The sequence below is a fragment of the Priestia sp. TRN 1309 genome (genome assembly GCF_050846875.1).
GTDB lineage: Bacteria > Bacillota > Bacilli > Bacillales > Bacillaceae_H > Priestia > Priestia zanthoxyli.
Map to the genome: position 1 here is coordinate 461,372 of NZ_JBOZGM010000004.1, position 195,631 is coordinate 657,002.

At 38.2% G+C, this 195,631-nt stretch carries 187 protein-coding genes, 1 other RNA gene and 2 riboswitches (1 of these 190 only partly in view); of the genes, 43 read left to right on the plus strand and 145 right to left on the minus strand.

Features of this window, described 5'->3' with window-relative positions; genetic code table 11:
* Positions 1-281: the start of a YfcC family protein gene (locus ACRPLQ_RS18620; RefSeq protein WP_098113409.1), read on the minus strand. The gene continues 1,141 nt to the left of window position 1, outside the view; 281 of the gene's 1,422 nt are visible here — the first part of the coding sequence; it begins with the start codon at positions 279-281; the stop codon falls past the left edge of the window.
* A gap of 389 nt (positions 282-670) precedes the next feature.
* Between ACRPLQ_RS18620 and ACRPLQ_RS18625 the strand changes: the two genes are divergently transcribed.
* Positions 671-805, plus strand: coding sequence for a hypothetical protein (locus ACRPLQ_RS18625; RefSeq protein WP_258524438.1), 135 nt, complete (start codon positions 671-673; stop codon positions 803-805).
* 33 nt (positions 806-838) lie between these two features.
* Positions 839-1,777, plus strand: coding sequence for a nucleoside hydrolase (locus ACRPLQ_RS18630; RefSeq protein WP_028413920.1), 939 nt, complete (start codon positions 839-841; stop codon positions 1,775-1,777).
* A gap of 85 nt (positions 1,778-1,862) precedes the next feature.
* Here ACRPLQ_RS18630 and ACRPLQ_RS18635 read toward each other — a convergent pair whose 3' ends face one another.
* From ACRPLQ_RS18635 to ACRPLQ_RS18670, 8 genes are all read right to left on the minus strand, one after another.
* Entirely contained in the window at positions 1,863-2,027 is a 165-nt protein-coding gene (locus tag ACRPLQ_RS18635; RefSeq protein WP_165573357.1) for a hypothetical protein, read from the minus strand.
* Positions 2,028-2,030: 3 nt separating this feature from the next.
* Positions 2,031-2,462, minus strand: coding sequence for a MarR family winged helix-turn-helix transcriptional regulator (locus ACRPLQ_RS18640; protein WP_033578526.1), 432 nt, complete (start codon positions 2,460-2,462; stop codon positions 2,031-2,033).
* Between the two features lie 197 nt (positions 2,463-2,659).
* Positions 2,660-3,643 (minus strand): agmatinase family protein, encoded by a 984-nt coding sequence (locus tag ACRPLQ_RS18645; protein ID WP_432236221.1) that lies wholly within the window; start codon positions 3,641-3,643, stop codon positions 2,660-2,662.
* Entirely contained in the window at positions 3,618-4,907 is a 1,290-nt protein-coding gene (gene hutI / locus ACRPLQ_RS18650) for an imidazolonepropionase (protein WP_205662564.1), read from the minus strand. Before hutI ends, ACRPLQ_RS18645 begins: the two co-directional genes overlap by 26 nt.
* Before the next feature lie 16 nt (positions 4,908-4,923).
* A complete protein-coding gene (gene hutU / locus ACRPLQ_RS18655) occupies positions 4,924-6,585 on the minus strand; it encodes a urocanate hydratase (RefSeq protein WP_071275874.1) in 1,662 nt (553 codons plus the stop codon).
* A gap of 49 nt (positions 6,586-6,634) precedes the next feature.
* Entirely contained in the window at positions 6,635-8,146 is a 1,512-nt protein-coding gene (gene hutH, locus ACRPLQ_RS18660) for a histidine ammonia-lyase (protein ID WP_095379926.1), read from the minus strand.
* Positions 8,147-8,504: 358 nt separating this feature from the next.
* Positions 8,505-9,329 carry an aldo/keto reductase gene (locus ACRPLQ_RS18665; RefSeq protein WP_071275878.1) on the minus strand — a complete coding sequence of 275 codons (825 nt, stop codon included), beginning with the start codon at positions 9,327-9,329 and terminating at the stop codon, positions 8,505-8,507.
* A 37-nt stretch (positions 9,330-9,366) separates the two neighbouring features.
* A complete protein-coding gene (locus ACRPLQ_RS18670; RefSeq protein ID WP_034653208.1) occupies positions 9,367-9,558 on the minus strand; it encodes a hypothetical protein in 192 nt (63 codons plus the stop codon).
* Between the two features lie 315 nt (positions 9,559-9,873).
* On the opposite strand from ACRPLQ_RS18670, the gene ACRPLQ_RS18675 reads away from it, so the two are divergent.
* Positions 9,874-10,347, plus strand: coding sequence for a YbaK/EbsC family protein (locus ACRPLQ_RS18675; RefSeq protein ID WP_432236222.1), 474 nt, complete (start codon positions 9,874-9,876; stop codon positions 10,345-10,347).
* Positions 10,348-11,215: 868 nt separating this feature from the next.
* Here the strand turns inward: ACRPLQ_RS18675 and ACRPLQ_RS18680 are convergent.
* The 12 genes from ACRPLQ_RS18680 to ACRPLQ_RS18735 form a co-directional block, all read right to left on the minus strand.
* A complete protein-coding gene (locus ACRPLQ_RS18680) occupies positions 11,216-11,524 on the minus strand; it encodes a DUF5634 family protein (RefSeq protein WP_028413927.1) in 309 nt (102 codons plus the stop codon).
* A gap of 210 nt (positions 11,525-11,734) precedes the next feature.
* Positions 11,735-12,481: a type I methionyl aminopeptidase gene (map, locus tag ACRPLQ_RS18685; RefSeq protein ID WP_014460782.1), complete on the minus strand. Its 747-nt coding sequence runs from the start codon at positions 12,479-12,481 to the stop codon at positions 11,735-11,737.
* A 243-nt stretch (positions 12,482-12,724) separates the two neighbouring features.
* On the minus strand, positions 12,725-16,303 hold the full coding sequence (locus ACRPLQ_RS18690; protein WP_432236223.1) for a GH32 C-terminal domain-containing protein: 3,579 nt from the start codon (positions 16,301-16,303) through the stop codon (positions 12,725-12,727).
* 87 nt (positions 16,304-16,390) lie between these two features.
* Complete coding sequence (locus ACRPLQ_RS18695) at positions 16,391-17,218, minus strand: mannose/fructose/sorbose PTS transporter subunit IID (protein ID WP_013056298.1); 828 nt, start codon at positions 17,216-17,218, stop codon at positions 16,391-16,393.
* Between the two features lie 26 nt (positions 17,219-17,244).
* Entirely contained in the window at positions 17,245-18,054 is an 810-nt protein-coding gene (locus tag ACRPLQ_RS18700; RefSeq protein WP_028408130.1) for a PTS mannose/fructose/sorbose transporter subunit IIC, read from the minus strand.
* A gap of 12 nt (positions 18,055-18,066) precedes the next feature.
* Entirely contained in the window at positions 18,067-18,561 is a 495-nt protein-coding gene (locus ACRPLQ_RS18705) for a PTS system mannose/fructose/N-acetylgalactosamine-transporter subunit IIB (protein WP_028413929.1), read from the minus strand.
* Positions 18,558-18,998 carry a mannose/fructose/sorbose PTS transporter subunit IIA gene (locus ACRPLQ_RS18710; RefSeq protein ID WP_028413930.1) on the minus strand — a complete coding sequence of 147 codons (441 nt, stop codon included), beginning with the start codon at positions 18,996-18,998 and terminating at the stop codon, positions 18,558-18,560. Before ACRPLQ_RS18710 ends, ACRPLQ_RS18705 begins: the two co-directional genes overlap by 4 nt.
* A gap of 254 nt (positions 18,999-19,252) precedes the next feature.
* On the minus strand, positions 19,253-22,039 hold the full coding sequence (locus tag ACRPLQ_RS18715; protein WP_432236224.1) for a sigma 54-interacting transcriptional regulator: 2,787 nt from the start codon (positions 22,037-22,039) through the stop codon (positions 19,253-19,255).
* A 356-nt stretch (positions 22,040-22,395) separates the two neighbouring features.
* Entirely contained in the window at positions 22,396-23,847 is a 1,452-nt protein-coding gene (locus tag ACRPLQ_RS18720) for a glycoside hydrolase family 68 protein (RefSeq protein ID WP_432236225.1), read from the minus strand.
* Positions 23,848-24,437: 590 nt separating this feature from the next.
* Positions 24,438-25,898 carry a protein adenylyltransferase SelO gene (locus ACRPLQ_RS18725; RefSeq protein ID WP_099000032.1) on the minus strand — a complete coding sequence of 487 codons (1,461 nt, stop codon included), beginning with the start codon at positions 25,896-25,898 and terminating at the stop codon, positions 24,438-24,440.
* 273 nt (positions 25,899-26,171) lie between these two features.
* Positions 26,172-27,629 (minus strand): glycoside hydrolase family 32 protein, encoded by a 1,458-nt coding sequence (locus ACRPLQ_RS18730; protein ID WP_328173813.1) that lies wholly within the window; start codon positions 27,627-27,629, stop codon positions 26,172-26,174.
* Between the two features lie 21 nt (positions 27,630-27,650).
* Positions 27,651-28,892: an MFS transporter gene (locus tag ACRPLQ_RS18735; protein WP_028413935.1), complete on the minus strand. Its 1,242-nt coding sequence runs from the start codon at positions 28,890-28,892 to the stop codon at positions 27,651-27,653.
* Between the two features lie 326 nt (positions 28,893-29,218).
* Here ACRPLQ_RS18735 and ACRPLQ_RS18740 point away from each other — a divergent pair, with 326 nt between their 5' ends.
* Both ACRPLQ_RS18740 and ACRPLQ_RS18745 read left to right on the plus strand, forming a co-directional pair.
* Entirely contained in the window at positions 29,219-30,202 is a 984-nt protein-coding gene (locus ACRPLQ_RS18740) for a LacI family DNA-binding transcriptional regulator (RefSeq protein WP_028413936.1), read from the plus strand.
* A 90-nt stretch (positions 30,203-30,292) separates the two neighbouring features.
* Complete coding sequence (locus ACRPLQ_RS18745) at positions 30,293-30,502, plus strand: alpha/beta-type small acid-soluble spore protein (protein WP_013058452.1); 210 nt, start codon at positions 30,293-30,295, stop codon at positions 30,500-30,502.
* 89 nt (positions 30,503-30,591) lie between these two features.
* Here ACRPLQ_RS18745 and ACRPLQ_RS18750 read toward each other — a convergent pair whose 3' ends face one another.
* Together ACRPLQ_RS18750 and ACRPLQ_RS18755 are read right to left on the minus strand one after the other, a co-directional pair.
* Complete coding sequence (locus ACRPLQ_RS18750; RefSeq protein WP_028413937.1) at positions 30,592-30,792, minus strand: hypothetical protein; 201 nt, start codon at positions 30,790-30,792, stop codon at positions 30,592-30,594.
* 369 nt (positions 30,793-31,161) lie between these two features.
* A complete protein-coding gene (locus ACRPLQ_RS18755) occupies positions 31,162-32,547 on the minus strand; it encodes an amino acid permease (RefSeq protein ID WP_028413938.1) in 1,386 nt (461 codons plus the stop codon).
* A 464-nt stretch (positions 32,548-33,011) separates the two neighbouring features.
* Between ACRPLQ_RS18755 and ACRPLQ_RS18760 the strand changes: the two genes are divergently transcribed.
* The gene (locus ACRPLQ_RS18760; protein ID WP_033578511.1) at positions 33,012-33,743 is read left to right on the plus strand and encodes a ZIP family metal transporter; all 732 of its coding nucleotides are present in this window, start codon (positions 33,012-33,014) and stop codon (positions 33,741-33,743) included.
* A gap of 96 nt (positions 33,744-33,839) precedes the next feature.
* Here ACRPLQ_RS18760 and ACRPLQ_RS18765 read toward each other — a convergent pair whose 3' ends face one another.
* The 4 genes from ACRPLQ_RS18765 to ACRPLQ_RS18780 form a co-directional block, all read right to left on the minus strand.
* On the minus strand, positions 33,840-34,064 hold the full coding sequence (locus ACRPLQ_RS18765; RefSeq protein ID WP_028413940.1) for a hypothetical protein: 225 nt from the start codon (positions 34,062-34,064) through the stop codon (positions 33,840-33,842).
* Between the two features lie 147 nt (positions 34,065-34,211).
* Positions 34,212-35,798 (minus strand): DNA-binding protein, encoded by a 1,587-nt coding sequence (locus ACRPLQ_RS18770; RefSeq protein ID WP_155008590.1) that lies wholly within the window; start codon positions 35,796-35,798, stop codon positions 34,212-34,214.
* A gap of 181 nt (positions 35,799-35,979) precedes the next feature.
* A complete protein-coding gene (locus ACRPLQ_RS18775) occupies positions 35,980-36,126 on the minus strand; it encodes a hypothetical protein (RefSeq protein WP_155017158.1) in 147 nt (48 codons plus the stop codon).
* A 68-nt stretch (positions 36,127-36,194) separates the two neighbouring features.
* Positions 36,195-36,338, minus strand: a complete 144-nt coding sequence (locus tag ACRPLQ_RS18780) for a hypothetical protein (RefSeq protein WP_165635728.1) — start codon at positions 36,336-36,338, stop codon at positions 36,195-36,197.
* 216 nt (positions 36,339-36,554) lie between these two features.
* Between ACRPLQ_RS18780 and ACRPLQ_RS18785 the strand changes: the two genes are divergently transcribed.
* Entirely contained in the window at positions 36,555-38,228 is a 1,674-nt protein-coding gene (locus ACRPLQ_RS18785) for a ribonuclease J (protein WP_034266664.1), read from the plus strand.
* Positions 38,229-38,455: 227 nt separating this feature from the next.
* Positions 38,456-38,608, plus strand: a complete 153-nt coding sequence (locus ACRPLQ_RS18790) for a YpzG family protein (RefSeq protein WP_014460817.1) — start codon at positions 38,456-38,458, stop codon at positions 38,606-38,608.
* Between the two features lie 44 nt (positions 38,609-38,652).
* Here ACRPLQ_RS18790 and ACRPLQ_RS18795 read toward each other — a convergent pair whose 3' ends face one another.
* From ACRPLQ_RS18795 to ACRPLQ_RS18805, 3 genes are all read right to left on the minus strand, one after another.
* Positions 38,653-38,793: a hypothetical protein gene (locus ACRPLQ_RS18795; protein ID WP_013082476.1), complete on the minus strand. Its 141-nt coding sequence runs from the start codon at positions 38,791-38,793 to the stop codon at positions 38,653-38,655.
* 69 nt (positions 38,794-38,862) lie between these two features.
* The gene (locus ACRPLQ_RS18800) at positions 38,863-40,206 is read right to left on the minus strand and encodes an amino acid permease (protein WP_028413943.1); all 1,344 of its coding nucleotides are present in this window, start codon (positions 40,204-40,206) and stop codon (positions 38,863-38,865) included.
* Between the two features lie 119 nt (positions 40,207-40,325).
* The gene (locus tag ACRPLQ_RS18805; RefSeq protein ID WP_155008593.1) at positions 40,326-40,949 is read right to left on the minus strand and encodes a LysE family transporter; all 624 of its coding nucleotides are present in this window, start codon (positions 40,947-40,949) and stop codon (positions 40,326-40,328) included.
* A 170-nt stretch (positions 40,950-41,119) separates the two neighbouring features.
* On the opposite strand from ACRPLQ_RS18805, the gene ACRPLQ_RS18810 reads away from it, so the two are divergent.
* Entirely contained in the window at positions 41,120-41,356 is a 237-nt protein-coding gene (locus tag ACRPLQ_RS18810) for a hypothetical protein (RefSeq protein WP_033578506.1), read from the plus strand.
* A gap of 142 nt (positions 41,357-41,498) precedes the next feature.
* Here ACRPLQ_RS18810 and ACRPLQ_RS18815 read toward each other — a convergent pair whose 3' ends face one another.
* The 15 genes from ACRPLQ_RS18815 to ACRPLQ_RS18885 all read right to left on the minus strand — a co-directional run bounded on the left by ACRPLQ_RS18815 (position 41,499) and on the right by ACRPLQ_RS18885 (position 60,642).
* Positions 41,499-42,938: an aldehyde dehydrogenase family protein gene (locus ACRPLQ_RS18815; RefSeq protein WP_432236226.1), complete on the minus strand. Its 1,440-nt coding sequence runs from the start codon at positions 42,936-42,938 to the stop codon at positions 41,499-41,501.
* Between the two features lie 481 nt (positions 42,939-43,419).
* Entirely contained in the window at positions 43,420-43,710 is a 291-nt protein-coding gene (locus ACRPLQ_RS18820; RefSeq protein ID WP_033578504.1) for a putative quinol monooxygenase, read from the minus strand.
* Between the two features lie 198 nt (positions 43,711-43,908).
* Positions 43,909-44,574, minus strand: a complete 666-nt coding sequence (locus tag ACRPLQ_RS18825; protein WP_432236227.1) for a type 1 glutamine amidotransferase domain-containing protein — start codon at positions 44,572-44,574, stop codon at positions 43,909-43,911.
* A gap of 266 nt (positions 44,575-44,840) precedes the next feature.
* On the minus strand, positions 44,841-46,061 hold the full coding sequence (locus tag ACRPLQ_RS18830; protein ID WP_049163753.1) for an MFS transporter: 1,221 nt from the start codon (positions 46,059-46,061) through the stop codon (positions 44,841-44,843).
* A gap of 354 nt (positions 46,062-46,415) precedes the next feature.
* Positions 46,416-46,880, minus strand: coding sequence for a hut operon transcriptional regulator HutP (gene hutP / locus ACRPLQ_RS18835; RefSeq protein WP_028413950.1), 465 nt, complete (start codon positions 46,878-46,880; stop codon positions 46,416-46,418).
* A 207-nt stretch (positions 46,881-47,087) separates the two neighbouring features.
* Positions 47,088-48,047 (minus strand): L-threonine 3-dehydrogenase, encoded by a 960-nt coding sequence (locus ACRPLQ_RS18840; protein WP_034266646.1) that lies wholly within the window; start codon positions 48,045-48,047, stop codon positions 47,088-47,090.
* 37 nt (positions 48,048-48,084) lie between these two features.
* Positions 48,085-49,275 (minus strand): glycine C-acetyltransferase, encoded by a 1,191-nt coding sequence (locus tag ACRPLQ_RS18845; protein WP_376185183.1) that lies wholly within the window; start codon positions 49,273-49,275, stop codon positions 48,085-48,087.
* Positions 49,276-49,737: 462 nt separating this feature from the next.
* Positions 49,738-51,198 carry an MDR family MFS transporter gene (locus ACRPLQ_RS18850; protein WP_098627170.1) on the minus strand — a complete coding sequence of 487 codons (1,461 nt, stop codon included), beginning with the start codon at positions 51,196-51,198 and terminating at the stop codon, positions 49,738-49,740.
* Positions 51,199-51,499: 301 nt separating this feature from the next.
* Complete coding sequence (locus tag ACRPLQ_RS18855) at positions 51,500-51,934, minus strand: ferritin-like domain-containing protein (RefSeq protein ID WP_013056263.1); 435 nt, start codon at positions 51,932-51,934, stop codon at positions 51,500-51,502.
* A 106-nt stretch (positions 51,935-52,040) separates the two neighbouring features.
* On the minus strand, positions 52,041-53,606 hold the full coding sequence (locus ACRPLQ_RS18860; RefSeq protein ID WP_033578499.1) for a glycoside hydrolase family 32 protein: 1,566 nt from the start codon (positions 53,604-53,606) through the stop codon (positions 52,041-52,043).
* 96 nt (positions 53,607-53,702) lie between these two features.
* Positions 53,703-55,157, minus strand: a complete 1,455-nt coding sequence (locus ACRPLQ_RS18865) for a glycoside hydrolase family 68 protein (RefSeq protein WP_028413955.1) — start codon at positions 55,155-55,157, stop codon at positions 53,703-53,705.
* 586 nt (positions 55,158-55,743) lie between these two features.
* The gene (ggt, locus tag ACRPLQ_RS18870; RefSeq protein ID WP_033578497.1) at positions 55,744-57,432 is read right to left on the minus strand and encodes a gamma-glutamyltransferase; all 1,689 of its coding nucleotides are present in this window, start codon (positions 57,430-57,432) and stop codon (positions 55,744-55,746) included.
* Between the two features lie 219 nt (positions 57,433-57,651).
* A complete protein-coding gene (locus tag ACRPLQ_RS18875; protein WP_033578496.1) occupies positions 57,652-58,368 on the minus strand; it encodes a YjjG family noncanonical pyrimidine nucleotidase in 717 nt (238 codons plus the stop codon).
* Between the two features lie 36 nt (positions 58,369-58,404).
* Positions 58,405-59,097: a Crp/Fnr family transcriptional regulator gene (locus tag ACRPLQ_RS18880; protein ID WP_432236228.1), complete on the minus strand. Its 693-nt coding sequence runs from the start codon at positions 59,095-59,097 to the stop codon at positions 58,405-58,407.
* Between the two features lie 171 nt (positions 59,098-59,268).
* Positions 59,269-60,642 (minus strand): amino acid permease, encoded by a 1,374-nt coding sequence (locus ACRPLQ_RS18885; protein WP_033578494.1) that lies wholly within the window; start codon positions 60,640-60,642, stop codon positions 59,269-59,271.
* Between the two features lie 289 nt (positions 60,643-60,931).
* On the opposite strand from ACRPLQ_RS18885, the gene ACRPLQ_RS18890 reads away from it, so the two are divergent.
* A complete protein-coding gene (locus ACRPLQ_RS18890; RefSeq protein WP_028413960.1) occupies positions 60,932-61,546 on the plus strand; it encodes a LysE family translocator in 615 nt (204 codons plus the stop codon).
* Positions 61,547-61,732: 186 nt separating this feature from the next.
* Positions 61,733-62,872: a SpoIIE family protein phosphatase gene (locus ACRPLQ_RS18895; RefSeq protein ID WP_028413961.1), complete on the plus strand. Its 1,140-nt coding sequence runs from the start codon at positions 61,733-61,735 to the stop codon at positions 62,870-62,872.
* Positions 62,873-62,901: 29 nt separating this feature from the next.
* Here the strand turns inward: ACRPLQ_RS18895 and ACRPLQ_RS18900 are convergent, their stop codons facing one another.
* From ACRPLQ_RS18900 to ACRPLQ_RS18950, 11 genes are all read right to left on the minus strand, one after another.
* Positions 62,902-63,756, minus strand: a complete 855-nt coding sequence (locus ACRPLQ_RS18900) for a CheR family methyltransferase (protein ID WP_028413962.1) — start codon at positions 63,754-63,756, stop codon at positions 62,902-62,904.
* Positions 63,757-63,774: 18 nt separating this feature from the next.
* Complete coding sequence (locus ACRPLQ_RS18905; protein WP_034266623.1) at positions 63,775-66,528, minus strand: CHASE3 domain-containing protein; 2,754 nt, start codon at positions 66,526-66,528, stop codon at positions 63,775-63,777.
* A gap of 492 nt (positions 66,529-67,020) precedes the next feature.
* Positions 67,021-68,073 (minus strand): pyruvate kinase, encoded by a 1,053-nt coding sequence (locus ACRPLQ_RS18910; RefSeq protein ID WP_047751329.1) that lies wholly within the window; start codon positions 68,071-68,073, stop codon positions 67,021-67,023.
* Between the two features lie 129 nt (positions 68,074-68,202).
* On the minus strand, positions 68,203-69,084 hold the full coding sequence (locus tag ACRPLQ_RS18915; RefSeq protein WP_028413965.1) for a glycine betaine ABC transporter substrate-binding protein: 882 nt from the start codon (positions 69,082-69,084) through the stop codon (positions 68,203-68,205).
* A gap of 21 nt (positions 69,085-69,105) precedes the next feature.
* A complete protein-coding gene (locus ACRPLQ_RS18920; protein WP_028413966.1) occupies positions 69,106-69,969 on the minus strand; it encodes an ABC transporter permease in 864 nt (287 codons plus the stop codon).
* A gap of 2 nt (positions 69,970-69,971) precedes the next feature.
* Positions 69,972-71,225, minus strand: a complete 1,254-nt coding sequence (locus tag ACRPLQ_RS18925; RefSeq protein WP_028413967.1) for a quaternary amine ABC transporter ATP-binding protein — start codon at positions 71,223-71,225, stop codon at positions 69,972-69,974.
* 81 nt (positions 71,226-71,306) lie between these two features.
* Positions 71,307-72,455 (minus strand): aromatic ring-hydroxylating dioxygenase subunit alpha, encoded by a 1,149-nt coding sequence (locus ACRPLQ_RS18930; protein ID WP_249886851.1) that lies wholly within the window; start codon positions 72,453-72,455, stop codon positions 71,307-71,309.
* Positions 72,456-72,521: 66 nt separating this feature from the next.
* On the minus strand, positions 72,522-73,682 hold the full coding sequence (solA, locus tag ACRPLQ_RS18935) for an N-methyl-L-tryptophan oxidase (RefSeq protein WP_028413969.1): 1,161 nt from the start codon (positions 73,680-73,682) through the stop codon (positions 72,522-72,524).
* A gap of 30 nt (positions 73,683-73,712) precedes the next feature.
* Positions 73,713-76,136, minus strand: coding sequence for a GcvT family protein (locus ACRPLQ_RS18940; protein ID WP_432236246.1), 2,424 nt, complete (start codon positions 76,134-76,136; stop codon positions 73,713-73,715).
* A gap of 362 nt (positions 76,137-76,498) precedes the next feature.
* Positions 76,499-77,140 carry a 3-hexulose-6-phosphate synthase gene (gene hxlA, locus ACRPLQ_RS18945; protein ID WP_034266616.1) on the minus strand — a complete coding sequence of 214 codons (642 nt, stop codon included), beginning with the start codon at positions 77,138-77,140 and terminating at the stop codon, positions 76,499-76,501.
* A 203-nt stretch (positions 77,141-77,343) separates the two neighbouring features.
* Complete coding sequence (locus ACRPLQ_RS18950; RefSeq protein ID WP_014460848.1) at positions 77,344-77,709, minus strand: winged helix-turn-helix transcriptional regulator; 366 nt, start codon at positions 77,707-77,709, stop codon at positions 77,344-77,346.
* Between the two features lie 164 nt (positions 77,710-77,873).
* Between ACRPLQ_RS18950 and zwf the strand changes: the two genes are divergently transcribed.
* Positions 77,874-79,388, plus strand: a complete 1,515-nt coding sequence (zwf, locus tag ACRPLQ_RS18955) for a glucose-6-phosphate dehydrogenase (protein WP_432236229.1) — start codon at positions 77,874-77,876, stop codon at positions 79,386-79,388.
* Between the two features lie 182 nt (positions 79,389-79,570).
* Here zwf and ACRPLQ_RS18960 read toward each other — a convergent pair whose 3' ends face one another.
* From ACRPLQ_RS18960 to ACRPLQ_RS18985, 6 genes are all read right to left on the minus strand, one after another.
* On the minus strand, positions 79,571-79,819 hold the full coding sequence (locus ACRPLQ_RS18960) for a hypothetical protein (RefSeq protein ID WP_033578485.1): 249 nt from the start codon (positions 79,817-79,819) through the stop codon (positions 79,571-79,573).
* 38 nt (positions 79,820-79,857) lie between these two features.
* The gene (locus tag ACRPLQ_RS18965; RefSeq protein ID WP_034266606.1) at positions 79,858-80,343 is read right to left on the minus strand and encodes a PaaI family thioesterase; all 486 of its coding nucleotides are present in this window, start codon (positions 80,341-80,343) and stop codon (positions 79,858-79,860) included.
* A gap of 139 nt (positions 80,344-80,482) precedes the next feature.
* A complete protein-coding gene (locus ACRPLQ_RS18970) occupies positions 80,483-81,325 on the minus strand; it encodes an aldo/keto reductase (protein ID WP_034266604.1) in 843 nt (280 codons plus the stop codon).
* Between the two features lie 118 nt (positions 81,326-81,443).
* Positions 81,444-82,688, minus strand: a complete 1,245-nt coding sequence (locus tag ACRPLQ_RS18975) for a Bcr/CflA family efflux MFS transporter (protein ID WP_432236230.1) — start codon at positions 82,686-82,688, stop codon at positions 81,444-81,446.
* Positions 82,689-82,887: 199 nt separating this feature from the next.
* Positions 82,888-84,075, minus strand: a complete 1,188-nt coding sequence (megL, locus tag ACRPLQ_RS18980; RefSeq protein WP_033578482.1) for a methionine gamma-lyase — start codon at positions 84,073-84,075, stop codon at positions 82,888-82,890.
* Positions 84,076-84,229: 154 nt separating this feature from the next.
* A complete protein-coding gene (locus ACRPLQ_RS18985; protein WP_049163726.1) occupies positions 84,230-85,279 on the minus strand; it encodes an NAD(P)/FAD-dependent oxidoreductase in 1,050 nt (349 codons plus the stop codon).
* Positions 85,280-85,468: 189 nt separating this feature from the next.
* On the opposite strand from ACRPLQ_RS18985, the gene ACRPLQ_RS18990 reads away from it, so the two are divergent.
* The 4 genes from ACRPLQ_RS18990 (at position 85,469) to ACRPLQ_RS19005 (ending at position 89,280) form a co-directional block, all read left to right on the plus strand.
* The gene (locus tag ACRPLQ_RS18990) at positions 85,469-86,263 is read left to right on the plus strand and encodes an ABC transporter ATP-binding protein (protein WP_028413978.1); all 795 of its coding nucleotides are present in this window, start codon (positions 85,469-85,471) and stop codon (positions 86,261-86,263) included.
* Positions 86,264-87,184, plus strand: coding sequence for an iron-hydroxamate ABC transporter substrate-binding protein (locus ACRPLQ_RS18995; protein WP_049163723.1), 921 nt, complete (start codon positions 86,264-86,266; stop codon positions 87,182-87,184).
* An 81-nt stretch (positions 87,185-87,265) separates the two neighbouring features.
* Positions 87,266-88,276 (plus strand): FecCD family ABC transporter permease, encoded by a 1,011-nt coding sequence (locus ACRPLQ_RS19000; protein ID WP_034266598.1) that lies wholly within the window; start codon positions 87,266-87,268, stop codon positions 88,274-88,276.
* Positions 88,273-89,280 carry a FecCD family ABC transporter permease gene (locus ACRPLQ_RS19005; RefSeq protein ID WP_028413981.1) on the plus strand — a complete coding sequence of 336 codons (1,008 nt, stop codon included), beginning with the start codon at positions 88,273-88,275 and terminating at the stop codon, positions 89,278-89,280. The genes ACRPLQ_RS19000 and ACRPLQ_RS19005 overlap by 4 nt, the downstream gene beginning before the upstream one ends.
* A 37-nt stretch (positions 89,281-89,317) precedes the next feature.
* On the opposite strand, the gene ACRPLQ_RS19010 is transcribed toward ACRPLQ_RS19005, so the two are convergent.
* The gene (locus ACRPLQ_RS19010; protein ID WP_074894520.1) at positions 89,318-89,479 is read right to left on the minus strand and encodes a YfhD family protein; all 162 of its coding nucleotides are present in this window, start codon (positions 89,477-89,479) and stop codon (positions 89,318-89,320) included.
* A gap of 128 nt (positions 89,480-89,607) precedes the next feature.
* Here ACRPLQ_RS19010 and ytzI point away from each other — a divergent pair, with 128 nt between their 5' ends.
* A complete protein-coding gene (ytzI, locus tag ACRPLQ_RS19015) occupies positions 89,608-89,742 on the plus strand; it encodes a YtzI protein (RefSeq protein ID WP_080754395.1) in 135 nt (44 codons plus the stop codon).
* Positions 89,743-89,771: 29 nt separating this feature from the next.
* Here ytzI and ACRPLQ_RS19020 read toward each other — a convergent pair whose 3' ends face one another.
* The 4 genes from ACRPLQ_RS19020 to ACRPLQ_RS19035 form a co-directional block, all read right to left on the minus strand.
* Entirely contained in the window at positions 89,772-89,969 is a 198-nt protein-coding gene (locus ACRPLQ_RS19020; RefSeq protein WP_028413982.1) for a helix-turn-helix domain-containing protein, read from the minus strand.
* A 44-nt stretch (positions 89,970-90,013) separates the two neighbouring features.
* The gene (locus ACRPLQ_RS19025; protein ID WP_328171145.1) at positions 90,014-90,442 is read right to left on the minus strand and encodes a MarR family winged helix-turn-helix transcriptional regulator; all 429 of its coding nucleotides are present in this window, start codon (positions 90,440-90,442) and stop codon (positions 90,014-90,016) included.
* A 61-nt stretch (positions 90,443-90,503) separates the two neighbouring features.
* The gene (locus ACRPLQ_RS19030) at positions 90,504-92,129 is read right to left on the minus strand and encodes a DHA2 family efflux MFS transporter permease subunit (RefSeq protein ID WP_033578477.1); all 1,626 of its coding nucleotides are present in this window, start codon (positions 92,127-92,129) and stop codon (positions 90,504-90,506) included.
* 33 nt (positions 92,130-92,162) lie between these two features.
* Complete coding sequence (locus ACRPLQ_RS19035; RefSeq protein WP_028413985.1) at positions 92,163-92,801, minus strand: HlyD family efflux transporter periplasmic adaptor subunit; 639 nt, start codon at positions 92,799-92,801, stop codon at positions 92,163-92,165.
* Positions 92,802-93,079: 278 nt separating this feature from the next.
* Here ACRPLQ_RS19035 and ACRPLQ_RS19040 point away from each other — a divergent pair, with 278 nt between their 5' ends.
* Entirely contained in the window at positions 93,080-93,541 is a 462-nt protein-coding gene (locus ACRPLQ_RS19040; RefSeq protein WP_033578476.1) for a MarR family winged helix-turn-helix transcriptional regulator, read from the plus strand.
* A 50-nt stretch (positions 93,542-93,591) separates the two neighbouring features.
* Here ACRPLQ_RS19040 and ACRPLQ_RS19045 read toward each other — a convergent pair whose 3' ends face one another.
* The 6 genes from ACRPLQ_RS19045 to ACRPLQ_RS19070 form a co-directional block, all read right to left on the minus strand.
* Positions 93,592-94,395 carry an endonuclease I family protein gene (locus ACRPLQ_RS19045; protein WP_033578475.1) on the minus strand — a complete coding sequence of 268 codons (804 nt, stop codon included), beginning with the start codon at positions 94,393-94,395 and terminating at the stop codon, positions 93,592-93,594.
* Positions 94,392-95,351, minus strand: coding sequence for a S8 family peptidase (locus ACRPLQ_RS19050; protein WP_033578474.1), 960 nt, complete (start codon positions 95,349-95,351; stop codon positions 94,392-94,394). The genes ACRPLQ_RS19045 and ACRPLQ_RS19050 overlap by 4 nt, the downstream gene beginning before the upstream one ends.
* Positions 95,352-95,552: 201 nt before the next feature.
* Positions 95,553-96,293, minus strand: coding sequence for a DsbA family oxidoreductase (locus ACRPLQ_RS19055; RefSeq protein ID WP_028413989.1), 741 nt, complete (start codon positions 96,291-96,293; stop codon positions 95,553-95,555).
* A gap of 201 nt (positions 96,294-96,494) precedes the next feature.
* A complete protein-coding gene (locus tag ACRPLQ_RS19060; protein ID WP_033578473.1) occupies positions 96,495-97,475 on the minus strand; it encodes a DUF3231 family protein in 981 nt (326 codons plus the stop codon).
* A gap of 180 nt (positions 97,476-97,655) precedes the next feature.
* A complete protein-coding gene (locus ACRPLQ_RS19065; protein ID WP_033578472.1) occupies positions 97,656-98,576 on the minus strand; it encodes an oxidoreductase in 921 nt (306 codons plus the stop codon).
* Positions 98,577-98,723: 147 nt separating this feature from the next.
* Positions 98,724-99,095, minus strand: a complete 372-nt coding sequence (locus tag ACRPLQ_RS19070) for a thiol-disulfide oxidoreductase DCC family protein (RefSeq protein ID WP_028413991.1) — start codon at positions 99,093-99,095, stop codon at positions 98,724-98,726.
* A gap of 418 nt (positions 99,096-99,513) precedes the next feature.
* On the opposite strand from ACRPLQ_RS19070, the gene ACRPLQ_RS19075 reads away from it, so the two are divergent.
* A complete protein-coding gene (locus ACRPLQ_RS19075; protein ID WP_033578471.1) occupies positions 99,514-100,737 on the plus strand; it encodes an MFS transporter in 1,224 nt (407 codons plus the stop codon).
* 316 nt (positions 100,738-101,053) lie between these two features.
* Here the strand turns inward: ACRPLQ_RS19075 and ACRPLQ_RS19080 are convergent, their stop codons facing one another.
* The 9 genes from ACRPLQ_RS19080 to ACRPLQ_RS19120 form a co-directional block, all read right to left on the minus strand.
* Positions 101,054-102,265 carry an MFS transporter gene (locus ACRPLQ_RS19080; protein ID WP_033578470.1) on the minus strand — a complete coding sequence of 404 codons (1,212 nt, stop codon included), beginning with the start codon at positions 102,263-102,265 and terminating at the stop codon, positions 101,054-101,056.
* Positions 102,266-102,368: 103 nt separating this feature from the next.
* Positions 102,369-103,277 (minus strand): UTP--glucose-1-phosphate uridylyltransferase GalU, encoded by a 909-nt coding sequence (gene galU, locus ACRPLQ_RS19085; protein WP_028413994.1) that lies wholly within the window; start codon positions 103,275-103,277, stop codon positions 102,369-102,371.
* Between the two features lie 44 nt (positions 103,278-103,321).
* Positions 103,322-104,524 carry a macrolide family glycosyltransferase gene (locus ACRPLQ_RS19090; RefSeq protein WP_033578469.1) on the minus strand — a complete coding sequence of 401 codons (1,203 nt, stop codon included), beginning with the start codon at positions 104,522-104,524 and terminating at the stop codon, positions 103,322-103,324.
* A 287-nt stretch (positions 104,525-104,811) separates the two neighbouring features.
* Positions 104,812-106,317 carry a LysM peptidoglycan-binding domain-containing protein gene (locus ACRPLQ_RS19095; RefSeq protein ID WP_230624615.1) on the minus strand — a complete coding sequence of 502 codons (1,506 nt, stop codon included), beginning with the start codon at positions 106,315-106,317 and terminating at the stop codon, positions 104,812-104,814.
* A gap of 157 nt (positions 106,318-106,474) precedes the next feature.
* Positions 106,475-106,696 (minus strand): spore germination protein, encoded by a 222-nt coding sequence (locus ACRPLQ_RS19100; RefSeq protein ID WP_028413997.1) that lies wholly within the window; start codon positions 106,694-106,696, stop codon positions 106,475-106,477.
* Positions 106,697-106,780: 84 nt separating this feature from the next.
* The gene (locus ACRPLQ_RS19105; protein ID WP_033578468.1) at positions 106,781-107,635 is read right to left on the minus strand and encodes a DUF1206 domain-containing protein; all 855 of its coding nucleotides are present in this window, start codon (positions 107,633-107,635) and stop codon (positions 106,781-106,783) included.
* 35 nt (positions 107,636-107,670) lie between these two features.
* Positions 107,671-109,173 (minus strand): cardiolipin synthase, encoded by a 1,503-nt coding sequence (cls, locus tag ACRPLQ_RS19110; protein WP_033578467.1) that lies wholly within the window; start codon positions 109,171-109,173, stop codon positions 107,671-107,673.
* Positions 109,174-109,433: 260 nt separating this feature from the next.
* Positions 109,434-109,988 carry a hypothetical protein gene (locus tag ACRPLQ_RS19115; protein ID WP_432236231.1) on the minus strand — a complete coding sequence of 185 codons (555 nt, stop codon included), beginning with the start codon at positions 109,986-109,988 and terminating at the stop codon, positions 109,434-109,436.
* Positions 109,989-110,145: 157 nt separating this feature from the next.
* Complete coding sequence (locus ACRPLQ_RS19120) at positions 110,146-110,541, minus strand: DUF2809 domain-containing protein (RefSeq protein WP_028414001.1); 396 nt, start codon at positions 110,539-110,541, stop codon at positions 110,146-110,148.
* Positions 110,542-110,760: 219 nt separating this feature from the next.
* Here ACRPLQ_RS19120 and ACRPLQ_RS19125 point away from each other — a divergent pair, with 219 nt between their 5' ends.
* The 3 genes from ACRPLQ_RS19125 (at position 110,761) to ACRPLQ_RS19135 (ending at position 113,658) form a co-directional block, all read left to right on the plus strand.
* Positions 110,761-111,804, plus strand: a complete 1,044-nt coding sequence (locus ACRPLQ_RS19125; RefSeq protein ID WP_028414002.1) for a fatty acid desaturase — start codon at positions 110,761-110,763, stop codon at positions 111,802-111,804.
* 112 nt (positions 111,805-111,916) lie between these two features.
* Entirely contained in the window at positions 111,917-113,059 is a 1,143-nt protein-coding gene (locus ACRPLQ_RS19130) for a sensor histidine kinase (protein ID WP_028414003.1), read from the plus strand.
* A complete protein-coding gene (locus tag ACRPLQ_RS19135) occupies positions 113,056-113,658 on the plus strand; it encodes a response regulator transcription factor (protein ID WP_013056197.1) in 603 nt (200 codons plus the stop codon). The genes ACRPLQ_RS19130 and ACRPLQ_RS19135 overlap by 4 nt, the downstream gene beginning before the upstream one ends.
* Positions 113,659-113,691: 33 nt before the next feature.
* On the opposite strand, the gene ACRPLQ_RS19140 is transcribed toward ACRPLQ_RS19135, so the two are convergent.
* The 3 genes from ACRPLQ_RS19140 to ACRPLQ_RS19150 form a co-directional block, all read right to left on the minus strand.
* Positions 113,692-114,216: a cupin domain-containing protein gene (locus ACRPLQ_RS19140; RefSeq protein WP_028414004.1), complete on the minus strand. Its 525-nt coding sequence runs from the start codon at positions 114,214-114,216 to the stop codon at positions 113,692-113,694.
* A 127-nt stretch (positions 114,217-114,343) separates the two neighbouring features.
* On the minus strand, positions 114,344-114,526 hold the full coding sequence (locus tag ACRPLQ_RS19145; protein WP_028414005.1) for a hypothetical protein: 183 nt from the start codon (positions 114,524-114,526) through the stop codon (positions 114,344-114,346).
* A gap of 29 nt (positions 114,527-114,555) precedes the next feature.
* A complete protein-coding gene (locus ACRPLQ_RS19150) occupies positions 114,556-114,873 on the minus strand; it encodes a hypothetical protein (RefSeq protein WP_028414006.1) in 318 nt (105 codons plus the stop codon).
* A gap of 493 nt (positions 114,874-115,366) precedes the next feature.
* Between ACRPLQ_RS19150 and ACRPLQ_RS19155 the strand changes: the two genes are divergently transcribed.
* Positions 115,367-115,918, plus strand: coding sequence for a TVP38/TMEM64 family protein (locus tag ACRPLQ_RS19155; protein WP_098627152.1), 552 nt, complete (start codon positions 115,367-115,369; stop codon positions 115,916-115,918).
* Between the two features lie 88 nt (positions 115,919-116,006).
* Positions 116,007-116,306, plus strand: coding sequence for a hypothetical protein (locus tag ACRPLQ_RS19160; protein WP_028414008.1), 300 nt, complete (start codon positions 116,007-116,009; stop codon positions 116,304-116,306).
* A 29-nt stretch (positions 116,307-116,335) separates the two neighbouring features.
* Here the strand turns inward: ACRPLQ_RS19160 and ACRPLQ_RS19165 are convergent, their stop codons facing one another.
* From ACRPLQ_RS19165 to ACRPLQ_RS19180, 4 genes are all read right to left on the minus strand, one after another.
* Positions 116,336-117,121, minus strand: coding sequence for an ABC transporter ATP-binding protein (locus tag ACRPLQ_RS19165; protein WP_432236232.1), 786 nt, complete (start codon positions 117,119-117,121; stop codon positions 116,336-116,338).
* Positions 117,122-117,139: 18 nt separating this feature from the next.
* Positions 117,140-118,120, minus strand: a complete 981-nt coding sequence (locus tag ACRPLQ_RS19170) for a FecCD family ABC transporter permease (protein ID WP_028414010.1) — start codon at positions 118,118-118,120, stop codon at positions 117,140-117,142.
* On the minus strand, positions 118,117-119,124 hold the full coding sequence (locus ACRPLQ_RS19175; protein WP_028414011.1) for a FecCD family ABC transporter permease: 1,008 nt from the start codon (positions 119,122-119,124) through the stop codon (positions 118,117-118,119). Before ACRPLQ_RS19175 ends, ACRPLQ_RS19170 begins: the two co-directional genes overlap by 4 nt.
* Before the next feature lie 90 nt (positions 119,125-119,214).
* On the minus strand, positions 119,215-120,165 hold the full coding sequence (locus ACRPLQ_RS19180; RefSeq protein ID WP_099000089.1) for an ABC transporter substrate-binding protein: 951 nt from the start codon (positions 120,163-120,165) through the stop codon (positions 119,215-119,217).
* A gap of 259 nt (positions 120,166-120,424) precedes the next feature.
* Here ACRPLQ_RS19180 and ACRPLQ_RS19185 point away from each other — a divergent pair, with 259 nt between their 5' ends.
* Positions 120,425-121,294 (plus strand): permease, encoded by an 870-nt coding sequence (locus ACRPLQ_RS19185; protein WP_028414013.1) that lies wholly within the window; start codon positions 120,425-120,427, stop codon positions 121,292-121,294.
* Positions 121,295-121,310: 16 nt separating this feature from the next.
* Positions 121,311-122,147, plus strand: a complete 837-nt coding sequence (locus tag ACRPLQ_RS19190; RefSeq protein ID WP_432236233.1) for a TIGR03943 family putative permease subunit — start codon at positions 121,311-121,313, stop codon at positions 122,145-122,147.
* A 38-nt stretch (positions 122,148-122,185) separates the two neighbouring features.
* Here ACRPLQ_RS19190 and ACRPLQ_RS19195 read toward each other — a convergent pair whose 3' ends face one another.
* From ACRPLQ_RS19195 to ACRPLQ_RS19250, 12 genes are all read right to left on the minus strand, one after another.
* Positions 122,186-124,954 carry a bifunctional diguanylate cyclase/phosphodiesterase gene (locus ACRPLQ_RS19195; protein ID WP_034266574.1) on the minus strand — a complete coding sequence of 923 codons (2,769 nt, stop codon included), beginning with the start codon at positions 124,952-124,954 and terminating at the stop codon, positions 122,186-122,188.
* Positions 124,955-125,040: 86 nt separating this feature from the next.
* Positions 125,041-125,568, minus strand: coding sequence for a GNAT family N-acetyltransferase (locus tag ACRPLQ_RS19200; RefSeq protein WP_034266572.1), 528 nt, complete (start codon positions 125,566-125,568; stop codon positions 125,041-125,043).
* A 109-nt stretch (positions 125,569-125,677) separates the two neighbouring features.
* On the minus strand, positions 125,678-126,229 hold the full coding sequence (locus tag ACRPLQ_RS19205; RefSeq protein ID WP_013056190.1) for a hypothetical protein: 552 nt from the start codon (positions 126,227-126,229) through the stop codon (positions 125,678-125,680).
* A 338-nt stretch (positions 126,230-126,567) separates the two neighbouring features.
* Positions 126,568-127,329: a serine hydrolase gene (locus tag ACRPLQ_RS19210; protein ID WP_235918765.1), complete on the minus strand. Its 762-nt coding sequence runs from the start codon at positions 127,327-127,329 to the stop codon at positions 126,568-126,570.
* A gap of 14 nt (positions 127,330-127,343) precedes the next feature.
* Positions 127,344-128,351 carry an ABC transporter ATP-binding protein gene (locus ACRPLQ_RS19215; protein WP_034266569.1) on the minus strand — a complete coding sequence of 336 codons (1,008 nt, stop codon included), beginning with the start codon at positions 128,349-128,351 and terminating at the stop codon, positions 127,344-127,346.
* 12 nt (positions 128,352-128,363) lie between these two features.
* Positions 128,364-129,272: a C40 family peptidase gene (locus ACRPLQ_RS19220; RefSeq protein ID WP_221817523.1), complete on the minus strand. Its 909-nt coding sequence runs from the start codon at positions 129,270-129,272 to the stop codon at positions 128,364-128,366.
* A gap of 31 nt (positions 129,273-129,303) precedes the next feature.
* Positions 129,304-130,248, minus strand: coding sequence for a S66 peptidase family protein (locus ACRPLQ_RS19225; protein ID WP_034266565.1), 945 nt, complete (start codon positions 130,246-130,248; stop codon positions 129,304-129,306).
* Between the two features lie 88 nt (positions 130,249-130,336).
* Positions 130,337-131,980 (minus strand): peptide ABC transporter substrate-binding protein, encoded by a 1,644-nt coding sequence (locus ACRPLQ_RS19230; RefSeq protein ID WP_033578457.1) that lies wholly within the window; start codon positions 131,978-131,980, stop codon positions 130,337-130,339.
* Between the two features lie 23 nt (positions 131,981-132,003).
* A complete protein-coding gene (locus ACRPLQ_RS19235; RefSeq protein WP_028414022.1) occupies positions 132,004-133,002 on the minus strand; it encodes an ABC transporter ATP-binding protein in 999 nt (332 codons plus the stop codon).
* 4 nt (positions 133,003-133,006) lie between these two features.
* On the minus strand, positions 133,007-133,945 hold the full coding sequence (locus ACRPLQ_RS19240) for an ABC transporter permease (RefSeq protein WP_028414023.1): 939 nt from the start codon (positions 133,943-133,945) through the stop codon (positions 133,007-133,009).
* A 1-nt stretch (position 133,946) separates the two neighbouring features.
* Entirely contained in the window at positions 133,947-134,876 is a 930-nt protein-coding gene (locus ACRPLQ_RS19245; RefSeq protein WP_080963405.1) for an ABC transporter permease, read from the minus strand.
* Between the two features lie 14 nt (positions 134,877-134,890).
* Entirely contained in the window at positions 134,891-135,715 is an 825-nt protein-coding gene (locus ACRPLQ_RS19250; protein WP_033578456.1) for a M55 family metallopeptidase, read from the minus strand.
* A 252-nt stretch (positions 135,716-135,967) separates the two neighbouring features.
* Here ACRPLQ_RS19250 and ACRPLQ_RS19255 point away from each other — a divergent pair, with 252 nt between their 5' ends.
* Positions 135,968-137,263, plus strand: a complete 1,296-nt coding sequence (locus tag ACRPLQ_RS19255) for a purine/pyrimidine permease (RefSeq protein ID WP_034266563.1) — start codon at positions 135,968-135,970, stop codon at positions 137,261-137,263.
* 30 nt (positions 137,264-137,293) lie between these two features.
* Here ACRPLQ_RS19255 and ACRPLQ_RS19260 read toward each other — a convergent pair whose 3' ends face one another.
* The 3 genes from ACRPLQ_RS19260 to ACRPLQ_RS19270 all read right to left on the minus strand — a co-directional run bounded on the left by ACRPLQ_RS19260 (position 137,294) and on the right by ACRPLQ_RS19270 (position 143,498).
* Positions 137,294-141,499: a tetratricopeptide repeat protein gene (locus tag ACRPLQ_RS19260; protein ID WP_432236234.1), complete on the minus strand. Its 4,206-nt coding sequence runs from the start codon at positions 141,497-141,499 to the stop codon at positions 137,294-137,296.
* 167 nt (positions 141,500-141,666) lie between these two features.
* Positions 141,667-142,908: an MFS transporter gene (locus tag ACRPLQ_RS19265; protein ID WP_028414028.1), complete on the minus strand. Its 1,242-nt coding sequence runs from the start codon at positions 142,906-142,908 to the stop codon at positions 141,667-141,669.
* 302 nt (positions 142,909-143,210) lie between these two features.
* A complete protein-coding gene (locus ACRPLQ_RS19270; protein ID WP_028414029.1) occupies positions 143,211-143,498 on the minus strand; it encodes a hypothetical protein in 288 nt (95 codons plus the stop codon).
* Between the two features lie 275 nt (positions 143,499-143,773).
* On the opposite strand from ACRPLQ_RS19270, the gene cspD reads away from it, so the two are divergent.
* Positions 143,774-143,977, plus strand: coding sequence for a cold-shock protein CspD (cspD, locus tag ACRPLQ_RS19275; protein ID WP_013056175.1), 204 nt, complete (start codon positions 143,774-143,776; stop codon positions 143,975-143,977).
* A 59-nt stretch (positions 143,978-144,036) separates the two neighbouring features.
* On the opposite strand, the gene ACRPLQ_RS19280 is transcribed toward cspD, so the two are convergent.
* Genes ACRPLQ_RS19280 through ACRPLQ_RS19290 form a run of 3 tightly spaced genes read right to left on the minus strand, consistent with a single transcriptional unit; the run spans position 144,037 to position 145,231 of the window.
* On the minus strand, positions 144,037-144,309 hold the full coding sequence (locus tag ACRPLQ_RS19280; RefSeq protein WP_028414030.1) for a DUF2564 family protein: 273 nt from the start codon (positions 144,307-144,309) through the stop codon (positions 144,037-144,039).
* A gap of 56 nt (positions 144,310-144,365) precedes the next feature.
* Positions 144,366-144,548 carry a zinc-finger domain-containing protein gene (locus tag ACRPLQ_RS19285; RefSeq protein WP_013056173.1) on the minus strand — a complete coding sequence of 61 codons (183 nt, stop codon included), beginning with the start codon at positions 144,546-144,548 and terminating at the stop codon, positions 144,366-144,368.
* A 29-nt stretch (positions 144,549-144,577) separates the two neighbouring features.
* Positions 144,578-145,231, minus strand: a complete 654-nt coding sequence (locus ACRPLQ_RS19290) for a ribonuclease H family protein (RefSeq protein ID WP_028414031.1) — start codon at positions 145,229-145,231, stop codon at positions 144,578-144,580.
* 219 nt (positions 145,232-145,450) lie between these two features.
* Between ACRPLQ_RS19290 and ACRPLQ_RS19295 the strand changes: the two genes are divergently transcribed.
* Positions 145,451-145,849 carry a reverse transcriptase-like protein gene (locus ACRPLQ_RS19295; protein WP_243494379.1) on the plus strand — a complete coding sequence of 133 codons (399 nt, stop codon included), beginning with the start codon at positions 145,451-145,453 and terminating at the stop codon, positions 145,847-145,849.
* A gap of 6 nt (positions 145,850-145,855) precedes the next feature.
* On the opposite strand, the gene ACRPLQ_RS19300 is transcribed toward ACRPLQ_RS19295, so the two are convergent.
* From ACRPLQ_RS19300 to ACRPLQ_RS19350, 11 genes are all read right to left on the minus strand, one after another.
* On the minus strand, positions 145,856-146,131 hold the full coding sequence (locus tag ACRPLQ_RS19300) for a DUF6123 family protein (RefSeq protein ID WP_013082383.1): 276 nt from the start codon (positions 146,129-146,131) through the stop codon (positions 145,856-145,858).
* 61 nt (positions 146,132-146,192) lie between these two features.
* Positions 146,193-146,654, minus strand: a complete 462-nt coding sequence (locus tag ACRPLQ_RS19305; RefSeq protein WP_013056169.1) for a divergent PAP2 family protein — start codon at positions 146,652-146,654, stop codon at positions 146,193-146,195.
* Between the two features lie 130 nt (positions 146,655-146,784).
* Positions 146,785-147,099, minus strand: coding sequence for a hypothetical protein (locus ACRPLQ_RS19310; RefSeq protein WP_013056168.1), 315 nt, complete (start codon positions 147,097-147,099; stop codon positions 146,785-146,787).
* A gap of 105 nt (positions 147,100-147,204) precedes the next feature.
* A complete protein-coding gene (locus ACRPLQ_RS19315; RefSeq protein ID WP_013082381.1) occupies positions 147,205-147,462 on the minus strand; it encodes a DUF2533 family protein in 258 nt (85 codons plus the stop codon).
* Positions 147,459-148,232, minus strand: a complete 774-nt coding sequence (locus ACRPLQ_RS19320) for a nucleotidyltransferase domain-containing protein (protein ID WP_432236235.1) — start codon at positions 148,230-148,232, stop codon at positions 147,459-147,461. The genes ACRPLQ_RS19315 and ACRPLQ_RS19320 overlap by 4 nt, the downstream gene beginning before the upstream one ends.
* Before the next feature lie 5 nt (positions 148,233-148,237).
* Positions 148,238-151,855: a dynamin family protein gene (locus ACRPLQ_RS19325; protein WP_243494377.1), complete on the minus strand. Its 3,618-nt coding sequence runs from the start codon at positions 151,853-151,855 to the stop codon at positions 148,238-148,240.
* Between the two features lie 199 nt (positions 151,856-152,054).
* Positions 152,055-152,225, minus strand: a complete 171-nt coding sequence (locus tag ACRPLQ_RS19330; RefSeq protein ID WP_155017140.1) for a hypothetical protein — start codon at positions 152,223-152,225, stop codon at positions 152,055-152,057.
* Positions 152,226-152,231: 6 nt separating this feature from the next.
* On the minus strand, positions 152,232-152,795 hold the full coding sequence (locus tag ACRPLQ_RS19335; RefSeq protein ID WP_033578450.1) for an isoprenylcysteine carboxyl methyltransferase family protein: 564 nt from the start codon (positions 152,793-152,795) through the stop codon (positions 152,232-152,234).
* A gap of 5 nt (positions 152,796-152,800) precedes the next feature.
* Positions 152,801-153,886 (minus strand): type III polyketide synthase, encoded by a 1,086-nt coding sequence (locus ACRPLQ_RS19340; RefSeq protein WP_028414037.1) that lies wholly within the window; start codon positions 153,884-153,886, stop codon positions 152,801-152,803.
* Between the two features lie 224 nt (positions 153,887-154,110).
* Positions 154,111-154,653: a GNAT family N-acetyltransferase gene (locus ACRPLQ_RS19345; protein WP_028414038.1), complete on the minus strand. Its 543-nt coding sequence runs from the start codon at positions 154,651-154,653 to the stop codon at positions 154,111-154,113.
* A gap of 444 nt (positions 154,654-155,097) precedes the next feature.
* The gene (locus ACRPLQ_RS19350) at positions 155,098-156,522 is read right to left on the minus strand and encodes an NAD-dependent succinate-semialdehyde dehydrogenase (RefSeq protein WP_432236236.1); all 1,425 of its coding nucleotides are present in this window, start codon (positions 156,520-156,522) and stop codon (positions 155,098-155,100) included.
* A 130-nt stretch (positions 156,523-156,652) separates the two neighbouring features.
* Here ACRPLQ_RS19350 and ACRPLQ_RS19355 point away from each other — a divergent pair, with 130 nt between their 5' ends.
* Complete coding sequence (locus ACRPLQ_RS19355; RefSeq protein ID WP_034266540.1) at positions 156,653-157,513, plus strand: LysR family transcriptional regulator; 861 nt, start codon at positions 156,653-156,655, stop codon at positions 157,511-157,513.
* A 138-nt stretch (positions 157,514-157,651) separates the two neighbouring features.
* Here the strand turns inward: ACRPLQ_RS19355 and ACRPLQ_RS19360 are convergent, their stop codons facing one another.
* The 5 genes from ACRPLQ_RS19360 to ACRPLQ_RS19380 form a co-directional block, all read right to left on the minus strand.
* The gene (locus ACRPLQ_RS19360) at positions 157,652-158,962 is read right to left on the minus strand and encodes a nucleobase:cation symporter-2 family protein (protein ID WP_049163674.1); all 1,311 of its coding nucleotides are present in this window, start codon (positions 158,960-158,962) and stop codon (positions 157,652-157,654) included.
* A 1-nt stretch (position 158,963) separates the two neighbouring features.
* Complete coding sequence (locus ACRPLQ_RS19365) at positions 158,964-159,557, minus strand: xanthine phosphoribosyltransferase (protein ID WP_028414042.1); 594 nt, start codon at positions 159,555-159,557, stop codon at positions 158,964-158,966.
* Between the two features lie 103 nt (positions 159,558-159,660).
* Positions 159,661-159,762, minus strand: a riboswitch (purine riboswitch).
* A gap of 97 nt (positions 159,763-159,859) precedes the next feature.
* A complete protein-coding gene (locus ACRPLQ_RS19370) occupies positions 159,860-161,377 on the minus strand; it encodes a carboxypeptidase M32 (RefSeq protein WP_432236237.1) in 1,518 nt (505 codons plus the stop codon).
* Between the two features lie 125 nt (positions 161,378-161,502).
* Positions 161,503-163,440 carry an ATP-dependent DNA helicase gene (locus tag ACRPLQ_RS19375; protein WP_432236238.1) on the minus strand — a complete coding sequence of 646 codons (1,938 nt, stop codon included), beginning with the start codon at positions 163,438-163,440 and terminating at the stop codon, positions 161,503-161,505.
* A gap of 224 nt (positions 163,441-163,664) precedes the next feature.
* The gene (locus ACRPLQ_RS19380) at positions 163,665-163,844 is read right to left on the minus strand and encodes a hypothetical protein (RefSeq protein WP_013056154.1); all 180 of its coding nucleotides are present in this window, start codon (positions 163,842-163,844) and stop codon (positions 163,665-163,667) included.
* A 333-nt stretch (positions 163,845-164,177) separates the two neighbouring features.
* Between ACRPLQ_RS19380 and ACRPLQ_RS19385 the strand changes: the two genes are divergently transcribed.
* Genes ACRPLQ_RS19385 through ACRPLQ_RS19400 form a run of 4 tightly spaced genes read left to right on the plus strand, consistent with a single transcriptional unit; the run spans position 164,178 to position 168,317 of the window.
* On the plus strand, positions 164,178-165,269 hold the full coding sequence (locus ACRPLQ_RS19385; protein ID WP_033578445.1) for an ABC transporter ATP-binding protein: 1,092 nt from the start codon (positions 164,178-164,180) through the stop codon (positions 165,267-165,269).
* Between the two features lie 36 nt (positions 165,270-165,305).
* The gene (locus ACRPLQ_RS19390; RefSeq protein WP_034266533.1) at positions 165,306-166,553 is read left to right on the plus strand and encodes an ABC transporter substrate-binding protein; all 1,248 of its coding nucleotides are present in this window, start codon (positions 165,306-165,308) and stop codon (positions 166,551-166,553) included.
* Positions 166,537-167,490, plus strand: coding sequence for a carbohydrate ABC transporter permease (locus ACRPLQ_RS19395; RefSeq protein ID WP_243494370.1), 954 nt, complete (start codon positions 166,537-166,539; stop codon positions 167,488-167,490). Before ACRPLQ_RS19390 ends, ACRPLQ_RS19395 begins: the two co-directional genes overlap by 17 nt.
* A 14-nt stretch (positions 167,491-167,504) precedes the next feature.
* Positions 167,505-168,317 (plus strand): carbohydrate ABC transporter permease, encoded by an 813-nt coding sequence (locus tag ACRPLQ_RS19400; RefSeq protein WP_033578442.1) that lies wholly within the window; start codon positions 167,505-167,507, stop codon positions 168,315-168,317.
* Positions 168,318-168,351: 34 nt separating this feature from the next.
* On the opposite strand, the gene ACRPLQ_RS19405 is transcribed toward ACRPLQ_RS19400, so the two are convergent.
* A complete protein-coding gene (locus tag ACRPLQ_RS19405) occupies positions 168,352-168,846 on the minus strand; it encodes a hypothetical protein (RefSeq protein ID WP_028414049.1) in 495 nt (164 codons plus the stop codon).
* A 159-nt stretch (positions 168,847-169,005) separates the two neighbouring features.
* On the opposite strand from ACRPLQ_RS19405, the gene ACRPLQ_RS19410 reads away from it, so the two are divergent.
* Positions 169,006-169,134 carry a hypothetical protein gene (locus ACRPLQ_RS19410; protein ID WP_013056148.1) on the plus strand — a complete coding sequence of 43 codons (129 nt, stop codon included), beginning with the start codon at positions 169,006-169,008 and terminating at the stop codon, positions 169,132-169,134.
* A gap of 44 nt (positions 169,135-169,178) precedes the next feature.
* Here the strand turns inward: ACRPLQ_RS19410 and ACRPLQ_RS19415 are convergent, their stop codons facing one another.
* The 13 genes from ACRPLQ_RS19415 to ACRPLQ_RS19475 all read right to left on the minus strand — a co-directional run bounded on the left by ACRPLQ_RS19415 (position 169,179) and on the right by ACRPLQ_RS19475 (position 182,001).
* Entirely contained in the window at positions 169,179-170,324 is a 1,146-nt protein-coding gene (locus tag ACRPLQ_RS19415; protein WP_028414050.1) for a THUMP domain-containing class I SAM-dependent RNA methyltransferase, read from the minus strand.
* Positions 170,325-170,533: 209 nt separating this feature from the next.
* Positions 170,534-172,201 (minus strand): glycoside hydrolase family 13 protein, encoded by a 1,668-nt coding sequence (locus tag ACRPLQ_RS19420; protein WP_176344362.1) that lies wholly within the window; start codon positions 172,199-172,201, stop codon positions 170,534-170,536.
* A gap of 132 nt (positions 172,202-172,333) precedes the next feature.
* On the minus strand, positions 172,334-172,960 hold the full coding sequence (locus ACRPLQ_RS19425) for a response regulator (protein WP_028414052.1): 627 nt from the start codon (positions 172,958-172,960) through the stop codon (positions 172,334-172,336).
* Positions 172,953-173,999, minus strand: coding sequence for a sensor histidine kinase (locus ACRPLQ_RS19430; RefSeq protein WP_034266530.1), 1,047 nt, complete (start codon positions 173,997-173,999; stop codon positions 172,953-172,955). Before ACRPLQ_RS19430 ends, ACRPLQ_RS19425 begins: the two co-directional genes overlap by 8 nt.
* A complete protein-coding gene (gene liaF / locus ACRPLQ_RS19435) occupies positions 173,996-174,724 on the minus strand; it encodes a cell wall-active antibiotics response protein LiaF (protein ID WP_028414054.1) in 729 nt (242 codons plus the stop codon). Before liaF ends, ACRPLQ_RS19430 begins: the two co-directional genes overlap by 4 nt.
* 135 nt (positions 174,725-174,859) lie before the next feature.
* Entirely contained in the window at positions 174,860-175,486 is a 627-nt protein-coding gene (locus ACRPLQ_RS19440) for a PspA/IM30 family protein (protein ID WP_028414055.1), read from the minus strand.
* 36 nt (positions 175,487-175,522) lie between these two features.
* Positions 175,523-175,867 carry a hypothetical protein gene (locus ACRPLQ_RS19445; RefSeq protein ID WP_034266529.1) on the minus strand — a complete coding sequence of 115 codons (345 nt, stop codon included), beginning with the start codon at positions 175,865-175,867 and terminating at the stop codon, positions 175,523-175,525.
* A gap of 248 nt (positions 175,868-176,115) precedes the next feature.
* Positions 176,116-176,504: RNase P RNA component class B (gene rnpB, locus ACRPLQ_RS19450), an RNA gene on the minus strand.
* Between the two features lie 63 nt (positions 176,505-176,567).
* On the minus strand, positions 176,568-176,900 hold the full coding sequence (gene gpsB / locus ACRPLQ_RS19455) for a cell division regulator GpsB (protein ID WP_013056140.1): 333 nt from the start codon (positions 176,898-176,900) through the stop codon (positions 176,568-176,570).
* Between the two features lie 104 nt (positions 176,901-177,004).
* The gene (locus ACRPLQ_RS19460; protein ID WP_033578438.1) at positions 177,005-177,556 is read right to left on the minus strand and encodes a DUF1273 domain-containing protein; all 552 of its coding nucleotides are present in this window, start codon (positions 177,554-177,556) and stop codon (positions 177,005-177,007) included.
* 63 nt (positions 177,557-177,619) lie between these two features.
* Positions 177,620-178,129: a spore coat protein gene (locus ACRPLQ_RS19465; RefSeq protein WP_034266527.1), complete on the minus strand. Its 510-nt coding sequence runs from the start codon at positions 178,127-178,129 to the stop codon at positions 177,620-177,622.
* Between the two features lie 346 nt (positions 178,130-178,475).
* A complete protein-coding gene (locus ACRPLQ_RS19470) occupies positions 178,476-179,726 on the minus strand; it encodes a ribonuclease H-like domain-containing protein (RefSeq protein ID WP_049163658.1) in 1,251 nt (416 codons plus the stop codon).
* Between the two features lie 4 nt (positions 179,727-179,730).
* Positions 179,731-182,001 (minus strand): DEAD/DEAH box helicase, encoded by a 2,271-nt coding sequence (locus tag ACRPLQ_RS19475; protein WP_034266523.1) that lies wholly within the window; start codon positions 181,999-182,001, stop codon positions 179,731-179,733.
* 121 nt (positions 182,002-182,122) lie between these two features.
* On the opposite strand from ACRPLQ_RS19475, the gene ACRPLQ_RS19480 reads away from it, so the two are divergent.
* From ACRPLQ_RS19480 to ACRPLQ_RS19490, 3 genes are all read left to right on the plus strand, one after another.
* Positions 182,123-182,374, plus strand: coding sequence for a hypothetical protein (locus tag ACRPLQ_RS19480; protein ID WP_013056134.1), 252 nt, complete (start codon positions 182,123-182,125; stop codon positions 182,372-182,374).
* A 151-nt stretch (positions 182,375-182,525) separates the two neighbouring features.
* Complete coding sequence (locus ACRPLQ_RS19485; protein ID WP_432236239.1) at positions 182,526-184,007, plus strand: diguanylate cyclase domain-containing protein; 1,482 nt, start codon at positions 182,526-182,528, stop codon at positions 184,005-184,007.
* Between the two features lie 190 nt (positions 184,008-184,197).
* Complete coding sequence (locus ACRPLQ_RS19490; protein ID WP_028414061.1) at positions 184,198-184,509, plus strand: DUF6509 family protein; 312 nt, start codon at positions 184,198-184,200, stop codon at positions 184,507-184,509.
* A gap of 277 nt (positions 184,510-184,786) precedes the next feature.
* Here the strand turns inward: ACRPLQ_RS19490 and ACRPLQ_RS19495 are convergent, their stop codons facing one another.
* From ACRPLQ_RS19495 to ACRPLQ_RS19505, 3 genes are all read right to left on the minus strand, one after another.
* Entirely contained in the window at positions 184,787-184,975 is a 189-nt protein-coding gene (locus tag ACRPLQ_RS19495) for a hypothetical protein (protein ID WP_028414062.1), read from the minus strand.
* 104 nt (positions 184,976-185,079) lie between these two features.
* Entirely contained in the window at positions 185,080-185,283 is a 204-nt protein-coding gene (locus tag ACRPLQ_RS19500) for a cold-shock protein (RefSeq protein WP_013056130.1), read from the minus strand.
* Positions 185,284-185,562: 279 nt separating this feature from the next.
* A complete protein-coding gene (locus ACRPLQ_RS19505; RefSeq protein WP_165573336.1) occupies positions 185,563-185,730 on the minus strand; it encodes a hypothetical protein in 168 nt (55 codons plus the stop codon).
* A 111-nt stretch (positions 185,731-185,841) separates the two neighbouring features.
* Between ACRPLQ_RS19505 and ACRPLQ_RS19510 the strand changes: the two genes are divergently transcribed.
* The 4 genes from ACRPLQ_RS19510 to ACRPLQ_RS19525 all read left to right on the plus strand — a co-directional run bounded on the left by ACRPLQ_RS19510 (position 185,842) and on the right by ACRPLQ_RS19525 (position 189,247).
* Positions 185,842-186,387: a YhcN/YlaJ family sporulation lipoprotein gene (locus tag ACRPLQ_RS19510; RefSeq protein ID WP_033578433.1), complete on the plus strand. Its 546-nt coding sequence runs from the start codon at positions 185,842-185,844 to the stop codon at positions 186,385-186,387.
* Positions 186,388-186,679: 292 nt separating this feature from the next.
* Entirely contained in the window at positions 186,680-188,158 is a 1,479-nt protein-coding gene (gene putP / locus ACRPLQ_RS19515; RefSeq protein WP_028414064.1) for a sodium/proline symporter PutP, read from the plus strand.
* A 100-nt stretch (positions 188,159-188,258) separates the two neighbouring features.
* Positions 188,259-188,918, plus strand: coding sequence for an SIMPL domain-containing protein (locus ACRPLQ_RS19520; protein WP_432236240.1), 660 nt, complete (start codon positions 188,259-188,261; stop codon positions 188,916-188,918).
* A 62-nt stretch (positions 188,919-188,980) separates the two neighbouring features.
* Positions 188,981-189,247: a hypothetical protein gene (locus ACRPLQ_RS19525; protein ID WP_028414066.1), complete on the plus strand. Its 267-nt coding sequence runs from the start codon at positions 188,981-188,983 to the stop codon at positions 189,245-189,247.
* Between the two features lie 34 nt (positions 189,248-189,281).
* Here the strand turns inward: ACRPLQ_RS19525 and ACRPLQ_RS19530 are convergent, their stop codons facing one another.
* From ACRPLQ_RS19530 to ACRPLQ_RS19550, 5 genes are all read right to left on the minus strand, one after another.
* Complete coding sequence (locus ACRPLQ_RS19530) at positions 189,282-190,463, minus strand: trans-sulfuration enzyme family protein (protein WP_028414067.1); 1,182 nt, start codon at positions 190,461-190,463, stop codon at positions 189,282-189,284.
* Complete coding sequence (locus ACRPLQ_RS19535; protein ID WP_033578432.1) at positions 190,447-191,592, minus strand: trans-sulfuration enzyme family protein; 1,146 nt, start codon at positions 191,590-191,592, stop codon at positions 190,447-190,449. The genes ACRPLQ_RS19530 and ACRPLQ_RS19535 overlap by 17 nt, the downstream gene beginning before the upstream one ends.
* A 71-nt stretch (positions 191,593-191,663) precedes the next feature.
* Positions 191,664-191,781: riboswitch (SAM riboswitch) on the minus strand.
* Positions 191,782-191,947: 166 nt separating this feature from the next.
* Complete coding sequence (locus ACRPLQ_RS19540) at positions 191,948-192,610, minus strand: hypothetical protein (RefSeq protein WP_034266519.1); 663 nt, start codon at positions 192,608-192,610, stop codon at positions 191,948-191,950.
* A gap of 69 nt (positions 192,611-192,679) precedes the next feature.
* The gene (locus tag ACRPLQ_RS19545) at positions 192,680-193,822 is read right to left on the minus strand and encodes a spore coat protein (RefSeq protein ID WP_432236241.1); all 1,143 of its coding nucleotides are present in this window, start codon (positions 193,820-193,822) and stop codon (positions 192,680-192,682) included.
* Positions 193,823-193,964: 142 nt separating this feature from the next.
* On the minus strand, positions 193,965-195,050 hold the full coding sequence (locus ACRPLQ_RS19550; RefSeq protein ID WP_221817516.1) for a CotH kinase family protein: 1,086 nt from the start codon (positions 195,048-195,050) through the stop codon (positions 193,965-193,967).
* A 171-nt stretch (positions 195,051-195,221) separates the two neighbouring features.
* Between ACRPLQ_RS19550 and ACRPLQ_RS19555 the strand changes: the two genes are divergently transcribed.
* The coding region (locus ACRPLQ_RS19555) for a CotG/ExsB N-terminal domain-containing protein (RefSeq protein ID WP_432236242.1) at positions 195,222-195,631 on the plus strand (410 nt) is incomplete at its 3' end.

Here is a 195,631-nt window from a genome sequence, read left to right on the forward strand (position 1 = left end):
AATACAAAAAAGATAATGTCGGCTCCTTCTACCATTCCTGTATGTATCGCTTTGACCATATCAAAGAATCCAACAGGTGTAGAACCAATCCATTTAAACGACTGAGGATCTACCGTTGTTCGTCCGTCTACTTCTACACGTGCGTATTCTCCTGCTGGCAAGATATACGTTAAAATGGTAGCAATCACAAGAAAGCTTAACAATAAAGCAAAAACGTTTATTTTTCTCTCTTTTTTCCGTACCTGATTTAATGAACTCATTTCCTTTTGCGGTTCACTCATTCTTCTTCTCCCCTTCATTGTGAAATAGTAACTTTAAACAGACATCTCGTTCTTTAAAAGCAGCTTCCTTATCTGCAGCTACACATTGCTCCTTTCTCTTGTGTTCTTCACATATAGTACAAGCAATTTTCGTGCCAACGTATAACCGTTTAATTTTCTGAATTATGATATAATTAAAATGTGTTTTAGGTGTTAATTGGGTGTTTTTTAAAATTTAATAACGCCAATTAAGAAGCTAGTTGATAGAAAATCTGGAGCATGAAACCATTAGCTAGTTCTTTTTTTAAAAAGCAGCAAAACGAAAGATAAAAGAATTTAATCTATAGACATAAAAAAATACTACACTCAAATGGCTGGCTGAAAAACATGCGGATCGTAAACTTACAGAAGTGGCTGCTACAGTAGAACACGCACTTTATCAAACGCTTCAAGATGAAGTGAAAACGAAAGATTTAGGCGGACATGCCTCTACATTGGAGTTTACAGCAGCTATTTTAGAGAAAATAAAATCCACGCAAAATTAACAGCAATTTATCCATTCTATAGAGGTGATCATAATGAAAAAAAGAAAGATTATTATGGACTGTGATCCAGGTCATGATGATGCTATTGCTATTATTTTGGCTGCCGCACGACCGGAATTAGATATTTTAGCGATCACAACTGTTTCGGGAAACGCAGAAATTGAAAAAACGACAGTGAACGCTTTGAAAGTGTGTGATTTAGTATTTTTACATAACGTGGTTGTCTCAAAAGGAGCAAGTGAACCATTGATTCGCACGCGTGAAAACGCTCCTAGCATACATGGTGATTCAGGGTTAGACGGCCCTGAGTTCCCTCCTCTGTCTCGCAGCTGGAGTGAAGAACACGGAGTAGATACTATTATACGAATGGTAAAAGAGTCAGAAGATCCCGTTACACTTTTACCTACAGGCCCTTTAACAAACATTGCCTTAGCTTTAATGAAAGCTCCAGAAATGAAAGAAGACATTGAAGAGATTATCCTTATGGGCGGTGGAACCTTCGGGAACTGGACACCAACGGCTGAGTTTAATATTTGGGCAGATCCAGAAGCGGCTAAAAAAGTGTTCGATAGCGGCATCCCACTCGTAGTAATGGGGTTAGATATTACGCATCAAGCCGTTGCAACAGATGACGTTATTAACCAAGTCATGAACATCGATAATAACGTAGCAAAAAAGGTCGGGGAATTATTAGCATTTTTTAAATCTGCCTATAAAGAAACCTTTGGATTTAATGGCCCTCCTGTTCACGATGTATTGACCGTTGCTTATTGTGTAGCTCCAGAACTATTTACGCTAAAAGAAGTTAATATTGTAGTAGAAACACGCGGAGAATACACGGCTGGAACAACTTCAGTTGATTTGCTTGGAGTCACAGGGAGGAAACCCAATGCTAAATTCGGTTTAACTCTTGATGTAGACGGATTTTGGAATTTAATGATTGAGGCTCTCAAAACATATTCAGCTTCGTAATGTTCATCTAGAAGATAAATTTTATAGAGGCAGCACCAGAACGTCGAGTTCACAACTTGCTGGTGCTGTCTTACGTTTATTCATACTATCTAGCTGTTTTTTTCGCTTTTTGATTGAGCATTAAAGTAATGATTGAAGCAACAATCACACCTGTAATCAAGCAGTTGGATATATCTTTATAAATTACTCCCATTACTGTCCCGCCTATAACACCTACACTAATGAGTGAAATCCGTTCTCTTTGGTTCATAATTTATCCCTCCATCTTTTTTAACAAAATATTTAATTTATGAAGAGCAAACTGCAGGTCTATTTGCTCTTCTTCATTTAATTTGGAGATATTTGTATTGAAATTACTATAAATCCCTCTCCATTTTTCTTCTTGAATATTTTTTCCTTTAGACGTTAATGAGACTAAAACTGCACGCTTATCTCGCGGATCAGGCATTTTGATTAAATATCCTTCATTTTCTAATTCACTGATAACATTCGTTAACTGTTGTTTGGCAATATTTAATCCATTACTAATTTCCTTAATATTCAAATCTCTTTTTTTCATATACATGAATTCAACTACGTGATTTTGTAAATGTGTTAATTTCACTTCATTCTTGTTTAAGTTCTTGAAGTTTTCAAATAAAACCGGTATTAAAGCGATATATTCCTTAGCCAGTTTTTCCTCCATAAGATACTCACCTTCTTTAGTAAATATATTATTACTAATTTTAAATAAAAACAATATAAATAGTTTATTTTAGTAAAAATATATTTACTAAAATCCATACACACTTCTAAAGTTATGTTATCTCGCTCTAAAAAAAAGTTTATTAATCCTATGTAAGCAGCTATTTAACGATAAAAAAAGCAAGGAAGTATACTCCCTTACTTTCTGTTTACAACTCCCGTTAAAAAATTCAAAAATACATGTACGCCTGCTTTCACGGTAATTTCTCCTACATCACGCAGCGGATCTAGACATACAATATCCATTGCTTGAACAAGTGGATGACTCCCGGCGGTGTATACTGCTTCAAACAACTCATCTGTCCTCATTCCGCCTGTCGTTCCTGCTGGAACTCCCGGTGCGTAAGCGATATCTAACACATCCATATCAACGGTTAAATAGATCATGTCTACCTCTTTGCTCAGCTGTTTTAATGCTTCTTTCACGGTATGAGTTATTCCCGCTTTTCTTGCTTGCAGTAACGTTACATAATGAACGCCTTTGCTATCTGCATATTCCTTTAACGATTTTGAATTATAAAACCCGTGAAGTCCAATATTCCATACATGTCTTGCATCAATCGTGTTGCTTTCAATTAAATTTCGTATAGGTGTTCCGTTAGAAGGCCCATTATCTTCTAGACTGCGTAAGTCAAAGTGCGTATCAAACTGTAAAATCCCTATCTTCTGTTCAGGATGTGACGCTTTCCACCCTTTTACTAACATAGCTGTAATAGAATGATCTCCTCCAAGCATAACAGGCAGCGCATGCGGATGATATTTTCGCATAGACATCATCGCTTCTTTTATATGCTGATGGGATTTCTCTATATCCGTTACATGCTGTTTAACGTCTCCTAAGTCTAAAACTGACAGGGAAGTTAAATCCGTATCATACTCAATATGATACGGATTTAAGGATTTCCAGAGCTTCCTCATGGCCATTGGCGTCTCACTGGCTCCAGAAGCGCTAATGGAGGACCTTGAAAGAGGCACACCTAAGACCGTAATATCTATCGATGGAAAGTCGAAGTTGCTCCCATCTTCAACTGTTTGAATCCAATCGCTTACTTTTGGTTCATGAGTGCTTTGACGCTGCCAGCAAAAAGGCGGTCGATCAAGCTGTGGGTACGGATAGCTCATGTAACACACCGCCTTCAACCACTACTTTTCCATCTTTCAATACCGTGTCTACAAGATTTACCGCATAGTTATATTGCAGCGTTTGATAATTTGGAGCGTCAAATAGCACTAAATCGGCTTTTTTACCTACTTCAATGCTTCCGATTTGATCCCCTTTACAAATGGCGTGAGCTGCATTAATCGTACAGGCCGTTAACACTTCTGCTGGCGTCATTTTCATCGTTAAACAAGCTAAATTCATAATAAACGGAAGTGATTCCGTAGGAGAAGAACCCGGGTTTCGATCTGTTGATAAAGCAACAGGTACTCCTGCTTCGATCATTTTTCTAGCACGCGCCGGCTCTTCCATTAAAAAGAATGCAGTACCCGGCAATAGCACCGCTATAACTCCGCTTTCAGCCATTTGCTTAATTCCTTGATCCGATGCTTTTAGTAAATGATCCGCGGACACAGCTCCCACTTTAGCCGCTAATTCTGCACCGCCAAAAGAAACAATTTCATCAGCGTGGATTTTAGGTTTTAGTCCGTATGCTTTTCCAGCTTGTAAAATACGCTCTGACTGTTCAACTGTAAACACGCCTTCTTCACAAAACACATCACAAAACTCCGCTAGCTCTTCTTTTGCAACGATTGGTATCATTTCTTCGATAACGAAACGAACAAACTCATCTTCATTGCCTTTGTACTCAACTGGCACCGCATGAGCTCCCATAAAGGTTGAAACCACATCTACTGGATGCTGTTCATTCAGTTTCTTCGCTACTTTTAATTGTTTGATTTCGTCTTTAAGATTTAAACCGTACCCGCTTTTTGCTTCGACAGTTGTAACTCCGTACTGCAGAAATTTATTTAAACGTTTTGTAGATTGCTTGATTAGCTCCTCTTCCGTTGCTTGTCGTGTACTAACGGTTGTTTGTAAAATTCCTCCTCCCTCTTTTAAAATATCAATATATTTTGCTCCGTTTAAGCGCATTTCTAATTCTTTTTCACGACTGCCGCCAAACACAAGGTGAGTGTGGGGATCGATCAACCCAGGCGTTACAATTTTTCCTGAGGCATCAATTACATGAACCTGTTCCTGAATCTGTTCAAGATATTCCTTAGCTTTGACGTCAGGCCCAACAAATACAATTCTTCCATTTTTCACGAGTATACTGCCGTTTTCAATAATGCCTAGCTCTGACATTTCTTCCGCTCGTCTAGGCTGACTTCCTCCTTTAACCGTAATGACTTGTGCAGCGCATTTGATATACGTAATAGTCATACGTATCCCTCCTTTTTTATTCATTTAACGCGGGAATTTGTATTCCTTTTTCTTTTGCAGTTTGAATGGCCTTATCATAGCCGGCGTCTACATGACGAACAACACCCATGCCTGGGTCTGTTGTTAAAACACGTTCTAGACGTTTGGCGGCATCTTCCGTCCCATCTGCCACTACAACCATTCCAGCATGAAGAGAATATCCCATACCGACTCCTCCTCCGTGGTGAACAGATACCCAGCTTGCGCCTGCTGCCGTATTGACTAATGCATTTAAAATAGGCCAGTCTGCTACTGCATCACTGCCATCTTTCATTGCTTCAGTCTCACGATTTGGCGAAGCTACAGAACCGGCATCTAGATGATCTCTGCCAATAACGATAGGCGCTGACAGCTCTCCGTTCGCTACCATGTCATTAATAATTTTTCCAAAGCGCGCTCTTTCTCCGTAGCCTAGCCAGCAGATACGAGCCGGCAATCCTTGAAACTCAATTTTTTCTCTCGCCATTTTAATCCAGTTGCAAAGATGCGTATTATCCGAAAACTCACGTAAAATTACTTCATCTGTTTTATAAATATCCTCTGGGTTTCCTGACAAAGCGACCCATCGAAACGGTCCTTTTCCTTCACAGAACTGCGGGCGGATGTACGCTGGGACAAATCCCGGGAAATCAAATGCATTCGTGACACCTTCATCAAGCGCCACTTGGCGAATATTATTGCCATAGTCAAAAGCAACCGCGCCTTTTCTTTGCATCTCTAACATGGCCTGAACGTGAATAGCCATACTTGCTTTTGATTGTTTTATATATTCATTTGGATTTGTATTCCGCAATCTTTCTCCTTCTGCTAAGCTGAATCCAATCGGCAAATATCCGTTAAGCGGATCATGTGCCGATGTTTGATCCGTCACAATATCTGGGATAAATCCTCGCTCTATCATTTCAGGAAGAATCTCGGCTGCATTTCCAACTAATCCAATGGAAAGCGCTTTGCCCAATCTTTTTGCATCTTCAGCTAACGTGATGGCTTCGGCTACACTTTCAACTACCGTATCGCAATACTTTGTTTCGATACGTTTTTCAATACGCGTGCGATCAACATCAATTCCAATTACAACGCCGCCTGCCATCGTAACGGCTAACGGCTGTGCACCTCCCATTCCTCCTAATCCAGCTGTTACCGTAATCGTTCCTTTCAAACTTCCGTTAAAATGCTGGTTGGCACACTCAGCAAATGTTTCATAGGTACCTTGAACAATGCCTTGACTTCCAATATAAATCCAGCTTCCTGCAGTCATTTGCCCGTACATCATGAGCCCTTTTTTATCAAGCTCATGGAACGTCTCCCAATTCGCAAAAGCAGGAACAAGATTCGAATTCGCTAATAAAACACGCGGCGCATCACTGTGGGTTTTAAAAACCGCAACAGGCTTACCGGACTGTATGAGAAGCGTTTCATCTTCTTCTAACTCTTTTAACGCTGCGACAATACGATCGAACGCCTCCCAGTTACGGGCTGCCTTTCCGATTCCTCCGTATACGACTAACTTTTCTGGATGCTCCGCTACTTCGGAATCTAAATTGTTTAGAAGCATGCGAAGAGCAGCTTCTTGTACCCAGCCTTTTGTCGTTAGTTCTGTTCCACGAGGTGCTTTTATTCCACTTTGTTTTGTCTCCATTTCGTTTTCCTCCTCTATAAAAATGAAAAACTGTTAAACTAACTTTTTATTAAAGCGCTAATTCATAATTAGTATCTTGCACAAAGGTTTTGAAATCAGCTGCTAACCCTTCAATATCACGTGAGAAAATTCGATCTTTAGTAATGGTTGGTACGGTTTTTCTAATTCTTGAATAAATTTTTCTTGTTTCCGAAGCAAGTTTATCCACTCCTTGAATATCGGCTGCTTGAGCCGCACAAATTGCTTCAATCGATAGAACTCTTCGTGTATTTTGGATAATTTGATAAGCATGACGTGCAGCAGTCGTTCCCATGCTGACATGATCTTCTTGATTCGCTGAAGATGGGATAGAATCGACACTTGATGGATGCGCTAATACTTTATTTTCGGAAACTAATGAAGCAGCAGCGTATTGAGTAATCATGAGCCCGGACTCTAGACCTGGATCTGCACTTAAAAATGCCGGCAGCCCGCTAAGCTGAGGGTTTACTATTCGTTCAATGCGCCGTTCAGAAATATTCCCAAGCTCCGCCATTGCAATTCCTAGAAAATCCATAGCAAACGCAATAGGCTGCCCGTGAAAGTTCCCTCCAGAAATTACTTTGCCGCTGTCGGCAAAGATGAGCGGGTTATCGGTTGCTGAATTAATCTCAATTAAAAGCTTTTCTTTCACATAATTTAAAACTTGATAAATAGCACCATGAACTTGAGGAATACAGCGCAGTGAATAAGCATCTTGCACTCTTATTTGACCTTGAGAAGTAGTTAATTGACTGCCTTCTAAGTACGAAAGAATTCGGGCAGCTACCTGCTGTTGTTCGCGATAAGGCCTTACTGCATGAGACTCGGGCATGAATGCTTCTACAATACCTTGCAGACCTTCTAGTGTTAGTGCTGCAATCCCGTCCGCAAGATCAGCGAGCTTTTGAGCTTCAAGGTACGAAGCTACGCCTACAGCCGTCATTGCCTGAGTGCCGTTAATTAGAGCTAGCCCTTCTTTTGCCTGTAATTGTATAGGTTCAAGCCCCGCTAGCTTTAAAGCTTCTTCTCCTTGCATTCGCTGACCATTATATACAGCTTCTCCTTCTCCAACTAGTAGCAGCGCTAGATGTGATAACGGGGCTAAGTCACCGCTAGCTCCAAGCGAACCTTGACTCGGGATAACCGGTACTACGTTTTGATTTAAGCAATCGATAAGAAGCTGCAAGGTTTCCAGTCGTATTCCGGAATACCCTTTAGCTAATGCATTCGCTCGTAAAAGCAGCATGACTCTGCTTACTTCTAACGAGAATGGCTCTCCTAGTCCGCAGGCATGACTGCGAATTAGGTTAATCTGCAGATCAGCTAAGTCTGTTTTTGAAATAACCGTATCGCTAAACTTTCCAAATCCCGTATTGACTCCGTAAATGACGTTGTTGTTCGTAATGCTCTCTTCAACTAACGTTCTGCTTTTTTGTATATGTTCAACTGCGTGATCGCTAATTTTCACGGAGTATCCTTGGTAAATAACTTTGTAAATTTGATCGAACGTCAGTGAATTTCCATCAATTTGAATAAACATCATACCCGCTCCCTTGTTAAACTGTAGACTGACTTTTCTTTTTGAACACAAAAAGGGGCTATATCAAAGAGGAAACAAGCTCCTTTTGATATAGCCCCCTATAAACTAACCTACTTACACTATGGGCTTTTATTATTAATAATCAGTATTTCACTTATACATACAATCGCTAAATGACTAAATCACTATACACTTTAAGCTGTACAACTTAAAGCAACTAGGGTACCTACACTAAGTATTACGCTGAATTAATCATTTGTCAATTATTATTTAAGAAAATTTTAAATAATCTGAAATAAAATCGTTATTTCTTATAGTAGCGATGATTCACGGCTGCACAATTTTATTTTTTTAAACGTTATCGGACGTTCATGTCACTTGGGTGCGGACCTTTACGGCGATTGCTGTTTAACCCATTAATCTCTGCCATATCATCGGCAGTGAGTTCAAAATCAAACACGTTAAAGTTTTCTTCTATTCTAGACGGTGTAACTGATTTAGGGATGACAATTGTGTTGTTCTGTAAGTGCCAGCGCAATACAACTTGAGCCGGAGTTTTGCTATGTACTTCAGCAATTTTTTGAATAACCTCGTCCTGTAACACTTCTCCTCCTTGATCAAGAGGGCTCCATGCTTCCACAACAATATTATGTTTGGCGCAAAACTCTTTTAATTCATTTTGAGCAAGATACGGATGGCACTCAATTTGGTTTAAAACAGGTGTTACATCACATTCGTTTAACAAGCGCTCTAAATGCTCAATTTCAAAGTTGCAGACGCCAATTGCTTTTACTTTTCCATCGTGATAAAGCTTTTCTAATGCTTTATACGTCTCCACATACTCATCATATTGAGGCGTAGGCCAGTGAATTAAATATAAATCGACATAATCAAGTCCTAATCGTTCTAAGCTTTCATCAAATGCACGCAATGCATTTTCATAGCCTTGGTCGCTGTTCCAAACTTTTGTTGTAATAAACAGCTGTTCTCGAGGAACAGAAGATTCTTTAATCGCCTGACCTACTCCTTCTTCATTTTTATAGATCATGGCTGTGTCAATAGACGTATATCCCACTTCAATTGCTTTTGACACTGCAGCTGCTGCTTGGTTATCTTCTACTTGCCATACGCCAAACCCAAGCTGAGGCATTTTTAAACCATTGTTTAATGTAACCATATTCATTTTACACGTCTCCTTTTTTGTTAAAAAGTTCAAAGTTTTAATGATGGTGCCAGCCGATCAGCATAGCAACCTGTCCCATTATAATGCCGACTGGGATTCCTATAACCATGGCTCCAAATCGAAATTTAAAAGACCATGCGCGCGGCACAAGGGAAAACAAATAAATCATACTCATCGTTGCCATACATGTACTGCTAAAAAAACTGACGACAGTGTGTAAATTTGGCATTACTTCTCCTCATTTCACTAGAACGTTTGCGCCTTTTCAATTTCATCATTTATCTTTTGTTCTAATGCCTATGTTTTCGCAGCCGACATAGTTACATTCGTCAAAGGGTTCCGTAATCCTGCTTTAATCAGTTAAAAATACTTTACCTACGTAACTTTTTTAATTAAAACGAATATGTGCTTTTAACTTCAAAGTTGTGTATAATTTCTGTATATTAAAATAATAAGAATTTTTCACTTTAAAGAACAACTGTACATTCTCTGTAAGGCAATCATACATATTTGCGAGATTCAATGAAAGGAATGGATATAAAAAATGGCGATTGAAAAAGTAAAAGCATATTTTAAACAATATGACATGGAGAATCGAATTATTGAAATGGATGAGTCCAGTGCTACTGTAGAACTGGCAGCGCAAGCTTTAAAATGCGAGCCGCAACGAATCGCAAAAAGTCTTTCTTTTAACGCAGAAGGAACCGTTTTATTGATTGTGGCAGCGGGAGATGCAAAAATTGACAACCGAAAATATAAAGAAGAGTTCGGAACCAAAGCAAAAATGCTTGGAGCAAGTGAAGTAGAAACGCTGATTGGTCATGCTGTAGGCGGAGTATGCCCGTTTGCCGTTAATGAAGGTGTCCACGTGTATCTAGATGAATCTCTGAAACGTTTTGTTACCGTTTTCCCTGCCTGTGGAAGTGGAAATAGTGCAATTGAATTAACAATACCCGAACTAGAAGAATTTTCGAAATGCTTAAAATGGGTTAATGTGTGCAAAGGATGGAATGAATAACTTAGGTAAATTAAGGTACAGATATACATAAAATAAATCAATCAGTACGCCAATAAGCTGAAACAGTTTTTTGTTTCAGCTCATTGGCGTACCTAAACGAATTTATGAAACAGCTTAACCCAACCTAGGTAAGAAACCCCTAAGAGAAATACAAAAAGAAATAGTAAAGGAATGTTCCTAGGGATAAAAAGCCAGCCGTCTAACGTATTCCACAGAAATTCACTTTTATTTGCTTTTCTCATCATTTTCACCTCAAGCAGATTTACTATTTTGTATTCAAAAATTCTTTTACATAGTTATATACAGTATCTTCAACTTATGACCTTTTTTCAAGAAAAACGTGCACGAAAAATGGACTGAATCTGAATCTTCTTAATGTATACCTGTTATGTACTCATTCATCGTCTTAGTTTCATCTGTAAAAAAGAAGAAGCCTACATGTTTAGATGCAGGCTTCTTCTCGTTGATTCAGTCTTTCCTTTGTTTGCCTAGTCAGGCCCTTTCGTTACGTATATCGGTTCATAACCAAAGTGCCTTGCGTGAGATACGGATATCTACTTTCAATTTGCGGTAATACATTTGCTGAAGTCGCTGTTAAGCCTTTCAAAACTAATCAGTCCCTTCAAACGCTAAGTATTTAACCTTTCACAACAACCATTTGCATGATAGCTGCTGTACTATATGTGTACCCCGTATTTATATAGTAAAACCTAAAAAAAATAATTTTTTATTACATGTAATTTTCTAGACTTTATAGCAAAGAAAAGTTAGATAGTATAGGTGAAAGAAGCACGACAGCCATTAGCGCTCTACTGTTCAGATTCACGCATTCAAAGAAAAAATCTGAACTTGAAATTCAAAAAATTATTTAATGTATGGTTTCATCAATTTTTTGAAATGCATCTTCAAGTGAAGTATATCCGTTTGTTTCTCCTTCGTTACCTTGAAGAGTCCATTCTTGCTTTTCGACTGCTAATTTCCCGTCTTTATCTTTTAGATAAGGTCTGTTAACCATAAACACATGATCATTCTTTTTTACTGTGTAGCCAAGATAATAGTGATTACCTTCTCCTTCCTCTTCATATACGGAGACGCCTTGAAGGTTATATTTGTTTAAAATGTCATCCATATGATGAGTCAGTTCACTTACAATCGCTTCTCTTCCTACATATTCCACATTTCATACCCCTTTTCATTTCGATTTATACTTAGCATTCCCTTGAGCATATTCAATTACACTATCTTTCAAACGTTGTATGAACAAAGCAAGTCAATATAATAGTCATTCATTACATAGTAATAAAAAAGCTACCTCACTATAATGCAACGAAAAAACATTGCTAAGTGAAGTAGCTTTTTTGTTACCGAAATCTACAGAGAAACTTGATTATAGTTCAGTTAAAATAATCGGTTCACCGTTTGTTACAACAATCGTATGTTCACATTGTGCTACAAGACTATTATCAGGTGTAACAAACGTCCAGCCGTCGTCTCCGCGTTCAATGATATGATCAGCCTTCATAGAGATAAACGGCTCTACAGCAATAACAAGACCTTTTTTCAAGAGGGCTTTATCCATTGGATCATAATAGTTTAAAATGTGGTTAGGAGCGTCATGCAAGCTGCGGCCAACACCATGACCCGTTAAGTTTTCAATAACAGCATATCCGTTTTGGTGTGCAAAGTTAGAAACAGCACGACCAATTTGATTTTGTTTTGAACCAGCTTTTACTTTTTTCATAGCTGCCCAAAATGCATCTACTGCAGCTTGACACAGCTTTTCTTTTTCTTCGTCTTGCCCAATAACAAATGAAATACCCGTATCCGAATAATAGCCATCAAGTACTGCGGATACATCCACATTTACTAAATCGCCATCTTTTAATACGCGGTCTCCCGGAATACCGTGAGCCACTTCTTCGTTGACACTAATGCACGTTACACCTGGGAAATTATATTCTTTTTCAGGTGCAGAAATAGCACCGTGTTCATCTAATATTTTTTTACCGATCATATCAAGCTCTTTTGTTGTCATACCTGCTTTTGCTTGTTTTTTCATTTCTTCGCGCGCAAGTGCAACGATACGTCCAATTTTGCGTAAACTTTCTAAATCCTGTTCGTTACCAATAATCATAAAAAAACACTTTCCTTCCTCGAAATATATATCCTATCCGATTTTATCATATTTTTATGAGGATTTTTCAAAAGACCTTTTAAGAACTAAAATGTACAATTAATTAGACTAGTAAGATATTTATCATATGTAAAAATCCTCTTCATTAACCTATGAAATTCAAAAAAGCATGCTACTTCACCGCAGCATACTTTTTTATGTTATATAAAAGCTGCCTTAGTACACGGCAGCTTTCACAATTCCTTAATCCACTGTTTCAAATTTCACTTCATTAAACAAACTAGTAGAATTCCACACATTCAGCCCAGCATAACCTTCTGAAAAGGTAGGGTCCATCGTATCGATCACCGGCTTATCATCGAGATAAACTTGAATGTGTTCTCCTTCAGCCGTCACTTTTAGATGGTAATCCGTATTTGTCTTTAAATCCAGCTTTCCCCCATCATCGTAAATAATGAGATCCTTGCCTATTCCGTCTCTAAACGCAATGAGCTTTATTTGATTATTCAGCACATCTACATTCGCAGCATAAGCATTGTTTGCCTGTTCATCCGAACGGAATACTAGCGCTCCTGCTCCTGTAGAATTTGAAACAGAATCGTCTAACACCTTTATCTTTGCTTCATATGTGAAATTTTTTGCTTCTTTTGATGATAAGGTAAAGGAATCTTCTTTGCTTCGTCCTTGTTTTCCGTTAATCGTATCGGCCCATAGTCCTCTAATATTCTTCCATCCAGATAAGTTTGTATCAACAGGACTTTTATTCCAAATAGATTTTAACGGATACATCTTAAGAGAATTTAATTTTACAGCGCCTCCTTTGCTATAAAGCTTTATTTTATTACTTGAAAGCGTTGGAAAGAGCTGGTCTGTTATTACTTCCGTGCCGTCATTTCCAAATACTTCTACAGACGACTGGTCTACAAACATATGAAGCTTAACCTTTCCGTCTTTTGGAAGCATGGGAGCAGAGTGTTTGCCTTTCACATTTTCACCAAAATCAAAATTTCCAGAGTTTGTTCGGTCAACAAACAATTGCTGCTTGTTTACGTTATAGCTGACTTTTGTATTTTCACTGCCTTCTTTTTGAATTTGAAAACCAAATTCTTGTGCATCTGTATTTGAAACATCGAATTCTGCAATGATTTCATATTTGTTTTCCTGTATGCCTGAAAGAAGATTTTTGTTTTCAGTAACCATCAGATTCTTCAACACCTTTTTTTCTTGCTTATTGCGAATTGAATCAATTGAAACAGGTATTTGTTTTAAACGAAGCCCTTTTGCTGTGTTGGTGAGTTCTATTTTTCTTGGGATTGACATAGAGCTTCTCCAAGTAGTAGTTGGGGTATTGTTGGCATATTGCCAGTTGCTCATCCAGCCTAGCCAATACTTTTCTCCGTTATCTCCTTCAACTCCGCTCCAATCTACAGCGGCATAAAAGTCGGCACCATAATCTGTCCAAAGCACTTCCTCTGGCGGGTTTTCATTTTTAAATGTTTTTCCGTCAAAATCACCAACAAAGTACTGCATACCTGAACCTCCAGCTGCCGCTCCATCATTGATGCTGACTTGCAGCACCCATTTTTTCTTTGTGCTGTCTCCATCAACCGGCAGTTCGAGTAAAGTAGGACACTCCCAAATGCCTCCGTTGCTTCCGTGAGTTGAATTCACCCATTCTCCTGACACTGTGTTCCAATCTGAAAGCTCTCCGCCTTCTCTTTGTTTAGCTTCCTCTGGTTCTTTTGCTACACTGTCTACTTTCTCCGGCATTTTTTCTGTATTAAATACATTTACATCATCTAGATTAATATGCCCCCATCCGCCTACAGCTTGATCAACGGCTTTAATGTACAGTACTTCTCCTATATACTTAGAAGCATCCCATACGTAGCGCTGGTACTTTTCATCTGCAAACTTTGTATTCGCTTGACGAATCAATTCTTTATCGTCGGATGCCCGGACTAAGGCTACATAGCGGTTTGTGGGGTCGTTTCCGCCTCCCATTAACAAATTGATTTCACCTGAACCGCTCAATTTAAAATAAGACGAATGTAATTCTCCAGTGGCATTATCGCCATCTTGCTTATCAGAAAAACCCCATAAATGATACTTTCCTTTTTGTTCAAAAAGACCGCTCCAATTTGCGGTTGCATCCGTTACATGATCGTTTGTGAATGCATTTCCCTTTATCGTTTTCCAGCCGGTGAGATCTCCTGTTTCAAAACTTTTATTTTTAATTTCTTTTTCATCTGTATCAATAAACTTTGTCATGTTAACGTCTTGAAACCGGACTGAAGATTGATTAACATGTAGTCCAAACAATCCTTTTGAAAAAGTTTCATCTTTTGCAGTAAGGGTGAAGTTATCGTCTATATGCAAATCAAGTTCATTTCCCGATGCAGTTACTTTTACTTGATGTGATTTGCTCGTATCAATTTTTTCGTTTGTTTCAGCAAGGACAGTTGAAATGCCATTTTGAAGTTTTACTAGTTTGATTGTATCCTTAGAAGCATCTACGCTAGCTATATATCCGTTTTTGGCTTCCGCGTCTGCTCGGAAAAGTAGCGCACCTGAACCATGGTTTTCATCTAAAAATGTCATATTTGACTCGTAAATGAACTGATCTCCCTGTTCTTCACTCATAATATATCCGTCGCTGTTAGATTTACCGATTTTTCCAGCAGCAGTATCATTCCACGTTCCAGTAATAGATTTCCAGTTAGATAGATTGGTTATGAAATTAGATTGATTCGTAAATTTAACATGACGAAAGACAGCTGTGGAATTCCATGCTGTTAATCCAAACTGACCGTTTTCAAAAGATGCATCACTGCCTTCTAAAACCTGTTTTCCATTTAGCAGTATCTTAAAGTGGTGACTGTTTGCTTCTACTTTCACGTGATACGCTTGTGACGTATCCAGCCTCATTGGCTTTGAAACAACGGTCGTTACGCTTCCTTTCTCTACTTTGTTAAGTGTTAAGAGGTTCTTTTCAGCATCTAAATTGACGGTATATGCGTTTGTTGCATCTTTATTAGAACGAAAAACAAGGCCTCCTGCACCTTCGCGTCCATTCTTTTCTACAAGCATAATTTCTCCCTCTAGAGTAAAAGATTGACCTTTTTGTTCAGACAAAGTATATGAATAGGCACCGCTTTGACCGTTTGCTTGAATCCCTCCGTCAGATCCAAACTCACTTGCGTATTTCCAATTTTTCAAGTCAGGTGATGTATAAAACATGATTTTATCTTTAGCAGCTAAAGACATCACCCACTGCTTGGTTTGCTCGTGCCAAAACACTTTTGGATCGCGCCAGTCAGGAACTGGGGGATTTGGCATAACAGGATTTCCTTCATATTTGGTCCATGTTCTTCCGCTGTCCGTGCTGTATGCTAGACTTTGAACTTGCCCTTTACTGCCTGAGTGCGTAAAGATAGCTACCATCGCTTCTTTTCCAAATCCTGCGGTATTATTCCAATCGATAACGGCACTTCCTGAAAAGATCTCTCCGTTCTCATCTGGCGAAAGGGCAACCGGAAGGTGTTTCCATTTCACTAAGTCTGTACTAACTGCATGCCCCCAGTGCATAGGTCCCCAGGTGGTACCGTAAGGATAATACTGATAAAAAAGGTGGTACTCCCCGTTATAATAGACCATTCCATTTGGATCGTTCATCCAGTTCGCTTCTGGAGAAAAATGAAATTGATTCCGGTATTTTTCTTGATAATACCCTGTATTATCAGCTAATACAGGGTATACAGAAAACATGCTTATGGAACAAGCGACTCCAATCATCAATAACTTTTTGACGGTTCTTTTCATCTTTCTTTCCTCCTTTATTGGCATTACTGGCTATGCAAAACATGTTCACCAGCGGATGCTAGAAGAATAGATGACTCCTCTTATTTATCAGCCTAAAAAGCCGATCCAATAACCTCCTATACCGATTAAGAAAATACCGAAAATAATAAGCAGCGGATTTGTACCTTTTCGAAGCATCCATGCTACTAATAAAGTTAGCGCTAAAGGAAGCAGTCCCGGTAAAATACTGTCGAGTACGTCTTGCACGGTTTTCACGACAACTTTACCAGAATCATCTTTGATCCTAGAAACAACCACTGGTATATTAATAGTGGTCCATTTCGAAACCAATGCTCCCATTACGAAGAGTCCTAAAATGGATGCACCTTCCGTCAGTTTTTGAATTCGATTGCCTACTAAATCTTTTAAAATTTCTGTTCCTTTTAAATAGCCATATTTTAATCCATAATATTTTGTACTTAATCGAATGGCATTAATTAAGATGAAAAACAGCAGTGGCCCGGCAATATTCCCGCCTAACGCAAGAGATGCGCCTAGTGCTGCGAGGACTGGTCGCAGCGTTCCCCAGAAAATAGGGTCTCCTACGCCAGCAAGCGGTCCCATTAATCCAATTTTCATTCCGCTGATGGCTTTTTCATCAAAATCTTTTTTATTTGCCATTTCTTCTTCCATTGCTGCCGTGACGCCGAATATAGGTGCGGAAATCCATGGATGTGTATTGAACCATTCTAAATGTCGCTTTAATGCTGCATTTCGCTGTGCCCCTGGTCCGTATAAACGTTTAATTGCTGGAATCATAACATAACAGTAGCCCATTGCCTGAACACGCTCAAAGTTAAATGAACCGAGTAAAAAATTCGAGCGAATAAACATGCTAAAGATGTCTTTTTTCGTTAATCTTTTTTCATTTTCCATCTCTATCCCTCCCTTAAGTTCGCCGTTTAGGCATCTAAATCATCATCGTCATCATCATATACTTGTTCGCTCCCTGTAGCTGCTGGAACGCCTGCCGGCTGCATTTGATTTCGCTGCTGCATTACTTGCTGATAAAGAAGGGCTAAACAAAGACCTAACGCCCCAAATCCTACCAGGTTAAACCCTGTAAATGCCGCTAATAAGAACCCGATATAGAAAAAAGGTTTTAAATGAGGAATGTTCATCATATTGATAACCATGGCATACCCTACGACCACGATAATGCCTCCCCCAATTTGCAGACCTTTTGTAATAACTTCCGGAATATTTCCGAGGAAAGTTTGCACGGCGCTTACGCTGATTAATGTAACAATTAACGTTGGAATCATAACGCGGAGAGCCTGAAAACCCATAGCAGTAATATGCATAATTTCAATTCCTTTAAAGTTCCCTTCTTCCGCGTACTTATCAGCTCGATGAATTAAAAATACTGTGATGGTACGAACAAAAATGGTGAGTACTTGCCCTGCAGCTGCTAAAGCTATAGCTACCGCAATGCCTTCACCAATCCCCTGACCAGCTGTGATAACCAAAATAGTTGAAATAACAGAAGCAATAGCCGTATCAGGTGCCATCGCCAATCCAACATTCATCCATCCAAGAGCCATTAATTCCAGCGTTCCGCCTAAAATAATGCCCGTTTTTAAATCTCCAAGCACCAAGCCTACTAACGTGCAGGCAATGAGAGGACGATGGGATTGCCCTTCGTCCAATACGCTTGCGATGCCAGTTACCGCTGCAATGACTAATAATAAAATAATTTGTATGGAAGACATAAACTCATCTCCTTATTTGATTTTTGTTTCATTTCTCAGTAGTTGAATAAAATTTTCGCTAGAATCTGAGGGTAATTGGCGCAGCTCAAGCTTTACGCCTAGTTCCTGCAGTTTCTCAAAAGCATCGATATCTTTTTCGGTAACGCTTACAGATTTTGTGATTTGTTTTCGGTCATTAGCAAAACGCATGCCGCCTACGTTTACTGTCTCGATAGGCACTCCAGCTTGAACAAGAGCTACAATATCTGCAGGACTTTCAAACAGCAGCATGGCTGTTGTATCCTGATAACGAGGGCTGTGAAATGCTTTTGTCATTTTAGAAATTGAGACAGCACTTGCTTTTACATTCGAAGGAGCCACAGAAAGAATAAGCGTTTTTCGCATTTCATCCGCTGCCACCTCATCTGAAACAATGATAATTCGATCTGCTGCATTTGTTTTGATCCATCTTGTTAATACCTGCCCGTGAATAAAGCGGTCATCAATTCTTGCTAAAACGATTTTCATAATAATCCATCCTCTCCGATTTGGTTTGCTTGCTGGACTTTCTCCAAATGTTCACTGCACACTTGAAAACTTTCTTCATTCACTTGCTTTAATCTCCCTAGCATCTCTTTTAATGTAACGTGTTCTCTCATGGCTAACACTTCTAATAACATAGGCAAGTTAACTCCGGATACCATATCCGCTGTTTTGTTTTTAAGGATATAGGGAGTAGCCGCATTGTAAGGTGTACCTCCAAAAATATCGACTAGAAAAAGCACTTCATTTTCTAAGGGCATTTCCTCTAATGCTTGCTTATATTTTGCTTCAAGCGTTTGGATACCCTCTCCTTTTAGAAAAGGTACGGCTACTACGTGATTCTCTTCACCAAATATCATTTTGGAAGACCCTTCTAATGCTGGTGCGAAATCACCATGCCCACTAATAATGACTGAAATCATGTACACTTGCTCCTCTCTTTTACGTTCTACACTTATTTATTGCAAGTATCGTGCCAACAAAGAGTATTAAGCGCTTTCATTTATTTTTCAATACCTTTTTCTTTGTTGTTGATACAGGTTTCTTAAAATAAATAAACCTGTATCAAAACGTCATGCGTTTTAATACAGGTTTTTCTGTTATTTAAAAAATGGGATAAAAAAAGAAACTAGCGGCATATAAATTAAACTAGTTTCTTGGGATTATCATATGATTTTTACATTTCATCCGCAAAAATGGTGGCAATAAATAATTTTTCATCTCTTGTTAAGGTAAGTTTAAGCTTTTTTTCGACGGCTTGTAATGTTTTTTCCGTTTTTTGATAAATATTTTCTAACTGAGGAGTGATTTCTTCATCCTCCGGAAAAGCAAGAGGTTCGTTTTTTATCATTCTTTCTAAAGCAAAGGCTGTATGCATCACAATTCGAATCATAACGGTGTTGCTTAATTCCATTTCTAACTCATCTTGTACGTGATTTAACCACTCTAACAGAATTTCACTTATGAGATACGGATTAATAAATAGAAGGTACTTTCGTAAGTTTTCTTCGCAAAGTTCACGCACTACAATATTCCCTTCCGTCTTCTCCTCATCATAGCGTATCGTTTCTTTTGTAATTGCCTGTTGAAGTATTCGCTCTCCCTGCCCTTCAATAAGGACTTCTAGTGATACATGAGGCGCATCAATCTTAGGGTTTTTGGTACCTGCTGTTGCGACAATTTCATATTCTTTTTGAATTTCCCGAATGTTTGCTGCTAATTTAATAGAAGAAACGGTTAGAATTTTAATAGGCTCTTGAGATACTTTCCGTGAAATAATCGTTAAGATTTTTTCTAATTGTTTTGCTGTACCGCTTCCTGTTGTACAAATAGAAACAAGGGCTTTCTTTTTCCCAAACACATGCTGCTGCTTATCTATAAATTCCATAAAGTCTTTTTGCACCGAATCAAATATAGCATATAAATTTAAGTCTAAATAATTTACTTTTCTAACGGTGTCTAACACCATAGACGTCGTCACGTTGCTGATTGTTTTAATCTTAGTCCCTGATTTTTGTTCTAACTTGCTTTCTAACATGGCAAGCGAGCCCATGTCTACAAGCATTAATACGCCTTCTCCTTCATCTACTTTCTTAATTCCCTGGATTAATCTATCTACAATTTCGACTGGAGATACCGTCAAAGGCACATCAATAGCTATAATAGGAGTACTTCCTAAAAGCTCCGTAGCCACTTCTACCATAGAAGTTGCCGTGCTGTTTCCATGTGCAGCAACCACAATCCCCACTCGCTTATTTTCTTCTAACGTTCGAATGGATTGAATAACCATTGTGAGATAAATAACTTCTATTTCTGGCACGACAATGTTAAACCACTTTTCAATTCGATTTTTAAAAAGCAGGGCTACCGCATATTCTTTTGGATACGTTTCGCGAATTTCATCTATCTCCTTTGTATTTAATACGTCTACTTGTTTTTTTCGCTTTAAAAAGGATTCCATATGCATACTCAAAAAATGAATAAATCTGCGATCAAATTTACAGTTCAATTCTTTTTCTGCTAAATGTTTTAATTCTTTTGTAAGCTGAATTACGTCGTCTTCTACGAATTTCATTAAATTAGAACTCTGGCCATTTTTTTGATTAAAAAAGCTCCGAACATTCAAATGAATGTCAGTAAGAATATATTGATTGATGTCTTCTTGAGATAAACCTTCTTTTGTTAAAACATCTACTTTTTCTTCTATTAACTGATATAAATTAAATGATACGTCTTCCTCTATTTTTATTTCTTGGCTCTCCATAGCCGGAGAAATGATCGTTTTGAGATTTACATATTCAGAAATTTTTCTGCTGCGCTCCATATTTTTACTATTTGAAATCCAATCTCGTTTAATACCATCAGGCAAATCTCTCACTGTAAGTTCCACCATATGTTTACTATCAAGGTTATTTAAAAATCCGTGTGCGCACACGAGCTGTACATTGGACTTTAACTGCCCTACATTCCCGAATTTTTCAGTGTGGATTAAAGCATTTAATACATCAATGTGGACACTTAGCTTTTTATTAATTCGTTTTGCTTCTTGTTCTAAAAGAAACGTTGTGAGACGAATCTTTTCTTTGAGAGATCGCTCTTCTAATGACGGAATATGGATAGTCATCGGAATTCTTCTTAAGAAAGTTTGCAGTAAGGCTGAACCGGGATTTTCAGTTGTAGCACAAATAATTAATACTTTAGACGTTCGCTTATGATCTGTTTCCCCCAGGCGATTGTACGTACCTTGATCAATGAGGTAAAAAAGCATTTCTTGACCTTCAGGAGGAAGCCGGTGTATTTCATCCATAAAGAGAATGCCTTCATTTGCTTGTTCTACTAAACCTACTTTACTTTCAGTTGCTCCAGTGAAACTCCCTTGCTTATGACCAAATAACTGAGAAAGAAGTAATTGAGGATTATGGTAATAATCAGCGCAGTTAAAGGTAATGAACGGGGCCCCTGTTTTTAACCTCTCTGAATATATAGCAAATTGATAGATTCGTTTTGCAAAAAGAGATTTGCCTGATCCCGTGGGACCTAATAGCAGCATATGTAACCCATTGGGCGGGTAAAGAACAGCAGCTTTTGCTTGAGAAATCGATTTTTTCAAACTGCCTGTGGCTCCAATCATTAATTCAAAAGGATTAGCAGAAAGTGCTTCTTCTTTTCCCCCATTAGATAGCTGCTCTAGTTTTTCCACTTCCATCTTATTCGTATCCCACTTTTGACGAAAAATGGTTTCGACAATCTCTAGCGGAGCGTAGCGAACGGGGAACATTTTAATTTTAATTACTTTTTGCATGCGGACAAGTTTGTTCAGTTCAAGACTTACATTAGATCTCTCTAAATCTAATTGTTCAGCAATTTCAATCGCTGAGCTTCCTTGTTTATGTAAAAGTTCCACTTCTGTAAACTCCTGAAAATTACTCAACAGCTGATTGTATACCTTATCAATTCGTTTCATTAGAAGCACCTTCTTTATTTTCAGTTCACGATCGGAAGTTTCTCTTTCAAAGAAATGAGACATTCCCTACTACTACAAGTTATTTCATCTACAAGTACCATCATGTCATACTAATCTATGAAAGCGTTTCAAGCCATTATATGTAAATATATTAAGTTAGTCAACCTTGCATGTCAACCGGTTTCATTCTTAAAGTTATAGTCTGTCTGAATGTTTCATTTTCTTTGAATAACTGTGAATCTGTATATACTACTTTTTCATTCTACTTAGCACTGCAGTTACAGCATATTTTTGCTTACATAATAAAACGAAAGAAAACAGCAGCAGTTGTCGCCATTTTCTTTCGTTTTTAAAAATTATTTATCTGCAGTTAATTGTCCTTGTTGTAAAATACTATTTTTCACAACAGCTGTTTTTGATCCTTTAATACTTAACAAGAAGCTAGGAGCAAACGTAGAGTGTTCCTCTGAATAGAAGCCTCTGTTTGTCATGTAACTTGTAATCACGACATTGTCTCCTTTAACTTGTGGAACTGCAAAATGTGAATACGTGAACGTTTTGTCATTAGGATCGAGGTTCATATGTAAAACAAGTCCTGTATCATTTAGCGGTTTGTATTTTCCTGTCAGCGTATTTGATACGTATCCTAGCATATATACGTCATCTTGGCCGATACCATCAATGGTCATTTTAGACCCGCGAGAATCTGTGAATAAGTACCATTTTCCATCTTTTTTGAATACATTTGCGCGTTCAATTTCATCTGTTACCGTGTTTGAGGTAATCAGTGGATCCATTACTTTTTTTAAGGTATAGTCGTTATTTAGTTCTACAATGCCTAATGCGCCGTTCGCTAAAGAGGCTTTCTTTTTATTAGAACTCTGCAGTAATTTCTCTTTTTCTGATTGGAAAAATGGATTGTTTCCACCGTAGTAAGCTCGATTGTAAAGAGAATCCTCCCCTTGATAACCATCTTCAGTTCCTGTGTTTGCTTCAAACACAAGGTATTTATGCCCTTTATCTTCTACATAGTGAGGATCTCTCAACGTATGATTATCTTCTGAACCATATGCGCCTTCGTCGATAAACTGCTGAATATTTTGATATTTTTTACCATCACCATCAAAAATGGATTTATGATCTTCAACACCTTCAATTTTTAACGTATCTGCACTTGGCTGAGATACATTTACTTGAGCTGTTGTTAAAGTTTGTTTTCCATAGTTTGTACCTGAAAAATTAGTATAGAATAAGCGTACTTTTCCGTCTGATGTTAAAGTAGCAGATCCTGACCATTCTTGTGTTTGTTTTTTCAAATGAGGGTCATTCGGTACAAATTTATCACTGTCTTTGAACACTCTTCCTGCATTTTTCCAACTGTCAATCGACTCTTCACCTATTTCTTGATAAAACACATAAATAGATGTATCATCCGCATCTTTAGGATTGCCTGCTAGCGCAAATACAACTTGGTAACCATGGTAGTTGGCTACTGTTCCGTCAGCATTTTGCAGAGGCCAGCTGTCCCATACGTCTAAGTCAATTAAATTACCCGATTTATCATACCCTTTTGCAGAGGCAATATTTTTGATTGTTGCTTTATCAAAAGCTGGAACTTTAAACTGTTCGCTTTTTTGCTGCTGAGGAATTTTCAGCATGTTATCACGTGTAATATGAGAAACTCTATAATTATTATTTGTATCTTTATGATTGCTTTCAGCTGCCCATGTTTGAGATCCAGCACCTACTAACATAGCTGCAGCAAAAGATAATGCTGTTGTTCGCTTTGCGATTTTCTTAATGTTCATCTGTTTTCTCCCTTTTGTATCATACTTTTTCTTGTGTTACTCACAAGTGATCCATTTTCTATGTATCGAGAAGTCATATCCATCTGGTGAAATAACAGAACCGGTTCCATTACCTTTCCAAGATTACTTGCATAATATTGAAAAGTCAAATAGGTAAAATGGAGTGATCCTACCCTTTTTTATCCCTTTGTTTTTTTAATTTAGTTATAAAGTCTTAAATCTTTAACTTTTTAATTAAATCGGCAAATTCATCATTATATTTAACCTACTATTCTTTTATAAGCTTTTCTACAGCTGTTAAAGTACCCAAGCTTCAAGAAAATATCGTTAATGTATTTTTTGTGAAATAGTGGAATAATTTATTATATAATAGTTTCTACTGGTAATAATAAGAGACAAAAGAATTAGGTAATCTCTTTTTATTTTGATTCTTTTATACTGTTAAATTTTATGCAGCTCTTCCCAAGGAATCGCTATCATTTCAATTAATCAATCATACATTTTTCAGGAAATCAAAAAGAGCTCTTTATAAAGAGCTCTTTTTGGTTTCATTTATGCTGTCTTTAAATAGCTGTTCTTATCTAAATAAATCAAGTGCCGCAGTACGTTTGATAAGGCTGATTAGACGGAGCAGACGGTGTACAATACTCTGACTGATCCGGCGATTCATATGGGCTAGAAAGCACTTCTAGAAGATCTTCCATAACGCTGTAGTCTCCTTTTTGTGCTGCATCTAGCGCTGCTTCTACTCGGTGATTTCGAGGAATGACAGCGGGATTGTTATGTTTCATAAGCTCTTCCGACTCTGCTTTAGATTGTTTTTGTCTGCCTAGTCTTTTCTGCCATAACTCCTGCCACTGTGCAAATTCTTCGCTTTCAAACAGGTCACTCTTTCCTAGCTTATTGAAAGTTAATGCACGAAATGTATTTGTATAGTCAGCTTTATAGGTTTTCATCATGCTAAGAAGCTCTTGGAATAATGCTTCATCTTCTTTTTCTTCGTTAAAAAGCCCAAGTTTAGCCTGCATACCCGCCAGCCAGTTTTCTCGATAGAATTTTGGAAATTCCGTCACGGCGTTTTGTGCTATTTCAACTGCTTTTTCTATATCTTGATCCAACAGAGGTAATAAAGCTTCAGCAAACCTCGCAAGATTCCACCCTGTAATGCCTGGTTGATTTTGATATGCATAGCGCCCTTGTACATCAATTGAACTAAATACAGTTTCTGGATCATAGGTATCCATAAATGCACATGGCCCATAATCAATTGTTTCTCCGCTAATTGTCATATTATCCGTATTCATGACGCCATGAATAAAACCAATAAGCTGCCATTTAGCAACTAGGGTAGCGTGACGCTTAATCACTTCTTGAAGCAATGATAAATATTTTTTTTCATTCTTTTCTATGTGGGAAAAGTGACGTTCTAATGCATAGTCAGCTAAAGCTTGAAGGTTTTCGACTGTTCCCCATTTTGCAGCAAATTGAAATGTGCCAAAACGAAGGTGACTGGAAGCTACACGCGTCAAAATCGCCCCCGGCAGTTCTTTTTCGCGAACAATGGATTCGCCTGTTGTTACGACTGCCAGGCTCCGAGTAGTCGGAATACCAAGGGCCTGCATCGCCTCACTAATCATATACTCACGCAGCATAGGTCCCAGAGCTGCACGACCGTCTCCACCCCGGGAATACGGAGTTCGGCCTGAGCCTTTAAGCTGAAGATCCACTCGTTCACCCGAAGGCGTAACTTGCTCCCCTATCAGCATAGCCCGTCCGTCTCCTAGCATGTTAAAGTGGCCAAATTGATGTCCTGCATAAGCCTGTGCAAGTGGGAAAGCACCTTTTGGAACACTGTTTCCAGCCAAAATGCTAACTCCTTCTTGGCTTTGCAGCTGTTCTTTTTGTAACCCTAGAGATGCGGCTAAAGAGTCGTTAAATTTGACTATTTTAGGTGAACTCACTGGATTAGGATCAAGAGGCGTAAAAAAAATGTTTGGTAACTCCGCATAGCTATTACGTAAATTCCATCCTGTTTCTTTTTGATTAGTCATCGTATCTCCTTTTCTTCTTGTGTCTTAAAACATAACTCTTTTCTTTACTGATCGTGGTTTTATAAGTGCAGCAGCCCTGCTCTATCCTGCTTTCTTTTGGGCATCTTAGAGCAGGACAGTTTCTCTTTCATTCATTATCTCTTTTACTATTATATCGTATTTGCTCGTACTTTTAATCTAAAGTGCCTTATCCATTTATATACCGCCACTTTGTTGACAAGCTATTAAATGCTCAAAAAAGAAGAAGTATTAATATACTTCTTCCTCTGTATTTTACCCCCAAATATCTTTTAAATTCCAATACGTTAACTCTTTTACGATTACGTCTCCTCCTTCAGTAAATAACTCAATTCCAAGCCTGCTTTCTTTTGGATAAATGCGGCTTGTCATGGTAGCTTGTCCTTCGTTTGCAAATACTTCGATGGAAGAACGATCCACAAATATTCGTAAAGCTAGTGTCTCACCTGCTTGCAACGCTACTTTCCTCACTCCATCTTCTTTTCCCGAGTGAGTACAGTCAAGCACTAGCTTTTGCTCATTAAGGTTATAACACATAAGCGTTTCTTCATTGTTTATTCCACAAATTTTTATTCCTACTGATGAAGCTTGGCAGTCCGCTAAATCAAATACAGCTTGTATCTCTAGCAAATCTTCATTCACTTCTACTACATAGCTTTCAGAAAGAGCTTTATTGGTTAGCATATTATATTGAGTTTTCCGAAGTGATGTCAGCTCTTGGACGGGGTTCATTAACACTTTATCCTCTCTTAAAGTTAGTTCTCTCGGAAGCGTTAGCGCACCGCACCATCCATCCTCTTTCGTTGGCATATTAGCTTCCCACATGTCCATCCACCCGATTGCAATTCGTCTTCCTTTATCATCTAAAAGCGTTTGAACAGCATAAAAATCGTGGCCGTGATCTAATTCAGTAAATGACCCATGATGAAAGGTATTGGTTTCATAACTATATTCTCCAACTAAATATCCCGTTTGGAAAAGGTTGTGATAGGAATCACCTTTTGCTTCTATCCCTTGAGGAGAAATCATTAACACATGCTTTCCGTCTAACTCAAAGAAGTCCGGACACTCCCACATATATCCTAGATCTCCATCGCTTTTAGCAAGGACGCCAACATATTCCCATTTTCGTAAATTTGAAGACCGGTATAAAATAACGCGTCCCTCTTGTTTCTTTGTTGAGTTTCCTAGAATCATATACCAGAAATCCTCGTGCTTCCATACTTTAGGGTCTCGAAAATGATGAGAACTATCTGCCGGCGGCTCCGCAATAACTGGGTTGACCTCTACTTTTTCAAAGGTAATGCCGTCTTTACTAACAGCTATATTTTGGTTTTGAAAAAAAGTATCCAGCTCTTTGTCTATATAATTATGTCCTGTATAAATTAGCGTAAGCTCTCCTTCGTTATCCACGGCACTTCCAGAAAAACATCCATCTTTATCAAATGTATCTCCAGGAGCTAAAGCAATCGGTAAATGCTGCCAATGAACAAGATCTTTGCTTTTGACATGTCCCCAATGCATCGGTCCCCAATTCTCGTCATAAGGATGATGTTGATAAAAAACATGATATTCTCCTTTATACTGAACCAACCCATTCGGATCATTAATCCAGTTCGCTGGCGCCATAATATGATACCCTAACCGATATTGATGATTTACCTTTTTCTCTGCTTCATTTAATGAACGTTGAGCTTGCTCGATTTTATTTATCGTTAACATCATCATATCCCCCTATATAATCTGCGTGTTTTCTTGTACATCTTTTCTTATAAACTTATGTTTTTTAGAGTTTAGTAGTGTAAACATGGAAATAACGTTAAATACCAAAACCATACCTCCCATAATTAAATAGGTACGGGAAAAACCTACGCTATCATATAATCCTCCCGCTATGGGTGAAAGAACTGAAGCACCTATTTGTGAAGCGAATTGGAATCCAACCAAATAAAGGATAGAAGATAGGCGCGTGTCAAAGTTAGCTGCCAAATATTTAAAGATGGCAATGAGCATAATAGGAAGTTCTAATGCATGAATAAGCTTCATCGAAGATATTCCAATTGGACCAACCACAAGTCCTGACCCAATAATACGAAATCCCATTAGAAACCCTGCTAAAATCAAACTATTTTTTGCACCGATCTTATTTACAATAAACGGTGCTGCGAACATCATTCCGGCTTCTAAAAATACTTGAAACGAATTTAAGTAGCCAAATACTTGATTACCTATCGATTCAGTAGGAAACAAAGATGCGTAATAGATAGGAAATTGCTGATCGTATACCCCATACACGCACGTAACGCCAACAACATAAATCATAAAAAACCAAAATTCCTTCAATAAGAATAAATTACCTACATCTCTCAGCGTGACGGATTCAGCTTTTTCCATTTCATAGCTGCTCATTTCTACCTTCACAGAAAAAATAATAGCCACTAGGATAACCGCTGAAACGGATGCCACCCAAAAATTAATATGAGGATTAATGTTAAATAGTTGTCCTGCAAAGAATGTAGCTGCAGCCCATCCTAATGACCCCCACATTCTAGATTTCCCGTACTCAAATTTATATTTTCGGCTGACTTTCTCTATGTATGTTTCAATCGCTCCGATGCCCGCCAAAAACGCTACTCCTAAATATAAGCCTCCAATAATAGCTCCTATCAACACATTGTATTGAAGTAACGGCCCATAAACAAAAATATAAAATGGTCCTACAAACACTAAAAGACAGCTAATAAAAAATAAAATGTGTTTCTTTAAACCTATCCTGTCAGATATATATCCGTACAAAGGCTGCATACACAATGCAAAGATAGCGTTTACAGAAAAGATTAAGCCTGTAGCTGATCCGTTCAACTTAATCTCTTGCCCTAACCAGATAGAAAATAAAGAGTAGCTCGACGACCACGTAAAAAAGAAGAAGAAAAAATATGCACTCAGCTTCCAATATAAACTTTTTGAACTTTTCATTTTAGTTACCCCTTTAGCTTAAGATATAAAATCTTTTATCTAACAAAATGAAAGCACTTTCAACTTGATTTTATGTCAACCGGTTTCATATGTCAACCGGTTTCACATTTTATATTGCAAAAAGCTTGTATTAGGCGTAAAAGTGGGCTTTGTGGTATGTTTAAGTTGTTCAATAAACCGTTTACAATCCTTACATAGATTTTTATGTATCAAAATAAAACGTAGCGACTGGAAAGCTGCTCGCTTGATTGCATTTATTTTAAGGCTTTTCCATAGCAGATATATACTATAAAAGCAAGGTTTTGGAGAAATTAGGAGGAAACTAGATGAAAGCCAAAATTAGTGATGTAGCAAAAATTGCAGGTGTTTCACCGACTACAGTTTCTCGTGTATTAAATAACCGTGGTTACATAAGCAAAGAAACGCGAGAAAATGTCTATAAAGCAATGAAAGAAATTAATTATTTCCCAAATGATATTGCGCGTTCATTATTTAATAAGCGAACAAATTTAATCGGGATGATTGTCCCGCAAACGAGCAACCCTTTTTTCGGAGAGTTAGCCTTTCATATTGAAAGTATATGTGCTTCCCTTAACTACAAAGTACTTCTTTGTAACAGTCTGAATCGCATTGATAAAGAAAAAAAATATGTAGAAATGCTTATCAGAAATCAGGTAGACGGTGTTATTGCCGTTACTTATAATAGAGGTATTTTTGATTCCGAAAGTCAAAGCCTTCCTGTAGTAGCAGTCGATCATTATTTATCAAAAGATATTCCTACCGTATCTTCTGATAACTATTCTGGAGGAGAACAAGCCACGGAATTGCTTATTTCAAAAGATTGTAAGCATATTATTCATATTAACGGTCCCCTTAAACTTGAAACTCCAGCTAACTTAAGAAGGAAAGCATATGAAAACGTGATGAAACAGTACGGAAAACAGCCTATCACGTATGAGATTTCAAATACCTTTGACCGCAACATTCAGCGAGAAACTATTTCTAAGGTTTTTGAAGAACATCCGGAAGTAGATGGTATTTTTGCAAGCGATGACTTACTTGCAGCTTTAGTAGTTGCTGAAGCACAAAAAAGAGGAAAATGCATCCCAAAAGATTTAAAAATCGTGGGCTATGATGGAACAGAAGCCAGTCAGACTTTGTTACCTGGCTTAACTACAATTCAACAGCCAATCGAATCGATTGCTCAAACAGCCATTGATATTTTACTAAAAGAAATTGAAGGAGAATTTAGTAATGTCCCCCGTGAAATCTGTCTTCCTGTTAAGCTTCTAGAAGGGCAAACGACGTAAAAATATGTTTTTTATAAAATAAATATCAGTTTGTTGCATATTCTTCTTCCTTTATTCACACCTTAACGTTACAGAAAGGAGTTGAATACAATGGCAAACAATAAAAGCAGCAATAATAATGAATTATTAGTATACGGAGCTGAACAAGCAATCGATCAAATGAAATATGAAATCGCTAGCGAGTTCGGAGTAAATTTAGGAGCTGACACTACTGCACGTGCAAACGGATCAGTAGGCGGCGAAATCACAAAACGTCTTGTACAATTAGCTGAGCAACAACTTGGCGGCGGACGTTTCTAAGACAATTTCATACACACCATGACTTAAGGAAGAATGGATATCCATTCTTCCTTTTCATATATTTAATTTCCATCTTTATATAAAAATTATTATTGCTCATCTTCTTTACTGACTGATTTTGTTTTTCCTTTCTTTAGTACAGCACTGATTCCTAAACAACAGACAGCTGCTATCCATCCGGAGATGAGAAAATAAACAGAAGTATTTGCAAAGAGTGTACCTATTAAAATAAATAGGCCTCCGAGAATAATAAAAAAGACGTGACCTTCACCAATTTTTTTCACCTTCATCACCTCTCCCCTACCTGCGTATACAAACTAAGGTTCAGATACAAAAGAAACTTCTTGATAAACAAGAAGTTTTCTTACGTCCGTTTCTTTTTCAATAAAAAATAAAGGTGTTTTCTTTTTATTTATTCAACAAAACCACTCAATATTCTTCTCAATTACGTGCTATTTAATAATTTCTTCTGTTTTATACTCTTTCATAAATACATCAATAACATCTCCTGCTTCCTCGTTCTCCTCCTGCATTTGAACGAGTATTTCGTTTTGTGCATTTAATGACATTTTTTCTTATGTCTTTTATTTAAGCAAAACAAAAAAACGGCTTTTATCAGCCATTTTTTTGTTTTGCTTTTCGATTATGAAAAAGCATATTTATTTCTTTATTTGACCGTTCTCTGTATCGGGTATCATACGTTTATTGATTCCGAATGCGTAAAAACTAATGACAACGAGAGCGAGGAAAATAACCCCTACAATAAGTGAAATACGCGTTTCATCATTAAACCACATGCCTACAAGCACCATTAGTAGAAAAGCAATGGTTACATAGTTCGTTACAGGCGCAAAAGGCATTTTGAAAGGATGACTATCCATTTCAGCACCTTTAGCTTTACGGAAACGAATTTGGCTGATAAGAATAATGAACCAAGGAATCATTCCAGGAAGCACGCTAGCACTGTATACATAAACAAATACATTAGGTGGAGCGATGTAGTTTAAAATAACACCAATTACTAATCCAATCATAACAGCGAGCGTACTGTAAATTGGAACGCCGTTGCGAGAAATTTTTGTAAAGAATTTAGGTGCTTGACCGTTTACACCGAGCGTATAAAGCATGCGTCCTGCACTAAAGATTCCGCTATTACAGCCTGACATCGCTGCCGTAATGACTACAAAGTTAATGATACCTGCAGCTGCCGTAACACCAACTTTAGCAAATGTAGATACAAATGGACTTCCTAAAGAATCTAACTCATTCCAAGGATATACCGTCACGATGACGAAAATAGCGCCAATATAAAAAATTAAAATGCGCCAGATGATGCTTTGAATTGCGTTTCTTAACGTTTTTTTAGGATCCTTTGCTTCACCAGCTGTAATCCCAATTAGCTCGACTCCTTGATAAGCTGCAATAACAAGAGATAGCGCGAAGAAAAAGCCTGACCATCCGCCTGCAAAGAAGCCTCCGTGTGCCCAAAGATTTGATAACCCGATTGCGTCTCCATCATTTCCAAATCCAAAGAAAATTAATCCAAGTCCCGCGATAATCATTAAAATAATTGTTACAATTTTAATCATCGCAAACCAAAATTCAAACTCTCCAAATGATTTCACTGAAACTAAGTTTGCTGTGCCTAAAATCAACATGGCGATAATACCAGGCACCCAAGCTGGTAAATGAGGGAACCAGTAATGCATATATGCTCCTACCGCTATAATTTCGGACATCCCTACGATTACAAATTGAAACCAGTTACTCCAAGCAGCCATATAACCTGCTAATGGATGAATATATTTGTGGCCAAATGTAGCGAATGAACCTGTGCTTGGTTCCATGTACAGCATTTCGCCCATAGCACGCATAATAAAGAAAATAAACATTCCGCAAATTGCGTAAGCAAGCAATACCGATGGACCTGTCCATTGAATCGTGCTTGCTGATCCCATAAATAATCCAACGCCAATTGTTCCACCAAGCGCGATCATTTGAATGTGACGAGATTCTAAGCCTCTTTTTAACTCTTTGTCTGCCATTCCATTTCCTCCTCCTAAACTTGTTATAGCTCTGTTAGGAAAGATACTTTCTGTTTCTGATGGAACAGCTGTCGTTTTTAAATCATTCCATTTTTACCTAGTACCTTTACAACTAAACTATTTTTTCTATTTTTAGCTATTCGACTGTATAATTACTTATTTTATAATAATAAATTTTCCTCAGAAATACAATTGTTTTTTTCAGAAAAACACTTAAGTAAACCATTTACCTCTGTCAAATCAGTCATTTTCGTAAAATAGTTTTTTATTTCAGTATAATTAAAATTTTATGAATATTAAAATAAATATAGTCTCAGCTTGGATGCTGGAACACTCTCTTTCACAAGGATAACGAAATGAAACCATTACTTAATCGAATAAATTCCTTTTTTCTACTTTTACGTTTTTTCTTTCTTTTCTTAGGGAAAGTATCCATAGAAAATAGAGATGAGGAGGGATTTTTCATGTGGCAAGCTGCGATGTGGGGCGGAATTTCAGGATCAGCTGTCCTTCTTGGTGCTTTGGCAGCAGTTTTTTTGCCTATCGGCAAAAAGATAATTGGTTATATTATGGCTTTTGGGACGGGTGTATTAATTGGAGCATCTACCTATGAGCTGCTTGGAGACTCGGTTCATAGCGGCGGGTTAAAAGCTACTTCTCTTGGGTTCCTTGCGGGGGCTGTCGTTTTTACTTTTTTAGACTATCTAATTTCACGTCAAGGAGCGAATAAAAGAAAGAGGTCTACAAAACAAATGGCCGCGAATAGTTCTGGAATTGCTATATTTATAGGAACCGTCATGGATGCAATCCCAGAGTCCATTATGATTGGAGCTAGCTTAATTGAAAAAGCAACCGTTAGCTGGCTTCTTGTTATCGCTATTTTTATAAGTAATATTCCTGAAGGACTGTCCAGTACGACCGGTCTAGTAAAAAGCGGATTCTCTAAGAGGAAAATTTTTTTACTATGGGCAGCTGTTTTGTTCATTTCAGCTTTTAGTTCATGGACAGGCTTTGTTTTTTTAGATCATGCATCTGAGACACTTATGGCTGCTATTGCTGCTTTTGCCGGCGGTGGTATTATTGCTATGGTAGGTTCTACAATGATGCCAGAGGCCTATGAAGAAGGAGGTTCTATTACAGGATTGATTGCTGCACTTGGATTACTTGCTTCATTGATACTGGATCATTTTTCTTAATCGTCTTCATACTACTTTTATCGTTTCCAAGTAGAAAACAGAAAGCCTTCTACTTGGAGATATTTATCTCAAGCACATTATGATAAATGTGTCTTCTTAATAAATAAAATCGTAGTTCTCTCTTATTTCCTGAGTAAAAGCTTTCCAATCCGTAGCTTCAAATTCCGCATCCCGTGCTTTTAACTCTTTTTCCATTCCTTGAATCTCTTGAACAGCTTCTATTGTTCTTTCACTTCCTGGCCCTACTCTCCAAATTAATTCTTTGTATTCTTTAATTTTATCCATTAGATAACCTGTCTCTAATTCTTTATATTTAGACATATTAGCTGACTCCTTTTACTTCATTCTTTCTTCTAAGATATCATATTTCTCCTTTATGGATAAGCCTCTCCTCTGACGTTTCTTTAACCTCAAAGATAGGAAATACAACAACAAAAAAGCAAGCACAAGTGCTTGCTTTCACTATTATTAAGGCAGTGGTTCAACCGCTACGTTCCCTACCGTTACAGCTTCTGTATATGCGTTCGTACTGCTTTGGCGTAAACGGAGATTAGCACTCCCCGCTGCACTTGGATTTAGTTGGACATTTACAACCTTTTCTCCATTTCCAGCTGCGTCCGTTGTAATTGAAAAATTGCTGCTGTATCCATAGGATGACGGCCAGCTTCCATCTGCGTTTTGGACTTTAGCAATTTGAGTTCCCGATCCGTTATATACACCTAGATTAAACGTGCTGTACGCAGTGTTAGCTGAAAGCCCGCTTACCTTTACGCGTATTTGGAATACGCCGCTCGTTGGTAAAATGGCTTGATGTTCAAATGTGTAAGCACTAGCAGTTGGTGGTTGCGTAGTTCCACCTTTATAACCATATGAACCAGATGCAAAAGTTGACGTATCGTACCATTTATACCCTGCTGTAGGTGAAGACCATGGTTCTGGCTGAGGCTCAGTGGACTGACTTGGCGTTTCCGACGAAAGTAATGCTGTAGCTTGATCCAATTGAAGTCCTGATACTTGATTCAAAGAAATATAGCTTTCTTGCTTCGCTAACCAATTGACCATATTTACAAGCAGTGTAGAATCGTCTTGTTCCTTAAATCCGTCATATGTGGTTTTAGAAGATCCTGTATCTTCTCGTTTATATTTTGGTGTAGCATCTTCAACCGGTGAAGAATCTCCTATAAAAGCAGCTTTACCTGCCCCTACTTTTGAAACAGCAGCAAAAGGACCTTCTGCTCTTCCCCCTCCGTTATACACTCCTTGATCTACAGCATTTGACCATTTTGCCGTTGTCTTAGGAAGATACACAATTCCTTTTGCTTTGTTTGGGTCCGTAATTGCAACCGTAGAACCAGCATGCATAGCAACGGTGGAAACACCTAGCGTAATACCGAATGCTTGAGAAGGAGATACAATATCATTGGCTGTCACATCACCAATGGCATTATAGCGAAAGCGAACACCAAAGTTACTTGCTAACCAGTCAGAACTTGTTACGTTTTGCATTGCCTCAGAGTTTGCTTCTTCCGTTGTCATGCCTTTTGCTGGGTTTGTCCATGCTCCACGACGGTACCCGTTAAAAACTTCTGAAGAATCCCAGCGGTTTTTGTTTCGGTCTGCATTGTAATGATCAGCAATAAAGAAGACGCTTCCCCCGTTCTGAACATATTGTAAAAGGGCAGCTTGTTCAGAAGATTTATACGGAATATTTGCTTCTGGCACAACAAACACACTATAACCGCTAAGGTCACTGTATGTAATCGGCGTAGATTTCCGCAGCTCTTTTACATCAAACCCGCTGCCAGCCAGCCCTTTCCCAAAATCAGAAAAACCTCCGTCAATAACCCAATCTGCTGTACCCGCCGTTTGACCATGGGTATTATCAAACAAGATTTTTTTACCATTGTTTTCATTTACAACAGAAGCTTTAATTTCTGGTGCAGGGTCAGCAGCGCTTTCTGCTGATGCTGGATGAGTAGTAAAAGGCAGTGAGATAGATAAAGCTGTACACATTGTCAAAACGGCATAACCTACGCGATTATATTTTTTCCGCATATAAAATGCTCCCCTCAAATTTTTGCAACGCTTGTCTTTTCAAGAGGATTATAGCAGGTTCATTTATGATTTTTTTAAATTTATTGTAAATAATATATATTTTTTCAAAAAAGGTTCTTTATACCTTATATTTGTCGAGACATTCCCTTTTAAATATGCCCATGATTATATGTAAAATTTGTTAACGATAACGACTTGAATATTCGAGAATACTGCGCAGCATTTGACGTGTACTCTTTGATTCGTTTGCGCGTTCTTTATATTCAAGAGGACGACTAGGCGTTGACTTATTTTCTTCTTTATACTGAGAATTTTTGTGTTCTGACACGTTTTTTCACTTCCCTATCTCTATTTTATCCAGAGCAGCTCAAAGCTGCTCTTTTGTCTGTCACTCTTTTATTTGTTATGACGACTTGCTTTTGCTTTTTGAAGCTCATCTGTATGAATATCGTTTGATAAAATATTTTTATTCACATTATCAACAGGAGCTGCTGCACTGCTGCTGACTCCTTGGTTTGTGCTTTTATTTTGTTTACTCATTTCATCCACCTCCATGTGTAACGTCTATATTTTATGGAGTTATAAAAAGAAAATAAGAGGTAGTATTAGGAAAATGACTTTCTTTTCTTTTTGCTTGCATCCTCATATTGAATAAAAATAAAATCTCCATATTTAACAGAATGCACCAGAAATAAATGTTCATACTAAGAGTAGAAATTCTGCATATTCATTTTGAAAATATAGGAGGAACTAAGTGTGAGTACAAATAGAAACACACTATCCATTTTTGCTTTAGGGGGCATTAATGAAATAGGAAAAAATATGTATGCCGTTCAATATGATGATGACATCATTGTAATTGACTGTGGCTCTAAATTCCCTGACGAAAGTTTATTAGGAATTGATTTGATCATACCTGATATTACATACTTGCAAGAGAACCGAGAAAAAGTTCGAGCACTGGTTGTTACACATGGTCATGAAGATCATATCGGAGGTATTCCTTATCTTCTAAAACAGTTAAGCCTCCCCATTTATGCAACAAGCCTTACACTCGGATTAATCGATATTAAACTCCAGGAGCATCAATTATCTGCTGAGACGGAGCTTATTGAAATCAACGAAGAGTCAGAAATTACATTAGGCAATATTCCGCTTTCTTTTTTTAAAACGAATCACAGCATTCCAGATTGTCTTGGAATTGTCTTTCATACGCCTGAAGGAGCTGTTGTACATACGGGAGATTTTAAGTTTGATTTAACTCCTGTTAACGACCAATATCCAGATCTTCATAAAATGGCGAAAATCGGCAGTGAAGGTGTACTGGCTTTAATATCAGAAAGTACAAATGCTGAACGCCCCGGATTTACACCTTCAGAAAAGCTAGTTGGCAAACATATAGAAGAAGCTTTTCGTAAAGCAAAGCGAAAAGTGATTATTTCTACTTTCGCCTCGAATGTTAACCGCGTACAGCAAATTGTCGATGCAGCGATTAAAACGAACAGAAAGCTTGCGCTGCTAGGAAGAAGCATGGTTAACGTTGTATCAGTTGCCTTAGAGAAAGGATATTTAACCATTCCTGAAGGGATGCTGATTGAACCTTATGAAGTACATTCACTTGCGCCTGAACAAGTCGCTATTCTCTGCACTGGAAGCCAAGGCGAGCCGATGGCCGCTTTATCTAGATTAGCCAGCGGAAATCATCGACAAGTAGAGATTCTTCCTGAAGACACGGTCATTTTATCAGCAGGGCCTATTCCTGGCAATGAACGTAATATCTCTCGTATTGTCGACAGTCTTTTCACACTCGGGGCTCATGTGATTTACGGTTCAGGAAGCGCAACAGGCATGCACGTATCAGGACATGGCTATCAAGAAGAGCTAAAATTAATGGCTACATTGATGAAGCCAAAGTATTTTATCCCCATTCACGGTGAGTTTCGAATGCTTCATCACCACAGCTTATTAGCAGAATCCGTAGGGGTGGAAAAAGCGAACATTTTTATTATAAATAACGGTGATATTGTCGACATCAAGGGCGGAACAGCTGTTCAAACAAGAAAAATCTCTGCAGGCAATGTATATGTAGATGGGTTTGGCATTGGGGATGTTGGAAATGCGGTTTTACGTGACCGCAAACAGCTTTCAGAAGATGGCATGCTGGTTATTGTCATTACTTTAAATAAAACGGAAGGAAAAATTGTGTCGGGTCCAGATACAATTTCGCGAGGTTTTGTTTATACAAGAGACTCAGAGCAGCTATTAAAAGACGTTAATCGACAAGTGACTAAAATTGTAAATCAATTGCAAAAAGCGCACGTTCACCAATGGAACATCATGAAAAAAGAAATTAAGACCACCCTTGGACAGTTCTTATATAACCAAACGAAAAGAAGACCTATGATTCTTCCCATCATTATTGAAGTTTAATCCCTCCAGCAAAAACTGCCTTAGTCCCCACTAAGGCAGTTTTTCCCTTATAAATCCGAAGCTTAACCTAAAGTTAGAAGTTGCCTTCTGTAGTTTATGAATAGGCACTGCTTTTATATGTATGGTTAAAAGTGTTAGGTGTATTTCTTCTTTTTTACCCCATTCTATAAGAGAGATATTTCACCGCAAATATCTTGTGAAAGTATCCTATCCTTGAGGTGATTATGATGAATGATAAAAATCATGTAGATCAGCATTCAGAACTATTCCGCCACAACTGGACGAGACCGAAGCGTTCAAAGTCCCAAGTAAATGGACATACAGAGATGTCTCAAACGAACATCATCTTGCGAAGTAATGCAAAAGCTCATCGTTGGTAAGGATACACTTCAACAAAAAAAAGACGCGAACGCGTCTTTTTTTGTTATTGGCCGTCTGCCCCGCTTTGAGTTATCTTGCGAATATGACCATCTTCATAATTATTTTCTCGTAGCGCTTTTGCTTTGTCATCTACTACTTGTTTTTGATCTACTTGTGAAGAAGGAGTCTGCTTGTTTTTTGGCATGATCATAACCACCTTTTATTTTGTAATTGTACAACGTGCATAGTGTCCCTCATAAAGATTAAATATATGTTAACTAGCGGCTTCTTCTTCTTTCCACTTATGGCGCAGTTTTAAAATAACAAGGCTTATAACAATTAAAAAGCCTAAGCTTGCAAAGAAACCTGGTCTGCTTGCAGATTCTAACAGCGTACCGCTTACTGCTAGCAGGATTAATAAGAGGCCAACAGCTTGTTTTACTTTATCCCAAACGGTTTGTTTAATTAAGCGATGAAACGAAATTAAAATAAAAAACCAGTTATAAATCAGCATCAGTCCAGCTGCTGTTGTAATGTACTCATAAATTTTCCCGGGCAATAGCAAGGAAAGGACAATAGAAATAACTAATCCCGCTGTTGTTAAAAGTAAAGCCGGTAAAGGAAACTGCAGCTTTTTCTGTTTTTGTTTTGAAAACAATGCAGGAGCATCTCCATCTTCTGAAAGAGTGACAATCATTGTTGTTACGGAAAAAAAAGACGCTGACATCGTTGAGAAACCCGCAATAATCATTGCTCCATTAAAAACATGAGGAAAAAATGGAAGATGATATGTTTCTAAAGCCTTTATAAATGGACTTTGATTTCCATGAAAATCATGAAATGGCACAATTAAAATAGCTAAACTCAGTGAAACAATATAAATAATTCCAAGAAGAATAAGCATACTTCTTCCCGCTTTCGGTGCGTCTTCTTTTTTTTCTAAACGAACCGTCATGATTCCCATGACTTCGATGCCGCCGAAAGCATAAAAGGCATAAAGCAAAGCGCCCCATAAACCTAAAAATCCATGAGGAAATACTTCACTTATCGTTCGCGGCACTCCTTGTTTTGCACCTTCGTCAAGAAATCCAAATAAAGCGAGACTAGCTAATACAATAAACATTAAAATAGCAGCCACTTTTGTGACAGCAAATACATTTTCCATTCGTTCAAAGCCTTTTGTCCCGATTAATACAACACTAATGCCTAAAACAGCATAAATAGAGGCAAAGACCCACAGTGGAATATCTTCAAACCAAAAACGTGTAAAAAGAGATAAAGCCGTGAGCTGACTCCCCATGATCAGCATCTCTGAACTCCAGTACACCCATCCGCTGCTAAATCCTGCCCATCTTCCATAAGCTTTTTTAGCATAGGAGCGAAACGAACCTTTTTGAGGATCTTGAGCACTCATTTTAGCAAGCGCCTCAAATACAATAAATGTGCATACTCCTGCTAGTAAAAAAGCAATTAAAACAGAGGGTCCGGCTGCTTTTATGGCAATACTTGATCCTAAAAAATAGCCTGTGCCGATTATGCATCCTACTCCGATTAAAGACAGCTGCCACCATTTTAATTTCCCTTCAACTTGACTTCCGCAGCCTATTTTCTTTTTCACTCTATCACTCCTCACACTTCGATGTAGTGTGTGATAGTTTGAAAAATTTATGCGTAAAAAGAAGCATCTTTTCTATTATTTTTCAACGTACTGAAAACACTTTAGATTCAGCACTTCTTTTAGCCTAATTGCTGTGCGGCTTGCCAGCCGAAATATAGGCCAAACCCTATTAAAGATAACCCCGATACAACGGACACGGCAGTTAAAAACGTCGCAGCTAAGTATCGTCGAAACGTGCTTGCTAAAGCTGCCATCGCAATATCCCAGGCCAGAATTCCCGTAAAAATAGCGCAGCTATATAAGATAAGCTGTTCAGTTTCATATGTATTAGCCGCTTTTGCTAAAACAGAGCCATAAATACCAAGCCAAAAGAGAATTGTAAGCGGATTCGTTAATGACAGCAAAAAACCTGAGAAAAAACACTTTAACACAGAATCACCGTTTGTTTTTCTATGCTGTGTAATCCTCCCTGCACCCATTAGCCCCTCAACACCTGTATAAATTAATACAAAGCACCCAAACGAAAAAAGAAACGTTTTCATAAAATCGCTACTTAAAAAATGAACGGATCCAAAATAAACTACAAGCATATAAAGAGCGTCAACCGATGTTGCTCCTATACCTAAGAACCAAGCATGCAAAAAACCACTTTTAATTCCTTTATCAAGCTGAGCTGCATTGATTGGACCGATTGGCGCAGCTAATGATAGCCCTAATAATACATAGCTGAAAAAAGCCCCCACATAAATCCACCCTCTATCACTTCTAAGATTTTATAAATTGAACTATGATAAATCTATGCAACCTGCTTAGCTTGTACTACGTAATTTTTATTTTATTTCTAAATCCTTTTGTATAGCTACGAAGAACCAGCGCATGTTAACTGTAAATACTATACAGAAGGGTGAGAAGCATGAATTCATACACTCATATTAAAGAAGCATTACAATTAGCTGAACAGGCTGTTTATCAAGGGCAGATGAATTTGGATGCAGCCAATTTTCAAAAAGCTCAAATGCAGTTGAATATGGTTCAGCAGCAAATTAATGAACAAAAAGAAGCGGCGTCTGGTGATAAAGAATTAAATCGAATGGAAGAACACTTAAGACATTTACGCGAAGCACAGCAAGCTATTCAGCAAAATTTTTAATAAGAGTAATAAACATAACTGTTTTCTCACTTCCAGATAAACAAATCTGAAAAAGCTCTAAGAACACACTGCGTTCTTAGAGCTTTTAATCCTTTATCCTAAAAAAAGAAAGGAGAAAAACTCCCTTCTTTTTTTACATTAATTATACTTTTGCCGGAACTTTAACGCCCATGATCGCTTTTGGCTCTAGATATTCTTCAATACCAAATGCTCCCCACTCGCGTCCAATACCAGATTGTTTGAATCCGCCGAATGGCGCAGCTCTGTCTTGCTCGGCATCGTTAACGATGATTTGACCAGCTCTAATGTTTTTAGCAACATAGTCAAGTGTTTCTTGGTCTTTTCCGACCGCATAGCCTGCAAGTCCATAAACTGTATCATTTGCAATTTCAAGAGCTTGCTCTAGATCATCATACGTAATAATAGTTGTTACAGGTCCGAAGATTTCTTCTTGTGCAATAACCATATCATTTGAAACGTCAGTAAAGACTGTCGGTTTAACAAAGTACCCTGTCTCTAAGCCGTCCGGTTTGCCCGTTCCGCCAGTAAGAAGCTTTGCACCTTCATCCATTCCTTTTTGAATATAATCCTGTACGCGATCCCACTGTTTTTCCGCTACGAGCGGTCCAGTTACGTTGTCTTTATCTAACGGATCACCAACTGGGAATGATGGTAGAACTTTCTTCACTGCTTCTTCAAATTTTTCTTTCATAGAGGCAGGAATGATAATGCGCGTTGCTGCCGTACATACTTGCCCTGTATTCATTGCAATGTGTGAAACTGCTATTTTAGCCGCTTCTTCTACATCCGCATCCTCTAATACAACTAGCGGTGATTTCCCGCCTAGCTCAAGGGCTACTTTTTTGATTGTTTTAGCAGCGTTTTGCATAATTTTCTCGCCTACAGCACCTGATCCTGTAAATGATACAAAATCAATGTCCGGGTGAGAACTAATACCGTCACCGATTGTGCTTCCCGTTCCGTTTACAAGGTTAAAGGCACCTTTTGGTACACCAGCTTCATCAATGATTTCTGCTAATATCATCGCTGCATACGGTGTAAGTTCTGATGGTTTTAATACCATTGGACTTCCTGCTGCGATAGCTCCTGCAATTTTAGTAGACGTTTGATTTGTTGGGAAGTTCCATGGTGTAATAAGTCCGCTTACTCCAATAGACTCTTTTACGACCTTGTAGCTTCCATGCTCTTTTTCAAATGTGTAATCTTCAAGCGCATTAGCTGCTTCTTTAAAGTGGCTAAGTCCCATTTCATAGTGCACTTCTTCTGAAATTTTTAAAGGAGCGCCAAGCTCTTCAGTCATAACTTCAATAAGCTCCTGTTTACGCTTTTCATATCCTTTTGCAATATTGCGAAGCATTTTAATTCGCTCTTCTTTTGTTGTTCTTGAAAATGTGGGAAGGGCTGCTTTAGCTGCTGCCACGGCTTTATCTAGATCTTCTTTTGTACCTAAGCTAATTTTACCAATTGATTTTTCAGTAGCAGGATTGATCACATCTGACGTTTCGCTTCCTGTTGATTCAACCCATTCTCCGTTAATAAAGTGTTTTAAATTTGTACGCATTGATTTGATCTCTCCTTTTAGTTTGTTAATTATTGAACTATGTCATCTAGTTTTTATCTACCCGCCTGTCTGCTTCTCAAACACCACTGGTATTATTTTTTGTTTCTTCCACAGCCTTATCCCTTTTCCAATCGGCTTTTTGCAGCTGAAATTTTTTTCCTCTGCAGCTTTTTAGTTCTTTATAACAAACAGAGATTGAGTCATAACGAAATCAATCCCATCTAAAGATAAACAAATGGGATAAAGGACTTAGTATGGGTTATTTGTTATTCCGCTGTTGATTTCCCTGCAAGCCTTTTCTTTCTGCGTGCGGTCGATTAGCCTCCTCATCGCTTACGCTTCTGCTTGGTCTCACTAAATGAAACTCATATTCACCATAACCACAAAAAAATCCGAACGAGTTTGATTCTCCATCAAGAATCTCGATTACTCGTTCGGATCTTCCTTCAACTAAAACACTTTTGTTCCAGCTTCTTTTTTATTAACGTACTTCTTGTAAACGATGTACTGCTCTGCTTTCAATTAACGGTTCAGTTTGCTGTCTGTATTGTTGATAGTGAGGTGTTTCAATGTGAGCTTCAACATCTTCTTTGCTTTTCCATTTCTCATAAAAAACAAATGTGCCTGCTTTGTCTGTATCCTGGTGGAGAGTGTATTGAATACATCCTTTTTCTTCTCTTGATGGTTCAATAACTTTTACTAACTCTGATCGAAGCTCTTCTTCTTTTCCTGGCTTGGCTTGTAAAATGGCGTTAATAATAACTTCTGACATCGTTTTTCCTCATTTCTTTTAAAAAATAGTCTCCATAAAAAGCTTCCCTCTTTTTGTATTCATTACACTGACCATCATATTTTTTGTATGATGATGGATCTCTCTAGTCCAAAACAGCAAAACATACACATTATCTACGGCGGTCTTTGTTGATGCTGTTAATAAAAAAGCCTGTAGTCCTACAGGCTTTTTTACATCTTAGTTTAATAATTGTTTCACGACTGCTTTTGCTACACTGATTGTTGACTGAGGATTTTGACCTGTTATTAGGTTGCCATCTTCTTGTACATTATCGGTCCAGTTTGGAGCAGTTACTACATTTGCACCAAGTTCACGCAGACGTGTTTCCAAAAGAAACGGCATGAAGCGGTCTAATGTTGTTTCACGTTCTTCATCATCTGTAAACGCAGCAACATCTTTTCCTTCCACCAACGGCTTTTCATCTGATAATGTAACACCTACTAAGCCTGCGGGTCCATGGCATACAGCGGCTACTACTTTGTCTCCTTCGTATAGTTCACGAATTAAAGCATGAAGCGTTTGATTATCTGGCAGATCAAACATTGTGCCATGACCGCCTGGTAAGAAAACAGCATCAAATTTAGCACTGTCTGTAATTGTATCAAGTTTTAGGGTATTCTCTAGATGCTTAGCTGTATTTAAGATTTCTTGAGAAGTCTCTCCTTCAAGGCTGCGAGCATCCACCGGCGCTTTTCCTCCTAGAGGACTTGCTACAGTAATCGTAAATCCAGCTTTTTCAAACTCTACGTACGCTTCACCAAATTCTGAAAGCCAAAGGCCTGTTGGATGATTTTCTTTCATTTTGTCAGCCGTTGTTACGACCATTAATATATGTTTAGACATAGTAACGTCCTCCTGTAAATAAAGATAGTATTTTCTGTTTCCGCCTTACACATCATATTGTAAGAGAGGAATTACTATAATACAAATTAGAAAATAGCTGCTTATCCATAAATATTTTTATAGATACTGTGGACGTCTTTGTTAATAAAGCATCTGTGAAAGAAACAATCATCTAACACCTGAACTTATTTTTTATACACTCAAAAAAACCGCCCTTTTGAGTAAGCGCGGTTTTTTCCAGAAAAGCATAGAATCTATTTTTTATGTTAAAGAGCAGATTGAGCGTTCATTTGTTTCACGTTCTTTTCTCCCGTTTTTTTAAGACTCATCATAAAAATAAACGAAATACAGTACAGCCCCGCCAAGTACGTCATCGCTACCGTCATATCATAGCTTTGCAAAAGATAGCCGACAAGAATGGGTGACAACCCTCCGAGCGCTCTCCCGAAGTTAAAAATAGTGTTCGTTGCAGTACTGCGAACTTCTACCGAATAGTGACTGCTGATCAAGGCTCCGTATCCTGCGAACATTCCGTTTGAGAAAAATCCGACAACAGCTCCTCCTATAAGCAGCCCTGCACTTCCTTCGGCATACGAGTATAAAAATACCGCACACGCTGAAGCGAGAAGAAAAATTCCAAAAGTACGTTTCGAACCAAAACGATCCATAAATTGACCAAATGTTAGCATGCCTATAATCATTCCGACGGCTGTACTGATTGTCCAAAGAGCTGAACTTGAAACAGAGAGTCCTTGTGATTGCTGAAGCATAGACGGAAGCCATATCATGAGTCCGTTATAGCCTGCAATTTGAACGGTAGCCATCACTGCCAGAGAAATAGTCGTCATCGCCGTCTTAGGCGTAGCAAATAGTTGACGTAGCTTGCCATTATTTTTAACAACGGCTGTTTTCTCTTTTTGAGCTTTTAGCCACTCAGGAGATTCGTTTAAATTTTTTCGTACGATAAAAGCAAAAATGACGGGGATAATTCCGACAAAAAACAGCGCTCTCCATCCGAAAATCGGCAGGATCAGAGAACTTAAAAGCGCCGCAAGAATAACTCCAAATTGTGCGCCAATACTAACATAAGATGAAGCTCTTCCTTGCTTATGTTTCGGCCACGCTTCTGCAACAAGAGCCATACCGATTCCGTACTCTCCTCCAGCCCCAATTCCGGCAATAAATCGTGAAGCATACACTTGTTCAACATTTGCTGCAAAACCTGTTAATGCCGTTCCGACTGCAAATAGAAGAACCGTGTAGGTAAAAACCCGCACTCTTCCAAATTTATCTGCTAAAATTCCGAAGATGACTCCGCCTATCAGCATTCCTATATTCGTAATAGAAGAAATAAGTCCACCCGTTGCTAAATCAATGTGAAATTCAGCGATAATCATTGACATAGCAAACGAGATAAACATAATGTCCATCCCTTCTAACGTCAAACCTGCTACTGATGCTACAACTGTCTTGTTACGATAATTCATGTTGTTCCACCCTCCACTGTATTCTTTCTGTATCAACGCTCTTTCTTTTTTGAAGGAATGGATAAAATAACATATGTCCATTCTCTTTTGAAGCCTCTCTGGACTTCGTTTAAAAGAGGTACGCAACGCATAAAAGCCCTTTTGTCGCAGAGGGCAAAAGGGCACAGATAGGCATAGAAGCAGTAAATAAGTGATCCGTCCTTTTCGGCCTCTCTGGACCGTCTTAAAGGCAATTATTATATTAATCATTATGTTAACACGCCGCACAAAAGCTTTCAATAAGAAAAATATCTTTTTTAAAGCAGCTATGTGCATCTCTCACTTTTTACGTTCATACTATTTTGTCCATTATTTTTAAATATGGTTAAAACCAAAACCTAACGTATCATGTTCAAAGCCTTTTTTCGGTGCGCCTATCGTTCCATACACACAAACGCTAATCCATTCGTCGCTTGATCCTGAGAACTCAATTTTTCCGCGCACAATTGAAAATGTGAGTCCTACCGTCCGTAAAATATCACCTAGCTGCAGCGTTCCTCGACTAACTCCTTGAATAGCTTCAAGTATAGCATGATAAAGAGCGTGGACTTCCCGGTACGACTGGGCATTAATAATGTTGTTTGTCTTGGCGCTCGTTTCAATTGCGGCCACAACTTTAGACAGCTCCATCGCTCCGACTTTTCCAACTGTATAGCTATATCCTCTCTCATTGATTTCCTTTTCAATACCTTCAGCTAGTTCCGTATTATGTAAAAGAACGAGTAAAGATGTTAATCTTCCCATTGAAAAATCATTAACTTGTTGAAATTTATTGCTCAACTGTCATTCCCTCCCTTCTATCCCCTTATTATTTTAACAGACGGTACCTAAAAGGGTGCTGATTATTCAGCGAACGAGCGCTCACTTAAAGGGTCAGAGAATCTATGTGTACTGTCCACCACTGTTACGAAGTAGAACTTGCAACAAGTAACTCACCTTTTAGTAAGCGCTTACTTTATTGTCAAGGAAGAAATCATTTTTCTCTACTTACGTTAAGACAAGCTGTGATTCAACTTTTAACTTTCCCAGCATCTCTCTCGTCATTTTTTCTAGGTTATATTCTGCTTTAAATCCCCACTCTTCTTTCGCACAGCTGGAATCTATATGGTTGGGCCAGCTTTCAGCAATTGCTTGTCGAACAGGATCTACTTGGTAATTCAGCACAAATTCCGGAATTGTTTTTCTGATTTCAGCTGCCATTTGTTCTGGATCAAAGCTCATGGCAGAAACGTTAAATGAATTTCGATGCTTCAGCTTAGAACCGTCTGCTTCCATTAGTTGGATGACAGCGTTTAGTGCGTCAGGCATATACATCATATCCATATAGGTTCCTTTGTCGATATAAGACGTATAGCGCTTATGTTTAACGGCTTCATAATAAATTTCAACAGCGTAGTCCGTTGTCCCTCCACCTGGAGGCGTTACGTATGAAATTAAGCCTGGAAAACGTAGCCCTCGTGTATCTACTCCGAATTTATGGTGATAGTAATCGCAAAGTAATTCACCCGCTACTTTATTAACACCATACATCGTGGTAGGACGTTGAATTGTATCCTGCGGCGTCCAGTCTTTTGGAGTCGTTGGACCAAATGCACCAATTGAACTTGGAGTAAAAAATTGGCACTTCAGCTCTCGAGCTACTTCGAGCGCGTTTACTAATCCGCCCATATTTAGATTCCAAGCTAGAAGCGGCTTTTGCTCGGCTGTCGCTGATAACAGCGCAGCCAAGTGAATAACCGTATCGACTTTATGCTTTTCGGCGATCGTAAATAACGCAGTCTGATCCGTTACGTCTAAAATCTCGAATGGACCTGAAGTCACAACATCGCTCGTCGTCTTGCGAATATCAGTGGCAATAATATTTTCTGAACCATATATCTCTCTCATTTTCATTGTTAATTCAGAACCGATTTGTCCTAGAGACCCCGTTATTAATACTTTTTTCATCTCAATATCCTCCTCATGTACTGCTTAGATTCAACGTTTAGATTAATTTCATTTCCTTGCCTACTTTTTTGTAGATACGAAGTGCTTCATCTAACATTTCTTTTGTATGAGCAGCCGTTGGCATATTGCGAACGCGTCCTGTTCCTCTTGGAACGGTAGGGAAAACAATTGATTTAGCGTATACCCCTTCTTCTATTAATCTCTCACTAAAAATCTGCGTTTGATTTTCATCTCCTATAATGCACGGAGTAATAGGTGTTTCACTTTCGCCGGTATCAAAGCCCAGCTCTTTTAATCCTTGCTTTAAATAACGGCTGTTTTCCCACATTTGATCCTGCAGCTCTGTACTTGTGCTTAGAATTTCAATCGCTTTAATACATGCAGCAGCCGTGCCTGGTGTAATAGCAGTCGAGAATAAAAACGGGCGGCTTCGTACTTTCAACCAGTCAATTAAGTCTTTTTTTCCAGCTACGTATCCGCCTACAGCTCCAATCGCTTTTGACAATGTTCCAATTTGGAAGTCTACTTTTTCAGATAAGCCAAAATGTTTGACTGTCCCCATACCGTTACCTAATACGCCCGATCCGTGAGCATCATCTACGTATGTGATTAAATCAAATTCCTGTGCGATTTCTACAATTTCCGGAAGCTTAGCAATGTCTCCATCCATTGAGAATACACCGTCGGTAATTACCATTATTTTATTATAGGCACCGGACTTTTGTGCTTCGCCTGCTTTTGCACGGAGATCTTCCATATCCGAATGTTTGTAAGGAATAATTTTTGCTTTTGATAGCCGACACCCGTCAATAATTGAAGCGTGATTCAGCTCATCTGATAAAATCGCGTCCTGTTTATCCATAACTGCAGAGATGGCTGCCATATTGCAGTTAAAGCCAGATTGGTAAGCTATAGCTGCTTCCGTATGCTTAAACTCGGCAAGCTTTTCCTCTAGCTTAATATGAATATCTAGAGTTCCATTAATCGTTCGGACAGCTCCAGCTCCCACCCCGTATTTTTCAGTGGCTTCGTTGGACGCGTTAATAAGCCTTTCGTCTGTAGCAAGCCCCAAATAGTTGTTGGATGATAAATTAATTAATTGTTTTCCATCAATTTGAATCACAGGTCCATTTGGTCCCTCTACTGGATTAATGACGTTGTATAGCCCTTTATCTTTTAAATCTTCTAAATTATTATTCAAGAATTCTTTTAAACGTCTGCTTGTCATCTTCCATACCCCCTCATTGTTGTTCAACACGTCTTATAAACTTCTCTTTTCCCCATTAAAAGATTAATCTAAGCACTTGTAGTATATGAATTAAAAATCAAGTGTATTCCTGAGAAAGACAAATGTTTCTTTTGTAAGCGCTTAAAATTCAATACTTATAGAATTTATAATAATCAACAACCAAGTAAATGTCCATACTAAAAAAACAAAAAATAAGAAATTTTCGGCAATAATAAAAATCCGTCCTTCTGTTAACGATTTTTCCCGAACGTTATTAGACAATATCTTTTTTCTTTTCTCTCTTTGATAATTCTTTTAAAAAAGAGACTAATGCATAACTAATTCAACAGCTAAAAGCACCTACATTCACCTACCAATAAAAAAATCCGAACGAGTTTGGTCCTTAATCAAACTCGTTCGGATTGTCCTTCAATTAAACTACTTTTGTAACAGTCTCTTCCGTTACTTTTGCACAGATATGTTCTTTATTTTTTTATGGCCGTTTTTTACTAATAAGCATGAGACAGCAAAGCTTAGTAAAGCAGCTAAAAACGTTCCACTGTAAATAATGTGAACACCTGATGCAAGAATTTCATGCAGCTTTGACAGTTCTTCTGCCGGTACCCCGCCTGTCTCAAACGAAGCATTCAAATTTTCTTGCCCTAATTTCTTTGCCTGTGAAAGCGTCACTAAGTTAAAGATTGTACCAAACACTGCGGAACCTAGTGTTTGACTAAATGTATTTGTAAACGTATTAAGAGCCACCGCTACTCCTCTTTTGCTGGCTGGGACTGCTGATTGAATAACTAACATAAAGATAGGCGTAATAATCCCCATTCCTAACCCAAGAACCCCAACGGCTACATAAATTAAAAATACGGGTGAGTGCGTGGAGACTAAAAACAGCATAAAACATGCCGTACTTACGATTGCCGTTCCTAGCGTAAGGATGGAGTGCGTTTTAAGACGCCCTACTAAATTCCCTGAAAGCAGTGAACCAATTGTCCAGCATACTGGCATGGGCATTAACACAAAACCGGCAGCGGTTGCACTTTTTCCCATCACTCCTTGGCTCCAAATTGGAAGGTAAACCGTAATACTAATAACTACTGACCCGACAAGAAGTGTTAATAAGTTTATAACAGATACACTTCGAATAGAAAACAGCTCAAGCGGAATAAGAGGTTCCGGCGATTTCTTTTCGATATAAATAAAGCCCATGAATGTCAGAACAGCTAGAACAAATAATCCTATAATGATCGGATCTCCCCAGTTTTGATGCTGACTTCCGGTTAAAAGCGCGTATAAAAATGCAATGGTTCCAACTGAAAACGTCACCGCTCCAATGTAATCGATATAGCGTTTTTCTTTTACCACTTCTTCTTTATAGTTTACTAGAAGAACAATAAAAGCCATTAGTCCAAACGGTATATTTAAAAAGAAAATATAGCGCCAAGACAGCGTATCGACTAAAAATCCCCCAAGAAGAGGACCGAGAACTCCAGCAACTCCCCAAACTGCGCTAATCCAACCTTGGGCTTTGGCTCTTTCTTTTGCTTCTTCATACAAGTCGCCAATAATAATCATTGTAAGGGGCATAACGACCCCGGCGCCTAGCCCTTGGATTGCTCTGTAGACAATTAATTGTTGCATCGAAAAGCTAAGCCCGCAAAGTATAGATCCGATTAAGAAAATAATAATTCCAACAAGCATAACTTTTTTGCGGCCGAATAAATCCGCTAACTTTCCGTATATAGGTGTAGATACAGCGGTTGTCAGCATATAAATGGCATATACCCAGCTAACTAGCTCAATACCCGACAAATCACTTGTAATTCTTGGAACAGCCGTACTGACAATGGTTCCTTCCATTGCAGCTAAAACAGTGACAAGCAGCAGCGCTGTCATGATTCGTTTCCTCATCTCTTTCTCTCCTTGCAACTGCGGGCATACCATCGTTTTTTTTACAGAAGATAAAAGCGGTTTCAATATACTTATACCCTTTTAGCCTTTATATGTATGTGATGCTCCGCATATAGTTACTGCCATATGCAGCCAAATAATTATTTTACTATAAATTTTTTCAAAGCGATAGAGAATTTCAAAAATATGACTTTCCTCTCATTTATAAAAACATGCGTACATGATGTTTTATTTCTTTTTCAAACCACAAAAAGCATCCCGTAACAGGTGTTACGGGATGCTTTTTACGTATTTTGTATGATTAACTTAGTCGGGGATCTTTTAATAAACGTTCCATTTCTTCCATATGATTTGTTTCATCTGCAATCATATCCTCAAGTTTGACAACAAGCTCTGTTAATCCTAACTCTTCTGCTTGTTTTTTACGCTCTTCGTAGCGCTGGATCGTTTCTTTTTCAGCCTTGCTCGCTTCTTTAAGCATTTCCGTCACGTTTGAGACGTGCTTCACCTCAGCTGGCTTTGTTGTTGGCTCACCGCCAAGGTTTTTGATTTTTTCTGATAAATAAAGGGCATGCCCTTGCTCGTCAGGAATTTCTCCTTCAAAGAAAGGTTTTAAAATTTGATATTCTAGGCCGGTTACTGTAGACGCATAGTAAGTGTACTGAATAACCGCCGAATATTCACCCGCTAAATCGGTATTAAGTCCCTCTATTAGTTGTCTCATTTTCTCTTCCATTTGAATAAACACCCTTTCATTTACTGTTAGTAGGCATATACCCTTTTTAACGAGTCCTAAACCATAATAAGGTGATATTCTGCTCCCTTTTTTAAAAATAGGGAATTTACTGACTGGAACGAAAATGTTTGATTTCTATGTTCTTAAAGAAAGACGTTCCTCCTTGGGAAAAAAGTGTAATTCCTTGGTCGTTGTGACGAGGAAACACCTCGCTAGAATGTACGGTTTTTCCATCATCAATAAAGACTTCAATACTTGTTTTATCTACCAATATCTTCAAATGAACATTTTTCTTGCCTGCATCAAAGTAATCGCGGCTTTCCACATATTTTTTGCTTTGATCAGGCTGATTACTATAGCTTCTATTCACATATGAGACGTTATCTTTTGCAAAAACCCCGACATCAATGTGCCGCTTTTGATCTGCGGACTCTCGAAGTCGTAAGCCTACATTTTCTGCATCTGACCATGAAATATCTGTATCAAGCTGATAAGATTCACCTTTTACCTTTAACTTTTTCTCTCCGTTTACTTCTACTTGCTTGAGAGAATTTGTTGAATCAGTTAGCTGATTTAATTCTTCGACAGGCTTTGATAACAGGCTGTACTGATCGTCGTCTTGTTTTGAAAGCGTAATTTCACGAGTTATTGAATCGAATCCGTTAAACCCATCTTTCATCGTTGGTGTCTTATCTGGATAATCCCAGTTGTTCATCCATGCAAAAGCGTAGCGTTTTTCTAAAGAATCCTCATTTTTACCGTCTTTAAACGTGACTGCTCCGTACCAATCAAAACCATGATCTAGCCATTGCGGCTCATCCATATCGGGAGTGAATGTTGTTCCATCGTAATTTCCTGTCCAATAAGCATAGGTGTTTGGCTTTCCGCTTTCTTTTCCATTTGCACTTGTCCCGAGAACCCACTTAACTGTCCCGTCATCCGCCTTCATTTGAAAAAGATCTGGACATTCTGTAATGCCAATATCTTTAGTGACAAGTCCTCCCGTATACGTCCAATCCTTTAGATTAGAAGATTCATAAAATCCGATTTTTTCACCTTCTGACATGACGAGAACCCACTTATCATGTTCATTATCCCATATTACTTTGGGATCTCGAAAATCTTTGGTGCCTGGATTAGGCATGATAGGATTTTTGCTATATGATTTAAAGGTTTTTCCTCTATCGGTGCTATACCATAAATACTGTTCTTGCTTTTGTCCATCAGCAGAAGGCTGGGTCATAATCGCTACAATTGCGCCTTTACCAAAACCTGCTGTGTTCTCTTTATCTTCTACAACAGATCCGGACCATATATCGCCATTTTTATTTGTATACTTTGGAATAGCTACTCCTTTATCTTTCCAATGAACCAAATCTTTAGACGTTGCATGTCGCCATTCCGTCCCGTTCCCTTTAGGGTAATCATGATTGTATAAGTAATAGTAATGATACTCTCCGTCAAAATAAATGGGCTTTTGAGGATCATTTTTCCATTTATCAGGCGTGCTAAAATGATACACCGGGCGATAAGTGGATTCACTTTTATTTCCTTTTTCTTTTCCTCGATCTTTTGTATCCTCTTTTTTGGATACGCCTGCTATAATGAGTCCGGCTATTACAACTAAAAGAACGGCAAGCGTTATCCATTTATAAGCACCTTTTTTCTTCAAACAAACCCCGCCTTTCTCTTTTTTGTCTACATCGAATAAAACAAAAGAAAATGGTGATTACAATCACCATTTTCTTTTGTTGCTATTGCAAAGGGCTTAGTCTTCATCCACTGTTAACTGACCTTGTTCAAGAACGCTATCTTTTACAACAGATGTTTTTGAACCGTCAATATTTACTAAGAAGCTTGGTGCAAATGTAGAGTGGTTGTCTTCATAAAAGCCTCTGTTTGTCATGTAGCTTGTAATAACAACATTATTACCTTTTGTTTGCGGTACGGCAAAGTGAGAATACGTAAATGTTTTATCATTAGGATCTAAATCCATATGAAGAACTAATCCCGTATCATTTAAAGGCTTATATTTTCCTGTTAACGTATTTGAAACATAGCCTAGCATATACACATCATCTTGTCCGATTCCATCAATCGTCATTTTAGATCCGCGAGAATCAGTGAACAAGTACCATTTTCCATCTTTTTTGAAAATGTTTGCACGTTCAATTTCGTCTGTAACTGTATTTGATGTGATAAGCGGCTTCATTACTTTTTTGAGCGTATAGTCATCATTTAACTCAATAATGCCCAAAGCCCCGTTTGCTAAAGAAGCTTTTTCTTTATTAGATCCTTCAAGAAGCTTTTTCTTTTCAGATTGGAAGAAAGGATTGTTTCCTCCGTAGTATGCTCTGTTATATAGAGAGTCTTCGCCTTGATAGCCATCTTCTGTTCCAGTGTTAGCTTCGAAAACAAGGTACTTATGTCCATTGTCTTCTATGTAATGAGGATCTCTTAGCGTATGGTTATCCCCTGTGTCATAACCGCCTTCATCAATAAACTGCTGAACCGTTTGATAAATCTTTCCGTCACCATCAAAGATTGACTTGTAATCTTCTACTCCGTCAACTTTTAACGTATTATCGTTTGGCTGAGACATGTTCACTTGAGCTGTCGTTAACGTTTGTTTTCCGTATTGTTTACCTGAATAATCCGTGTAGAATAAACGAACTTTACCATCTTTCGTTAATGTGGCAGAACCAGACCATTCTTGTGTTTGATTTTTAAGGTGCGGGTCATTCGGAACGAATTTATCGCTGTCTTTAAACACTCTTCCAGCGTTTTTCCAGCTGTCAATCGATTTGTCTCCAGCTTTTTTATAGAAAAGATAAACAGACGTGTCATTCGAATCTTTTGGATCACCTGCTAGGGCAAACACAATTTGATATCCATGATAAGTCGCCACTGTTCCGTCAGCATTTTGTAATGGCCAGCTGTCCCATACATCTAAGTCAATTGTATTTCCCGATGCATCTTTTCCCTTAGCAGAAGCAATGTTTTTAATAGTTGATTCGTCAAAAGCAGGAACTTTAAACTGATCACTGTTTTGCTGCTGTGGAATTTTCACCATATTATCGCGAGTAATATGCGAAATTCCGTAGCTGTTATTAAAGTCTTTGCTGTCGTTTCCTTTAGCAAATGTTTGGTATCCCCCGCCTACTAGTAGGGCTGCAGCCAATGTAGCAGCAGTTGTATGCTTAGCAACTCGTTTCATTTTCATATGTTTTCTCCTTTTGGGTTAGTAAAGAATATAAATTTATTAATTCAATTAGCTATTAAAAATCCGAAAACAGAACCGGTTCCGTTCAACCAAAAGATTACTTGGATAAATGACGAAAGTCAAACGTGCCAAATGTAGCTATTTCTCATTTTCATCTTTTTCATTGAGCTGTAACTAGGACCAAAGTTTACGTGCAAGAGACTTTTTATGTAACCGTTTTTCAAAAAAAGGGTACGACTTTTTTTACATTCCAAACTACGTTTTCCAGCCGTTGCGTTTTATACTCTTTACACGATTAAATACTCTATCTTTCTAGCATTGAAAGCGCTATTCCTTTTTTTTATGCTTTCCAATCATTTTGTTTTCATCAATATCTTGAAAAATCAGTACTCTTTTTTATTATTCGGACATGAAAACGTTCTATTTTTTTTCCTTTCTGGAGATTAGGATGATGCTAATAAAGGTCTAAAGTATGTTTTCTGAAAAAAATATTCCTTCTTTTTACCTACATATTTTTATCTTTTTTAATGCATCATACGCCATCCCTTCTTATAAAAGAGGGAGCGTATGATGCATCTTTTTAATATTAAGAGTCTAAGCCAGTTGCTTTTCCTTCACGGCTGGAATCAGCTGCTCCAAATAAACGGCCGTTTTCTTTATCAATTTGAATACCTTGAACATTTCCGATTGGGAATGGCTCATCTCCAAAATTAAACCCCATGGCTTCTAGCTCTCCTTTGGCATTCATATCCACTCCGGCTTCCCAACCGATAAGTGATCCTGTACTATTAAAAATTCTTGGTTCTTCAATCGCTTCTTTTATATCCATTCCATAGTCTAAGACATTCATAAGCGTTTGGAACACAGAGCCTACAATGGTTGGTCCGCCCGGAGACCCTAAAGTGAGTACAGGTTCACTGTCTTTAAAAACGATGGTTGGGCTTTTACAGCTAACCGGACGCTTTCCTGCATCCGCTTGGTTTAGCCCTCCAGGAATAGCATCAAAATCAGTAAGCTCGTTGTTGAGTAAAAATCCATGGTCTTTAACCATAATTCCTGTACCAAAAGGATGTTCCACAGTTGATGTACAAGCGACAATATTGCCCCAGCGGTCAACTACCGTGAAGTGAGTTGTTTCACTAAGCTCACGTTCAGGTTCATAAGGCTGACGCACAACGTTCACTTTTTGGCCTTTCTCATAATCCCACGGGTTGCCAAAATCAACTTTCTCATTTTTATGCTTCCAATTAATTAATTTTTGACGTTCCTTTATATATTCGTCATTTAAAAGCCCTTTTAATGGAATGTCACTGTAGGCTGGATCTCCAGAGAATGCAATTTTATCTGAAAATGCAATGCGCATAGCTTCTGCAAACAAATAATACTTTTCCCACGATTTCACGTCGTACTGAGACACATCGAAGTTCTCTAATAGCTTTAAAATTTGCAGCACCGTAGCTCCTCCTGCACTAGGCATGTTGGAAGAAGCAATTCGGTATCCTTTATAATCTCCCCACACGGGTTCATCAATCTTAATCTGGTATTCTTTCAAATCTGACAGTTCCATAAAACCGCCGTGCTCTTTTATCGTTGAAATAATGGCTTCTGCAATTTCACCTTCATAAAAAGCCTCGATACCTTTTTCTTGAAGAATGCGGAATGTTTTAGCAAGATCTTTTTTATTAATCATATCTCCTTCTTGCATAGGCTTGCCGTTTGGAGAATATAGCTGCTTAGCATGTTCTCCTAGTCGATAGGCATATGTTTTTAAAATATCTCCAAGCACCCAGTTTGTTTCCACACCCGCTTCTGCTGCTTTGGCAGCCGGTTCAATTAGTTCAGCAAGGGGTTTTGTTCCATACTCTTTACGAGCTGCTTCCATCGCCTTTAAAATCCCTGGAATTCCAATTGCCGTTGCATGAGTAGAACGCTTTCTAAACGGAATAACTTCTTTATTTTCATCAAGAAACATTTCAGGATAAGCTGCTTTAGGAGCCTGAGAATGCCCGTCAAAAATTTTAGTTGTTTTGCTTTCATTGTGGTATACCATAAAAAAGCCGCTGCCTCCAATACCGGTCATCATCGGTTCTCCAACGTTGAGCCCAAACTGAACGGCAATTGCTGCATCAATTGCGTTGCCGCCAGCTCTTAGCACCTGTTCTCCGGCGTCTGTTGCAATTGGATGAGCACTGGCTACCATTCCTGTTTTTCCAACCGCTGTTTCTCTTCTATATGAACTCTTTCCTGAACGAGATAAACTTTTTCCATTAATCATCTTTTACGACCTCCTAGTTACTTACTTTATCTGGGATATTGGTAAAATACCCTATTGCTTTTGGGATAAAACTGTTTAAATTTGTATTGATTACTGTACCTAGACCGATATCCCTAGCATATTTTAAGCCTGTGAAAGCCATAAAATAGAAAAAGCGCCACCCCTTTTTGTTTAAAGAAAAGGTTAGCACTTTTTGTGTTTTTTAACATTTATACACTTTTATACTTGTACCGAAGCTACTTCATTATTTACATTCAGCAGGGTATAAAGCTCTTGAAGCCTTCCTATTTCATAGGTTGAATTCCAATTTGTATCATTCTTTTTTTCCTGAGGATTAAACCAGCACGTATCAATACCGGCTAGCTGCCCGCCTTGAATGTCTGCACTCAAAGAATCTCCAACAATTAATGTTTCATGTACGGACAGCTCTTTTATACGTGAAAAAACATAATCAAAATATTCCTTCATAGGTTTTTGAAAGCCCGTATCTTCTGAAACAAATACTTCTTTAAAATAAGGATATAGACCTGAGTCCTGAAGGCGCTTATATTGAGTAGCCGATACGCCATTTGTAACAACATATAATTCATAGTGACAGCTCAGTTTTTTAATTACCTCAATTGCTCCGTCAATTAGCTGATGGCCATTGTTCAAATACGTTCGGTACTCTGCTTCAAGCAGCTTTCCGTCTTTCTCTATTCCATATTCTTTACATAGAGTAGAAAAGCGAGTATTTACAACTTGCTCACGGCTTATTTTATTTTCTTCAAAAGCTGTCCATAACCCCTGGTTTATCAAACTATAACGTTTTTTGCTTTCATCAGTCAGCGGAATATTGTGGTTAGCAAAAAGAAGCTGTAAAGCCTGCTCTTCGGCTGCGTTAAAATCTAAAAGCGTATTATCAATGTCAAATAGAAGCGTTCTGTATGTTTTCATTCTTCTCTCTCCCCTTCAACTAATCTATTGCTTTTTCTACTCGTATATATTGTCGTTTGCTAGACAGCTCAGTTTTTCTTTATCTTTGAGAATAGTAGAGCCTTTCTGTTTTTCAATAACTCCTTGCGCTACAAATTTCTGAAGAACACGATTTAAATGCCGGTAAGTCGTTCCGATTAAATTGGCTATATCTTTTAGGCTTTCTGTTTTTTGATCCATAACCAAATGTGATTCTTCACAAAAAATAGAGAGCAAGTAGCTAGCCAGCCGCACTTCAACTGGGTACATTAAATTAAAGCTGAGCGAGTTCGATTTTGCGCAAAACTTTTTTGTGAGCATTTCCAGTAAAAACGTCAGCAGCTGTGGATCATCGCTCGCATGCTGTTTTAATCGTTTGTATGGTATACCAATTACAACTAAAGGTGAAACGGCTTCAACCGTATTCATAATATCAACATCCTGTACATACTCAATATCGCCTATCACTTCAAGGGGCTGTTTAAAGGAAAGAACAAGCGTCTTGCCTTCGGGCGATATGGTATAAACTTTAACCTTGCCTTTCACCAGTATGTACAAACAATGAGACGCATCTCCTTGAGAACAAAGACGTTCTCCTGCCTCCACATCATACAGTGACAAATGCGGTAGTAAGTCTTTCTTGAAAACTGACTCTAATTTATAAGTATTTATATACTCCAGCAGTTGTTTCTCACTCGTAATTTCCCTCATGTTTTCCTCTCCATCATAACGGTTTCTTTTTATTAAACAATAACACTTCCCAAAATAAAAAGGACATATGTCCCGAATAAAATTTTAATTTTTACGTTATGTTCATAGATCCCTTTCAAAAGAAATATATACACAAAAAAGACTCTAGCTCGTTGGCTTAGAGTCTTTTTGTTAAACGCTCTTGTTCTTTCTGGCGTATCCAACGTAAATAAAGACGCCAATCAGCATCCAGCCGATTGAGTACATCCACGTTACCATTGATAAGTTAAACATAAGAAAGATACAGCAAAGAATAGCAAGAATCGGAATGAATGGCACAAAAGGTACTTTGAAACCGCGCTTTAAATTAGGCTGAGTTTTTCGCAGAGCCAAAATTGAAAATGAAACGGCAGCAAACGTAACAATCGCTAGCATATTGGCTAAATCCGCCAGCTGTTTTAAGTCAACAAAACCAGCTACAATCGCGCCTAATGCGCCGACAAGCCATGTGGATATAACAGGCTCACTGTTCTTTCGGTTTACTTTTGAAAAAAGAGACGGCAATAATCCATCATGACTCATTGACATCAGTACGCGAGGCACAACAAACAAATAAGCAAATACGACGGCCATTATACCAATAACTGCTCCTATAGATACAATAAGCGCTGCCCATTCTTGTCCAACGCTATTGAGCGCATATGATAACGCATCGCCCACGTTTAGCTCTTTATAAGAAACCATCCCTGTTAATACTAATGCAATGACTACATAAATGACTGCACAAACACTCAGTGCAATCAAAATACCTAGCGGCAAGTTTCTTTGCGGATTTTTCACTTCTTCTGCCGAAGTAGAAATGGCATCAAATCCGTTATAAGCGAAAAAGACGGAAGCTGCGCCTGCAAAGATTCCTTTCACACCAAAAGGAGTAAATGGGTGCCAGTTATTTGTATGAATAAAAAAGACGCCGACGGCTACAAATAAAAGAACAATACCTATCTTGATTAAAACCATTAAGTTATTTATTTTTTTACTTTCTTTTACCCCTCTTGTTAATAAAAACGACATGCACAGCACAATAAATACTGCCGGAAGGTTAATGATACCTCCGTCGCTCGGTATGGCGGTTAACGATTCAGGAAGTCTAATACCAAACTCAGTAAGCACATTATTTACGTAAGAAGACCATCCGCCTGCTACAGACGCTAAAGACACCGTATAGCATCCTACAATGGACCACCCTATTAAATGCGCTACAAATTTTCCTAATGAAACATATATGTATGTATATGCGCCTCCTGAACTTGGAACAGCTGAACCAAATTCTGCATAGCACAACGCAACAAGAATACAGGCTATTGCAGAAATAATAAATGAAACGGAGACCGAGGGCCCTGCATCCCTGGCGGCAACTAGTCCTGCTATAACCAGAACTCCTGTCCCAATGGTTGCTCCTACTCCCATCAAAATAACATCAAATAACCCTAGTGTCTTAGTTGATTCTTTTGCTGCATTTTCCTCTAACAGCTTATTAACATCTTTTTTTGCAAACAGATTACTCATGATGACTAACCTCTCTTCATCTCATTACGAATGACTACTTTATAGTGGTAGATCTTTCTATATATGTAACAGTGAATTATTTTACTACATTTAATTTTCTGTGTAAAATAATTTAGTCTATGAACTTTTTAATGATTAAAACAAAATCACTAATAATGTTTTCTATCACACCATTATGATGTACCCGAACAGACTAAAAACATGCGTTAACACCTTTCTCAAAATTAGCTTCATTCATAATTGCTTTTGTACTATACTAAAGAAAAACTTCATAGGAGCAACGTAAAAGATGAACTTATTTTATTTTCTAAAGGGGTTAGTGATCGGTTTTTCCGTTGCTGCTCCCGTCGGTCCCATTGGTATTTTATGCATCAATCGCACGTTATCTAAAGGGCGATTACACGGGTTTGTATCCGGGCTGGGAGCAGCTACAGCAGATGCTCTTTATGGATGCATCGCTGCGTTTGGCCTAACGTTCATTACAACCTTTTTATTAACCCAAAAGATTTGGCTTCAGCTGATTGGGGGATTATTTTTATGCTATTTAGGTGTACAAACTTTTCGTTCTCAACCTGCAGAGCACGCTGCTGCTGCTAAAGGAGAAGGGTTGCTTCGTTCGTATACATCCGTTCTCTTTTTAACGGTTACGAATCCAATGACGATCTTATTTTTTATTGGCGTGTTTTCTGGTGTAGGCATTAGTAAATCAGCATTTGATGTTGCTTCTGCGCTGACAATGGTTGCAGGTGTATTTTTAGGATCGGCCTGCTGGTGGCTTTCGCTCAGTTTTGCTATTAGTCTTGCCCGGTCGAAGTTTACGAATAACAGCTTGATCTGGGTAAATCGTATTTCGGGAGCGGTGGTACTGACTTTCGGGATATTTGCGTTATACAAGTTGCTATAAAAAGTCACTTGTCTCCTTTTCTGGGGACAAGTGACTTTTTTAATAGAAAAGAATAATCTTAAAAAATACCCTAAACGCTGTGTTTTCTGTATAATAGATAAATAGAAAAACAGAAAAAGTATAAAAAATGCTTGAAAACTACATACTCAATCAATAGTCTTCAAACATAATAAGGGGAAATAAAGCATGACCATTCTTCTCGTAGATGACAATCAAGTCAATCTATTTGTGATTGAAAAAATTCTAAAAGGCGCTGGCTACGATAACTGTGTGTCTCTTACGTCTGCCCATGCGCTTTTTGACTATCTTAACCTGGACGATGAGAACTCAAAAACGAATTCGGTCGATTTGATTTTACTTGATATTATGATGCCCGAAATTGATGGAATCGAAGCCTGCAGGCGAATTCAACAGGTAGAACGCTTAAAACATATTCCAATTATCTTTGTCACAGCCCTAGAAGACAGCAGCAAATTAGTAGAAGCTCTAGACGCTGGCGGAACAGATTACGTCACAAAGCCGATTAATAAAGTGGAACTGCTGGCTCGTATGCGGGTAGCCTTACGCCTTAAAGCAGAAATTGACTGGCACACGGAACATGAAAAGAAAATTCAAACTGAGTTAGATTTAGCTACGCACGTACAGCAAAACTTACTCAGCCCCCCTTTACGAGAGAAAGATATTCAAATGGAAGTTTCATATTATCCTTCTTTTAAATTAGCGGGTGATATGTACTATTGGCACAAAATTGACGAGCACCGGTACGGTATTATTCTTTTTGATATGATGGGGCACGGCATCTCTGCCTCGCTTGTTTGTATGTTTATTTCGTCTGTGCTCAGAGAAGCTATCAAGTCCCTCATAGACCCTGAGCAGGTTATTACAGAGTTGAATCGCTACATGGAATTATTGCACAGCGAAAAAGATGAAATTCCTTACTATTTCACTGCTATTTATTTAGTGATTGATACGGAAGCTAAGACAGTAGAATATGTGAATGCCGGGCACCCAGAAGGTTATATGTTAGTGGATGAACATACGCTCGTTCCTCTTCAACGAGGAAGCTGCCCTGTAGGGTTTTTTGAAGAAATGGACGTTCAGAAATCTGTTGTCAGCTTTGAGAACGATGTGCAAATTTTGCTATTTACAGACGGAGCTCTTGAATCGATGGGCCCTTGCGAAAATGAATCTGCTCTTCGTCTTCAACAACTTACTGAACAAAAATGGACAAATCCGCAGGCATTTATGAATGAAATTTTCTCAGAAGAACAAAAGTTAAATCAGCCTGATGACATGTGCGTGCTTATGATTCAAGCACAAGCATAATAAAAAAGACCTCACAATGAGGTCTTTTTTTATTGCTTTTGATAGATGCGCTCGTTCCCTGCAAACTCAATATAAGAAGCTGCTCCCTCAGCAAAGCGAAGCGTTTCTTTATCGCCAAGCCCAAGAAACCCTTTTACACACAGGCTTTCTGAAAATAAATTATACACTTGATTTTGCAGCTGAGCTGTAAAATAAATAAGGACGTTTCGGCAAATGATGACGTGAAATTCATTAAATGACTGATCCGTGACTAAATTATGCTGAGCAAAGATAATATTTTTTAACAGCGACGGATGAAAATATGCATAGTGATGATCCGTTTGATAATATTCCGAGAAGGCATTCTTTCCCCCGGCTTGAATATAATTTTTTGTATATGACTTCATTTTACGTAAAGAAAAGGCGCCTTGTTTTGCTTTTTCTAATACATCTTCGTTCATATCGGTTGCGTAAATGACCGTTTTATCCATTAACCCTTCTTCTTCTAAAAGAATCGCCATAGAAAATACCTCTTCGCCCGTTGCACAGCCAGCGTGCCAAATGCGAATTTCCGGATAATCCTTTAATACCGGAATCACTTTTGTGCGAAATGCTTTAAAAAAGCTTGGATCGCGAAACATCTCTGTTACATTTATTGAAAAATCATTTAAAAGCTGATTCATAAATTCTTCTTCGTGAATCGCTTTTTCTAACAATCGAGACACGGTTGGAATACGTTCAATTTTCATTCGATTATAGACTCGGCGACAAATAGAAGATTTAGCGTACTGTCTGAAATCGAATCCCGTTAATCGATAAATAGCCGTCAGCAGTAAATCGATCTCTAAATCTGTTTTTTTATTCATAACTAAGTCTTCACTTAAATCTAGGTGCTTCATATCCATTTATGTTTCATACCCCGCTTAATTTACTAGCCATACACGCATAACGGAGAACAGCTGATTTAAATCTAAAGGTTTACTGATATAATCTGAAGCTCCAGCTTCCAAGCATTTTTCACGATCGTTTTTCATCGCTTTAGCGGTTAATGCAATAATAGGCAAATCAACGAGCTTTAGCTCTCCTCTAATTTTCTGCATGGCTTCATATCCATCCATTTGCGGCATCATAATATCCATTAAAATGAGATCAAATGGTTCACTATTTTCCATCATTTCAAGACACTCTATTCCGTTATGAGCTGTCATAATGGTCATACCTTGTTTAGCTAGCGCAGTTTTTAAGGCAAAGATGTTGCGCTGGTCATCATCTACGATGAGCACTCGCTTATCTTGAAACACATTTTCACCATCTTGCAGTGAAGATTCAACTGGTTGTACAGGATGATCAATTTCAGTTATTTCTGCTTCAGGTTCAGCTTCTTCTACAGATACCGCTACTTCTTCATATGCAAAATTCACTTTTTCATAGTCAATAAGACCATTAGAGAGGCTAGGAAGGTATAGCGTAAACGTACTTCCTTTTCCTACTTCACTGCTTAGAGAAATCCAGCCGCCCAATAATTTTGCAAACTCACTGCAAATAGATAAGCCAAGTCCCGTTCCTCCGTACTTGCGGACCGTAGCTCCATCTGCCTGCTGAAACGCTTCAAAGATAAGCTGATGCTTTTCTTTTGGTATACCAATCCCTGTATCAGCTACAGCTATTTCTAGCCAGCAATCCGTATCAACTGTACGCATAGCTGTTGTAAGACGATGGTCAGCTACTCGTTGAATGGATACTGTGACAGATCCCGATTCTGTAAATTTAAATGCATTTGATAAAAGATTTTTCACAATTTGCTGGAATCTCTTTTCATCTGTGTGAATGATGTCCGGTACATCTTGTGCTTTATTAATTTTCAATTGTACGTTTTTCTGTTCAGCAACGTGGCTGAAATTACGTTCGATTTGATCTGGAAGCTCACTCATATTCATCTCAGCTAGTAAAATATCTAGTTTTCCAGACTCTACTTTTGATAAATCCAAGATATCGTTGATTAACGCGAGCAAGTCTTTTCCTGAAGAATGAATAATACGAGCGTATTCTTCTTCATCTTCAGATAGCGTTTTAGCTGCGTTTTCCTCAAGCATTTCAGACAGAATAAGAATGCTGTTAAGTGGTGTTCGAAGCTCATGCGACATATTAGCAAGAAATTCAGATTTATATTGAGAATTCAACTCCAGCTGATGCGCTTTTTCTTCTAAATCTTCTTTTGCAGCCTCTAATTCAAACGATTTTTCTTCTGCGTCTTTTGTTCTTTCTTCTAGCTGTTCATTAATCATACGCAGCTCTTCAGACTGCATTTGCAGTTCTTCTGATTGTGTTTGAAGTTCTTCAGACTGAGCTTGGAGCTCTTCTGTCATCGCCTGAGATTCTTTTAATAGACGAGCAATTTCCATACGTCTAATTACGCCATTGATAGTGAGACCAAACGTTTCAATCACTTGACTAATAAGTTCTTGCTCTAAAACTGTAAACTCGTGCAGCGATGCAAGCTCGATAACAGCAATTACTTCATCTTCAAACAAGACGGGTACAATAAAAATACTCTTAGGTTTTACGTCTCCTAATCCTGAAGTAATGAGCTGGTACGTGTCAGGTACATCGTTTATGACAAAGGTTCTTTTCTCTAAAGCAGCTTGTCCAATGAGCCCTTCGCCTATCAAAAAGCTCTCTCTTCCCGCGTCGCCTTTTCTATCTGCAAAAGCAGCTTGTTTGACGAATAAGTTTCCTTTATCATTTTCCTCTCGAACATAAAATGCTCCGAAAGAAGCTTGTGTCATTTCTGAAACCGTAAAGAGAAATTTTTCCGCAAGCTTGTCTACAGATGCTATGCCTTGGTACATCGTTACAGCATGAGCAATGTTCGTTTGAAGCCAGTTTCGCTCTTCAATATTTTCTAACAACGCGTTCGTGGCTAGCCCTAAATCTTTAATTTCATCATTAGATCGAACTTTAATTCTTCCTTTTAGCTCGCCTTTTGAAGCCGTAATTCGTTTGATCGTTTGCGTAACTTCTTTAATCGTATTCACAATAGAATTAGACAACACAATAGCGATAGCAAGTGAAATAAGCGTAACGAATAACAGCAAACCGTAAAGTCCAATTTTAATTTTTTGATTTTTCTCGTCTAACTCTGTTGCTCTTGTTTCAGTCGATTTTTTCTCTACATTTCTAAAAGAAGTAAACTGGCTGCGTATATCGTCCATATACTGGCGCCCAGGATCTTTCTCAAAAAATTGCTGAAGCTCTTTTGTATTATTTTCTTTTTTTAATGCAATGGTCGGTTCACCAGCAGCTTCAATCCAGTCTTGAATACTTCCTTTAATCTTCTCCAGTTTCTCCTGCTGATTTGGATTATTATTTAGAAGCTGATACAGCGCATTATAATCTTTTTCCCAACTTGTTGCTGCACTGTTATAAGGTTCTAAGTAACTCGCTTCTCCTGTAATAATATAGCCTCTTTGTCCGGTTTCCATATCAAGCAGGTGCTTTTCAATTCGATTGGTCAGATCATGGACTTCAATATCATGATCAATGATAAAATTTCGCTCTTTTTGCAAAGATGAAATTTGACTGTTTAAAACAATAAATGCAATAAATAAACAGACAATAACAATTAAATATCCAATAATAATTTTGGATTTGATGCCAAACCTCATTTTCTTTTCCATAATGTTCCTACTTTCATTCTAGATATTCTTCTAGAAGCATTCGAAAAACATGTTTATTTTTGCCGCTGGACAATTTCACTTTCAGTACACACTCTCCACTCCATCTTCCTTTGCTTGATAAGGCTTCTCTCTTTTTCCTATCAAGTCAACATTCCTATTATACACTCTATTTTTGTACAGAAGAATATTTATTGTGCAAGAGGTGAAGATTAATTCCCCAATTAGAAATTGACGTTTTAAAACGCCATATAAAGATAAGCCCATGCCTGTACAGGCATGGGCTTATCTCATAATATATTTGTACACAATAAGGTAATGAAAAGTAATTTATGCTTTGGGGAATCACATAAATTATGACAACATAGGTATAAATACTTATATGCAAAATGCAAAGCATTCATTAATTGAATTGTACTTGGATAGTAGAAAACATTGCCACTTTTTTTAATTTAAATATATTTTTTAAACTTACATATCTACTTGCTGTACTTTTTATCTCGAGCTCTTTAACATTGCCAAAATCTCTGCGGAGCTCGCAACTCTTTTATTTTGAAGCGTTTCAGCAAGATGTGATACTTTATAAAGTGTTTCCATGCTTTCAATCGGATATTTCCCAGCTGCTGTTTCAGCAGAAAGCATCACTGCATTCGTGCCGTCCAGTACTGCCTGAAACACATCCGTCACCTCGGCTCTTGTAGGAATTGCGCTGCTCACCATTGATTGAAGCATTTGTGTCGCGGTGATCACATATTTATCGTGCAAGCTGCATTCATGAATTAATATTTTTTGGAGCAAAGGAATCCATTCATACGGTAGCTCTACCCCTAAATCTCCTCGTGCAATCATAATTCCATCGCCTTCTTCACATATTTGCTTGAAATTTTCTATAGCTTCCATTGTTTCCACTTTCGCAATCAGCTTTGGTGCATTTAGATGTTTTAAATGGATAAAATCTTTAATGTCTTTTAAATGTTCAGGGGTTCTTACGAACGAACAAGCAAGAAAATCTACTTTTTCTTTCAATAAGAATACGATGTCTTTTTTGTCTTTTTCAGTAATGGCCGGCAAACCGACGCGAGCACCTGGCAAATTCACGCCTTTATGAGACGAAATAGATCCGCCCTTTTTTACCTTTGTGACAAGTGTATCTTCTTCTACTCCTTCAACAGCCAGTTCTACTTGACCGTCATTGATTAAGATTTTGCTTCCTGTTTGAACATCCTTCACGATACCCTTATAGTCAACGCTGGCTCCTTTTTCATTTCCTGACATCTGCTCTGTATATAAAATAAAAGATGCGCCTTCTTTTAACACTATTTCTTTTGACTTTATCACTCCAAGTCTAATTTTAGGACCTTGTAAATCTCCTAAAATTTGAATAGAGGAATTTAAAGATCTTAACGTATCTATAATTGTTTTATGACTTTCATGCGACCCATGAGATAAATTCAGCCGAGCAATTGTCATTCCTTTTTCCAACAGTCTCTCTAGTACATCTTTCTTATTACTAACAGGTCCGATTGTACAGATTCTATCGATTGCCACTGCCTTTCACCATCCTTTTAATGTAGGATGCCCATTTCCATAAAAGAGATAAGCTTTATACAAAAATAGGTATATCACCACAAAAAAATGCCTCTTAGTCAATAACTTGCCTAAGAGACAGCCTTTTTATTACTTTACCCAGCTTTCCGTCACTTTCTTATTTTTAGAAATCCAGTTTTTCACGCCTTTTGTTTCGTCTTTTGCACTGTTAATTTCTGATTCTAATGATGCCAATTGATCAGCGCTAATCGAAAAATCTTTAAGCCACTTTGCTGCTTCTGGATAATCTTCCTTAAAAGCTTTTTTACTGATTGACTGTATTTTCTCAGGTCCAGTTGGATTCATCGTATTTTTGGGATCTTTTAAGTATCTGAGATTATACTTTTCAAAAGCCCAGTGCGGGCGCCATAACGTAACAACAATAGGTTCTTTATTAGCAATGGCTTTATCCAATTCCGATAGCATCGCAGCTGTACTGCTCTCTACTAAATTCCAGTCTGTTAACCCATAGCTGGGCATGGCATGGTCTTTCGTAAGACCATTGATTCCAGATCCCGGTTCAATGCTAATAATCTTTCCGTTAAACTCCCCTTTCTTATTTTTTAAATCACCTATCGACTGCGCGTCTACATAGTCGGGAACGGCTAATCCGCTGTCTGCTTGATCGTACCAAGTGCCGAGAACGTCTACTTGTTTTCCGAATCTTTTCATGTAAGAACTATGGGTAGTAGGCATCCATACATCCAAAAATAAATCAATATTTCCTTGAGCAACTCCTGAGAAAAGCGGGGCTACGTCACTTTGAACTGCTTTAACTTTATAGCCTTTTTCCTCTAATAATTCCTTCCATAAAAACGTAACGGCTACGGCTTCGTCCCATGGTATGTACCCAATTGTAATTTCTTTTTTAGTCGTCGTGCCGCTTGCCGTATTGCTATTTCCGCATGCAGAGACAAGCAGCATGACGACGATTGTTAGCATAATAAAAGAAATTTTTTTTGAATGTTTCATCTAATCCCACCTTTATCCATTTTATTTGCTTGATTGAATATCTTGGCTTTTTCGAGTAGAAAGATGCGTTAAACGATCTAAGATAACGGCAATAATAACAACCGCAATCCCACCGATAAACCCTAAGCCTACATCCAGCATACTGATGCTTCGTAATACCTCTGCACCTAGGCCTCCCGCACCGACCATGGAAGAAATAACAACCATCGAAAGAGATAGCATAATAACTTGGTTTACACCCGACATAATCATAGGCAAAGCGAGCGGCAGCTGGACTTTAATTAATTTTTGCCATTCTGTCGCTCCAAAAGCTTCCGCTGCTTCTAAAGTGGTGTGCGGAACTTGCTGAAGCCCAAGCAGCGTCAGACGAACGGCAGGCGGCATTGCGAAAATAAACGTAGCAATAAGAGCTGTAACATTCCCTAATCCAAATAAAAGTACGGAAGGAATTAAGTAAACAAAAGCAGGCATCGTTTGCATAATATCAAGAATAGGCTTTATGACTGCCCCCACTTTGTTAAAGCGGTGTGATAATATGCCTAAAGGAACGCCGAATAAAAGTGAGATAATCGTAGAAGCTAAAACGAGAGATAAGGTCAGCATTGATGCTTCCCATAAATCCAAGCTAATAATAAGAAGTAACCCAAAACACGTAAATGCAGCTATCTTCCAATCTGTCAACCATAGCGCTAATAGAACAAAAACAAGGACAGTTACTAGCGGAGGAGAGGCTGTCAATGCCCATTCAAGGCTGCTGATTAAACTGGTCATTATCTGGTTGATTCCAGTAAATACACCTGAAAAACTATCAATCATGTAATCAACAAATGAATTTGCCCATTTATCTAAAGGAATACGAGGAATCATCGCAGCATTCACCATCATATTTATCGAACCTCCACTTGATATGATTTAACTTCTTGCTGCTCGGTCACTGCAATACGTTCAGTGAGATTTGCAATAAGAGTGCTCGGGGAAATCATACCTTGTAGGCGATGATGATTATCAACAATGACTACAGGCGAATGACTGTCTGTAAATAGAGGAATCATTTCTTGTAAAGACATATCAGGATTGACGCAATGCGGCTGTGTCAATGCTTTTCCTTTTAAATCATGCTTATGAGCTTCAATAAGCTCCATCACTGTATAGATGCTCATCATACCTAATAAGCGGTCAGAACTATCAAGAACAAAAATCGTAGATAAATGATTTGTTCTCATTCTTCTTAATATAACTTGTGGTGATTCATACTCATAGGCAGCCGTTTCTACCGGAATAACAGCGTCTTTAGCAAGGCGGATTTTGCCATAATTAACGTCTTGAACAAGCAGTTTTACATAATCGGTTGCGGGTTGACTTAAAATATCTTCAGCCGTTCCAAGCTGTACAATCTCTCCGTCTTTCATTACGGCAGCCCGGTGCCCTAAAGTTAATGCTTCATCTAGATCATGCGTTACAAAGATAACTGTTTTTTGTACTTCTCCTTGAATATCAAGAAATAGCTTTTGCATATCTCTTCGAATAAGAGGATCTAACGCCGAAAAAGGCTCATCCATCAGCAAAATCTCTTGTTCAGAAGCAAGGGCTCTCGCTAATCCAACCCGCTGCTGCATACCTCCTGATAATTCATAAATTCTTTTATAAGCTTGTCCATTTAACCCCACCATTTCAAGCGCCTCTTTCCCTCGCTTTTCCCTTTCGCTTGCTGATACGCCTTGAATTTCTAGACCGAACGTAATATTGTCAATTACGGTGCGGTTTGGAAGAAGGCCTACATTTTGGAATACCATTCCAATTTTATTTCTTCGTACTTGCTGAAGCTGTCTTTTTGGCATATGAGAAATATCTGTATTTTCTAGATATACCGTCCCTTCAGTTGGTTCTATAAGTCCGTTCAAACATCGAAGTAAAGTAGATTTACCGCTTCCTGATAATCCAATTAACACAAAGGTTTCTCCCTTTTTCACTTCGAAATGAGCATTGTAAATAGCAACGGTTGTCTTAGTAGCTTGTTCGACTTCATATTTACTTTGTCCAGACTCTCTCAGCTTAAGAGCCTGTTCTTTTTGACGGCCAAACACTTTTGAAACATCGGTAACGCGGATAATGGGTTCTGTTAGTTTAGAGCTTGTACTCAATTTATTTCCCCCTTATTTTTAAAGTAGATTGTTAGAGATGGTCTGGCACACCGAGATAATGTGCCAGACCGCTTCTATTTACTATTCGACCTTCATACCGATTGCTTCTAATACATAATTGTAAAAATGCGAAACGTGCTGTTCGATAGGTACTAAAATCCCTCCTTCTTTATAAGATTTTGAGCTCATATTTTCTTGACACCACTCACACGCTTCAAAATCTTGTAAATTAACGCGGTGAAATAATTCCACGGCATCTTTTGGGTCAAAATCAGGCTTAGCCATTTCTTCCGGGTCGAATAACCATTCGCAAATTACTTTGGACTTTTCTGCACTGATTGGAATAATACGATGAATAATAACGTGATCCGGTGTTAAGTTGATAAATACAAGCGGCAGAACGGTAATGCCAAAATACGTGCGGTCATCTTCAGGAAGCAACCCTTTTAACATAGGACGGCTTCCTTTCCCGCTAATTGAAAAACCTTCTAACTCATTGCCAAACTTAGCTCCACCGCCTACTGAATTTTGAGTGCCGACTCCCGAACGAAATTCAGGCAACGTTGCCGTAAGCTCAGGGTGAATAGAGGAACAGTGATAACACTCTTGAAAGTTTTCTACGATAAGCTTCCAGTTTGCCTCGACTTCGTACTCTTCACGATGAGCGGATTTTAATTTTTGAATTTCATACCTAGCAAACGTATAAAGCTCTCCAAAACGATCAAAAATTTGTGCGTCTAGCTGATATTCAACAGATATCGGATTGTCTGATAAATTAACCCAAACCATGCCGTGCCACACTTCAATGTGAACGGATGTTAGTCCGTAACTTTCGTTATGCACGAGTTCTTCTCGACAGTGGCTTGTGTTAGGAACACCTACTAAATCACCGTCTAAGCTATAGCTCCACGAATGATACGGACAGCGAATGACCCCTGCTTTACCGGATGCTTGGCTGCACAGCTTAGCTCCTCGATGCCGACATACGTTTAAAAATCCTCGCAGTATATGGTCTTTTCCTCTAGTAATTAAAATATTTTCGCCTTCAACTCTCGTTGTAATATATTGTCCTGGTTCTGCTATTTCGTATTCAAATGCAACTAAACTCCATGATTTAGAAAATATATGATCTTTTTCTAACTTAAAAATGTCCGAAGATGTATACAGCTCTCCTTTCAACGTGGGCTCAAGTCTCCCATTATCATTTACTAAACCATGTTCCATAACCATCTGCTATTCCTCCTTCGCTTCTTTAGAAACATTTAAATAGAACCATTCGCAAGAGCTGACGACGATTTATACTATTTTGTTCGCCGCAAATCGCTGCGGAGCAAACAAATCAATTGGGTGATTGGTTTTTCCCTCTGTCACTAAATCTGCTAAAATCTCTCCTACTACGCTTGCAAACTTAAAACCATGTCCGGAAAATCCCGCTGCAATTGCTACTTGAGGATATTCAGGATGCAGCGAAATGACAAAATGTTCATCTGGTGTATTGGTATACATGCACGTTTTCCCTTGTAAAAACCGACCGTTGAGCTGCGGAAGACCTTGAGCTAGATAGTGCCGCATCATGTTCACTTCATCTTCATATATATTTCGATCAATCGTTTCCGGCGTACACGCCGTTCCTTTTCGGAAAAACGCCACTTTTGCTCCTTCAGCCTTTAATCCAAAAGAAGGGAAACCATACAACTGTACATAATCATCTGCTTCCCAAATATAAATCGGCTGTTTTCCCACTGAAAAAACGTCTATTCCTTGTGTTGGTTCAAAAAACATTTGCACATGACGCTCTACTTGTAAGCTAACACCTAATTCCCGTAATAAATCGGGTGCCCAGGCGCCTGCAGAAATAATGATTTTTCCAGCTTCATATATTCCATTAGCTGTTACAACACGCACGCCTTCACCAGAAGGATGGGCTTCCCACGACACCACTTCTTCAAAAAAATGGAGCTCAGCTCCGTATTTTTCTGCTTGAAGAAGGTGAGTATATACGCTTGCTTCCGGCCTAACGAATCCAGCTTTTTCTTCATATAGAGCAACCGTAGCAGGTGAAGGTGTAAATACCGGAAACCGTTTGTAAATATCCTTTGCTTCTAGAATCTCATACGCAAGATTCCACTGTTTAGAGCTTTCGATGCTTCCAGAAACCGTCAAGCTATCAGGAGGTCCCATCATAAGTCCACCGGTAACCGTAAGAATTTCTTGACCGCTTTCTCTTTCAATTTCATTCCACAATTCGTAGGCGCGAAGCAACAATGGAACATAAGCAGGGTCTTCAAAATACGACTGCCGAATAATTCTAGAACCGCCGTGACTCGATCCTAGATCATGAGCAGGACCGTATTGTTCTAACCCCAATACCCGCTGCCCTTTTTTGGCGAGCTGATAAGCAGCCGTACTCCCCATAGCTCCTAATCCGATAATAATGACATCATAATGTGTTGACATCTGCATTCCTCCTGCCTTTCGATTGATCAATTAAACTACCGCTGGGGAGTGTGTCATCATTGCTGCTTTATAACGCTGACCAAAGTATTCAACTTCTAAAACCATTTCTTCATGTACAGCTTGAGATAATAAGGTGTGTACAATTCCTTTGCCTAAGCTGTATGAATAGCCAGCACTTGTCACAAATCCGAGGGCCGTTTCTCCATAAAAGACCGGTTCATATCCCATTACTATCGCTGAAGGATCATCTAATACGAGCGTCGCTAATACTGTTTCAGAATCTTTTCGCTGACGATCAAGCAATGCCTCTTTTCCAATAAAAACTGGTTTTGTCAAATCAACCATTTCATGAAGGTCGACTTCATATGGATGATGTTCGCTCCAAAAGTCTTTCCCGCTTTTTAACGAAAAAGATTCAATTCGAAGGTTTTCAAGAGCTCGGTCTCCCCCAGCAATCAGCTGATAAGGCTGTCCTTCTTCCATTAATAAATCCCATAAATTCAGACCTTGATCGGAAGTCGTAATTAATTCCCAGCTCTCCATTCCCCCGCAGGAATCACGCAGAGCAAGGACTGAAACATTTTCGATAAACAGCGTTTTCGCTTGCCCTTCAATCCAAGTGTTGCCAAGGTCTGAGCGTTGAACCATGGACTTCATTACTCCTGTAGCTTTAGGGCCAATTAATGCTAAACTGCATGTCCCTGACGTTACATCTTGAAAAACAACTTGATCGCTGTGTGGCACGTGTTTTTGAATCCAGCTTGCTTCTACGGCTCCCGTACAAACAATCAAGAAAGTGGATATATTTTTGCGAATAACCGTTATTTGATCTTTTATGCCGCCTCGCTCATGCAACATACACGTGCGTATGCTTTGACCTACTGCAATGTCTATATTTCCTGTCGTTAGCTTCTGTAAAAACTGGAGAGCTCCTTCTCCTTTAATTTCTAACCTTTTCTTTGCTGCCGTTGTATCGTAAAGAGCTGCGTGCTGACGAGTATGCAAATGTTCAGCTTCAATAATTGGTGACCAATATTCAGCAGCCCATCCATTTCTTATTACCATCATCTTTTCATAAGTAGATATAAGCGGATAGTTAGCTTCATACCACTGGGGCTGCTCCCATCCTGCTTTTTCATTAAAATAAGCTTTCAGTTCTTGTTGACGCATATAAAATGGACTCACGCGCATGTTTCGCGATACTTTTCGCTGCATAAATGGATGGTGAATACTATAAACCTCTTCATACTCTTCAATAGACCGCTGTTTGTAATAAGCAGGGCTGCATGCATACGTATCGAAACGATTAATGTCGCATAGCTCTAAATCCACAGTCGGCGCACCATTCATCATCCATTCAGCCATTTGTTTTGCGACACCTGCAGAGTGCGTTACCCATATAGCTTCTGCTACCCAAAATCCCTGTACCGTTTGTGATTCACCAAGCAGCGGCATACCATCGGGCGTGAATGAAAAAATGCCGTTCATTCCTTTTTTCAATCCCGTTTGTTTTAATGCCGGAATTAACTCTATTGAATCTTCCCACGGTTTTTCAAAATCTTTTGGTGTAAAAGGTTTAACAGAAGGCATTTCTTTTGTTTCTCCGTATTTTGTAATATCACTGAGTTCGACTGGAAACGGCTCATGCTGATATGATCCAATCCCAAGCCCTTTTTCTACTTGACGAAAATAAATTGAATTATCTTGATCTCGAATAAGAGGAGTGGCGGCTTCTTCCGTTTCTCCGTTCAACTCAAATAAATCATTTGTAAACACATATTGATGAGCCATTGGCTGAAGAGGGATCGTTACACCGACCATTTCTCCGATGCGAGGTCCCCAAAATCCAGCACAGCATACGATTACATCTGCTTCGAATTTCCCGACACTTGTGTACACTGCTTTTACTTGACCCTTTGTCACTTCAATATCCGTCACTTCTGTATGACCGTAAAACTCTACTCCGCACTCTTTAGAAAAACGAGTCATTTTATCAACGGCATGCAAAGGTTTAGCAATACCGTCTGACGGAACATAGAGACCTCCGCAAATACGATCAGGACAAATCAACGAATTTTTTTCCGCGCATTCCTGCGGTGAAAGAAGAAAAGCTTCGATTCCCCATGAGCTGGCAACACCAGCCTTTCTCTTTAGATCTTCTAATCGCTCTGGTGTACGGGCAACTTCTAAACTGCCGACAGGATAAAACGAGCGCTGTTCATCTGTACTCAACTCTTTAAAGGTCTCGACTGTTTGAGAAGCTAGTGTTGTCAGGATTTTTGAAAAGCTAAGCTGAAATACAAGCCCCGGAGCGTGAGAGGTAGATCCTCCTGTTTCTAGCAAAGGGCCTTGCTCAATCACTGTTATGTTTCTTTGCCCCATTTTACTTAAATAGTAGGCAATGCTGCACCCGACAATTCCAGCTCCTATCACTACTATCCTCTTATGTTCCATCACTTTATATCTCCCTCCTTTTTTGGTTTGAAGATGTTAAATATTGTCGATAGTTAATTATATTTTTAATATTCATAATTTTCAAAGTATTTTGTCAAAAAGTGTGACATAGATTTTTTTTCCCTTTCTTCCGCTAATGTTCGGATAACGCTTTCTTAACTTTAAAATACCAGAAAAATCGCCGTTTTTTTCTTTCGAATAACGAATTTTAAAGAAACTATCTATCTGTCAAAATGACACTTATCAATGAATGGTTATACCAAAAATGACGGAAAGAAGATAGCTAAAATAACTTAGCTATCTTCTTTTTAAACCATTTACCGATTAATTAATTTTGAAGGCTTAAATACTTTTGCTTATTTTTAGACCAAAGTTGCCTGTTTGACTACTTTTTTCATTTCTTCCGCAACGTTTCTTTTGTCTTTTTCACTTGTAATCCCCCCGCCTACAATCACAAGATCCGGCTGTGACTGCACGACTTCAGGAAGTGTATTCAGTTTAATACCTCCTGCCACCGCTGTTTTTGCATTTTTCACAACTCGTTTAATCGTTTGAAGCTGCTCAAACGGGGTCTCTCCTTCAGCTTGAAGATCATACCCTGTGTGTACACAAATATAGTCAACACCGAGTGCATCGACTTCTTTTGCACGTTGTTCAAGGTTTTTTACATTAATCATATCGACAAGAATTTGTGTTCCTTGTTTTTTGGCCTCTTCTACAGCGCCTTTTATAGTCGAATCGTTAGTAGCGCCAAGTATGGTAATAATACTAGCACCCGCTTCAGAAGCTTTCATGACTTCATAAGCACCTGCATCCATAATTTTCAAATCAGCTAATACCTTTAAAGACGGAAATGCTTCCTTGATTTCTTTGACTGCTTTTAGCCCTTCGTTAATCACAACCGGAGTACCAATTTCTACAATATCGATATACTCTTGAACCTCCTGCACTACTTCTTTTGCCTCTGAAATATTTACAAGATCCAATGCTAATTGAAGTTCCATACCTGCTTCACTCCTTCATTAAATGGGGTTGCCTAGCATGAATTCATTGTAAAACCGTTACTTTCAAAAAAAAAGTAGGCACTTTTAAAACATATAGTCACTAAAAATATACTATGGATGCTTCGGTGTATCTTATCACTTGTATTTATTTTAGAAAATTCTGAATAATAAAGGCGTTTTTGTAACCTTCTCAAGAAAAGATTTTATCCCATATGTGTGGAGTTATTCATTTCAGGTTCTATAAAGGTTTCCATATAATTTTTTCCCCACTCGTCCATGCTTTCAAGAATGGGCATCAAGCTTCTCCCGTGCTCAGTCAAGGAATATTCAACTTTTGGAGGTACAACCGGATAGACTTTTCGGTGAACGATTTGATCTTCTTCTAATTCTCGCAGCTGACTTACTAACATTCGCTGAGTAATTCCCGGCATCATAGATTTTAACTCACCAAATCGCTTTGTTCCTTCTTTTCCTAGATGCCACATAATCAACATTTTCCACTTGCCTCCAATAATCGTCAACGTTAATTCCTTTTCACAGTTAAACGTTTTGCTAAAAAGTCTGCTCAATCCTTTTTCCTCCCTTTTTATGCGTAATAGTATAGTTTTAGACACTATATGAAAATAAAGTGTCTACTTATAAAGGAAAATTGTACCTGCTATACTGTAATCTGTAAAGATGGTAAAAGACTATATTCACTGCAATAGACCGTTAAAATAAAGGAGGAGATCAATTGGACAGTGTAGCTCGTTCACGTGATAATTGTCTCAAGTCTCATTCACCACAAGCGTTAGAAGTGGATTCCATGACCTTTATCTTATTTGGAGCAACAGGAGATTTGGCTAAAAGAAAAATTTTTCCTGCGTTATATAATTTATTTTTAGATGAAAAGCTTCCTTCTTCCTTTTCTATTGTTGGTACTGATAGAAACAACTGGTCTGATGATGCCTTTCAAATATATGTAGAAGAATCAGTAAAAACTTTTTCGAGGCGCTTTAGAAAAGGTGAATCCAAGATAAAAAAATTTCTTAAGACAGTTCGCTATCATAAAATGGATGTTACCAATAGTGATGGATATGACCAGTTGCTTCAGGCCATTCAAGGAGGCGAAGCAAAATTAAATATTCCTGAAAATCGTCTTTTCTATTTATCTGTGGCTCCTGAATTTATAGATGTTATTGCTTCAAATATAAATAGCGGCGGATTAGGATCTACAAAAGGCTGGAAACGTCTTATTATCGAAAAGCCTTTCGGACACGATTTACAATCTGCTCAAGTGTTAAACCAAAAGCTTACTGAAACGTTCAATGAAGAAGAGATTTATCGTATTGACCACTATCTGGGAAAACCGATGATACAAAACTTGGAAGCTTTAGCATCTGCAAACCCTATTTTACAAGCACTATGGAATCATCACTACGTTGCAAATGTTCAAATTACAGCTAGTGAAACAGTTGGTGTAGAAGAAAGAGCGCATTACTATGATCAGTCCGGTGCAATTAGGGATATGTTCCAAAATCATATGCTTCAAATGCTGATGATGACTGCCATGCAGCTGCCAAAGACGCTTAACATCGCAAAAACTCGCCAACGAAAGATAATAATTATGAAAAGCCTTCGCCCTCTACAAAAAGAGTTTATCCATTCGAACGTCATAAGAGGTCAATACGAAGCGGGAAAAATCCAAGATCGTTCAGTTATAGGATATAAAGAAGAGCCCGGCATTAATGCTTCTTCCGTTAATGACACGTTTATAGCAGCGCGGATATGGATTGATCATGAGCTCTGGAAAGGAGTTCCTTTCTATCTTCGCACGGGAAAAAGAATGAGTAAAAAATGCACGCGTATCGTCATTGAATTTAAACATCCTTTAAAGGAGGTTTATACAGCCGATGAAATCATTCCTAACCTTTTAGTTGTCGAAATCAGCCCAAATGAAGGTATTTCGCTGCAATTAAACAGCAAAAATCCTTTGAATGGCAATAAAATCGAACCTATTTTTATCAATTTCTCCACAAATCAAAAAGAAGTACCAGAAGCTTATGAACTGCTGTTATTTGATGCTCTACAGGGAGACTCCACATTTTTTGCTCATTGGGAAGAAGTTAAATTATCTTGGAAATGGGTGCAGCCTATTTTAGAAGCTTTTAACAATGAGGGCTTTCCTCTTCATTTTTACTCTGCTGGTACAATGGGACCAACAGCTTCAAAGCATTTGTTAGAAGAAGATGGGTTTAAGTGGTGGTAGTTTTATAATTACCCTAGATTATTTCTAATCTATAAAAAGAGATTGAGACATAACTAAAACAATGGAAAGATCCGAATGATACATTGTTCGGACCTTCCTTTAACTAAAACATTCGTGTTCCATCCTCTTTTTGTACATGTTTCAAATAACTTCACCTGGCTAAATCTATGTCACTTAAAAAATTAAATCTTCGTATCTTCTTTATTTAATATCAGCCATTTGATTTTTCGATCTCGCTCTTTTCTTTCTTGTTCATCAACTAAATCATATTTCTTCAGCAAATGAAACATCTCGTTTAATGTTGTTTGCGAAGGGTTTCGCACGAGAAACTCATGAAATAATGAACGAATATCTTCTGGCAGCCACTGTGACTGCGAATTAAACTTCTGATGTACATCTTCTACCGAGTGGTCTAAATTACATTTACCCATACCTTTTCCTCCCCTTTTATGTAACTGTTTTGCATTTTTTAGTCTTCTTTTCGTTTAAACGTATTTGGCATCACCACTGCCACAACTTCTCCAGTCGCAACAACGATATCATTCGCGTATACTTCTGTTTTAACTTTCCATTTCTTCGGGTGAATTTCTTCAACCGTTCCTATCGCTTTTAGTACTTCACCCTGTGGCGTTGGTTTTTTAAAATCTACGTGGAGAGAACCGGTAACAAACCGCGGCGGCTCTGCTGAATCTCCTATTTCGCAGCCATTTTTACGGTATAGAGCAAGAGATGCAGAGCCTGTTCCATGACAATCAATCAGTGATGCAAGAAGTCCGCCATATACAAATCCTGGTATAGCTGTATGTTCAGGCTTAGGTGTATAAAGGGTAATTGTTTTTTCTCCTAGCCATCCTGTCCGAAAATGATAGCCGTCTTGATTTAATCGGCCGCAGCCGTAACACCATGCAAAATCATCCGGATATTCGTCTTGAATCGCTTTTACTACTTTTTCCATGGTTCACCACTCCTTTTTTCGGAATATTTTAACACATTTTCTCTTACAATCGTTAGAACTAAACGGACTATTTTCAAGCTTACATAACTAAAAATCTTAGAAGAAAAGCCTCACTTAAAAAATAAGTGAGGCCTTATCGTTAAAATTCTTCATAGGCAGCGGGGTCTTGATTATTAAGTCTTCCATCTTCGCGGTTCAATTCTGAAAGAATATTCATCTCCGTTTCATCTAAAGAAAATGAAAAAATCGATATGTTTTCAAGCTGCCGCTTGCGAGATGACGATTTTGGGATTGAAATGGCGCCTAGCTGATAATGCCATCGCAAAATCACTTGTGAAACTGTCTTATTATGACGGTCTGCAATTTGTTTAATTGTTTCATTTTCTAAAACAGCACTCGCTCGTCCTAGTGGACTCCAAGATTCAATTTGAATGTTTTTCTCTTGATACCAATTTCGATATTGATGTTGATTAAAAAAAGGATGCAGTTCTATTTGATTGATGCTTGGTAAAATGCCGGTCTCTTTCTCCAAGCGCTCAATATGCTCGGGAAGAAAATTACAAACACCAATTGAACGAATCAAGCCCCAGCGCTTCGCATCAATCAGTGCTTGCCAAGCTTCTACATAATGATCTTGTTTAGGATTAGGCCAATGAATAAGATACAAATCGTAATAGTCTAAATTCGCCCGATATAAAGATTCTTGAATGGTAGGAATTGCTTTGTCATACGTATGGTATCGCCCTGGGAGTTTAGAGGTAACAAATAGTTCTTGTCTAGAAACCGGTGTTTTTCGGAGAGCTTGCCCCACAGTGCCTTCATTTTCGTAATTATAAGCAGTATCGATTAAACGATACCCTACATCAATCGCACTCGTTATAGCGTTGACTCCTTCATTTCCGTTAAGCTTGTATGTACCAAAACCTATAGCAGGCAAGGTTACCCCATCATTAAGGGTTATTTCAGGAATTACTTTACTCATTATTATCCACTCCTTTCGATCATGCCCTAAGGTTAGCATATATTATCCAATACTTGAATAAATTTGCATCACTCCTTTTCACAAAGGAGTGATGCTTTTAAAACAATCCAAAAAGCGATTACGGAGAAACCTCCGTTTTAAACTCGTTAACTTCGCACTTTTCTGCTTCTTTCTTGTTTTTAGTTAACGTAAAGAAAGCTACAAAACCTAAAAGCGCCGTACTAAATAAGATAGCAGCCATCGGAATCGCTGTTGTTTCGTTAATCCCTACTAAAGGAGAAACAATTGATCCTAAAGTTAATGGAAGCATACCTAACACGGCACTCGCACTCCCTGCTCTATGTCCTTGATTTTTCATTGCTAATGTCACCGAGCCTGTGATCGTCATTCCTATAGAGATCATGTAAATAAAAATGGGAATAACAATCGTAGCAAGCGGTCCTTTAAGCATAGTCATGATAAGAAGTACGCTAGTAGCACTTACAGCCGTAATCACGGCAATGCGAAGCAGGCTTCTTTCATGGATAATTCCGCTAAAGCGCCCAATAATAAAGCTTCCAGTCACAATAGCCAAGCCGTTAATACCAAACAAAATGCTAAAAACTTGCGGAGAAACATGGTATATCCCTTGATAGACAAATGGAGTGCCTGATACATAAGCAAAGCTTCCTCCATGGACCAGTCCGATAATTAGGGCATACCCAATAAAAGAACGGTCTTGTAATAAACTGCCCATTGTGCGAACAGAATGACCAATTGAACTTGGTGTTCTATTTTCAATGGGCAAAGTTTCTTTTAAACGCATTGAGATTGTTAAAACAATTAAAAGAGCTATTAAACTTAAAAACAAGAAAATAGTATGCCAGCTTGCAAAAGGAAGAAGTAAAATAGCACCTCCGGCCATTGGTGCTATCATTGGTGCAAAGGCATTGATAACCATTAACAGAGCAAAAAACTTCGTAAGTTCTCTTCCGCTAAAGACGTCTCTGACAATGGCGCGAGAAAGAACAACTCCTGCCGAAGCCGTAAACCCCTGCAAAAAGCGTGCGATAACTAAAGCCGTGATAGTAGGAGCCAGTGCACAGAGCAATGACGATAACATAAATAAAGAGATGGAGATGAGTAAAGGTCCTTTTCGTCCCTTTGCATCACTGATTGGACCAATCACGATTTGACCAACGGCAAGTCCTAGTAAACACGATGTTAAGCTAAGCTGTACAAGTGAAGCTCGCGCATCTAAATGATCAGCAATAGCAGGAAAACTTGGCAAATACATATCGATATTAAGCGGACCTAATATCGCAAGCGTGCTGAGAAGAAACGCTAATCCTAGACGTTTTTTTCCAGTTGGATTATGAAGCATAATAGCAGAGCACCTTCCTTACTTAAATATTGTATTTTCACAGATAACCTCTAGTCTATTGAAAGGCACCCCTTCTGTCTAGGACATTTGTCTAGAGATGCAGATAAAGTTCCACTGGCAAAGAAGGAGGTATGAGTAACTACAACTACATACGGTTAACATAAAAAACAGCGCTTGAAATTCCTCCAAGCGCTGTTTTTTATATACTATCTAATGCCTGCTGTAAATCTCTCATAATATCTTCCCAAGCTTCCAGCCCAACTGATAAACGAAGAAGTTCATTTGAGATGCCCATTTCTTTTCGAGCTTCTTCCGGCACAACTGCATGCGTCATCGAGGCAGGATGCTGAATAAGTGTTTCAGCATCGCCAAGACTCACCGCGATGGAAATGAGCTTAAGCTGATTCACCACTTTTACGGTTTCTTTATAACCGCCTTCCACTTCAAAAGAGAGAAGCCCCCCTCCTTTTTTCATTTGCTTTTTCATGAGAGAATAAGCAGTGCTGTTTTTATCCCCTGGATAATAAACGGCTTTTACCTTGGGATGGAGACTTAATTGTTTTGCGATATGTTCAGCATTCTCACAGTGGCGATCCATTCGAACGGCCAGTGTTTTTAAGCCTCGGAGTAACAGCCACGCATCAAATGGTGAAAGAATACCTCCAATATCTTTTTGCGTCGTTTTGCGCAGTACGGAAATAACCTCTTTGTCCCCTACTACAATTCCTGCCACAACATCTCCGTGTCCACCAATAAATTTAGTTGCGCTATGAATAACTAAGTCGCATCCAAGCTTCAGCGGCTGCTGCAAATAAGGAGTTGAAAAGGTATTGTCTACTACCACGGGAATTCCTTTTTGTTTGGCGATACAAGTAACTAACTCTAAATCTACTAAAGTCATAGTCGGGTTAATCGGTGTTTCAATATAAATACATGCTGTATCTTCTTTGATAGCAGCAAGAATTTCTTCCTCAGTTTCCAAGTTGGAAAAAGAATGATGGATTTGATATTTTTCCTCAAGCATTTCCAGTAAACCAAACGTGCATCCATACACTCCTTTAGAACATAAAATATGATCGCCTGCTTTTGTAAGTCCAATCAATACAGCCGATACTGCAGCCATTCCTGATCCAAATGCCAAAGCGGCTTCGCCTTCTTCAAGCTGTGCCATACGCTCTTCTAAAATGGTGACCGTTGGATTAGATAACCGAGAATATACATAACCATTTTCTTCTCCGCTAAATCGGTTTGCACCTTGTTCTAGAGATGAAAATGTAAATGTAGACGTTTGATAAATAGGTGGAGCTAAACTATCAAAATGATGTTTTGATTCGTACCCTGCGTGAATGGCTTTTGTTTCAAACTGATATTTCTTTTTTTCGTTCATACGGCTTCCCCCTTATGCAAACAAGCGCTGTGTCATTTTTAAAAATGTAAGCGTTTTCTTTTATTATATTTCTCTTTTCTTTTTTCGTTCCCTGCCTATCTATGTAGATAATTCCACCGTAGAGAAGGAAGCGACATGCACACTGCACCTCGCTTTACTTCATCATTTGTTTAATTAGTATTGAATTACGCTTTTTAAATACTTCATTATGAGAAGAAACCATAGCTGTCTTAGCAGCAGAGGGGTGAACGAATTGTTTTGCTTTGTTTACGGCATTAGCAGCATCTTGAAAAGCGCCGGTAATCAAATGGACTTTTCCTTCGTGCATGAGAATATCTCCAGCTGCATATACACCTTCTACAGACGTTTCGCTTGCTGCATTACCTGCAACGTAATAGTCATCAATGGTTTTGATATGTAGTTCGCTGTTTTTTAACAGCTCTGTATCTCTTTTATAACCGTGATTAATGATAACTTCGTCAATCGATAAATAAGAAACCTCACCGGTTTGATGATTAGTCAGCTCAACTTTTTCAATAAATTCATGCGTCGCATCAGCCACTAATTTTGTAATAGATGTGTTAAGCAGACACCGAGCCGAACTGTTTATTAATTGTCTTACTTGTGCTTCATGACCGTTTAGTTCACTGTTTCGGTACGTAATATATACCTTTTTAGCAACGGGCTCTAGCTCATTTGCCCAATCAATGGCTGAATTGCCTCCCCCGGAAACAATCACCGTTTTATTTTTAAAATGCTGCAGAGATTTAACCGTATAGTTTAAGTTTGATATTTCAAATCGTTCTGCTCCTTCAATTTTGAGCTTTTGCGGATTTAAAATACCTCCTCCAACAGCAAGGATAATGGTTTTAGAGTAATGATGTTCACCTGAAGAACCCGTCAGCTGGAAAATACCATCTTTCAAGCGAGAAATGGATTCAATCTTCTCATCTAAAACAACAGTCGGATCAAACGTCAGTCCTTGTTCCACAAGCTGTTCAATAAGCTTCGCACCGGAAATAGGCGTTTGGCCCCCTACATCCCAAATCATTTTTTCAGGATAAACGTGAAGTTTTCCGCCTAGTTTTGGCTGATATTCAATCAGCTTTGTTTTCATTTCCCTTAGCCCGCTATAAAAGGCAGAATAAAGGCCAGCCGGTCCCCCGCCTATAATTGTCACATCAAAAAGTTCATTGTGTATCATGCACGTTCACTCCTCGCAATCAATTGTCATTGATTATCATTCTCATTTAAATATACATCTTCTTCAACGTTTTGACAATAAAAATAACTATTGACATCCGGAAACGTTCGAATTATAGTATGTAAAGTAAACGATACTGATAATCATTATCAAGTATTTGTTGTATTAAATGTAAACGGAGGGTCAGATATGGTTCGCCTATATACAGAGAAATTACATATTAGTTATGGTGAACGTCTAATAGTAAAGAATTTAAGCGTTAACATTCCAGACAAAAAGATTACTACAATTATTGGTTCAAACGGATGCGGCAAATCAACGCTTTTGAAAGCCATTACCCGCATTATTTCTCATCAATCCGGTTCCGTTATTTTAGACGGCGAAAACATTTCAACAGAACATACAAAAGCACTCGCTAAAAAAATGGCTATTCTCCCTCAAACCCCTGAAAGTGCTAAAGGCTTAACGGTGGGAGAACTTGTATCTTATGGGCGATTTCCCTATCAAAAGGGGTTTGGGCGTCTATCAAAAGAAGATTATCAAACGATTGACTGGGCGCTTGAAGTAACCGGAACAAAAGATTACAAGTTTCGTCCTGTAGATTCTCTTTCAGGCGGTCAGCGCCAGCGAGTGTGGATTGCGATGGCTTTAGCTCAAGAAACCGATATTATATTTCTTGATGAGCCGACTACCTACTTGGATATGGCTCATCAGTTAGAAGTGCTTGAGCTGCTTCAAAAATTAAACAAAGAGCAGGGACGTACAGTTGTAATGGTGCTTCATGATCTAAATCAAGCCGCTCGCTTTGCGGATTATATTATCGCTTTAAAAAATGGTGAAATTGTCAAAGCCGGAAAATGTGAAGAAGTCATTACGCAGGACGTTCTAAAAAAAGTGTTTCATATCGACGCTGAAATTGGACGAGATCCGAGAACAAATAAACCAATGTGCATCACGTATAACTTATTAAGAGGAGATAACTAAATGAAAAAATTATTGCTTCCATTCATGCTTATATTCGTACTACTTATTAGTGCCTGCAGCAGCGGTTCAACTGAAAGCAAAAATGATTCTAGCAAAAACAGCGAATCCAAGACGATCACATATCAATCTGAAGACGGCCCTGTAAAAGTTCCGGCTAATCCGAAACGTGTTGTTGTGTTAGGTTCCTATGCAGGTAACGTACTTTCTTTAGGTGTTAACATTGTCGGAGTAGACTCATGGTCTAAAATGAATCCCCGCTTTGAAAAGAAATTAAAAGGCGTGGAAGAAGTATCAGACGAAAATTTAGAAAAGATCATTGAATTAAAGCCTGACTTAATTATTGGCTTATCTACTACAAAAAATATTGATAAATTGAAAAAAATTGCCCCTACTGTCACGTATACATACGATAAAGTAGATTACCTTACTCAGCATGTAGAAATTGGAAAGCTATTAAATAAAGAAAAAGAAGCACAATCATGGGTAGACGACTTTAAAAAGCGTGCGGCAAAAGCTGGTTCTGATATCAAAGCTAAAATTGGCGAAAATAGCACGGTTTCAGTTATTGAGAACTTTGACAAGCAGCTTTATGTGTTTGGGGATAACTGGGGACGCGGAACGGAGATTCTTTATCAAGAAATGAAATTAAAAATGCCAGAGAAAGTAAAGAAAATGGCTTTGAAAGATGGATACTATGCGATTTCGCCAGAAGTTCTTCCTGAATATGCCGGAGATTATTTAATCTTTAGCAAAAACCAAGATGGAGATACATCATTTGAGAAAACAGATACGTACAAAAATATTCCTGCTGTAAAGAATAATCACGTATTTGAAGCAAATGCAAAAGAATTTTATTTTAATGATCCAATCACATTAGATTATCAACTAGATTTCTTTACTCAAAAATTTCTTGGCAAGTAATTCATTCAAGAGGAATTCTTTTTAGAATTCCTCTTACTTTGTTTTACTAAATTTATTCTTACATGAAAAGATGGGTGTGTTATGAAAAAAGACAATCAGCGTTTCATTCCTTTTTTATACAAATTAATAGGTATGCTGCTCGTATTCATCATAATGTTTGTTTCTTCAATGGTTTTTGGCGCTGCTGACATATCGATAAAAGATGTATGGCTAGCACTTTCATCAAGCAGTGTAAACGAACAGATTTCGATCATCAGAGATATTCGTTTACCTCGTGAAATCGCCGCTGTTTTTGTGGGGGCTGCTTTATCAGTATCAGGGGCTATTATGCAAGGTATGACAAGAAACCCACTTGCAGATCCAGGACTTTTAGGGTTAACGTCTGGCGCAAATGCGGCTTTAGCTGTAACAATTGCCTTGATCCCTGCTATAAATTATTTGGGTATTACGATTGCTTGCTTTATAGGAGCCGGGGTTGGCGCAATCCTAGTGTTTGGGATTGCTGCTCTAAAAAGAGGAGGATTTTCTCCGCTTCGAATTGTACTAGCGGGAGCTGCCGTTTCAGCATTTCTTTATGCCATTGGAGAAGGCGTTGGTATTTATTTCAAAATTTCAAAAGATATATCGATGTGGACTGCTGGGGGAATGGTAGGCACTTCTTGGGAACAGCTTCAAATCATTGTTCCTTTTATTCTCGGAGGTATATTCATTGCCCTTTTGCTTTCTCGGCAGCTTACGATTCTGAGTTTAAATGAAGAAGTGGCTGTAGGATTGGGCCAGCAAACGACAAAAGTCAAAACCATTTTATTTGTCATCATGATTCTTCTTGCGGGTGCTTCTGTTGCGCTAGTGGGAAACATGGTGTTTATCGGCTTGATGATTCCTCATATTGTACGAGGAATTGTAGGAACTGACTATCGTTTTATTATCCCTATGTCCGCTATCACTGGCGCAGCGTTTATGCTGCTCGCTGATACATTGGCTCGAACGGTCAGTGCTCCTTATGAAACACCGATAGCAGCAGTTGTATCGATGATTGGTTTACCTTTCTTTTTAGTCATTGTTCGTAAAGGAGGAAAAGCATTCTCATGATTCACCCAGCGCTTATTAGAAAACAACGAATAATTATGATGCTGCTCACTGTTTTGATTCTTGGAACGGTTGTGATAGGAATGGGACTCGGTGATGCACCCCTTCCTTACAATAAAGTGTTTCCTACTCTTTTTGGCAAAGGGAATTTTACAGATGAGTTCGTCCTTTTTTCAATTCGACTTCCGCGGATTATCATTACGCTTCTAGCAGGAATGGCTCTAGCTTTATCAGGAGCTATCTTACAAGGTGTTACGCGCAATGATTTAGCGGAACCTGGGATTATAGGAATTAATTCAGGAGCAGGAGCCGCAATTGCTGTGTTCTTTTTATTTTCCCCAATTGAAGCAGGCTCTTTCGTTTATGCCCTTCCGCTGGTAGGCTTTATCGGCGCCTTGTTGACAGCTGGTCTTATCTATCTTTGTGCATATAGTAAAAGCCAAGGACTGCAGCCTGTAAAGTTGATTTTAACAGGCGTAGGTTTTTCAATGGCTCTTTCTGGAATGATGGTGGTGATTATGTCATCAGCTGATCGGGTTAAAGTTGATTTTATTGCTAAATGGATTGCAGGGAGCATCTGGGGGACAGACTGGCCTTTTATATGGGCTCTTCTACCTTGGCTTCTTGTCTTGATTCCTTTTATATTGTACAAAGCAAACTCATTAAACATTTTTAATTTAAATGAAGCTGCAGCTATTGGAGTCGGAATTTCTCTGGAGAAAGAACGTGTAACATTGCTTTTAGCCGCGGTGGCATTAGCGGCAGCCGCGGTTTCAGTGACGGGCGGCGTGGCTTTTATTGGACTTCTTGCTCCTCATATTGCTAAAGGCTTAGTAGGACCGAGAAGTCAGCTTTTTATTCCCGTTGCTATTCTACTTGGCGGTTGGCTTTTGCTGATTGCAGATACGATAGGACATAACATTGCCAATCCTAACGGTATACCGGCAGGAATTATTGCCGCCGTAATCGGTGCTCCTTATTTTGTTTATTTGCTTTTGAAAAAATAATAAGCAGACGCGCTTTTTCAGAAAGCGCGTCTAGTTATTATTTTTTTTGTCTTTCATCTGCAGCGTTCGCTCTAGCCTGTGCTTCTAAATCGTCTTGGTCTGCTAATTCACGCGAAAACTCTTCGTCCACTCCATCTGCTTTAGATGCAGGATAATCTGCTACCTTTTTTAATTGTTTCTTCAACTCTTTTTCATTCATAATGAACACTCCTTTATTCTAGACTGTTATTAGTATGCGTTTGTCGTTTCTGCACTATGTGGAGAAAGAAGGAATTTTACCAATAAGACCGAAAGCATACGTAATAAGAAAAAGAAAGGACGTTTTATATGATCATCATTATTACGCTCTCTATTATCATTGTATTTGTTATTTTACTGCTGTGCGTAGTTACCACCTCAAAAGCTTATGACTATAAACATACCGTAGATCCGCTTACAAAAAAACAACACGAAAAAAAGTAGGTGCGCTCGTTTCACACCTACTTTTTTTATTAGCCCTGCAGTGATTTTAAATCATGATCGTTCAATTGAAATGCTTGCTTAATTTTGTCTTCTAAGTTTTTTGTTACTCTTCTCTTCCCAACTTCAACCAGGGCGATTAAAGAAAAACTGCAGTTCACTGCTTGAGCGAAGTTTCGCTGATTCATATTGTAGTTTTTTCGAATGTTTTTTACCATCTCTTTATCCATTTACACTCACTCCGCATAACTCAATATACTTTTTTTATTCCTCTTCAAGTCACATGTTCATCTAGCTGCCGACAGAGCGTAAGAAATTGCTGCTGCTCTTCTTCTTTATAGCATGCAAACAGTTTTTCAACCCTTTGCTGCATGTCTTTCTCAGCCGCTTGAATCACTTGTTTTCCCTTGTTTGTAAGCTCAACCATAACTTTACGCCGATCTTCTTTTGAATGGTAGCGCTCCACAAGATTCAGTTCATACAAACGTGTAATTGATGCTGTGATAACGCTTGGGCTCGCCTTCATTTCGTCTGCCACTTTGGTCACAGGCATTGTATGTGCACGTTCAACAATCAGTAAAATATGATATTGAAAAGGGGTAATTCTGTAATGCTGTAAAAGGCTTTTTACATTTGTCATTACTTTTTTGTTTAAAGATATTGAAATTCTTTGAATTTCTTCACCAAATATCAATGGATCCATCCACCTCACCGCCCCTTTCTCTCCAACATGTTTTATGATGAACTTTTGATTCTATAGCACTTTATGAATTTATACTTTTTGGAGCTGGAAGCATACGAATATCTTCCTCTTGAGCTTTTGATTTCTTTTCTTCGACTACTTTATCTTTACGTACGTCACGAAGGAAGAAACTTAAAATTAAACCGATAACAGAAATCGCTGTTGCCCAATAAAAAGCATCGTTAATACCTTGAATCGTACCTTGCTGCGTCATTTTTCCAGATAAAATCGTCAGCGCTTGCTGCTGAGCTTGATCTTGTGATAAATGCAAGGTAGCAGCTACTTTTTGTACAAATAAATGAAAGCTATTCATAAAGAATGGATCAGACGTATTCATGGAACTGCTGATTTCATTTACATGATACGTTGTACGGTTTGTAAAAATGGTCGTCATTAAACTAATACCAATTGAACCACTTACTTGACGAAGCGTATTAGACATTGACGTTCCGTGACTGCTTAGTCTCTGCGGAAGCTGATTCAAACCGGCTGTCATAATTGGCATCATTAAAAGTGACATACCAAACGAGCGGATAATATAAATCGCTAAAATATGATTAAACGGTGTATCCATCGTCAGCTTCGTAAATTCAAACGTTGAAATAGATGTAATAAACATACCAACGATTGCTAGCGGGCGAGGTCCCACTTTATCAAACAATGTACCTGAAATCGGCGACATAACCAGCATAACAAGTGCGCCAGGAAGCAACAGCAGTCCTGAATCAAAAGCAGAATATCCGCGGATATTTTGCAAGTAAATTGGAAGCAAGAACATACCTGCGTACATACTGATTGTAATCGCAATACTAATAATATTTGATAGTGAAAAAATATTATATTTAAACACGCGCATATCCAATAGCGGCTTTTCAGATTTAATTTGTTGAAGAACAAATATAATTAAAAGAACTGCCCCACCAATGATTGTAGAAAGAACAACTGAATCCGTCCAGCCGTCATTTCCAGCTTCACTAAATCCGTAAAGCAATAATCCCATACCTGCAAGTGATGTCACAACTGAAGGCATGTGAACTTTTACATCCTTTGGAGGCTGAATGTCTTTTAATTGAAAGAAAGCAATAATTAATACAATCGCACCTAATGGCACCATGCCGTTAAAAAGGATGTGCCAATCATAGTTTTGAATAACCCATCCAGATAATGTTGGACCAATAGCCGGTGCGAACATCATGGCTAATCCAAAAATACCCATCCCTTTTCCTCGCATGTGAGGAGGGAAAATAAACACAATAATGGTCATAACAAGAGGCGATAAGACACCTCCGCCAATAGCTTGAATTAAACGGCCGGTAAGCATAATCGAAAATGTAGGTGCAATTCCGCAAATCAATGACCCTACTGTAAAACAAACCATTGCAAATAAGAACAAGCGACGCACACCAAATCGTTCAATTAAAAAAGCTGAAAGCGGAATTAACGCCCCGTTCACAAGCATATATCCAGTTAACAACCACTGAGCTGTATTTGCGGTTACGCCAAACTCAGTAATTAAATGCGGGATGGCTACGTTTAGTAACGTTTGATTTAATATTGCAAGAAACAAACCAAGCATTAAAACAATCAATAGCGGAATATGCTTTTTGATGGATCCATCACTTGTGTTTTCTATACTGGCTGTCATCATATTTCCTCCCTTCTTGAACTGTTGTAGTAAGAATTAGTCTTTTGAAATTTTTACTTCAGCGTTCATTCCTGGTAGCACATGCTCTGAATAATTAGAAATAGAGATTTTTACAGGAACCGTTTGAGATACTTTTGTGTAGTTTCCATCTGAGCTTGAGTTCGATGTTAAAGATGAAAGTGAATTAGTTGCATATCCCACTTCTTCAACTTTACCGTCAATTTTTGTACTACTGTCTCCATCTACTGTTACATCTACATCGTCGCCCTCTTTAATATCCTTAAGCTGATCCTCTTTGATATTCGCTACGATAAATAGATCTTTCATATCTACTTCGGTTGCAATTTGCTGTCCAGCTTGAACCATTTGATTTTCTTTTACATTTGTTTGAATAATTTTTCCATCTGCTGGTACTGTAGCAGCTACAGAGCCTTTTTCAGCTTGAATCTTAGCAATTTCAGCATCTTTTGATACATCATTTCCTTCTTCCACTGTCCAGCTTGCTACCTTACCTGCTGCAGGTGCAACTACGTTGTATACATCTCCAGATACTTTAGCGTTATCCGTTGTAATATAGTTGGATTTTTGAACGTAATAATATCCTCCTCCAATTAATAAAGCTAAAATAACGATGATTCCAATAAAATTTGTTACCATTAAGCGACTTCTAGACATTCATTACTCCTCCTTAATACTTCACTAATAAAATTACTTTTTGATATAGCTTTTTCATAAAGATATTATCTCCATCTATTAGGAGATATGTTTCTTTATAATCATCATTTGGTTAACTACCTAAATAACTTTATCATAAAGATATTTTTTCGTAAAGATATTAATTTAAAAATAATAATGGGGGTTAAAGATAATCGTTTCCATCCTTTACAATTGTTTCATTTTATTTTAGAGTTAGTTTATATATGTCCGTAGTGTACAAGGAGATGGAAGCTAGCATGGATAACAATGTAGAATCAAAAATTGAACACCTTTATCAAATTAACACATCTTTTTTTCAATATATGCGACATTTAGTCGAAGAAACATTAAAAACGCAGCCTTATCACTTAACACCCACTAAATTTTATATCTTAAACTACATTGCCAGCGGTACAAAGTATATGGTGGCAGATATTTCAAATAAACTTCACTTAACCTCGGGCGCTACAACTAGCTTATTAAATCAATTGGAAGAAGAATCTCTCATTCAGCGCGTGCGAGACGAAAAAGACCGGAGAGTCGTGTGGGTTTCATTGACCGATGAATCCAAACAGCTTGTTTCAATGATTACAGAGAAGCGAAATGTATTTTTAAAAGATATGCTAGCAGCTCTAACTGTAGAAGAACAAGAAGAATATTTTCGCTTGTTAAATAAAATGGATGCCCTTTTGAGCGATAAATATGGATTTTCTTATTAGGATACCTAAAGGAGCTCCGTTTCTATTCGAAACGGAGCTCCTTTTTTATTTTAGAGAGCCGAATTCATTAATGTAGCTGCTTTGTCAGGAAAATCGATAAAAGGATTTCGGTTGCCTTGCAATTCAAAAATTGCTGCATTGCGATGTTTTTCATAAAGTGAAACGGTAAATTCTTCATGCCATTTTAGTAAAAGAGGAAGATCTACTCGTGAAGAGTCAATTTTATTATGATAGCGAATTAAAAAATAAAGCGTAGCTCGAGCGACAATTCCTTTTCCATATTCGGGTTCAAACTTACCTTTTTCTGATTTGCCGCACCCTTCTTTCACATCTGATTGCTTAACTTCCGGTGTATAATCCGGGAAGTCAATATAAGAGGAATTACCTCTTCGGCTGTTACAAGAAGGTTCACACGCAAACAAATGATGCAAATCGCCTCTCATAGGCTCTTGTTTTCCAAACCAAGATTGCGGGACAACGTGCTCACAGTTTAGCAGTATATCATTGCTTGAAACAGATGAGTGACTAAGCGACTGAAGTGCATCAATATCTTGCTGTATCGCTTCTAACGGATCCATACCTTTCCCTGAATACAGACTCTTCAGCTCTCCATTCTCCTGTAGATCCACCCATGGATATACATATTTATGCGGCGAATAACTCAGCAAATGCTGATGCGTTTCCGTTAACAAAGCTTGCATGGCTTCTCTTTCAAAGAGAGTACCTCGATAATAAAGATTTTTACTCTCTTCATCCGTCTTTTCATCATAATAGCTTCGTTTGTTTACGTATTCGTGATAAAGGGCTTTTGCCTGCTGTTTTTCCACCATTAATATATCTAAACTGCTTTTCATCCCATCACCTCTGAAGTCATTTGACGTTGAATTTCACGCAATAGCTTTTCAACAATGGTCAAGTGCACAAACCCGTTTCCTACTTCTCTTGGTGATTCATTTAATGGAAGTGTTCTTCTGATTAACTGTGCGTAAAGCTCTGGTTCTGTAAGTTCTCTTCCAAACGTTTCATTTGAAAGAACTTTTATCAATGCCAAAGCTCCCGCCACGTGAGGCGTGGCCATAGAAGTTCCGCTCAGTGCGGCATACTTTCCATTCAAGTAGGTTGATATGATCTTCTCCCCCGGAGCCACTACGTCCACTTCATTGTTTGAGTTGGAAAATATCGAAGAACGTTTCTTTAGATCAACCGCTCCTACGCTAATCACTTCATTATATGAGCCTGGGTATGCAAACTCATCTGTGGAGCTTTCTCCATCTCCTTCATTTCCCGCTGCGCAGACAACTAAAATATTCTGATCAACAGCATCCTGAATCGCTTCATGCAGTTCAGGTACATCGGCCGGACCTCCAAGTGACATTGAAATGATATCTACTTTTTGCTGGATGGCGTAGGTAATACCTTGAATAATCCATTCATATTGACCTGAACCATTCCCATCAAGTACTTTCAGAATAAGTAAATTCACCTCAGGAGCCACTCCTACAACGCCCGCTCCATTATGAGCTGCTGCAATTGTGCCTGCTACGTGAGTACCGTGACCATTATAGTCTTGATAAACATCAGGATTTTGCTGATCATCGTGCGTAAAATTTCTTCCTCCAATAATTCGCTCCTGCAAATCTGGGTGTGTAACCTCACAGCCAGTATCCAAAACCGCTACGGTTATTCCCTGTCCTTTTGTTTGCTTCCATACTTCCTCTGCTCCAATTAGAGCCACTCCTTGTGGGACTTCATTAAATTGACTTAATTGTTCAACTACTTGAAATGGGATAATGCGCACTTTGTTCTTCATTTAGATTCCCCCTGCAGGATTAAATGGAAGCTAGTTCATGGTGGGATCACTTTTAATCGCTTATTTTTGGAGTTCACTCATCGAGGTTTGTTGCTTCTAAACCTATTATAACACAAAAACAGAACACACGTTTGTGTTTTTGTGATTTTTTTTAAAAAAATAAACAAAAAGCAGAAGCGAAATTTCCGCCTCTGCTTTCTTTTATTGTTGGTCTTTAGAAGAATCAGGCACGGCACATTGACCATCTGCACAAAAGGCATCATCTGCGCCTTCTGGAGACAAACTCTTCAAAGCGGGAGTCGGATTTTCTTCTTCCCATACTTGTTGGAGAGCTCCTACAAATGTTTCGACTGGCTGTGCACCTGAAATCGCATATTTTTGATTAATAACAAAATACGGAACGCCGCTAATGCCATATTGCTGAGCCGTTGCTTCATCACTGCGCACTTCATTTGCATATGCGTTTTTATCTGCAAGAATTTGACGTGCTTCTTCTCGATCAAGACCTGCATCTTCAGCAAGAGCAATCAGCGTCGCTTCTTCACCTAGATGTTTTGATTCAGTAAAATATGCATATAAGAGTTTTTCTGTAATAGCTGCTTCTTTTCCTTGAGCTTTTGCAAATTTTGCTAAACGATGAGCGTCAAACGTATTAGTTGGCTTCATATCGTCAAAATTAAAGGATAATCCCACACCAGCTGCCTGCTGTCCGATCCCTTCATTTGCTTGCTTCGCTTGTTCAATGGTCATTCCATATTTAGCAGCAAGAGCTTCATTAATCGTTTTACCAGTATTAACTGAAGCATTTGGATCTAGCTCAAAGCTTTTAAATTCAACCTGCACGTCATCTTTGTGTGCAAACTGCTGAAGCGCTTGCTCTAATCGACGCTTTCCAATATAACAAAAAGGACAGACAAAATCTGACCAAACTTCTATTTTCATCGTGACACCTCTTCAATTCAAGATAATTCTTATCGTAGCATACCTTTGAATAATTTCCATCATAACTTGCTCAAACAAAGCAAAAAACACGGTGTTGATTTACATACTAAGTGTATTGAATCAGCACCGTGTTTTTATCTCACTTATTTTAAATTCATTGCTTTTAAAAGATCATCATGTAAATACGTATTTTCATATTAGCTAATCAATACTTGGTGGAACTTCAAGCCAGCCTTTTTTAATCATAATTTCCGTCGCTTCGCTTGCATATTGAAACGCATCTTCTCCTATCAGCATCATTTTAGCCACAATATCTCTTCGAAAACTAAATGCTGCTCCAAATGCCTGACTTCCAATACTAAAATTACTTAGTAAAATATCGCATGTCAGCATCAAACGATCAGAAAAAGCAGGCGTTTCAGAAGTCGTGATGCTTCCTGTTGAGGCAACAGAAGGTGAAATATCGTCTTGTATAATTATTTCTTCTAGACGCGTAATAATCTTTTTACTGAGCTCTTTTCCTTTCAAAAAATGCTTTTTGACTTCGGTATCTTTAGCCGTTTGAGAAAAAGCCTTCATTAACTTCATCCCCACAATGTTTGTTTCGACCCCATGATAAAGCTGAGCTAGCTCCATCGTATTTAATACTCTTTTATCCGCAAATACATTTAAGCCGCTCAAATATTTTCTGTCAGAAACAAACTCAACAGTGGTTGGCATCGGAATATAGGGTGGACGTGATAAAATCCCTTTTTTCAGTAAATACTGCGTACAGGAATCATAACAATGTTGCGTAATCTTTGTTAAATCTTGATAAAATTTCACCACATCTTCTCTGTAGGCCTTACCTAAACTTAATGTATACATCCCCATACTAATTTCTTTAATAACACGAAGAAACATAATATCAAATCCATTAGTAAATAGTTTTGGAGCCTGTATGTTTACGTCTTGAGATGAAAGCCCGGTTGGCACTACGGCTCCTTCTTTTTCAAATATTGTTTTTATCTTTCGTATGTATATAATAAGCTGCTCACGCAAATCTGTCATAATTGTTTTAGCATCTTCATCGTCTGCATGTTCAATCATATAATCCAACAAGCAAATGATTAACGTTTTCTGCTGATATGTCATCCACAGCGTTCCAATTTCACTTGAGGTAATACTAGGTTTGTCAGGCACTGTTACTTTCCTCCGCTTCTTGAGCTTTGTTGAGTGCTTTTATCGCTCAAAAGAGAACATACTCATTGTACGTTTACTTACCATTATGCTATCCAACATTCTTTTTTTTATTTAACCCGCTGATCTATAGTTTTTGAGCAACAAAAAAACAGCTCCGCACTTACAGAACTGTTTTTTATCTTAAGCACGAAACGAGTACTCAACACCTGTTAAGTCCTCAGATACGCTCCATAGTTTTTCCGCTACGTCCGGTTTAAATAAAACATCTCCCATCATATCTTTTACAGGATATCCTTTTTTAGCATCTTTTCCGTCTGGCCCAATATATGTACCGCCTTCTATTGATTCAGTGGCTGCATAAAGAGTAGGCAGCGCGCCCATTTCTGCAGATTGACTAAATAGCTTGACTAAAAATTTCAACAAGCCGTTTGGTTCTTTTCCTGAACCGCGTGATAATAGGTTTGTATTTGAAATACCCGGATGTACAGCGGCACTAATTGTCGTTGATCCGGCTGCTTCTAAGCGAATTTGCAATTCTTTGGCAAACAATAGGTTGGCGAGTTTGCTTTGTCTATAGAACTTCATTGGACTGTAGCCTTTTTCTCCGTCGAGATTATCAAAATAGATTTCTCCAGAATTAGCGGCTATACTGCTTACCGTTACGACACGTGAATGTGGAGTGGCCGTTAGTAAAGGAAGCAGCAAGCCCGTAAGTGCAAAATGTCCTAAATGATTACAGCCAAACTGCAGTTCAAATCCGTCTTTCGTTTTGCTGTGAGGCGGCACCATCACGCCTGCATTATTAATGAGAAGATCCAAAGACGAGTATTGTTGAAGAAATTGATTGGCAAAATGCCGAATAGAGCTCAAGTCACTAAGATCTAATGACATAATAGTCACTTTAGGATTTCCGTTATCCGCTTTAATTCTTTTCTTAGCTTCTTTCCCTTTTGCTTCATTACGCACAGCAAGAATGATTTCTGCTCCGCGAGCTGCTAGAGCCTTTGCAGCTTCAAACCCAATACCGCTGTTTCCTCCCGTTATAAGGGCAGTTTTCCCCGTTAGATCAGGCATTCGTTCAGCTGTCCATTTTGTTTTCATATAAAGTTCTCCCTTTCAGCTATAGCTGCTTTTCTAGAATTTACGCGTCTCGGTCACATACGTTTTTAGAAATTAAAGTATGTATAAATTATAATGTTTTCAAAACAAAAGGGACAAGCTTTTTAAAAGCTTGTCCTTTTTATATGTTTATGTGGTTCGCGGCGAATCGTAGCGCCCAAACCAGTCGTACCTGTTTGTGGATATCCATTTGTATAGCGGACTAAACGCTTTTTTCATTAATGGTAAATGCAGAAGCACGCCGATTGGACATGTAAGAGGCAAAACAGCTAAAAGCCGTCTGACCGTTTCAAATCCTGCTAATACTTCCCCTTTTTTGGTGACCATATGAATTTGATCATATAAGTCTCTTCCTTCTTCTTTTAAGTAGCTATACTCCGTTCGCTCAATGTATTGAACTGGAATCCACTGGATTTGGTTCGTCCAGTCCAGCGCTTTAATTATTTTTTTTACGTTGTAACATAAAGGACATTCCGCATCAAAAAATACTTTGTGCTTCATTGTTTCCACCTTTCTTCCCTTATTTCTTTTTCCTTAGTTTATAAATACCCTTTTCTCATTTTTAATAACCATCATTAAGAGGTACTTCTTGTGCAGCCTGGCTTTAAAGCGAACATTTTTTGTGGAGTTTCTTTTGTGAAGCGCGAAAGAAGATAGGATTTTTTTATAAAATATCACTTTTTTGGTTTAAAGCGCTAAAAACATGTTAGAATAGATTTCATATTGATTTGAAGCACTAGATGCACGCATTTAGTCGCATACTAAAAAGAACTGAATAAATCCAATGATAAAAGGTAAAGGTAATGTCTTCATAAACTTATCATGGAAGTAGGTTTATAAATAACGATGAAAAAAGGAGGGCTGGGTGATTGCTTTTATCCATTTCATATAAGCTTTTTTACGTAAGGATGTGTAAACGATGAAAAATAAGTACATGCTGTCAGCTTCAGGTATGTATATTAACTATTTTCTACTTGGCATGGTCAATATCATGCTTGCATCAAATATGTCATTTTTGACAAAACAATTAAATACCGACGGTGCTGGAATCAGCTATATCATTTCTGCTATCGGAATTGGAAAATTGCTTTCATATTCTCTATCAGGCATCTTGTCTGATAAAGTCGGACGAAAACCTTTGATTATTGTTTCGTCTCTGACGATGGCTATTTTCTTAATTGGCATTCCATTATCGCCAAATTATCAAACAGCCTTTATCTTTGCCATTATTGCTGGTATTGCAAACTCTGCTATGGACGCTGGAACATACCCTGCTTTGATTGAAGTTTTTCCTAAATCTTCAGGTTCAGCCAGTGTTCTTGTAAAAGCATTTATATCAGCTGGAGCAGCGCTTCTGCCGTTTATGATTGCCTTTTTTGCGGATCGTGATTTGTTTTATGGGTATGCTTTTTTCCTTCCCGCTCTTATTTATTTACTAAATATGATCTTTATGTTCAAACTGCCTTTTCCCAATCATAAACGCGAACAGAATACAGTTCAACAGCAAAGTAGAGAAGAGAATAAATTTATCTCTCCTCCTAACATGAAACAAGAAGGAATCGCTCTTATTGTGATTGGATTTACTTCTACAGCTCTGTTTACAGTGGCTCAAATTTGGCTTCCTACTTATGGTCAACAAGTATTAGGTATGGCTGAAAGCAGCTCGGTTCGCCTTTTAAGCTACTACAGCATCGGAGCTTTAATCTCTGTCTTAGTATTAGCCGTATTATTAAGCAAAGTGCTTCGTCCTGTAACGGTTATTCTCGTTTACCCGATGATTACCCTTATCGCTGTACTTACGCTTCTATTTGTTAAAGTACCTGCTATTGCAATTGCAGCTGCTTTTTTCATGGGATTTTCTACGGCTGGGGTCTTTCAATTAGCGATTACCGTTATGACCGAGCTTTTCTGGAACAAAAAAGGAACGGTTACAGGAATTGTAGCGACCGCTGCTGGATTAGCTGCAATTTTATTGCCTTTAGCAACAGGGCTCATGTCTAAAACGGGACATATTTCAATTATCTTTATCTTTGATGCGATGCTTTCAGTAGTAGGTATGGCGGCGGCGGCTTTTGTTAATTACCGCTACCGCAAAATTTTAAATAAAAAGCCCCGCGAACAAATTCAAGAAACAGCCTCATAAAAAAGAGGCTGGGGCAAAAGTATTTTAGAGAAAGTAAAAAAAACGAACCATTAATGAATGGTTCGTTTTTTGTTATGGTGAACGTATGTGTCATTTCTTTAGGTCCTTCTAGCAGTTGATTGGAGGGCAAGGCGAAGACTCCTGCGGGGAAAGTGGAACAGATGAGACCCCGCAAGGAGGCTCATCGGCCACCCGCGGAAAGCGAAGACTTGCATGAAAATCAACTGCGGTGTCACAAGCAGTGCAGCTCATGCATACTATTTGTTTGTCTTTAGATTAGATTAATTTGGTAATATCTCAACCTCTTCTTAACTTTTCAGCTCACTTCCTCAGCTGATTTTTGCTTCATCAATAGAAACATTACACCTGAAATAACCGCAAAAACAGCTAAAATGTAAAAAGTAGAAGGCAACGGAATCACACTAACTAGTGACCCCATAGCTAAGCTGCTGACAACTGCTGAAGTTTGTATAGCTGTCATATATGCCGTCGTGGCTAGTCCAATTTGACGCGGGGCCAGTGACTGAGCATACACCATGCCAACTCCCATTGTAGCGGATAGAATGAAAGCATAAAATACTTGAAGCGCAATCAATCCACTCAGCGGTAAATGAAGGCTTGTTAAAACAAAATAAAGCACTTGGCAAGCTATGCCGATAACAAAGAAGCGTTTGACTCCGATTTTATCAGAAAAATAGCCTCCTAACGGCATAAATATTAGTTCAAAAACAGACGTAACGGTAAAAAGAATTCCTACAATCGAAACGGATTGCTTTAACGTATCCGTTATATACAGCGGCAAATACATAGAACGTCCGGAATCACCCGCAAAAATGAAAAGAGCCGCTACGAATACAGCTATTAATACAGAAGGTATACCAGCTGGCGCTTTTGAAGATGCATGTGCTGAAGGTTGAGGCATACTGTCTTCTTTAAGCGCAAAAAGAACCCACACTAAAGTTGCCAGCGATAACAACCCTGATAGTAAAAATAAAAGAGTATACCCTCCGTGGTCAATGATTAAAGCTCCGAGCATTGGTCCAAAAATATAGCCTTGTGAAAATGCCATTCGCACAGTACCGGTAATCGTACCTGCCTGCGATTTACTTTCTTCCTTTTTAACAATAAAATCATTCAGCAGAGCAAAGAAAAAAGAAAACGCATTAAACCCTCCTATAGCAAGTAAAATGAGTGCTATTGTATAAGAATGCGTAAACGCTAAGGGAACTCTTGAAATGGTTCCAATCAGTAAGGCCCAAATAATAAATGGCTTTCGTTTTCCCCATTTGTCTGATAAAGAAGCCAAATAAAACGAGACGATTAAACCAAGAATGCTCATTGGGACAAATAAAAATCCTGCTTGAAACGAAGTGGCGTGCAATGTATTTGTTGCCCAAACCGTTAAATAAGGCATAAAGCCGCCAACAGACAACCCAATAATAAATAATGAAATAAAAATCGTTCGAAAATCCCGGTCTGTAAATACAATCTTTATGCCTGATACAAACGAATTTTCTGCTTTCGACATAAACTCATTTCAACCCTTTCTATCCAGCTGTCAAACGTTCCATTTTCGCAAAAAAACGCACCTTTCTTCAAGAAACAGTAGAAGAAAGGTGTGTAAATGAAGGTTATTTTCCAATTTGCACAGCAATTTTTTCTTTTTGTTCTTCCTTGTTGATCAGCTCTTTGAATTTAGTTAAAAGAGGTGCTTTTAATTCTTCATCTTTTAACGCAAAAGCAAGGGTCGTAAAAATAAAATCTAATTTTTCCCCTGCATCATAACGTTCGCCTTCGAATTCGTAAGCATAAATAGAACGGTCTATATTCATACGCTGAATAGCATCCGTTAGCTGAATCTCCCCACCTTTTCCAGCTTCCTGCGTTTCAAGATAATCAAAAATGTCAGGTGTAAATACATAGCGTCCAATAATTCCTAAATTAGACGGAGCTTCTTCGACTGATGGTTTTTCTACAAAACCATTCACTTCGTATAATCGGTTTTTATTTGCTTTTGGATCTATAATCCCGTAACGATGAACGGCTTCTTCCTCTACGCGCTGCACGCCGATAACCGACGATCCCGTTTGGGTATACTGGTCAATCAGCTGTTTTAAACAAGGCTGATCTGGGTCTGTTAAGTCATCTCCAAGTAAAACTGCAAACGGTTCGTTTCCAATAAATTGTCGAGCACAGCCAATCGCATGGCCAAGGCCCTTCATTTCTTTTTGACGAACGTAATGAATATTCGCTAGTTCAGAGATATGCTCCATTTCCTCTAATAGTTCGGTCTTTCCTTTTTGATGAAGCAAGTGTTCTAATTGAATATTATGGTCAAAATGATTTTCAATCGCTTGTTTTCCGTTTCCTGTAACAATTAAAATATCTTCGATGCCTGATTTTAAGGCTTCTTCCACAATAAATTGAATGACGGGCTTATTTACAATTGGAAGCATTTCTTTTGGGATAGATTTTGTAACGGGTAAAAAACGAGTACCTAACCCTGCTGCTGGTATAACTGCTTTTTTTATAGTCTGCATATGATTTACTCCTCTCTGTTAGTTATCTAGCTGTCTTACATCTATTACGCTTTAACAGGCACCATCTTGAAAATTTCTTTCACACCTTGCTTGTATCCTCCCGCTGAGCGAAGTGATTCTCCGATTTGTTGTGCATGCTGTTTATATGTGTGAGTAGTTAAAACGTCGTTAACTGTATTTTTGATTAGCTCAGCAGATACATTATTTTTATCTAATTTCACGCCTGCTCCTAACTCCTGCACGCGATCGCCCACCATAAATTGATCCACTGCCATTGGAATAACGACAAGCGGTGTATCGTAGTATAATCCTTCACTGCTGCTGTTCATTCCGCCGTGAGTAATAAATAAATCCGCACGTTTTAAAATTTCTAGCTGCGGTACGTATTGTTTTACAACGAAGTTTTCTGGAATGTGTGCTAATTCTTCAGGTTTTGTATTTTTACCAATAGATAAAATAACTTTACCCTCAAAATCTTTTAATGCTTCTATACATAAGTTATAGATTTCTAGCTGCTGATTAAAAATAGTTCCCATAGAAACAAAAATAATTTTTTCATTTTCATTTTGTAAGTAAGAAGGATCTTCAATATCTAATCGTTTAACAATTGAAGGACCAATAAACTTGTACTCACTCGTAAATTCAGATACGTGCGGCTGAAAGAATTCTGACGTAAATATTAACGTAATATCCCCTGGATTTGACATAATGTCCATGGAGTCTTTTAACTCCGTATTATATTGGCTGTTGAACTTATTTAATGATTTTTCGAATTGAGGATAAAAGGAAGATTGGTCAGGTTCTGTTTGACCACTTGGCATCATACAAGTTGCTAACTCCTTATTTAACGCAAACGTCGTACAAAGAGAAACCTTTGGAAGCTGAAGAAGGTCGGCCACAGCGGAACCTGCTAAAAGGTGATAATCATAAAGTACATAATCATATGTTTCATGTTTCGTTTCACTCATAATTTTAGTAATAATATTTTCAGATTCATTTAAAAACAAATTCATTATTTCATAGCGGTCATAAGACTCTTCTTTGGTCATACGGTTGCTCATATCAAGACTTGGACGAAAATCTTCGTATTCACGAAATTCCGCTCCTGCTTTTCGGATTTTTTCAGCATAGTCTTCAATGCCGTAATAGACGACCTTCTCCCCTTGAGCCATTAATTCTTTTACAATTCCTAAAGAAGGGTTCACATGTCCTTCACCTGGAAAGCCTATTACTAATACATTTCCCATAACATCCATTCCTTTCACTTAGTTAATAATTAAATCACTTAATTATTCATTTGGTAAATTTATTGTATAGAAACTGAATTTACTATAAATTATCTTTATCGTAAAGTCATTAAGCGTTTTCAACTAAAAAAAGGTTAAATAGGCTCATTTTGGAATATAGTTATAAATTAACTCAAGAAAAACAAATATTGTAAAATTTATCTTGTTTGTAAATAGATGTATGCGCTTCAATATGATGAAAATAAAAAACACACCTAGCTACATTAAGCATAAGGTGTGTTTTTTATTTAGAAGTTATATAACTCCCATATATCTGATGTTTCTGAACCAATATACCAAGCTGCCGCCCCGCCTAAATGATAGTCATTAATTAATTTAACCCGGCGCTGCATAGATGCTTTGTCTTCGAGCCATATTTGATGCTTCGTACCATTTTCGGTGTATTCTACATAGTACTGAGAGGCTTGGCTGTCCCATTTTTTAGTTAACTTTTTAGAAGAGATAATTGCTTCGGCTTCTTTCATCGTTAAGTCTTTTGTGACAACTTTTTTGGTAGATAGATCCGTTTTCCATTCTCGCGTATAAAAAGGAACTCCCAGCAGGATTTTGTGTGCAGGTACATCTTTCATAAGAAGTTCTGTTCCTTCTTTCACCCAAGGCAGCGAAGCCACAGACCCTGGAACCTGACTTCCTCCCCAGTGTTCTTCATAACCCATCATAATGACGTAATCTGCCACTTGACCAATCTGTTTTCGATCAAAGCTTCCTGACCAAAACGGATCATTATTCTCTCGTGTTACGTCTACTGAAACGGTCATACCATGAGGCTTTAACGCTGCTTTTAATTCTTTAATAAATAAAACAAAATCTTGTTTGTTTTTGATATTAATATTTTCAAAGTCAACGTTAATACCGTCACTGTTTGTTTTCACAAGCGAACTTTCGACTGACGATACAAGCTTTTGCCGCTTTGCTTTATTGCCTAGGACGTCACTTGTCAGCACATCATCGAAATTGTTACCGATGAGCGGCCAGACTTTTTTGCCGTTTTTGTGAGCCGTTTGAACATACGATGGATTTATAGAAGATGAAACAACTTTGTCACTCCGCGTTAGCGTAAACCAGCGTGGTGAAACAACGTCTAAGTTCTTTTGTTTCATCGATTCTGCATAGCCTGCTGTTTTTTCATTAAAGCTCCAGCCCATAACTACTGGCTGATGCTTCTTTTGTGCTAAATCAGATTTTTTGATCCAGCCCTTTTTCCCTTCCAAAAGCTGTACTTGTACATAGTAATCAGGAATAATAAGCATTTGTCCAGGCTTAATATTTGTTGATGATAGCTGATTTAACTTTGTTAATTCAGTCGCTTTTACACCGTACTTTACAGAGATTTTCCAAAGCGTATCTCCTGATACTACTTTATGTAACAAGCCTTTTGGTGGTATTTTCAGCGTTTGCCCCGGAGTTAGCTCCGTCGTTTTTAGCTGATTTTGTTTTATTAGCTCGCTGACTGTTACACCATATTGTTTAGCTAGTAGCCATAGTGTATTTCCTGGCACTACTTTATGGGTGATAACTTGAGCTGCATCTCCCGCTTCAGATGAAATAGCAGGAAACTCTTCTCCTTTTTTCACTGTCTGAACAATCGAAGAATGCAAAGATGGAGAACGATACACATTTACATTATCACCTTTGACAGTGCCTACTGAAGAAGCAGCGTCTCCTTTACTTATTGGGGCCAATCCTCCACTGAAAAGACAGAGAATAAGTAGGCTCATACATATTTTCTTCATTTGATAATCTCGCCTCCCCACTTTTTGACATCACCTGTCTAGTTTACTACTCCTATAAGATAGAATCCTAGAGGTACATTGTGGTAAAGAAACGTTTGGGTATACGTCAAACTCAAATAAAAAAGCTTACCGTCCGATGACGATAAGCTTTCGTTTCTTATGCATTTCCCACTACATTTTGATCGTTAATATCCATATCAATTGTATTGGCGGTACTGGCACTGCTTGTAATATTCATAAAGTTTCCTGTGTTCCCGCTACCAGAACCGACTGTTGTAAAAGCTGTACTCTTTGGCTTAATAGCCAGACAATCACCAAACTCCACTGAAGATGAAACCAATACATTCGAGATATTTACGGCTCCTACTACCGATGGCATCTGCCTCTCCTCCTGTTCACTATCTATCTGCTATATGATATGAGCAGAAGGCTAAAAAGTAGCTTTTTCATCTTTTAAATTTTATTAAGGATCAATTCGTTTATACCTTGATTCTGCAAACATATATACTCCGTATGCCATAAGCCCGATTGATACGATAGCCAGCAGTACAGACCCAAAAGGACGCTGCGCTACTTCAGCAAGGGCTCCATCTAACCCTTTCGTTTCGTCTGGATCCGCTTGAAGAGCCGTGCGAATAAGAAAGAAGCCAATAATCCCAAAGACGATACTTCGAGCAATAATACCCGCTTTTCCAATATGCCCGCTCCATCGCCACTCTTCTTTTGACATTTCGTTTTTCTTTAGTTTTTTTAGGAAGCGTCCTGAAAGAGCCCAATATACTTGTCCAATCCCAAAGATAATAACGCCGATACCTGTAAGCGCAATGATGGTTTGCCCAAAGGGATAAGATAACAGCTTGGCTGATACCGTTTGATAATGCTTACCTGACGTATGAACGTGAGCATGAAGCAAAATTTTTATCGAACTCACACAAAGACTAATATAAAACGTGGCTACAACTAAATAGCCTAAACGAGTAAAAGCGCCTTTTACACCATGCCCAACGTGGTGAGGGTCAAAAATAGCAGAAATGATTTGCCAAAACGCATATCCACTTAAACCTACTGCCAAAACGATTAAAATTAAAAATCCAAACGGCTGCTTTGCAATTGTGTGTAGGGCCCCTTGAGAAGTAACTAAATCGCCTTTTAATCCGAAAGCTGTCTGAATCGCTAATATACCGATGACAAAATAGACCACACCTTGAGCTACATGACCAAACCGTGAAAAACGCACGACAAACGGCTTAGTGCGTTCTTTTAAGCGATGTAACTTTCGACCAAACGTATCTTTTTTAACAAATGGAGATTCACCCATACGTTTCCTCCTGCTTTTTGAAAACAAACTTTATTTTATAAAACACCTGAAAATAAGCGAGCAAATGACTCTTTCGAACGTTCTACTAAACTTCGCTTGTAAAATGCTACTGGTTTGATCAAATGACTGTCTTCCATATCTTCTTCGTAATTTTTAATGAGCGTTTGAATCGTCTCTCCCTCAATTAAAAATGCATTCACTTCAAAGTTCAGATGAAAACTTCTCATATCCATATTTGCGGTACCGACCGAAGCCATATCTCCGTCGATAATCACAATTTTTTGATGCAAAAATCCTTTTCTATACGAATATACTTCAATTCCACATCGAAGAAGTTCGGCAAAATATGATCTTGTTCCATATTGAGTCAGAAAGCCATCATTAATTTCCGGCACCATAATTCGTACTTCTACACCTTTTCTAGCAGCAATACGAAGAGCAGTTCTTATAGCTTCGTTTGGAACAAAATAGGGGGTAGAAATCCAAATTGACTTCGTCGCGCTTGTAATCATTGTATAATAATAGTCGCTCATATTTTCCTGCGTATCTGGCCCCGTCGCCACTACCTGAACGAACCCTTCTCCTTCAACACGATGAGGTTTTGTATACGCTTCATTATGAATTAAGCATTCTCCAGAAACGTATTCCCAGTCAAACATAAAAATTGAGTGCAGCGTTTGAACAGATTCACCTCTTAACATCAGGTGGGTATCTCGCCAAAAACCGATTTTTTTATTTTTCCCTAAGTACTCATCTCCTACATTTAGTCCTCCTACAAAACCTACTTCCCCGTCAATTACAACTATTTTACGGTGGTTTCGAAAGTTAAATTTTTGATTAAAAAATCCATACTTAATAGGTAAGAAAGGATGCACTTTAACATTCGCTTTCTTCATTCGCTTAATATCTGAACCCGATAATGTAAAGCTTCCCATTGTATCAAACGTAAAGCGCACTTCTACACCTTCGCTTGCTTTTTTAATTAAAATATCAATGATTTCTTTTCCTAACGAATCTGAGTGAAACATGTAGTATTCCATATGAATAAAATGTTTGGCTGACTGCAAATGCTTTTTGATTTCGTTAAACGTTTCTTGCCCGTTCTTAAGGACGTAGGTTTTTGTATGAACATTCATCTTTGTCAAAGATACACATTGAAGATACTGAGCAAAGTAACGCTGATGAGATTGAAGCGTTGATAGATCAGGCGTCGTTTCTTTATCTGCCATCTTTCTAAGCATCTCTCGGTTATGCATACGCTTTTTTTTGAACATATGCCCCTTTAAATAGAGCTGTCCTGAATACAAATAAAAGAAAAAGCCTGCAACAGGGAAGAAAAAGAGGACATACATCCAAACCAACGTACTTTCAGGCGTTCGATTTTCAAGCATAAGTGAATACATACAAATGAAAATGATGACACCATATAATCCAACTAAGGCATACTTCCAATGAATATCAATAGAGGTAAAAAAGAAAGCATAAATTGAAAGTAAAATAATAAATAAAAAAATAAAGTCCAACCGGCGTTTTTTCATAAAAGCTCTCCTAAAAACAAACTGTATTGTATCACTTGCCTACCTTTCATATGAGGTAGTATATGGAATACACAGAATTCTTATCATGCATGCTACATAAAATGTACATATATTTGCACAAAAAGCAGTTTAGCCGCTTAAGCAACTAAACTGAACTACCTCAGACAAGCATCATTCATATACCTATACCCTGGATGGTAAAACAAAAAACCTCCTTACAGGGAGGTTTTTTCACTGGCTTTTCAAGCATCGATGCCTTTTTATGAGTTAGTATGACCAGACTCTTTTTCTTTTTTAGGCCAAACGAAATTAGAAAGAGATAATAAGAAATCAATTCCTACAATAACTGTCCAAACTTCCACTACATTTTGCAGCACGTTAGTTTTTCCATTTGGTACTATATACATCATCGCCGCTAAAAGAGCTGCCCCAATAGCGTAAGCAATAAGATGCTGTATCCATGATTTAAAATAATGCTTTGCATATTCTATTCCATAGCGCCTACGAGGTTTTTCTCCGCTTTTCATCACATAATATTGAAAGCGTTCGTCTGCCCATTGAATCATACTTTTTCCAAAAGCAATCGAAATTCCAATATACACGGCTGCAATAGCGTGAGCATAAGTCGCTGTAGCACCTCCGTAAAGGTCTATGCTCGTCACAATCAGAAGAAAAAAATCAACAACAGGTGTTAAAGCTAAAATAAAAAAACTGAGCTTTTGTTTTTTAAACATATACCTTGTTGCTAATCCTAAAATGATGACTATCCAAAAAGCGATTTCACATGCAATAATCATCCAGGCTACTAAATTCAAATAATCCCCTCTCTTCCTCTCGTTCAACGAATAGATAATAGGTTTTAAATAAAAAGTTTTATGCATAAGTTTATTTTTATGTATATACATCCTGCTTCATAACCCTACGGCTTATTCCATCCTCAGCTGAGTTCTAAGATTCATTGAAACGTATTTGCTAGGCGGGTCTTTTAAATCGATATCTATAATACTCCCAGCTCATTCCTACCGCGACTCCAATCGAATAGGCTAGTATATCGCTCCATAAGAAGCCATACCCCAAAATGAGCCCTCCTAGCGCAGTCTTTCTTATGTCATCAATCCACGGAGCGTGATACAGCTGTGTAAATTCAATGAAGTAACAAAACACTATAGCAAACATACCAATCATTTTTGTCTTCCATGTAGGAAACAAAAAACCCGCACTGACAAAAATCATTAAGGCCCATAACGAATCTCCCGCATATATATTTACGATGTGAGGAAGATACGCAGTAAGTTTTCTTGATAAAAGGCCTGCTCCCATGACAACAATAGCTAGAAGCAGGTATACCCATCTATTTCTTTTATTCATTTCAAACTCCTTTTTCTTAAATGCTCCGTCACAATAAGCCTTCACTGTATAATTTTATCAGAACCGCAAACTGTTAAATACCGCTTTTTTTCATTTTTTACAGCTTCCCCCTACGTATATATGACAAGTGTCATAGTTTCTATATGACACGTATGTCTTAAATAGTCAGAAAAATCCCTTTATACTGAGGATAATATACGGTGATGAAAGGAATTTCATATGACTATACAAAAACAAAAGAATTTACGAAAACAAGTTGCACCCTTTGAAAAAGCAGTAATGAAAGACAGCATAAGACAATTGATTAATACTTTTTTACCTTTTTTCACACTATGGTTTCTCGCTTATGAGAGCCTTTCAATTTCTTATTTTTTAGCATTTCCGCTAACTGTCATCGCAGCAGGGTTTTTAGTAAGAATATTCATTATTTTTCATGACTGTTGTCACTACTCTTTCTTTAAGAGTAGACAACACAATAAAATTCTCGGAACAATTACCGGTGTGTTAACGATGTTTCCTTACAGTCAATGGGGACATAGCCATGCCATTCACCATGCAACAAGCAGCAACTTAGATAAAAGAGGTACGGGTGACATTTGGGTGTTAACCGTAACGGAATATAAAGAAGCTTCTATTTGGAAAAAAATCGCTTACCGTATCTATCGCAACCCGTTCGTTATGTTCGGCGTGGGACCTATATATGTATTTTTGATTACAAACCGATTCAATCGAAAAAATGCGAAGAAAAAAGAGAGAATGAACACGTATCTTACAAATGTATTGATTGTTGCATTAGCAGCAGCGACCTGCTGGTTGGTAGGTTGGCAGGCGTTTGTATTAATCCAAGGACCGATTTTCTTCATTTCAGGTTCAATTGGAATTTGGCTGTTTTATGTACAGCATCAGTTTGAAGATTCTTATTTTGAAGAAGATGAGCACTGGGATTATGTAAAAGCAGCCGTTGAAGGAAGTTCATTTTACAAGCTTCCAAAACTTTTGCAATGGCTAACAGGCAATATCGGGTTTCACCACGTACATCATTTAAGCCCAAGAGTGCCCAACTATAAGCTTGAAGCTGTTCATCAACACACACAGCCTCTTCAAAATGTACCAACCATTACACTCGCAACAAGCCTTCGCTCTCTTCGATTCCGTTTATGGGATGAAGAAAACAAAATGTTTGTGAGCTTTAAAGAAATAAAAAAACGCTCAGCTGCACCAAAAGCAAGCAGAATTTCTTCTCAAACAAAAGCAGAACTTTAATAAAACAGTCAAGCTTTCAAAAGCTTGACTGTTTTATCTATTCGCCTAAACTTATTTCATTCTACTTTGTGGTAAACTAATAGTGTATTTTAACAAACAAATGAGGTTCTTTATGAAAAAATATACGTTTTTCCAAAAAATCACTGGGCTATCTCCTTACATATGGACGGTATTTGCCATTTTACCATTTTATTTTATCTTACAGTCTTCATCCATGAATCACATTATTCTTGGCTCTTTACTCACCATCTTATTTTTTATTTTCTATCGTTTTGCATTTGTTTCAACAGACAAGTCCGTTTACGTATGGACGGCTTTATTAATCGTCATTTCCTTAGCACTAACAACGATTTTTAATTATATTTACTTTGCCTTTTACTTCGCTTTTTTTATCGCTTATTTTATTGGAAATATCCAAAAACGGCTCGCTTTCTTCACTTTGTATGCTGTTCATTTGATCAGCACCGTTATTTCGGTAAACTTTAACGTTGTTATGCAAGAAGAGATCTTTTTAAAACAGCTGCCTTTCATTTTTGTAATTTCCATTAGTGTAATTGTACTGCCATTTAGCATTTATAACCGGAAGAAGCGAGACCGGCTGGAAGAACAGCTGGAAGATGCAAATAAACGTATTTCTGAGCTTGTAAAACAGGAAGAGCGCCAGCGTATAGCTCGCGACCTGCACGATACGCTAGGACAAAAGCTGTCTCTTATCGGTCTAAAAAGTGATTTAGCAAGAAAACTTATTGCAAAAGATCCTGAAAAAGCAAAATCTGAATTAAAAGATGTCCAGCAAACAGCGCGCACGGCTCTTAATGAAGTGAGAAAAATGGTTTCTCAAATGCGTGGAATTCGCCTTAGCGAAGAACTAAAACGCGTTCAAGAGCTTTTAGAAGCTGCCGAAATTACGTTTGTAGGAGAAAAGGATATTTCATTAGAGAATGTGTCTTTGCTAATTGAAAATATTCTGAGCATGTGCTTAAAAGAAGCCGTAACCAATGTGGTCAAACATAGTCAAGCCACCGTTTGCACGATTACTTTACATCAGTCTGCAAAAGAAGTAGGCATAACGGTAGAAGACAATGGAGTGGGTATTAATACGAAAAAAACCTGCTGGGAAGGAAACGGACTTTTAGGAATGAAAGAGCGGTTGGAGTTTGTAAACGGCCATCTTGATATCTCCAGTCAAGGGGGGACGATTATTCATATTACAGTTCCAAACATCGTCAAACATATTAAGGAGGAACAATTATGATTCGAATTGTCATTGCCGAAGATCAGCAAATGATGTTAGGAGCTTTAGGCTCTTTGTTAAATTTAGAAGATGACATGGAAGTTGTCGGAAAAGCTTCAAATGGGGAACAAGCGGTATCACTTGCTAAGCAGCACCAGCCAGACATATGCGTAATGGACATCGAGATGCCACTTAAAACTGGGCTTGAAGCTGCAGAGGAACTGAAAGATTTAAACTGCAAAGTCATCATTTTAACAACGTTCGCTCGCTCCGGCTATTTTCAAAGAGCTTTGAAAGCAGGCGTAAGTGGCTACTTGCTAAAAGATAGTCCAAGTGAAGAACTCGCAAATTCAATTCGAAGCGTGATGGCAGGCAGACGCCTCTATGCTCCAGAATTAGTGGATGACTTATATAGTGAATCTACCAGTCCTCTTACTGCTAGAGAGAAAGAAGTATTAGCTCTAGTAGCTGATGGAAAAAACACAAAGGAAATTGCTGACGAACTATCTATTAAGACCGGAACAGTGCGCAACTATATTTCTACCATTCTGGACAAACTCGAAGTAAAGAATCGCATTGAAGCCATTACTCGCTTTAAGGAAAAAGGATGGTTCAAATGAAAAAAGCATGCATCAAACCGAGATGCATGCTTTTTAATCATTTGGGAGTTTATCGTACCCTAATTTGTCGATGATCACGACATGCTCGGGGAATTCATCAAGCAGCTGCTGTTTTGTGAATAATTCAAAGTCACGGAAATCAAAGCCTGGTGCGACCATACACCCTACCAGGGAAAACGTATTCTCATTTGCGACAGAGGAACCGAAAATGGTATCTCTTGGAACTAAAAATTGAGGAACTTCTCCATTTTCTAAGTTTGTACCTAGTTTTACTTCTTGATAGGTTCCGTCGCGGTAGATAATATGAATGGTTAAAGAACTTCCCCCATGATAGTACCATAATTCATCTGATTGCAGCCGGTGGAAATGCGATACATCGTGAGACCTTAATAAAAAGTAAATACTCGTATATAGAAATCGTTTGTCATCAAACTGAGATGACACTTCTTTATCAGAAATTTCATCATTAGAACGATAGGTTTGTTTATAAAACCCTCCTTCTGGATGGGGCTGCAGCTCAAGCTTTGAAATCCAATATTCCCAATTATGTAAATCCATTACGTTCCTTCCCTTCCTTTTTTCTTTTATCATTAACTACATCATAGTAAATCATTCTTTCTAACACAACAAACGGCTTCATTATTCCATTAGGAAAATGAAGCCGCTTACCACCGGTATCTTATCATTACATCCTACCCTTTCTGTTAACACGGCTATATCTATACCTGCTAGAATGACAGCGATGAAATAAATACGTCATATACAAATCTAACTGAAATCGATCTCCCTCAATGAAACATTGAAACGGCTGTTCTTTATCTTGATAAATTTCCGCAGATGAACGCTGCTTAAACGGGACAATATTCATCTCTTTTCCCCCTCAGACAGATGTGCTTTTTAGTGTAAATGCTGATGACAAACGTAATATTTTTTGATAAAAGTGAGGGCTGCCTGTGCATCTTGAATGCCAAGCTTTTTACAAACGCCCGCTAACATGAGCAGTTTGTACATAACCAGCTTTTGATTATTGGTTGCCAGTACGTAATAAACAATCGTATTAGCAACTGCCCGCGGTAATCTTATTTTTTTCAACTCATATAACGCAGCAGACGAAGACATACCTGCTTCGTTTAAAATTTGCTCGGTTGTGTACGTCTCCAAATAGCGAGCAAGCTTTCTTTCTTTATTGTTAAATATACCTTTAGAATCGTTCATTTTCTCTCCCTCTGTTATTTTAATAATCCATTAAACGCTGCATTAATTAGCCATAATGCGATAGCTCCCCCTGATAAATAAGTGCTGAGATAGAATATTAGCTCCATATACCTCCCTCCCATTTCTATCTTACCCCTTCATTTCTTTAGCTGCAGTGATATTCATCACAGTAAAAAGTGTATTGTTGAGCTGCCGAATAGCTCCGCAAAAGAGCTCGTGAGAAAGGTCTCACGAGCTGCTTAGTTAGCATTTTTATTTTCGGATAATGCGTTTAAAAATCATAATAATTAATAATACAACCACAATAACAAGCAAAAATTTCAACATGAGTTGTCCATCCCTTCAAATCAGTAAATCGTCTTTCATTAGTAAGTAGTTACCCTGTTTCGTTTTTTATAAACTGCTGACTGCTTATTTCATGCCAAAAATTATATAATAGTAGAAAATGAGCTTAAATTAGCCCTACATATAAAACATAAACGGGAGTATAACCATGACTGACTATCTTCAAACATTTCTGCTTGAACATTTAGAAGCAGCAGAGCTTATTAGTGTTCTCTTGAACATCCTTATTAGCATTACGGGCGTATTTCCAAGCGCGCCCCTTACGTTCGTAAACGTAAAATTATTTGGTTTTTGGAATGGATTTTTACTTTCTTTTATTGGAGAAGTTTTAGGTGTAGCTCTCTCTTTTTGGCTGTACCGAAAAGGTTTCCGTACACTTGTTCATACCAAAACACCTTCTCACTCCAAGTGGCTAAAGCTGCTGCGCGTACAAGGGAAAGAGAGTTTTATATTCATTTTTTCTTTGCGATTACTTCCCTTTGTTCCATCAGGCCTCATTACATTCTTCAGTGCTGTAGGAAAAGGCTCCTTTGCGGTATTCATTTCTGCTAGCGCACTTGGAAAAATTCCAGCGCTTTTTATTGAAGTTTATTCGGTTTATCATATTTCACAAGGATCTATGCAAGGAAAAATCATCTTAGTGGTTTTATCCATTACTTTACTTTTTTATATAAGTAAAAAATGGAAGAAAAAAGCTTAACAGACTATAAAAAGGGAAGACTATCTAAAAATAAGTAAAAACATTATCCTATGTAACTGTAATAAGATAACGTATTGGAGATGGTCCATTGATTTTCCTGTTGGTTTCTGCAAGTATTATTGTTCCTATTATCATGCTTTTTTTCTCACTAAAGTGGAAAGGAGCAGAACTAGTTTTTAATACGCTAGCCCTTCTTTCAGCGCTAGTATTTGGAAATATAGCCGCTGCTTCTATCTATCGTATCTTAAAAAATCATACTGTTTTTATGACGAGCATTCATGCAATCTTTTTAAATTCAGCTTTTTTATTAACCGGTGCATACCTTGGAATCTATGTATTGTATAAACTGTTAGCTCTGACCTTAAATGTAAAACAGCGTACTATGTGAAAATAGTACGCTGTTTTTTTAAGTGCAGTTTATTTTATGATTCCAGTTGGTATACATAGAGGTGAACCATCAACCGGATTTTGAATGATAGTTGATGATAAATTAAACACATCCCTTATCATTTCTTCTGTAAATACTTGAGTAGGAGAACCTTCTTTGTAAATCTGGCCGTTTGAAATACTGATTAAATGATCTGCATAGCGAGCTGCTTGGTTTAAATCGTGCAAGACCATCACAATTGTACAATTTCTCTTTTGGTTTAAGAAACGAAGAAGTTCAAGCACTTCAATCTGATGAGCTAAATCTAAATATGTGGTAGGCTCGTCCAAAAGCAGAAGCTCCGTACCCTGTGCTAATGCCATTGCAATCCAGGCCCTTTGACGCTGTCCTCCAGAGAGCGCATCCAGTGTGCGATGACTTAAATTAGACAGTTTAGTTGCCTGTAAAGCCTCCTCTACAATTTGATGATCTTCAGCAGAATAGCGAGCAAATAAGCCTTTATGAGGGTGACGACCATAATAGCATAGCTCTTTTACTGTTAAATCTTCAGGAGCTTCAGGAGCTTGAGGCAAAATAGCCAGTTTTTTTGCTACTTCTTTTGATGAATGTTGATGAATATCTTTTCCGTTTAAATAAATATTTCCTTCTGTCGGCTTTAATAAACGCGCCAATGAACGAAGGATTGTTGATTTTCCGCAGCCATTTGATCCAATGATTATGCTTATCTTTCCTTCTGGAATGTGAAGGTCAATATCGCGAATAACTGAAGTTGAATCATATGATAGCGAAAGTTTTTCCGCAGTTAACTTTGTCATTACTCTTCCTCCTTTCTCCTATTTTTTCTGTTCACGCCGCAGTAAATATAGAAAATAAGGGGCACCAATAACGGATGTTACGATTCCAGCTGGAATCTCAATGGGCGGCACAACCCCTCTTCCGAGACTGTCAGCAATTATCAGGAATAAAGCACCTACTGCTGCTGAAACTGGTAACAAGAACTTCGACCGACTCCCTACTAACCTCCTACTAATATGAGGAGCAATTAAACCAATAAATCCAATTGACCCAACTACAGCTACAGATAAACCGGTTAATATCACAGCCATACTCAATAGTGTATAACGAACGTACTTTGTTCGCTCTCCTAGGCCAACTGCAATCTCATCTCCTAAATTTAAAATATCGAGCTTAGATGCAAATATAATAATAAAAGGAACAAGTACGACGCAAGGAATTAACATCAAAAGCTCACTCCAGCCTCTTCCCCATAAACTTCCTGTAAGCCAAAGAAGAGTTGTATTCACGTCATCTGGAAACTTAATCATAAAATACTGAATTCCAGCCTGGCAAATAGCTCCTAAAGCTACACCCACTAAAGCCAGCGTATGAGTTTTAGCTCCTTGAGAATAGGAAAACACCATGAGTATAACGGCGATGACCGATGCTCCTAAAAAAGCTGAAAGCGGCAGCAGAAGCATAGAAGCAGCTGGAAATACAATTAAGATAAAAACGGCGAATAGCCCTGCTCCTTTTGTTACACCGATAACATCAGGAGAAGCAAGCGGGTTTTTTAATATCCCTTGCAAAATAGCTCCTGCTACCGCTAAAGCCGCACCGACCACAATAGCAATGAGGGTACGTGGAATGCGATAATTTGTTAAAATAAAGGAACTACCTTGGGAACTACCTACTATTTGCTGAAAGATTTCTGCAGGGGAAATATAAACGGCTCCTACTCCTAAGCTAATTACAACCGTGATGATTAAACATAGCAATAAGATACTTAATATTTGATAAGGGTGTTTTCTTTTCATTGCTTAATATTCCTCCCTTTTCTAGCAAGATATAAAAAGAAAGGAGCTCCGATAAGAGCTGTTACAATCCCTACTGGCGACTCAAAAGGATAGGCAATGAAACGAGAAAGTACATCGGCATAGACAAGCAAAATGGCTCCTAATAGAGCTGAAAATGGCAGGATTCGCTGGTAGTCTCCTCCTACTAATTTTCTAGCTATGTGAGGTACAATGAGACCTACGAACCCAATTGGCCCCGCAACGGCAACAGATGCACCTGCAAGCATAATGACTAGTATACCTGCAAAAAAGCGAATCCATTTTACCTTTTCGCCTAAACCTGTTGCCATATTCTCTCCTAACACTAGAATCGATATAGAACGAGATGATACAAAAGCTAGAAGAAGACCCAGAAATGACCAAGGTAACAAAATTTTTACATGAGTCCAGTCTTTCCCGTTAATAGAACCTACAAGCCAATACAAAACGTCCGTAGCTTGTTCATTTAACACAATCACTCCTTGAGTAAGCGACGATAAAAATAAATGCACGGCCATTCCGGCAAGTGCTAGTTTCACATGAGTTGTCTTTCCGCCCGATGCGAACAAATAAACCGTTATTCCTCCTAAAGCTGCTCCTAAAAAGGCAATATAAACAGTTGATTGAGAGGTAAAATCAGGAAATAGAATAAAAGCTATTACAATCGCTAATGAAGCACCTGCATTTACCCCAAACACTTGGGGTGAAGCAAGCGAATTTCGTGTAATAGCTTGCATCAATGCTCCAGCAGCTGCCAAGCTGGCTCCAATAAGAGCTGCCAGCACGGCTCTTGGCAATCTGAGCGTCTGTACGATCGTTGTCTGCTTAGAGTCATCAGGAGCAAAAATTGCTTTAATTACTTCTGTAAAACTAACTGCAGAGGATCCCACAGCGACATGTAAAATCATTCCGATGATTAACAAGCAAACACTAGCTACCAACACAATGTATTTATTTATTTTTTGCTTTTGGACAAGATTTGTCATTTCCAACACACTTTCTACAGTTTTCTTTTCTAAACAAATAGAAGCAAGAATAGAATAACTATTCTCGCCTCTTTGTCAGATTCCGTTATATTACTGCTGCTTATTGTTTAGTAACTTAACCGTATCTTTTCCAATTGCCTCAGCTGAAATTACCCCTCGGAATCTTGTCCATAAATCACGGTCTACTACAAACACTTTATCATTTTTAACAGCTTTTAAATTTTCCCAAAGAGGATTTGTTTTCCATTCATCCGTTACAAGTTTGCCTTCATTATTTGCTAGGATTAAAATATCTGGATTAATGTCTGACAACTGTTCTAAATTCATTTCAGCATATGCTTCTTTGTTCTGCACAGCGTTCTTCAACCCTAGCTTTTCAAGAAACTCTCCGTCATAAGAAGAAGACGTATGCGCTTGGAAAGAAGTATCTCTGACAACTGCTGGTAAGACTGTCTGACCACTTTCTTCTTTTAACTCATTTTTTAATTTCGAAATCGTTTCTTCATGCTCATTTAATCGCTGCTCTGCTTTTTTTTCTTTTCCTACTGCTTTTGCAATTGTTTTAAATGAGTCTATATTTTCTTCATATGTAGATTCACGACTTTTTAATTCGATTGTAGGTGCAATTTTGTTTAATTCTTTATAAATTGCTTTATGACGCTGCACATCGGCGATGATTAAGTCCGGCTGCAGGGAACTAATTACTTCTAAATTCGGCTGTTGACGTGTTCCTACTGAAGTATAGTCAATCTTTCCACCTACAAGTTTCTTAATCATATCTTTTTTGTTGTCGTCTGCAATCCCTATTGGCTTCATTCCTAAACCTTGCAGAGCATCCACAAAGGATAGTTCAAGAACAACTACTTTTTTAGGATTTTTAGGAACTTTCGTTTTTCCAAGCTCATGCTGAACAGACACCTTTTGGTTATTATCTGAATTTTTTTTTGAAGAATTTTGATTTGAACCGCATCCTGCTAGAACAAATAAAATAGCAACAATAGTAGCTATACTGAGAAGTCTAATCTTTTTAACTTGCTTCATTTTAATGCTTCCTCCTATGTATATACTCTTGATGACGCTGATAATCATTATCACCAATGTTATCTGTTAATTCAAGATGAGTCAATAGTTTTCTCATAATACGGGACATATTTTGAATAAATAACAAAAAAATCCTTTCACTTCTTTTTGAAAAAGCTTTATTCCCTTCCCTTTTTACGATACACTATGTATAAGTTGACCAAATACAACTTTATTGCACTAATACATTTTAGATAAACTTAATTTTGGAGTGAAAATAATGAATTCGTCTCTATTACAAATGAATACTATATTTATTAGTATTCTTATTGAAGCTCTTCCTTTTGTATTATTAGGCGTGATCATTTCAGGAATTATTCAAATTTTTGTAACGGATGAAATGATGGCTCGAGTTATTCCTCAAAATAAAATAGGTGCTGTCCTATTAGCTAGTGTGATTGGAGCTCTTTTTCCAGCCTGTGAATGTGGAATTGTTCCTATTACTAGGCGCTTAATGGCAAAAGGGGTTCCCCTTTATGCTGCCATTCCTTTTATGTTAACAGGCCCTATTATTAATCCTGTTGTTTTATTTTCTACCTTTGTAGCTTTCGGAAATGATTGGAAAATAGTATTTTATCGGGCAGGAGTAGCTTTTATTGTTTCCTTACTTGTAGGTCTTATTTTAAGTGTTCAATTCAAAGCACCTCAGACAAAACGTGAGGTTCATTTGCATACTTCCCCCAAGAAAATGAGTGAGAAAGTTTCACAATCGATTCGTCATACTATTGATGAGTTTTTTTCTGTTGGGAAATTTTTAATTATTGGTGGATTAATTGCCGCCGGCATGCAAACGTTCGTGAAGACCTCTACTTTACTTTCATTGGGACAAGGAAATGTTTCATCAAATGCGGTAATGATGGGACTTGCCTATGTATTATCGCTTTGTTCCTCTGCAGATGCGTTTATCGCTTCCTCGTTTCGCAGTACGTTTACAGATAGTGCTATTGTTTCATTCTTGGTATTCGGTCCAATGTTTGATATCAAGAATACGCTGATGATGCTAAGCCAGTTTAAGACTAAATTTGTCTTTACGCTTTTGGCGTATGTCTTCATTTTAGTACTTATTGTTTCGATTTTAATTGTTCATTAGTAAGGAGGGATTTGGCATGATTCGTATTTTAATTTTAATAGGGTTTACATTCATCTTCATGCACCTTCATGCAACTGGGGATATCTCAAAATATATCAATATGAAATATTCCTGGATTTCATTTTGCACCATCTTTGTCCTTTGGTTCTTGACCATTGCAGAATTAATCTTTTACATGATAGGCCCTAAAAAACATGATGATGATTGTAGCTGTGGATGCGTCCATAATCAGCAAGATGGCAAATGGAAACGAAGAGTATGGTACCCAATTTATATTTTACCAGTACTCACGGTCTTATTTTTACCTGTCGCAACCCTTGATTCTAATATTGTTGAAGCTAAAGGGTTTCATTTTCCTATTTATGACAAAAAGGACCCTTATTCTTCTCATCAATTTTTACAGCCTGACACAAGTTCTTTTTACGGAGAAGAAGCCTATGACAAAATGATTCATCGTGATCTTAAAAAGTTTTCTAAAGGAGAAAATATCAACTTAGAAGACGAGGAATTTTTAAATGCAATGGAGACTATTTACCGATATCCTGGTGAATTCACTGACAAAACCATTTCTTTTAAAGGATTTATGTATCAAACGAAAGAATTAAAAAAGAATCAATATTTTCTCTTTCGCTTTGGTATCATTCATTGTATTGCAGATTCAGGGGTGTTTGGAATGCTTATTGAGTTTCCAGATGATGTTACTTTTAAAAATGATGACTGGGCAACGGTTACAGGAAAAATTAGTACAATGTATTACCAGCCGTTCAAAAAAACCATCCCTGTTGTGAAAATAACAAAAGTAAAGCGTGAGCAGTCTCCAAAAGACCCTTATGTATATCGAAATAACCAATAATAAAAAGCCGTTCTTATTTAGAAGAACGGCTTTTTACATTAATGAACAAATTCCATTTTTTCTTCGATTTTATGAAATTTCTCATAAAATTCCTGCGCTGAAATCGGTTTGGAGAAATAGTATCCCTGCACTTCATCACATTTTTCTTTATGAAGAAGTTCTACTTGTTCAACTTCTTCTACACCTTCTGCTACGACGGATAGCTGCAAACTTTTGGCTAGTGTAATAATGGCTCTGACAATCGATACTTCCGTTGTATTAGGATCTAAATCTTTAATAAAAGACCGGTCAATTTTCAGCGTATGAATAGGCAGCTTCTGAATATAGCTGAATGAGGAATATCCTGAGCCAAAATCATCAATCGAAATAAATACTCCTGCATCTTTTAAAATTTGTAGCTTTTCGATTGTTTGCTCAACATGCTTCATCGTTACACTTTCCGTAATTTCAAGTTCTAAATATCGTGATTCTAACTCTACTTCACGCAAGACATCTAACACATAATCAACAAAATCAGTTGTACCAAAATCCACGCTTGATATGTTCACACTCATTTTTAAGGGAGGAAGTCCTTTCAGCTGCCAATACTTATTTTGATGGCACGCTTTTTTTAATACCCATTTCGTCAATGTAACAATAACGCCTGTTTCTTCAGCAATCGGAATAAATTCTGCGGGAGAAATAACGCCCATCTCGGCGTGAGTCCACCGGATCAAAGCCTCCACTCCAACAATATGGCCACTTTGAATATTGACTTTCGGCTGATAGTGAAGCTCCATTTCGCCCAGCTCAAAAGCCTTTCGTAAACCATCTTCAATTCTCATTCGTCGCGTAGTATGAACCTGCATTTCTTTTTGATAAAACAGATAATGATTACGCCCTTGTTTTTTGACTTCGTACATCGCTAAATCAGCATGGCGAACTAGCACCTCAAGCGTTTTTCCATCTTTAGGAAATAAACTAACTCCGATGCTTACCCCTAAATAAACATCTCTCGATAGCACTACAAAAGGAGTGGATAAGCAGTCATTTAATGATTGACAGATTTTTCTCACTTCTTCATCCGTCCTATCATGCAGTAAAACTAAAAACTCATCTCCTCCAAAACGCGAAAGCACATCTTGGTTTCTTAGGCAGCTCTTCATTCGATCGACCACCTGAAGCATAAGCTGATCTCCAGCATGATGACCAAGCGTGTCATTTACCTGTTTGAAACGATCGAGGTCTAAAAATAAGAAATGAAGCTTTTTTCCTGAAGCAGCTGCTGAATCAATGGATTTCTCTACAATGTTTGAAAACATACTTCGATTTGGTAAATCTGTTAGCATATCGTGAAAAGCCATATATTGAAGCGATTCTTGAGCTTTTTTCTGCTCCGTTACATCTCTAGTTACTGTCTGAAAAAGCGTCTCTCCATTAATTTGAATGAGCGTAGATTTTACTTCTAAAAAGAGTTCCTTACCTAACGCATTAAACATTTTCAACTGAGCTAATGGAGGTCTTGGCTCATCTTTTCTATCTCTTACTGCCTTCAATCCTTTTTTAATATCAGGAACTTGTTCAGATGAAAAGAAATCATATAACGATTTCCCAACGAGCTGGTCTTCCGTTACTCCTAAAAGCTGAATCATAGCATCATTCACGGACACGACCTCTTCTTCTCGATGGACCATAATTGCCAATGGAGAGGAGTAAAACAAGTTTTCATAACGATTTTTTGCTTCAATCAACGTTTTTTCCGCTTCACGCTCTTGCGTCATATTGCGTATATACAGCATATACTCAACCGTCTCTTCAATCGCTACCGCCATCACCGTTATCTCAACCGTAACTTCTCTATTACTTATCAAAAGGGAGTGCTCAGTCCGTCCGTCTTGTAGAGAAGAAAATTTATAGAAGGGCAGCAGCTTAACAACATCACTCCCGATTACATCTGATGCTTTAAGAGAGAAAAGCGTTTCTGCTGCATAATTGAGCGATAAAACATGTCTTTTTTCATCAATCACCAAAATAGCATCCAGGGCAGATTCAAAAAAAGCCCATTTTAAAACTTCTTGTTTTTGTACGCGTCGATCCATAAAAATGGTTAAAAACACAGCCGTAAATAGGCAGACAACAAAAAAAATAATAACGGCGGATAAATATAGTGGATTTAAAGCAAAACCGTTTGATTGTTCAGGCCTTCGCATTCCTGAAAAAGAAGCTGCCTGCATGCCCGTATAGTGCATACCAGCAATAGCAATGCCCATAATAGTAGAACAAATAAGCTTAGCAAAAACGGTAAGCTTCCCTTCATTTAGCTTTGAGTAAAAACCAAGCCACAAAGCTGTATTAGAAGCAGCAACAGCAATGAGAATAGAGAGAAAAACGACAAATGGATCATATGAAATCATAATGGGCTCCATTGCCATCATGCCGGAATAATGCATAAAAACAATTCCAGCTCCCATAAAGCTCCCCGCAATGGTGAGTGCCTTCATGCTTTTCTTTTGTTTGTGAATGAGGTAAAGGCCTATATAACATCCTGTTATCGCTCCCAAGATTGAGAGAAGAACAAACCATAAATTGTATGAAACATCTACGGGCAAGTGAAAAGCAAGCATGGCAATAAAATGCATGGACCAAATGCCTACTCCCAATGTAAATGCCCCGCTGATTAACCAAAACTGAATAAATTTTGCCCGGGAAATTTTCACACGATTAGCTAACCCAAAAGAAGCGTACGCCGCAGTAATAGCGATAAGGAAAGAAAGTGTAACGAGTAACTCATTGTACGTCCCTTCTAGTAAATGTGTATGATGATTCATTCATGACCTTCCTTCAATTCGTTCTTTTCTTTGTTATCGGTTAAGGCCTAAAAATATTTACTATTTCAAAAGAACTTCTGTTGGATTTACTTCTTACTTTTTGAGCGTCCTGACAATATCGCGCTCACTTTTTCTTTATTGACGGTGTATAAACACGTACAATCATCTGACTTATACGCCTCTTTTAATTGAAACGAGAATTTTTTTAAAAGCGTAATTGAATCTTTATTATTAGGATCGACTTTTGCTTCAATCTCCCGTATATGAAACTCTTCAAAAGCTTTTTCTAGCAAAAGGCAGAGCGCTTCTGTCATGAGGCCTTTTTTCCAAAAAGGTCTGCCTAAATCATACCCAATCTCTGCTTGCTTTTTATCATAATCAATACGGTTTAGACCGCAGGTTCCAATAATCTCATCGGAAGTCTTTAATCGAATAGCATAGCGTGTTGCTTTCCCTTCTTTCGTCAAACTTTGAAGAAGTGCAATCATGCTTTCCGCTTGATAAAGCGTCGTAAAGGGCTCAATATTCATATATCTCGTAACCTCTTCATCCGACCAATATGCAAAAACTTTAGAAGCATCTTTTTCTTGAAGAGGAGATAAATATACCCTCATCTATGTTCTCCCTCCTTTTGATGAATGATGGAGCAAGACATTTTCATCTGCGCCTCTTTCACATCTTAAAAAATCTCACATGGTGCACGGAACATGTGAGATTTGACATTTAACTATTTTTTGATTGTGCATCGCGCAGCTGCGTATATAAACGATTAATTGCTACAGTCATTGACTGTTCATAGGAATGATGATCATAATAAACCGCTATATTTTTTAACATTTCATACGTTTGATGATCAAGCTGCACCTCAAGCGTAATTTTTTCGTCAATTGTTGCTGTTTGCAAATGATGAGGCAAGTCCTCTTTTGTAGACACTTGCTCTGCAATATGAATTGCTTCTTCTACTGTTTCAATTCGGCCGTACTGATGCACCCATCTTCTGCCCATTTCAATCGTATCTTTTACAAACTGACGATTGGTAATGGTATCTTTAATATTAAATTGATGATCCGCCACATATACAGATTGATACAAGATTACACTGATCACTTCGTCTTTTAAATTTAATTTTCTCAGCTCATCAATTAAATCCGCTATATATTTAGGTAAAGGACTAAATGTCCCTCGCACTTCCTTAATTAAATCCATGGCAATGGATTCAGTTGAATTGCGTTTAAATGCTTTTATAATATCTATCATTACATGTTCGTTTGCCATACATACACCACCATTTATGAATCGAATAATTTCATGCTCCTTGCTAATTGGCATAGACATTCACTATTCGTTTAAAATATATACTATTATTCTATTATATAAAAAATATGAATAAGTTGGTATAGGATGAATGATTTATCATTATTTTTTCATAAAATTTTATGAAAAAGAACATGTTTATCTATTACTAGCACAAATCCAGCACTGCAAACAACGGTCTCGCCAAAATCTGAGAAGACAAGCATTTATTATTAGTACATGTGAGTTTTTCTTTGATGGAAGACATTAAATAAAAAGAGACCAAACTACCCCCGCTTATTGAAATGGTCAAAAGATTTTTAGATGTTAGATGACAGAAGGTATCCAATATCAGTAATCAATCTCCTTCCCTGTTCATTGTCACTTAGTCCATCTATCAAAACAACGGCATAATACGTTTCGTTACCTCGCATGAGAATAGCACTATCATGTTCCGCTCCCTGTAGTTCTCCAGTCTTATTCGCAGCTTGAAACGCTGATCCTATACGTGCTGGAAGCTTATGCCGAAACTGCTGCATTTCTAGCATTCTCATTATTTTTTCGCAACTAGATTTTCGCAAAAAGTTTCCTTCACATATTTCCTTTAGGCACTTTACTACGTCAGAGGCACACGTATAATTATCAATCCCTTGTTTAACAGCTGTTTCGTCCATCATATAGCGGTTTAAAACGGTTTTCTTTAATCCTAGATTTTTAGCACATTCGTTAATTTTTTCAAATCCTACTAAAGAAATGAGCTCATTTGTAGCTGTGTTGTCAGAAACCATTATCATAAGGGTAAGCAGCTCTTCCACTTTAATATGTGTTAACCGCGGAAGAGCTCTAAGTACACCTGCTCCGCCAACCGTATTTTTTTCCATTCTTTGAATGACAGATGTTAAAGCCAAGATGCCCTCATCAATTTGACGAAACGCCTCTATTGCAAGCAGCAGCTTGATTGTACTTGCTGCTCGTTGTTGGATAAAAGAATTAATCTGTATGGATTCTTTCCCTTCAATATGAATCCGTATAAGTCCATTATTACTCCGTTTCCATTTCGTAACTGCATCTTCTATTTTCACTCTTGCTTTTTCCATCATTTTGTCGCAGCTGTTTCAATATAGTTGGTACTCATTATCTTTTGATTGTATAAGTGGCAGGCCACAAAATGATTTTCTTCAACTTCCTGCCACTCTGGTTTTTGAGTCTTACAGGCTGCTACTGCAAGAGGACAGCGTGTATTAAACACGCAGCCAGAGGGAGGGTTAATGGGGCTTGGCAATTCTCCTTTAAGAACAATCCGCTTCCGATTATCCTCAACGTCAGGATCAGGAATAGGAATAGCTGACAGTAGAGCTTGAGTGTATGGGTGAAGCGGTTTTTGATACAGCTCCGAACTTGTTGTTAATTCTACTAAATGCCCTAAATACATAACTCCAATACGACTGCTTATATGCTTTACCATCGACAAGTCATGTGCAATAAATAAATAAGTTAACCCTTTTTCTTTTTGGAGTTTTTTTAATAAATTAACTACTTGAGCCTGTACAGATACATCTAAAGCAGAAATAGGTTCGTCTGCAATAATGCATTCTGGATTTAACGCTAAAGCTCTCGCAATCCCTATGCGCTGGCGCTGCCCGCCGCTGAACTCATGAGGATAGCGGTTGGCATGATCACGATTTAGCCCCACATCTTCTAGCAGCTCATACACCCGGTTCAGCATTTCTTTTTTATTGGAATAAAGTCCGTGAACCTCCATTGGTTCTGAGATAATCTCCTTTACGGTAGAACGAGGATTCAGTGAAGCATATGGATCTTGAAAAATCATTTGCATATTACGATGAAAAGCAAATTTCTCTTTCTCTGATAGCTCATGCACGTTTTTCCCTTTATAAAGCACCTCTCCTGATGTACGGTTATACAATCCAATGATTGTTCGCCCGGCAGTGGATTTTCCGCAGCCGGATTCACCAACAAGTCCAAAGGTTTCTCCTTTTGAAATATAAAAAGACACGCCGTCTACTGCTTTCAAAACCTGCTTGTTCGTAATTGAAAAATATTTGCTCAGCTGCTTTACTTCTAACAAATGCTTCGCTGTCATAACTGCCACCTCCTAATAATAGCGCCGGGCTGCGCACAGCTCTTCTTCATAAAGCGTTCCTTTTAATTCAATCAGTTCGACGGTTTTACCCGTTTTAGGTGAATGAAGCATTTTTCCTCTGCCATAACAAATACCAACATGGTGGATATACCCCTTCCCTTTTTCATAAGCGAAAAACAATAAATCTCCGGGTTGAATAGAGTCTAATCCTACTTCTTTGCCTTTCCTTGCTTGATCGGTGGCATCTCTTGGAATAAGATAGCCGTTTGCTTTATGAGTAGCATAGGCAAACCCGGAACAATCATATCCCCATGCACTCACACCCCCCCATAAATATGGAAGATTCAAAAACTGTTCTCCTGCTGCAATAATCATATCTCCAGTTCCTTTTGTTGTTTTACGGTTTCTATCCTCTATTACAACAGCATCTTGACGTTTTATTCTCCCAGTGCCAACCGGTGTTTGAACCTCTAGCCATTCTTTATCTTCTTTTAAAAGAGGCAGCTGCGTTTGATAACTAATTTGCAAGGCTTCTTCCGCTAGCTGCAGTGTCGCAATCGCTGCTGATACCACTGCCGTTGGTTTATTCAATGGAGAATATTCAGCTTGGGAAATCAGTTGGTGGAAAGGAACCCACCCGGGATATCCTCTTTCATCTTTAGAAGAAAACTGAGAAGGAATAACGATTTTTGCCCATTTACCTTTCAGTTCCGTTACATATACTTCTTCTCCTAGTAACAGCTGCGTTTGAACTAAATTTTTCTCACAAAGCTCCAACCGACGTGTATACGTTAATTGCTCCAGCCATTTATCCAGTTTTACTGGGACACTTGTTGCATTGTCATCTATTTCTCTGCAAGAGTCATAGGAAGTCCACACAGTCGCCACAGCTACACAAACGTAATACGCTTTTTTATCCATCACTTATTTCTCCTCCCTGCAGGTTTAACCTTCAGCGTTCGACTTTATCTTTTGGTAATGTAATACCGGATTCAAATTCCACCATTCGTTCATAAGTCGACATCGTGGCATAACTTCCAATTCCCACAGCTGTTTGAGGCGAGCAATGCCCGATGCGAAACCCTCTCATAACAGGCTTTTTTAAAGAAGTCAGGTAACTTGTTAATGCCTCTTCTAGTGAAAGCGACTCTGTACGTTTTTTAGGATAGCAGTTATGGAAATCTCCGATAAGAATTCCCGCTGCATCCTGCAGTTTATTGGCCATATACAGCTGTGTCATCATGCGGTCAATTTCATACGGCTCTTCGTCAATATCTTCAATAAATAAAATTTTATTTTTCGTATCTAGTTCAAATGGAGTGCCAAGCGTGCTCACGAGCAAAGTCAGATTTCCTCCTATCAGCTGACCAGTTGCTTCTCCTTCACAAATAGTGTCGAGCGGGCTAATTTGATCCGTATAGTAAAAAGAACGGTGAGAAAATAATTGATAAAAAGCTTGCTTCGTCTCTATATGAACATCTTCTTTTCCGATATCCGACGAAAGCATTGGCCCGTGAAAGGTAACCAAACCTGTGCGCTGATGAATAGCGGTATGTAAAAACGTAATATCGCTATATCCCCAAAAAATCTTTGGGTTTTGCTTAATTAAATTGTAGTTTAATTGCGAGGCAAGCCTAGCAGTCCCGTACCCTCCGCATGCACAGATAATTGCCTTTACTTCCTTATTGGCAAACATCGCATGTATATCGGCTGCTCGCTGTTCATCAGTCCCTGCCAAGTACCCGTTTTTTTTATATAAATGCGCACCCGTTACTACGTTTAATCCTATTTCCTTCAAATATTCTAGTCCTTTTTTTAGATTGTGCTGATTAGGCGGACTAGCAGGTGCAATAACAGCTACTGTATCACCTTTTTTTAATCGTTTTGGTTTGATCATTTGCTACACTCCTTTTGTGTAAAGAAATGAAGAAAGTGAAACTTGGGTCAGAAGGGAATTGAAATCCCCTCTGACGAAAAGTTCCACTTTACTGTTTATCTGCCCACTTCAAATCTAAATAGCCAACAGGATGACGAACAATTCCAGATACGTTATCTTTTATTAAAAACACATAGTTGTAGAAATGAATAGGAATGATCGGCATCTCATCAAATAAAATACCTTCTGCTTTATACATAAGCTCAAAACGTTTTTTATTATCAGTTTCATTCATAGCTTGTTTAATTAACTTATCATATTCTTTATTGCTCCAAGCTGTACGGTTCATTGAATGACCCGTCTGGAAGCTCTCTAAAAAGTTGATTGGATCTGCATAATCAGCTAAAAACGAACTTCGTGACAGCTGAAACTTTAACGCTTTTTGTTCTTCTTGGAAAACATTCCATTCCATATTGGCAAGCTTCACATCTACACCTAGATTTTCTTTGAACATTTGCTGAAGTGCTTCTGCTATTTTTTTATGTGTATCGTCTGTACTGTATGTTAGCGTAATAGCTGGCAGCTTTTTATATCCTTCTTCTTTCATTCCTTTTTTCAGAAGTGCTTTTGCTTCTTTGCCATCTGTTTTTAGTAAGTCGCCGCCTGTTTTACGGAAATCCTTTCCATCTGCATCTTTAAATCCGTATGATACAAACCCGCGAGCTGGTTTTTCTTTATTTTTTGTAACAAAATTAACAATTTGATCTTGATCTACAGCCATTGCGAATGCTTTACGGATATTTTTGTTTTGAAAGGGCTCTTTATCTAAGTTAAAGCGATAGAAGTAAGTTCCCGCTTGGTCTTCGATATGAACATCTCCATCTTTCAACAGCTTTTCACTTAAATCCGATGGAATTTCAGAAACATCTAGTTCTCCATTTTGATACATTTGGTATTCTGTGTTTGTATTTTCAACAATTGCCCATTTTACCTTATCGAGCTTTACATTTTTAGCATCCCAGTACTGATCGTTTCTTTCCATTACTAGATTACTGTTATGCTTCCATTGAGTTAATTTGAAAGGACCATTAGCAACAAACGAATCTGCTTCTGCAAACCATTTCGGATTTTTTGTTGCTACTTTTTCATTAATTGGAAAAAACGCTGGATTGGAAACTACGCTTAAGAAATAGGCTTGCGGACTTTTAAGCGTAACTTCAAAAGTTTTGTCATCTAGCGCTTTGACTCCTACTTGATCAGCACTGCCTTTACCCGTATTAAATTCTTCTCCACCTTGAATGAAATAGCCTAAAAACGCCGCTGGAGAACCAGTCTTAGGATCTAACAGCCTCTTCCATGCAAACACAAAATCACTTGCTTTTACGTCATCTCCATTTGACCATTTAGCATCTTTTCGCAAATGAAATGTATAGACTTTTTTATCGTCAGAAATATCCCATTTCTCGGCCATTGCTCCTTCAGGCTCATCGCTTTTTCCTAAACGAGTCAGCCCCTCCATTAAGTTATTAAGCATATTCCATGAATATGAATCAAACCCAATAGGCGGATCAAAAGACGTAGGTTCTGCGCCATTATTCATATAAAGGACCTTACCGTCTTCTTTTGCTGTACTGCTTTTCTTTTCTGGCTCCGCGCCTGAATCTTTTGTGGCCGTACAGGCAGCAAGTGCAAATATAAGTACACACATCATTAGTAAAGACCCTATTTTTTTCATCATTTTCCCCTCTTTCATAAGTTCGCTATTCATCTATAAATCTAGCTTATAGTTGTTACAAATTTTTGGGCTCTCTCATCTTGAAGCCAGCAGTGCACTTGGTGACTTTCTTTCAGCTTTGTCGACGTAGGATACATGCGATCACACACTTCCATTACGTAAGGACAGCGAGGTGCGAACGAACATCCAGATGGAGGTGCAAATAAATCGGGAGGTGAGCCTGCAATAGGCACAAGCTCACTTTCGTATAGATCTAACCGAGGAACTGAACGCAGCAATCCTTTTGTATACGGATGCTGCGGCGTATAAAAGATGTCTCTTCTTGTTCCAATTTCTACAATCTTTCCTGCATACATTACGGCAACACGGTCAGCTACCTGAGCAACTACACCTAAATCATGGGTAATTAAAACAATGGAGACATCCGTTTTCTGCTGAATATCCTTAAATAATTCTAAAATCTGCGCCTGTATTGTGACGTCAAGGGCTGTGGTAGGTTCATCAGCAATTAGCACTTCGGGGTTGCATACAAGGGCCATTGCAATGACAATACGCTGTCTCATTCCCCCGCTAAATTCATGAGGATATTGCTTTAGGCGTTCTTTAGGATTTGGAATTCCGACTAGCTCCAGCATTTCAAATGCTTTTTCTTTGGCTTTTTCTTTTGAAATGTTTTCATGTTGCATAATATTTTCTGCAATTTGCTCACCTACGCGAAGAGTTGGATTAAGCGCAGTCATAGGATCCTGAAAAATCATCGAAATATCAGCGCCTCGAATGTCTCGCATTTTCTTTTCTGATAGTTTTGTTAAATCCTGGTCTTTAAATAAAATAGAGCCGCTTGTGATCCTGCCCGGAGGTGTTGGAATTAACCTCATAATACTTTGAGATGTTACGCTTTTTCCGCAACCTGACTCTCCTACAATCGCTAGGGTTTCTCCTTTATGTAAATCAAAACTAACGCCTCTTACAGCTTGAACTTGCCCTCCGTAAGTTGAAAACTGTACGTGTAAGTTTTTGATTCGGATTATTTTTTCCATTTGCTTACCTCCTTAATTTCGGATCAAGTGCATCTTGCAGTCCGTCTCCAAGGACATTAAAAGCAAACATGGTAAGAGAAATAAAAAACGCGGGAAAAAACAAACGCCACCAATAGCCTGATAGAATCGTTGATAAACCATCGTTTGCCATTACTCCCCAGCTCGCATAAGGAGCCTGTACACCCAGCCCTAAAAAGCTTAAAAAAGCTTCAGCAAAAATGGCAGTTGGTACGGTTAGTGTCATTTGAACGATAATCGGTCCCATCGTATTTGGAAGCAGGTTTCGCTTAATGATACGGCTTGTTTTTGTTCCAAACGTTTTGGATGCAAGCACGTATTCATAGTTTTTTATTTGCAATACTTGCCCCCGTACAATTCTCGCCATCCCGATCCAACCTGTAACGGAAAGTGCCACAATAATCGTAGAAAGCCCGGGTCCCATGACTACCATTAGTAAAATTACCACTAATAAATAAGGAAGACCGTATAAAATTTCAATTACGCGCATCATGACATTATCTGTTTTTCCTCCTTTATAGCCTGAGAAGCCCCCGTAAATGACACCGATGATAAAATCAATAAGCGCTGCCATCAGCCCTACAAATAAAGAGATTCTAGCCCCGTACCATGTCCGAGTGTACATATCTCTGCCTAAGTCATCCGTTCCAAACCAATGACTAGCTGAAGGAGGAAGGTTTTGCTCTGTAAAAGAGGCTTTCGTTACGCTGTAGGGTGAAAACATAGGACCGAATATAGCCATCACAACGAGGATGACTAAAAAAAAGAGACCCAGCATGGCCAACTTGTTTTTTACAAGCCTGCGCCATGCATCATGCCAATAAGAAAGACTCGGCCTTACAACTGCTTCGGCTTCAGATTTCTTTTTTTTCTTTGGCGTAAACCACTCATCAGGAATTTGCTTATACTCCTGTTTTTCCAGCACGTTATCCCTCCTTCTTATACAGTTTGATTCGTGGATCAAGTATTCCGTAAGCAATGTCTACTAAAAAAAGCATAATGATGAGAATCGAACTGTAAAAGACCGTAGTGCCCATAATTACGGGGTAGTCTCTCGTATTAATACTGTCCACAAAATATTTCCCCATGCCAGGAATAGCAAAGACTTGTTCAATAACAAATGTGCCAGTTAATACGCTGGCTGCAATCGTTCCAAGAACTGTTATAACAGGCATTAAAGCATTTCTAAGCGCGTGTTTAAATACAATTTTCATTGGCGAAAGCCCTTTTGCACGCGCTGTTCGAATATAATCTTGAGTCAGTACTTCTATCATGCTTGAGCGAGTCAAACGTGCAATAATAGCCATAGGACCTGTGGCAAGAGCTAGAGTCGGAAGAATCATATGTAAAGGGCTTGTCCACGTAGCAGCGGGTAAAATTTTAAAATTAACAGAAAGCTGTTGAATTAACAACGTGGCCATAACAAAATTTGGAATCGACAATCCGATAACTGCTATGCTCATCGCAATGTAATCAATTATTCCGTTTCTTCTAAGAGCAGCGATAATGCCTAGTGTAATACCGGAAATCACCGCAAGAATTAACGTCACCATTCCAAGTTCAAATGACACGGGAAACCCTCTTCCTAAAAGGTCGTTAACCGTTTGAGACGGCTGTTTAATAGAAGGACCAAAGTCAAAGGTAACAATGGATTTCAAATAAAGAACATATTGCACAACTAGCGGCTCATCTAAGTGATAAAATGATTCCAGGTTTTTTTGAACTGCATCGCTTGTCGCTCGTTCTTCATTAAATGGAGATCCAGGAATCGAATGCATTAAAAAGAAGGTTAAGGTCACAATTACCCACAGCGTAACAAGCATGGATAAAAATCGCTTTAAAATATAACTTTTCACCTTTATCCCACCTTCTAACAGAATGTTGTGCGCGTAGCTAATTCAGTCATAACAAGCATGGCCTGATAAGCTTCTAAAATATCTTTTGCTTGAAACCGAACGGTCGTCGTTCCAGGTTCAATTTCTGTGCCCGGCATTAAATGCGCCCACTCTGCTTGACCATAATTTGCAAATTCTATTCGTAAGGTTGGGTGTTTAGGTGGAATTAAAGGTTTAACAAGGTGTTTGTGCTGAATAGCTGCGGCTGTTTTTTCTTGAAGTAATTGTTCTGCTTTCTTAGGGGTTAATGTTTTGGCTGCAGAACGTGAAATGGCCTGTTTGACGATAGCAGTCGTCACGTTTGGAATAAGCTGCTGTGCTTCCAGCGCCGTTTGGTCATCACCAGCTACCATTAAAACTGGCACGCCGTAATAGCCTGCGACGTATGCGTTGAAGCCTAACTCTCCAATATTCATATCGTCTATGTACATATTGCGAGCACCAAATATCATTGAATGAGACATGACACCAGGCATGGATGCTTTAGCATGATACCCTAGAAATATAGCACCATCAAAAGTCTGATCTAATCCCTGTACCATTGAATATGGTTTTACGCTTCCTGAAATAAGCTGAGTTTCTGGATGAAGCCGTTCAACAAGGAGATTATTCATACTCGAATGACTGTCATTTACCACAACTTCTGAGCACTTTTCTCTAAACCCTGCATAAATGACTGCATTCGCTTCATCCGTCATTATTTTGCGGCTTCTTTCATAATTCTCTTTCTCTCGCAGAACATTTGTGTGATCGACGAGTCCCGTAATTCCTTCCATATCAACCGACAGGTATAGTTTCATTTGTCTTATCCCTCCTCCTTCCTTGACTGTTAGTCAGTTCATTATAAATTATTCTTATGTTTATAATTTATAATTGTAAGAAAATTATAAAATATCTTTCTTCTTTTTACAACAATATATTGAATCTTTTGACATTTTACTCGTCATCCTTTTAACAAGATATCGCTTACAAATTGGAAATCCCATGGTAAAATAATAGAGCAACCTGTTGGTTCATTCAGCCGCTCGTCGGCATTAATTGAGGTGTTAAGAATGTTTCGAGTTTCCATTGCTTCGCTACAATGGTTTTTATTTATGATTTCTAATAGTATGATTGTTCCTATTGTAATTGCTTCTCAGTTTCATTTAAACGCAGCAGATTCTATTCAATTTTTACAGCGAACGTTATTTATTTTGGCTTTATCCGGGCTCTTGCAGGTATTTATAGGGCATAAATACCCAATCATGGAAGGGCCAGCTGGCGTTTGGTGGGGCGTCTTTTCTCTGTATGCGAGTCTTGGAACCGTTCTGTTTGGTTCTCACTCCGAAACGCTTCGCGTGCTGCAGTTCACCCTTCTTATAAGCGGGATAATTGCTATTTTAATGAGCCTGTTTGGTCTCATTGATAAACTAGCAAAATACTTTACTCCAACGGTTACCGGTACATATTTAATTTTATTAGTGACGCAGCTCAGCGGTTCCTTTTTAAAAGGAATGTTTGGCATTACAGAAACGAATTCAGCTATTAAACTTCCAATTGCGCTGACTTCAGCTGCGATTTTGCTGCTGACTTTTTATTTATTATCACACCGGACGTTAAATAAACTCAGCATTATTATTAGTATTGGTGTAGGCTGGGGAGTATTTGCAATGTTAGGGTTAGCTAAACCTATCGAATTTCAGGCGCAGTTATTTTACATACCTAAAGTGTTTGTATTCGGAGCTCCTCGCGTTGAATGGAATATGGTTGTTACTGCTTTTTTTGTAACACTCATTTTAATTACAAACATGCTCGCTTCTATTCGTGTTGTTGAGTCTGTTTATAAACACAAAGGAGAAAAAATTGAAAAAGACAATATTAAACGTTCCGGGATGGTTTCGGGTATAAGCCAGCTGCTTGGAGGATTGTTTTCAGGTGTCGGTGCCGTTCCTATTTCAGGTTCCGGTGGATTTATTTCAGCTACAAATATTTATAGCCGAGTTCCTTTTATTGTAGCATCGTGTCTTTTGCTTTTTCTGAGTATCTTTACCCCTTTAACATCCATTATGTCCGCTCTTCCTCCTGCCGTCGGATACGCGGCAATCTTTCCTGTTTTTACAGGTATGATGGCTCTTGGAATTGGAGAATTCAAGCATGCCAAACAGCCCGAAAAAGCAATGAAAAAAGCAGGTATTGCGCTGCTGTCGGGGATAGGGGTTATGTTTTTGCCTTCTCAAGCTTTTTCAACACTTCCTCCTTTAGTTACTACGTTCTTAAGCAATGGATTAGTTCTTGGTACCATTATCATTCTTGCACTGGAAATTTTCGAATCACTTTCGTTGAAAAGACAAGATGCAAAAGAGGGATAAAAAAAAGAAGCTGAAACTCAGCTTCTTTTTTTACCTTTTTACCGTTAATCCTTTTAGTTCATCGTCTTCCATAGCCATTTCATAAAATTCTCCCGTTTCATCGTGCGTTAAAACATAATCCAACTCTTCCTGAGCAGAGGCAGTTTTTCCAAGAACAGCTAGGTAGCATGCCAAGTTATAGCGAATAAAAAGATCTTCGTCTCCGCTTTCTACTCTGGTTATCATAAGCGAAGCTGCTGCTTCTGTTTCACCTTCTAAATGATACGCGATACCTAAATCGGTATACATTCCTTCATACTCTTGATGCTGTTCAATTGCTTTTTGAAGAAGCTGAACAGTTTCATGATAACGTTCCGTTTTATTATACAGTTTTGCTAGTCCTGCATATATGTCAGGCTGATAAATCTCCTGCTGAAGTAATTCTTGAAAAGCAGCCTCTGATTTTTCTACCTCTTCAAGGTTACTCAAAATAAATGCTCGGTATATCTGCAAATCTATATGATTTGGCTGCTGTTTGAGAAGTTTTTGAACTAAGTTTAGCGCTTCATGTGCAGCCTGTTCATTTTCTTGGATATTAACGAGTATATTGGCTAAATGATAGGCAACATCAAAATCCCAGCTTTGATGCAGCGATTTTTTCAGCACGGTGATGCTATCTTCAATCAACCCTTTCTCTTCGTAAAAAGCCGCAAATGCATGCACAGCCTCTTTATTATTTCGATCCGTTTTTATGGCAAGTTCATACAATTCAATCGTTAAGCCAAGCAGCGTAACCGTTTTTGCTTTTGCTTTGAATTTTGCTAAGCTTCGTTTGAAGATAGATCCTTGCTGCTCTTCTACGACCGAATCGGCATACTCATTTAAAGCCTCGGCTGCGTTTTTAAATAACAAACTTTTGCTTTGTTTTTCCATTTTTATCTTTTTTAAATCTGCCGTAAGCCCGGACAGTTTTTTTCCATTTGGAAAGCTAGACATGAATGTTTGAAATAGAGCGTAATCTTCCGGATCCTCACTTAGCAACTCTGTAAGAACTTTTCTAGCTTCTTCATATCTCTGTTCCATGATGAGCCATTTTGCCTGATGATGGCGAATAGCAGGATTCTGTAGATCTAGTTCAAGAGCCTTCTCTAGATACGCTTCAGCCTGTGAAATGTCTCCTTTTAGACGATACACATGAGCCTGGCTGTCAGCGAGCCATTGAGGTAGCACAATTTCCTCTACGCTCTTTAATACCTCTAACAGCTCTTCATACTCTTTCTCTGTTTCACAAAGTGAAGCTACGTGCTCAACGTTTACTTCCATAGGATTCAGCTGTATCCATTGAAGCAGCCAATTTCTTTCAGCCGTTCGATTTTGTTCTTCACAAGCCATTTCGGCAAGCTTCATACAAGCGGCTTCAAATGTTTTATCAAGAGTTAAGCACTTTTGGAAGGCCTCTTTTGCTTCAGTGATGCGATTCATTGATTGATATATTTCACCTAGCCGATAATATGGCAAAGCATCTTGCTTGATACGAAGCGCTTGATGATAAAGTTTCTCACTTTTTGTTAGCTGCTTGGCCTGTTCGTATAATATACCTAAATAGCACATGTACAAAATCTCATTAGGGTGCTCTTGATGTTCTGCAGTTAAAAACTTAATTCCACGAGTCAATAACGCCGTGTCTTCTAAATAACCCGTATATGCTTCTAACACTTCATCTAACGCTGTTTGAGCAAAATGAATTCCCTCTTCATAAAGAGCAAATCCAAACTCTATCGTTTGATTGTCTAGCTCCTTTTGTTTTGCTGCATCTAAAAGCATGCTGCCTGCATCCAACATGACGTCGCTGTTCGATGAAAACTTCTGCGCAATAAGCGTGAGCGTATCAACGGCCGTTAAATGTTCACCTGTTTCTAAATACGCATAAGATAAACCCAAATACATAAGGGCATCTTCCTCTATTTTTAAGCCTTCTTTATACAGAGCAATAGCTTCTTCGTACCTTTGATTCGCGACGTATAAATCGCCTAGTCTTCCTCGAATTGTCATGTCGCCCGGTAGATGCTTCATGCCTTCTTTGAGATAGCTTTCAGCTTCGTCCGTTTTTTCTAGTTGATATTGTAGCAAATCAGCTATCGAAAGATATGGATAAGGAACAGTCGGCAAAAGCTGTTTAGCTACTTGAAACCCCCGGTAAGCTTTACGAAACTTTTTTAAATGTTCATCACAACGGGCTCTTTCAAACCAGCTGTGCGCATCTTTTGGGTTTTCCTTTAATAACGCGTCGAAAAGATTTCTGGCTTCTGCGTATCTTTCTTTCTCCATTAAAATAAGTCCGTGATTGATTTGTGTATAAGATTCATCACTATACATATTTAAGGAAATAGTCGAGCATTCAAAAGCCTTTTCGAGGTTTCCTTGGTACATGTATGCAAGTGCTAGATAGCTCCAGTTCAAATGCTGCTCTACGTCTAATTGCAGCGAGCTGCGCAGTGCTTCAACAGCCTCATCATATTTCTCTTCATCCAGCGCAATTCTTCCTTTAAGATAGTGATAAAAAGAGCTATGCTTTTTGTTATCTATGTGGTGTAACAAGGAAGATGCTCCCTTACTGTCGTCAAGTTTAAAAAAGGCATATGCGGCGTGAAGCTTAAGATAATCATGATTGCTATATTTCTCTAACACATGATTAATACACGTACGAATATAGGCTTCATGCTCTTTTCTGTACAAATGCTTCATACTGTAAATAGCGGAAAATGGAACATGCTCATTTGCTTTTAATAAAGAAACGAGATCGTTAATGTGGGCCTCTTCATCCGCTTCAACTAGTTCGATTAAGTCATACAGCTGACAGATAAACTCATCTTGCTCTTTAGAAAGTGAAGCGAGATCCGCTGCCGCTTTAGAAGCAACAATTGATAAAAACCCCGAATTAGCGTAATGCTGATCAAAATTTTTATATTCTACATATGTTGGACTTAGAAAATTAGCATCTTGTACATGGAAAAGTTCAAGTTCATCATCGTAGCCAAATACAACTTGAACGTGGGAAGCTTGTTCAAATTCCAGACTGACCAAAATAGGCAGCCCTTTGTCTAATAGTTCTTTAAACTGTTCAACTGTGCCTGTGAAAAACATCGCTGCAAAGCCAAGAGATTCAAAGTAGCTCACCGCAGTTGATAATTTGGATCCTAAGCCGCCGTAAATACGCGTTCCAATCTCATCCTGTGTTTTTTCGGTATGTAAAAGCCTTAACATCATACTCATACTGGCTGGCACGCAATAATTATCTTTTTGAACGATGGGTACAATCGGAAGCTTGATTGTACTGAATTTATCGTCTGTATGCTTTCCGATTAATTTTTGATAAGGTGAATCTTTTAAACATCGCTTGGTCGAGAGCAGATGCATAAGCTGAGATTGCTGCTGCTGTTCAAAATAAATGTCGGCGCGCAGCAGCGTAAAAAAATCTTGATAATCGTGATAGGGTAACTTTGAGTCGATAAATTCAATCGTTTCAAGCAAGAGAGAATACTCTTTTAAATCTTTTAATCGCATCACTTTATCCATATATAAAGACGGAAGCTGTGGATAGCGAACAATAGCCTCGTTAATTGTTTCAAGCGCTTGTTCATGCTTCCCTTCGTACGCATATAAGTCCGCTAGCATTGCATAGCAAAAATCTCCATTCTCCTTATATGCCGTTCCTTCTTTTAAGCAGGCTTCAGCTTTCATTCTGTCGTTGAGCTGCAAATAAAAATATCCCCATCTGTCAGCCATACCCTTTTGGTTATGTGACGTTACTTGTTTCATCCACTTAGAAGCTTCATCCACTTGTTTCATTTCTAAAAGAATTCTTACCTTTAAAAAATAGATTTTCTCAAGCTGTTCCTTTTTAACTGATTCCGTATCCAGCTGAGAAATTAATAAAGAAAGTCTATCATCAGCGTCGAGTATCTTGCCTTCGCGCAGGAGATCATCGCAATAAAGAGTCACCATTCGAATCGAGCCAAATCGACGATAGCCATATGTCGTTAACATTCGGCTTACACGATTTAATAAAGCCTCATCACAAAAGCGGATAAGCTCGTACAGCTCTTCTTCCGTTTGTAAGTGTGTCAACCATTCTTTCACAATCCCCGCAAGGCTCTTTGGTTGAAGGCTTTGTACTTCTTCTGTTATATACGCTACAAGATCAAATATTTGATAATGATCCACCATGCTTTTTAATTTCTGATAATTTATACTCAATTCAAAACCACCTTATTCAATAAAATAAGAACTATTGCATCTGCTGTCTATAAATTGAAGTATAAGAAATTTCAAGGATTTTTTCTAGACACAATATAAATTTAAGCATATTGACGGGTCTTTAAATAGCAAAGAGCTGTCTTTTATCATAAGACAGCTCCGTAAAATCACACTTCAGCTTTCTTCAGTTTTACGCCGCCTTCAGGTTTTGGTTTGATAGCTTTTAAAACTAAAATGGCACCTACTGCACTAACCCCTAGAGACGTTTGGAACACAGCCATGTCCGACCACTTCATAAGCAATGTATAAAGAGGAGGCCCAGCTGCTACTCCGACAAAGCGCATCGAACTGTAAAGAGACGTAATGGTTCCTCTCTCTTCCTTTTCAATTCCTTCTGTAATAAGTGCATCAAGACTGGGAAGAGCTGCTCCAATTCCAATTCCACCAAGCACTAAAGTGAGTAAAATACTAAAAAGAGACGTATTAAAAAATAAAATGATGAAAGAACATGTTAACAATAAAAAGCCAAAAAAAGCAGACCACTTCATAACGATTTTATTGTTGCCAACTTTTTTCCCCGCCACAAAAGAAGAAATAGATAAAGCGAGCAAAGGAATAGCCATTACCAAGCCTTTTTTCGTATTCACAATATGATAACGCTCCTCTAGTATGGTCGATAGGTAAAATAAAACCCCGAATAATACAAGCATAATAATGGCGCCTAAAATAAAAATAGCCATAAGCCATCCAATATTTTCTTTGAGCGTCTTCTTCAAATCCTTCAAAAACTGCGTGATACTTTTCTTTTTTTGTTCAGATTCAGAAGAACTATCATTTTTCGGAACTTTTACTAAAAAGATAACTAAAAGAATCGAAATAAGGCAAAGAATAGGAATGAACCAAAAAGGAAGAAACCAAATCATAGCCGCTAAAAAAGCTCCCAGTATTGGGCTTAGTACTTTCCCAAACGTATTGGCTGTTTCAATTAAACCTAGTCCTTTTGTAATTTCTTGCTCGTCTTTGAACATATCTCCTACACAAGGCATCACAACAGGCATAGCCCCTGCTGAACCTATTCCTTGAATCGCGCGGCCAATTAAAATAACCCAAAATGGATTGGCCATTTGCCATGAAGCCCAGCCTGTTAAAGCCCCTCCTACTGCAGCAAGCAGCAAACTAGGAATAATAATTTTCTTGCGGCCAAATCGATCTGATAAATAACCAGCAATCGGGATTAAAAAAATAGCGAAAATTGAGTAGACCGTGATAATCATGGATACCTGCAGCGAGCTTATCTGTAGACGTTTTTCAATCACCGGCAACACCGGAATTAACATTGAATTTCCGAGGGTCATGATAAGTGGCACAGAAGCAAGAGCAAGTAAATCCAATTTTTTTCTACTTTCCATAGCGTCCTCCAAACCTTACTTCTAATTAACGTCACAATCACACGTTTTTCAATTTAAGCTTTATAAAACTTCTCGTGTTCATTGATTTCAAAGCTTAACTATCTCATTACATAAGATGATGTGTATCTATATTTTTTAGCTAAAAAGGTAATTGCTATTCATGGTTTCACTGTTCTTCTTTAATTTATTGAACTTTGTTATTTATTCTTGTTAATACTTGTAAAAACACATGTTTTTAATCCCATATATGAAGAAGCGTACGAGTATCTCCGTACGCTTCTTCATATATAGGCGTCATCTTATTACACTACTTCACCTCGATGACCATCTCCATCATACATAAACTGTTTATCAATAATATGTTCGATATATATGGTTGTCAAATCGCTTTTTTTCACTTGAGCTACAATTAATCCTAACGGATCACCAATGGTGAAGCTTGTTCCATTTTGAAACATTAACAGCTGCTCATTTAAATGCAATACGCGCTTATAAATTTGTTCTTTCTCTAGGCTGCTGCGGCTCTTTGCTGCTTCGAGCGTTGAAAATAACAAAATGATTTCTTTTCCATTTATTTGTGTACGATACATACACGACCCACTCCTTATCACCGCGTTAAAATTATGCTGACTATACTTTTATTATAAACTAAATTTTCAGTTATTTTTCATCTCACAAGAAATTTTTTTATTAAAAATAGACTATGTCCACGTTAAATAAAATTTAATTTTCAGAAAAGTTAAATTTTAATATTGAAATTTTATTTCTTCTTATTATATAATATAAACAATCATTTACCTCTATTGGAAATGATAATTCGAGTTTCAGCAGCATGATGCTGCACAGTACTAGGGGGATTCAAGTTATGCAAAATGGTAAAGTAAAATGGTTCAACAATGAAAAAGGCTATGGCTTTATTGAAGTTGAAGGCGGAAGCGACGTATTTGTACATTTTTCTGCCATCCAAAGCGAAGGTTATAAATCCTTGGAAGAAGGACAAGAGGTATCTTTTGAAATTGTAGAAGGCAATAGAGGCCCACAAGCCGCTAATGTCACTAAGCTATCATAAATAGATCTTTTTATTTTATAGTAAAAGAGACTCTTTTCTGAGTCTCTTTTTTGTTATACCTAGCGTTTGGCCTCAGTAAGCTGCTGGTCACATGTTTGAATAGACTGCATGCACTGCTGAAGAAATTGCTCGTCTACTCCTGTGCCATGAGCTTTGGCAGATTGAAGCTGTGCTTTTGCATCATTAAGCGCATTCGTTGCCTCTTCAAGCTGCTGAGGACTCATACTCATCGTAGCTGTCCCAATCATCTTTTGAGCAGATTGAATGGACACTTCTACTTGCTTTAAATCATTATATCCTGTTGTTACTTCTTCATTTGAAAACTTATCCATTGAAAGAACACCTCCATATGGATAGAATGAAGCTGCTGCCGACAAATTATACACGCTTACTTTTTAGTCAGCAAATCTCCATACTGCTTAATCTTTTCTCCTACGGTACACTCTTTAATACAAAACGTCTGAGCGTATGTTTTGCCCTTTTCTTTGTTAAACGTTTTTTTTACAAAACAATCACTACAGTAGTAATCCAATAACTCCGTTACTTCTTCTAATAATTGTTTACGTTCCACTCTCGTTCATCTCCATTTCGTTCTGTGTGTTACACTTGCTTCCTGCTAGCAATTGGTATCCCTTGAAGAGCTTGAGTCGCAAGCTGGTCGGCCTCTTCATTTTCCTTCCTTGAAATAGGCTCATATACCGGTCGGATACCAAGTTCCTGCATTTTATCTTCTATTCGATCTAAGTACCGATTAAACTCTTCTTCGAAACAGGGCCACTCCCCTGCAAGCTGATTTAATACAACCTGAGAGTCACCTCTAAACGTTACCGGTATATGATGAACACCAAGTTCCTCAAGCTCTTGTATTAAATAATAAAAAGCAGCATACTCTGCCTCATTATTTGATTCTATCTCTTGCAGTCTTGAGTTTCGTCGTATTCGGTAAGACTGGTTGTTCTGTTTAAAATAAATCACAACCCCAAGCCCCGCTAAAAGCGTATCATGCTCATAGCCTCCGTCAAAATATGCCACAATATCGTGAGGCTCTGTCTGTACTTCCTGTAAGAGCTTTTTCGCTTCTTTTACAGTCCATTTTTGCTGCTGCTCATCAAGTAGAAAAATTTCCTTCGTTCGACCTGTTTTTTCTAAATCACCCACAATCATTAGCGCCTCATTCGCATCTGTGAAATCGGATGTGAAAATTAACTGTTTATGTTTCGAGGATTTATAATGCCATTCAATTTGGAAATTCATAACGAGCATTCCTTTCATCAGCAATTTTGAATTCAACACTTTTTCTGCTTTTTTGTATTTTATCTTCTATTATGTCTTTTCATGACAGTTTTCTTACCTAATAAGCGGATTTTAGCGTTTATACGTGCTAATATAAAATAGCTGAAGTACTTATGATACAATACTATTGATGAAAAAACATGGTTTAAGCTTATATTGTTTTAACAAGGAGGCTGTATGATGATTGAAGTTTATATAGACGGAGCCACTGCTGGCAACCCTGGTCCTTCTGGAGCTGGTATTTTAATTAAAGGAAATGGTGAACATCATCGTTACGCTATTGTTCTTGGGACAATGACGAATCATGAAGCAGAGTACCATGCACTTCTTCATGCATTAAAAATTTGTTTAGAAAAAAAGTATACGAGCGTATCTTTTCGAACAGACTCTCAGCTAGTAGACCGCGCAATGAACCAAGAACACGTTAAAAATAAAGCGTTTGCTCCTTTACTGGAAGAAGCCCTCAAATTGTCCAGTCAATTTGATTTATTTTTTATAAAGTGGATCCCTAGCTCTCAAAATGCAGGTGCTGATCAGCTGGCCAGACAAGCCATTAATCAAAAAGAAGCAGGAATGTAATCCTGCTTAAATCATACCTGATGACTTTAAATATTGAATGGCTTGTTTTTGATTGCTAATACGATTTGATGTCAAATTCTCGAGGAGCGATACAAAAAAACTGCCGTCAAATTCTTTTTGTACTTTTAGTGTCCATTCAATTGTAAATATGACCATCTCGTCAGCTGCACGCGTATACTGCTGACCAAATGAAATAAATCCACGTGCATCTTCTGCTAAATGAAAGCCTTTTTCTTCAAGATAAAGAAGATACTCTTCAACGGTTTGAGCTGTTTTTGTCACTTTTTCGTCCCATCCTTTTGCAAAGGTTCTTCTTTATCTTAGCTTACTTTTGGCTATTTGACTATGATTTCCCTTCTAAAAAATAGCCAATTGCTCCAAGTGCTACTCCTAAAATGGCTCCGCCAATCACTTCTTCTGGCTGATGACCAAGCATTTCTTTCAAGCGCTGTTCCGTCAAATCGTGAAAGCCTCCGTCTGGAAGACCCGCAAGCTTTTCAATTTCTTCGTCTAACGTATTCACTTTAATAGTAATTTCGCCAGTCTGCCTTCGAATTCCTTGTGCATCGTACATCACAATAATTCCAAAAACAGATGCTAACGCAAAGTCAATCGTAGAAACACCTCTTTTTAATGCTACATAGGTAGCCAAAGAAGATACGCCGGCTGAATGAGAGCTTGGCATTCCACCCGACGCAGCAATCATCCGCATATCCCATTTTCCTGTTTGATACTTTTTAATTGGGATTTTTAAAGCTTGTGCTAAACCGATTGATGAAAGAGCAATGACAATTCCTTTATTCATATTGCTTCACCTCATCTATAGTTTGCGATGGATTGACATCTTGTACCCAAGCAAATATTGCCCAACAAAAAACGCCGGGCTAATCTGCTGACAGAGCAGACTAATCCCGGCGTTTTTGGAAACAGTTCTGTTATTTTTTACGCTTTTTTTGTGCAGCATTATTCATTTTGGCAGATTCAACTTCAGCATAAGAACCGAATTCTTGTCCATATTGATTATTTGCACTTTTATTAGCTTCTAACTTCTTGTTAACAGAATTATTTTGGTTTTGTTGCACGTTGAACTCAGAAGCAAACTCCCCAGCATAAGTGTCATTTGCACTTTTTGCACGCTTTGCTTTTTGAGCCTGATTTGCTTTAAACTCAGAAGAGAACTCTTGGTTATAATTATGCTTTGCATTGTTATTCGCTTGCGCATTTTTATTACCTAATTTTTGACGACCCATCGCTATCTCCTCCTATTTGTACCTCGTTGGTACACTATTAGTATGGATCAAGCGGCACGTCATATCCTGTTCAAATTAAGGTAAAAACACCAGAGCTTAGCACGTTTATATTCTTGCTACGTACTCTTTAACCATTTCTTCCGTCACTACTTTACGGCCTGGAATGATGGTATATTTTTGAGACAGCTCATTAATTTCTGCTGTTACAGCGTTAATACCGTCTACAGAAAAGGGCTTCCCTTCTTTGCAGAGAAGCACAGCTGCTTCAATAGCTTGCTCACGTCGAGCTTCTAAGCTGGCAAAAGCACGTACTAATTCGTGCTGTTTTTTAGAATGGGCTGAAATTTCTTTATGTACACTCATGTTCGTTCCTCCATTATATTATGCTGAGTTAGTAAAAATAAGTTAATGTCCTCATAACTGATTTGCTTTTCCGGTAATTCTTTTAAGTTTTTTTCTATCGCTACAGATTCTTTCTTAATGCTATCCAAAAAGTTTTTCATCTTTTCATTAAAAGCGACTTTCCCGCTTATCTTGCATTGTACAAATTGCTCAATGATGGATTGCTGCCTATCGTCGAGATTTGCCTGCTTACATAAATCGGCAAATAAAATGACAGGGAAACTGCGCTGCTTTACTACTACTTTCAGTGATAAAAATGCACGAATCAGTTGGAGCATCACTTTTATATCCTCTATTGTAACAGAAGATGTCAGATTTCTTTTACTATTTATCGTTAAAATTTTAAAATAATGATATCCCAATGCTTTTAAGGAATATGATTGAGCCATCATTTGCCGGAGCGGCTCAGCAAACGATGACTTTTGATAATAAACAAAAGGCGACCATAGCCACTCATAAAGCGAAGGGTTTGATTTTGTAAACAAATAAATGGTTTTGTACAAATCCCACCCTTGCATATCATAATTGCCTTCTGCTACATTAATGACCTCTTGAGGTCTATTGAGATGAAGATAGCGTGATGCTTTATATTTATATATAAAGCGGACGTCAAAATCACTCGCTAACGTGTCGAGTCCGTAAGCACGGCTCCCTGATTCACATGCAAACAAAATTTCTACATTATATTCTTTTTCAATTTCCTGTAAACGTTTATTTATGTGTGTAGACATAAAAATTAATGACCCTTTCTTTTCTCCAATACATGTTCTAGCACCGTCATTGTACTTACCAATTCTTGAATTGGAAATTCTTCAGACACGGCCGCTTGCAGCTGTTTGTAATAATCATACCATTCTTCAGATACAGACTGTTTATGCGCTAAAACGTACTGATTCACTAAATAGGTATAGTGTGAATGAAGAGCAGCTTCTTCTTTCGCAATGTAGTGATTAACATCCGGCTTAATACGTTCTAATAAAGCAGCGTGGAGCTTTGCTTTCTCATTTTTTTCAAAAAAGCTTTTATTGTTTTTATACAGTGAAAGCTCTTTTTGATACGATTCATTCTTATCGAATTGATGACTTGTCACAACTTCGCTGCCATTTGGCGGCTCTAACGAGTTCAACGTTGGAGTAAACGTCGGTTCATAGCGCTGTAGCTTTGTGATGATCATTCGATGCCAGTCTTCGATTAATTTTACGATGTATTTTTCGATTCGCAAAGTGGTCGCACGCACTTCTTGCGTTGCGTCGAAGGAAATAGACGTTAACAACTCCTGCAAACACAGGCGCAGCTGCTTTTGCTTTTCACCTCGATCATCTCTTAAGTTTGCCGGACTGAATGCTTCTTTAAAGAAGTCATCGTACCTCACAAACAGACGTTTTTTCACATAAAATAAAAGCTCTTCTAATTCTCGGTCAAACTGCTGTTGTTCATATTCAAAATGAATTTCATGCAGTTTTGCTGCTACCTGCTCATTTTTTATGTGAAGAGATTGAATGTATCGCTTTTTATCGACTTCTGATTTTGTCTGCACCTGTTTCATTTCATTGGCAACTGCTAAAATTTGTTCGAAATCTGCATAGACACTTTGGATAGCAAGCTCTGGTAATTCATAATTTATGAAGCGGTAAAACGCATTTTTGAATGGCAGAAACATTTTATCCTCATGGTTTTGCAAAGCTTGCAAGCTTGATACCGGGTATAAGCGCGGAAAGCGTATACCATACTGTTCAAGCTGCTCTTTTACGTACGTCTGAACTAACTGCAGCTCTGTATCCGAGCTGGCTAAGTCCGCTGCATTTACTAAGAAAAACATTTTATCAAGCGCAAATACATCTTTTACACGGCCAAGCTGAATAAGAAATTCTCGGTCAGCTTTTGAAAATGCATGATTATAATACGTTACAAATAAAATGGCATCTGCATTTTTGATATACTCAAACGCTACTCCCGTGTGTCTCGCATTGATTGAATCAGCTCCAGGTGTATCAACAAGCGTAATGCCTAAGCGAGTAAATTCACAGTCATAATACAGGTTAATAAATTGAACAAAACACGCTTTTTCTTCCTTGGCTACATAATCATGAAATCCTTCTGTATCCACTACTACTTCTGAACCGATATGATGCTTGACTTCGCCGTAGCCTTTTTCTACTGCCTGTAAAAACGACAAATGCAGCTGCAGCTCTTCTGTTGCCTGCAGGGTCGGAATAATCGCTAGCGCTTCGTCAATTGTTTCTACTTCATGATGAAACAGCTTAAGTGCACCATTTAAATCTTGGATCATCTGCTCGTTTGTTTTCATTTGCACAACAGCTGTTTTATGCGGCCGGCTTTCTGTTGGAGGCATAATTTTATTGATGGTTGCTGTTGTTGGATTCGGAGATACAGGAAGTAATCTTTCTCCAATCAACGCATTAGCAAAAGATGACTTACCGGCACTGAATGCTCCGAATAAAGCTACGGTAAACGTTTGATTTGATAGCTTTTTACGTTTTTCTTGAAGCCTATTAATAAAGCGGTCTAATTTTCCAAATGAACGGAGCTGTTCGAGAACAGCTGATACATCTTGAAGAACCTTTTCTGTTCCTGTTTCATGCACAGCTTCCTCAGGCTGTGAAACTAACTGCTGCTCACTCGCAGCTTCATGCTTTTCTTCAGCTTTCATGATGCCCGTTTCATATTCTTCTTGTAACATATATGACAACTCGTTTGTATCTTCTAGCGTTAGGTCGTCATCAGTTTGCTGTAAAGATTGAAGCAACGCTTTTGTACGTGCCAGTTTTGCTTTCATTTCCTGAAGAGATGTATACGCTTCTTCAAATGCCTCACATTCCTGCAAGTGTTGAGAAATATTCTCACGCTTTACTTCATCTTGCTCCATTTTGCTCTGTTCGATTTGCGCATAGAGCTCGTATAACAATCGCGTGGCTTTTTTCTTAATGTGATCAGCTACATCTTTTGCGTACGTTAAAACATAATCACCATTAATCGTAGCTCCTGCTTTTACCGTTTCAATTAAGTCATGAGGTTCTAACGGAATTTCAAACTGCTGAACCTGGCGTATAAGATCCGGGTCAGTAAGATTTTGATTTTTCACCAGATCTTGCACATATTGCTGCAAGTGCCACTGCAGCTGAGAGGCTGTTCGTTCTTTCATATCGTCAAAAAATAACGTCAGCCGCTCTTTTTTTACTTCCTCGGTCTTTTTCTTAGCAAATAAAAGACCGACTTTGAAATCAGGCTTTGTCGTTTCTAAAAACAGCCTAGCTTTTTCTCTCATTTCATATGGTGTTAAATTGGCGTTGCTTAGTATCTTGCCTGTTTCTTGTTGGTACGTTTCTGCTAACTGCTTTTCAGCACGCTTTATTTCCGCTTCTTTTTCGAGAAGCTGCTCTTTTTGCTGCTTATTTATTTCATGGTTCTCAAGCGTCAGCTTATGGCGCAGCTCGTCATGAATCGTTAACTTTTCTTCTTCTTGGTCTTCAATAAAGGCAAGGTGATCGTCAATTAACATTTGCATCGCATGTTGAATATGCTGATGTCGGTTTTCTTTTTCCGTCATCATAGCAAGTAATAGAGATTTTACGTACGAAAGGTCATTATGACGGTTGGCTGGCTCTTTTAACGACGTATAGAAGATTCCTTCTGGTCTAACATTCCACTTTAAAAATGACGTTTCTACAGATTCTTTAAATGCTTGAAATGTTAGCTGATCTTCTTGATGTTTATCGATTTGATTTACAATTAAATAAAGCGTTTTATTAGCTTCTTGCAGCTGTTTTGCAAATTGAAGATTTAATTCTGCCTGCACATGATTATAATCCATCACGTAGAAAATAACGTCCGCTAAGTGAAGAGCTGACTCGGTCGATACACGATGCGCATCATCTGTTGAATCAATCCCCGGTGTGTCCATCACCACAACATTTTTAGGAATAGCGGTTGTCTCGATTGATAAATGAATGGACTCTACTTCATCTCCGTCGACAGCAAACTGCTTAATTTGTTCATACTGATAAGGCGCTTCATAACGCACCGGCGGCTGTTTGCGGTAATAAACGGTTGCATGCTCATCCCCCGCCTTTACTGATACTAAGTTTGCGCTTGTCGGAATAGGACTTGCAGGCAAAATTGCTTGCCCCATTAATTCGTTAATCATACTCGATTTCCCAGCCGAAAAATGTCCGCAAAATGCTACAACAAATTCACCGTTCACCCACTTTTTTAACAGCTGTATTGCTTTTGCTGCCTGCTGTTCATCTCCAGCTGCTTGAAATTGCTTATGTAAATGAAAAAGAGATGCTTCCAATTGGAGATTTTCTTGATGTTTCACACTCACTTTACCCATTATTACTCTACCCCTTTTGCCTCATTCAAGACTGTATTTAAATGTTCTCTATCCATCTTTGTTTCTGCTTATTCTTTCTCTATTTTACTTGATTCACCTACGTTTTCCCATAAAAAACTGAATTTTTAGTTACAAAAACAATAAAAAAAGCTGTCAATAATTTGACAGCTTTGCATTGTATTTATTTACCGTGTATATATTACGCCTTTTGGGCTTTTTCAATATTTTTCATTACATACGTTGTGACGCCAACATATGTAGCAAGTGCTCCGATCACAAAAAGACTAACCATTACGTCCACCACCGTTTCTACTTGATGAAATTGATAATCTTTATCATTTGATTTCATCTTATCATGAAAGATAATCATTTTCAATTAGTTTTGAGATTTTTTTGCAGGAAAGAAACGTCCCGTATTTTGCATGACCTCGCCATAATTCGTTTCATTCGTTAGCGCTTGCTCTTCTAAAGGAATTCTAACGGCTAATATACACAAATTGAAAACAGAAAAAATAGCTAACGTCCAGTATGCCTGAAACATAAGCGGAACTAACACCAATTCTGCCGCTACAACTATATAATTTGGGTGCTTCATAAACCGATAAGGACCTCTTAGCACAACCTTCGCGTTAGGCAAGACGATAATTTTTGTATTCCAATACTTTCCTAACGAAGAAATAGCCCATACTCTTGCAAGTTGCACAAGCACAAAAAAGCTAAACAACAAAAAAGAAAAGTGATACATTCCACCGCTTAACACATACACTTCCGTAAAAAGAGCAGCAAAAAAAGCGGCGTGCATGCTTACCATCCATTTGTAGTGACTTTGACCAGCTTCGTACGCTCCCTGCTTCTTCATCCAAGCTTCATTTCTTTTGGCAATCACCAGTTCACATAGACGCTGTAAGATAATAAATACAAAAAAACTATAAAAAAACAATCGCTTTACCTCCACTCTAATAGAAGCATTTCAGAACTAAATCCAGGACCAAGAGCTGTTAATAAACCGTATTCTTTACTCGGAATTTCTTTCTTCATAAAGCGGTCTAGCACATATAAAACGGTTGCCGAAGACATGTTTCCATGGTTTTTAAGTACATCTAGTGAATCAGCAATCATATTTTCGTTTAGCGATAGCGTTGATACATATGCTTCAAGCACTTTTTTCCCTCCAGGATGAGCAACAAAATGTTTTAAATCCCGACTGGTCAAATTCTGAGTTTGTAAAAAAGACTCAACTTCTCCGCCTAACCACGAGTCGATAATAGTGGGAATATCTTTTGAAAAGACAACAAATAACCCATCATTTTTAATCTCCCATCCCATTACGTCTTCGGAATTTGGCATAAGCGTCGATTGTGTATGTAAAATGTAAGGAAAGCTTTTTGAACGGGAAAAAGTGATATCTGCTTCGTCACCTGCGACTAAAGCAGCTGCTACTCCATCAGCAAATAAAGATGTACCAATTAAGTTGCTTTTTGAACGATCATTCCGCTGAAAAGTCAAACTGCACAGCTCAACGGATAATACAAGAACTTTAGCGCGCGGAAAGGCTTTGCAATATTCGTAAGCCCTTGAAAGTCCAGATGCTCCTCCGGCACACCCTAATCCCCATATAGGGATTCTTTTTGTATGGTCTGAAAACGCAAGCTTATTCATAATTCGAGCTTCAATGCTAGGCGTAGCTACACCGCTTGTTGAAACGTAAAAAATAGCATCAATTTCTCCACACGGCAAAGGGGTACTTACATAGTCTTTATTTGTTAAGCATTCTTCAATGGCTTTTGTACCTAATTCAACAGCACATTCTATAAAAGCATCATTTTTTTCTTCGAATGTATGATCTTCTTGAAACCAAGATAAGTCTTTGGCAAAATTACGTTTTTCAATTTGACCATTTTGAAAAACGGTCAGCAGACGATTAATATCTTTAAACGACTCGGAAAAAAGTTCTTTTGCAAATAGCAGCGTGTCTTGCTGAGTTAATTCATAGGGGGGAACTCCAAATCCAACTGAGATAATTTTTGGCATACACTTCACCTCTTTGATTGCGTTACATTTAACATTTGTAATAGCTGGGGATTTATTCAATTCTTTTTTAGTGGAATGGAGGTGAAACATAAAAAAACTTTCCTGTAACTCAGGAAAGTCTACGTTTTGAAGAAGTGTATGTTTGTTGTGCACTTTTATTATAGCGCAAATAATCTGAATGTACAGATACAATTTATGGATTGACGAAAATAAGTGCTTATTTTTTATGAAAAGAAAATGGACATATAGATTTCATCTACATATTCATTGTTAAAATAAGCTTGTTCTTTCATAACACCTTCTTGTTCAAATCCTACCTTTTTATACAATTCGTATGCCACTTTATTAGAAGCAAACACAGTTAAAGAAAGTTTATGAAGATTATTTTCTTTGCACCAGTTTAGCGTATAATTCATAAATTGTTTTCCTATTCCCATTCCCTGTGCTTTTGAAATAAGCCATGTACGGAAGAGCCCCGTGTGGCGCTTCATTTTAATTTCGCCTCTCAGAACACGTGCGATTCCAAGTACTTCACCTTCGACTTCAGCTACAACGTACATGTGATTGTTCTTTTCTACTGATGCAATAAAATCTTGCTCTTCTTGGACTGTGCGCGGCTCATCTTTTTGAATAAATTCCCCGGCTTCAATAATTTCTCTTACCGCTGTTGTAATATGCTCTGCATCACTTGCCTTTGCAGGGCGTATAGTGACTTCACGTCCGTCTTTCGCTTTAAATTTCACTATGTTTTTCTCTGCTGTAATCATCTATATCAACTCCTATATTTTTCACCATTCAGTACTACTATTTTGGTTCTAGCTTGCGTAATTTATCAGTGGTAAAGTTCTGCTTTTCATTTCATCTAACAAGCAATCATGTGCATTTGTTGTATTACCCACGCTTTAAACAAAGCTAAACCATTTTTGAAATATTTATTCTTGCACAGACATCCTAGAAATGCAATTAATTGCGTTAAAGAACTATTATTTCAAATTTTCTTTACAAAAGTGCATAAAAAAGAGGCTGGGACATAACGAAATCACTCCGACCTAAAGACGAACAAATGGGATTAATCCGCTAGAAGCAACGAAACGCATGAAAGCTACGTCCATCTTAACAATAAAAAAATACGAACTAACAACCAATAATTTTGATTATTAGTTGCTAGTTCGTATTTCACTTCGACTAAACTATTTTTGTCCTACTTTTTATTAAAGTCCCATTGAGATATATTTTACTTCTAAATAATCTTCAATGCCGTAATGACTTCCTTCACGTCCAAGACCACTTTCTTTAAAGCCGCCGAATGGAGCTTGAGCTGCAGATGGAGAGCCATCATTTACTCCTACAATGCCGTATTCTAATTCTTCAGATACAAATGTTGCTTCTTTGATGTTTTCTGTAAATACGTAAGCTGCTAAACCATAAGGGCTATTGTTTGCTCGTTCTACGGCTTCTTCTACTGTTTTGAATGTTGCTACAGGTGCCAATGGTCCAAACGTTTCTTCAAACATGCAATTCATGTCATCAGTTACATTTGTGATAATTGTCGGCTCCATAAAGAAACCGTTTTTAGTTGTTATAGCTTGTCCGCCAACTACAACTTTAGCTCCTTTACTTTTTGCATCCGCAATTTGTGCTTTTACTTTCCCAACCGCTTTGTCGTTAATTAACGGTCCAACTTGTGTACCTTCTTCTAATCCGTTTCCTACTGTTAATTCCGCCGCTTTTGCTGCAAATTTTTCAACGAAAGCATCTGCAATGGATTCTTGTACGTATACGCGGTTTGTGCAGATGCACGTTTGACCTGCGTTGACAAACTTAGAAGCAATTACGCCGTTTACAGCAGCGTCTAAATCTGCATTTTCTGTTACGATAAACGGTGCATGACCGCCTAATTCCAGCGATAATTTTTTCACAGTATCAGCAGCACCGCGCATTAGATGCTTACCAACCGCTGTTGAACCAGTAAATGTTAATTTTCGGATGCGTCCGTCTTTTTGCCATGTGTCGCCAATAGCTGCTGCATCTCCAGTAACAACATTGATCACACCTTTTGGAACGCCCGCTTCTTCTGCGAGTTCTATTAAACGAAATGCTGTAAATGGTGTTTCTTCAGATGGTTTTAAAACAATTGTACATCCTGCTGCAAGAGCTGGGGCCACTTTACGCGTAATCATGGCTGCAGGGAAGTTCCATGGCGTAATAGCTGCTACAACGCCAACAGGCTGTTTTTTAACCGTAATACGTTTATGCGTATGATGAGCTGGAATCGTTTCACCATATACACGCTTTCCTTCTTCAGCAAACCAAGCAATATAATCATTGCCATACTGCACTTCACCTTTTGCTTCTGCAAATGGTTTGCCTTGTTCCGTTGTCATAATTTCTGCTAGTTCATCTTTATGATTTTCAATAAGTTGATGCCATCTCATTAAAATAGCACTGCGCTCTTGAGCGGTTTTTTTCGACCATGTTTTAAAAGCTGTCGCTGCTGCATCAGCGGCAAGTGCTGCTTCCTTTGCGCCTGCCTTGGGAATTTGTCCTATAACTTCTTTTGTTGCTGGATTAATCACATCAATTTTCTCTTCTGTTGTTGTCCATTCACCGTTAATATATAGTTTGTTTGGATACATCATTCATCCTCCTAGTTGTGTGAATTTCTTTGCGCTGTGTTAACTACACTATATACACTAGCATCTTCGTTGATTTATGAGAACTTCCCTTCTATACTATGGGTATAACAAAAGGTTATAGGTGATAAATATGAAAACAGAATGGCTTGAGTCTTTTATTGAAACAGCCAAAACAAAAAGCTTAAGCAAAGCAAGCGAACAGCTGCATATGACGCAGCCCGCGCTCAGTAAGCAAATGAGAAAACTAGAAGAAGATTTAGGAGTAACATTATTTATTCGCTCCGCTACAGGAGTAGAATTAACCTCAGCAGGTGAAATTCTTTTACAAGAAGGTGAATCCATACTATCAAGCGTTCATGCTCTTCAAAAAAAATTAGTGTCTACGCAAGAAGCTTGTGATTTAACTATCGGAACGTGGCAAAGTATGGCTGCTTTTTACTTACCTTATCAACTGGCTTCTGCTAAAGATCACAATCGCCATATTGATATAAAAACCTCGCATCACTATTATGATTTGTTAGAGCAGTTAGAAAGCAATCAAATTGATGGGGCTTTATTTGATGATCGAGAGATTCAACATACTTACTGGTCAAAATTATTATTCAAAGAAGACTTTTATTTATTTGTGAATGATCAGCACCCGTTAGCCGAAAAAGAAAGCGTATCATTTGAAGATTTCAAAGAAGAACCCATTGTAGTTCTCCCTCCAGGGTGCGATGTTCGGACACTAGTAGAAAAAGCGTACAATCGTCATAACTTAAAAATTTCCATTGCCAATGAAATTGAATTTGCTCAAAGTATTATGGGATTTATTTCAGCTAATTTAGGTATTTCAATTCTCCCTGAAATTTTTATGCGCCATTTACAAAGCTCAAACATTAAAGCATTGCCTATTACAGACTTCAAATTCAAAAGAGAAATTTCATTAGTGGCAAAAAATCCTGACGTGGGGAAAATGCTTTATACACTGTTTTTCAAAACACGGTCTTAATAGGAAAGACGACCAAATTGGACAAATAATCTACTATGAATCGCTTGTTACAGCTATGTTCCCTATGACATTGAAAAGATCCGAACGATTAATCGTTCGGATCTTCTTCAACTAAAATATTTTGGCGCCAGCCTCTTTTTATTTCGATATTACTTCATTTGTTAACTTTGTTTCTGCAACTTGCGCACGTGGTGATTTCATCATATTAAAGACAATATTTAAAAAGATTGCTGTAAAACTCCCCATCACAATACCGCTTCCAGTGAGAACTTGAAGACTCTCTGGTAAGTTTTTGAAGAGTTCAGGTACAACCGTCACTCCTAGACCCATACCAACCGAACATGCAATTACAAGAAGGTTTTCTTGTTTTGCTAAATCAACTTGACTAAGGATTTTTATACCTGAAGAGATGACCATCCCAAACATGGCTACCATAGCTCCTCCAAGTACAGAGCTCGGTATAACTGTCGTCACGGCTGCGATTTTAGGTAGAAAGCCCAAAATGATTAAAATCCCACTCGCTGCAAATACAACATTTCTTGTGCGAACACCTGACAACTGTAAAAGTCCTACATTTTGAGAATACGCTGTATAAGGAAATGCGTTAAAAAATCCGCCTAATAAAATCGCCAATCCTTCTGCACGATAGCCTTTAGATAAATCTTTCTCATCCACTTCTTTTTTACAAATATCACTAACGGCAAAATAAACGCCTGTGGACTCGACAATGCCAACAAGTAAAACAAGGAACATTGTCAGGATGGCCATAATATTAAACGTTGGCATCCCAAAGTAAAACACGTGCGGCATATGAATCCACGCTTCTTCTTTTACGCCGGAAAAATCGACTTTCCCCATAAAAGACGCTACAATTGTTCCAACAACCAATCCTAATAACACAGAGACGGAGCGCATAAATCCTTTTGTAAATCGATACAGAACAATAATTAATAGCAAAACTCCAAAACCTAAACCTAAATTGCTCAAGCTGCCAAAATCTTTACTTCCTTCTCCTCCAGCTAAATCTTTAATCGCTACAGGAATTAACGTAATTCCAATAATCGTTACAACCGAACCCGTAACTAAAGGAGGGAAAAACTTAACCAATTTACCTAGAAAAGCAGAAAGAAGGACAATGAGTAAACCGGCGACGATAATAGAACCATATATGGAGGAAACGCCGTAAGAACCTCCAATTGAAATCATAGGCCCTACGGCAGTAAACGTACACCCTAATACAACTGGAAGACCAATACCGAAAAAACGATTTTTCCATACTTGCAGTAACGTTGCCACACCGCACATAAATAAGTCAATCGCCACTAAATACGTAAGCTGCTGCTGAGTCAAGCCAATGGCTCCTCCAACAATAAGCGGGACAACAATCGCACCTCCGTACATAGCTAAAACATGCTGTAAACCAAGTGAAAAGACTTTTCCTTTATTCATATTAAACCTCCACTGTCGGTTTATCTTCAGCAAATGTAACTTTACCATTTGATAAAGACTGAATGCGCGCTAATGATTCTACTTTAACGCCTGATTTACGAATTTGTTTTCCTCCATCTTGGAACGCTTTTTCAATAACAATACCAATGCCGCCTACTTTAGCACCTGCTTTTTGCACGATATCCATCAAGCCGAATGCAGCTTGGCCGTTTGCTAAAAAGTCATCAATAATTAAAATCACGTCATCTTCTCGAATAAATTTATCAGCAACTGAAATTTCATTTTCTTCTTTTTTTGTAAATGAATATACTTTTGATGTAATGAGTCCGTCTTGAAGTGTTAAAGATTTTCTTTTTCTGGCAAACACCATCTCAACGTTTAGCTTCAATGCGGTCATAATCGCTGGAGCAATTCCTGATGATTCAATCGTTAAAATCTTCGTAATTCCTGCATTTTCAAAGCGCGAAGCAAATTCTTCTCCAATTTCTTTCATCAGTACAGGATCCATTTGGTGGTTTAAAAATGTGTCTACTTTTAAAACCGTGTCCGATAATACGATTCCATCTGTTAAAATTTTGTTTTGCAAAGCTTTCATAGTTCGTTCCTCCAACGTTTGTATTAAAAAAGCTCAAAAACATAGCTGCACTCGTATATGAGTAGAGCAATGTTTTTGAGCTTTTACGCACAAAAGTGAAAAACAAACTTCATCGCTCACCCATAGTCAAACTATTTACGGTAGTTTGGTAGATACTTACGAGCCTTATTCTCGTCATTATATGAGTGCGTTATTGAGTTACTTGTATTATATCAGCAAATCTTTTATTTGAAAATATCTAAAAAAGATATTTTCGAACATTTACTTGCAATACAAAACATAATATTCGGTTATAGCACTTTTTATACGTGATAAATTTGTCCGTATTTCTCTTCTAGATATTGAATTAAATAATCTACATTTAGCCCTTCACCCGTCACATCGTTTAAAATTTCAAGAGGTTTTTTCATTTTTCCGTACTGGTGAATATGTTCTGTTAACCAATTTGTAATCGGCGAAATTTCTCCTTTTTCCAAGAGTTCATCATAATTAGGCAAGTCTTTTAACATGGTATGCTTAAACTGCGCTGCGTACATATAGCCCAGAGCATAGGAAGGGAAGTACCCAAAGCTTCCGCCGGCCCAGTGTACGTCCTGAAGCACGCCTTCTCCATCGTGACTTGGACGAACCCCTAAATATTCTTCGTATTTCTCATTCCAAATTTCCGGTAAATCCTCAACTTTATACTCCCCGTTTATTAATCCTTTTTCAATTTCGTAACGAATCATAATATGAAGAGGATACGTTAACTCATCTGCTTCAATACGAATAAGAGACGGTTTTGCTTCATTTACTGCTCGGTAAAAATCTTCTAAACCTACATCGTCAAATTGTTCCGGCGCATGCTTTTTTAGTACGTCGTAATGATGCTGCCAAAATGCTTTATTTTTCCCGACAAACTGCTCAAAAAACAGCGACTGTGATTCATGAATTCCCATTGAAGTACCTTCACATAGAACCGTGCCAACAAGATCCTTTGAAATATTCTGCTCATATAAAGCATGGCCACATTCGTGAATCGTGCCAAAAATAGCCGTTCGGAAATCGTTCTCGGCATATTTAGTGGTGATGCGCACATCTCCCGGGTTTAAGCCAGTAGCAAAAGGATGGACGGTTTCATCAAGTCTCCCCGCTTCAAAATCATAGCCGAGTGTTTTTAACACGTCTAGACTAAATTGCTTTTGCGCTTCTTTTGGGAAAGTACGGAATAAAAATTCCGTATTGGGCTTTGTATTTGACCCGGCGATTCGCTGAACAAGAGGCACAATATGCTCCCGCAGCTTTCCAAATACCTCGTCTAAAATTTCAACCGTCATTCCCGGTTCAAAAAGGTCTAATAAACGGTTATATTTGTTTCCTTCATACCCCCAATACTCCACAAACTTCTGATTAAACGCTACAATTTTTTCAAGGTACGGTTGAAATAAAGCAAAATCTGCTTTTTCTTTTGCTTCTTCCCAAATTGACTCCGCTTTTGAAGTTAACGTAACGTATTCTTTATATTCGTGCGGAGGAATCTTTTTATTTAAGTCATATTCTTTTTTACATTCTTCCACTGCTTTTTTCGTAATATCGTTTATGTAAGGCTGTGACTCAGGGTTCGTTAATTTCTCAATAAAACCTGCCATTTCATTAGAAACGGAAAGATTGAACGCTTCTGATGACATCATGCCAATCACTTCAGAACGCTGATCCGCCCCTTTTTTTGGAGCACCCGTTCTCAAATCCCAGTACATCACTCCGATTGCCTCGTGATAACTTTTGATTTTATTCATGTATTCATAAAACTGTTTCTCAATTTTCTGTATGTCTTCTCTCATTGTTTTTTCCTCCTTACTTTCCTTATTTCACCATAAATTATTTTATCATAATAGTAACGGTGTGTATATAACTGAAAATTCAATCTATTGTGCATATAAAAAAGCGCGGCTGCCACCGCGCTTTTTTATACGTTTTCTATTTTCGTTGGAACATTTTGTTCAATGATTGAACGCACTTTTGAATCTGTGCTTTTTGGCATAAAGATCGTGATTAGACCCTTATCATTATGAGAGCGAATCAGCCTTCCAACTCCTTGCTTTAAGCGAAGAAGCATATACGGCATATCTGCATCCCAAAATGGATCGACTACTTGATTGCGCTTTGCTTCAAAGACCGGATCATTTGGCGGATACGGCAGAGACCAAATAATTACATTCGATAACGAAGGTCCAGGAATATCCAACCCTTCCCACAAATGAACAGCGCATAAAATCGTTTCTTCTTCCCTTTGGAACTGAGACACTAATTTACTGATTTCTTGATCGCCTTCAAATAAAAATGTGTACTGATTTAACTCTTTGGAAACTTCTTTGAACATCTCTAGTTCTTCTTTACTGTTAAACAATAAAAGTGCTCGTCCGTTCGTTTTTTCGAGCTGAGCAACAGCAAAGGCAAATTTTTCAGCAAACGCTTCTTCTTGATCATCCGAAACATTTTTCACCGCAATTTTCATTTGCTCATCATAATCAAATGGCGATTCAACTGAAAAAGAAAGCGGCTTTGCAATTCCTAAGCTATATGCTAAATAATCGAACGATTGGTTATCTGAAAGAGTGGCAGAAGTGAAAATGTATGGTATTTTCTTCGCAAATACTCGTTCTTTTAAGACGTCTTTTACTGCTTGCGGCATAATAACCAACGTCAGCTGCCAGTTGTTTTCTTCCACCCAGTAGATGGCATTTTCGTTGTCCATAAATAAGCGCAGCGAATAATCAATTTGATCTAGGTACTCATCTACAATTCGCAGCGTATATTCGTCTACTGTATAGGTCTCACTCTCAAACACAAGCTCGTTTCCGATATGTTCAAGCAGCGATAAAAGTTCTTTTCCTACACTTTGTAATCCGTTTGTTCGGGCTACTTCTTTACGGCTAGAACCAACGATTTCTGTGCTTGCTTCACTTAAACGGTCAAAGAACATTGCATACACATCGATAGCGTGCTCGATCTTCACAGCAAATTCTTCTCGCACGTCATTTTCTAATAGACGCGTTAACAAGTTTTCTAACGTATCTTCTTGAATGCGATACGTTAAAGCCTTTTGTGCAGCAAATTCCAGCAGGTGACCTTCATCAAATACAGCACAGCTGCTTTCAGGAAGAAGCGGAAGCTGTCCTTCACGCTTGCGGGCTTCATATGTCCAAATGTGTTCCATGTAAAAATCGTGAGAGCAAATAATTAAGTCATGTGCTTTTCTATAGTGCTCGCGTGAAAGCGTTAAGCCACATCTATGACGCTGCTCACAGGAAGAGCAATCTTGAAACGTATCCCAGTTAATTTGATTCCATTCCTCATCCGTTAAATGAGGATATTCTTTACGGTCTCCGTAGTGATAGAACGACTGCATACCACTATGATCATGAACAAAATCAGGAAGCGTATCGTAAATTTCTTCAATGTTTTCATTATCTGTTCGTGCTGTCACAGCATCTAATTTCTTTAAACACAGATACTGATCTTGAGATTTTGCTAGGCGAACATCCATGTTAATATCTAAAATACCAGAGAGCTTGGCAATGTCTCCTTCGGCTTTTACTAACTGTTCAATTAATGTTTCATCCGCACAGGCAATAATAGCCGGCTTGCCAATATACCTTGCATAACAAATAGCGTACAGTAAATACACAATGGTTTTCCCTGTTCCTACACCTGCTTCTGCAAAGATTACATTTTTTTCTTTAAAAGCTCGTTCGATTTGAAAAGCCATAAAAATTTGTTCATCCCGAAGTTCTAATCCTGCGTCTGGAAGATGATCATAAAAAACATCACCTATCCATTCATTTAATTTGTCAAAAAAGTTTTCATCCCGCTCAATTGTAAAAGGCAACCGCTCTCTCATCATCGATACTGACTCCTTTATTTATGTAAATATCTATCAATAAAAATTAGCTTCACTTCTTTTTATCTAGTAAATTTCTCATGTAAGCAAAACTTAATTATTGACTACTTTATCTAAAATGTCAATAAAAAGAGCTGAACATAAAAAAGTTCTGCCTGTAAGGACAGAACCTTTTTGTATAAAAGCTGGGTGTATAGAACGCAAACGGAATAAGTGCTATTAAAAAATTAATTACAGCGGAATTTGGAATCCGTGGACTGAGACAATAAAAAGGCCGCTTCATACTCGGCTTTTGCTTGTTCCAGCTGAGTAAGCGTCTCTCCGCTAACTTCTATTCCCTGCTGCATTAAATGATAGCTGTTTTCCAACGCTTGCCGAATCATAGTGAACTGCGTGTTTCTATCCATTTATAAACATCCTCTCTCTGTAGTGCTTACTATAAAAGTGAATACTATCATTCTATACACCAGCTGTTTATTTTATTCTCAAAACCAGCATCTCTGGCTTAATAAATGGATTCTTTCATTTAAGAAAAATAATCGAACTTATTAAAATATTTTAATTCTCACTTGACATATAGGAATAATATATTTTAAAATTACTTACAGATTCAATCACTCAAAACTACATACTACAGGCTTACCGGTCAACCGATAGCCTCTAATTGCCAGATACACGTACAATCCGTCTGTGCAATTAGAGGCTTTTATTTTTTAAAAGCCTGCTGAGAGGAGAAAAAAATGGCAGAACTGCAGTTGCAGCATGTGTATAAAAAATACGGAAAAGATAGTCTTGCAGTTGATAATTTTAATCTTCATATTCAAGACAAAGAATTTATTGTATTTGTAGGACCTTCAGGGTGCGGCAAATCCACTACCCTTCGAATGATCGCCGGCCTTGAATCGATAACAGAAGGAGAATTGCTTATTAATGGAGATCGTGCAAACGATTTACCTTCTAAGGACCGGGATATTGCAATGGTGTTTCAAAACTACGCGCTTTACCCTCATTTAACGGTTTACGACAACATGGCATTTGGCTTGCAGCTCCGCAAAGTCCCAAAACAAGAAATTGATGAGCGCGTTCGTGAAGCGGCTCGTATTTTGGACTTAGAACCCTATTTAAAACGCAAGCCAAAAGCATTATCAGGAGGTCAGCGTCAGCGAGTGGCTTTAGGAAGAGCCATTGTACGGAATGCCCAAATTTTTTTAATGGATGAGCCTTTGTCTAACCTTGATGCGAAGCTTCGCGTACAAATGCGTGCTGAAATCAGTAAGCTTCATCAGAGGCTGCAGACGACCATTATTTATGTAACCCACGATCAAACAGAAGCCATGACGATGGCAAGCAGAATCGTAGTTATGAAAGACGGAAAAATTCAGCAAATAGGTTCACCTATGCAAGTGTATAATGCTCCAGAGAATACGTTTGTAGCCAGTTTTATAGGCTCACCGGGAATGAACTTTTTCACAGGAAAAGTAGTGAACAGCAAACTGTACATCAGTGAACATGAGTTTCAACTGACAGAAAATCAAATGCATTCGTTACATGAAAAAGGCTACAATAATCAATTCATTACTGTAGGAATTCGACCCGAGCATATTACGCGCGCCTTTTCTGATGCTCCTCATATTTCATTACCGGTAGATGTGTCTGAGTTATTAGGAGCAGAGTACATACTATACAGCAGTTTAGGAGAGCAGCTCTTTGTGGCTAAAATCCCTGGGGATGAACATATTCAAGTTCATCAGCACTTTCCGTTTCATTTTCAAATGAATCATGCTCATTTCTTTGACCAAGCATCTACCAATCGTATCAAAATTGACCAATAACTATCTAAAAAGAATTCTATAAATGGGGGAACTAAAATGAAAAAATTATTAATTCTGTTAGCAATGCTCACCGTGATCATCGCCGGCTGCGGCAAAAACAGTTCAACAAGCGGCGACAGCAGCGATTCTTCAAAAAAAGTAACCATTAACTTTACGCATTGGCGAGGAGAAGATACGAAAGCCTTTGATTCTATCATTGAGCAATTTGAAAAGAAAAACCCAAATATTCATGTAGAGATGACCGTCTTTCCTTCGGATTCATATCAATCACAAATTCAAGGATCTCTACTATCTGGAGAAGGCATCGATGTATTTGCTAGTTTTCCAGGAAGTCAATTTGAAACGATTCGCAAAGCAAACGGTTTTGCAAAGCTGGACGACCAAAACTTACTCAGCAAATTTGACGAAAAGCTAATCCAAGCGGGTAAAGCGGATAATACGCAATATGCTCTTCCTTATCAGCTAGTCTATAACATCCCTGTCTATAACAAAGGCATTTTTGAAAAACTAAATTTAGATGTTCCTAAAGACTGGAATAGCTTTTTAAAAACAGCTGAAACATTAAAGAAAAATGGTTACACGCCGATTTTATTTTCAGGAGACGTAAGTCCTTCTCAATTTATTAACCCAATGATTATGAATAACGAACCTACAAATAACGCCCTTCACGAAGTAGAAACGGGCAAGCGCAAGCTAACTGATGAATGGTTTATCAAAACCCTATCTCAAATTAAAGAATTAAATGATAAAGGTTACTTCCAAAAAGATGCTCTTGGTACGAAAAAAGAAAGTGCTGCAGCACTTTTTGCTCAGGAAAAAGGCGCAATGCTTGCTCAAGGTTCTTATATGATGGCTACAGTAAAACAGCAAAATCCAAAGATTGATCAAGGTTTGCTTGCACCGATTACAGTGGATCAAGATAAAGCCAAATACGAAGGTGTTCATACCACAACATTCTTATTAGGTGTTGCTGAAAAATCAAAACACAAAGAAGCTGCTAAGAAATTTTTAACTTTCCTTGCAGATCCAAAGATTTCTTCTGAGTATGCAAATGCTACTGGCCAGTTATTAACGGTCAAAGACGTGAAATATGATTCACCTGAACTCAAAGAAAGCGCAAAGTGGAAAGACAAAAAAACGGTCTTCCAACCTCGATTTACCATTTTAAATGAGCGCGTATCAAAAGCTGTTGAAACATCTGTACAGGACGTACTATCCGGTATGTCAGCGAAAAAAGCTGCTGAAAAAGCACAAGGAGAGGTAGAACGTGTCGCTAAAAACTAATACGTCTATTCAAGAGGAAGAAAAGAGAACCCCTTCGTTCTCTTTTCCTCTCTTTTCATTTAAAAATATCTCTAAAAGCAGGCATCTATGGTTGTTTTTGCTTCCTGGTTTTGTCATATATACGGTTTTCTTTGCATTGCCAACGCTTTCTGCTTTATTTTTAAGTACAACTGATTGGAATGGATTGTCTTCTCAGTTCTCATTTGTAGGGTTTCAAAACTTCAAAGAAATTTTAACAAACGATGCTATTTTTACACAGTCTCTTACAAACAACTTAAAGTTCACAATTGGCGTGCTGATCTTTCAAACGTTATTGAGCTTAGGCTTTGCACTCTTACTTTATAGAAATTCTGCATGGAATACATTTTATCGCTCACTCTTTTTTGTACCGACGATTATTTCATCCGTGTCGATTGCGTTCACGTGGAACTTTATGTATGACCCCAACATTGGAGGAGTTAACCTATTTTTAAGTACAATAGGCCTTGAGCATTGGACACAGTCTTGGATCGGAAATGGACATATCGCCATTTACAGCTTGGCTTTTGTACAATTTTGGGCACATACTGGTCAAATGCTTATTATTTTTGTAGCTGGAATTCAAGCTATTCCCAGTGAGTTATATGAAGCTGCTAGTATTGATGGAGCAACACGATGGCAAAAATTCAAGCGCATTACGTGGCCTCTTTTAGCTCCAGCTACGACAATGGTTGTGGCTTATACGACCATACAAAGCTTTAAAGCATTTGATTTAATCATTGCAATGACAAATGGAGGTCCCTCCAACTCAACTGAAATTCTTTCGACACTTCTTTATCACGAAGCTTTTATTAATTTTCGTTTTGGCTATGCCTCTGCCATTTCCGTTGTATTTATGATTGTGATTGCTCTTTTAACGTTTCTTCAATTTCGCGTACTTCGCCTGACCAAAATGTAAAAGGAGATTCTTTTATGAAACAAAATCCATTCAGACATCTGATTTTAGGGATATACGGTTTAATCATTCTGTTGCCCTTAAGCTTGGTTTTATTAACAACCTTTAAAACAACGCCTGAACTTTACAGCAACCCAATTGGATTACCAGCAGGCTGGAATATTGAAAATTATAAACAGCTGCTCGTCAATGAACCCATCTTTGGCTATATTAAAAACAGCGTGATTGTTACCGTCTTTAGCACGTTTTTTATTCTATGGTTTTCAAGCATGATTGCTTACGCTATTATTCAGCTACCTCAAAAGCTTGGATGGATTGTATACGGCTTTTTTGTTTGCGGAATGATTGTCCCTACTCAAGTCAATATGATTCCTGTCTTTTTGCTGATGAATAAGCTTGGACTGGTCAATACGCTAACAGGGGTCATTATCGTCTCCATAAGTTTTTTGCTTCCTATCGGTGTGTTTATTATAACGGGGTTTATGAAAACTTTGCCAAAGGAACTATTCGAAGCCGCTCGCATGGACGGGGCGTCAGAGTGGAAAATATATTCAAAAATCGCTCTTCGACTCTCCATACCTTCAATGGCTACAGTAGGAATTTTTTCGTTTGTGATCGTGTGGAATGATCTGTTATTCCCTTTGCTATTATTAAAATCTAAAGAAGTAAAAACGCTGCCTATTGCATTATTGGACTTTCAAGGGGAATTTCTAACCAATTACCCTATGCTGTTTTCAGCAGTCGTTCTTTCTTCTATTCCATTATTGATTGCGTACGTGTTTTTGCAAAAGCATTTCATTTCAGGAATGACCTCTGGGGCATTAAAATAGCAGGCAAGAAAATCACGCTTCCCTGCCTGCCCCTTTATTCTATAGGATTATTTTTTAAAGCACGCTGAGGTTTCGGTTTCTCTACTATTAGGTGTTGGTAAACGTACATTAAAGCAGCTTTTAACAGAAAGATACCTAGCAAATGGTACTCTTTAAATGTGCCTACCCTAAAAAGCTTTGCACGGCTCATAGCTCGTTGAAAAGGATAAACAAAAAATGTATCTACGATTGCATTTAATAACATATACCTTCCAAAATGGCCATATGTGAACTTTTTAATCCATAAAGAACCTGCTAAAAATGGACCTAAAAGTAAAGCAGCTTCACCTGTTAAATATGGATGAGGAGGATTAGGGAATATCCACCACTTCTTTTTTTCAGCAATATAGCTTTCAACCATAATTAAAAAGGAAATAAACATAGTAGATGATAAATAGCGCTTAATATGCTGTCGTCCTATAAAAGGGATGGTTAACCATGAAAGAAGCATCATCCCGCCAAAAACCCGTGCTGATCGATTTTTTCTCATTTTATCACCTCTTAGGTTTTAGTATGAGATTTCCCTTTCGTAAATATGTTAGAAATAAGCTAATCATTTCTCGTTTTAAGCCTGCTATTGAAAAGAAATGAATACATATATTGCCCTGCTACTCGCCCATACTATAAAAAAACATAATGGGGTGAGTACATGCATGATTATTATGACGGACTATATAAATACCTGCTTAATGCTACGTTTTGGTTTATTTTATTAATTGTCGTGCTCGGGATAGGCATGTTTGGAATGCTAGCTTATCGCGGTTTAAAAAAGAAATAACGTAAAAAAGCCAAGCTGTTTTTACACCGCTTGGCTTTTTGTATTTATTGATCGTTGCGTGGAGGACGAGGTCCCCAGTACTGATAGTAGTCTGTTTTAATAAATCCGTTAAACAATTTGCGTTTTTTCGTCGCTTTTTTACCGTAGTACTGTTCAAACTGTTCATGAGATGTAAGCATATAAATCGACCACGTATCAAGCTTAGAAAACGCTTCGCCCATTTCAGCGTACATTTTTTCAACAGAAGGACGATCGCTTAAACGTTCGCCGTACGGAGGGTTACCAATAATGATTCCATATTCTTTCGGCGTCGTAAAATCGCGCACTTGCATTTGCTTAAATTGAATTAAATCTCCAAGTCCAGCTTCAAATGCATTTTGCTCCGCTACTTTTACCATACGATGGTCAATATCATGACCAGCAATATCTAGCACTTGGTCATAGTTCGCTAAGTCTTCTGCTTCTTCGCGCGCTTTGTCCCAAATGCTTGCTGACATCCACGGCCACTCTTCTGATAAGAAGTCACGATTAAATCCTGGTGCAATATTTTGACCGATAAGCGCTGCTTCGATAGCAATTGTACCAGAACCGCAGAAAACATCGACAAACGGACGATTCGCATTCCACGGCGTTAGCATAATTAAAGCAGCTGCCAGCGTTTCTTTTAAAGGAGCTTCCCCTTGTCCTACGCGGTAACCGCGCTTATGAAGTCCTGCACCGCTTGCGTCAATTGTTAATGTAGCAACATCTTTTAATAACGCTACTTCAATTTTAAACGTTGACCCCGTTTCTTCGAGCCAGCCTGTTGTTTTGTTATAATGTTTTTTCATGCTGTCAACAATTGCTTTTTTTACAATGCTTTGACAATCTGATACGCTGAACAATTTAGATTTAACTGATTTTCCCGATACAGGAAACTGTGCATCTACGGGCAAATAATCTCCCCAATTTAATGCTTTTGTTTGTTCAAAAAGCTCATCAAACGTACGAGCTTTGAACTGTCCAACCTGTACTTTAATTCGATCTGCTGTACGAAGCCATAAATTGCATCGAGCAATTGCAAGCTCGTCTCCTTCAAAGATAACCTTGCCATTATCTACTTCACATTCATATCCTAAAGCACGCACTTCTTTAGCCACTAGTGCTTCAATTCCCATTGCTGCTGTTGCAATAATTTTATATTTCGCCATTTTTCAACCTCATTTTGTTTCTAATTATCTACACTAAGTGTAAAAGTACCATATACATGCGCCGTAGTCAAAGCTTTCTCCGTCTTTTTATCAAAATGCAGAAACTGCTCGCTCTTGGTAGAGCCAGCAGTTTCTTTACATATGTCGCATATAGATTTGTTTTTAAAAGCTTTCCATTTTAAAATTGCGCAATCGGTTGCTCAACTTGTTTATGAAAGTAAGTATACACGTGTTTCATATGGGTGCAGCGTACATTGTTCAAGCGTTTCGTTTTTATCCAACGGATAATTATGAATCAGCACTTCTATGTTTGTAAATGAGCTCTCTGAAGGAAACTCGAACGTTTGATTATTCGGTGACATATTACAAATAACAACAGCGGTTTTACCTTCTAATGTTCGCGTATACGCGTAAATAGCGGAATCTTCTTCTGCCAACAGCTTATAAGTTCCATACACCAGCACATCATGCTGTTTTCTAATTTTAATGAGCTGTTTGTAAAAATTCAGTACCGAATTCTTATCACTTTTCTGCTCTTCTACGTTAATGTCTACGTAATTTGGGTTCACTTTCATCCAAGGGTTTCCGGTAGAAAATCCTGCATTTTTTTCTGTATTCCACTGCATTGGCGTCCTTGAGTTATCGCGGCCTGTTTCCCAAATAACTTTCATAATCTCGTCATGTGAATCGCCTTTTTCACGCTGAATACGGTAGTAGTTAATCATCCCAACATCATCATAATCATCAATAGAATCAAATTTAACATTGGTCATTCCAAGTTCTTGTCCTTGATAAATAAACGGTGTTCCTTTCATTAAAAAGTATAGTGCAGCTAAGCACTTTGCACTTTCCACTCGGTAAGCTGTGCTGCCGAATTTATTTACAGAACGAATTTGGTCATGATTTTCTAAATATAAAGCGTTCCAGCCGTTAATTTTTTCTAAACCATTTTGCCAATTAGTTAAGATTGTTTTTAACTCGATTAAATCAAGCGGTTTTTCTTCTCCTTTATCCCACAGTCCCATATGCTCGAACTGAAAAATCATATTGAAGTTTCCGCCATCTTCAGCTACCCACTCATCTGCGCTGTCCGATGTTACACCATTTGCCTCTCCAACCGTCATAATATCGTATTTGGCAAACGTTTTTTCTTTTAGCTCTTTTAAATGTTCTTGAATTCCCGGTCGATTCATATGCCCTTCAAACGATGGCACATAATCTAGCTTTTCAGGGTTCGGCAGATCTGGGAAGCCGGCCACTTTCTTAATATGCGAAATAGCATCTACACGAAAGCCGTCAATTCCTTTATCTAACCACCAGTTAACCATTTCATAAAGCTCATGACGTACTTTTTTGTTTTCCCAGTTTAAATCGGGCTGTTTTTTAGAAAATACGTGCATGTAATATTCTTTTGTCTTTTCGTCGAACTCCCAAGCTGATCCGCTAAAAATAGATTCCCAGTTGTTTGGCTCTTTTCCATCTTTACCTTCGTGCCAGATATAATAATCACGATATGGATTCTCTTTAGCAGACCTAGATTCTAAAAACCAAGGATGTTCATCTGAAGTATGGTTAATAACTAAATCCATAATCAGCTTCATTCCGCGATGGTGAACTTCATCTAACAGCTCATCAAAGTCTTCCATTGTTCCAAAATCTTTCATAATATCTTTATAATCACTGATATCGTAGCCATTATCGTCGTTAGGAGACTGATAAATCGGGCAAATCCAAATGACATCAATTCCAAGATCAGATAAATAGTCTAATTTTGAAATAACCCCTTGAATGTCACCAATTCCGTCGCCGTTTGAATCCATGAAGCTTCGCGGATAGATTTGATACGCAACAGCTTCTTTCCACCATTTCTTTTCCATGTGCTCAACCCCTCAAAATAGTGCTTTTACGTAAGCGTTCGCCTTTACGCATATCGCTATTTTATAATGAATACATGCAAAAAAATAGGTTTTTCACAAAAAAAATCGTTATTCTCTTTTGAATAACGATTCTCACTGCGCTAATTTGTGTTTAAAGGCATAAATGACGGCTTGAGTTCGGTCCTGCACATCCAGCTTACTTAATAAATTGCTCACATGTGTTTTTACCGTCTTTAGCGCAATAAATAATTCGTCTGCAATCTCTTGATTTGTTTTACCCTGTGTCATTAAAAGTAAAATTTCCATTTCACGAGCTGTGAGTTCTTCATGAGGTAAAGACGGCTTTCTCATTTTAGACATCATTTTACCGGTTACTTCAGGCTCTAATACAGATTCCCCCTCATATGTACGGCGAATAGCAGCTGCAATTTCTCCTGCTTTAGACGTTTTTAATAAGTAGCTTGTTGCCCCTGCCTCTAGAGCGGGATATACTTTTTCGTCATCTAGAAAGCTAGTGACAATAATTACTTTTGCTTCCGGCCACTGCTTAATGAGCTGTTTTGTTGCTTCAATCCCGTCCATTTCTTCCATGACTAAATCCATTAAAATAATATCCGGGCGCAGCTGAAGCCCTAATTCAACGGCCTGTTGGCCATTGGCTGCTTCAGCTATTACATGAATGTCTGTTTGAGCCGACAAATACGCTCCTACGCCAATACGAACCATTTCATGGTCATCTACTAACAGTACATTAATCATTTTGCTTCTCCTCTCTTTCTACTAACGGTACTTTTACTTCTAGCTTTGTTCCTTTGTCGGGCAAACTAATAATTTTTAATAGGCCTCCAATTTCAACTGCGCGTTCATACATATTTTGCAGACCGTACGATCCGACTTTCTCCTTTTCTACATCAAAACCAACTCCGTTATCCACAATACGTAAAATAATGGAAAAGTCACGTTTGATCAGCAGCACGTCTAAAGCTGTTGCATTTGCATGACGCAGCGTATTTGATACGGATTCTTGCAAAATTCTAAACAAGTGGTCTTCAATGCCTTTATCAAGTTCAAACCCTTCTATTTTCCAATTTAATTCAAGCGGTACTTTTTGAGCAAGCTCATTCATCAGTTCTTTCATTCCAGCCTGTAGCGATTTTCCTTTTAATGCTGCAGGACGAAGATGAAGAAGCAAAGCCCTCATTTCAAGCTGTGATTGATTAATCATTTTTTCAACCATCTTTAATTGCTTAGCTTCAGAGTCTTGTAGCGTAAGATTGGATTCCGTAATAGCAGACATAAGCATCGAAGCGGCAAATAGCTGCTGACTAACGGAGTCATGCAGTTCTCTAGCAAGCCGATTTCGTTCTTGAGAAACAATTTCTTGCACTTGCTTTTGCTGATTTTCCACTTTTTCCGTTGCCATCTTTTGAGATTGCTGCGCTTGAAGAATCATTTTATGATCTACTTTGTTTAAACGGCTTATAATTCGAGACGTTTCTTGAATAAGCGGTTCATTTGCCGACATATGCCGGTGGCCATTTTCTATTTCATATAATCGGTTTTCAACATATGCCCACTGCTGTCTCCACATAAACCCCATGATTCCTCCAATCACACTTCCAATCGTAAGGCTTAAACTGAAGGAAAACAGCACAAAAGGCATGCCAAATACGCTCGTTTTCCATAAGTCGCTAAGTTGAAAAACAGGATATGCAAAAAACACGGTAAGGAGCACGGATACAAATACAAAAAAACTTAAGAAAATCCCCCACAATAACTGCCGTTGAAGAATACTCATATCCTTTGCACCTCTAAATCTCCAATCACAACAGTTGTAACAATCTTCACCCTATGAGCAGATTGATCAAATTCCTCTGTTTTGATAGACAAATTTTCATTGAACGAAAAGCCGCGCTGATGGCCAAAAACCGTTACGTTTCCTGCTAGTTTAGAATGATTCACAGATACTTCTGTTTCGTAAGGAATGAGCACTTTAATATTTCCAAACACTTGACGAATAAAGATAACCGCATCGCCTTTTGGCAGAACAGTATTGCTTAAATCAATCACAATGTCTCCCCATACGCTTTGAATATTAATATCATCCCATTCGTATACGGAGTCTTCGGTTCTTTGACTACCAAGAAGTTTATTCGTCAAAACCGGCCGGACCTGCACCAAACTTTGGTTTGGCTGCTGTGTCAACTCGTCAGTTGGTCTAAATTCAACCGGATGCTTTCGTAATTGAATAAATCTAAGTAAAAAGTACAGGAAAAGAGCAATAACTAAAAACTTAAAGGCAACCGTATTAAATATATTCAACACAAGCCCAATAACGCCAATCCAAAATAACATACGCCCTAATTTTCTTCTCATTTTTTTTCGCCCAATATACATGAACGCACCGGCAATTAATACAGAAAAGATCAAGCCGCTGTGAAAAAACATAATTTCAATAAACAGGACAAATAAGCTGCAAATAAAAATGAACATAAGAGATTCTGTTTTGTTTACGCTTTGCACAGCTCCCTCTCCTTTCTCCTCGTAGATGACATAGCGTTCTTTGGATGCTGCAGATATCTATTCTCTCACCTTAAAAAGACGCAGAAACCTACGCCTTTTTTAGAATACCATGTTTTATGCAGAAACACTGATTTTTTACGATGATTTTACTCTTTTTTCTAATTCAGCAATCTTGCTGTCTACCGTTTGTCTGTAGTAATTTGTATTAATTTGATTTTCAAGCTGGTCAATATAGGTTTCCATTTCGTCAAACTGACTGTAGGACGCATAAGATGCTTCCGTTTTCATTACTGAATTCATACGATGGTGCGCACGGGCAATATTTTCGCGCCCCATTAGTTCCATACGGCGAATATGCATATCTTTTACCTTATGCTTCATTTCTTCATACTTTTGTTCAAGCTCTTCTAACTGCTTGGATGCATCTTCATAAGATTCTTTTACACGCTTTGCTCTCTCTTCGTAGTGAGCATGCTCTTTTACAATAAATTCATGTAATTCTGCTTCTTCAGCTGCTTGCGCCACTTGTGCTTGCTCATGACGTTTTTTCATCATGTCAAGTGCCAGATGGTATTCGCGATTAAACTGCTCTTTTAACGTGTGCTGCCGCTCAACAAGCTGCCTTACCTTTTCAGTCTCCTGCTCGCATTGGCGCAAATAGTGATTTAACGAAGCAATTGGATTTTTTTGTTCTTTGTGATCAAGTAATTGATGAAGGTCTGCAGAAATCGTTTCTTTCATTCGAGTAAATAAGTTTCTCATTTTGTTCATCTCCTTAGATAATAAAGTGAAATTTTATTATTTTTGATTTAAGTCAGCCCACTGACGTTCAAAGTGCTTAAACGGATCTTCTTTTTCCATTTTTATAGGCCTGCTGCTGTTCCACTTTTTATATACAATGTAAAGTACTACTGCTGCGATGATACCAGCAAGAGCCGGAAGGTTTGAAACGGTTGTTAAGAGTACGACGACACCAATAAACCCCCAGAACCATTTTTTAAAGAGGGTCTCTGCTTTAACAAACCCTTTAAATGCTACGTACAAAATAACCAAGCCAAGCGCAAGTCCTACCATGGGGCCAGCATTTGCAAGAAGAACGATAGCAGCTACCGCTCCAATCAAAAACAAACCAACTTTTTTCATTTTGTTTCCTCCTTTCGCTTCTCTATATACTTAGTTTAAGGATGATAACGTTTTTTCAAAACGAGCTAGAGCTTTATTTTCTCCTAAGACCTGAGGCTGACAACAAGCTCAGCCTGATTGTACAAAAAAAATGACAGCTTATGATAAGCTGTCATTTTGACATAAAAAAAGCTCTTCCGTTATATGAAGAGCTGGGTTGGATTAAAATATAGTGTATAACAACTATTGTCGATTGCTTTTCAATAACGTTCTGTAAGCCATGTTTTGTACCATTGTACTGCAAGCGGCTAGCTACCTCGTACTCCGGTGGCAATTATCTATCTACAAAATGTAACCATTTTGTCCTTCCTTCCGTTCAGTTCCTTCCAGAAAGTTCCCCTACCATTATTTGGGTTTCTCGCTCGAGGGGTTTACCTCGTTCCACTCTTATCATTTCTGATAAGACTTCGTCACTGTGGCACTTTCAGAGTAGTCAAGCCATATCTTAAAAAGACTTAGGCTTTTTCCCCGCCGTTAGCTTTTAACAGCTACCCTAGCTTATGACTTCGCTAGGCACGAACACTACAGACATCGCAGTCTGTGCGAGCATGGACTTTCCTCTACATCCTCATATGTGATGCAGCAATTACCCGAACGTTATTGATAACGACTTTCCTTAGTATAATAAAAATAGGAGTTGAATGCAACTCCTATTTTTAGGTTATTCGTATAATTTACTTCCAAACACATGTTTTTCTAAGTTTGACAAACGTTTTAAAATATCAAAGTTTGTCGTACCCGCTTGCTGCTGCTGTTGAGCCGGCGGCGGGGTAAACGAAGGTTGTTGCGGCTTTTTGGATAACTCTTCTACTTGCTTTTTTAAGCGTAAATTTTCAGTTTGTAATGCTTCAATTTCTTCATGAAATGCTTCATAATCTTTAATAACAGAATCTAGATACTTATCTACTTCCTCTTGATTATAGCCTCTCATGCCTGTTTTAAATTCTTTTTCTAAAATTTCTTTGGCCGTTAAACGGATTTTATCAGCTAACATCTCTATCACCTCGAATACGATAAACCTTATCTTTATTATAATTCATTTTTTCAAAAATAGCTTCAAATGTCAATTTATCTTTTAAAATGTTTCGTCAAGTGGCGTTAAAAAGACGAAAATTTCTCTTCATCCACGATATCTTGTAAGTCGTGAGACGTCACCATTATAATAGGGTATTCTTCTCGTTCAGCACGCTTTTTAGCCGTTTCTAACATATATTTAGGACTTCCTTCGTGCTCTTCGTCGTAAACTAAACAAATACCTTCACTTTTTTCTACTAAAAATTGATTTTTCAACCGAAACTGTGCTGGACTTTCATATTTCTTTTTTGTGATGCTATCTACATAATCTGCTTGACTTAAGACGAATTCATACAATTCTTTATTGACGTCATTCCATTTTTCTTCCTGCTCCAAAAATGGTGTTAAAACAGCTAACTGAAGCTCGGGATACTCGAGCTGCAGATCAAATACCACTTCTGCTGCCCAAATCTCTACTCCTAGCTGGCCACTAATCAATACCCATTCTAATCCATCTTCTACTAATTCCTGTAATTTTTTATAGAGCGCTTTTTTTATGTATGTAATGCCTTGATGTTTTTCATTAAAAATTCCAAGTTCGAATGGCTTATAACCAGTAACCGTTAGCACCTTCATTATATAACTCCTTTGTAACAAAATAGAATAGGAACTGATGTAATCAGCTCCTATTAACGTACATTATCTAAAATACCCTGAATTAGGTCCTTGATGCGCGCCTTTTGTATGACAGCTTCCTTGGCCGCAACCTTTGTGTCCAGGATAACTAGCGCCTGCTACTTGACCTGGGTAACCTCCTTGGCCTGGAAAACCAGCTCCACCTACTTGACCTGGGTAGCCTCCTTGGCCTGGATAACTAGCACCTGCTACTTGACCTGGGTAACCTCCTTGACCTGGGTAACCAGCACCTGCTACTTGACCTGGGTAGCCTCCCATTTGACCTGGATAGCCTGCTCCACCTACTTGAGTTGGATATTGCTGCGCACCGCCAAAAAACTGTTGATTTGAAGTTTCATTTACAACAGATTGTGTTTGCGGGAAGTAATGCACGTGCTTCACATTTGTATGATTCACCAATGTATTATGACTTGGATGAATGTGAGGTACAACTACCTCCTGAGAAGTAAACTGTGTGCAGCATTTTGTTGGATGCACAATTGGTGGCATACATTTTGTTGGTCTTGGATACATATCCTTTTTCCCCTTTCACTGTTTAGTTATTACACTATTACAATATGTGAAGGGTAATGTACATGTACTAAGACAAACACCTATTTTTGACCTACATAAAGGAGTTATACGAATTTTTCAAACTGCTTAAGACAATTACTGTTAAACAAATTAATGCGAAAAATGATACTAAAATCACATTTTTCATGAGGCCTCTCTCCATCTCACCAAAGTTCTGTTTTTAAGCTGTAAGAATCAGTCTTACATTGACTAATTTTATCAATGACTGAAAAATAGAACAATATAAAACGTCTACAAAAACAAAAGAATAATAATTCTGAATATTTTAAAATAAATCAGCTGAAGCCTATCCTTTAGCTGATTTATTTTTTAATCTAAGAAGTCTTTTTTCAAGCGCTTCCTTCGACGTTTTTTTCGTCATTCCCCTGAGTTGATTCCACTTCTCCGAGGCTAGCTCAGTATATAGAAGTGCTTGATGAACATCTTTGAGACGATGCTCATAAATTTTAGCTAACTCAACCAGTGCTTCTATAGCGACGTCACCTTCACATGTTTGAACCAACGGTTCAAACATGTCCACTGCCTCTTTCCAACTCTTCTCTTTTTTATAATGATAAGCCATCGCTAGCTGAGCTTTTTCATGCTCTTCTTTTTCTTTTTCCGCTACGCCTTGATAAAGAGAGAAAGCGTGCTTGTTCTCCCCCAACTGCTCATACCACCTTGCCACTTCATATGTTTCTTTTTCTGTAAACTCCTCACTAGTAAGGAGATGTTTTGATAAATGAATGTATAAGGTAATAAGCGATAAAATATCATGTTCATTATGTTTCATAATGTCGAATAAGCCTCTTGGATTTTTCGTTTCAATAAAATCAAAATAAATCATGGGAGCTAAGAAACCGGGAATATCATCAACTCGTTCAATTCCAAGTATTTCTTTTTCGACATTCGCAAGCTTAACCGAACCCATTTTATGTTTCCACAGCCTTCTTGACGCATGCAGTAAATCAAAGTGACCGAACTTAGGCAGCTTGGGCAAATGATCTCTCAATAGCGTATGGCGAGTCTTGACGTGAGGCCAATCGAAAGATTTACCATTATAAGTCACAAGCGTCGTGTAGTCTACTTCTTTTAAAAAACTTTCATAAAATGCTACTTCTCCACTTGGCTCGGTTAATATATGCTGACGAAAAACGACGGAATCTTTTAACACCCTTGCGTATCCTAGCAAAAAGATAGTCGTTCCCGTACCTGTACTAAGCCCCGTCGTTTCCGTATCAAAGAAAAACAAATCTGAATATGTGTGGCCTTTTGATGAAAGCGGATGAGCAACTGTAGACTGATTCCATACTTCCACTACTTTTTTCAGCTCATTAAATTCATAATGTCCATGCTTGTAGTCGAGCGGGTAAACCACTTCTCTGATCATACAGTAGCTGTCTTCGGCAAAGTAAGGCGCAGCATGATTTCCCTTCCATTCCTGCTCATAGGGAATAGACGCGCCCTTAGATCGCTGGGGGTTACTTTCAACCGGAGGCTTCGCTTCTGTAACATGAAGATGCTTTTTCATACGGTTTAATTTATTTTTAAAAGACACGAGTTCACCTACTTTGCAGTTGTTGTAGCAGTACGAGCGCATCGCTTTTCGCGTGTTCTCCCTGTGCTTCCATACCAATACAGGACGGACAGCCGCCTTCGCAAGAACAATTTACAATTAATTGATTAGTTTGACTTAGCACACCATTCATTTGTTCGTATACTTTATCGCTTAGGCCAATGCCTCCCGGGTATCGGTCATATAAGAAGATAGTGGGCTGTTCATTGTGCACCGCTTTTATCTGAGGCACTACATGTAAATCAGAAGGATCGCACATCACCATAAGCGGTGCAATTGACTGAATGGCATTTGCCACGGAAATAAGAGCTTGTTCCAATCGTTCTTCAGATTCGTGAAACTGTTCTTTTTCAAAGCTTAGCCACACGGCATTTGTATGAAGCTCTTCTTCCGGAAGTGAAATGGGACCTGACCCTATGTTTTCATGCGTCTCAAACTTTATTTTTTTAAATATCGTCGCCATGGCGCTGACCATTACATCGCCATAACTGATTGAATATGTCCCTTCCAGTCGTTCTTTATCAGATTCTAGAACCTTCAAGTTAACCGCCAAGTTTGCATCGGTAAAATAATCTACATCGACTTCACGAACATACGCTTTTTTCTCATCCCAGTCCAAGTATTCTACTTGATACTGAATGCCTTGATGCAAGTAAATCGCCTCATCATGAAGAAGCGTCATAGCACTAAAGCGATCCATTTCTCCAATTACTTTCACATTTGCAACGTCCGATTGATCAATGATGACAACATTTTCTTGGGATGCAGAGCGCAGACTGATATTATGAGCTGGGAAGGAATCATTCATCCAGTACCATTTATCTCCGCTAAAATGAATCACTCGTTCTTCTTGCAAAAACTCCAGCACGTCTTCAATTTCTACCCCATCAAATGTTTCTCCCTGCTTAAACGGCAGCTCATAGGACGCACATTTTAAATGATCGACTAAAATAACAAGATTATCAGGATTAATTCGAGCTGTTTCTGGATTTCTGCTAAAAAAGTAATCCGGATGCTGAATCATATACTGATCAAGCGGACTTGAACTTGCGACCATCACAATGACGGCTTCTCCATGACGTCTTCCTGCTCGTCCTGCTTGCTGCCAAGCGCTTGCAACCGTGCCTGGATAACCTGTCATTACACACACCTGCAGCTGCCCGATATCCACTCCTAGCTCTAAAGCATTCGTACTGACTACCCCGTAAATACTTCCCTCTCGAAGTCCTCTTTCTATTTCGCGTCGCTGCTTCGGCAAATATCCTCCTCGATACCCTTGAATAGACTTATGTTGAAGCTGGTTTTTTACGAGCTCCTGCAGATACGTTAAAATAATTTCCACTCGTACTCGGCTTCGTGCAAATACAATCGTTTGAATTTTATTTTTCAAAAACTCTCCTGCAATATTTCGCACTTCAAGCGTAGCACTTCTTCTAATGTTTAAAGGTTTATTCACAATAGGCGGGTTATAAAAAATAAAATGTTTGCGGCCGCTAGGCGCTCCGTTGTTATCTACTAACATAACATGAGCTCCCGTTAAATGTTCAGCGAGTTCTTTTGGATTAGCGATGGTCGCTGATGTACAAATAAAGATAGGATCGCTTCCATAGTAGCGGCAAATTCGCTTTAACCGGCGGATAACGTTGGCTACGTGGCTTCCAAAAACACCGCGGTACGTATGAAGTTCATCAATCACAATGTATTTCAGATTCTCAAACAGTGATACCCATTTCGTATGATGAGGTAAAATAGCTGAATGAAGCATATCCGGATTCGTAATAACGATATGCCCTGCTTTTCTCACCTTTTGGCGGATATTTGCCGGAGTATCTCCATCATACGTGTAGCTATTGATTGGCACTTCCATTTCTTCAATGATTTCATTTAATTCACTTTTTTGATCTTGGGCAAGCGCTTTTGTTGGGAACAAATAAAGAGCTCGAGCTTGATCGTTTTCCATAATACTTTGCAGTACCGGCAAGTTGTAGCACAGTGTTTTCCCCGAGGCTGTTGGCGTAACGGCCACAACATTCTTCTTAGCTGCCGCCAAATCAAACGCTGTTTTTTGATGCGTATAAAGCGAACCAATTCCTCGTTTTTCAAGTGCTTCCCGCAGTTTCGTATGCAAAGAAGCTGGAAATGGCGCAGTTTTAGCTTCTTTCTCTTCGATTGTATGCCAATGAACAATATTTTGCTGATACGATGGATTCGTTTGCAAGATATCTATTACTTCTTGTAAGTTTTTTCGTATTCTCATTTTCATCACCTGCTTCTATTTTAACGAATGAACGTTCGATAGAAAACCATAAGTTTTTGTATGTTTTTGGTGGATTCGGACATGGTATTAATACAGTAAATTTTTCAAGGAGATGTTAAAAATGGGAAGCCCTTATCTTTGCCCCAGCTGCAAAACAAATCGAACGCGCTTTAATATCATTGAACAAAATGCAAAACCTGTAAAAATGGACCCAAGAAGCGGAGACGTCGTAGAAGAATACACAAACGATACGCTCGATGCCTTTCACGCTGCTTATAACGGACCCCAAAAACGCATTCAGTGCGGAGCTTGCGGCTTAGTAGAAGATGAAACCATGTTTGTACGGCATGCTGAATCAAATAAACTTCAATAAAAAAAGGTGGGGCCCTTTGGTCTCACCTTTACTCCTATAACTCTTAGTGCTTTTTCTTGATGGAAAAGCAGACATTTTCATCTAAAAAATTCATGTCTTTTCTTATACAAACATGCTAAAATACCTAAAAAAAGATATGGAGATGATGGTCATGTCATTTCTTCTTTCGCTTTTACCTTTCTCCTTTCTGAAGAAATTTCGTTTCCCTTCAGGAAGAGAAGTTAATGAAGATAAAATGTTCGATAAAACGAATGCAGAAATGCTTCAACAAAGAGTCAAGCTAGTTTCACTTGCTCTTGTCATTTCCTACCCTCTTTATATTTATATAGGGTTTTCTTTACTTCAACATGCGGGGACATCTCAGTTTAGACATACACTAATTGGTATTCATTTCACTAGTTTCGCTCTCTCTTCTCTTTATTTATTCTTCTATTATTTTAGTAAAAGAAAAGAGCGATTTGCTAACTACTTAAGCACCATGGTATATGGCTATATATTTTATTACGTATTTGCTGCAGCACTTTCTACTATTAACAGTCAGCTTTTCACAGGTCGCGTAGACGTTTATATGATGCTTTTGATTTCCACAGCTGTTTTATGTCCTATGAAATTAAAACATCTGTGCATTATTTTTATTCCTAACCATCTTTTTTTACTATATGGCTTATCACGATATGTACCGGATTCTTTTTCTCTTATTTCAAAGCAGATCAATACAACTGCAGCAGTTGCTATCGCTTTGCTTATCTCATATATTCTCTATACATACCGTCACAAAGAATATATGAATCATTTACAGCTAAAAGAAAGCGAACATAATTTTTTTACGCTGTTCAAAATTAATCCCTATCCTTTACTATTAACGAGATTATCCGACCACAAAGTGCTGCTCATTAACAATAAAGCTATTCATTTTTACAATCTTGCTTCTCAAGATCTTGATCAACTAGACGGATTTATAATCTACCCTACTGATGAAGATCGAGAGGAGATTTTAAAACGTCTTCAACAAGAAAAGCATGTAAAAAACTACATCTTAGAAGCACGTGAACATGGAGATTCTAAGTGGGTTATGATCAATTATGAATTACTAGAGTATCAAAGCGAAAGCTGCATACTCGCAGGTATTACCGATATAACCGATTTAAAAGCGGTTGAGCATGAATTGAACTTGCACGCTTCAACTGATATGCTAACCGGAATTTTAAATCGAAGAAGCGGAATGGAAAAACTGCAGCTGGAACTGCTGAGAGCTAAAACCAATGATACATCTTTTGTATTATGTTTTATCGATATTAATTCCTTAAAACTAGTAAATGATCAATACGGTCATAGAGAAGGCGACTGGCTTATTAAAACAATAGCAGAATCAATTAGTGGTTATATTAGCAAGGATGATACGCTCTTTCGCTACGGAGGTGATGAGTTTTTATTAATTGCTCCTGAACAAACGGAAGAATACGTACACGAGCTGTGGCAAAATATTAATAATCAGCTAGAAGATAAAAAGAAAGAATGTAAGAAGCCATATGCACTGTCTGCGAGTTACGGGTTTATTATATGTGCGCCTTCAGACGACACCAACCTAGATACATTAATTCAAAAAGCAGATGCTGCCATGTATAAGCAATAACATACGCGCGTTTCTTCCATCTTTAAGTAAATCATCGAAGTCCTTGCGCCATCGCATCAAGTAGATTCGCTAAATAGAATGACCAAGGAATAAATCCGTGCATGAATTACGCATGCACTTTCTTTCTTTGCAAAGAAAAACTATAATAGATGATGCAAGTATTTTACTGATATATGGAAAGGACGTACATATGTTTACAATTAAAGAATATACAGCTGAACAATTGCAGGATCCATTTGGTCTCCTTCTAGGTGAACGCTATGAATTTCATTTATACATTGAGGTAGAAGAAGAGGATGAATTATATACCGGCAGCGACCTAGCACTACGCGTAGTGTATATTAAAGGCGAAGATAACACTTCTATTGCCCAGACTCATTTCTACGAAGTTTCAACAAATAAAGTATTAGACTTCGACCTAGAAGAAGAGGAAGAAGCAGCTGTCAAAGAGTTTTGCGGGAAGCATTTACCTTCAGAGGAAGGGACAGATAAAGAGGAATAATTAAAAGCGGCTGGAACAAAAGTAGTTTAGTAAAAATCCGAACGATGAATTGAGATTCCTGATGGAGAATCCAACTCGTTCGGATTTTTTCGTAGTGATGATGAACGTAGGTTTCATGTATGTAGGTGCTTATAGCTGTTGATTGGAGGGCAAGGCTCAGCGCCCGCCCGCGGAAAGCGCAGTCTTGCACGGAAACCAACAGCGATGTAACAAGCAATTCATACTAGAGAATCCATTCCATTTGTTCTTTGTTCGTCTTTAGATGGGATCGATTTCGTTATGTATCAATATCTTTTTGATTTCGTTTTTCCATTAGCTTTTTAACTACTTCTTTTGGTTCCCAGCATGTAAACTGATAAGCAGGACGAGTTTCATAGCCTAGTCTCTTGCATTGATACTTCATTCCTTTATCCAATTTAATGCTTTGAAAATGTTGACATGTGGCACAGCAATGAAATGAACTCACGCCTTCCCTTCTCCCCTACTTTAATCTATTTTCTTAATCATACAAATAAAACAAATTTGCACAAAAAAAGCTGCCGATCGGCAGCTTTCATATGTAGCGTTGAATTATAATTTTACAACATTCTCCGCTTGAGGTCCACGTTGGCCTTCAACGATTTCAAATTCAACTTTTTGGCCTTCTTCTAATGTTTTGAAGCCTTCAGATTGGATAGCTGAAAAATGAACAAATACATCATTTTCGCCTGGTACTTCGATAAAACCGAAGCCTTTTTCACTGTTAAACCATTTTACTGTACCTGTAGTAGCCATGTAAAAAAACCTCCAAAAAATATAAAAATTTTAATATGTTACTCTATATTTACATTTATACCGTAAATAAAAAATTCACATATTATAAAAGAGACCTACGCGAAGTAGATCTCCTTTATAACAAGTGAATTTTCACTAAATCTAATTCGAGTATATGGTCAAAACATAGTATTAATTATATTTGGTTGCGTTTACATTATACTATATCTATATGTAGAATGCAAATATTTGGCCACCTTTAACATATGGCTCATCTGTTTTATAAGATATTTACCTTCCTTACGTCAACATGTTATCAATATGGGCGTCGATAATTTCTTTTCGTTTATTTTGCAGGGTTTCAAATAATAGCTTAGCTTCTTCTGAAGTTAACGCAAACGTTGTTGTTTCTTCATGGTTTTCTTCTTTTGTATGAAGCACAAATATGCTTTGTCGGATTTCACTCATACATATTCCTCCTTTTTCGATAGTATAGGCTTTTTTATATTTTTCATGTATGCTTCACACGTTTTTAACAAATTATAAGAAAGGTTAAAACTTATAAGGAGTGATACTATCATGAAGAAATCGTTTTTGTTTGTTGTAGGCTGCATGACGACCCTTTCTTTATTCGGCTGCAGCACAGCAGATCAAGGTAAAGATGGCGTCATTGACGATAATACAGTCCGCAACGTCACATATGAAAATGGAAACAATAAAACGAAAATGAATGACGTAAATAATACGCAAGACGTACAGCGTAATGAGAAAGAACAGTACAATCAGTCCGGCGGAATGAGAGTAGCCGATGTGGCAGCTGATCGTATCGTAGCGTTAAAAAATGTAAAAGATGCTAACGTAATCGTAACCGACCATACAGCTTATGTAGCAGCTGTATTAGACGATAACAAAGAAGGCAATCTCACAAAAGATATGGAGCATAAGATCGCACACGAAGTACGAAAAGCCGACGGCAGTGTTCATCGAGTGTTTGTATCAACAAACCCCGACTTTGTAAACCGTATGAATGGATATGTAGACAAGCTTCAAACGGGTAAACCAGTCTCTGGACTGTTTGACGAGTTTTCAGAAGTTGTTCGCCGCGTGTTTCCAAATTCACGCTAATATACATGAATGTCAAAAGAGCATTTTATAAAATGCTCTTTTTATTTTACCCATTGCATAAAATATTGCATAAAAAATGCACTTATAAGTTTCTGAATATTTTTATTTTATTTTATTTTGAAAACGTTTTCATTTCTTTGTTATAGGGGGATAGGGGATTTTCGCCTCATGTATTTTACGGTTTTGTGGGTTGATAGTAAGGGAAAAGTTTGTTAGTTTTAGAAACCATAAGATGTTTGCATGGCGAGTAGTGCTCGTTTCATGCATAAAAAATGCATAAAGGGGAGATTTGGTGGATATTGGTGTTTATATTTCACTGGGCATTTATTTTGTAGGAATGCTCGGAATAGGATGGTATGCCTACACAAAAACAACTCAAGACGTATCGGGTTACATGCTAGGCGGACGCGGACTAGGTCCGGCTGTTACTGCGCTTTCAGCAGGTGCTTCAGATATGAGCGGATGGATGTTAATGGGCCTTCCTGGATCCATGTACGTGACAGGTCTTTCAAGTTTATGGCTTGCAGTAGGTTTATCTATTGGTGCTTATTTAAATTATTTAATCCTCGCTCCGCGTCTTCGCACTTATACGGAAGTAGCGAATGACTCCATTACAATTCCGGACTTTTTTGAAAATCGCTTTGGCGACCATGCCAAGGTTCTTCGAACAGTATCAGCGATTGTTATCTTTATTTTCTTCACTCTTTACACTTCAGCTGGTATGGTATCAGGCGGAAGATTGTTCGAATCGGCATTTGGTTTAAATTACCAAATAGGACTATTTGTAACGGCTGCTGTCGTTATTGCCTATACTCTGTTCGGTGGTTTCTTAGCCGTTAGTTTAACAGATTTTGTGCAAGGCGTTATTATGTTCATTGCCCTTGTTTTAGTGCCTATTGTAGCCTTTACTGACTTAGGCGGCGTTGGAACAACAATGGATATTGTAAAAAATATCGATCCAACTTACCTTGATTTATTTAAAGGTACAACCGTAGTAGGGATTATTTCTTTTTTAGCCTGGGGACTTGGCTATTTTGGTCAACCTCATATTATCGTTCGCTTTATGGCGATCTCTTCTATTAAAGAATTAAAGCCTGCCCGTCGTATCGGTATGAGCTGGATGATCCTATCAATCATTGGCGCTATGTTAACGGGTCTTGTTGGAATTGCTTATGTGGATCAAACTGGGATGAAACTTGGGGATCCTGAAACAATCTTTATTAAATTTGCTGATGTTTTATTTAATCCATTAATTACTGGATTTTTATATGCAGCTTTATTGGCAGCGATTATGAGTACTATTTCTTCTCAGCTGCTTGTAACGGCAAGCTCTGTTACAGAAGATTTTTATAAAACATTTTTCCGACGTAAAGCCTCTGACAAAGAGCTTGTAACAGTCGGAAGAGCTGCGGTTTTAGGTGTTGCAATTATTGGTATTTTGCTTTCTTTAAAGCCTAGTGATACGATTTTAGGACTTGTCGGATACGCATGGGCTGGATTTGGTTCTGCATTTGGCCCGGCCATTTTACTAAGTCTTTACTGGAAGCGTATGACTAGATGGGGAGCCCTTGCAGGAATGATTGTAGGTGCAGCTACAGTATTAATTTGGGTAAATACTCCATTGAAAGATGCCCTTTACGAAATGATTCCTGGATTTTTCTTAAGCTTGCTGGCTGTTATTGTAGTAAGTCTGTTAACAAAAAAGCCTTCAGAAGCTGTAGAAGATCAATTTAGAAACATGGAAAGCGTATTAGAACAGCATACAAAATAGTAAAAAAAGTACACAAGTTACGACTTGTGTACTTTTTGCTTTTAATGCAAGCCCTGCAGTCATATATATGTACTAAAGACGGATTAAGGAGGGTTTTTACATGCAACATTCTTATTTCCCTTACGAACCTACACAGCCACTGCGCGCAGATACACAAAATAGAGAAATTAAAGTAACTGGTGAAGGAACTGCTTCAGCCATTCCAAATGAAATTTCCATGACGATTGGAACGCGCACGGAAAACCGAGACGTTCAAGAAGCCTTAAAAGAAAATTCAGCTGTTTCAAATACTCTGCTGCAAGAGATAAAAAAACTTGGAATCAACGACCAGCAAATTGAAACAGCTTCATTCACTATAAATCCTAAATATGATTACAGCGATGGAAAATCGACTCTTACAGGATACGAAGTACAGCATTTGTTTAGAGTAAGAGTACAAGATGTAAAACAAGCTGGCGATGTTTATAACGCTACGTTTTCAAGCGGAGCCAACGTAGCGCAAGATCTTCAATTTCACGTTACAAATGATGATAAATATGAACAAGAAGCGATAAGTAAAGCTTTGCTTAACGCTAAAGAAAAGGCCTTTACCATTGCCAACACGCTGCAGCTCCCTATTAACCAAATCCCCATTTTAATCGAAGAAGGCCCCGTCTATCAGTCATCTGGCTCCTCGCCTAAGTTATTAGCAGCCTCTCCCCCTATCCAAGCTCAGTCCTTGACTGTATCCGCTTCTGTAAAAGTTACGTACACGTATTAATACTTATGATAAACTATAGATTATTATAATGAAGAAACTAATCTAAAGGAGCTCTTTGCACAATGACTTCTGAACATTTACTAGCAGCTTATCAGACCCTATGGTTGAACCGTTCTTTCGCTTCTAAACAAGCCCTGACAAGTGAAGATCAGCTTCACGAAGCCATTCTGAAAGATTTAAAAGATGAAATGACTCATCCACGCGTTCGGCAAACACCGTATGTAAAATATCATCTTGGCATAAAAAGAATTCTAAACAGCAGTCTTTCCTCTGATGAAAAAGTTGCGCTTACGTCCCTATACACAAACCTTTTAGATAGCTGTATATAACAAAAAAAGGACTTCCTTAATGGAAGTCCTTTTTTTATTTAATTAACGCTTTTTCTTCTAAGCTTTGAAAAACAGCGTTAAAGTCTTGCTTCAAATCCTCGAATTCCTCTAACCCTACTGAAAGGCGAAGAAGTGAATCAGTAATCCCTTTTTCTTCACGTACTTCTTTTGGGATACTTGCATGAGACATTGTTGCAGGATGCGTGAGAATGGATTCAACTGCACCTAGACTAACGCCAATTGAAGCTAATTTGACTCCTTGTAAAATATGTCGTGCTACTTTTTCATCCTGCACTTGGAAAGAAATCATAGCTCCGTATCCATTTGCTTGTTCTGAAATGAGTTTGTGGTCCGGATGACTTTTTAAGCCCGGGTAGTATACACGGCTCACTAGAGATTGTTCTTCAAGCCACTTTGCAAACTGCAGCGCTGTTTTTAACTGCTGATCTAAACGAACTTTTAATGTCTTAATGCCTCGAAGTAGTAAAAAACAATCCTGTGGTCCTAAGATAGCACCAAAAGCATTTTGTACAAACTTTACTTCTTCCGCTAGCTTTTCATCGCTTACCACAACTAGACCGCCAATGACGTCACTGTGACCGCTGATATATTTTGTAGCACTATGAATGACAATATTTACACCAAGGTCAATCGGCTGCTGTAGATAAGGTGTTAAAAACGTGTTATCCACAATTGTAAGGAGATTGTGCTCCTTCGCCAAACTTGCTACTGCTTTAATATCCGTTACCTGTAAAAATGGATTTGAAGGGCTTTCGATATAAATAGCCTTCGTATCTTTTGTGATAGCTTCTTCTACTTTCTCAACCTTCGTTGTATCAACAAAAGTTGTTTTGATACCAAACTTTGAAAATAATCGTGTTAATACACGATATGTCCCGCCGTACGTATCGTGTGAAACTAAAATTTCATCCCCTGATTCAAAAATAGATAACACCGATGAAATAGCAGCCATACCTGATGAAAAAGCAAAACCAGCGTATCCATTTTCTAGCTGAGCAATAGTGTTTTCTAAAGCCTCACGCGTTGGGTTTCCTGAACGAGAATAGTCATAGCGGCCGTTGTTCGTCTCATCTTCTTGGTTAAATGTAGATACTTGATAAATAGGTACGTTAACCGCTCCAAAATGACCGTCAATTCCTGTATTTGCATGAATTAAGTTCGTACCAAATCTATGTTTATTATTGTTGGTATGCATCAAATGCCTCCTTCAAATCTTTAATTAAATCATCTGCGTGCTCAATTCCAACTGATAATCGAAGTAAACAGTTTGTTACTCCGACACGATTTCGAATTTCCTCCGGAATGTCAGCGTGTGTTTGACGAGCTGGGAATGTCATTAAACTTTCCACGCCTCCTAAGCTTTCTGCAAATGTAATAACTTTAACATTTTCTAAAAGTACTGACACGATGTCAGGGTGTGAGACAGCAAAAGAAATCATGCCTCCAAATCCAGTTGCTTGTTTCTTCATGATTTCATAGCCCGGATGTGTTTCAAGACCAGGGTAATACACTTTTTCCACGAGATCATGAGCAGTAAGCCAATTTGCAATTTTCAGTGCGTTTTCGTTATGTTTTTCCATACGAAGCGCTAGCGTCTTAATACCGCGCAATAACAGCCAGCTATCTTGTGGACCTAAGATTGCCCCAGCTGCATTTTGATAAAAACGAATTTTTTCTCCTAAGCTACTACATCGAGCGACTACAAGACCAGCAACTACATCATTATGACCCCCAATGTATTTGCTTGCACTATGTATCACAATATCTGCTCCAAGCTCTAAAGGACGCTGATAGTAAGGGGACATGAATGTATTGTCAATGATAGTAAGCAAATCATGCTGTTTAGCTAACGCAATTGCTTCTGGCAAATCAGTCACGTGCATCATTGGATTTGTAGGTGTTTCAATGAATAAAGCTTTCGTGTTGGGACGAAGCGCATCTTTTACTTGCTCGAGATGGGCTGTGTTGACGTACGAAACAGTAATTCCTTGCTCTGAAAAGATTTCATTTAGTACTCGGTACGTTCCTCCGTATAAATCCTCTGATACAATTAAATGATCTCCGTTTTTAAATAGCGCTAAAACTGACATTACACCCGCCATTCCTGAAGCGAATGCTACTCCTACTTCGCCTTTTTCTAAAGCAGCAATTGCTTCTTCCAATGCCGTACGAGTAGGATTTGCCGTACGTGCATAGTCAAATCCTGTACTTTGCCCTAAAGCAGGATGAGCAAATGTTGATGCTTGGTAAATGGGTGTTGTAATAGAACCTGTTGAAGGGTCACGACCTACTCCTGAACGAACTAATAAAGTTTCAATTTTCATCTATTTCTCTCCTTAACTCAAAATAAAAAACACTCTTCACAGATGGAAGAGTGTTCGTTTATACACGATTTCTCTCATCTGTTAGAACAATACTGATGTTCCACAGGAATTAGCACCGTTCAAATGAATGTTTCATTTGATGGTTGCCGGGCATCGCAGGGCCAGTCCCTCCGCCACTCTTGATAAGAGTTCTATATAATTGTTGGTGGTTAACGTTTGTTGTTACTAACTTTAATAAAGATTTTCTTTATTGTCAACATAATTTTCTAAAAAATTTAAATCATCTCATTTGTTTATTCAATATACTTGTCCTGATAAGTACATAAAAAAAGAGACGACACCGAGGTCTCTTTTTCTAAGGCAAGTGCACAGATTTTACGTGAGCTAACTTCCAATACATACTTTCTCCATTTGCCGTAATTAGTTCAACAATATTATTAGAAACTTCTTTAAGTACGCCAATTTTTTCTGATTGATCCCCTAAATCTAATACGACCAGTTGATTTTCATATTTTTTAAGCTGCTCTTCAAAGTTTCTGACAAAAGGTGCAGAGGCAGGCCTTACTGGGAGCTCTTTGTCACTTAAAGAATAAGGAGTTAACTCATTACTATAAGGGGTAAGCCATTTCAAATGATGTAGAGAAACAAAGACATTTTTATACACTGGAGAATAAAACACAAGATAATCATTCAGCACGCTTGTAATATAGCCATGCAATGATTTTCCTCCTGTTACATAAATTTCAATAAATTTCCCTTTTGCCTGCTGTAAAATATTACGATAAGAAATCCGCTGACTTTCTTCTATTAAGTTCTCTTCTATTTCACGCAAAACCGTATAGTCTTCTTCCGATACTTCCCGCAAACGATGCATGTGTAAAAGAGGAATATACAAATAATCATGTCCATTATACAAAACCATAATATCTAATCCAAGATCAATAAGTCTGCCAACAAATGTCGTTTTACCTGAAATATCTAACTCCACAATTTTATCGATATAATGATTCATACTCATACTCATTCTCCTCCTTTTTCCTATATGATAGAAAAGGTGCTTTATAAGCACCTTTTATGTTCCATTTCATCATGCTTTCCAACGATAATTTTTCGTTTTGATAACTTTCTCGGCCGGTGCTGAAGAGCGTGAACTCGTACGGCGTCCTCCCGTGCGGCGTCCTCGAGAGCGATCGTCTGTGCGTCCTCCCGTGCGGCTTCCTGTACGTCCACCTGTGCGACTTCCCGTACGTCCTCCCGTACGGCTTCCTGTACGTTCTTCTGTAGACTTTGCAGCTTCAGTCTCTCCATTTTCTTCTGTTTCTTCATTGTTTTGATTGTTATCGTTTTGCTTAAAAGCCCCTTTTGCTCCTACACAAATGGTTTTAACGTGTCTTGGCTGTAAGCGTAATACTTGATTATTCTGCACAAGTGTAAATGTACCATTTCGGCTTTGTACTAACACGCCCTCTACAGCTTCAGGTCCTCCATTATTGATTGATACCCATTTATGGGAAAGGTGAGCAAAAAGATCGTTGAAGGTTTTAGATTTCATATATTCTGGCTCTTGGCTCACTAAGAGTTCATTTGCAGATTGAGTAGTTTGATCTCCATTGTTGTTTTGATATTCACTCACACTCTTAACGTGTTCAGTATTAATATAGATGACACCGTCGTCTTCTGTGAGTAATACTATATAAGCAGATTCAAATGAACCTAAGACATCAAGAAGCTGACCTGCTTTTTTCTCAGGTCCACCTTGATTAACCTGCACATATTTAGTTTTCATTAATGATAAAGTTCCAGCAAAAGTTTTTCCTCGATATAATTCTAAGTCTGCACTAATTCCTGTAAACGTTTGTGCCGAATTTGACATAGTATCTTCAGTAATACTTTTTACATGCGCTAAGTGATAATATACAAGTGTATATTCTGCTTGATTATTATTTTGGTTGTTTTGGTTGTTTTGATTGTTATTTTCACCATTGTTGTTATTATTGTTATCATTGCTTTCCACTGCTAAGATTAAATAATCTGATTGCACGTCAACCAAATAACCTGTTTTAGATTCAGGACCTCCACGATAAACGGTCACCACTCTTCCTTTTAGGGGTTTGAAGTGAGAAGAATAGCCTTTATCAGGCGTTTGTATATTTCGGCTGCGTTTTTGGCTTGATTTTTGGCGTGGATTTTGATTTTGCTCTTGTTCTTGGCCATAGTAATAGTTACTCATTGTTTTTCCTCCTTATTAGTTATCCTTATTGGTCATTCATACTGTATATATACGTATCATGTACAGCTATTGATTTCCTGCATTTGCCTATTATTAACAAAATCCACTGTTGCCTATAAATTTCCTATAAATCTATCTCTTTTTAAAGAGTCAAAAGGTTATTTTGAATATACGCTGTTCGTTCTTTTATAAAAGACAGCATAAATTCGGGTTCTTTATAAAATTGCTCCAAGTTATCTTTTACGTAAGGATCTTTTAATACATATGGAGCAATATACTCATGCAGTTGATAAATGATTGGTTTCATGTATTCTATTGTAAATTGATTATTTAGAACATTGTTCATTTTTTGAATATATCGCTTTTTAATGCTGTTCACCGCCAGTAAGCGAGCTGTAAGCGTATTAAATCCTTGTGCACGGACATAGTCTCCTTCCATTACTTTTCCATTTACATCTCTTCCCCAAGTTGCATCATAATCCCATGGAATCAGTTCAAAGCGCCCGCTTTCATGATTTAGATAGAGCGCATAGTTATGGACAAAACCGTCGTAATTCTGCATACAAATAATACCGACTAACCAAGATAAGTAGCGGTCGACGTTCAGGTACTTCTCAATATTCTGTTCGAATTCCGTATTTGTCCATGTATTAATATTAAATATAAACTTTTCTAATTTTTCCTCGTCTCCTTCTCTCACTGCTTTATCTTCATATCCAGATAACAAAGTTGTTTTTGGCTTTTTATCCAAATCGCTCATCAAAGAAAAATTAGCATCTCCGTCCACTGCATAAAATATGGATCCATCCGCTAAATTTCTTTTTTTCAAAAATAGTTCATCTACCGATTCGAGCTGAAGATATATTCCTTCATTTTTCCCATTAATCTTAAGAGTGACAAACTGAGAGTGGGGAGATAAAACATCTAAAGAAGAGAAAAAATCGAGGGACAATTTGTTGCGCATAAGCGATGGATCTTTGTATTCAGCGTTTAGGTGTATTTCTTTGGCGCGCTGAAATATTTTCGGAGAATAAAATTCAATATAATATGACTTTTTCTTCATCTTCCGAATATGGGAACCTCTTAGGAGCAAATCAATATCGTAGCGTTTTTTGTTAAACTTCATCGTTGCCTGAACCGCTTCTTCTGACCAAATATCTCTTTGCATTTCCTTTAAATCTTTTACATTCACAAACAGAGCGTATTGAGGGATTTCTTTTTGCTTCATGATTCGACCACCTTTCTTCAATTATTAAAGTATATGAAGGGTAAATTCTCCATGATACCCCGCAGCATCAACTATTTCCGCAAACTCCACTTTTGACTCATATCAAGGACAAGCATCATCGCGTATTCTATTAATGCAAGACCTAGTCCAATTGACAAGGAGGTTTTTGTATTGCATATTACAGCTGAAAAAATTAAAGAGGCTGCTGAAGCCCTAGAATGTACAGAACTGAAATCTTTTATGTTTCAAGAGCCAACTGCCGGTCCACTAACAAAGCCGCGTCGCTCTTCTCGTAGCTCTCGTCGCAGCTCTCGCCCTTCTACCCGCGGTACGCGTCGCTCTTCTCGCGGCTCTCGTCGTTCTACTCGCCGCTCTCGTCGTTCTACTCGCCGCTCTCGTCGTTCTACTCGCCGCTCTCGCCGTTCTACTCGCCGCTCTCGTCGTTCTACTCGCCGCTCTCGCCGTTCTACTCGCCGCTCTCGCCGTTCTACTCGCCGCTCTCGCCGTTCTACTCGCCGCTCTCGTCGTTCTACTCGCCGCTCTCGCCGTTCTACTCGCCGCTCTCGTCGTTCTACTCGCCG

What these genes read in the sequence shown, in the direction of transcription:
- ACRPLQ_RS18630 (WP_028413920.1), top strand. Translation starts at nt 839, where the DNA reads ATGAAAAAAAGAAAGATTATTATGGACTGTGATCCAGGTCATGATGAT.
- ACRPLQ_RS18635 (WP_165573357.1), bottom strand. Translation starts at nt 2,027, where the DNA reads ATGAACCAAAGAGAACGGATTTCACTCATTAGTGTAGGTGTTATAGGC.
- ACRPLQ_RS18640 (WP_033578526.1), bottom strand. Translation starts at nt 2,462, where the DNA reads ATGGAGGAAAAACTGGCTAAGGAATATATCGCTTTAATACCGGTTTTA.
- ACRPLQ_RS18645 (WP_432236221.1), bottom strand. Translation starts at nt 3,643, where the DNA reads ATGAGCTATCCGTACCCACAGCTTGATCGACCGCCTTTTTGCTGGCAG.
- hutI (WP_205662564.1), bottom strand. Translation starts at nt 4,907, where the DNA reads ATGACTATTACGTATATCAAATGCGCTGCACAAGTCATTACGGTTAAA.
- hutU (WP_071275874.1), bottom strand. Translation starts at nt 6,585, where the DNA reads ATGGAGACAAAACAAAGTGGAATAAAAGCACCTCGTGGAACAGAACTA.
- hutH (WP_095379926.1), bottom strand. Translation starts at nt 8,146, where the DNA reads ATGTTTATTCAAATTGATGGAAATTCACTGACGTTCGATCAAATTTAC.
- ACRPLQ_RS18665 (WP_071275878.1), bottom strand. Translation starts at nt 9,329, where the DNA reads ATGAATATGGTTACATTAAACAATGGTTTAAAAATGCCTCAGCTTGGG.
- ACRPLQ_RS18670 (WP_034653208.1), bottom strand. Translation starts at nt 9,558, where the DNA reads ATGCCAAATTTACACACTGTCGTCAGTTTTTTTAGCAGTACATGTATG.
- ACRPLQ_RS18675 (WP_432236222.1), top strand. Translation starts at nt 9,874, where the DNA reads ATGGCGATTGAAAAAGTAAAAGCATATTTTAAACAATATGACATGGAG.
- map (WP_014460782.1), bottom strand. Translation starts at nt 12,481, where the DNA reads ATGATTATTGGTAACGAACAGGATTTAGAAAGTTTACGCAAAATTGGA.
- ACRPLQ_RS18690 (WP_432236223.1), bottom strand. Translation starts at nt 16,303, where the DNA reads ATGAAAAGAACCGTCAAAAAGTTATTGATGATTGGAGTCGCTTGTTCC.
- ACRPLQ_RS18695 (WP_013056298.1), bottom strand. Translation starts at nt 17,218, where the DNA reads ATGGAAAATGAAAAAAGATTAACGAAAAAAGACATCTTTAGCATGTTT.
- ACRPLQ_RS18700 (WP_028408130.1), bottom strand. Translation starts at nt 18,054, where the DNA reads ATGTCTTCCATACAAATTATTTTATTATTAGTCATTGCAGCGGTAACT.
- ACRPLQ_RS18705 (WP_028413929.1), bottom strand. Translation starts at nt 18,561, where the DNA reads ATGAAAATCGTTTTAGCAAGAATTGATGACCGCTTTATTCACGGGCAG.
- ACRPLQ_RS18710 (WP_028413930.1), bottom strand. Translation starts at nt 18,998, where the DNA reads ATGATTTCAGTCATTATTAGTGGGCATGGTGATTTCGCACCAGCATTA.
- ACRPLQ_RS18715 (WP_432236224.1), bottom strand. Translation starts at nt 22,039, where the DNA reads ATGAAACGAATTGATAAGGTATACAATCAGCTGTTGAGTAATTTTCAG.
- ACRPLQ_RS18720 (WP_432236225.1), bottom strand. Translation starts at nt 23,847, where the DNA reads ATGAACATTAAGAAAATCGCAAAGCGAACAACAGCATTATCTTTTGCT.
- ACRPLQ_RS18725 (WP_099000032.1), bottom strand. Translation starts at nt 25,898, where the DNA reads ATGACTAATCAAAAAGAAACAGGATGGAATTTACGTAATAGCTATGCG.
- ACRPLQ_RS18735 (WP_028413935.1), bottom strand. Translation starts at nt 28,892, where the DNA reads ATGAAAAGTTCAAAAAGTTTATATTGGAAGCTGAGTGCATATTTTTTC.
- ACRPLQ_RS18740 (WP_028413936.1), top strand. Translation starts at nt 29,219, where the DNA reads ATGAAAGCCAAAATTAGTGATGTAGCAAAAATTGCAGGTGTTTCACCG.
- ACRPLQ_RS18745 (WP_013058452.1), top strand. Translation starts at nt 30,293, where the DNA reads ATGGCAAACAATAAAAGCAGCAATAATAATGAATTATTAGTATACGGA.
- ACRPLQ_RS18750 (WP_028413937.1), bottom strand. Translation starts at nt 30,792, where the DNA reads ATGAAGGTGAAAAAAATTGGTGAAGGTCACGTCTTTTTTATTATTCTC.
- ACRPLQ_RS18755 (WP_028413938.1), bottom strand. Translation starts at nt 32,547, where the DNA reads ATGGCAGACAAAGAGTTAAAAAGAGGCTTAGAATCTCGTCACATTCAA.
- ACRPLQ_RS18760 (WP_033578511.1), top strand. Translation starts at nt 33,012, where the DNA reads ATGTGGCAAGCTGCGATGTGGGGCGGAATTTCAGGATCAGCTGTCCTT.
- ACRPLQ_RS18765 (WP_028413940.1), bottom strand. Translation starts at nt 34,064, where the DNA reads ATGTCTAAATATAAAGAATTAGAGACAGGTTATCTAATGGATAAAATT.
- ACRPLQ_RS18770 (WP_155008590.1), bottom strand. Translation starts at nt 35,798, where the DNA reads ATGCGGAAAAAATATAATCGCGTAGGTTATGCCGTTTTGACAATGTGT.
- ACRPLQ_RS18780 (WP_165635728.1), bottom strand. Translation starts at nt 36,338, where the DNA reads ATGAGTAAACAAAATAAAAGCACAAACCAAGGAGTCAGCAGCAGTGCA.
- ACRPLQ_RS18790 (WP_014460817.1), top strand. Translation starts at nt 38,456, where the DNA reads ATGAATGATAAAAATCATGTAGATCAGCATTCAGAACTATTCCGCCAC.
- ACRPLQ_RS18795 (WP_013082476.1), bottom strand. Translation starts at nt 38,793, where the DNA reads ATGCCAAAAAACAAGCAGACTCCTTCTTCACAAGTAGATCAAAAACAA.
- ACRPLQ_RS18810 (WP_033578506.1), top strand. Translation starts at nt 41,120, where the DNA reads ATGAATTCATACACTCATATTAAAGAAGCATTACAATTAGCTGAACAG.
- ACRPLQ_RS18815 (WP_432236226.1), bottom strand. Translation starts at nt 42,938, where the DNA reads ATGCGTACAAATTTAAAACACTTTATTAACGGAGAATGGGTTGAATCA.
- ACRPLQ_RS18820 (WP_033578504.1), bottom strand. Translation starts at nt 43,710, where the DNA reads ATGTCAGAAGTTATTATTAACGCCATTTTACAAGCCAAGCCAGGAAAA.
- ACRPLQ_RS18825 (WP_432236227.1), bottom strand. Translation starts at nt 44,574, where the DNA reads ATGTCTAAACATATATTAATGGTCGTAACAACGGCTGACAAAATGAAA.
- ACRPLQ_RS18830 (WP_049163753.1), bottom strand. Translation starts at nt 46,061, where the DNA reads ATGAATTATCGTAACAAGACAGTTGTAGCATCAGTAGCAGGTTTGACG.
- ACRPLQ_RS18840 (WP_034266646.1), bottom strand. Translation starts at nt 48,047, where the DNA reads ATGAAAAAAGTATTAATAACGGGGTCTCTAGGACAAATCGGTTCTGAA.
- ACRPLQ_RS18845 (WP_376185183.1), bottom strand. Translation starts at nt 49,275, where the DNA reads ATGACAAGCAGACGTTTAAAAGAATTCTTGAATAATAATTTAGAAGAT.
- ACRPLQ_RS18850 (WP_098627170.1), bottom strand. Translation starts at nt 51,198, where the DNA reads ATGAGGAAACGAATCATGACAGCGCTGCTGCTTGTCACTGTTTTAGCT.
- ACRPLQ_RS18855 (WP_013056263.1), bottom strand. Translation starts at nt 51,934, where the DNA reads ATGGAAGAGAAAATGAGACAACTAATAGAGGGACTTAATACCGATTTA.
- ACRPLQ_RS18865 (WP_028413955.1), bottom strand. Translation starts at nt 55,157, where the DNA reads ATGAAAATGAAACGAGTTGCTAAGCATACAACTGCTGCTACATTGGCT.
- ggt (WP_033578497.1), bottom strand. Translation starts at nt 57,432, where the DNA reads ATGATTAATGGAAAAAGTTTATCTCGTTCAGGAAAGAGTTCATATAGA.
- ACRPLQ_RS18875 (WP_033578496.1), bottom strand. Translation starts at nt 58,368, where the DNA reads ATGAAAACATACAGAACGCTTCTATTTGACATTGATAATACGCTTTTA.
- ACRPLQ_RS18880 (WP_432236228.1), bottom strand. Translation starts at nt 59,097, where the DNA reads ATGAGGGAAATTACGAGTGAGAAACAACTGCTGGAGTATATAAATACT.
- ACRPLQ_RS18885 (WP_033578494.1), bottom strand. Translation starts at nt 60,642, where the DNA reads ATGAGTAATCTGTTTGCAAAAAAAGATGTTAATAAGCTGTTAGAGGAA.
- ACRPLQ_RS18890 (WP_028413960.1), top strand. Translation starts at nt 60,932, where the DNA reads ATGAACTTATTTTATTTTCTAAAGGGGTTAGTGATCGGTTTTTCCGTT.
- ACRPLQ_RS18895 (WP_028413961.1), top strand. Translation starts at nt 61,733, where the DNA reads ATGACCATTCTTCTCGTAGATGACAATCAAGTCAATCTATTTGTGATT.
- ACRPLQ_RS18900 (WP_028413962.1), bottom strand. Translation starts at nt 63,756, where the DNA reads ATGGATATGAAGCACCTAGATTTAAGTGAAGACTTAGTTATGAATAAA.
- ACRPLQ_RS18905 (WP_034266623.1), bottom strand. Translation starts at nt 66,528, where the DNA reads ATGGAAAAGAAAATGAGGTTTGGCATCAAATCCAAAATTATTATTGGA.
- ACRPLQ_RS18915 (WP_028413965.1), bottom strand. Translation starts at nt 69,084, where the DNA reads ATGAAACATTCAAAAAAAATTTCTTTTATTATGCTAACAATCGTCGTC.
- ACRPLQ_RS18920 (WP_028413966.1), bottom strand. Translation starts at nt 69,969, where the DNA reads ATGATGGTGAATGCTGCGATGATTCCTCGTATTCCTTTAGATAAATGG.
- ACRPLQ_RS18930 (WP_249886851.1), bottom strand. Translation starts at nt 72,455, where the DNA reads ATGGTTATGGAACATGGTTTAGTAAATGATAATGGGAGACTTGAGCCC.
- solA (WP_028413969.1), bottom strand. Translation starts at nt 73,682, where the DNA reads ATGTCAACACATTATGATGTCATTATTATCGGATTAGGAGCTATGGGG.
- ACRPLQ_RS18940 (WP_432236246.1), bottom strand. Translation starts at nt 76,136, where the DNA reads ATGGAACATAAGAGGATAGTAGTGATAGGAGCTGGAATTGTCGGGTGC.
- hxlA (WP_034266616.1), bottom strand. Translation starts at nt 77,140, where the DNA reads ATGGAACTTCAATTAGCATTGGATCTTGTAAATATTTCAGAGGCAAAA.
- ACRPLQ_RS18960 (WP_033578485.1), bottom strand. Translation starts at nt 79,819, where the DNA reads ATGGGTAAATGTAATTTAGACCACTCGGTAGAAGATGTACATCAGAAG.
- ACRPLQ_RS18965 (WP_034266606.1), bottom strand. Translation starts at nt 80,343, where the DNA reads ATGGAAAAAGTAGTAAAAGCGATTCAAGACGAATATCCGGATGATTTT.
- ACRPLQ_RS18970 (WP_034266604.1), bottom strand. Translation starts at nt 81,325, where the DNA reads ATGAGTAAAGTAATTCCTGAAATAACCCTTAATGATGGGGTAACCTTG.
- ACRPLQ_RS18975 (WP_432236230.1), bottom strand. Translation starts at nt 82,688, where the DNA reads ATGCTTCATAATCCAACTGGAAAAAAACGTCTAGGATTAGCGTTTCTT.
- megL (WP_033578482.1), bottom strand. Translation starts at nt 84,075, where the DNA reads ATGAACGAAAAAAAGAAATATCAGTTTGAAACAAAAGCCATTCACGCA.
- ACRPLQ_RS18985 (WP_049163726.1), bottom strand. Translation starts at nt 85,279, where the DNA reads ATGATACACAATGAACTTTTTGATGTGACAATTATAGGCGGGGGACCG.
- ACRPLQ_RS18990 (WP_028413978.1), top strand. Translation starts at nt 85,469, where the DNA reads ATGGTTCGCCTATATACAGAGAAATTACATATTAGTTATGGTGAACGT.
- ACRPLQ_RS18995 (WP_049163723.1), top strand. Translation starts at nt 86,264, where the DNA reads ATGAAAAAATTATTGCTTCCATTCATGCTTATATTCGTACTACTTATT.
- ACRPLQ_RS19000 (WP_034266598.1), top strand. Translation starts at nt 87,266, where the DNA reads ATGAAAAAAGACAATCAGCGTTTCATTCCTTTTTTATACAAATTAATA.
- ACRPLQ_RS19005 (WP_028413981.1), top strand. Translation starts at nt 88,273, where the DNA reads ATGATTCACCCAGCGCTTATTAGAAAACAACGAATAATTATGATGCTG.
- ACRPLQ_RS19010 (WP_074894520.1), bottom strand. Translation starts at nt 89,479, where the DNA reads ATGAATGAAAAAGAGTTGAAGAAACAATTAAAAAAGGTAGCAGATTAT.
- ytzI (WP_080754395.1), top strand. Translation starts at nt 89,608, where the DNA reads ATGATCATCATTATTACGCTCTCTATTATCATTGTATTTGTTATTTTA.
- ACRPLQ_RS19020 (WP_028413982.1), bottom strand. Translation starts at nt 89,969, where the DNA reads ATGGATAAAGAGATGGTAAAAAACATTCGAAAAAACTACAATATGAAT.
- ACRPLQ_RS19025 (WP_328171145.1), bottom strand. Translation starts at nt 90,442, where the DNA reads ATGGATCCATTGATATTTGGTGAAGAAATTCAAAGAATTTCAATATCT.
- ACRPLQ_RS19030 (WP_033578477.1), bottom strand. Translation starts at nt 92,129, where the DNA reads ATGATGACAGCCAGTATAGAAAACACAAGTGATGGATCCATCAAAAAG.
- ACRPLQ_RS19035 (WP_028413985.1), bottom strand. Translation starts at nt 92,801, where the DNA reads ATGTCTAGAAGTCGCTTAATGGTAACAAATTTTATTGGAATCATCGTT.
- ACRPLQ_RS19040 (WP_033578476.1), top strand. Translation starts at nt 93,080, where the DNA reads ATGGATAACAATGTAGAATCAAAAATTGAACACCTTTATCAAATTAAC.
- ACRPLQ_RS19045 (WP_033578475.1), bottom strand. Translation starts at nt 94,395, where the DNA reads ATGAAAAGCAGTTTAGATATATTAATGGTGGAAAAACAGCAGGCAAAA.
- ACRPLQ_RS19050 (WP_033578474.1), bottom strand. Translation starts at nt 95,351, where the DNA reads ATGAAGAACAAAGTGCGCATTATCCCATTTCAAGTAGTTGAACAATTA.
- ACRPLQ_RS19055 (WP_028413989.1), bottom strand. Translation starts at nt 96,293, where the DNA reads ATGAAAATAGAAGTTTGGTCAGATTTTGTCTGTCCTTTTTGTTATATT.
- ACRPLQ_RS19065 (WP_033578472.1), bottom strand. Translation starts at nt 98,576, where the DNA reads ATGAAAACAAAATGGACAGCTGAACGAATGCCTGATCTAACGGGGAAA.
- ACRPLQ_RS19070 (WP_028413991.1), bottom strand. Translation starts at nt 99,095, where the DNA reads ATGAAGCACAAAGTATTTTTTGATGCGGAATGTCCTTTATGTTACAAC.
- ACRPLQ_RS19075 (WP_033578471.1), top strand. Translation starts at nt 99,514, where the DNA reads ATGAAAAATAAGTACATGCTGTCAGCTTCAGGTATGTATATTAACTAT.
- ACRPLQ_RS19080 (WP_033578470.1), bottom strand. Translation starts at nt 102,265, where the DNA reads ATGTCGAAAGCAGAAAATTCGTTTGTATCAGGCATAAAGATTGTATTT.
- galU (WP_028413994.1), bottom strand. Translation starts at nt 103,277, where the DNA reads ATGCAGACTATAAAAAAAGCAGTTATACCAGCAGCAGGGTTAGGTACT.
- ACRPLQ_RS19090 (WP_033578469.1), bottom strand. Translation starts at nt 104,524, where the DNA reads ATGGGAAATGTATTAGTAATAGGCTTTCCAGGTGAAGGACATGTGAAC.
- ACRPLQ_RS19095 (WP_230624615.1), bottom strand. Translation starts at nt 106,317, where the DNA reads ATGAAGAAAATATGTATGAGCCTACTTATTCTCTGTCTTTTCAGTGGA.
- ACRPLQ_RS19100 (WP_028413997.1), bottom strand. Translation starts at nt 106,696, where the DNA reads ATGCCATCGGTAGTAGGAGCCGTAAATATCTCGAATGTATTGGTTTCA.
- ACRPLQ_RS19105 (WP_033578468.1), bottom strand. Translation starts at nt 107,635, where the DNA reads ATGGGTGAATCTCCATTTGTTAAAAAAGATACGTTTGGTCGAAAGTTA.
- cls (WP_033578467.1), bottom strand. Translation starts at nt 109,173, where the DNA reads ATGAAAAAACGCCGGTTGGACTTTATTTTTTTATTTATTATTTTACTT.
- ACRPLQ_RS19120 (WP_028414001.1), bottom strand. Translation starts at nt 110,541, where the DNA reads ATGAATAAAAGAAATAGATGGGTATACCTGCTTCTAGCTATTGTTGTC.
- ACRPLQ_RS19125 (WP_028414002.1), top strand. Translation starts at nt 110,761, where the DNA reads ATGACTATACAAAAACAAAAGAATTTACGAAAACAAGTTGCACCCTTT.
- ACRPLQ_RS19130 (WP_028414003.1), top strand. Translation starts at nt 111,917, where the DNA reads ATGAAAAAATATACGTTTTTCCAAAAAATCACTGGGCTATCTCCTTAC.
- ACRPLQ_RS19135 (WP_013056197.1), top strand. Translation starts at nt 113,056, where the DNA reads ATGATTCGAATTGTCATTGCCGAAGATCAGCAAATGATGTTAGGAGCT.
- ACRPLQ_RS19140 (WP_028414004.1), bottom strand. Translation starts at nt 114,216, where the DNA reads ATGGATTTACATAATTGGGAATATTGGATTTCAAAGCTTGAGCTGCAG.
- ACRPLQ_RS19145 (WP_028414005.1), bottom strand. Translation starts at nt 114,526, where the DNA reads ATGAATATTGTCCCGTTTAAGCAGCGTTCATCTGCGGAAATTTATCAA.
- ACRPLQ_RS19150 (WP_028414006.1), bottom strand. Translation starts at nt 114,873, where the DNA reads ATGAACGATTCTAAAGGTATATTTAACAATAAAGAAAGAAAGCTTGCT.
- ACRPLQ_RS19155 (WP_098627152.1), top strand. Translation starts at nt 115,367, where the DNA reads ATGACTGACTATCTTCAAACATTTCTGCTTGAACATTTAGAAGCAGCA.
- ACRPLQ_RS19165 (WP_432236232.1), bottom strand. Translation starts at nt 117,121, where the DNA reads ATGACAAAGTTAACTGCGGAAAAACTTTCGCTATCATATGATTCAACT.
- ACRPLQ_RS19170 (WP_028414010.1), bottom strand. Translation starts at nt 118,120, where the DNA reads ATGAAAAGAAAACACCCTTATCAAATATTAAGTATCTTATTGCTATGT.
- ACRPLQ_RS19175 (WP_028414011.1), bottom strand. Translation starts at nt 119,124, where the DNA reads ATGACAAATCTTGTCCAAAAGCAAAAAATAAATAAATACATTGTGTTG.
- ACRPLQ_RS19180 (WP_099000089.1), bottom strand. Translation starts at nt 120,165, where the DNA reads ATGAAGCAAGTTAAAAAGATTAGACTTCTCAGTATAGCTACTATTGTT.
- ACRPLQ_RS19185 (WP_028414013.1), top strand. Translation starts at nt 120,425, where the DNA reads ATGAATTCGTCTCTATTACAAATGAATACTATATTTATTAGTATTCTT.
- ACRPLQ_RS19190 (WP_432236233.1), top strand. Translation starts at nt 121,311, where the DNA reads ATGATTCGTATTTTAATTTTAATAGGGTTTACATTCATCTTCATGCAC.
- ACRPLQ_RS19195 (WP_034266574.1), bottom strand. Translation starts at nt 124,954, where the DNA reads ATGAATCATCATACACATTTACTAGAAGGGACGTACAATGAGTTACTC.
- ACRPLQ_RS19200 (WP_034266572.1), bottom strand. Translation starts at nt 125,568, where the DNA reads ATGAGGGTATATTTATCTCCTCTTCAAGAAAAAGATGCTTCTAAAGTT.
- ACRPLQ_RS19205 (WP_013056190.1), bottom strand. Translation starts at nt 126,229, where the DNA reads ATGGCAAACGAACATGTAATGATAGATATTATAAAAGCATTTAAACGC.
- ACRPLQ_RS19215 (WP_034266569.1), bottom strand. Translation starts at nt 128,351, where the DNA reads ATGACAGCGAAGCATTTGTTAGAAGTAAAGCAGCTGAGCAAATATTTT.
- ACRPLQ_RS19220 (WP_221817523.1), bottom strand. Translation starts at nt 129,272, where the DNA reads ATGGATAAAAAAGCGTATTACGTTTGTGTAGCTGTGGCGACTGTGTGG.
- ACRPLQ_RS19225 (WP_034266565.1), bottom strand. Translation starts at nt 130,248, where the DNA reads ATGATCAAACCAAAACGATTAAAAAAAGGTGATACAGTAGCTGTTATT.
- ACRPLQ_RS19230 (WP_033578457.1), bottom strand. Translation starts at nt 131,980, where the DNA reads ATGAAAGAGGGGAAAATGATGAAAAAAATAGGGTCTTTACTAATGATG.
- ACRPLQ_RS19235 (WP_028414022.1), bottom strand. Translation starts at nt 133,002, where the DNA reads ATGGAAAAAATAATCCGAATCAAAAACTTACACGTACAGTTTTCAACT.
- ACRPLQ_RS19250 (WP_033578456.1), bottom strand. Translation starts at nt 135,715, where the DNA reads ATGAAACTATACCTGTCGGTTGATATGGAAGGAATTACGGGACTCGTC.
- ACRPLQ_RS19255 (WP_034266563.1), top strand. Translation starts at nt 135,968, where the DNA reads ATGTTTCGAGTTTCCATTGCTTCGCTACAATGGTTTTTATTTATGATT.
- ACRPLQ_RS19265 (WP_028414028.1), bottom strand. Translation starts at nt 142,908, where the DNA reads ATGGAAAGTAGAAAAAAATTGGATTTACTTGCTCTTGCTTCTGTGCCA.
- ACRPLQ_RS19270 (WP_028414029.1), bottom strand. Translation starts at nt 143,498, where the DNA reads ATGTATCGTACACAAATAAATGGAAAAGAAATCATTTTGTTATTTTCA.
- cspD (WP_013056175.1), top strand. Translation starts at nt 143,774, where the DNA reads ATGCAAAATGGTAAAGTAAAATGGTTCAACAATGAAAAAGGCTATGGC.
- ACRPLQ_RS19280 (WP_028414030.1), bottom strand. Translation starts at nt 144,309, where the DNA reads ATGGATAAGTTTTCAAATGAAGAAGTAACAACAGGATATAATGATTTA.
- ACRPLQ_RS19290 (WP_028414031.1), bottom strand. Translation starts at nt 145,231, where the DNA reads ATGAATTTCCAAATTGAATGGCATTATAAATCCTCGAAACATAAACAG.
- ACRPLQ_RS19295 (WP_243494379.1), top strand. Translation starts at nt 145,451, where the DNA reads ATGATTGAAGTTTATATAGACGGAGCCACTGCTGGCAACCCTGGTCCT.
- ACRPLQ_RS19305 (WP_013056169.1), bottom strand. Translation starts at nt 146,654, where the DNA reads ATGAATAAAGGAATTGTCATTGCTCTTTCATCAATCGGTTTAGCACAA.
- ACRPLQ_RS19310 (WP_013056168.1), bottom strand. Translation starts at nt 147,099, where the DNA reads ATGGGTCGTCAAAAATTAGGTAATAAAAATGCGCAAGCGAATAACAAT.
- ACRPLQ_RS19315 (WP_013082381.1), bottom strand. Translation starts at nt 147,462, where the DNA reads ATGAGTGTACATAAAGAAATTTCAGCCCATTCTAAAAAACAGCACGAA.
- ACRPLQ_RS19320 (WP_432236235.1), bottom strand. Translation starts at nt 148,232, where the DNA reads ATGTCTACACACATAAATAAACGTTTACAGGAAATTGAAAAAGAATAT.
- ACRPLQ_RS19325 (WP_243494377.1), bottom strand. Translation starts at nt 151,855, where the DNA reads ATGGGTAAAGTGAGTGTGAAACATCAAGAAAATCTCCAATTGGAAGCA.
- ACRPLQ_RS19330 (WP_155017140.1), bottom strand. Translation starts at nt 152,225, where the DNA reads ATGATTATCTTTCATGATAAGATGAAATCAAATGATAAAGATTATCAA.
- ACRPLQ_RS19340 (WP_028414037.1), bottom strand. Translation starts at nt 153,886, where the DNA reads ATGCCAAAAATTATCTCAGTTGGATTTGGAGTTCCCCCCTATGAATTA.
- ACRPLQ_RS19345 (WP_028414038.1), bottom strand. Translation starts at nt 154,653, where the DNA reads ATGATTACAGCAGAGAAAAACATAGTGAAATTTAAAGCGAAAGACGGA.
- ACRPLQ_RS19350 (WP_432236236.1), bottom strand. Translation starts at nt 156,522, where the DNA reads ATGTATCCAAACAAACTATATATTAACGGTGAATGGACAACAACAGAA.
- ACRPLQ_RS19355 (WP_034266540.1), top strand. Translation starts at nt 156,653, where the DNA reads ATGAAAACAGAATGGCTTGAGTCTTTTATTGAAACAGCCAAAACAAAA.
- ACRPLQ_RS19360 (WP_049163674.1), bottom strand. Translation starts at nt 158,962, where the DNA reads ATGAATAAAGGAAAAGTCTTTTCACTTGGTTTACAGCATGTTTTAGCT.
- ACRPLQ_RS19365 (WP_028414042.1), bottom strand. Translation starts at nt 159,557, where the DNA reads ATGAAAGCTTTGCAAAACAAAATTTTAACAGATGGAATCGTATTATCG.
- ACRPLQ_RS19370 (WP_432236237.1), bottom strand. Translation starts at nt 161,377, where the DNA reads ATGAGAGAAGACATACAGAAAATTGAGAAACAGTTTTATGAATACATG.
- ACRPLQ_RS19375 (WP_432236238.1), bottom strand. Translation starts at nt 163,440, where the DNA reads ATGATGAGAGAGCGGTTGCCTTTTACAATTGAGCGGGATGAAAACTTT.
- ACRPLQ_RS19380 (WP_013056154.1), bottom strand. Translation starts at nt 163,844, where the DNA reads ATGGATAGAAACACGCAGTTCACTATGATTCGGCAAGCGTTGGAAAAC.
- ACRPLQ_RS19385 (WP_033578445.1), top strand. Translation starts at nt 164,178, where the DNA reads ATGGCAGAACTGCAGTTGCAGCATGTGTATAAAAAATACGGAAAAGAT.
- ACRPLQ_RS19390 (WP_034266533.1), top strand. Translation starts at nt 165,306, where the DNA reads ATGAAAAAATTATTAATTCTGTTAGCAATGCTCACCGTGATCATCGCC.
- ACRPLQ_RS19400 (WP_033578442.1), top strand. Translation starts at nt 167,505, where the DNA reads ATGAAACAAAATCCATTCAGACATCTGATTTTAGGGATATACGGTTTA.
- ACRPLQ_RS19405 (WP_028414049.1), bottom strand. Translation starts at nt 168,846, where the DNA reads ATGAGAAAAAATCGATCAGCACGGGTTTTTGGCGGGATGATGCTTCTT.
- ACRPLQ_RS19410 (WP_013056148.1), top strand. Translation starts at nt 169,006, where the DNA reads ATGCATGATTATTATGACGGACTATATAAATACCTGCTTAATGCTACG.
- ACRPLQ_RS19415 (WP_028414050.1), bottom strand. Translation starts at nt 170,324, where the DNA reads ATGGCGAAATATAAAATTATTGCAACAGCAGCAATGGGAATTGAAGCA.
- ACRPLQ_RS19420 (WP_176344362.1), bottom strand. Translation starts at nt 172,201, where the DNA reads ATGGAAAAGAAATGGTGGAAAGAAGCTGTTGCGTATCAAATCTATCCG.
- ACRPLQ_RS19425 (WP_028414052.1), bottom strand. Translation starts at nt 172,960, where the DNA reads ATGATTAATGTACTGTTAGTAGATGACCATGAAATGGTTCGTATTGGC.
- ACRPLQ_RS19430 (WP_034266530.1), bottom strand. Translation starts at nt 173,999, where the DNA reads ATGAGTATTCTTCAACGGCAGTTATTGTGGGGGATTTTCTTAAGTTTT.
- ACRPLQ_RS19440 (WP_028414055.1), bottom strand. Translation starts at nt 175,486, where the DNA reads ATGAGAAACTTATTTACTCGAATGAAAGAAACGATTTCTGCAGACCTT.
- ACRPLQ_RS19445 (WP_034266529.1), bottom strand. Translation starts at nt 175,867, where the DNA reads ATGAAAAAAGTTGGTTTGTTTTTGATTGGAGCGGTAGCTGCTATCGTT.
- gpsB (WP_013056140.1), bottom strand. Translation starts at nt 176,900, where the DNA reads ATGTTAGCTGATAAAATCCGTTTAACGGCCAAAGAAATTTTAGAAAAA.
- ACRPLQ_RS19460 (WP_033578438.1), bottom strand. Translation starts at nt 177,556, where the DNA reads ATGAAGGTGCTAACGGTTACTGGTTATAAGCCATTCGAACTTGGAATT.
- ACRPLQ_RS19465 (WP_034266527.1), bottom strand. Translation starts at nt 178,129, where the DNA reads ATGTATCCAAGACCAACAAAATGTATGCCACCAATTGTGCATCCAACA.
- ACRPLQ_RS19475 (WP_034266523.1), bottom strand. Translation starts at nt 182,001, where the DNA reads ATGAGAATACGAAAAAACTTACAAGAAGTAATAGATATCTTGCAAACG.
- ACRPLQ_RS19480 (WP_013056134.1), top strand. Translation starts at nt 182,123, where the DNA reads ATGGGAAGCCCTTATCTTTGCCCCAGCTGCAAAACAAATCGAACGCGC.
- ACRPLQ_RS19485 (WP_432236239.1), top strand. Translation starts at nt 182,526, where the DNA reads ATGTCATTTCTTCTTTCGCTTTTACCTTTCTCCTTTCTGAAGAAATTT.
- ACRPLQ_RS19490 (WP_028414061.1), top strand. Translation starts at nt 184,198, where the DNA reads ATGTTTACAATTAAAGAATATACAGCTGAACAATTGCAGGATCCATTT.
- ACRPLQ_RS19500 (WP_013056130.1), bottom strand. Translation starts at nt 185,283, where the DNA reads ATGGCTACTACAGGTACAGTAAAATGGTTTAACAGTGAAAAAGGCTTC.
- ACRPLQ_RS19505 (WP_165573336.1), bottom strand. Translation starts at nt 185,730, where the DNA reads ATGAGTGAAATCCGACAAAGCATATTTGTGCTTCATACAAAAGAAGAA.
- ACRPLQ_RS19510 (WP_033578433.1), top strand. Translation starts at nt 185,842, where the DNA reads ATGAAGAAATCGTTTTTGTTTGTTGTAGGCTGCATGACGACCCTTTCT.
- ACRPLQ_RS19520 (WP_432236240.1), top strand. Translation starts at nt 188,259, where the DNA reads ATGCAACATTCTTATTTCCCTTACGAACCTACACAGCCACTGCGCGCA.
- ACRPLQ_RS19525 (WP_028414066.1), top strand. Translation starts at nt 188,981, where the DNA reads ATGACTTCTGAACATTTACTAGCAGCTTATCAGACCCTATGGTTGAAC.
- ACRPLQ_RS19530 (WP_028414067.1), bottom strand. Translation starts at nt 190,463, where the DNA reads ATGCATACCAACAATAATAAACATAGATTTGGTACGAACTTAATTCAT.
- ACRPLQ_RS19535 (WP_033578432.1), bottom strand. Translation starts at nt 191,592, where the DNA reads ATGAAAATTGAAACTTTATTAGTTCGTTCAGGAGTAGGTCGTGACCCT.
- ACRPLQ_RS19540 (WP_034266519.1), bottom strand. Translation starts at nt 192,610, where the DNA reads ATGAGTATGAATCATTATATCGATAAAATTGTGGAGTTAGATATTTCA.
- ACRPLQ_RS19545 (WP_432236241.1), bottom strand. Translation starts at nt 193,822, where the DNA reads ATGAGTAACTATTACTATGGCCAAGAACAAGAGCAAAATCAAAATCCA.
- ACRPLQ_RS19550 (WP_221817516.1), bottom strand. Translation starts at nt 195,050, where the DNA reads ATGAAGCAAAAAGAAATCCCTCAATACGCTCTGTTTGTGAATGTAAAA.